The sequence below is a fragment of the Capnocytophaga cynodegmi DSM 19736 genome (assembly GCF_000379185.1).
GTDB classification, from domain to species: domain Bacteria; phylum Bacteroidota; class Bacteroidia; order Flavobacteriales; family Flavobacteriaceae; genus Capnocytophaga; species Capnocytophaga cynodegmi.
Genome location: NZ_KB900703.1, coordinates 57,672 through 256,813, shown reverse-complemented (window position 1 = coordinate 256,813; position 199,142 = coordinate 57,672). Strand labels below are relative to the sequence as shown.

The 199,142-nt window shown below is 34.9% G+C and carries 173 protein-coding genes and 1 pseudogene (1 of these 174 only partly in view); 103 read left to right on the top strand and 71 right to left on the bottom strand.

The features are described from left to right. The first annotated feature begins 480 nt into the window (after positions 1 to 480). Positions 481 to 1,215, top strand: coding sequence for a hypothetical protein (locus YW9_RS0101110; protein ID WP_018278334.1), 735 nt, complete (start codon positions 481 to 483; stop codon positions 1,213 to 1,215). Between the two features lie 70 nt (positions 1,216 to 1,285). Here the strand turns inward: YW9_RS0101110 and YW9_RS0101105 are convergent, their stop codons facing one another. The 7 genes from YW9_RS0101105 to dut form a co-directional block, all read right to left on the bottom strand. Further along, positions 1,286 to 1,513, bottom strand: coding sequence for a SemiSWEET family transporter (locus YW9_RS0101105; RefSeq protein WP_026193715.1), 228 nt, complete (start codon positions 1,511 to 1,513; stop codon positions 1,286 to 1,288). Between the two features lie 19 nt (positions 1,514 to 1,532). Beyond that, on the bottom strand, positions 1,533 to 2,693 hold the full coding sequence (locus tag YW9_RS0101100; RefSeq protein WP_018278332.1) for an ABC transporter permease: 1,161 nt from the start codon (positions 2,691 to 2,693) through the stop codon (positions 1,533 to 1,535). Between the two features lie 37 nt (positions 2,694 to 2,730). Then, positions 2,731 to 3,123: a 30S ribosome-binding factor RbfA gene (gene rbfA / locus YW9_RS0101095; RefSeq protein ID WP_018278331.1), complete on the bottom strand. Its 393-nt coding sequence runs from the start codon at positions 3,121 to 3,123 to the stop codon at positions 2,731 to 2,733. Between the two features lie 96 nt (positions 3,124 to 3,219). Beyond that, positions 3,220 to 3,645, bottom strand: coding sequence for a GNAT family N-acetyltransferase (locus YW9_RS0101090; RefSeq protein ID WP_018278330.1), 426 nt, complete (start codon positions 3,643 to 3,645; stop codon positions 3,220 to 3,222). 18 nt (positions 3,646 to 3,663) lie between these two features. After that, positions 3,664 to 4,983 (bottom strand): murein hydrolase activator EnvC family protein, encoded by a 1,320-nt coding sequence (locus YW9_RS0101085; protein WP_018278329.1) that lies wholly within the window; start codon positions 4,981 to 4,983, stop codon positions 3,664 to 3,666. A gap of 8 nt (positions 4,984 to 4,991) precedes the next feature. Continuing rightward, positions 4,992 to 5,747 (bottom strand): DUF4292 domain-containing protein, encoded by a 756-nt coding sequence (locus YW9_RS0101080; RefSeq protein ID WP_018278328.1) that lies wholly within the window; start codon positions 5,745 to 5,747, stop codon positions 4,992 to 4,994. Positions 5,748 to 5,774: 27 nt separating this feature from the next. Beyond that, complete coding sequence (gene dut, locus YW9_RS0101075; protein ID WP_018278327.1) at positions 5,775 to 6,209, bottom strand: dUTP diphosphatase; 435 nt, start codon at positions 6,207 to 6,209, stop codon at positions 5,775 to 5,777. Between the two features lie 96 nt (positions 6,210 to 6,305). Here dut and YW9_RS0101070 point away from each other — a divergent pair, with 96 nt between their 5' ends. The 11 genes from YW9_RS0101070 (at position 6,306) to YW9_RS0101015 (ending at position 25,451) form a co-directional block, all read left to right on the top strand. Next, entirely contained in the window at positions 6,306 to 8,588 is a 2,283-nt protein-coding gene (locus YW9_RS0101070) for a GH92 family glycosyl hydrolase (protein WP_018278326.1), read from the top strand. 63 nt (positions 8,589 to 8,651) lie between these two features. Beyond that, positions 8,652 to 9,059, top strand: a complete 408-nt coding sequence (locus YW9_RS0101065; RefSeq protein ID WP_018278325.1) for a tetratricopeptide repeat protein — start codon at positions 8,652 to 8,654, stop codon at positions 9,057 to 9,059. After that, positions 8,986 to 10,287, top strand: coding sequence for a UDP-N-acetylglucosamine-peptide N-acetylglucosaminyltransferase (locus tag YW9_RS0101060; protein WP_155848689.1), 1,302 nt, complete (start codon positions 8,986 to 8,988; stop codon positions 10,285 to 10,287). The genes YW9_RS0101065 and YW9_RS0101060 overlap by 74 nt, the downstream gene beginning before the upstream one ends. Positions 10,288 to 10,804: 517 nt before the next feature. Beyond that, a complete protein-coding gene (locus tag YW9_RS0101055) occupies positions 10,805 to 13,402 on the top strand; it encodes a DNA gyrase/topoisomerase IV subunit A (protein ID WP_018278323.1) in 2,598 nt (865 codons plus the stop codon). Between the two features lie 16 nt (positions 13,403 to 13,418). Continuing rightward, positions 13,419 to 15,044 (top strand): DUF6377 domain-containing protein, encoded by a 1,626-nt coding sequence (locus YW9_RS0101050; protein ID WP_018278322.1) that lies wholly within the window; start codon positions 13,419 to 13,421, stop codon positions 15,042 to 15,044. A 290-nt stretch (positions 15,045 to 15,334) separates the two neighbouring features. Then, positions 15,335 to 18,304: a SusC/RagA family TonB-linked outer membrane protein gene (locus tag YW9_RS0101040; RefSeq protein WP_018278320.1), complete on the top strand. Its 2,970-nt coding sequence runs from the start codon at positions 15,335 to 15,337 to the stop codon at positions 18,302 to 18,304. Between the two features lie 12 nt (positions 18,305 to 18,316). Continuing rightward, on the top strand, positions 18,317 to 19,810 hold the full coding sequence (locus tag YW9_RS0101035; protein WP_026193712.1) for a RagB/SusD family nutrient uptake outer membrane protein: 1,494 nt from the start codon (positions 18,317 to 18,319) through the stop codon (positions 19,808 to 19,810). A gap of 4 nt (positions 19,811 to 19,814) precedes the next feature. After that, positions 19,815 to 21,281, top strand: coding sequence for a glycoside hydrolase family 30 protein (locus YW9_RS0101030; RefSeq protein ID WP_018278318.1), 1,467 nt, complete (start codon positions 19,815 to 19,817; stop codon positions 21,279 to 21,281). Positions 21,282 to 21,298: 17 nt separating this feature from the next. Beyond that, entirely contained in the window at positions 21,299 to 22,003 is a 705-nt protein-coding gene (locus tag YW9_RS0101025; RefSeq protein WP_018278317.1) for an SGNH/GDSL hydrolase family protein, read from the top strand. Between the two features lie 141 nt (positions 22,004 to 22,144). Beyond that, entirely contained in the window at positions 22,145 to 24,358 is a 2,214-nt protein-coding gene (locus tag YW9_RS0101020; protein ID WP_018278316.1) for a glycoside hydrolase family 3 C-terminal domain-containing protein, read from the top strand. A 112-nt stretch (positions 24,359 to 24,470) separates the two neighbouring features. Beyond that, positions 24,471 to 25,451 carry a LuxE/PaaK family acyltransferase gene (locus tag YW9_RS0101015; protein WP_018278315.1) on the top strand — a complete coding sequence of 327 codons (981 nt, stop codon included), beginning with the start codon at positions 24,471 to 24,473 and terminating at the stop codon, positions 25,449 to 25,451. Here YW9_RS0101015 and YW9_RS0101010 read toward each other — a convergent pair. Genes YW9_RS0101010 through YW9_RS0101000 form a run of 3 tightly spaced genes read right to left on the bottom strand, consistent with a single transcriptional unit; the run spans position 25,437 to position 27,141 of the window. Beyond that, positions 25,437 to 25,802, bottom strand: coding sequence for an arsenate reductase family protein (locus YW9_RS0101010; RefSeq protein ID WP_018278314.1), 366 nt, complete (start codon positions 25,800 to 25,802; stop codon positions 25,437 to 25,439). The genes YW9_RS0101015 and YW9_RS0101010 overlap by 15 nt on opposite strands. 28 nt (positions 25,803 to 25,830) lie before the next feature. Further along, positions 25,831 to 26,160 carry a MerR family transcriptional regulator gene (locus tag YW9_RS0101005; protein ID WP_018278313.1) on the bottom strand — a complete coding sequence of 110 codons (330 nt, stop codon included), beginning with the start codon at positions 26,158 to 26,160 and terminating at the stop codon, positions 25,831 to 25,833. Between the two features lie 3 nt (positions 26,161 to 26,163). Continuing rightward, complete coding sequence (locus YW9_RS0101000; RefSeq protein ID WP_018278312.1) at positions 26,164 to 27,141, bottom strand: M23 family metallopeptidase; 978 nt, start codon at positions 27,139 to 27,141, stop codon at positions 26,164 to 26,166. Between the two features lie 207 nt (positions 27,142 to 27,348). On the opposite strand from YW9_RS0101000, the gene YW9_RS12345 reads away from it, so the two are divergent. Beyond that, the gene (locus YW9_RS12345) at positions 27,349 to 28,407 is read left to right on the top strand and encodes a glycosyl hydrolase (RefSeq protein WP_081615879.1); all 1,059 of its coding nucleotides are present in this window, start codon (positions 27,349 to 27,351) and stop codon (positions 28,405 to 28,407) included. 131 nt (positions 28,408 to 28,538) lie between these two features. Continuing rightward, positions 28,539 to 31,175, top strand: a complete 2,637-nt coding sequence (alaS, locus tag YW9_RS0100990; RefSeq protein WP_018278310.1) for an alanine--tRNA ligase — start codon at positions 28,539 to 28,541, stop codon at positions 31,173 to 31,175. Positions 31,176 to 31,289: 114 nt separating this feature from the next. On the opposite strand, the gene YW9_RS0100985 is transcribed toward alaS, so the two are convergent. The 4 genes from YW9_RS0100985 to YW9_RS0100970 all read right to left on the bottom strand — a co-directional run bounded on the left by YW9_RS0100985 (position 31,290) and on the right by YW9_RS0100970 (position 35,121). Then, positions 31,290 to 32,585 carry a Na+/H+ antiporter NhaC family protein gene (locus YW9_RS0100985; protein ID WP_018278309.1) on the bottom strand — a complete coding sequence of 432 codons (1,296 nt, stop codon included), beginning with the start codon at positions 32,583 to 32,585 and terminating at the stop codon, positions 31,290 to 31,292. A 146-nt stretch (positions 32,586 to 32,731) separates the two neighbouring features. Further along, the gene (locus YW9_RS0100980; protein ID WP_018278308.1) at positions 32,732 to 33,781 is read right to left on the bottom strand and encodes an endonuclease/exonuclease/phosphatase family protein; all 1,050 of its coding nucleotides are present in this window, start codon (positions 33,779 to 33,781) and stop codon (positions 32,732 to 32,734) included. A 27-nt stretch (positions 33,782 to 33,808) separates the two neighbouring features. Next, positions 33,809 to 34,402: a ribonuclease HII gene (locus YW9_RS0100975; protein WP_018278307.1), complete on the bottom strand. Its 594-nt coding sequence runs from the start codon at positions 34,400 to 34,402 to the stop codon at positions 33,809 to 33,811. Between the two features lie 131 nt (positions 34,403 to 34,533). Next, on the bottom strand, positions 34,534 to 35,121 hold the full coding sequence (locus tag YW9_RS0100970) for a peptidoglycan-binding protein LysM (protein ID WP_373309641.1): 588 nt from the start codon (positions 35,119 to 35,121) through the stop codon (positions 34,534 to 34,536). 380 nt (positions 35,122 to 35,501) lie between these two features. Between YW9_RS0100970 and YW9_RS0100965 the strand changes: the two genes are divergently transcribed. Then, positions 35,502 to 37,433 (top strand): LTA synthase family protein, encoded by a 1,932-nt coding sequence (locus tag YW9_RS0100965; RefSeq protein WP_018278305.1) that lies wholly within the window; start codon positions 35,502 to 35,504, stop codon positions 37,431 to 37,433. Positions 37,434 to 37,522: 89 nt separating this feature from the next. On the opposite strand, the gene trxB is transcribed toward YW9_RS0100965, so the two are convergent. From trxB to queD, 8 genes are all read right to left on the bottom strand, one after another. After that, complete coding sequence (gene trxB / locus YW9_RS0100960; protein ID WP_018278304.1) at positions 37,523 to 38,470, bottom strand: thioredoxin-disulfide reductase; 948 nt, start codon at positions 38,468 to 38,470, stop codon at positions 37,523 to 37,525. A 328-nt stretch (positions 38,471 to 38,798) separates the two neighbouring features. Next, positions 38,799 to 39,155 (bottom strand): hypothetical protein, encoded by a 357-nt coding sequence (locus YW9_RS0100955; protein ID WP_155848688.1) that lies wholly within the window; start codon positions 39,153 to 39,155, stop codon positions 38,799 to 38,801. Between the two features lie 249 nt (positions 39,156 to 39,404). Continuing rightward, positions 39,405 to 40,310 carry a hypothetical protein gene (locus YW9_RS0100950; RefSeq protein ID WP_018278302.1) on the bottom strand — a complete coding sequence of 302 codons (906 nt, stop codon included), beginning with the start codon at positions 40,308 to 40,310 and terminating at the stop codon, positions 39,405 to 39,407. Between the two features lie 47 nt (positions 40,311 to 40,357). Next, positions 40,358 to 42,154 carry a translation elongation factor 4 gene (lepA, locus tag YW9_RS0100945; protein WP_018278301.1) on the bottom strand — a complete coding sequence of 599 codons (1,797 nt, stop codon included), beginning with the start codon at positions 42,152 to 42,154 and terminating at the stop codon, positions 40,358 to 40,360. A gap of 184 nt (positions 42,155 to 42,338) precedes the next feature. Then, the gene (gene rpsU / locus YW9_RS0100940) at positions 42,339 to 42,533 is read right to left on the bottom strand and encodes a 30S ribosomal protein S21 (RefSeq protein ID WP_018278300.1); all 195 of its coding nucleotides are present in this window, start codon (positions 42,531 to 42,533) and stop codon (positions 42,339 to 42,341) included. Positions 42,534 to 42,633: 100 nt separating this feature from the next. Further along, the gene (locus YW9_RS0100935; protein ID WP_018278299.1) at positions 42,634 to 43,311 is read right to left on the bottom strand and encodes a spermidine synthase; all 678 of its coding nucleotides are present in this window, start codon (positions 43,309 to 43,311) and stop codon (positions 42,634 to 42,636) included. Between the two features lie 21 nt (positions 43,312 to 43,332). Then, complete coding sequence (locus YW9_RS0100930; RefSeq protein ID WP_018278298.1) at positions 43,333 to 44,091, bottom strand: UDP-2,3-diacylglucosamine diphosphatase; 759 nt, start codon at positions 44,089 to 44,091, stop codon at positions 43,333 to 43,335. Positions 44,092 to 44,189: 98 nt separating this feature from the next. Further along, the gene (gene queD / locus YW9_RS0100925) at positions 44,190 to 44,642 is read right to left on the bottom strand and encodes a 6-carboxytetrahydropterin synthase QueD (protein ID WP_018278297.1); all 453 of its coding nucleotides are present in this window, start codon (positions 44,640 to 44,642) and stop codon (positions 44,190 to 44,192) included. 191 nt (positions 44,643 to 44,833) lie between these two features. On the opposite strand from queD, the gene YW9_RS0100920 reads away from it, so the two are divergent. Then, positions 44,834 to 45,301 carry a DinB family protein gene (locus YW9_RS0100920; protein ID WP_018278296.1) on the top strand — a complete coding sequence of 156 codons (468 nt, stop codon included), beginning with the start codon at positions 44,834 to 44,836 and terminating at the stop codon, positions 45,299 to 45,301. 46 nt (positions 45,302 to 45,347) lie between these two features. After that, a complete protein-coding gene (locus tag YW9_RS0100915) occupies positions 45,348 to 46,394 on the top strand; it encodes an inorganic phosphate transporter (RefSeq protein WP_026193706.1) in 1,047 nt (348 codons plus the stop codon). Between the two features lie 51 nt (positions 46,395 to 46,445). Here the strand turns inward: YW9_RS0100915 and YW9_RS0100910 are convergent, their stop codons facing one another. The 8 genes from YW9_RS0100910 to YW9_RS12955 form a co-directional block, all read right to left on the bottom strand. After that, positions 46,446 to 47,390, bottom strand: a complete 945-nt coding sequence (locus YW9_RS0100910; RefSeq protein WP_026193705.1) for a 2-hydroxyacid dehydrogenase — start codon at positions 47,388 to 47,390, stop codon at positions 46,446 to 46,448. 27 nt (positions 47,391 to 47,417) lie between these two features. Continuing rightward, positions 47,418 to 48,467 carry an NAD(P)/FAD-dependent oxidoreductase gene (locus YW9_RS0100905; protein ID WP_018278293.1) on the bottom strand — a complete coding sequence of 350 codons (1,050 nt, stop codon included), beginning with the start codon at positions 48,465 to 48,467 and terminating at the stop codon, positions 47,418 to 47,420. Between the two features lie 112 nt (positions 48,468 to 48,579). Then, the gene (porN, locus tag YW9_RS0100900) at positions 48,580 to 49,479 is read right to left on the bottom strand and encodes a type IX secretion system ring subunit PorN/GldN (RefSeq protein ID WP_018278292.1); all 900 of its coding nucleotides are present in this window, start codon (positions 49,477 to 49,479) and stop codon (positions 48,580 to 48,582) included. Positions 49,480 to 49,492: 13 nt separating this feature from the next. Next, positions 49,493 to 51,067, bottom strand: a complete 1,575-nt coding sequence (gene porM, locus YW9_RS0100895) for a type IX secretion system motor protein PorM/GldM (RefSeq protein WP_018278291.1) — start codon at positions 51,065 to 51,067, stop codon at positions 49,493 to 49,495. A gap of 37 nt (positions 51,068 to 51,104) precedes the next feature. Further along, entirely contained in the window at positions 51,105 to 51,770 is a 666-nt protein-coding gene (porL, locus tag YW9_RS0100890; RefSeq protein ID WP_018278290.1) for a type IX secretion system motor protein PorL/GldL, read from the bottom strand. A 59-nt stretch (positions 51,771 to 51,829) separates the two neighbouring features. Next, entirely contained in the window at positions 51,830 to 53,206 is a 1,377-nt protein-coding gene (gene porK / locus YW9_RS0100885; protein WP_018278289.1) for a T9SS ring complex lipoprotein PorK/GldK, read from the bottom strand. 335 nt (positions 53,207 to 53,541) lie between these two features. Continuing rightward, a complete protein-coding gene (locus YW9_RS0100880; protein ID WP_018278288.1) occupies positions 53,542 to 55,668 on the bottom strand; it encodes a prolyl oligopeptidase family serine peptidase in 2,127 nt (708 codons plus the stop codon). Positions 55,669 to 55,694: 26 nt separating this feature from the next. Next, positions 55,695 to 56,684: a glycosyl hydrolase family 28-related protein gene (locus YW9_RS12955; RefSeq protein WP_018278287.1), complete on the bottom strand. Its 990-nt coding sequence runs from the start codon at positions 56,682 to 56,684 to the stop codon at positions 55,695 to 55,697. A 244-nt stretch (positions 56,685 to 56,928) separates the two neighbouring features. On the opposite strand from YW9_RS12955, the gene YW9_RS0100870 reads away from it, so the two are divergent. The 4 genes from YW9_RS0100870 to YW9_RS0100855 are packed head-to-tail and all read left to right on the top strand — an operon-like array spanning position 56,929 to position 61,203. Further along, complete coding sequence (locus tag YW9_RS0100870; protein WP_018278286.1) at positions 56,929 to 58,689, top strand: 1-deoxy-D-xylulose-5-phosphate synthase; 1,761 nt, start codon at positions 56,929 to 56,931, stop codon at positions 58,687 to 58,689. 21 nt (positions 58,690 to 58,710) lie between these two features. Further along, positions 58,711 to 59,742 carry a DUF3078 domain-containing protein gene (locus tag YW9_RS0100865; protein ID WP_018278285.1) on the top strand — a complete coding sequence of 344 codons (1,032 nt, stop codon included), beginning with the start codon at positions 58,711 to 58,713 and terminating at the stop codon, positions 59,740 to 59,742. A 51-nt stretch (positions 59,743 to 59,793) separates the two neighbouring features. Then, positions 59,794 to 60,375 (top strand): thymidine kinase, encoded by a 582-nt coding sequence (locus tag YW9_RS0100860; RefSeq protein WP_018278284.1) that lies wholly within the window; start codon positions 59,794 to 59,796, stop codon positions 60,373 to 60,375. Between the two features lie 48 nt (positions 60,376 to 60,423). Next, a complete protein-coding gene (locus YW9_RS0100855) occupies positions 60,424 to 61,203 on the top strand; it encodes a TerC family protein (protein WP_018278283.1) in 780 nt (259 codons plus the stop codon). A gap of 57 nt (positions 61,204 to 61,260) precedes the next feature. Here YW9_RS0100855 and YW9_RS0100850 read toward each other — a convergent pair whose 3' ends face one another. The 3 genes from YW9_RS0100850 to YW9_RS0100840 form a co-directional block, all read right to left on the bottom strand. Further along, the gene (locus YW9_RS0100850) at positions 61,261 to 62,400 is read right to left on the bottom strand and encodes a hypothetical protein (protein WP_018278282.1); all 1,140 of its coding nucleotides are present in this window, start codon (positions 62,398 to 62,400) and stop codon (positions 61,261 to 61,263) included. A 15-nt stretch (positions 62,401 to 62,415) separates the two neighbouring features. After that, positions 62,416 to 62,712, bottom strand: coding sequence for a hypothetical protein (locus YW9_RS0100845; RefSeq protein ID WP_018278281.1), 297 nt, complete (start codon positions 62,710 to 62,712; stop codon positions 62,416 to 62,418). A gap of 84 nt (positions 62,713 to 62,796) precedes the next feature. Next, positions 62,797 to 63,549 (bottom strand): hypothetical protein, encoded by a 753-nt coding sequence (locus YW9_RS0100840; RefSeq protein WP_018278280.1) that lies wholly within the window; start codon positions 63,547 to 63,549, stop codon positions 62,797 to 62,799. 169 nt (positions 63,550 to 63,718) lie between these two features. On the opposite strand from YW9_RS0100840, the gene YW9_RS0100835 reads away from it, so the two are divergent. Then, a complete protein-coding gene (locus YW9_RS0100835) occupies positions 63,719 to 64,411 on the top strand; it encodes a zinc metallopeptidase (protein ID WP_026193703.1) in 693 nt (230 codons plus the stop codon). Between the two features lie 66 nt (positions 64,412 to 64,477). Here YW9_RS0100835 and YW9_RS0100830 read toward each other — a convergent pair whose 3' ends face one another. The 6 genes from YW9_RS0100830 to YW9_RS0100805 form a co-directional block, all read right to left on the bottom strand. Beyond that, a complete protein-coding gene (locus tag YW9_RS0100830; protein WP_018278278.1) occupies positions 64,478 to 66,784 on the bottom strand; it encodes a glycoside hydrolase family 65 protein in 2,307 nt (768 codons plus the stop codon). Between the two features lie 104 nt (positions 66,785 to 66,888). After that, positions 66,889 to 67,419, bottom strand: a complete 531-nt coding sequence (locus YW9_RS0100825) for an HXXEE domain-containing protein (RefSeq protein WP_013998331.1) — start codon at positions 67,417 to 67,419, stop codon at positions 66,889 to 66,891. A gap of 23 nt (positions 67,420 to 67,442) precedes the next feature. After that, positions 67,443 to 67,940, bottom strand: a complete 498-nt coding sequence (locus tag YW9_RS0100820) for a GNAT family N-acetyltransferase (RefSeq protein ID WP_155848687.1) — start codon at positions 67,938 to 67,940, stop codon at positions 67,443 to 67,445. Between the two features lie 78 nt (positions 67,941 to 68,018). Next, the gene (locus YW9_RS0100815; protein ID WP_018278276.1) at positions 68,019 to 68,513 is read right to left on the bottom strand and encodes an imm68 putative immunity domain-containing protein; all 495 of its coding nucleotides are present in this window, start codon (positions 68,511 to 68,513) and stop codon (positions 68,019 to 68,021) included. A 35-nt stretch (positions 68,514 to 68,548) separates the two neighbouring features. Beyond that, positions 68,549 to 69,181: a beta-phosphoglucomutase gene (gene pgmB, locus YW9_RS0100810; RefSeq protein WP_018278275.1), complete on the bottom strand. Its 633-nt coding sequence runs from the start codon at positions 69,179 to 69,181 to the stop codon at positions 68,549 to 68,551. 211 nt (positions 69,182 to 69,392) lie between these two features. Further along, positions 69,393 to 70,886 (bottom strand): MFS transporter, encoded by a 1,494-nt coding sequence (locus YW9_RS0100805; RefSeq protein ID WP_018278274.1) that lies wholly within the window; start codon positions 70,884 to 70,886, stop codon positions 69,393 to 69,395. Positions 70,887 to 71,171: 285 nt separating this feature from the next. Between YW9_RS0100805 and YW9_RS0100795 the strand changes: the two genes are divergently transcribed. From YW9_RS0100795 to YW9_RS0100775, 5 genes are read left to right on the top strand one after another with little or no spacing between them, the layout of a single operon-like run. After that, the gene (locus tag YW9_RS0100795) at positions 71,172 to 72,110 is read left to right on the top strand and encodes a glycosyl transferase family 90 (protein ID WP_018278272.1); all 939 of its coding nucleotides are present in this window, start codon (positions 71,172 to 71,174) and stop codon (positions 72,108 to 72,110) included. Positions 72,111 to 72,112: 2 nt separating this feature from the next. Then, positions 72,113 to 73,162: a glycosyltransferase family 2 protein gene (locus YW9_RS0100790; RefSeq protein WP_040353556.1), complete on the top strand. Its 1,050-nt coding sequence runs from the start codon at positions 72,113 to 72,115 to the stop codon at positions 73,160 to 73,162. After that, positions 73,159 to 74,406 (top strand): glycosyltransferase, encoded by a 1,248-nt coding sequence (locus YW9_RS0100785; protein ID WP_018278270.1) that lies wholly within the window; start codon positions 73,159 to 73,161, stop codon positions 74,404 to 74,406. The genes YW9_RS0100790 and YW9_RS0100785 overlap by 4 nt, the downstream gene beginning before the upstream one ends. Next, on the top strand, positions 74,403 to 75,557 hold the full coding sequence (locus YW9_RS0100780; RefSeq protein ID WP_018278269.1) for a glycosyltransferase: 1,155 nt from the start codon (positions 74,403 to 74,405) through the stop codon (positions 75,555 to 75,557). Before YW9_RS0100785 ends, YW9_RS0100780 begins: the two co-directional genes overlap by 4 nt. Continuing rightward, on the top strand, positions 75,557 to 76,633 hold the full coding sequence (locus tag YW9_RS0100775; protein WP_018278268.1) for a glycosyltransferase family 4 protein: 1,077 nt from the start codon (positions 75,557 to 75,559) through the stop codon (positions 76,631 to 76,633). The genes YW9_RS0100780 and YW9_RS0100775 overlap by 1 nt, the downstream gene beginning before the upstream one ends. 1 nt (position 76,634) lies before the next feature. Here YW9_RS0100775 and YW9_RS0100770 read toward each other — a convergent pair whose 3' ends face one another. The 6 genes from YW9_RS0100770 to YW9_RS0100745 all read right to left on the bottom strand — a co-directional run bounded on the left by YW9_RS0100770 (position 76,635) and on the right by YW9_RS0100745 (position 85,822). Beyond that, complete coding sequence (locus YW9_RS0100770; protein WP_231555504.1) at positions 76,635 to 77,129, bottom strand: hypothetical protein; 495 nt, start codon at positions 77,127 to 77,129, stop codon at positions 76,635 to 76,637. A 126-nt stretch (positions 77,130 to 77,255) separates the two neighbouring features. Beyond that, entirely contained in the window at positions 77,256 to 79,820 is a 2,565-nt protein-coding gene (gene mutS / locus YW9_RS0100765) for a DNA mismatch repair protein MutS (protein ID WP_174269781.1), read from the bottom strand. Positions 79,821 to 79,836: 16 nt separating this feature from the next. Further along, positions 79,837 to 81,015, bottom strand: coding sequence for an undecaprenyl/decaprenyl-phosphate alpha-N-acetylglucosaminyl 1-phosphate transferase (locus tag YW9_RS0100760; RefSeq protein WP_018278265.1), 1,179 nt, complete (start codon positions 81,013 to 81,015; stop codon positions 79,837 to 79,839). A 61-nt stretch (positions 81,016 to 81,076) separates the two neighbouring features. After that, complete coding sequence (locus YW9_RS0100755; RefSeq protein WP_018278264.1) at positions 81,077 to 82,588, bottom strand: bifunctional ADP-dependent NAD(P)H-hydrate dehydratase/NAD(P)H-hydrate epimerase; 1,512 nt, start codon at positions 82,586 to 82,588, stop codon at positions 81,077 to 81,079. A 162-nt stretch (positions 82,589 to 82,750) separates the two neighbouring features. Beyond that, positions 82,751 to 85,012 (bottom strand): inorganic phosphate transporter, encoded by a 2,262-nt coding sequence (locus YW9_RS0100750; protein ID WP_018278263.1) that lies wholly within the window; start codon positions 85,010 to 85,012, stop codon positions 82,751 to 82,753. Positions 85,013 to 85,168: 156 nt separating this feature from the next. After that, entirely contained in the window at positions 85,169 to 85,822 is a 654-nt protein-coding gene (locus YW9_RS0100745) for a carbonic anhydrase (RefSeq protein ID WP_018278262.1), read from the bottom strand. A gap of 171 nt (positions 85,823 to 85,993) precedes the next feature. Here YW9_RS0100745 and YW9_RS0100740 point away from each other — a divergent pair, with 171 nt between their 5' ends. The 10 genes from YW9_RS0100740 to YW9_RS0100695 all read left to right on the top strand — a co-directional run bounded on the left by YW9_RS0100740 (position 85,994) and on the right by YW9_RS0100695 (position 96,849). Then, entirely contained in the window at positions 85,994 to 86,602 is a 609-nt protein-coding gene (locus YW9_RS0100740) for a TetR/AcrR family transcriptional regulator (RefSeq protein ID WP_018278261.1), read from the top strand. A gap of 42 nt (positions 86,603 to 86,644) precedes the next feature. Then, complete coding sequence (locus YW9_RS0100735; protein WP_026193699.1) at positions 86,645 to 87,985, top strand: TolC family protein; 1,341 nt, start codon at positions 86,645 to 86,647, stop codon at positions 87,983 to 87,985. Between the two features lie 15 nt (positions 87,986 to 88,000). Further along, positions 88,001 to 88,606 carry a DUF1016 N-terminal domain-containing protein gene (locus YW9_RS12335; RefSeq protein ID WP_018278259.1) on the top strand — a complete coding sequence of 202 codons (606 nt, stop codon included), beginning with the start codon at positions 88,001 to 88,003 and terminating at the stop codon, positions 88,604 to 88,606. 5 nt (positions 88,607 to 88,611) lie between these two features. Next, complete coding sequence (locus YW9_RS0100725) at positions 88,612 to 89,109, top strand: GNAT family N-acetyltransferase (RefSeq protein WP_018278258.1); 498 nt, start codon at positions 88,612 to 88,614, stop codon at positions 89,107 to 89,109. Between the two features lie 11 nt (positions 89,110 to 89,120). Further along, a complete protein-coding gene (locus YW9_RS0100720) occupies positions 89,121 to 89,846 on the top strand; it encodes a nitroreductase family protein (protein ID WP_018278257.1) in 726 nt (241 codons plus the stop codon). Positions 89,847 to 89,938: 92 nt separating this feature from the next. After that, a complete protein-coding gene (locus YW9_RS0100715; RefSeq protein WP_018278256.1) occupies positions 89,939 to 90,556 on the top strand; it encodes a peptidase E in 618 nt (205 codons plus the stop codon). Between the two features lie 97 nt (positions 90,557 to 90,653). Then, entirely contained in the window at positions 90,654 to 91,487 is an 834-nt protein-coding gene (locus tag YW9_RS0100710; RefSeq protein ID WP_018278255.1) for a BRO-N domain-containing protein, read from the top strand. A gap of 11 nt (positions 91,488 to 91,498) precedes the next feature. Then, positions 91,499 to 92,668, top strand: coding sequence for an efflux RND transporter periplasmic adaptor subunit (locus tag YW9_RS0100705; protein WP_018278254.1), 1,170 nt, complete (start codon positions 91,499 to 91,501; stop codon positions 92,666 to 92,668). 384 nt (positions 92,669 to 93,052) lie between these two features. Then, positions 93,053 to 93,310, top strand: a complete 258-nt coding sequence (locus YW9_RS0100700) for a DUF7660 family protein (RefSeq protein ID WP_018278253.1) — start codon at positions 93,053 to 93,055, stop codon at positions 93,308 to 93,310. 53 nt (positions 93,311 to 93,363) lie between these two features. Continuing rightward, the gene (locus tag YW9_RS0100695; protein ID WP_018278252.1) at positions 93,364 to 96,849 is read left to right on the top strand and encodes an efflux RND transporter permease subunit; all 3,486 of its coding nucleotides are present in this window, start codon (positions 93,364 to 93,366) and stop codon (positions 96,847 to 96,849) included. Positions 96,850 to 97,107: 258 nt separating this feature from the next. On the opposite strand, the gene YW9_RS0100690 is transcribed toward YW9_RS0100695, so the two are convergent. The 4 genes from YW9_RS0100690 to YW9_RS0100675 all read right to left on the bottom strand — a co-directional run bounded on the left by YW9_RS0100690 (position 97,108) and on the right by YW9_RS0100675 (position 101,999). Next, on the bottom strand, positions 97,108 to 98,982 hold the full coding sequence (locus YW9_RS0100690) for a sodium:solute symporter family protein (protein ID WP_018278251.1): 1,875 nt from the start codon (positions 98,980 to 98,982) through the stop codon (positions 97,108 to 97,110). An 84-nt stretch (positions 98,983 to 99,066) separates the two neighbouring features. Next, complete coding sequence (locus YW9_RS0100685; protein WP_018278250.1) at positions 99,067 to 100,137, bottom strand: trypsin-like peptidase domain-containing protein; 1,071 nt, start codon at positions 100,135 to 100,137, stop codon at positions 99,067 to 99,069. 38 nt (positions 100,138 to 100,175) lie between these two features. Continuing rightward, positions 100,176 to 101,354: a hypothetical protein gene (locus tag YW9_RS0100680; protein WP_018278249.1), complete on the bottom strand. Its 1,179-nt coding sequence runs from the start codon at positions 101,352 to 101,354 to the stop codon at positions 100,176 to 100,178. 57 nt (positions 101,355 to 101,411) lie between these two features. Then, a complete protein-coding gene (locus YW9_RS0100675; protein WP_018278248.1) occupies positions 101,412 to 101,999 on the bottom strand; it encodes a DUF502 domain-containing protein in 588 nt (195 codons plus the stop codon). Positions 102,000 to 102,167: 168 nt separating this feature from the next. Between YW9_RS0100675 and YW9_RS0100670 the strand changes: the two genes are divergently transcribed. Beyond that, positions 102,168 to 102,803, top strand: coding sequence for a peroxiredoxin (locus tag YW9_RS0100670; RefSeq protein WP_018278247.1), 636 nt, complete (start codon positions 102,168 to 102,170; stop codon positions 102,801 to 102,803). Positions 102,804 to 102,901: 98 nt separating this feature from the next. On the opposite strand, the gene YW9_RS0100665 is transcribed toward YW9_RS0100670, so the two are convergent. Beyond that, positions 102,902 to 105,184, bottom strand: coding sequence for an NADP-dependent malic enzyme (locus tag YW9_RS0100665; RefSeq protein WP_018278246.1), 2,283 nt, complete (start codon positions 105,182 to 105,184; stop codon positions 102,902 to 102,904). Positions 105,185 to 105,501: 317 nt separating this feature from the next. Between YW9_RS0100665 and YW9_RS0100660 the strand changes: the two genes are divergently transcribed. The 4 genes from YW9_RS0100660 to YW9_RS0100645 all read left to right on the top strand — a co-directional run bounded on the left by YW9_RS0100660 (position 105,502) and on the right by YW9_RS0100645 (position 109,898). Next, positions 105,502 to 106,812, top strand: coding sequence for a lytic transglycosylase domain-containing protein (locus YW9_RS0100660; RefSeq protein WP_155848686.1), 1,311 nt, complete (start codon positions 105,502 to 105,504; stop codon positions 106,810 to 106,812). Positions 106,813 to 106,930: 118 nt separating this feature from the next. After that, positions 106,931 to 108,046, top strand: coding sequence for a TlpA family protein disulfide reductase (locus YW9_RS0100655; RefSeq protein WP_018278244.1), 1,116 nt, complete (start codon positions 106,931 to 106,933; stop codon positions 108,044 to 108,046). 85 nt (positions 108,047 to 108,131) lie between these two features. Beyond that, complete coding sequence (gene rseP, locus YW9_RS0100650; protein WP_018278243.1) at positions 108,132 to 109,460, top strand: RIP metalloprotease RseP; 1,329 nt, start codon at positions 108,132 to 108,134, stop codon at positions 109,458 to 109,460. Between the two features lie 105 nt (positions 109,461 to 109,565). Continuing rightward, positions 109,566 to 109,898, top strand: a complete 333-nt coding sequence (locus tag YW9_RS0100645; RefSeq protein ID WP_018278242.1) for an MGMT family protein — start codon at positions 109,566 to 109,568, stop codon at positions 109,896 to 109,898. Positions 109,899 to 109,958: 60 nt separating this feature from the next. Here the strand turns inward: YW9_RS0100645 and trxA are convergent, their stop codons facing one another. After that, entirely contained in the window at positions 109,959 to 110,279 is a 321-nt protein-coding gene (gene trxA, locus YW9_RS0100640; RefSeq protein WP_018278241.1) for a thioredoxin, read from the bottom strand. A gap of 225 nt (positions 110,280 to 110,504) precedes the next feature. On the opposite strand from trxA, the gene YW9_RS0100635 reads away from it, so the two are divergent. From YW9_RS0100635 to YW9_RS0100575, 13 genes are all read left to right on the top strand, one after another. After that, positions 110,505 to 111,239, top strand: coding sequence for a YggS family pyridoxal phosphate-dependent enzyme (locus tag YW9_RS0100635; protein ID WP_040353578.1), 735 nt, complete (start codon positions 110,505 to 110,507; stop codon positions 111,237 to 111,239). 192 nt (positions 111,240 to 111,431) lie between these two features. After that, the gene (locus YW9_RS12330; protein ID WP_018278239.1) at positions 111,432 to 112,271 is read left to right on the top strand and encodes a glycosyltransferase; all 840 of its coding nucleotides are present in this window, start codon (positions 111,432 to 111,434) and stop codon (positions 112,269 to 112,271) included. A gap of 71 nt (positions 112,272 to 112,342) precedes the next feature. Then, positions 112,343 to 113,269 (top strand): PfkB family carbohydrate kinase, encoded by a 927-nt coding sequence (locus tag YW9_RS0100625; protein ID WP_018278238.1) that lies wholly within the window; start codon positions 112,343 to 112,345, stop codon positions 113,267 to 113,269. Between the two features lie 33 nt (positions 113,270 to 113,302). After that, positions 113,303 to 113,788, top strand: coding sequence for a leucine-rich repeat domain-containing protein (locus YW9_RS12325; protein ID WP_018278237.1), 486 nt, complete (start codon positions 113,303 to 113,305; stop codon positions 113,786 to 113,788). A 28-nt stretch (positions 113,789 to 113,816) separates the two neighbouring features. Next, a complete protein-coding gene (locus YW9_RS12320) occupies positions 113,817 to 114,104 on the top strand; it encodes a leucine-rich repeat protein (protein WP_018278236.1) in 288 nt (95 codons plus the stop codon). 189 nt (positions 114,105 to 114,293) lie between these two features. Continuing rightward, positions 114,294 to 116,189, top strand: coding sequence for an amidophosphoribosyltransferase (locus YW9_RS0100610; RefSeq protein WP_026193698.1), 1,896 nt, complete (start codon positions 114,294 to 114,296; stop codon positions 116,187 to 116,189). Between the two features lie 11 nt (positions 116,190 to 116,200). Further along, positions 116,201 to 116,716, top strand: a complete 516-nt coding sequence (locus YW9_RS0100605; protein WP_018278234.1) for an AAA family ATPase — start codon at positions 116,201 to 116,203, stop codon at positions 116,714 to 116,716. Between the two features lie 125 nt (positions 116,717 to 116,841). Further along, complete coding sequence (locus tag YW9_RS0100600) at positions 116,842 to 117,654, top strand: formylglycine-generating enzyme family protein (protein ID WP_018278233.1); 813 nt, start codon at positions 116,842 to 116,844, stop codon at positions 117,652 to 117,654. 533 nt (positions 117,655 to 118,187) lie between these two features. Continuing rightward, positions 118,188 to 118,862 (top strand): hypothetical protein, encoded by a 675-nt coding sequence (locus tag YW9_RS0100595; protein ID WP_018278232.1) that lies wholly within the window; start codon positions 118,188 to 118,190, stop codon positions 118,860 to 118,862. Between the two features lie 114 nt (positions 118,863 to 118,976). Further along, entirely contained in the window at positions 118,977 to 119,645 is a 669-nt protein-coding gene (locus tag YW9_RS0100590) for a DUF2461 domain-containing protein (protein WP_018278231.1), read from the top strand. Positions 119,646 to 119,684: 39 nt separating this feature from the next. Next, positions 119,685 to 120,053, top strand: coding sequence for a ribosomal maturation YjgA family protein (locus YW9_RS0100585; RefSeq protein ID WP_018278230.1), 369 nt, complete (start codon positions 119,685 to 119,687; stop codon positions 120,051 to 120,053). 8 nt (positions 120,054 to 120,061) lie between these two features. Further along, the gene (locus YW9_RS0100580) at positions 120,062 to 120,415 is read left to right on the top strand and encodes a cupin domain-containing protein (protein ID WP_018278229.1); all 354 of its coding nucleotides are present in this window, start codon (positions 120,062 to 120,064) and stop codon (positions 120,413 to 120,415) included. Positions 120,416 to 120,418: 3 nt separating this feature from the next. Continuing rightward, positions 120,419 to 120,814: a group III truncated hemoglobin gene (locus YW9_RS0100575; protein WP_018278228.1), complete on the top strand. Its 396-nt coding sequence runs from the start codon at positions 120,419 to 120,421 to the stop codon at positions 120,812 to 120,814. Between the two features lie 39 nt (positions 120,815 to 120,853). On the opposite strand, the gene YW9_RS0100570 is transcribed toward YW9_RS0100575, so the two are convergent. Next, entirely contained in the window at positions 120,854 to 121,339 is a 486-nt protein-coding gene (locus tag YW9_RS0100570; protein ID WP_018278227.1) for a hypothetical protein, read from the bottom strand. A gap of 169 nt (positions 121,340 to 121,508) precedes the next feature. Here YW9_RS0100570 and purN point away from each other — a divergent pair, with 169 nt between their 5' ends. The 4 genes from purN to YW9_RS0100550 all read left to right on the top strand — a co-directional run bounded on the left by purN (position 121,509) and on the right by YW9_RS0100550 (position 127,836). Further along, positions 121,509 to 122,072 (top strand): phosphoribosylglycinamide formyltransferase, encoded by a 564-nt coding sequence (gene purN, locus YW9_RS0100565; protein WP_018278226.1) that lies wholly within the window; start codon positions 121,509 to 121,511, stop codon positions 122,070 to 122,072. Positions 122,073 to 122,100: 28 nt separating this feature from the next. Then, on the top strand, positions 122,101 to 122,961 hold the full coding sequence (locus tag YW9_RS0100560; protein ID WP_018278225.1) for an MBL fold metallo-hydrolase: 861 nt from the start codon (positions 122,101 to 122,103) through the stop codon (positions 122,959 to 122,961). Between the two features lie 181 nt (positions 122,962 to 123,142). Further along, positions 123,143 to 126,202, top strand: coding sequence for a SusC/RagA family TonB-linked outer membrane protein (locus YW9_RS0100555; RefSeq protein ID WP_026193696.1), 3,060 nt, complete (start codon positions 123,143 to 123,145; stop codon positions 126,200 to 126,202). An 11-nt stretch (positions 126,203 to 126,213) separates the two neighbouring features. Further along, positions 126,214 to 127,836 carry a RagB/SusD family nutrient uptake outer membrane protein gene (locus YW9_RS0100550; RefSeq protein WP_018278223.1) on the top strand — a complete coding sequence of 541 codons (1,623 nt, stop codon included), beginning with the start codon at positions 126,214 to 126,216 and terminating at the stop codon, positions 127,834 to 127,836. Between the two features lie 67 nt (positions 127,837 to 127,903). On the opposite strand, the gene rnpA is transcribed toward YW9_RS0100550, so the two are convergent. Together rnpA and YW9_RS0100540 are read right to left on the bottom strand one after the other, a co-directional pair. Further along, entirely contained in the window at positions 127,904 to 128,293 is a 390-nt protein-coding gene (gene rnpA / locus YW9_RS0100545) for a ribonuclease P protein component (RefSeq protein WP_018278222.1), read from the bottom strand. A gap of 5 nt (positions 128,294 to 128,298) precedes the next feature. Next, positions 128,299 to 130,161: a M1 family metallopeptidase gene (locus YW9_RS0100540; RefSeq protein WP_018278221.1), complete on the bottom strand. Its 1,863-nt coding sequence runs from the start codon at positions 130,159 to 130,161 to the stop codon at positions 128,299 to 128,301. 254 nt (positions 130,162 to 130,415) lie between these two features. Between YW9_RS0100540 and YW9_RS0100535 the strand changes: the two genes are divergently transcribed. The 19 genes from YW9_RS0100535 to YW9_RS0100435 all read left to right on the top strand — a co-directional run bounded on the left by YW9_RS0100535 (position 130,416) and on the right by YW9_RS0100435 (position 153,059). Continuing rightward, positions 130,416 to 133,337 carry a SusC/RagA family TonB-linked outer membrane protein gene (locus YW9_RS0100535; protein WP_018278220.1) on the top strand — a complete coding sequence of 974 codons (2,922 nt, stop codon included), beginning with the start codon at positions 130,416 to 130,418 and terminating at the stop codon, positions 133,335 to 133,337. A 22-nt stretch (positions 133,338 to 133,359) separates the two neighbouring features. Beyond that, positions 133,360 to 134,928, top strand: a complete 1,569-nt coding sequence (locus YW9_RS0100530) for a RagB/SusD family nutrient uptake outer membrane protein (protein WP_018278219.1) — start codon at positions 133,360 to 133,362, stop codon at positions 134,926 to 134,928. 63 nt (positions 134,929 to 134,991) lie between these two features. Continuing rightward, a complete protein-coding gene (locus YW9_RS0100525; RefSeq protein ID WP_018278218.1) occupies positions 134,992 to 136,023 on the top strand; it encodes a SusE domain-containing protein in 1,032 nt (343 codons plus the stop codon). Between the two features lie 344 nt (positions 136,024 to 136,367). Then, a complete protein-coding gene (locus tag YW9_RS12315) occupies positions 136,368 to 136,817 on the top strand; it encodes a hypothetical protein (RefSeq protein ID WP_018278217.1) in 450 nt (149 codons plus the stop codon). Positions 136,818 to 136,824: 7 nt separating this feature from the next. Further along, on the top strand, positions 136,825 to 137,142 hold the full coding sequence (locus tag YW9_RS0100515) for a hypothetical protein (protein WP_018278216.1): 318 nt from the start codon (positions 136,825 to 136,827) through the stop codon (positions 137,140 to 137,142). Between the two features lie 121 nt (positions 137,143 to 137,263). Next, positions 137,264 to 139,537: a hypothetical protein gene (locus YW9_RS0100510; protein WP_026193695.1), complete on the top strand. Its 2,274-nt coding sequence runs from the start codon at positions 137,264 to 137,266 to the stop codon at positions 139,535 to 139,537. Positions 139,538 to 139,777: 240 nt separating this feature from the next. Beyond that, positions 139,778 to 140,305: a YceI family protein gene (locus YW9_RS0100505; RefSeq protein ID WP_018278214.1), complete on the top strand. Its 528-nt coding sequence runs from the start codon at positions 139,778 to 139,780 to the stop codon at positions 140,303 to 140,305. Between the two features lie 129 nt (positions 140,306 to 140,434). After that, positions 140,435 to 141,007 carry a Crp/Fnr family transcriptional regulator gene (locus YW9_RS0100495; RefSeq protein WP_018278212.1) on the top strand — a complete coding sequence of 191 codons (573 nt, stop codon included), beginning with the start codon at positions 140,435 to 140,437 and terminating at the stop codon, positions 141,005 to 141,007. A 153-nt stretch (positions 141,008 to 141,160) separates the two neighbouring features. After that, the gene (locus tag YW9_RS0100490; RefSeq protein ID WP_018278211.1) at positions 141,161 to 142,060 is read left to right on the top strand and encodes a pirin family protein; all 900 of its coding nucleotides are present in this window, start codon (positions 141,161 to 141,163) and stop codon (positions 142,058 to 142,060) included. 139 nt (positions 142,061 to 142,199) lie between these two features. Continuing rightward, positions 142,200 to 143,075: a toll/interleukin-1 receptor domain-containing protein gene (locus YW9_RS12950; protein ID WP_167933604.1), complete on the top strand. Its 876-nt coding sequence runs from the start codon at positions 142,200 to 142,202 to the stop codon at positions 143,073 to 143,075. Positions 143,076 to 143,215: 140 nt separating this feature from the next. Continuing rightward, positions 143,216 to 143,749: an NADPH-dependent FMN reductase gene (locus YW9_RS0100480; RefSeq protein WP_018278209.1), complete on the top strand. Its 534-nt coding sequence runs from the start codon at positions 143,216 to 143,218 to the stop codon at positions 143,747 to 143,749. Then, the gene (locus YW9_RS0100475; protein ID WP_002664345.1) at positions 143,749 to 144,066 is read left to right on the top strand and encodes a GNAT family N-acetyltransferase; all 318 of its coding nucleotides are present in this window, start codon (positions 143,749 to 143,751) and stop codon (positions 144,064 to 144,066) included. Before YW9_RS0100480 ends, YW9_RS0100475 begins: the two co-directional genes overlap by 1 nt. A 72-nt stretch (positions 144,067 to 144,138) precedes the next feature. After that, entirely contained in the window at positions 144,139 to 144,534 is a 396-nt protein-coding gene (locus YW9_RS0100470) for an OsmC family protein (protein ID WP_018278208.1), read from the top strand. Positions 144,535 to 144,916: 382 nt separating this feature from the next. Beyond that, entirely contained in the window at positions 144,917 to 145,633 is a 717-nt protein-coding gene (locus YW9_RS0100465; protein WP_026193694.1) for a pirin family protein, read from the top strand. 15 nt (positions 145,634 to 145,648) lie between these two features. Then, on the top strand, positions 145,649 to 146,059 hold the full coding sequence (locus YW9_RS0100460; protein WP_018278206.1) for a DoxX family protein: 411 nt from the start codon (positions 145,649 to 145,651) through the stop codon (positions 146,057 to 146,059). Between the two features lie 229 nt (positions 146,060 to 146,288). Next, the gene (locus YW9_RS0100455) at positions 146,289 to 147,041 is read left to right on the top strand and encodes an acyl-[acyl-carrier-protein] thioesterase (RefSeq protein ID WP_018278205.1); all 753 of its coding nucleotides are present in this window, start codon (positions 146,289 to 146,291) and stop codon (positions 147,039 to 147,041) included. A gap of 188 nt (positions 147,042 to 147,229) precedes the next feature. Beyond that, positions 147,230 to 147,601, top strand: coding sequence for a BlaI/MecI/CopY family transcriptional regulator (locus tag YW9_RS0100450; protein ID WP_018278204.1), 372 nt, complete (start codon positions 147,230 to 147,232; stop codon positions 147,599 to 147,601). Further along, positions 147,601 to 148,887: a M56 family metallopeptidase gene (locus tag YW9_RS0100445; protein WP_018278203.1), complete on the top strand. Its 1,287-nt coding sequence runs from the start codon at positions 147,601 to 147,603 to the stop codon at positions 148,885 to 148,887. Before YW9_RS0100450 ends, YW9_RS0100445 begins: the two co-directional genes overlap by 1 nt. 101 nt (positions 148,888 to 148,988) lie before the next feature. Further along, on the top strand, positions 148,989 to 153,059 hold the full coding sequence (locus tag YW9_RS0100435; protein WP_018278202.1) for a glycoside hydrolase family 2 TIM barrel-domain containing protein: 4,071 nt from the start codon (positions 148,989 to 148,991) through the stop codon (positions 153,057 to 153,059). A 138-nt stretch (positions 153,060 to 153,197) separates the two neighbouring features. On the opposite strand, the gene YW9_RS0100430 is transcribed toward YW9_RS0100435, so the two are convergent. The 5 genes from YW9_RS0100430 to YW9_RS0100410 all read right to left on the bottom strand — a co-directional run bounded on the left by YW9_RS0100430 (position 153,198) and on the right by YW9_RS0100410 (position 158,466). Next, positions 153,198 to 154,688, bottom strand: coding sequence for a GH3 auxin-responsive promoter family protein (locus tag YW9_RS0100430; protein ID WP_018278201.1), 1,491 nt, complete (start codon positions 154,686 to 154,688; stop codon positions 153,198 to 153,200). A gap of 41 nt (positions 154,689 to 154,729) precedes the next feature. Beyond that, complete coding sequence (locus tag YW9_RS0100425) at positions 154,730 to 155,605, bottom strand: M23 family metallopeptidase (RefSeq protein ID WP_018278200.1); 876 nt, start codon at positions 155,603 to 155,605, stop codon at positions 154,730 to 154,732. Positions 155,606 to 155,699: 94 nt separating this feature from the next. After that, positions 155,700 to 155,939 (bottom strand): NifU family protein, encoded by a 240-nt coding sequence (locus YW9_RS0100420; protein WP_018278199.1) that lies wholly within the window; start codon positions 155,937 to 155,939, stop codon positions 155,700 to 155,702. 19 nt (positions 155,940 to 155,958) lie between these two features. Beyond that, entirely contained in the window at positions 155,959 to 157,086 is a 1,128-nt protein-coding gene (locus tag YW9_RS0100415; protein WP_018278198.1) for an Mrp/NBP35 family ATP-binding protein, read from the bottom strand. Positions 157,087 to 157,275: 189 nt separating this feature from the next. Further along, positions 157,276 to 158,466: an MFS transporter gene (locus YW9_RS0100410; protein WP_018278197.1), complete on the bottom strand. Its 1,191-nt coding sequence runs from the start codon at positions 158,464 to 158,466 to the stop codon at positions 157,276 to 157,278. A gap of 266 nt (positions 158,467 to 158,732) precedes the next feature. Between YW9_RS0100410 and YW9_RS0100405 the strand changes: the two genes are divergently transcribed. Together YW9_RS0100405 and eptA are read left to right on the top strand one after the other, a co-directional pair. Further along, positions 158,733 to 159,569, top strand: a complete 837-nt coding sequence (locus YW9_RS0100405) for a phosphatase PAP2 family protein (protein ID WP_018278196.1) — start codon at positions 158,733 to 158,735, stop codon at positions 159,567 to 159,569. Further along, positions 159,556 to 161,076, top strand: coding sequence for a phosphoethanolamine--lipid A transferase EptA (gene eptA, locus YW9_RS0100400; protein ID WP_026193691.1), 1,521 nt, complete (start codon positions 159,556 to 159,558; stop codon positions 161,074 to 161,076). The genes YW9_RS0100405 and eptA overlap by 14 nt, the downstream gene beginning before the upstream one ends. Before the next feature lie 95 nt (positions 161,077 to 161,171). Here the strand turns inward: eptA and YW9_RS0100395 are convergent, their stop codons facing one another. Next, positions 161,172 to 161,690 carry a mechanosensitive ion channel domain-containing protein gene (locus tag YW9_RS0100395; protein ID WP_018278194.1) on the bottom strand — a complete coding sequence of 173 codons (519 nt, stop codon included), beginning with the start codon at positions 161,688 to 161,690 and terminating at the stop codon, positions 161,172 to 161,174. A 145-nt stretch (positions 161,691 to 161,835) separates the two neighbouring features. On the opposite strand from YW9_RS0100395, the gene YW9_RS0100390 reads away from it, so the two are divergent. From YW9_RS0100390 to YW9_RS0100380, 3 genes are all read left to right on the top strand, one after another. Further along, entirely contained in the window at positions 161,836 to 162,156 is a 321-nt protein-coding gene (locus tag YW9_RS0100390) for a hypothetical protein (RefSeq protein ID WP_018278193.1), read from the top strand. Positions 162,157 to 162,517: 361 nt separating this feature from the next. Next, entirely contained in the window at positions 162,518 to 163,348 is an 831-nt protein-coding gene (locus YW9_RS0100385) for a class I SAM-dependent methyltransferase (protein ID WP_018278192.1), read from the top strand. A 227-nt stretch (positions 163,349 to 163,575) separates the two neighbouring features. Beyond that, the gene (locus YW9_RS0100380) at positions 163,576 to 164,085 is read left to right on the top strand and encodes an OmpH family outer membrane protein (RefSeq protein WP_018278191.1); all 510 of its coding nucleotides are present in this window, start codon (positions 163,576 to 163,578) and stop codon (positions 164,083 to 164,085) included. 66 nt (positions 164,086 to 164,151) lie between these two features. Here the strand turns inward: YW9_RS0100380 and YW9_RS0100375 are convergent, their stop codons facing one another. The 5 genes from YW9_RS0100375 to rnr form a co-directional block, all read right to left on the bottom strand. Continuing rightward, on the bottom strand, positions 164,152 to 164,841 hold the full coding sequence (locus tag YW9_RS0100375) for a LysE family translocator (RefSeq protein WP_018278190.1): 690 nt from the start codon (positions 164,839 to 164,841) through the stop codon (positions 164,152 to 164,154). Between the two features lie 150 nt (positions 164,842 to 164,991). After that, positions 164,992 to 166,500: a PH domain-containing protein gene (locus tag YW9_RS0100370; protein WP_018278189.1), complete on the bottom strand. Its 1,509-nt coding sequence runs from the start codon at positions 166,498 to 166,500 to the stop codon at positions 164,992 to 164,994. Further along, complete coding sequence (locus YW9_RS0100365; protein ID WP_018278188.1) at positions 166,487 to 166,999, bottom strand: PH domain-containing protein; 513 nt, start codon at positions 166,997 to 166,999, stop codon at positions 166,487 to 166,489. The genes YW9_RS0100370 and YW9_RS0100365 overlap by 14 nt, the downstream gene beginning before the upstream one ends. Before the next feature lie 8 nt (positions 167,000 to 167,007). After that, the gene (locus YW9_RS0100360; RefSeq protein ID WP_018278187.1) at positions 167,008 to 167,415 is read right to left on the bottom strand and encodes a hypothetical protein; all 408 of its coding nucleotides are present in this window, start codon (positions 167,413 to 167,415) and stop codon (positions 167,008 to 167,010) included. 83 nt (positions 167,416 to 167,498) lie between these two features. Then, positions 167,499 to 169,721, bottom strand: coding sequence for a ribonuclease R (rnr, locus tag YW9_RS0100355; RefSeq protein WP_018278186.1), 2,223 nt, complete (start codon positions 169,719 to 169,721; stop codon positions 167,499 to 167,501). Positions 169,722 to 170,699: 978 nt separating this feature from the next. Here rnr and YW9_RS0100350 point away from each other — a divergent pair. The 8 genes from YW9_RS0100350 (at position 170,700) to YW9_RS0100315 (ending at position 180,543) form a co-directional block, all read left to right on the top strand. Then, positions 170,700 to 172,679, top strand: a complete 1,980-nt coding sequence (locus YW9_RS0100350) for an alpha amylase C-terminal domain-containing protein (protein WP_018278185.1) — start codon at positions 170,700 to 170,702, stop codon at positions 172,677 to 172,679. An 18-nt stretch (positions 172,680 to 172,697) separates the two neighbouring features. Beyond that, positions 172,698 to 173,924, top strand: coding sequence for a Type 1 glutamine amidotransferase-like domain-containing protein (locus tag YW9_RS13215; RefSeq protein WP_018278184.1), 1,227 nt, complete (start codon positions 172,698 to 172,700; stop codon positions 173,922 to 173,924). A gap of 62 nt (positions 173,925 to 173,986) precedes the next feature. Next, positions 173,987 to 175,936, top strand: a complete 1,950-nt coding sequence (locus tag YW9_RS0100340) for a glycogen debranching enzyme N-terminal domain-containing protein (RefSeq protein ID WP_018278183.1) — start codon at positions 173,987 to 173,989, stop codon at positions 175,934 to 175,936. Between the two features lie 321 nt (positions 175,937 to 176,257). Further along, a complete protein-coding gene (locus YW9_RS0100335; RefSeq protein ID WP_013996524.1) occupies positions 176,258 to 176,569 on the top strand; it encodes a hypothetical protein in 312 nt (103 codons plus the stop codon). Between the two features lie 175 nt (positions 176,570 to 176,744). Further along, positions 176,745 to 177,212, top strand: a complete 468-nt coding sequence (locus YW9_RS0100330) for a hypothetical protein (protein ID WP_018278182.1) — start codon at positions 176,745 to 176,747, stop codon at positions 177,210 to 177,212. Positions 177,213 to 177,346: 134 nt separating this feature from the next. Continuing rightward, positions 177,347 to 177,808: a YdeI/OmpD-associated family protein gene (locus tag YW9_RS0100325; protein WP_018278181.1), complete on the top strand. Its 462-nt coding sequence runs from the start codon at positions 177,347 to 177,349 to the stop codon at positions 177,806 to 177,808. Positions 177,809 to 177,970: 162 nt separating this feature from the next. Further along, positions 177,971 to 179,260 carry a glycosyltransferase family 4 protein gene (locus YW9_RS0100320; RefSeq protein WP_018278180.1) on the top strand — a complete coding sequence of 430 codons (1,290 nt, stop codon included), beginning with the start codon at positions 177,971 to 177,973 and terminating at the stop codon, positions 179,258 to 179,260. Between the two features lie 92 nt (positions 179,261 to 179,352). Then, on the top strand, positions 179,353 to 180,543 hold the full coding sequence (locus YW9_RS0100315) for a glycoside hydrolase family 57 protein (RefSeq protein ID WP_026193688.1): 1,191 nt from the start codon (positions 179,353 to 179,355) through the stop codon (positions 180,541 to 180,543). 102 nt (positions 180,544 to 180,645) lie between these two features. On the opposite strand, the gene YW9_RS0100310 is transcribed toward YW9_RS0100315, so the two are convergent. Continuing rightward, the gene (locus YW9_RS0100310) at positions 180,646 to 181,584 is read right to left on the bottom strand and encodes a hypothetical protein (RefSeq protein WP_155848685.1); all 939 of its coding nucleotides are present in this window, start codon (positions 181,582 to 181,584) and stop codon (positions 180,646 to 180,648) included. Between the two features lie 545 nt (positions 181,585 to 182,129). On the opposite strand from YW9_RS0100310, the gene rpiB reads away from it, so the two are divergent. From rpiB to YW9_RS0100290, 3 genes are read left to right on the top strand one after another with little or no spacing between them, the layout of a single operon-like run. Further along, complete coding sequence (rpiB, locus tag YW9_RS0100300; RefSeq protein ID WP_018278176.1) at positions 182,130 to 182,561, top strand: ribose 5-phosphate isomerase B; 432 nt, start codon at positions 182,130 to 182,132, stop codon at positions 182,559 to 182,561. Position 182,562: 1 nt separating this feature from the next. After that, entirely contained in the window at positions 182,563 to 183,030 is a 468-nt protein-coding gene (locus YW9_RS12300; RefSeq protein WP_018278175.1) for a hypothetical protein, read from the top strand. A 2-nt stretch (positions 183,031 to 183,032) separates the two neighbouring features. Continuing rightward, positions 183,033 to 183,770: a tRNA threonylcarbamoyladenosine dehydratase gene (locus tag YW9_RS0100290; RefSeq protein WP_018278174.1), complete on the top strand. Its 738-nt coding sequence runs from the start codon at positions 183,033 to 183,035 to the stop codon at positions 183,768 to 183,770. A gap of 31 nt (positions 183,771 to 183,801) precedes the next feature. On the opposite strand, the pseudogene YW9_RS13210 reads toward YW9_RS0100290, so the two are convergent. Beyond that, a pseudogene (locus YW9_RS13210) lies at positions 183,802 to 184,490 on the bottom strand (IS1 family transposase). Between the two features lie 216 nt (positions 184,491 to 184,706). On the opposite strand from YW9_RS13210, the gene YW9_RS0100280 reads away from it, so the two are divergent. Continuing rightward, complete coding sequence (locus YW9_RS0100280; RefSeq protein WP_018278172.1) at positions 184,707 to 185,579, top strand: SDR family oxidoreductase; 873 nt, start codon at positions 184,707 to 184,709, stop codon at positions 185,577 to 185,579. A 136-nt stretch (positions 185,580 to 185,715) separates the two neighbouring features. Here the strand turns inward: YW9_RS0100280 and YW9_RS0100275 are convergent, their stop codons facing one another. Then, positions 185,716 to 186,417, bottom strand: coding sequence for an IS1 family transposase (locus YW9_RS0100275; protein WP_026193686.1), 702 nt, complete (start codon positions 186,415 to 186,417; stop codon positions 185,716 to 185,718). Between the two features lie 107 nt (positions 186,418 to 186,524). On the opposite strand from YW9_RS0100275, the gene YW9_RS0100270 reads away from it, so the two are divergent. After that, entirely contained in the window at positions 186,525 to 186,851 is a 327-nt protein-coding gene (locus YW9_RS0100270; RefSeq protein WP_018278169.1) for a nucleotide pyrophosphohydrolase, read from the top strand. Between the two features lie 116 nt (positions 186,852 to 186,967). Here the strand turns inward: YW9_RS0100270 and YW9_RS12295 are convergent, their stop codons facing one another. Beyond that, the gene (locus tag YW9_RS12295; protein WP_018278168.1) at positions 186,968 to 188,428 is read right to left on the bottom strand and encodes a M20/M25/M40 family metallo-hydrolase; all 1,461 of its coding nucleotides are present in this window, start codon (positions 188,426 to 188,428) and stop codon (positions 186,968 to 186,970) included. A 216-nt stretch (positions 188,429 to 188,644) separates the two neighbouring features. Here YW9_RS12295 and YW9_RS0100260 point away from each other — a divergent pair, with 216 nt between their 5' ends. After that, positions 188,645 to 189,835 carry a phosphoglycerate kinase gene (locus tag YW9_RS0100260; RefSeq protein ID WP_026193685.1) on the top strand — a complete coding sequence of 397 codons (1,191 nt, stop codon included), beginning with the start codon at positions 188,645 to 188,647 and terminating at the stop codon, positions 189,833 to 189,835. A gap of 98 nt (positions 189,836 to 189,933) precedes the next feature. Here the strand turns inward: YW9_RS0100260 and YW9_RS13400 are convergent, their stop codons facing one another. Continuing rightward, complete coding sequence (locus tag YW9_RS13400) at positions 189,934 to 190,077, bottom strand: hypothetical protein (RefSeq protein WP_018278166.1); 144 nt, start codon at positions 190,075 to 190,077, stop codon at positions 189,934 to 189,936. A 36-nt stretch (positions 190,078 to 190,113) separates the two neighbouring features. After that, positions 190,114 to 190,242 carry a hypothetical protein gene (locus tag YW9_RS13760; RefSeq protein WP_262481893.1) on the bottom strand — a complete coding sequence of 43 codons (129 nt, stop codon included), beginning with the start codon at positions 190,240 to 190,242 and terminating at the stop codon, positions 190,114 to 190,116. A 332-nt stretch (positions 190,243 to 190,574) separates the two neighbouring features. Here YW9_RS13760 and YW9_RS0100245 point away from each other — a divergent pair, with 332 nt between their 5' ends. From YW9_RS0100245 to YW9_RS0100220, 6 genes are all read left to right on the top strand, one after another. Then, a complete protein-coding gene (locus YW9_RS0100245) occupies positions 190,575 to 191,576 on the top strand; it encodes an NAD(P)H-dependent glycerol-3-phosphate dehydrogenase (protein ID WP_018278164.1) in 1,002 nt (333 codons plus the stop codon). 431 nt (positions 191,577 to 192,007) lie between these two features. Further along, positions 192,008 to 192,772 (top strand): DUF6261 family protein, encoded by a 765-nt coding sequence (locus YW9_RS0100240; protein ID WP_018278163.1) that lies wholly within the window; start codon positions 192,008 to 192,010, stop codon positions 192,770 to 192,772. Positions 192,773 to 192,879: 107 nt separating this feature from the next. Then, positions 192,880 to 193,986, top strand: coding sequence for a putative glycoside hydrolase (locus YW9_RS0100235; RefSeq protein ID WP_018278162.1), 1,107 nt, complete (start codon positions 192,880 to 192,882; stop codon positions 193,984 to 193,986). Positions 193,987 to 194,094: 108 nt separating this feature from the next. Continuing rightward, positions 194,095 to 194,571 carry a hypothetical protein gene (locus YW9_RS0100230; protein ID WP_018278161.1) on the top strand — a complete coding sequence of 159 codons (477 nt, stop codon included), beginning with the start codon at positions 194,095 to 194,097 and terminating at the stop codon, positions 194,569 to 194,571. A gap of 265 nt (positions 194,572 to 194,836) precedes the next feature. Next, a complete protein-coding gene (locus YW9_RS0100225) occupies positions 194,837 to 198,124 on the top strand; it encodes a SusC/RagA family TonB-linked outer membrane protein (protein ID WP_018278160.1) in 3,288 nt (1,095 codons plus the stop codon). Between the two features lie 11 nt (positions 198,125 to 198,135). Beyond that, positions 198,136 to 199,142, top strand: the 5' portion of a protein-coding gene (locus YW9_RS0100220) for a RagB/SusD family nutrient uptake outer membrane protein (RefSeq protein ID WP_018278159.1). Its footprint extends 343 nt past the window's final position; 1,007 of the gene's 1,350 nt are visible here — the first part of the coding sequence; it begins with the start codon at positions 198,136 to 198,138; the stop codon falls past the right edge of the window.

The following is a 199,142-nucleotide window of genomic DNA, read 5'->3' as shown; positions in this document are numbered from 1 at the left end:
ATAAAAAATTTAACAATTATTTGTTTTTATTGTTTTAACCCTAATTTTACATCATTGCATAGCAAAACTTTTAAATTATTCGTATTTTTTTAACATTCCCTATTTATCATTTTTTCAACAAAAAATTCATTTTATTAAAAATATTTTAAACAAACAGACTTAAAAACTTGGATATTAATATTTACTCTCTATATTTGCAAAAAACAAGTAGCACACTCAAATCAGGTAGAACTAAATTAACAGCCGAACAACAAATGGCACAAACCCTTGCAACAAGGAATACTAATTTCTCCGAAATCTATACAGAAGCTACCAGTACGGAGTGTATTTAAAATTGTAATGACAAGTATACAGACGAGAATGGAAATAAGAAAAAAGGAAGAGGAACTTGTAAACCAATTTGGATATATAAGAATCTGATAATTAATACGTTTTTTCAAAACATCCGAATTGGTTTTGTTTTAAAAAAGGAATATTCTTATGAAAAAATTTATTTTAATAATTTTTTTAGCTTTCTCAATCAGCTCTTGCCAGTGCTTATTACTGAAAACTTTTGCAGTAACTAAATCAGCATTAAAACACAAACGTGTAATGGTTAAGGGAGACCGAGAGATAATTTACATACCAATGGCTCACTTAGGCAAACAAGCATATTATGATGAAGTCAAAGCTTTTGTTACAGAAAAACGCAAACAAGGTTATAAGATTTATTATGAAGCAGTGCTGACAGACACTGTCGCCCTTCGAAAAGGGCAGTTGGACACCTTGCGATTAAAACGTAGGAAACTTTTAGGGTTTCATCTTTCTAATTATAGCGACGAAAATAACAAGTCTATGCCTAAATGTTATAAAAAATATGTAGGACAAACCTTGGATAACACAGGCGTTTCACAAAGAACAGACACCAATGCCGATTTACGTTTTGAGGAAATCATTGCCCGTTATGAAGCAACATACGGAGAAATTCCGTTGGATGAGTGCGATTACAGCACACCTTTAAATGCTCCTTACCAATGCAACCCTATACTGGGTAAACGCAGGAGCAATAGCAGATATGGTTTTACACAGGAGTTTCGCAACAAGCATTTGAAGCAACTTTTGGTTAATAGTGAAGATAAGAAAATCTTACTACTTTACGGAGAATCCCATTGGTTACAAGCAATATGGCCTGCTTTACGTGATGAAGGTTTTCAGCTTGTTGAGGGGAAAATTTAAAATTTTTAGGTCTGTAATCCACATCAAAACAAAGAATAAAAACTTGTATCTGTTAAAAAGACTAAAACTTTTATTTTTTGTTTTGATTCTCTTTGTTTTTTTTCAAAATATAAAAAACTTGCACAAAAACCAAAAAAGCATTGGGCAAAATAATCGGAATACTATCTATCAAAAATCCGTAAATAACAAAAAGAATGCAACCAACCAAATTGGTGAAACGTATGTACAGTATGTTGTCCTTAATCAGAAAACTAAGCACAACAAAAAATGAGGCAACATAACCAATCAAATCAATCATTGTTTCTATTTTTAGGTTTTTATTTTTGAGCAATTCGCACCCTTGAAGAAGCCAAAAACGAAGCTAAAACTCCTAAAATTACAATTGTCCCGAAAACAATTAAAATATTTACCCACTCAATTTCAACAGGATACGGAAGTGTAGAACTTATCATAATCCACTCAAATTTCTTTTGTAAAAAGACTATAATAATACCCAATACAACCCCAACACACGCACCAATAACCGAAACCATTGTACCTTGCAGAAAAAATATTTGCTGCATTTGTTTTTCTGTCATTCCTAAGGCGTATAGCGTTTTTAAGTCTTTCTTCTTATCCAAAATCATCATTATAATAGCCCCAACCAAATTGAAAAAAGCTATGATGAGCACCAATATGAAAATCAGATAGATAGCAATATTTTCAGTATTTAACATTCTATATAATGCATCATTGAGTTGGGCTCTGTTCTTTACAATGACTTTATCTCCGAAAATGGAATGAATCGCTTCAGTAGCTTCTTCTTCGGCTACATTTTCCGGCAATCTTACCTCAATGGCTGAAACTTGATTTGATTGCAAACCCAAAACATACTGAGCTTCTGATAATGAAGAAAATACGTATTTTTTATCTAATTCTTCTGTTATTTGATAAATTCCTGAAATTGTAGCAAATGTTTCGCGATAAGGTTTTGCTTCCTGCGTTATACTTCCTTTACCTGCCTTAGGCACAACAATTTGCAAAGGAGAAGAACCATCGAAAAAAGCCAATCCCAAATGATTAAAAATTGTCGCACCAATCACAACACTGGGCGGACTAACATCCCAAGCTCCCAAAACCAGAATACTATCAACCTCATTTACAGAGGAATAGTTTTCATCAACTCCTTTTATATAAGCAATATGATTTTTCTCTTTATGATTTAGAAAGACTTGTTCTTCAATTATCTGGCTGAAGTTTGCAATTTCTTTAGTGTTTCTTAATTTTGTTATTTCTTCTTCAGAAATTGTAATGGTTTTTCCTATTTTCGGAAATATCTTCAAATCAGGGTCAAATACAGAGGAAAACGAAAGCGTAAACGTCTTCAAACCAGCAAATCCCGCCAGAACAATGAACAAAGCCGCCCCACCAATGACCACCACTAAAGCCGTAACCCGATTGATGATATTAATGACATTTTGCGAACTTTTCGCAATCATATAGCGTTTTGCTATGTGAAAGACAGCCTTCAAAAACTTATGATTTTTTTCGTTTGTAAAGCAAATCACGATTTTCTATCGGATTTTCTTCACCTTTGAGCGATTTCTCAATACCTTCAATATATTGCAAAGAATCATCTACATAAAATAGTAAATCAGGCATACGTCTGAATTGATTTTTTGTAATTTGTGATAGTTCGTGCTTAATCATTGGTGTATTGGATACCAACCCTTTAAGAATTTCAGGAGCTTTTTCCTCTGGGAATACACTCAAATAAACTTTTGCCACAGATAAATCTACTGTAATGTTCACTTTAGTTACAGAAATGAGTAAATTATGCTGACCTGCATCACGAATTGACTGCTGTAATATCTTGGCAAGTTCTTCTTGAATGATACCCGCTATTTTTTTTTGTCTGTTACTTTCCATATGGCAAAGATAAATGATTTAAGTTGAAAAAGAAGAATTAAGAATTCAAAAAAGTTATCGTGTTGATTTCAAACAATTAACATACTTTGAACTTAACTACTTGATAGTCATAGCAAAAAGTGTACTGCCTTTCTCCAAAAATCCCATTCGCTTGTACAAACGATGAGCCGCTTCACGTTTTGGATTGGAATACAAGAGTAGCATATTAACTTCCAATTCCTTAGCTTTTTCAATTAAAAATTGTGTAAGACGTTCACCAATTCCTTTCTTTCTGTAATTTGACGAAACTACCACATCTTCAATCCAAGCTTTTCGACCCGAAATAACATCATAAACAGCCATTGTAGCCATTCCAACGATTTTATTTTCATCAGAGCATAAAGCGATGTACGGACTTTGGGCAAGACTAAAAAGTTTCTCCAAAGAAACTGTTTGTATATCAGAGAGTTCAGAAAACAAATCTTGTATCTGTTTTTCAATTGATGATGTTATATTTGTCTTCTCAAGAAAAAATATTTCCATAGATTTATTTTTATAAAATTACATTCTGTGTATCCAATATTCTGGATTAAGCCGAGTTGTATTTTTGTACAAAAAGAACTTCATTTCTGTTTTCCCGTTGCTATCTGTGAAAATTTTTCCTAAAGCCTCTTTTGTCTTCACTTTATCCCCTTTTTTCACATAAACATCTGTTAGATTGTAATAAATAGAAATATAATTTCCGTGACGCACTTGCACTACTTTATTACTTCCTGGAATAGACTGAATGGCAGACACTTCTCCTTCAAAAACAGACCGTGCTTCAGCCCCCTTTTCCGTAGCGATGGTAACACCATTGTTGTAATGCTTCACATCGGGATATACGGGATCGCTGTACGTTCCAAAACCTTGTGATTTATACCCTTTTACCACAGGCCAAACTAAGTTTCCTTTGTTGGCTTCAAAATTATTAGCTACTTTTTTAGATTCAGGAGTTAGCACAAAAGAAATCTCGCCTGAAGTCATCGCTTGGCTTTCCGTTTTATCTTTTCCTTTTGAGTTAAGAGCTTTTTCTCTTTTGTTGGCTTCAATGATAGCTAATCGGATAAGTTTCTGAATTTCACGATCAATGGCATCAGCTTGTTTTTGTTTCTCACGGATTTGCTTTTCGTAATTGCGTTCTTTTTGACGTATATTGGTTGCCAAAACTTCCAATTCTTTCTTTTCTTGCAAGAGTGTTTGCTCTTCTTTTCTGTTTTCTTCTAAAACAACATTTTTCTCATTACGCTGTATAACAAGCTCATTATTAATTTGTTTTATTTTTTCTGATTTTGTTTGAATTTCATTTACTTGTTTTTTACGGTACTCAGCATATTGTTTCATATACGAAAATCGTTTGTAAACTTGCCAAAAACTTTCGGACGAAAGCAAAAACATCAATCGGTTTTGTGAAGATTTGCTCTTATAGGATTGTTTTATGAGTTTCGAATACTCTTGCTTGTGAAATTTTAATTCCTTTTGCAGAGTTGTTAATGATTTTTCATTATCATCTATCTCTTTAGAAATCAGATTTGCTTGTTGTTGCGTAATTTGGATAAGTCTTGTTCGTGCCTGAATTTTTTCATTAGCTTCTTCAATCTGCAAAATGGTGGATTTGCGTTGTTTGGTTTGTTGGGCACGTAATTCAGACATTTGCTTAATTTGCTCAATGATAGCTTTTTTCCGATTTTCCAAGTCCTTTTGTTTGGTTTGTGCAGAAAGAAAAAAGGGAAACAACAGAAATAATATTTGAAAACGATACAACCCAAGTATTTGAAAGTTAAAATTCCAAATATTTGAATGACGAAATTTGCAAGTTTGAAAACAATTTAGTTGCTTCATTTTCAATATTATTTAATTTCTTTTGTTCCTGGGGGAATTTTAAACGGAAAATTTACTTTTTCATTGACTTTCATTCCGTTAAAATCAAGCTCAATAGTTATATTCTGATTCCCTTGTAAAGTATTTATTTTTATCGTATTAGGAATTAAAACATTATCAACTTGTTGGTATGAAAATTGTACTTTGCCATTAGTTGCTGAATCTTTTTCTAAAACGTCAAAAAAACCAAGACGGAAATTTCCAGGATTAACTCCATATACAACATTGATATTTGGAGTTTTTTGTATTTCCAAAAGATAATGTTGATTGTCCGTTTGTAATAACTTTGCCTCTCTTGTCAGCGGGTAGATAGATTGTCCTAACAACAAGTTTTGTAAATTTTCGAAATTTACTTCAAATCCTAATAATTTACTGATGTAAGAGAAATCTCCATCAAAATGGACATTCTCAAGTCTGTTGTAATAACTTGCCCTTTGTGGAGTTATGTACACTTTTGCAATTCCCAGTGGTGCAGAAAGCCAAATAGCCTTGTCCTTTTGCATACGAAAACTAAGTGAGAGGCTTTGAGCTCCATCTCCATCATCGTAAGAAGCGAAAACGCTTCCGCTTAGGGTCTCAAACTCAGGAAAAGAACGTTTATGCAACTCCACAATTTCTTTAGCCTTTAAACTTGTATTTACTTCCTCGGAAGAGATTACATTTTTTTTCGACTTACAGGCTACTAAAAACAAACAAATTGTTAAAAAAGTAATTATTTTTTTCATTATTTCAATTTAAATTAATGGAGATTTTTATTTGCTTCCTGTACTTCCAAAACCTCCAGTTCCTCTATCAGTATCAGAAAGTTCTGTAGTTTCTTCAAGTTTTGCTTTTTCATATTTAGCAAAAACCATTTGAGCTATTCGTTCTCCATTTTCAATAGTAAATGGCTCATTAGAAAGATTTACCAAAATCACGCCAATTTCACCACGATAGTCAGCATCAATAGTTCCAGGGCTATTTAAAACTGTAATCCCGTGTTTGGCCGCCAAACCACTTCTGGGGCGAATTTGCACCTCGTATCCTTTAGGAATTTCCAAAAACAAGCCCGTTTTCACCACAATTCTTTCCAAAGGTTTCAAAACGATAGGTTTATCCAAAGAAGCTCGAATGTCCATTCCTGCTGAATCTTCTGTTTGGTAACAAGGTATCGGATTTTGCGAAATATTTCTAATTTTAACTATCATAATTCTTGGACTTAATGAGGGCAAAAGTACCAAAAATAGTTCAGAAATCGAAAAAAATCTGTACCTTTGAGTCTTCTAATTAACAAATCAATAAAAATGAAATTAAAATACACTACTTTTACAGCGTTAAGCATTTTACTTTTAGCTTCTTGTAAAAATGAAGTAGCAAAAAATCAGGAAACTAAGCAGCCTGAAGTCAAACCACTCACCACGTACGTTGACCCTTTCATCGGTACGGGCGGACACGGACATACCTACCCTGGAGCTACCGTTCCGTTCGGAATGTTGCAAGTAAGCCCCGTGAACGGCATCAGCGGTTGGGATTGGTGCTCGGGTTACCACCACAGCGATACGTTGCTCATCGGTTTTGGGCATTTATCGCTCAGTGGAACAGGTATCGGTGACTTGAACGATATTTTGCTGATGCCTGTCAATAAAGAATACGATTTATCGCAACTTTCCACTGGAAAAAAAGACCAATATCCGAAGGCTGCTTTGGACTTCCGCAATCAAGTCACGTACAAGTCACGTTACTCACACCAAAATGAAAAAGCCGAACCAGGGTATTATCAAGTTTTCTTGGAAGACCCGAAAGTAAATGTGGAACTTACTGCCGACCAATATGTTGGAGTACATAAATATACTTTCCAAAAAGGCGATATACAATCTGTGATTCTCAATTTAGGATTTGCCATCAATTGGGACAACCCGACCGAGATGAGCATTCGTCAAAGCGACCAAAAATTGGATGGACAAAACGTAGGAAACATCATCACAGGCTACCGATTCAGTACAGGTTGGGCGAAAAATCAAAAAGTGTTCTTCGCTATTGCATTTTCCAAACCTATTAAAGATTTACAACTTCAAAACAGTGGAAAACAAATCTCATCAGGGCAATTCTTCTTTGATAATTCCACAGGGGAAGAATTGGTAGTGCGTGTAGCGGTTTCTTCTGTAAGTGAAGAGAATGCTTTGGATAATTTGGATTTATACGACAAACGCACCTTTGCCGAAGTACGCCAAAAAGTTCACGACACTTGGGAAAAACATCTTTCTTCTATCGAAATTGAAACGCCTATCGATTCGCTTAAAACGATTTTCTACACAGCTTTGTATCACACGCAAGTAGCTCCTGTTACGTTTTCTGACAAGAACGGACAATTCCGTCAGCAAAACGATGAAATTTATTCCACCAAGGATTTTACAGCCTATTCTACTTTGTCATTGTGGGACACATTCCGCGCTGAAAATCCGCTAATTACTTTGCTTCAACCTAAAAAATCTTCGGATATTATTAGCTCAATGTTAGCGTATTCCGACGTTATCAATAAACTTCCCGTTTGGACGCTCTACGGCAACGAAACCGATTGTATGACGGGCTATCATTCTATCCCTGTGATTGTTGAGGCGTATTTGAAAGGCGTTCGTTCGTTCAATGCCGAAAAAGCCTTCGAAATGATGAAAAAAACGATGATGGGAGACGAACGCGGACTGAAATTCTACAAACAATACGGCTACATTCCGTACGACAAATGGGACGAATCGGTAACCATTACCTTGGAATACGCTTACGATGATTGGTGTGTAGCACAAATGGCAAAAGCCTTAGGGAAAACCGATGATTATGAGTTTTTTATGAAACGAAGCGAAGCATACAAACATTTATTTGACCCCACAACAGGCTTTATGCGAGGCAAATCGGCAAGTGGAAAATGGCGTGAGCCTTTCGACCCGAAACACTCCAACCACCGCGAAGCTACTGATTACACTGAAGGAAATGCTTGGCAACATTCGTGGTTTGTTCCGCAAAATCCGAAAGGACTTATTGAGGCTTTCGGAGGAAAAGAGAAATTCACAACACATTTGGAAAAACTATTTACCGAAAGTTCTGAAATTACGGGCGATAACGTTTCGGCGGACATTACGGGACTGATTGGGCAGTACGCTCACGGCAACGAACCGAGCCACCATATTGCGTATCTGTTTAACAAAGCGGGAGAGCCACATCGCACACAATATTGGGTAAATGAAATTTTGAAAACGCAATATAACACCACGCCGAACGGATATTCAGGAAATGAGGATTGCGGACAAATGTCGGCTTGGTATGTGTGGAGTTCCATTGGTTTGTATCCGATGAATCCTGTTTCGGGTGAGTACGAAATTGGGCGTCCGTTGTTCCCGAAAGCGAAAATAAATCTGCCTAACGGAGAAACCTTTACCATCATTGCCGAAAATGTTTCTGCGGAAAATATGTACATTCAGTCGGCAACACTTAACGGCAAACCACTCGACCGCACTTTTATCACTGATGAAGAACTTAAAAACGGCGGAGAGTTAAAATTCGTAATGGGGTCGGTAGCACCGACAAACAAATAATTGACAATGTAAGGGCGAAAAAATTTTTTCGCCCTTAGCTTTTTTAATAATATCTACAATTTTATGGATAAGAATGAAATAAATAAGATAATAAAAGAAGGAGTTGATTTATTCAAGAATAAAAAATATGAAGAGGCTATCGAGATCTTTCAAAAAGTACTAGAGCAATCAATCAACATCGAAAAGAAGTTAAGTGTATTGTATTGGCTGGGAAGATGTTATTTTGGAAAAAAAGATTTTGATAAGGCAACTGATTTTTTTTCTAAACGATTGGTTATTGCAGAAAATGAGCGAAAAATAACAGAACAATTAGTTTCTCTGGATTGGATTGGAAATGCTTATTTTCAACAAGACAGTTTTGATAGTGCTATTGAAAGCTACATAAAAGAATTAAATCTTGCAGAAAAAGAAAAAAACACTCATCATCAATTACTTGCGTCATATTGGATTGCAGGAGCGACTTTTTTTTAAAGGCAAAAAAGAGAAAGATACAACTTTAAAAGAAAAAGCATATAAAGATTTAGCAAAAATAGAATCTTTGATAAATAGTCAGCATTTAGGTGAAGACGATAGAAAAAAATGGATTGAAAAACTTATTTCGGCTCTTTTCCCATTAGAAAAATATGATGAATATTTTGATAAAAAAAAGACTTATATTTTGAAAGAGTTATCATTCGATGTTGAAAATCCAATAGATAATCATATAGCTTCAATTCTTGCTGTGCTAAATGTTTTCCCAAGAGAATTACGTGAAATCCCTTTAGCACATTACACAAGTCCAATCGTTTGTGAAAATTTGTTTGGTTTGAAAGGCAAAGAAAGAAGCAATATGCGTATGGGAAGTTCCACTTATATGAATGACCCGACGGAGGGTGATGTTTTATTAGAATTGTTAAACCAGCAAGATTTAGAGTTAGATAATAAACGTGAATTATCTCCTTATAATGCCTTTTTTACTTGTTTTTCTACAAGGGTCAATGACTTAAATCAATTCCGATTATATGGAAAGGAAGATGGTGTGGAAGCATCGGGTTGCTGTTTGGTATTGAACAAAGAAAGGGATTGGTTACAAGATACTTATATTGCTTCATCCTATCGTCCATTAGTAAACGGGAGAAAAAAGTTACTCGTACCAGATAATGAATTTGAATCAGAGGAATCACTAAAACTACCTCTCTATCAAGTTGCTTATATTGCTTACTTGGACGAATACATTAAAGAGAGTAAGTGTGAGATTAAATTAACTGACGATTCAAGATTTGGAGTATTATTAAACAAGGTCGGTGATAATGAAGAATGGCACGAGGTACGCAAGAAAAAATTGGAGGAAGCCTTGATTAATCTGATGAAATATTTCAAAGTAGAAAGTGTATCAGAAGAAGATAGAAATAAATTGGAGTATATTCGTTATTTGTTTAAAGATTTTGCCTTCCGTGATGAAGAAGAATTCCGATTAATGCAAATAGAAAAAATGGATTCTGACAAAATACAGCATTGCAAAGAATCAAATTCTATTTATGTACCTTACTCAGATATAACTAATATGATAGATGAGGTAATTTTAGGAACAAATTACGAAAAAACTAACCAGAAAAGAAAAGTAGAAATATTCAGATACCAGATGAAAGATTTTACTCATATTAAAATTTCGCATTCTTCATTGCCAATCAACGCTAGTTTGCCTTACCGAAAGGAATAGCATTCAATAAAAGTTAAGTCATTATAAAACAGATAATGACTAAATTTTTTTTGTAATTATTGTAAGAAAGTAACTATTAAATAATTTTTAATCAAATCATCCTAAGGAAACTAATAACTAAACACTTTTTATTTTAATGGTTATTACTGAACCAATGACTAAATGATTTTTTCTAAAATCACTATAAAGAAACAAATGACTAAATACTTTTCATTTCAATTATCGTAAAAGAAGTAATGACTAAATAGATTTTGGTCAAATTATTACAAAGGAGTTAATAACTAAATGATTTTTCTCTAATGATTGCAAATACTTAATAGTCACGATGGGTTGAGTTGGGATACTTAAAATAAAACTTTCGCTTCATATGTAGAAATATTTGTTAATGGTAATGGATAAAGAAACTTACTAACTTTTAACTTCTTACAGATGTTTTGCTCAGACTGAAAACAAAAATCAACTTTCTGAGATTTACTAATTTTTCTATATATTTGCAAACTATCAAAATCCTTACCTTATGTCAGTCGAAGAAAACACACCACAAAGTTTGCAACAATCAGGCGAAAGCATCATCAAAATTACAGGAATGTACCAAAATTGGTTTTTGGACTATGCCTCCTACGTTATTTTGGAACGTGCCGTACCTGCCATTGAAGACGGATTCAAACCTGTACAACGTCGGATTATGCACTCTATGAGGGAGTTGTACAAAGGACATTTGGATAAGGTTGCCAAGATTGTAGGTCATACAATGCAATTTCACCCACACGGTGATTCCAGTATTTCCGACGCGTTGGTACAACTCGGACAAAAAGAGTTACTCATTGATACGCAAGGAGCTTGGGGAAACATACTTACGGGAGATGCCGCCGCCGCTTCACGTTACATAGAAGCGAGGCTTTCCAAATTCGCATTAGATGTCGTTTTTAGTCCGAAAGTAACCGAGTGGCAAGTAAGTTATGACGGAAGAGAAAAAGAGCCTGTGAATCTGCCTGTAAAGTTTCCTTTGCTTTTGGCTCAAGGTACAGAAGGAATTGCAGTAGGTCTGTCTACTAAAATATTACCACACAACTTTTTGGAGCTTATTGATGCTTCCATTTCATATTTGAAAAATCAGCCTTTTGAGCTTTATCCTGATTTCCCAACGGCGGGAATTATGGACGTAAGCAATTACAATGACGGGCAACGTGGTGGACGTGTTCGGGTACGAGCAAAAATTTCACAAGTAGACAAAAGTACGCTCCGCATCACCGAAATTCCTTTTTCGACCACCACAGGTTCACTCATTGAATCTATCTTAAAAGCCAATGACAAAGGAAAGATAAAAGTCAAAAAAATTGATGACAACACGGCTAAAAATGTGGATATTATCATTCATCTGCCCCCTGGAATTTCGCCCGACAAAACCATTGATGCCCTCTATGCCTTTACTGCTTGTGAAACATCAATCTCTCCACTTGCGTGTGTAATTCAGGACAATAAACCTCATTTTTTAACGATTTCAGAAATACTGCGACGCTCTACCGATAACACGGTTCAACTATTAAAAAAAGAATTAGAGGTAGAATTACGCGAACTTGAAGAACAATGGCATTTTTCTTCTTTAGAAAAGATATTTATCCGAGAAGAAATGTACATCGACTTTAAGTTATATTCTGAAAGAGAGGCACTTTATCAGTATCTACGCAATCGTTTTGAGCCTTTTAAAGAGCAGCTAATCAAAGAAATCACAAACGAGCATCTGCAACGACTTACGCAAATCCCGATGATTCGTATCACCAAATTCGACACCTTCAAAGCAGATGAAAATATGCTAAAAATCGAAGCTGATATTGAAGAAATTAAGATTCATTTGGCAAATCTTATTGATTATGCAATTAATCACTTCAAACGCCTGAAAGAAACTTACGGAAAAGGAAAAGAACGCAAAACTGAAATCCGTCCGTTTGATAATATTGAAGCGACCAAAGTAGTTGTCCGAAACATAAAATTATACGTCAATAAAGCAGAAGGTTTTGTAGGAACATCACTCAAAAAAGATGACTACATAGGCGATTGCAGCGATATTGATGATGTAATTGTTTTTGCTGAAAACGGAATAATGAAAGTGGTGAAAGTAAGTGACAAAACTTATGTTGAAAAAAATATCATTCACGCTGCTGTTTTCAAAAAAGATGACAAACGCACCATCTACAACCTCATTTACAAAGATGGACAAACTGGATTTTCGTACATCAAACGTTTTAGCGTAACGGGCGTTATTCGCGACAAAGAATACGAACTTATTCCAAACCACAAAAATTCTAAAATACTATATTTCAGTGCAAATCCGAACGGAGAAGCAGAAATTGTAACCATAAATTTGCGTCAGGTAGGTAGCGTTCGTAAACTGAGATGGGATATTAATTTTGCTGATACACTCATAAAGGGGCGTGGCGTAAAAGGAAATCTTGTTTCAAAATATCCAATTAAGCGTGTTGAACTAAAAGAAAAAGGCGTTTCCACACTAAAACCCCGAAAAATTTGGTTTGACGACATTGTAAAACGCTTAAATACAGAAGAAAGAGGGAAACTTCTCGGAGCTTTCAAAGGTAGCGACCGATTACTTCTGGCAACAAAAGATGGCAATATCAAAACAGTTATCCCTGACCTAAGTCTGCATTTCGATGATAACATTTTGATTATGGAAAAATGGATTCCTGAAAAACCCATTTCTGCAATTTATTACGATGGCGAAAAAGAACGTTGCTTTGTAAAACGTTTTCTAATTGAAAATGAGAATAAAGAGGAACTAATCATCACAGAACATCCGAAATCACACTTGTTGTTCATTTCTTCCGATTGGCGACCAATGGCGGAAGTAATTCTCACTAAAGAACGTGGAAAGCCTGAGAAAGAAAACATATTGGTAAATTTAGAAGAATTTATCGCCATAAAAGGAATAAAAGCACTTGGAAACCAACTCACTACCGATAAAGTGAAGGAAATCATCAGCTTAGAGTCTCTTCCGTATGAAGAACAAGATGATGTAGAAATTACTGAAGAAGATTTGGGTGATGATGAAATTATAGAGGATAATGATGAAAACAATGGTCAAACAGAGTTAGAATTTTAATTTTTTAGAAATAACTATGAAAAAACATATTTTGCTAATTTTCTTTGTGGCTTTTTGTTGTTATAATTTTTATGCACAACAAAACAAAGATTCTATTGTAAAACATCTGTCTAACACCATAGAAAACAGCAAAATATACACAAATAGGAAAGAAGTAAAAATTAATTCTTTAAAAGAATTATTATCAGACAAAAGTTTGCCTACTTCCGAGATTTATCACATTCATTTGAAGCTCTATGAAGAATATCAGAAATACAAAGTAGATTCAGCTGTAACTTATCTTCTTAAAAATAAGAAAATCGCAACAACACTCAACGAACCTATTTTAAAGAATGAGGTAAATATCCTTCTTTCAAGGCTTTTCTCTATCAAAGGAATGTACGTTGAGGCGTTGGATTTGTTAAAATCTATCGATAAATCGGTTTTGAACCAGAAAATGCTATGTGAATACTACGATTCATATTACTCCTTTTATAGCCATTATGGGCAAAGCACCAACAACATTGATTATTTCAACCAAAGTGACCGATATCGCGATTCACTTTTACTCAATCTTCCATCTGAAAGTATCGAATTCGAGATAGAAAGTGCTATTAAAAACTTTTATACTCAGAAAAAAGAACTTTCGGAAAGCCAATTTCTAAATTTATTATCGAAAACCACCGATAAAAATCCAGAGAGAGCTTTAATTGCATACTTTTTAGGTAAAATTCATCAAGAAAAAGGCAATATTGATATGCAAGAGGCTTATTTTTCGGTTTCTGCAATTACAGATATTCAAAATGCAATCAAAAACAATGCTTCCTTGCAAAGTCTTGCTCTAACTCATTATGAAACAGGTAACCTTGATATGGCATATTTATTCATAAAAATGGCGATAGAAGATGCTATTTTCTGCAATGTACGCCACAGAGCCGAAGAAGGGACTTCATTTTACACCATTATTAACACTGCGTACCAACAAAAAGAAGAAAAACAAAAAAAAACACTACAGAAATATTTACTTCTAATCAGTATTTTATCCATAGCTTTAGTCGTCGCTTTAGGATATGTTTACAAACAAGTAAAGAAACTGATAAAAATACGTAAAGAGCTCCATTACAGCAACGAACAACTTGCAAAACTTAACGCCGACCTTTTGGAAATGAATCAAAATTTGCAAGAAGTAAATCACATCAAGGAACAATATATTGCTCATTTTTTCAGTTTGTGTTCGGCTTATATTGATAAAATTGAGAATTATCGAAAATTCCTGTACAAGAAAGCAAATCGAAATCAGTTTGACGAACTACTAAAACTACTGAAATCGAATACGATAGAAGAAAAAGAAATAGAAGAGTTGTATAAAAACTTGGATACAATTTTCCTAAGTATATATCCCAATTTTGTTGATGAGTTTAACAATCTGCTCTTAGATGATGAAAAAATAGTCCCCAAAAAAGGCGAATTGCTAAATACTGAATTACGAATTTTTGCACTAATTCGTTTAGGAATTACTGACAGCAACAAAATAGCCGAATTTTTGCGTTACTCGTTACGAACCGTCTACAACTACCGCACCAAAGTACGAAACAAAGCCAAGGGGGAACGCGATGAATTTGAAGAAAAAGTGAAAACCATTGGGCAATGGAACGTGAAATAATTTCGTTTTTCAAACTCTTACTGAAAGAAGAAAATTTACTAAAAAAGAATCGAAAACAATCGAAACAAGTCGAAAGAAAGTATGTTTCGACTTATTTTTTGCTCATATTTAAGTACTTTTTTTTATTACTTTAAAACCTTAAAAAACTAATAATCAGATAAATAATTTTTTAAATTAGTACTTTTGTATTGCAGAAAAATTTCATAGCATTTTTTTATAATAACTTTGAGGTTGAAAAAAGGAGTATACCTTTTTAAGCAAATGAAGATTAATAACTAATTTTATTATTTATGAAAGTACTAAAAAAATACGTATTGAGTTTCGTTTTGTTATTTAGTATTGTAATTTCACTTCAAGCACAAAACTACAGTCAGGTAACAGGAACGGTAAAAGATGGCTCAGGAGTACCTCTTCCTGGAGTTTCTGTAATCATAAAAGGAACTACAAAAGGTATTTCAACTGATTTTGACGGAAAATATGAACTAAAAGATGTCCCTCAGGGTGCTATACTGGAATTTTCTTACGTAGGCTTCAAAACTATTGATGTACGAGTTACAGGAACAATAGTTAACGTAAAAATGAGTGAGGAAATGCAAGAAATAGATGAAGTTATTGTTGTTGGTTATGGTACTCAGAAAAAAGGTGACGTAACCACTGCCATCACTTCTGTAAGCACAAAGGACATCGACCAGCGTCCTGTAACATCAGCTGCACAAGCTATTCAAGGACGAGCTGCTGGGGTTCAGGTGGTTCAGCCCAATGGGGCTCCAGGTGCAGGATTATCGGTTCGCATTCGCGGAAATACCTCTATTAGTGCTTCAAACGACCCGCTTTATGTGGTAGATGGCGTTCCTGTACAGGACATCAACAATATTGCTCCTACCGATATTCAGGATATGCAAATTTTGAAAGATGCGTCATCATCAGCTATCTATGGTTCACGTGCAGCTAACGGTGTAGTACTTATCACAACAAAGCAAGGAAGACAAGGAGAAGCGAAAGTGTCAATCAATTCTTATATTGGTATGTCGAACATTGCTAATAAGATTGAATCCCTTAATTATGCTCAATATAAAGAGTTGATGGACGAAACAAAAGCAGCGACTATTCCAAATGGATTGACTGATGTAACTGACTGGCACAAAGAGACGTACAGAACTGGATTCAACCGTAATTATCAAGTTTCAGTTTCGGACGCTAACGAAAGAACGAATTACTACCTTTCAGCAGGTTACACTAAAGATGACGGAATTATCCGTAGCTCATTCTTTGAAAGATACAATGTTCGTTTGAATTTAGAAAACAAAACCAAAAAATGGCTTACATTAGGAGCTAACATCTCCTACTCTGACTATTCATCAAATAATATTATCTCTGGACAAGGCTCAAACCGTGCGGGTGTAGTGCTTTCTGTTATAAATACTCCAACGTATGCCCCCATTTGGAGTGATAATCCGAAGCAATATTATAACAATTTTTATGGAGTAAACATCACCCATCCAGTTGAGAATATTTCTCGTAATGCAGACAATTCAACCAACAACAATCGTTTTGTTGGTAGTGGTTCAGCTACAATTCATTTTACAGATGCACTGAAGTTCAAATCAACTTTTGCTATTGATAGATTAGCTCATAAACACACAAGTTGGCTTGACCCAGAGGCAACAGCTTGGGGACGTCAAAACTTCGGAAGTGCTTCTGATGTTCGTTCAAACGTGACGTTACTAACTTTTGATAATCTTCTAACTTTTGACAAAAATTTCGGAAAACATTCATTATCATTATTGGCAGGTACCTCTGGAACAACTTCAAAATATGACGAAAGTGAAATAAGAGGTTCTCATTATGCTTCTTCAGATATCAAAACCTTGAATGCTGCCAATAAAATTGACCCTAATAGCACAAAAACGTATGCTTCACAATGGACAATGATGTCGTATTTAGGAAGAATTTCTTACAACTATGACGGAAAATATTTGTTGACGGCTAATTTCCGTGCCGATGGCTCTTCAAAATTAGCACCAGGCAAACGCTGGGGTTACTTCCCTTCAATTTCAGTAGGTTGGAGACTTTCTAAAGAAAATTTCTTGAACGATGTGGCTTGGCTTTCTGATTTAAAAATCCGTGGAGGTTGGGGTCAGGTAGGTAACCAAGCAGGTATCGGACCTTACGGACACTTATTGCTATATAGTATCACTCGAAAAGACTGGTGGGACAGCAACAATACGAACGCTCTTGTAACAATAAGCCCTACAAGCTTTTCAAATCCTGACTTAACTTGGGAAACTACTACGCAAAGTAACATTGGAATTGATATAGCATTGTTTAACAATCGTCTTGCTTTAACTGCAGATGCATATTTGAAAAGAACTACTGATTTGTTAATGAATGTACCGCTTCCTGCAACTTCACCTTATCCGTTTGTGTACAGAAACGAAGGTGAAATGACTAACAAAGGACTTGAATTTGGCATCAATAGTCGAAATTTTGTAGGTGAGGACTTCAATTGGAACACTTCCTTCAATATTTCTTTCAACAGAAATAAATTAGAAAAACTGACACTTCAGAAAGTATATTATTACGCTCGAACTTCTGAAAGAACTAATGAGTACGTAGTAAGAATGCAAGAAGGAATGCCTTTGGGACAATTTTGGGGACGCATTAGTGAAGGTGTAAACCCTGATACTGGAGATATCGTTTATCGTGATGTTAATGGCGATGGCAATGTTGACTCAAATGACAAAACATTTATTGGTGACCCAAATCCTGACTTCACTTTCGGTTTGACTAACGATTTTACTTACAAAAATTTCAGCTTAAATATCTTTCTACAAGGTTCCTACGGAAATGATATTTACAATGCTTCTCGCATTGAAATGGAAGGTATGTATGATGGTAAAAATCAATCAACAGCAGTACTAAATCGTTGGAGAACACCTGGTCAAATAACCGATATTCCTCGAGCTATTAGAGGAACAAATAATATCTTCGCTTCGTCACGTTGGGTGGAAGATGGTTCATACTTACGAGTAAAATCCGTAACACTTTCCTACAACGTACCAGTGCAAAGTTTAGAAAGATTGGGTATTCGAAAAATACAGCCTTATTTCACAGCACAGAACTTGTTGACCTTTACCAACTACAAAGGTTTCGACCCAGAAGTAAACCAATTTACAGGAAATGAACCTATTTTCGGTATTGATTGGGGAACTTATCCACAAACGAAAACCTTTATCTTCGGACTTAATGTAGAATTTTAAAACTTGATTACAATGAAAAAATATATATCACCTTTTTTTGCATCAGTTATGTTACTTACTGCTTGCAATTTAGATCAAGATCCTCTTGCCGACTACAGTCAAGTTACGGTAGGTGGTAATACTGGGACAACCAACTTTACCACTAAAACCGAAATGCAAGCCGCCTATGACAATATGTACACTTACATCAAAAATAACGGACAGGAGTTTTGGGGTCTTGACTTTGAAGTAAATTCTGAAACACGTTCTGACAATGCGTACGCAGGGTCAACCGATTTTCCTGTAGTAGCCGTTGAACGAAATATACAAGATGCTTCTAATGGTAACATAACAAGAGATTGGAAGGGGTATCTAGCGGCTGTATCTCGTGCAAATATTATCATCGCAAATGTTGATAAGGTACCTGACACTTCCCTTACCGAGTTAGAACGAAAACAATGGAAAGCCGAAGCTCAGATTCTTCGTGCGTGGATGTACTATGATATGGTTCGTCTTTGGGGCGAAGTACCTTTGTTACCTGCCGTAAATGTACCTTCAATAGCTTCTTTCGACGAAGTAAATGAATTGCTTTATCGTGAACGAAATTCCGTTCAGGAAGTTTATAACGACATTATCAAAAACTTAGAAGAAGCCGTTCAGAATGCTCCTGCTATCAATAGTTCAAACAAATTTTTGTTGAGTAGTGCTGTAGCCAATGCACTTTTAGCCAAAGTATATGCAGAGATTCCAGTTCGTGATTACGCTAAAACCATCGCTCATTGTGATGCTGTTATCGCCAACGGATTTTCATTATTACCCGATTATGCTGATTTATTTCAACTTAATGAAGCTAAAAATGATGTAAAAGTTCGTAATTCTGCTGAATCTATTTTCGAGATTTCCTACCAAGGGGCTTATATGTGGGTTGGAGGTATTGTTGGCAAAAATTACCTGAACCCGAAGGATAAAATCTCTTGGGCAAGATGGGTAGCTCCTTCACGTGATTTAATTGCTGATTTTGACTCCGAAGGCGATGTTATTCGAAAATCGCAATCTATTGTGTATGAAGAAGTATCTTATGATCATTACTATCCTAAAGAAAATTATCCTTTTGTGTATAAACTTCGTTCTAACTTAAATAGTATCATCAAGTTACGCTTAGCGGATATCTTGCTTTTAAAAGCTGAAGCCTTAGTTGCTACAGGAAACTTAAATGATGCAGCTACCTTAGTAAATCAAGTACGTGCCAGAGTGAAATTACCTGCTCTTCCTGCAAATGTAACGTCTTCTTCTGATGCAATGATGGCTGCGGTTATGAAAGAACGCCGTTTGGAATTGGCTTTCGAAGGACATCGCTGGTTTGATCTTTTACGTTCAGGAAAAGTGGTTGAAATAATGAATTCTCTTAATTCACGAGACCCAAAACGTTTGACTATGAAGCCTTTCACAGAACAAACTACGTTATATCCTGTACCTCAATCCGAGATTGAAGCTAATCCAAAATTAACTCAAAATCCTGGATATTAAACAGATGACACGCATTTCTCTATCATATATAGTTCTTGGAATTTGGGCAGTAACCTCGTGTACTGCCCAAAAGTCCAATTCGCCTGAAACTGATAATGAAAGTGTTACAGTTTTAATCACCACAGCAAATAGCGAAAAGAGTTTTCATAAGGAAGAAATCAATTTGGTGATGAATGACGCCCAAACAAAGGCTGATATTACGCTAAATCCTTCCGAAAAGTATCAGTCTATCTACGGATTTGGGTCAGCGATAACGGGGTCAACTTGCTACAATCTACTGAAAATGAAACCTTCCGACAGAACTACTTTCTTAAAAGAAACATTCTCAACCACTGAAGGTTTAGGGCAAAGTTATGTGCGAATTTCTATCGGTTGCTCCGACTTCTCAATGAGTGAATATACCCTTTGTGACAAAGAAGGAATTGAAAATTTCGCTTTACAATCCGAAGAAAAAGAATACGTAATCCCTATTCTGAAAGAAATTTTAACCATAAATCCTGACGTTAAAATCATCGGTTCGCCTTGGACACCACCACGTTGGATGAAGGTAAACAACCTGAAGGATTTAAAACCCCATTATGAATGGACTAGTGGTCACCTCAACCCAAAACACTATGATGATTACGCATTATACTTCGTGAAGTGGCTTCAAGCAATGAAAAGTCACGGCATTGAAGTTGATGCAGTTACCATTCAGAATGAACCACTTAACAGAGGAAATTCTGCTTCACTATTTATGGGTTGGCAAGAACAGTTGGATTTCATAAAAAAATCGTTAGGGAAACGTTTCAAACAAGAAGGAATCACGACCAAAATTTACCTGTTCGACCATAACTTCAACTACGACAATATGGCAGACCAGAAGGATTATCCGCTCCATATTTACAGCGACAAAGAAGCATCGAGTTACATTGCAGGAGCTGCCTATCACAATTATGGAGGGCATTACGATGAACTTCAAAAAATACATTTAGCACAGCCCGATAAAGAACTCATTTTCACCGAAACTTCTATCGGAGAATGGAACGACGGACGAAATTTATCAGCACGTTTGTTAGATGATATGGAGCATATTGGCATCGGAATCCTCAATAATTGGGGAAAAGCCGTTATTGTTTGGAATTTGATGCTCGACGAAAAAGGTGCTCCCAATCGGGAAGGAGGTTGTAAAACTTGCTACGGAGCGGTCGATATTTCATCAAGTGATTACAAAACCATCACCAAAAACTCACATTATTATGTTATTGGGCATTTGTCATCGGTTATAAAACCCAATGCCGTGCGTATTCAATCGCAAACCAATAACAAAAACATTTTGTGTACAAGTTTCAAAAATTCTGACGGAAGTTACGCTTTAGTACTTCTAAATAGAGCTTCTTCCGATGAAGAAATTACAATAAATGATAACAAAAAACATTTTAAATATAGTATTCCGGCACGTAGTGTGGCATCTTTTTTATGGAATAATTAAAGTAAAAATTTAAACTAATGAAGAAAATATTTTTAATCATAACGTTTTTAATTTCAATCATTTCTTGGAGTCAAACCACAACTATCAAAACAAAAATTCCTTTCAAGCAATCCGATGAAACTGCTTGGATTAAACGTTATCAGCACGACATTGATAAATACAAAAAAGAAAACAAAAATTTACCCAATAAACAATGTGATGTACTTTTTCTGGGAAGTTCGTCCATAAACCTCTGGAAAACAATCTATGAGGATTTTGCTCCATTGAAAGTTATTCGTCGTTCGTACGGAGGTTCTACGCTTCGTGATATGATTTACAATTACAAAGTGATTGCCAAAGGATACAATCCTAAGAAAATTCTGCTTTATGTTGAAAATGACTTAGGGTCTCACAAAGAAGGAGTTTCAGCGGTAAAATGTTTTGATTTATTCCGAATTTTTATCGCAAAACTCAAAAAAGATTATCCAAATTCATCGCTTTACGTGGTTTCATTGAAGCCATCTGAACATAAAGCCGACCAAATCAAAGACCAACTTTTAGTAAATAGTTTTCTGGAAGCCAATGCTAAAGAACAAAATTACACTTACATTGATATTACAAAAGTGATGTACGATACCGAAGGAAATTTACGACAAGATATTTTCGTAGAAGACAAATTACATCTCAACGCCGAAGGATATCGGCTTTGGACAGAAGTAATTAAGCCTTATTTAATAAAATAAAGAATGAATTTTTTTCATAATTAGTGTAAAATTTAGGGTTAGTAGTCCCAGTGATGTAAGAGTAAGGACTTATCTTTAAGTTCTTCTCTTGCAGAACTGGCAAAAAAATGTATGCAAAAAATGTATTAAAATATTCTCAAAATGAAAAAGATAACTATAAAAACGATTTTTCTTTTTTGTGCGATAGGATTTCTTTCTGCTCAAGAAAAATCACCTATTTATTTAGATAATTCACAACCTATAGAAAAACGAGTGGAAGATGCTCTTTCACGAATGACGTTGGAAGAAAAAGTGGCGATGTGTCACGCACAATCCAAATTCAGTTCCCCAGGGGTACCACGATTGGGAATCCCTGAGAATTGGATGACCGACGGGCCACACGGCATTCGCCCTGAAGTGCTTTGGGACGAATGGAATCAAGCGGGTTGGACAAACGATGCCTGTACAGCTTTCCCTGCCTTAACCTGCCTTGCTGCTTCGTGGAATCCTGAAATGAGTTTACTCTACGGAAAAGCCATCGGGGAAGAAGCCCGTTACCGAAATAAAAATGTGCTTTTAGGTCCTGGTGTAAACATCTATCGTACACCACTAAACGGACGTAATTTTGAATATATGGGCGAAGACCCTTACCTCGCTTCAAAAATGGTAGTTCCTTATATTCAAGGAGTTCAGTCCAACGGGGTGGCTGCCTGTGTAAAACACTTCGCTCTTAATAATCAGGAAATCAATCGCCATACGGTGAATGTCAAGCTAAGCGACCGTGCTTTGTACGAAATTTATCTTCCTGCCTTCAAAGCTGCTGTTCAGGAAGGAAAAACGTGGTCAATTATGGGAGCTTACAACAAATACAAAGACCAATGGACAAGTCAGAATAAATATCTTCTTGTTGATATTCTTCGAAATGAATGGGGATTTGACGGAGCGGTAGTATCCGATTGGGGAGCTGTAAACAACACCGACCACGCTGCACATCACGGCTTAGATATGGAATTTGGTACTTGGACAGACGGGCTTACAGAAAACAAAGCTAACGCCTACGACCATTACTATCTGGCGCAACCTTTTCTACAGAAATTAAAATCAGGAGAAATCAAAGAAGAGGTTGTTAATGAAAAAGTTAGAAATATTTTGCGTTTGGTGTTCCGCACCAATATGGCTCCAAATCGTCCGTTTGGTTCGTTCGCTTCGCCTGAACATTTTGCCGTAGCTCGAAAAATCGGTCAGGAAGGAATCGTTTTACTAAAAAATGAAGGAAATGTATTGCCTTTAGACTTGAAAAAAGCTAAAAAAATCGCCATCATTGGTGAAAATGCCATTAAAGTGATGACCGTTGGTGGCGGAAGTTCTTCTTTGAAAGCTGTTCACGAAATTCTTCCTTTCGACGGAATAAAAAAGCGCATTGGTAACGAGGCAGAAGTTGTTTTTGCAAGAGGCTATGCCAGTGACGATTACAAAGACCAAGACGGACTTAGTGCAGGACAAAACATTACAGACAAACGCCCTGCCTCTGAAATGATTGCCGAAGCTGTAAATGTAGCTAAAAGTGCAGATTATGTGATTTTCATCGGTGGATTAAACAAACACGATGGACAAGATTGCGAAGGAAATGACCGAAAATCTTACGGATTACCTTATGGGCAGGATGCTGTGATTAGTGCTTTGGCAAAAGCCAACAAAAACCTAATCGTAGTAATGATTTCAGGAAATGCTGTGGCAATGCCTTGGGTAAACGAAGTTCCAGCAATTGTGCAAAATTGGTACTTAGGTTCAGAAGCAGGAAATGCCTTAGCAGATATTTTGGCGGGTGATGTTAATCCTTCTGGTAAACTTCCTTTTACATTTCCTGTAAAATTACAAGATAATGGAGCTCACGCTATGGGCGAATACCCTGGAGGCGAGAATGAAACATACCACGAAGGAATTTTAGTAGGTTACCGCTGGGCAGACACCAAAAAAATCAAGCCACTATTTGCTTTCGGACACGGACTTTCCTACACCACATTTGAGTACGGAAAAGTGTCTGCCGACAAAAAAACAATGTCAGCCAATGATAAAATAACTTTCTCTGTTAGTGTGAAAAACACAGGAAATAGAGACGGAGCCGAAGTAGTTCAATTATACATTCGCGATGTAAAATCATCTGTGATGCGTCCGTACAAAGAACTCAAAGGCTTTGAAAAAGTGTATTTGAAAGCAGGGGAAAGCAAAGTAGTGAAATTTACTATCGACAAAGAAGCTCTTTCTTTCTTCGATGAGAAAAAACACGATTGGGTAGCCGAAAAAGGTGAATTTGAAGCCTTTATAGGAAGTTCATCAGCTGATATCAAAACAAGAATTACCTTCTCTCTGCAATAATCTCTTATAGCATTCTAACTTCTGTACAACCCGAAGATTTTTTATTTTCGGGTTGTCTTTTTACGTAAATCTCTGTTATCTTTGCAAAAGAATAATTCTTTTCAAACCAAAAATGAAACTTGAGGAACGCATTTTTTCTATTAAAACAAATAAAGAATTTGATGAAATATCTTTAGAAATATTTGATTATCAATTCAAAAACAATGAAGTATACAAAGAATTCTGTTCTTATTTAAAAAAGAATCCTGCCAATGTGCATTCTGTTTATGACATTCCTTTCTTACCTATTGAATTTTTTAAATCGAAACGAATTTTTTGCGGAAAGAACACAGAACAACAAATATTTACAAGTAGCGGAACCACAGGTAGTAACACTTCCAAACATTTTGTGAAAGATATTTCTGTTTACGAAAAAAGTTTCCGGAAAGGATTTGAATTATTCTACGGAAAGCCATCAGAATATGTAATTTTGGCTCTTCTTCCCTCCTATTTGGAACGGTCTGGTTCTTCGTTAATTTATATGGTGGAAGACCTCATCAAGCAATCAAACAACACAAATAGCGGATTCTATCTGTACGAATTGGACAAATTAGCTGAAATTCTTGATGATTTAGACGAAAAAGGACAGAAAACATTACTAATAGGCGTTTCCTTTGCGTTGTTGGATTTGACTGAAAAACATCAATTTCAATTGAAAAACACAATTGTAATGGAAACTGGCGGAATGAAAGGACGCCGAAAGGAACTTATCAGAGAGGAATTACATCGAATTTTGTGTGATGGATTTGGCACACAACAGATTCATTCTGAATACGGAATGACAGAATTACTTTCGCAAGGATACTCCTCTGGAAAAGGCATTTTCAAAACCGTTCCTTGGCTTAAAATTCTAATTCGAGATACCAACGATGCTTTATCTTTCCTCCCAAATGGAAAAAGTGGTGGTGTGAACATCATCGACTTAGCCAATATACATTCGTGTAGTTTCATTGCTACCCAAGATTTAGGAAAGGTGTACAACGACAACACGTTTGAAATTTTAGGAAGATTTGACAATGCTGATATAAGAGGTTGTAACTTATTGGTTATGTAAACTTTGAAGTTTATTTTTTACCTCTAAAATTACTTTCGGAGAATTCCCCACAAAAACCTGATTATCAATAATTATGACAGGACGAATCAAAAAAGTGTAGTGTTCCAAAATTAGATTTCTGTAATCATTTTCAGTAAGATTTTGGTCTTTTAAATTTCGCTGCTTATAAAGTTGTGAACGTTTATTAAAAAGTTTTTCATAGCTTCCAATAGTATTTTTCAGAAAGTCAAGCTCACTTTCCGAAATTGGATTCTTTTTAATATCTTGTAAATGAATATCTTTAGGAAGTTCTAATTCTTTTAAGATTCGTTTGCAAGTATCGCAAGTGCTGAGGTAGTATATTTTATTCAAAACGACTGATTTTAAAATAATAATTCATTTAAAAAGACTCTTTCAGATATATCAACATTTGTTTAACACGCTCCAATTTTTCAACAATTTCGTAGTTGGAAAATGTTTTTTGTGTATTTTCTTGAAGTTTTTGTCTGGCTCCTTCCAAAGTATGTCCTTGCTCTTTTACCAAATGATAGATTAGTTGCAATTTCCTCACATCATCGGGGGAAAACTTTCGGCTTCCTTTGGCATTTTTTTTAGGATTTATAATTTCAAATTCTTTTTCCCAAAACCTTATTAAAGAAGCATTTACATCGAAAGCTTTTGCAACCTCACCTATGGTGTAATACAATTTATCAGGTAAATTAATTTCCATTTGTTAATCCATCGATTGATTTTCTTGTGTAGAAACACGAATCATTTCAGCGTACTCATCTGGAGTTAAATTTCCGTAATAGAAATGAATTGGGTTGATGTGTTCTCCATCTTTGATGATTTCGTAATGCAAGTGCGGAGCCTGTGAACGTCCCGTATTTCCCACAGTACCAATCATATCCCCTCTCTTAACTTTCTGACCAACTTTCACTTTGTATTCGTGCAAATGAGCGTATAGAGTCACATAACCATAGCCGTGGTCAATACGCACGTGCTTTCCGTAACCCGAAGAGGCATCATCAGCACGAAAAACCACCCCATCGCCCGAAGCATAAATGGGTGTCCCTTGCGGAGCTGTAAAATCCATTCCGTTGTGAAATTTACGAGCTTTGGTAAACGGGTCGTTACGCCAACCAAACCCAGATGCCATTCTGGTTAAATCTTTATTATCAACGGGTTGTATCGCAGGAATTGAAGACAAGAATTTTTCTTTTTCTTTGGATAAATCGGCTATTTCATCTAACGATTTTGACTGAACAACCAATTGTTTTTGAAGTATTTCAAGTCGTTTCGTTGTGCTAATAATTAACTTCGAATTATCGTAATTTTCCAGATGTTCATACCGATTTACACCGCCAAACCCACTGCGTCTTTGTTCTTCTGGAATAGGTGCTGCCTCAAAATAGAGCCGATACATATTGTTATCGCGTTCTTGGATATTTGCCAAAACCTCCTCCATATGCTCCATTTTCTTGTTTAAAATCTGAAAATTGGTTTCATATTGCTTTATTTCTCGTTGTAAGGAAACTTCTCGAGGAGTGTAAAGAAACCGCGTATTGACCATCAAAAACATTGCAATACCTCCAAAAAGCGCCGAAGCCGTCAAAAAAAGAAGGACATTCCGAACTTTGGTGCGTTTCCTACTGATAATTCGCTTGTAGGAAAGTGTTTCTGGGTCGTAATAATATTTAATTTTTTTCATCTTTCTTAGTCGTGATGCAAATTCAACAATCTGTTTATGCTAAAAAACATATCAAGATTAGGCAAAGGTAAAAAAATTTTTTTAAGAAATTAAAGATTTGTTTTCCAAAAGAAATGTTCATCACCTAAATTTTAAAGAATTTAATATCAAACATATTTAAAGATTTTTGTGTAGTTTTGTCAAATATAAAAGCGACAAATTTCCACAATGAGACTAATAATTTATTTATTCATCATTATGTTATTATCATTTCTTTTAAAATCTTGTTCTAAAGAAAATATCAGCAATGAAACCACAGAAACAATAGCCCCCAACCTTTCTGATAACCAAGCCTCTGAACAAACTCAAGCCTTATACAAATATCTTCGCTCCATATATGGAAAAAAGATACTTTCTTCAACAATGGCAAACGTTAATTGGAACACAAAGGAAGCCGAAAACGTTTACAAACTCACTGGAAAATACCCTGCGATGAACTGCTTCGATTTCATTCATATTCACCATTCTCCCTCGGATTGGATTGATTATTCGAATATTACTCCCGTAAAAGACTGGGCAAATGCAGGAGGAATTGTTGCTCTTATGTGGCATTTTTATGTCCCCACATCTGAAAACTCTGAAACTTACACTTACAAAGCGGATACCAAGTTCAAAATTTCTAATATTTTTCTATCAAACACTTGGGAGAGTCATTTTTTCCACGAACAACTGGATAAAGTCTGTAGTACATTACTCAAATTACAATCTGCAAACATACCTGCTCTATGGCGACCTTTCCACGAAGCATCTGGGGCTTGGTTTTGGTGGGGAAAAGAAGGTGCAGAAATGTACGTCCGTTTGTGGAAATACGCATACAATTATCTTCAGAACAAAGGAATCCACAACCTGATATGGGTTTGGACTACCGAAAAGAGTTATGATTATAATTGGTACCCAGGCGACGACTATGTCGATATCATAGGAAAAGATCTTTATGGGAAGAATGCTTCTCAAAATCACAGCAATTGGTTGCAAATAAAAAATTCACATACAAAAAAAATGATAAGCCTTAGCGAATGTGGAAATTTACTGGCTGGAAGAACAATCATTAAAAAACAAGCTTCAATTGAAGAGCAATGGACAAATGGCACACGTTGGCTTTACTTTATGCCTTGGTATGACTATCTTTTCAATGAAGGTAAAGAAGCAGTAAATGTGAGATGTAGCGACGACTTCTGGATTAATGCTATGTCGCAACCTTATGTAATTAGCCGACAGGATATATAAAAGCAAGTAAAATCAATCTTTATTTAGCCTCAGTTTCATCAAATCATTTTGTTGAATTACAAAATAATTTGTAAATAATTTCTATTTTTGCACGAAAAATCAAGACATTTAAAAAAAACACATGTAAATTTATGACTTCACAAGAAATCAGAAAGCAATTTTTGAAATTTTTTGAGGGCAAAGGGCATCTGATTGTACCTTCTGCACCTATGGTTATCAAAAACGACCCCACACTGATGTTCACCAATGCAGGTATGAACCAATTCAAAGAATATTTTTTAGGTAATGGAAAACCCAAAAGTAAACGTATCGCCGATACTCAAAAATGTCTTCGCGTATCTGGAAAACACAATGATTTAGAAGAAGTTGGGAAAGACACCTACCATCACACAATGTTTGAGATGCTGGGCAACTGGTCATTTGGCGATTATTTCAAAAAAGAAGCGATTGCGTGGGCGTGGGAATTGCTAACTGAAGTCTACAAAATTCCAAAGAAAAACTTATACGTAACTGTTTTTGAAGGAAGTAAAGAAGACAATGTTCCTTTCGACCAAGAATCATTCGATATTTGGAAAGGACTCATCACTGAAGACCGCATTCTTCTTGGAAATAAAAAAGACAATTTCTGGGAGATGGGCGATCAAGGTCCGTGTGGTCCGTGTACTGAAATCCACGTGGATTTACGTTCGGAAAGCGAGAAAAGCAAAATTTCGGGGCGTGATTTGGTCAATCAAGACCACCCTCAGGTCATCGAAATATGGAATAATGTGTTTATGGAGTTCAATCGCAAAGCCGACGGCTCACTCGAAAAGTTACCTGCTCAGCACGTGGATACAGGAATGGGCTTCGAGCGACTTTGTATGGTTTTGCAAGGCGTGCAATCTAACTACGATACCGATGTCTTTACTCCTATTATTCAACGAATTGAAGAAATCACACAACACAAATACATCAAAGGAAATAATGTTTCCGCTGAGGAAGACCAAATCAATATTGCCATTCGTGTAATTGCCGACCATATTCGTGCCGTTTCTTTCGCCATTGCCGACGGACAGCTACCTTCCAACAACGGAGCAGGTTATGTTATTCGTCGTATTTTGCGTCGTGCTATCCGATATGGTTTCACTTTCTTAAATCAAAAAGAGCCTTTCATCTACAAATTGGTAGAAACTTTAGCCTTACAGATGGGTGAAGTTTTCCCAGAGATTGAAAAACAGCAAGTTTTGGTAGAAAATGTCATCAAAGAAGAAGAAGCCTCTTTTTTGCGTACTTTAGAACAAGGATTGTTGATGCTTGATGTGATGATAAACAATATTTCGGACAATCAACTTTCTGGAAGCAAGGCTTTTGAGCTTTACGATACTTACGGATTTCCCATCGACCTTACGGCTCTCATTCTTTCTGAAAAAGGATTAACGCTGGATGAAAAAGGCTTTGAGGAAAATCTTCAAAAACAAAAAGAACGTTCCCGAGCTGCTGCACAGGTAAAAGCCGATGATTGGGTAATTTTACGTGACGATGAAGAAGAGGAATTCATTGGCTATGACACGTTGGAGGCTATCGTTCGTTTGGTAAAATATCGGAAAGTAGAAAGCCAAAAAGATGGAACTTTCTATCAATTGGTTTTCAATGTAACGCCTTTTTACCCAGAAGGAGGAGGACAAGCAGGTGATAAAGGTACGTTACAATCGGCAAATGGTGGTATTACCTATATTGTTGATACTAAGAAAGAAAACAACCTGATTATCCATATTTCTGAGACTTTGCCAGATAATCTCAACGACCCTTTCAAAGCGGAAGTACATCCGTTAGGAAGAGCCTTTACACAAGCAAACCACTCAGCGACACACCTTTTGCATCAAGCACTTCGCGAGGTTTTAGGAACGCACGTGGAGCAAAAAGGTTCGTTGGTCGATTTAAAACATCTTCGCTTTGACTTTTCTCATTTTCAGAAACTTACTCAAGAGGAAATCACAGAGATTGAAAGACGTGTCAATGAGCGAATTCAGCAAAAAATAGACTTGCAGGAACACCGCAACATTCCTATACAACAAGCGATGGATGCTGGAGCGATGGCTCTTTTTGGAGAAAAATATGGCGATAAGGTTCGTATGATTCAGTTTGGCGAAAGCAAAGAGCTTTGTGGAGGAACACACGTGAAAAATACGGTAGATATTTGGTATTTTAAAATTCTGTCGGAAGGAGCAGTAGCTTCAGGAATTCGCCGAATTGAAGCCATTACGCAAGAAGCAGCTTTGGCGTACTTCAAAGAACAGGAAGCCATAGTAAGCCGACTTAGTCAATTAGTGAAAAACGCACAAGACCCGCTTAAAGCTGTTGAAAATCTGCAAGAAGAAAACAATCGTCTGCAAAAAGAACTTGAAAATTTAAAGAAAGAACAAGCTAAAAACCTCAAATCTAACCTAAAAAATGAATTTAAGGAGGTAAACGGAATAGCTTTTCTGTCGCAAAAAGTGAATTTAGACGTTGCCAATTTAAAAGACCTTGCTTTCCAATTAGGAAATGAAGTGCCCAACGCCTTTATTTTATTTGGTTCTGAGCAAGAAGACGGCAAAGCTCTGTTATTGTGCTACATATCCAAAGATTTAGTCTCTGAAAAAGGATTAGATGCAGGGAAAGTAGTTCGCGAGTTGGGCAAATACATTCACGGAGGCGGAGGCGGACAACCTTTCTTTGCCACAGCAGGGGGTAAAAATCCAGCAGGTATTGATGAGGCTTTAAGAGAAGTTGAAAACTACATAAAATAGAGTTTAAATCAAACAAAAACACGAGATAAAATCTCGTGTTTTTGTTTTTAAATATTTACCTCTTATAAAAATAATAATTACCAGACATTTGAATCCGAGAATGTAGACTCAAGATCAAACTTTTTCATATCTTCTGACAAAAATATACACCAAAGCAGAAAGCAATAACAAATGTAGATAAATAGCATAAACAACCACGTCGGGATAGCTAATTGCTCCTTTACTGAGTTCAATTAATGCTATAATTTGTGCTCCGTACGGAATAATACCTTGTACGTAACACGAAAAAATATCCAAAACAGACGCCGCATCTCTGCCTGAAATCTGAAATTGATTGGCTATCTTTCTAGAAACTTTTGAAACTATCAGGATTGAAACTGTGTTGTTTGCCACACAAAAATCGGTTGTACCTACCAAAGTCCCCATTCCAAGCAATGCTGTCTTTGGCGATTTGATATGCTTTTGGATAAATTTCATCATAAATTGAATTCCTCCAAAATGTTCCACCAATGCCGCCAATCCACCAGTAAAAAAGAACAGAAGAAAAATTTCAGACATATCCGTAAATCCTTGATATGTATGATTTACAAACCCAAGAAAACTAAAATTCCCGTAGATTATACCCAGCGTTCCGGAAAAAATAACACCCAAAAACAGGGAAACAAAAACATTTACACCCAAAAGCGACAATACAACCACAGCCAAATAAGGTAATATTAAAACAACATTAAAATCCTTTTGTGTTTCAATAATTATCTCTTTTGCCTGAGAATTTCCTAAAAACAATAGAATAACTATAGTCAGTATTGCTGCTGGAAATGCTATTCGTGCATTTGCTTTCATCTTTTCATTCATTTTGCAACCCATTGTTTGTGTGGCCACTATGGTTGTATCGGAAATCAATGAAAGATTATCACCAAACATTGCACCAGAAAGTAAGGAAGCTCCTAACAAAGAAGCATTCAAATCGCTTTGTCCTGCCAGACTAATCACAATAGGAGCTAATGTTGTGATTGTACCTACAGAAGTTCCTGTTGAAAATGATAAAAATGAAGCTATTACAAATACACCTATCGGAAAATATTGTGGTGAAATGTATGATATTCCTAAACTGACAATGCTATCCACACTTCCAGAGGCTTTTGCAACAGTAGCAAAGGCTCCTGCAAAAAGGACAATAACACACATTGTCAACACATTAGAATCTCCAGCTCCTTTGAAGAAGATGTTTATTTTTTCTGTAAAAGATGCTTTGTAAATCAATAGTGCTACTACAACACCTACCAAAGCTACCAAAGGCGTTCGTAACGAGTAAAAATCATTGAGGTAAATCCCTCCGCCCAAGAAAATTGCAACAAAAACCAAGAGAGGGATAATCGAAATAACACCAATTTCTTTTTTAAAAGCCATCTAATACGGAATAAAATTTCAAGGTACAAAAATATATGTTATTTCATAAAAACAAAATATTTTTCCAATAAAAATATTTTACACATTAAAATTTTCCAAAAAAAGAAAGTTCAAAAACATTTCTATATTTTGAACTTTCTTCTAGCTTATTTCTTTTCTTTAATTAGATAAAGGTAAACAGGAAAATGGTCGGAATAGCCCCAAGTATAATTTCCGTTGGACATACTCCGGAAAGGATACCCTTTATATCGTCCTTTTTGATTTGCCAAATAAGATTTATTAAACACACCAGCTTTCCAATATCGATAGGTTGATTTATCTTCTTTTAAAAGTTCTTGTGTGAAATAAATTTGATCGAACAAATTCCAACCATCTTGATATGCCAGAGAACCAATCCCTTTTTTAAGCATTTCTTCCATTGGATTATACAACCCTCCAGATTTCACTCTTTCTTTCTTTCCTTCAGTCTTGAGTATTTTTTTGAAACTTGTATTGGTTGGGTCATCATTAAAATCACCCATACTCAAGATTTTTGCATCAGGATTTTCTGCCAAAAGTGAATCAATTATTTTTTTATTCAGCGTTGCCGCAGCTTCCCGCTTAGGACGACTTGCGGCCTCTCCACCACTTCTTGAAGGCCAGTGATTTACAATAAGATGCATCGGTTCACCATCAAACATTCCACTCACCAAAAGTTGGTCGCGTGTGTACCTACGTTTGCCATCTACTTCGTAAATTTCCAAATGATGTTTTGAAGTTGAGGTCGGTTTGAATATATTTTTTTTGTAGATTAGAGCTACGTCAATGCCTCGACTATCAGGAGAATCATAATGAACAATACCGTAATTGTACTTTTTAAGATAATCCGTGTTTATCAAATCAGTTATAACATTTTGATTTTCAACCTCGCACAATCCCACAATATCGGGAGCTTGTTTAGTTACATCACTTCCTATTTCCGAAATTACTTTTGCGATTTTCTGGACGTGGTCATTGTAAACTTTTGAAGTCCAGCGGTCTGCCCCTTCAGGGGTGCGGTCATCATCAAACTTTCGAGGGTCGTTAATTGTGTCAAATAAGTTTTCTACATTGTAAAAGGCAATTGTTCTGACCATAAATTTCTTTTCTTGTGCCTGTACTTTTAGCAACATTAACAACAAAAATGTAACAAAAAGTGAATTGTAATATTTTTTCATATCGTATTTTTAAAACGCTAATTTATTTTAAAATTCTAATTTCAACTGTGAAGGCAACAACTGGAATGTTTTTCTATGATAAGGTGTAATTCCGTAATTTTCAATTGCTTTTCGGTGGGCAATTGTAGGGTATCCTTTGTTTTTCTTCCACTGGTACATTGGGAACTCTTCATCTATCTGCTCCATATAGGCATCACGATATGTTTTAGCCAGAACAGAAGCCGCAGCAATTGTTTGTATTTTAGCATCTCCTTTCACCACACAGGCGTGAGGAATATCACCAAATTTAGCAAATCTGTTCCCATCAACAGCAATAAATTCAGGTTTTTTGAAGAGTTGCCCCAAAGCTTTGTGCATTGCCAAAATAGACGCTCGTAAAATATTGATTTCATCTATTTCAGCAGGAAAAACGTGTGCGACCGCATAACAAATTGCTTCTTTTTCAATGATGGGTTTTAAAAATAATCGCTGTCTTTCAGTAAGTTGCTTAGAATCTGTCAGCAAATCATTCTTAAAATCTTTCGGAAGAATTACCGCAGCAGCCGTAACAGGACCTGCAAGGCAACCTCTCCCTGCTTCATCTGTACCTGCCTCATTATGTGTATGATAATACAACTGCATTCTTTTTAACTCTTTGTGCGATAAATCACATTAATTTACCTACATTTTTCCTTGCAAATATATGCATTTTATTGCAAAGAAAAAGAAGTTACCCTTTTTTGGATAACTTCTTATATGTATAAATAATATGGTTAAAATCTTGGTAATTTTTCAGGAATAATGTGTTCTACTTCATAACCAGCAAAATTTTTCAAATAATTTTGCAAAGTTGTCCCGTTTGCATCAGCAAAAGCATAACCACCTCTACTTTTAAAATAATTCTTAACATTCTGAGCTCCAGCAAGATGCGCTGCTGCTAGAATTCCTGATTCGGTAATATAAATACCATTAATACGTTTACCCGCAAATTGTTTGATTTCTTTTCTTAATACCCATTTGTTTCTCTTAACACTCAGGGTAAAAAGTCGTTCTTGTTGTTCAGGAGATTTCAGAAATTCTTCTGCATTTTTAACTCCATAAAACTGCAAAGCTGACTTCCCGAACTGATACTTACCCATATAACCGTATTGATTTACAATAAAATAGTTACCTCGGGATTCTCTGTAAGCTAAGGCTTCTTTAAAGCCAATGAACGTTTTGCCAATAAGTGGCGGATTTAAAGTACTGTTTTTTTCATTTTCTTGTACTGGCAACACAGTTGCCAACTGAGGTTTTTCTACAACAAAATTTCTGTGAACTTGAATTTCTTTGATTTGCTCATCGCTGATTGTAAAACACATACAAACAAAACTAAGCAATCCCAAAATTGTAAAAAGATACCTCCTCTTTGCATTAATCATTTTCATTTAGTTTCTTTAAGACTTACGATACTTTCACAAAGTGAAACAATTTCTGCTTAAAATTAGCGGGTGCAAAAATAGTCATTTTATAGGAAAAGAAAATATTATTTCCTAATACATAGTTAATATTAAAGGAATTACAGATTCAAATTTAATATTTTTAACCATCAAGAGCATAATTTTAACACTTATTAAAGAAGCTTTAATGATTTTTCTTTTTCAGATTATACCAATATATATTTCCGATGTTTTACATATTGGTATTTTTTTAACTATCCGTATCTTTGCTTTCTCATTACAAATTGCAACATCAAAGTTTTATGAACAAACTTATCCGAACCAATGAATATGGTGTTTTTTTCTACCGAATCTTTTTAGTTTATATTTTCTACTTCATTGCACGACTTTTATTTTTTCTTTTTAACACGGAAATCATAGGAGAAATTAGCACAAGTCAGCTTTTGAAATTATTCTTTTTGGGAATTAAGTTCGACACAACGGCTATTCTGTACGTCAATTTACTATTCATTTTGCTTAGTTTGTTTCCTTTATGGGTAAATACGCATAAAACTTACCAAAAAATACTCTTTTGGATTTATTTCATCACAAACGGAATTGCTTATGCAACCAATTTTGTGGATATGATTTACTATCCGTTTAGCAAATCACGTCTAACCACCGCTTCGTTTGCCGTAGTAGAAAATGAGCAAAACAAAACCGAATTATTTTTCATCTTTTTAGCAAATTACTGGTATTTAGTACTGATATTTATTAGTCTAATCGTTCTTTGGATATTCCTTTATAAAAAAATCAACATCAAAAGTTTCAAAATTCGACCTCTTCCGTATGTTGTATGGTCTGTTTTATTATTTTTAGGAATAGGAATAGGTGTTTTGGCAGGAATACGGGGAGGAAGTTTGGCACATTCATCACGTCCGATAAACATTTTGGATGCCAGTCGGCACGCAACCAATTCGGTACACGCTGATGTTATCCTCAATACGCCTTTCACGCTTATTCGAACCATCGGAAAAAACAAAGGATTTAAAGAATATAAATTCGTTTCAGACGAGTATATTCAGAAAAATATTCTTCCAATAAAGCAATATAACAGAAAAGTAACCAACAAGCCCAATATCGTAATTTTCATTTTGGAAAGTTTTGGAAGAGAATATGTAGGTTGCCTAAACTCTTCAAGAAATATTCCTAATTACAAATCGTACACTCCCTTTTTGGACTCATTAGCTCAGCATTCCTATATATTTGACAATGCGTATGGTAACGGAAGACAATCCATTCACGGAATGTCGTCAATTTACGCAGGAATCCCTACCTTTCAGGTGGCTTATACCTCCTCTCCTTATGTGCAACAACCTACTGAATCTGTTGTTTCAATTGCCAAAAAAATGGGATACAACACGTCATTTTTCCATTCCGCACCTAATGGTTCTATGGGATTTTTAGGTTTTTCAAATATTCTAGGCTTTGATAATTACTTTGGAAAAGATGAATATAATAACGATGCTGATTTTGACGGTGTATGGGGTATTTGGGACGAGCCTTTCCTTCAGTTTATGAACGATGAATTAAGCAAAAAACAACAGCCTTTTTTAGGAACAATATTTACCGTCTCATCACACCATCCTTTCAAAATTCCAGAAAAATATGAAGGTAAATTCGATAAAGGAAATGTTGAAATGCACCAATGCATTCAGTATACAGACTACGCTCTGAAAAAGTTTTTTGAGTCAGCTCAGAAAGAAAGTTGGTACAACAATACTATTTTTGTTTTTACTAACGACCACCCAAATCAAATTTTTTATGACCTTTACAAACAGCCCATCACAACTACTGGAGCTACTCTAATTTTTTATAGCCCTAATCCTGAATTGGTTGGCAAAGGAATTTCGTCAGAAATAGCTCAGCAAATAGATATTTATCCTTCAGTTGTTGATTTAATTGGTTACAATCAACCTTTTCGTTCGTGGGGACGTAGTTTGTTCTCTGATAAAGAAGAAACCCCTCGAGCATATATTTCTGATTCACACGTTTATAGGCTAATGCAAGGAAATTACATTTATGTTTTAAATGAAGATGGAAGCGTAAATGGAATTTTTCAAAAAGAAGATGAAGCACTGAAAAACAACTTAATAGGCAAAGAAAATAATCCAGAAATAGAAAAAGGCATTAAAGACTTACAGGCTTTCATTCAGGATTATATGGATAGAATTATCAACCGAAAATTAGAATAAAATCCAACTTTTTCTTTAAGATTTTATTAATAAAAAAGTCTTAATTTTTTAGCAAAAATTAAGACTTTTAAAATATCTGTATTAAACTATTAATCTTCCAAAGTCATTAAATATCTTTCAGCGTCCAATGCTGCCATACATCCCGAACCCGCAGCCGTAATTGCTTGCCTGTAACGACTATCAGCGGCATCACCCGCAACAAAAACACCTTTCACATTTGTTAGAGATGTTCCTGGCACATTTTTGATGTAGCCCGTTTCATCAAGAGAAATAAAATCTTTGAAAACAGCTGTATTAGGTGTATGCCCTATTGCTACAAAAAAGCCTGTAACAGGAATTTCGGAAACTTCATTTGTTTTATTATTACGCACTTTCAAAGCTGTAACTACCTGTCCATCACCTAAAACTTCTTCTGTTTCAGTGTTATAAAGTACTTCTATATTTTCTGCTTTTAACACACGTTCTTTCATAATTCGAGAAGCACGGAATTCATTACGACGAACAAGCATCGTTACTTTCTCGCAGATATTCGCTAAATACAACGCTTCCTCACAGGCTGAGTCTCCCGCCCCAACAATGGCTACTTTTTGCTTTCTGTAGAAGAAACCATCACACACAGCACAAGCAGAAACGCCTCCACCTGTTTTCAAATAATGTTGCTCTGAAGGTAATCCTAAATACTTAGCAGAAGCTCCCGTAGCAATAATTACTGTTTGTGCGTGAATTTCTTTTTCTTCATTAATCCACACTTTATGAGGAGTTTGTGAAAAATCAACCTTTGTTACCCATCCGTTGCGTATTTCAGTTCCGAAGCGTTCAGCTTGTTGTTGTAACTCCATCATCATTGCTGTACCAGTAATTCCGTTAGGATACCCAGGGAAATTTTCAACTTCGTTTGTTGTAGTTAGCTGTCCTCCAGGTTGTTCCCCCTGATATAACACAGGATGCATATTAGCACGTGAAGCGTAAATTGCAGCAGTGTATCCTGCAGGTCCTGAACCTATTATAAGGCATTTTACTTTTTCTATCTCAGCCATTATTCTATTTTTTTGAATTCAACTTTACAAAGGTACGTATTTTTCGCAAGAAAACAAATGTTGCTCAGCGATTATTATGACGGTGGTATACCTCTAACTTAAAGGCTCATCTTCAACGAAAGGAGCATTCACATCTGTATTATAAAACTACTCAAACATTCGCCGAAGTCTGGTTGCTGTTATTTCCTGCACTGGATTATAATGCACGAAGGACTGCACCTTTTCTTCAAATTCTTCCTTTGTAAATTAGTCTATTCATATTGTCAAATCACCTCATATATGGAGCAAACCTCCCCCCAATTTACCGAATAGATTTATATAACTCGTCCTACGTTTTAGCTTTTTCGGTGAAATATTCCACATATTCCTTTTCAATGCAAAGCCCTTCACGCATTGCTTCTTTAAGCTGAGTGGGGGCATTGGTATAGTCGATGATTCGATTTACTATAACATCTTCGGGAGGGGAAAGCTCATCTTGCGAAAGATTGCCTTCATAAATTTCGTTGATAAGAAGCGTCATCAACTCGATATCTTCGTACGATTTAGGATTTTTGAACGATTGGTAAGACGTATCCCGAATCTCGTAAATATGCACACATTTCAACATTGCGGTAAACACGGCTGTTCTTAAAGGACGGCGTTTCCTGAACATACTTTTGGTGTACGGATACGGAGGTTTTTTCATAACTGATTTGTTTTTCTATTTTTTCCGTCTCTTTTGTTTTCTATTTCCGTGGTTTGGAGGTTTGTGGGAGTAGCTAGTTTTAAAGTTTTTGGTCTACCCTGCCACTGAAAGATGTCTATTTATTCAAGGATTGTTAAACTCATTGCATTAACTAACAAAAATCAAACATTTAAACCAACAAAATTAATTCATTATTTTCCAGCAATCGTCTTCTCATTAAAACAACTTGGGAACAAGAATAGTAAATCTTTATGTCACATTTACTAGCTCCTCATATTCCTCAATTTTTTTCTTTAATTTTTCTAAAACCTTCAAATAAGAATCAATAACTTTATAATGAGATTTTCTTTTTGCTTCCATATCAACGAAAGCACAGTATGCTTCATTTGCAAAATGATTTACTTGAATTGCATCAAAATCTTTGGGTATATATTTGTTTGACTTTTCTGCAATCTCCTTCAATAACTCAGAAATTCGTTTCCTATCAACTTTAATTTTATTCTCTTTTATAAACTTTGAACGAAGTTGAACATACTCAAGCATAAATTCATCCTTTGAATCATATTCCCACCCTATTCCCCCATTAACTTTCGGATAATTAACAATTCTCTTGTTATTTATCTGATGAAAAAGATGGTAAAAAACAGTTCCATAATTATTCTTGAATATAATCTCCAACTCATTATACCTTTTTACAAATGTTCTATACTCATCCTGAATGGCACTTTCAAAATTAGATATACCATACAAATAAGAAAATAAAGTATTTATTTGTTCAACTTTATTTTTATTATTCTTAACTTTTCTGTAAAGTTGTTTCACATCAATATTTTTCAAAAAGTTTACTTGGACAGATGAATTAACACATAGTTGATTAAACTCTTTTTCTGTTAAATATTTTTTAAAATAGCTTTCCTGTTTCGAAATTTGTTTTTTTAACTCTTTCAGGTTTTCTCTAAAAAGATTATTTTCCGAGATCATCAATTCTTCCTCTTGTTTAGCTTTTTCTTTCTTATCTCGTTTGTAATTTCTTTCACCTAAACAATAAGCAAAAAAAATAGAAAATGTACTCACAACAATAGTTCCTAAAAAGTTAAGCCAATCAAACCAATTAGGACTTGAGTTATAAAAGTCTCCAAACTGAAAATTAAACATATCCCTATCTTAGAATTAATCAACAATTTATCTACAGTAGCTCACCGCTAATCATTCAGTTTCAACACCGCCATAAAAGCAGATTGTGGCACTTCTACATTTCCGATTTGGCGCATACGTTTCTTTCCTTTTTTCTGTTTTTCAAGGAGTTTACGTTTACGGGAGATATCACCTCCGTAACATTTTGCGGTAACGTCTTTGCGGAGGGCTTTGATGGTTTCACGAGCGATGATTTTCGCTCCGATAGCCGCCTGAATTGGAATGTCAAACTGCTGACGCGGAATCAGTTCGCGGAGTTTTTCGCACATTTTCTTCCCGATGTTATACGCATTATCGGCGTGAATCAAAGCTGAAAGGGCATCCACCGAATTGGCATTGATAAGCACATCCACTTTTACCAAGTTTGAGGCACGCATTCCGATTGGCGAATAATCGAACGAAGCGTAACCCTTTGATACTGTTTTTAATCGGTCGTAGAAATCAAACACGATTTCCGCCAATGGCATATCGAAATTCAGTTCTACACGCTCGGGAGTTAAATATGTTTGATTGGTAATTTGTCCGCGTTTTTCGATACAAAGCGACATCACTTGCCCCACAAAATCTGCTTTGGTAATCACCGACGCCTTGATGTAAGGCTCTTCCACTCTGTCCAATTTCGATGGGTCGGGAAGGTCAGACGGGTTATTTACCACGATAGGCGTTTCAGGGTCTTTCTTCGTATAAGCCAAGTAGCTAACGTTCGGAACGGTGGTAATTACCGTCATATCGAACTCGCGTTCCAATCGCTCTTGAATGATTTCCAAATGCAACATCCCAAGGAAACCACAACGGAAACCAAAGCCTAACGCCGCCGAACTTTCTGGCGTGAAAACGAGCGACGCATCATTAAGTTGCAGTTTTTCCATTGAAGCCCGAAGCTCTTCATAATCCTCTGTATCAACAGGATAGATTCCAGCAAACACCATCGGTTTAACATCTTCAAATCCGTCGATGGCTTCGGTACAACCATTTTGAGCGGTGGTAATGGTGTCGCCCACTTTTACCTCACGAGCGTCTTTTATCCCCGTGATGAGGTAGCCCACATCGCCACAACCCACGAAAGGTTTAGGTACTTGATTGAGTTTGAGCGTTCCCACCTCGTCGGCTTGGTAAATCCTGTCGGAAGACATAAATTTGATTTTGTCGTTTTTGGAAATTTTCCCGTTCATCACACGGAAATACGTTTCCACCCCACGAAACGGATTATAAACCGAATCGAAAATCAGGGCTTGTAACGGAGCTTCGGGGTCGCCTTTCGGTGCAGGAATGCGTTCGATGATAGCTTCGAGGATTTGTTCCACGCCTAAGCCCGTTTTTCCAGAAGCTGGAATAATATCATCAGGTGAACAGCCAAGCAAGTCCACGATATCGTCTTTCACTTCCTCAGGATTAGCCGAAGGAAGGTCGATTTTATTTAAGATAGGAATGATTTCCAAATCGTTTTCCAAAGCTAAATACAGGTTTGAAATCGTCTGAGCCTGAATGCTTTGTGCCGCATCAACGATAAGCAATGCTCCTTCGCAAGCAGCAATGGAACGCGACACTTCGTAAGAGAAATCCACGTGACCCGGCGTATCGATGAGGTTCAGAATATAGGTTTCGCCTTTGTATTCGTATTCCATTTGGATGGCGTGACTTTTAATGGTAATCCCTCGTTCACGCTCTAAGTCCATATTATCAAGGAGTTGGTCTTGTTTTTCGCGTTCGGTGATGGTTTTGGTAAAGTCCAAAAGGCGGTCAGCCAGCGTACTTTTTCCGTGGTCAATGTGTGCGATGATGCAAAAATTGCGTATGTTTTTCATTTCTCTTGTTTTCAATTTGTTGTAATTGGCAAAGATACGAAAAAAGTGCAAAGGAAAAAGAAGAAAAATAAAAAGCAGAGAAAAATCTCTGCTTGAACTTACTATCTTTTATCAATCTGTAAAATTTGTACAAAAAAATCCGTTTCTGTTTTAGAAACGGATTTTTAATTTATCTTTAAAATGACTATACTTCCTCTTGATCTCTCAAATATTGGATGTATCGAGCTTTTTGTAGTTCATTTCTTCTCTTCACAGAATTTTTTGTAAAATGCTGCTTTTCGCGAAGTTTACGAACAACTCCCGTTCTGTCAAATTTTCTTTTGTAACGTTTTAACGCTTTGTCGATGCTTTCGCCGTCTTTTACTGGTATTATTAACATAATCTACACACCTCCTCTCATTTGGGCTGCAAATATGCATTTTTTTTCTGAAACTCACAAATTTTGCTCAAAAAAAAATAAACTTCAAAGACAATAAATTCTATTCAGCAAAATTACTTTCTTTCTCTGAAATAATTATTAATTCGTTGCTTCCTTCCACATTTGGAATTACTTTTACCAAATTAGTTTGTTCGCAAAATCTGATAAAATTTGCATTCCTTTCAGATTGTCTCTTATTGTTTTTCATTGTATTAAACAATATTTTTCCATTAAATGTCCGCAAAGAAAGTACTCTATTTACAAATTCTGGGGAGAACAAAAACTCAGGCATTTTATCATCTTGAAAAACGTCAATAATAATCAAATTATATTTTGATTTTGATTTATGCACAAATTGCTGTGCATCATCAACAATAATTTCTAAATTTTCAATTTCATCAAGATTAAAATATGTTTTCGCAACTTCAACAATCTCTTTATCAATATCAACAGCGGTTATTTTTCCTTTGTATGAAATTTCATCAACCAAAGTTTTTACAACGCTACCTCCAGCCAAACCCAAAACTAAAATACTTTCCATCTTTTGTATTTCTGTAAAACCTATTTTTTTCAAGCCTTTTCGTAAAATCCGTTGTAAACTTCCGTAAGAATAGTTTGTGTTGGGCGTATCCAAAACCAAACGTCCATCACGAAAAACCACTTCAATTGACTTACTAACAGACGATTCTCGTTTGTGAATTGTAATAGGAATAATATAACTGAGAATTCTTTTTAACATTGGGTGAGTTATAGATAAAAATTAGATTTTCAATAAGTTTACTTCTTTCCCGTTAAAAACGGCATAGGTAAAATAGTGAATCCAATCGCCTGTGTTTATGTACTTGGAATTACTCGAAAGCTCAATTTCCATTGGCAAATGCCGATGTCCGAAAAGAAAATAATCATAATGTTTGGTTTTTAACTTGCGTTTGCAATATTGTACCAGCCATTCGTTATCTTCCCCTAAGAATTTCACGTCTTCATCTCCTGAAATTAACTTATTTTTTACTGAAAGATATTGTGCCAGTCGCACTCCAATATCAGGATGTAGCCATCGGAAAAACCATTTTGCTACTGGATTGGTAAACACTTTTTTCATCCGTTTAAAACCTTTGTCGCCTGGTCCGAGTCCGTCGCCGTGTCCCACCAGAAAGCGTTTCCCACAAGATTCAAATTCCAGCGGTTTATGAAAAACAGGAATATTCAATTCTTTTTGGAAATAATCGTTCATCCATAAATCGTGATTTCCAACAAAAAAATAAATCGGAATTCCTTTATCGGTCAGAGCTGCCAATTTCCCTAAAACACGTACAAATCCTTTTGGAACGACTGTTTTATATTCGAACCAAAAATCAAACAAATCACCCAACAGAAAAATCGCTCCTGCATCTGCTTCAATCTGGTCAAGCCAATTCACAAAAGCCAATTCTCGCTGACGACTTGCCACGAAATCAGGTGCTCCCAAATGATTGTCAGAAGCGAAATAAATCTTTTTATTTGGTTGAAGTTGTAAATTCAAAATTTTAAGTATAAAGGGGAAAAATCCAAGTTACAAGTTATAAGGGAAAGAAATTAACAATGAACAATAACAGCTTATTGCCTAATGTCTATAATCTATCACAAATTGTCCGAAGCAAACCATTCAGCGTAAGAGCTTTCGGTTTCTTGCAAACGAAGCGAAAATAAAGTTACATTTTCGGGTAAATATTTTTTGATACGATTGGCAAAATCAGCAACCAAATTTTCACTCGTAGGCTGATAATCCACCAAGATAATATGATGCCCTTTGGCTTTAAGTTCGTTTGCCAACTCCAAATGTGGTGAATTGGCATTGAAAATCATCGCGTGGTCAAATTCATCGATAATTTCCTGCTTCACGATGCGTTTCAAGTCACCAAAATCAATCACCATTCCGTATTTTACATTATTGGGGTCATTTATAGGCTTACCAACTACGGTAACGTGCAGCTTATAGCTATGTCCGTGCAGATTTTTACACTTCCCGTCGTAACCATACAAAGCGTGTCCCGCCTCAAATTCAAACTTTTTAGTAATGCGTATGTTCGCCATCTCAGAAATAATTTTTAAGCCGTAAAAGTAATGAAAAAGAAAATAACAACAAAAACGCAATCAATTTGAAAAAATAATGATATATCAAACCACTCATTTTTTGGTATTCTTTTTCCTATTTTTTAATCCGAAAACAAGGTTTATACATTAAATTTTTCTATTTTTGCGACAATATTTTATCAGAAAAAATAATGTTACTTACAAAACAAACATTTGAATTACATAAAGCTACACGCCTTAGACTTGTAGATTTTTTAGAGAAATTATCTCCCGAACAATTGGCAAAAGTCCCTAATGGGTTTCACAACAACGTACTATGGAACATAGCTCACTGCATTGTAACTCAACAACTTTTATGCTACAAACTTGGAAACATCACTCCTCTAGTTACCGATGAATTCATCGAAACATATCGAAAAGGTACTTTCCCTAAAGAATATCTTCCTACAAAAGAAGAAATTAATAACATAAAAGAATTATTAATTTCAACACAAGAACAACTCAAATCAGATTACGAAAAAGGAGTTTTTCAGCAGTATAATACATATATGACCAGTTATGGCTTTGAACTTACCTGTATTGAAGACGCCATAAACTTCAATAATATACACGAAAGTATGCATTTAGGTTCAATAATTTCCTTAAACTATTTTCTTTAAACCTACCAAACATTTAATATTTATTTAAACATTTTGAAGTAGAAAGATGTCGCCCATTTATAACCAATTACTAATTCCATATCTCATTGCTATGGCACTTGCTATAACTATGGGAGGAAGTGGTACAGCACCTGCATTTTCTGCAAGTTATGGAGCAAATGTTATACGAAGGAGCTTAATTCCAGGTATTTTCGGCATTGCAGTTTTTTTAGGAGCTTTTGTTGCTGGTAAAAATACAGCAACCACAATGGGAAATGGCATCTTACCTGCTAACTATATGACTTTCACAGTTGTATCTGTAGCTCTACTTTCTGTTGCGATTACGCTTCTGATAGCTAATATTTCAGGAATCCCTCAGTCAACAAGCCAGGCTGCTGTTCTTGCATTTGCTGCTCCCTCCCTATATTTCAATAAATTAGACTCAGGAAAATTATTTTACGAAATTATTCCTACTTGGTTCATTCTCCCTATTATTTCATTTATTTTGAGTTACTTATGCGGAAAATATATCTATAAACCAATGCGGAAGAGAGGGTTCACTATGCAACGAGCTCAGAATGAAAATCTTAACCCTGTTTGGAATACCATTCTGATTGTAATGTCTATTTATGTTTCTTTCTCCATTGGTTCAAACAACGTAGCCAATGGTGCGGGACCTATTGCAGCAATGACTATCAATGAATTAGGATTACAAAATGAAAATGATTTTATGGTAATTCTTATATTATCATCATTAATTGTTGCTCCTTGTTTTGGTATTGGAAGTTCTTTGTTTGGTCATAAAATTGTGAAAAATACAGGAAAAGAGATTATCCTCTTCGGAAAATTTGAAGCAGTTATAATCGCTTTTATTTCAGGAAGTTTGCTACTTTTAGCTTCTGTAACAAAAGGAATTCCCTCCTCGCTGGTTCAGGTAAACATAGCAGCTATTTTAGGAATTGGAGTCGCAAAAATGGGACCAAAGAACATCTTTAATAAAACCCAAGTAAAACGCTTTTTCACTATGTGGATGATTGCCCCTATCATTTCCTTTTTATTGTCACTTTTATTAATCTATCTTGCTGATATGGGTGGATTTATACACAATCATTAATAAAAAAAAGTGATAACGCAAACTCTCACCTTATCACCTTTTAGTTACTTTCTATCTCGTTTTAAAATTTTCAATAATTTTATCCACTATAACTTGAGCTAACTTCTCTTTGCTTTCCATAGTCCAACCAGCAATATGTGGCGTAAGAATAACATTATCAGACTCTAATAGATATCTAAATGCTTCAGGAAGGTTATCATCTGTAAAAAAATCTTCGAATGATGATTTTTCATATTCCAAAACATCTAATCCCGCCCCAAGTATTTTTCCTGATTTCAAAGCTTTTACTAAATCATCTGTAACTACACTTTTGCCTCGTGCTGTGTTCAGCAACCAAAACGGATTTGAAAACTTATTGATAAAATCCGTATTTACCATATTCATTGTCAATGGAGTTTGAGGCGTATGCAAACTTACTACTTCTGCTTGACTAAAAAACTCTTCTAATGAAACTTGCGTGGCATTTTCATCTCCTACATTGGGTTTTATATCATAACAAATCACTTTACAATCAAATCCTCTTAATTTCTTCGCAAAAGATTTCCCCATATTCCCATAACCGATGATTCCCACTGTCTTGTAATCCAATTCCCAACCTCGATTTTCCTCACGTAGCCACTTTCCTTGCTCAATTTCCTTATTTGCTTTTTTGAATTTATTAAGCAAAGCCAACAACATTCCTAAAGTGTGTTCTCCTACAGCATTTCGATTTCCTTCAGGAGAAGAAATTAACATAATTCCTTTACTATCAGCAAACTCACAATCAATATTTTCCAATCCTGCTCCTACTCTTCCTATAAATTTCAGGTTTGTAGCCTTCTGTATGAAATTTTTGTCAATCGAAAACCTGCTTCGAATTATTATTCCATCATACAAATGTATTTTCGATTCTATTTCAGCTTTAGAACTTGTATAATCTTCATAATTCTCAAATCCATTTTCCGCAAGTTGGGAAATCATCAGTGGATGATTTGTATCCAAATGAAGTATTTTCATATCTTGTATCTTTAAAACTTTTTAATATTAAATTTTATATTTCCTGTACCTTTCCACATTCATCTCTCTGTCTATCAGCTTATTTTCATAAACCATTTCATAAAGATTTTTTGCCACAAAGGGAGCATTCATTACACCACGTGTACCTAAACCATTCAAAATCCACATATTATCATAATCAGGATGTTTTCCAACCAACGGACGACGGTCAGCAACTGTTGGGCGAACAGAGGCTTCTTGCTCTACGATTTCATATCTACAGGAAATCAATTTATTGAGTTTTTCCAACAACTCATTTTTTGCTTTTTCAGTGATTGTATCACTCAAATCTTCCCATTCGTATGTTGCTCCTATTTTATAAAAATTATCTCCAATTGGTAAGATTACACCATCGCTTTTTACAATCTCCTCAAGACACAAATCGGGTGCATAAAACGTTAAAGTTTCTCCCTTGCAAGGTTTCATTGGTAGATAATTGAAATACGGATTTTTTACAATTCCATAACCTTCACAAAAAACGATATTTTTAGCAGAAATAGTCTGATAATCTATCTTATCTGAGCTTACTTTCAACTCCTCATAATTAAATCTCCTTTGGTGAAATATGCTTTCATCTTTCCACAGTTTTGTACACTCTTGCAGGTAAGTTTTTACATCCAACCTACCTGTTTGGAGTACTTTTCCAAATCCGAAAGGAGCTTGAATGTGCCTATTTTTTTCCGAAATTATTTCAGAACTCAAATACGAGGAAAGAACCTGCTTATCAGAGGCAAAAAACCAATTATTTTGCTCTTCTACTGAAGCAAATTTTCTCAGAATAGGAATTGGGATTATAATCTTTTTATTGATTTTTTTCTCGATTTCATCATAAAAAGAATGCAACAAATCCATTTGCTCATTAGCTCTCCAAACAGGCGTAAATCGCTTCAAAACAACAGGATTATAAACACCTCCGGCAACTAAACTCGCAATCTGAGAATTATCAGTAATAATGCAGAATGATTTATTATTTTTCTCCAAGATGTTCGCAAAAGTGACTCCTGCCAAACCAGCACCAACAATGATAAAATCAAACATATACAAATTAATAAAATTGTACGCAAAAATAATCTATATTTCTACAATAAAAAACTGTTTTAAAACAATTACTTGCTTTAAAACAGTTATATAAATATTCTGTGAATTTAAATTAGTTTGCCCACATATCTTGCTCTTTATCACGAACAGATTCTTTAATCTTATCGGATTCCAAAAGCTGGAAGAGTGAATTATCAGGCAGATAGTCCCTAATTTTCCTGTCGCCATATACATTGGCTTCCTTGTAAACTACCGCACTAAACAATCTCGCATTTAGCAAGTGATCGAAAGACATCGGTCTTGCGTTGTTCTTTCGGTTGAACGTCTTCGCCTCATGCAAAATTTCCCTTGCTTGTGGATAAAACACCCAGAATAGTTCTACCAATCTATTTTGAGCATCTTCAGAGTCAACATAATGTACGTCTGGAGCTACAGGAGCAATTCCCAATAAACGATACTTTAACTCTCCTTGTCGTTTGTCAAAATACCAAAGACCTCTGATACGATATTGAACTATGTCCCCTGCAGTCAAATCCCTCTTGGCTATGTTCACAGGGTCAATTGCTTCTCCAGCATTCAATTGGTCGTAACCTGCTGACAATGTGTCGATTTTAGATAGGGCACCGCTTAGCTGATCATATGTTCTTTTTTCTGTAAAATAAGAATCAGCATAGGTATCTTTTAATCTTCCATTCTTCATATTCTTTACCAAAACGTCATACAAAGAACGTCTGTACTTATCAACGTCCATCGTGTCGGTAGGAAATAGAAGTGGAAAATTCATTCTCTCATTTAAGTCAATGATTTCCCAGACTTCCACAGACCAAAGGATATCCCTATCATCTACATATCCATAAGGCAATGGTTTGTCGTTATCTGACTCTATTTGGGCTTCACTTTTCTGTCCAATTTCCTCAACTTCCTTTGCATTCAAAATATTAAATTGAGCAAAAGACATTTGACACGCAAAAATTGCAACAGCTAATAAGCCTATATTTTTCGAGTTAAACATAATAATACAATTTCTAATTTGTTATTTCAACATTTATAGGAATAACGGTTGGCATTTTATAATCCGAATTTCCTACAATAGCAGCTTTTACATCGAATATATTAACTATATCCCCTTTTCTTGCTCTATTTAAAGCATTTCTTACTTGATCATTCATTTTATTTCCTTGTACGGAAATTGTAGGCTGTCCAGGAATTGAAACTTTGAATGAAGTAATTCTTGTATTCAAGTCAAAATCGAAATCCTCAAACTTCGCTGTTATAGTAGCAGCACCTAAGTTCGATTTTGGCAATTTAACACTCTCTACTTGTCCACCTATTGATGCCAGCGGACGAGGGATATTTTTAATTCTGAACAATCTTGAAGAACTAAATTTTTGTCCGTCTATCTCTCCTGAAACATTGATTGTTACTTCCCTACCAGTGCCAGGATTCATCACCCAACCATTACCACTTCTGCTTAAACCTGCACCAGAAGCCGAAATTTTATTATTTGGCACACCTGGCATTGAAATTGTAATTGGGTTAGAAACTCCTCGATAAACTACGTTCATCTTATCAGCAGAAATAACCGCAGAGTTAGGTTTCGGAATCGTTGAAAATGATTGTTCAACAGGAACAGAAATTCTTTCACCATCTTGGTCAAAATGCAAACTACCTGTGATTTTATGCTCACCTGCATTTCCTGCTCCCACATTCAACTTCACACGACCATCTTCAATTGTATAATCAGAAGGTGACAATGTACGTCCATCTAATTTTAATTCAACAGAATTTGGACGTGTAGTAGCATCTTTTCTTCCTAATACAATCGCTCCATCAAATTTTTCACCTTGATAGTATGCACCTTTTGATTGCTCAAGCAAGGTTGTATAATTCGTCATCGAAACTTGTTGTTTCAAAGCTCCTGACAATGCAGCTTCATAAAAGTTCTGCTCCACTGAACGAACATCAGACTGCATCATTGAAAGTTTAGCAAGTGATGCTACATAAGGGAAACCTTCAAAATTATAATTTAACCATTTTTGAGTAGTCCCATCTGTTTTCTTCTCATCTGCTGTACTGAATTCTCTATTTATTTTATCAACAATAGACTTGTATTTTGGATCATTACCCAAAATTTCTGCCATTGATTTTTTATAAGCTTCTATTGCCTCTATAAACTTCTTACCTCCATCAGCATATCCTTCTCCCTTGAAGAATATACCATCAGTGTACTCTGATTTATCCAATTTTTGATAGTCAATCTTTCCTGTTTTAGGGTCTCTCGCTTTTTCTACCTCCTCATTTAATCCACCTTTGATTTGCTGGATATGATTGTAGAAACCATCTGAAGTCTCTTTTATAAGTTTTGCTTTTTCGTGACTTTCTTTCCACAATGCACCATTTTCATTTACTTTTTCTTGCAAAGCTTGCATTGCAGCCAAGTTATCCTCATTAGCTTTAATATTCGATGCTTCAAATTTATCGTTGACTAATCCGAATGCATTTAAAACTTCCTTACCCATATTCAATGCAAGCATTGCGATAAAGACCAAATACATAAGGTTAATCATCCTCTGTCTGGGACTTAATTTTCCTCCTGCCATAGTACTATTTTTTTAAGTTATTAATTAGAAAACTAAATTATTTCCCCATAGCAGACAGCATTCCCCCATAAACAGTATTCAACGATTTCAAGTTGTTCTTGAAAGACAACATTTGCTCATTCAAAGAGTTCAAATTATCTACAACTCCAGCTTGAGCAGTAACTTGATTTTCTGTTCTTTCTAATTGTAATTTGTAAAGACTATTTAATGATTCCAACTGAGTAGCAGCCAATGAAAGCTCTTCTCCATATTTGTGAGTAGCAGCCATTGAATTAGCAACCGGAGTAATTTCTTTTGCAGCACCTGCAAAATTCTCAATTGATTTACCTAATGTACGCATCAAATTAGCATCAACCTTAGCTTCTGCCAAGATACCATCTAATTTCTCAGACAAAGATTCTTTAAGTAGTTTATCCTCTTTTTCTTGAACAGGAGCTGACTTTGCAACTCCTTGACGAGCCATACCTCCAGCTAATTCAGGATAAACCAATGACCAATCGTATTCTTCTTCAACTGGCTCAAAAGCAGCTATAAAGAATATAATTGCTTCTGTAATCAGACCGACAGCCAACAAAACAGTTCCGTTAAGAGGCCCAAAACTCCAGTGAGTTAACTTAAATAATGCACCAAGAATTACAACTGATGCTCCAAGACTGTAAACTGCGTTGAAGATTTTTTTTCTTCCTTTATTCCCTTTTGCCATAAGATTAAGTATTTAAATGTTTATTTAATTATATTTTTGTTTACTAAATTAACTTGTTTTTATCTGAAACCTCTTACTCCTTTGCTTTGCGCTCCCTCACTAACTCCCATAAAATCCTGAACCGTTCTAAAACCAATGTAGCTACGAGCAGAATCCTGATACTCAAAATCACGAGTATTAACTTGTAACATATATGCTACATCTTTCCAAGAACCTCCTCTGATTACCTTACGTTTATTCTTCTCATCAATAACACTTGGATTCATTGTTGACATATATTCATACGAATTCGGGTCATACGAAGTGTTTGTCCATTCAGATACGTTACCCGCCATATTATAGAGATTGTATCCGTTAGGCTCGTAGGACTTAGCCTCAACAGTGTACAATGCATTATCTGAGGCATAGTCACCACGTAACGGCTTAAAGTTTGCTAAGAAACAACCTCTATCATCCGTCGTATAAGGTCCTCCCCAAGGATATGTACCTCCCTCAAGACCTCCTCTGGCGGCATACTCCCACTCAGACTCAATAGGCAAACGGAAAGCATTAACTTCATCTTGCCCTTTAGCTTTTTGATACGTATTTTTATTTAAGGTTCTCCACTCACAAAATGCCTTTGCCTGCATCCAATTAACACCAACTACAGGATAATCACCATAAGCTTCATGCCAAAAATACTGATTATGCATTGGCTCATTGTACGAATAATTGAAATCACGAACCCAAACTGTTGTATCAGGATATACTTTTATAAGTTCTTCTTTAAAGAAATCTTTTCTGTTGCCTTTGGCACGAGCAGCTTTCTCCATATCTAGCCACTGATACTTGAAAACAAACTTCTCAACATCCATAATGCGCTTACCATTGTAAGATTCCTCTTCTGGCAGGTACATTTTATCCATTACCTCAGAATAGTACTCATCTGGAAATTTCTTTGTATCCCAAATTAATTGCACTTTTCTGTTTAACTTACGCTTACGTTCATCTCCATAAGTATTCTGCAAGTACTGTTCGTATGCACTCATATTTTCAGTATTTGCATCCAGATAAGCATAGTCTCCTATGCCTCCTCCCCCCCCTTGAGATTGCCCCGTTTCGTCAGCCAATTCCGCGAGATTTGTTCGGATTATGGAATCACGCACCCAATTAACAAACTGGCGATACTCGCTGTTTGTAATTTCTGTTTCATCCATATAAAACGAGCCCACACTAACTGTTTTGACAGGTGCATTTAAGCTTCCTGCTTTATCGTCGTCGGAGCTACCCATAATAAAAGATCCACTTGGAATAAGGGTCATTCCATAAGGTCTTGGTTGTTTCCAACTCTTTCCTTTAACGCCTACAAGTTCTCCTTTGTTATCTCCACCACGGCCGCACGCATAAACTACAGTAAGCATTAGTAGCATTACAAATATTTTCCTTGCCATAAACATTATTTAAATTCACATTATTTCAGGTTGCAAACGTATATAATTATTTTGAAACCTGCAATAACTATTCATTTTTATTTAATATTGTCGAATTAAGTTTAACACTATATTTAGAATTCTTTAATACTAATCCCTACCATATCTAAAAAAATTTTTTCAGGATTAAAAACCAGCATTACAAACTATTTTTCAACAATAAAGCAGTTTTTATTAACAGAAAAATAAGCAAGAAATAACGAATATCTTTTCATTGTAAATTTAACTTTTTCTCAGAAAAGATATTCAGAAAAACATCTTTCATTTTTAGTTATTTTTGCTCAAATCACTTCAAATTTTTACTATTTTAACTCCTTAATTCCCACATTCCAAAGAATGAATGACTGCATATCAGCAGCTTGTTCTATAATTTTACTTATTGGAGTTCCTGCTCCGTGTCCCGCATTAGTTTCAATACGGATAAGTGTCGGGTTACTTCCTGTTTGTTTGCTTTGCAATTCCGCTGCAAACTTAAAACTATGTGCGGGAACAACACGATCATCGTGATCACCAGTAGTTACCATCGTAGCGGGATACGCAACACCTTCTTTAACATTATGAATAGGGGAATATTCTTTCAAATATTCGAACATTTCTTTGCTGTCGTTAGCTGTACCATAATCATACGCCCAACCAGCACCCGCTGTAAATGTATGATAACGAAGCATATCCAAAACACCAACGGCAGGCAATGCCACTCTAAATAATTCTGGACGTTGTGTCATTGTTGCTCCAACCAATAGCCCTCCGTTGGAACCTCCGTGAATTGCTAAAAAGTCAGAAGATGTATATTTCTCAGCGATTAAATATTCTGCAGCTGCTATGAAATCATCAAAAACGTTTTGTTTTTGCATTTTTGTACCCGCATCGTGCCATTTTTTACCATACTCGCCACCGCCTCGCAGATTTGCTACCGCATAAACACCTCCATTTTCCAACCACACAGCGTTTGAAGTATTAAAAGAAGGTGTCAAACTCACGTTAAATCCTCCATAACCATACAAAATAGTAGGATTTTTTCCGTCTAACTTAGTTCCTTTCTTATAGGTAATAATCATTGGAACTTTTGTACCATCTTTTGATGTGTAAAAAACTTGCTTGGATTCATAATCTTCTGATTTCAAATCGATTTTAGGTTCCCAATACAAATCGTACTTACCAGAATCTAAATCCATTTTATAGATTTTACCTGGTGTACTGTAATTTGTAAATGAAAAATAAGTCTCCTTATCTTCTTCTTTTGCAGAAAATCCTCCAGTCGAACCTACCCCAGGCAACTCTACCTCACGGATTAGTTTTCCATCGTAATCGTATTGCTTTACTTTTGAAACAGCGTCAACAATATACTTAGCAAAAATGTAATCCCCTGCCAAAGAAACAGACAAAACATTCTCAGTTTCAGGAATCACATCTTTCCAATTTTCAGGCTTAGGACTTGAAAAATCTACACTTACCAAACGCTTGTTTGGAGCGTTTAGATTCGTAACTAGAAAGAATTTTGAACCCTTATTATTTACCACTTGTGTATCATTGTTGAAATCTTCCGTGATAGCCACAAAATCAGATTTTGGATTTCTCAAGTCTTTCACAAATAGCTTGTTACCAGAAGTAGAGTTTGCTCCTGAAATAAACAAATAATTCTTATCATCAGAAACGTACCCTGAAACATAACGATATTTTTGCTCTGGTGTTCCTCCAAAGATTAGTTTATCTTCTTTTTGTGAAGTCCCTAATTTGTGATAATACAACTTATGTGTGTCTGTTTTCGCAGAAAGTTCGCTTCCTTTGGGCTTGTCATAACTTGAGTAATAGAAACCATCATTTCCATTCCACGAAGCTCCGCTAAATTTGATGTCCACTAACGTATCACCCACAATCTCTTTATTTTGGGTTTTCATTACAATGAGTTTACGCCAGTCGCTTCCTCCTTCTGAAATTAAGTAGGCTACCAAAGACCCATCTTCTGAAAAACTAACCCCTCCCAACGAAGTGGTTCCATCTTTTGAAAACTCATTAGGATTGAGAAATACTTCCTCTTTTCCATCTTTATCTTTTCGATAGAGCACACTCTGATTTTGCAATCCATCATTTTTATAGTAATAGGTATATTCTCCTTCTTTAAAAGGAGCTCCTATTTTTTCGTAATTCCATAACTTTTCCAAACGTTTTTTAATTGTTTCTCTGTATGGAATTTGTGCTAAATACCCAAAAGTAACTTCATTTTGAGCTTTAACCCAGTTAGCAGTTTCCTCACTTCGGTCATCTTCCAACCAACGATAAGGGTCTTTTACTTCTGTACCAAAGTAAACGTCTACACTATCCACTTTTTTAGTTTCAGGATACGTAACTTTAACAGCTTCTGATTGTTGCGTCTTTTGACAAGCCACCATCAAAAGTAAACATCCTAAAGGAATTATTCTTTTTTGCATAGTCTTTCTTAATTTGAAAATTCTATTTATTTGATTACGATATTATTTTTCATAACACACTCAACGCATTTTCCTTTGATAACAAATTCATTTGCAGAAAGTTTTGTTGCTTTTTGAATATTGTTTTTCAATCTGTTATCCAAAAAATGAATATTCTTGACACTTGGTAATCCTCCTTTTTCAATGATATATCCTGCCCAATTACGATTGTCCACAAAAAAACACTTTTCTACGAAAACATCCGACACAAAACTTCTTTCTGCTCCTGTATAAATCAATATTCCCGAGTTTTCATTACTATCTAAAATAGAATTCTTAATTACAACATTTGAAACAGTATCTGTAGCATTTGGTTCTATATCAACTCCTGCTTGTGGGGGAATTCCATTAGTTTGCGAAAATACACAATGATTGATTGTTACCTTGTGAGCTGCTGTTATGGACACTCCTTGCCTACGATTATTTATACATTTGACTTTCTCTAAAATGATATTTTCACTTCTACTACGATTTTTACCAATATAAATTCCATCTCCCCAGCAATCTCTAACTAAAACATTCCCAATGACAATATTTTTTCCATCATAAATACCTATTCCCATTCCCCATTCTCCTCTATTACCAATGTGGATATTTCTATCTCCTTTTATAGTTCCCCCTACAACTTTCACGTTCTCTACATTTTTTATATATAGAATGTCGTATCGTTCATTTGTGTTTGCTTTAGCTTCTAAGATGGCATTTGCTGCTAATTGCAATGTGACATTACTACGAATTACCAGAGATTGTTTTGCTTCAATGAGATAAGTACCTTCAGGAATGTACACAACTCCGCCTCCTTTTTTAGAAGCTTCATTAATCGCATTTTGAATAGCCTCTGTATCATCTTCATTATCATTGCCTGTAGCTCCAAACTTAGTTACATTAATCTTATTAGAATCTTCTTGTAAAAGTTCCTTTTCACTACAGGAAATAAAAACAAACAGTAGAATCCAAAATTGCTTTATATTTGCCATACAACAATTTTTGCAACGAAGGTATTAATTTTTTATTTGAAAAACAAAAAAGAGTTACATCAGATAACTATTTTTCCGTTTCCAAATTATCCTTCCTGTTCACAGAAGTGAAGTAAACTTAATCCTAAACAACAGAAGCACCAAAGTTAAACTTTGGCTTTTTTGACATTTCCACGTGATACGTATTATATTGAAAGGAGAAATATTTTATTCTCAGTTTTTAAATTTTACATACCTTTGCCCTATGTTTTTATCCGATATAAATTCACCCGATGACTTACGTAAAATCCCAAAAGAAGAGCTTCCTTCTTTGGCAAGGGAAGTACGTGAATTTATCATTGATGTAGTTTCTGAAAAAGGAGGACACTTAGGAGCAAGTTTAGGTGTGGTAGAACTTACCATTGCCCTACACTATGTCTTCAACACCCCCGATGACAAACTTGTTTGGGACGTGGGGCATCAGGCTTACGCTCATAAAATACTGACAAACAGAAAAAAACAATTCCAAACTAATCGAGAGTTTGGAGGAATTAGCGGATTTCCAAAAATTGATGAAAGCCTATACGATGCTTTCGGCACAGGGCATTCATCTACTTCAATATCAGCTATTTTAGGAATGGCTATCGCTTCTACTTTACAAGGGAATCCCCACCGAAATCATATTGCTGTTATTGGCGATGCTTCTATCGTAAGTGGAATGGCTTTCGAGGCAATGAACCACGCAGGAACAACTCAAGCTAACCTACTTATCATACTGAACGATAACGCAATAGGAATCGACCCTTCGGTCGGAGCTTTAAAAGATTATTTCGCTAAAATGAAATCCGAAAAGGGAGAGAATGAAACTTTTTTCAATAATCTGAATATTAAATACAATGGAGTAATTGACGGACACAACCTTACTGAATTAATAGATGCGTTTGATATTCTTAAAAATGAACAAGGTGTAAAAGTATTACACGTAATTACCACCAAAGGAAAAGGACTTGAAAAAGCCGAAAAAGAACAAATTACATACCACGCACCGAGAAGATTTGACAAAATCACAGGAGAACAATTATCGGAAGACAGCTCTCTTCCTGCAAAATATCAAGATATTTTTGGATTAACAATCAACGAGTTAGCTCAAGAAAATCAAAAAATTGTAGCCATCACACCTGCAATGCCAAGTGGCAGTTCACTTACTTTTATGCAAAAATCTTTTCCTGAACGCGTCTTCGATGTAGGAATTGCTGAGCAACACGCAGTTACATTTTCTGCAGGATTAGCTTTGGAGGGTTTCATTCCATTTTGTGTTGTATACTCTACATTTTTGCAACGTGCCTATGACCAACTTATTCACGATGTGGCTTTACAAAATATTCCTGTAATTTTCTGTATTGACCGTGCAGGATTGGTAGGAGAAGATGGTCCCACACATCACGGAGTATTTGATATGGCTTTTTTACGGCCTATTCCCAATTTAGTAATTGCTTCTCCACGAAATGCTTCTCAGCTTAGGAATTTGCTATACACGGCACAACTTGGCGTAAATTTTCCTTTTGTAATTCGCTATCCAAGAGGAAGATGTAATGAAATGGATTGGCAACAGCCTTTTCAGGAAATTAAAATTGGTACAGCAGAACAACTCAAAGAAGGTTCAAAATATGCTATACTAAGCATCGGAAATATTTCAGATAATGTTACAAAAGCAATACATTTGTTAAAAAATCCCGAAGATTATGCTCATTTTGATATACGTTTCTTAAAACCTTTGGACGAATCACTTTTACACACTATTTTTGCGACCTATAAAATTATTTTTACCGTTGAAGAAGGTTCGGAAAAAGGTGGTTTAGGAAGTGCCATTGCTGAGTTTGCTTCGAAAAATGGTTATAACAAACCATTAAAAATCATAGGCATACCTGACCAATTCATTCCTCACGGAAGTATTAATGAATTACAAAAAACGATTGCTTTAGATCACATATCAATAAGTGAAATATTAAATAATAAAGATATTTGAATCTCAAAAATCAGTATATAAATGAAGAAAATCGCATTACTATTACTCATTACAGTTATCACAGGTTTCACAACAATCTCTGCACAGATTCGTCGTGCAAAGGGGGTGGAATTACCTGCAAAAGTAGACACCATCAGGGTACAAGAAAATGAAGAGGCTTTAAAATTTACATTCAATCGCTTCAACAAAACTCAGGAAAAGTGGTTCAAATTCAACCAATTAAACCTAAATCTTAGTGAAGTAGCTTTTTCAAATTGGAGTGCTGGGGGTGAAAATTCCATTTCAGCATTATTCAATGCGAAATTTCGTCGTAGGTATTCTGAGCGTACTTATTTCTGGGACAATGAATTAGAAATAAATTATGGAGTAAATGCCCAAAAAGGGAGAGAACCTCGTAAAACAGATGACAAATTGTCATTAATTTCTGCTTTAGGTTATCGAGGAAATGCTCAATCTTTTTGGTATTACACGGCTCGTTTTCAATTTCTTACTCAATTCAGTAATGGTTATTCATATCCCAATACAGAAAAGCCAATTTCCAAACTTTTGGCTCCCGCGTATATTTACTTAGGATTGGGGGTTGAATATGCTCCTAAAAAAAACAGATTCAATCTTTTTCTTTCTCCCCTAACAATGAAAACAACTCTGGTTTTGGATAAAAACTTGGCTGACCAAGGTTTTTTTGGTGTTGAAGGAGCTGTGTATGCCTCTGACGGAAGAAAAATTAAATCTGGAAAAAAATCGAATTCCGAACTTGGTTTCTCTATTTCAGGAAGATGGAATGAAAAAATTGCAGAAAATATTCGTTTGGAAAATATTTTCAACTTCTATGGAGATTATCTTAAAAACTTTGGAAATATTGATTTAGACTGGGAAGCAAACCTTAACTTCAAAGTCAATAGCTATGTACAAGCCAGAATTGGGCTACATATAAAATACGACGATGATGTAAAATTCTACTCATACAAGGACACTAACGGACAAACACACAAATACGGAGCAAGAACTCAATTGAAGCAGGTTTTAGGAATTGGGCTTTCGTACACTTTTTAAATTCAGGAATCATATTCTTGAGTCTTAACTAGAAAATCACTAAACTGAAAAATGTTTTTAGAAAATACTACAAATCATTCGGAAAAATTTGGCTGGATAGAAGTTATCTGTGGCTCAATGTTTTCCGGAAAAACGGAAGAATTAATTCGAAGACTTCGACGAGCTCAATTTGCAAAACAAAAAGTAGAAATTTTTAAACCTGCATTCGACACTCGTTATGACGAAGGAAAAGTAGTTTCGCATAATTCCAACGAAATTCAATCAACCTCTGTTCCTGCAGCTACAAATATTTTGCTCTTAGCCGATGGTTGTGACGTTGTAGGCATTGATGAAGCTCAATTTTTTGATGACGAAATTGTGAATGTTTGCAATGATTTGGCTAACAGAGGTATGCGTGTAATCGTTGCTGGGTTGGATATGGATTACAAAGGAAAGCCTTTTGGTCCTATGCCCGCATTAATGGCTACCGCCGAATACGTGACTAAAGTACACGCTGTTTGTACACGTACTGGCAACTTAGCTCATTTCAGTTATAGAAAATCTAACGATGAGAATTTGTATATGTTAGGAGAGCAAGATTCTTATGAGCCTTTAAGTAGAGCCGCATTTTTTAAAGCGATGAAAAACAAGTAAAATAAAAACTAAAAATCAATCTAATACACTAAATAATAAATTTTACCTATGGAATTTTTATTCACAGCTGACGCCATCGTAGCATTACTTACTTTAACTTTTCTGGAGATAGTTCTGGGGATAGATAACGTTATCTTTATTTCAATTGTAACAGGAAAACTTCCTGAACAACAACGTAAAAAAGCCACTCGATTGGGGCTTTTTTTGGCAATGTTTATGCGTATTGCCTTGCTTTTCAGTATCTCACTGCTTGTTCAACTCAAAGAGCCTTGGATAAGTTTCGATTGGGGTTGGTTCAAGGCAGCCTTCAACGGACAGGCACTCATTTTGTTGGTGGGGGGTATTTTCTTATTGTATAAATCTACTAAAGAAATTCATTCAAAAGTAAATCATATTGACCACGTTACCGACTCAAAAGAAGCAGAAAAATCAAGAGGAGCTTCTTTCAGTAATATCATCGCTCAAATTTTGATAATAGACCTCATTTTCTCGGTAGATAGCATCCTAACTGCTGTGGGAATGACCAATGGATTGGAAGGTGCGTTGTACATTATGATTACAGCTGTAGTAATTTCTGTAGGAGTTATGATTCTGTTTGCAAATCCTGTTGGAAGTTTTGTAAATCGCAATCCTTCCATTCAAATTTTGGCACTTGCCTTTTTGATTTTGATTGGATTTATGCTTATCACGGAAAGTATGCACTTATCACACGCTGTACTTGCAGGACAAGAAGTGGGAGCCGTTCCAAAAGGATATCTGTATTTCGCAATTGCCTTCTCGTTAGGAGTTGAGTTCCTGAATATGCGAATGCGTAAAAAATCAAATTAAGACAAATTTTTTCAGTGTATGAAAGGCTCAGAAATTAAAATTTCTGAGCCTTTCTGCTTATTTATTACATTGAACATACTTTGCTAATTCTTTCATAAAAAACGAATGAAATTCAGAAGGTTGTATATTAAAAGTTTCTTCAATCTTGCAAAGAAATTCTTCCCTATCGTTACCTGAATCAAGTAGTTCGAAAAGTTTTTCTTTGCCGTGATGTTCCAAAATGGTGTGACATAATAAAGCCGAGAAAGCGTAATATGAATCAACCTTTGTATTGATGACAGTAAATTCTCCTTTATTAAGCATCGTGTAAATATCAACATTTTCTTTTTGTAAAAATGAATAAAAAATTTGCGTTAGTTCAGAAAAGTTTAGTCCTCGTGCACCTCCAAAATAGGTAGCGATACCCTCATCCACTAGATGGTTTTTGTTTTCGACTTTTTCAGCTGTATATAAATGTACCATTTCGTGTGGATAGTAGGCTGTGCCATTTCCTGAGAAAATTTCTTTTTGGTCTGTGGAAACTAAGCCTCCATAAGCTTCACCTATTCTCATATCCGTATCAAAATCAAAACCTCTCAAATTTTTTTGCTCCAAATAATTATCAAAAATAAAACACGAAAAACCAATTTCGGGCAGCTCAAAAAACTCCGCCATTTGCTTGTTAAATTTCAAGGCTTTTTTCACATCTTCCTTACGGAAAAGTTTCGGGTTTTTGTAATAAAATGTTAGATTTCTGATTTTTCTTTTTGTAAATGTTTTTATTTGATTTTCAAATATATTTTCGAACTGATAATCTTTGTTTACTAAAAAGTTATAGGTGGATAATACTTTATTATCTTCTGGAGTATTTCCCATCCAAGCCACTCGGATTTGATATTTCCCATCAATATATAACATTGATAAAATGGTGGGGGTGTAACTCCCTATGTTTGCCTTTTCTTCTATAAAATATAAATCTCCTCCTCTAATGTCTATTTCCTCTCCATTGTATTTCCAAAAGGTTGTTTTATCTTGATAAGAAAGATTCTTAGAAAAATACGCATCTATAAGTGATAAAATAATTTCTTGTTCCTCACGTTTATCCTCATAAAAAAGATATGCACTATTAAGTTGTATATTCTCATAATTATATTGCTTTTGTGCAAAACAAAAGACAGGAAAAGGGATTAATAAAATGATTTTCAAATATTTTAACATCGTCACAGAGTTATTTTATGGTTTACTTTTTACATATTTCTCCAATTCTTTCAAAAAGAAATTATGAAATTCTTCCGTTTTCAGGCTAAAAGTGGCTTTGATTTTGTCCCAAAAAACATCCAAATTATCGCCTGAATCCAATAACTCAAAGAGTTTTTCTTTGCCGTGATGTTCCAAAATAGTGTGGTATAACAAAGCAGCAAAAGCATAATGAAAGTCTATATCCGTTTTAACAAACAGATTGTCTTTTGTTTCAATAATTTGGTAAATATCAATATCCGTTTGCTGTAAAAATGAATATAATTCTCGCATAATTTGAGGAAAATAGAGTCCCCCTAAACCACCAAAATAGACAGCTATCCCTTCATCAAGATATGAATTTTCGTTTTTTGCCTTTTAGCGAGTGTACAGATGTGCTATTTCGTGTGGATAATAAGCCGTACCATTTCCCGAGAAAATAACTTTTAAATAAGGAAAAGCCACGCCTCCTTTTTCACGCCCTACCCTCATATCTGTATCAAAATCAAAACCTCTCAAATTTTTTTGCTCGAAATAATTATCAAAAATAAAACACGAAAAATCAATTTCGGGTAGCTCAAAAAAATCAGCCATTTCCTTGTTAAATTTCAAAGCTTTTTTCACATCTTCTTTACGGAAAAGTTTCGAGTTTTTGTAATAAAATGTCAGATTTTTAATTTTTCTTTTTGTAAATGTATCGAACTGATTATCAAACATATTTTCGAACTGATAATCTTTATTTACTAAAAAATTGTAAGTAGCTAATATTTTGTCATCTTCGGGAGTATTTCCCACCCAAGCTATTCGAATTTGATATTTTTCATCAATATATAACATTGACAAGATAGTAGGTATGTAGTCTCCTCTTATGCTAGCTTCTTGTTGAATCCAGGACAAATCGTAGCTTCTCAAAAAAACAGAGTTTTTGGGAATTTTCCAAAAGGTAGTTTTCTCTTGTAAGGAAAGATTTTTGGAAAAATAGGCATCTATGAGTGATAAAATAATTTCTTGTTCCTCACGTTTATCCTCATAAAAAAGATAGGGACTATTGAGTTGTATATTCTCATAACTATATTGCTTTTGTGCAAAACAAAGGAAAGGAAACAGAAAAATGAAAATGTTCTTTCGCATACATTGTGTTTTTTAGCTGACAAATATATTTAAAAACCATCAACAAAGAAATTCCATAAAAAATAATTCTGTAAGAAATTCTACTTGTTACAAAAAAGAATATATTTGCATCAAATTTGGCAAAGATTTTGCTGAGAATAGAAAGTAACTTTTAAAAACACAAAACATTATGATGGGATATTATGTTATTCTTGGTTTATTTGGTTTGATTAGTATGGCTGTAAGTTGGCAGTTAAAGCGAAAATTTCAGCATTATTCAAATGTTCGTTTACGCAACAATATGTCAGGTGCTGAGATTGCCGAAAAAATGCTACACGACCACGGAATTTATGACGTTAAGGTTATTTCAACTCCAGGTATGCTTACGGACCATTACAACCCAATGAATAAAACCGTAAACTTAAGCGATGTTGTTTATAATGAAAGAAATGCAGCGGCAGCGGCAGTAGCAGCACACGAATGCGGACACGCCGTGCAACACGCTCAAGCATATAAGTGGCTTACAATGCGTTCAAAATTAGTACCTCTTGTTAGTATTTCGTCAAATTTATCAACTTGGGTAATTATTGGAGGATTAGCACTTATGGCTGCTTCCAAATTCGGAATTTATGTAGCTATTGCAGGACTTATTATGTCTGCTCTTGCTACCCTATTCAGCTTTATCACATTACCTGTTGAGTATGATGCAAGTAACAGAGCTTTAGCGTGGCTTAAAAACAAAAATATGGTTTCTCAGGAAGAATACAAAGGAGCTGAAGACTCACTGAAATGGGCAGCTCGAACTTACTTAGTAGCAGCTTTAGGTTCTTTAGCAACTCTTATTTACTGGGCTTTGAAAGTTTTTGCCTCTTCAAGGGATTAATATTAATACAATTTTCATAAAAATAAAAGGCTACTTTTCAGTAAAGTAGCCTTTTATTTTTATGTATTACAAGCTCACTATCATTTCTTTTCCGTTTTCAACAGTAACATCTTTTCCGTTGATGCTCAATTGTAAAGATATTCCTTCGAGCGAAAGTTTTGTTTCTTTTGGTGACACTGAAACTTTAAGGATTTGCCCTCGGAAATTCACTTTAAACGAATAACTTTTCCATTGCGATGGAATTTGCGGATTCAGGTGTAACATTCCGTTTCGCATACGCAAACCGCCAAAGCCTTCCACGATACTCATCCACGTTCCTGCCATTGAGGTAATGTGCAATCCTTCGTGAACTTCTTTGTTGTAATCGTCCAAATCGAGGCGAGAAGTACGCAAATAGAACGTGTAAGCGTGTTCCATTCTTCCCAAAGAAGCCGCCAAAATGCTATGTACGCACGGAGAAAGTGACGATTCGTGTACCGTAAAAGGTTCGTAAAAATCGTAATGACGAGCCAATTCTTCCTTCGTGAAATGGTCTTCAAAGAAGTAGAAACCTTGCAATGTATCGGCTTGTTTGATGTAAGGCGAACGCAAAATCCTGTCCCACGACCAATGCTGATTGATAGGACGTTCTTTTTTATCCAACTCTGCCACTGTGATAAGTTCTTTATCCAAAAAGCCATCTTGTTGCAGATAAATATTCAATTCTTCCGAATACGGATAATACATATTTTCGGCAACCGCTAACCATTGCTCTATTTCGTTTTCGGAAAGATTGGTTTTCTTCCAAACTCGCTCAAAATCACTACTATAAGAAGTTTTCACTTTATACAAACATTCCTTAGCATATTTGATACACCATTGAGCGATGTAGTTCGTATAGAAATTGTTATTGATATTATTTTCGTATTCGTTAGGACCTGTTACTCCGAGAATTACGTATTTATTCTTATCCTTTGAAAAGGTCGCTCTTTGGTGCCAGAAACGTGCAATTCCGATAAGTACTTCCAAGCCCATTTCAGGAACGTACGCAAAGTCATTCGTGTAACGCACATAATTGTAAATCGCAAACGCAATAGCTCCGTTGCGGTGGATTTCCTCAAAGGTGATTTCCCATTCGTTGTGACATTCTTCGCCATTCATCGTTACCATTGGGTAGAGCGCTGCTCCGTTTTTAAAGCCTAATTTTTCAGCATTTTCGATGGCTTTCCCCAATTGGTCATATCTATATTTCAACAAATTACGAGCCACTTCGGCGTTTTTGGTCGCCATATAGAAAGGCAAACAATAGGCTTCGGTATCCCAATAGGTGCTTCCGCCATATTTTTCACCTGTAAATCCTTTCGGACCAATATTCAAACGAGCATCTTTACCCGAATACGTTTGATTCAATTGGAAAATATTAAAACGAATTGCTTGTTGTGCTTTGACATCGCCTTCGATAGTGATATCCGCCATTTGCCAAACCTCAGCCCAATCTTCTTTCTGTTTTTTCAATAATTCGTTGAAGCCTAAAGCAGTAATTTTCAGCAATAATTGCTCCGTTTCTTCAATCAATTTTTCTTTCGGATGATTGAATGATGTTACATATCCTGCGTACTTTTCAAATTGAGCGGTTTGATTCTTCTCTGCCGAAGTTTCATATACGAAACCGATGTAGTTCTCTTTTTGATTTACCTTTTGAATGTTAGAAACTACGCCATTTACTTCCAACCGATTTTCCATAAAGGTACAAACACGAAAGGCTGTCTTCTTGGTTTCTGCCACGATAAAGCCTCTGTTTCCTACTTGTTTGACATCGAGAGTATTCCAGAATTTTTCTTCCCAGTTTGTGTCGTGATTTTCAATAGAGCTATCCAAATACGACTCAAACGTAATAGTAGCTTTTTCGCTAAGAGGAGTAACCTCATAACGAATTACACCCACTTCATCGTATTGCAATGAAAGAAAACGAGTTACGTTCACCTGAATTTCCATTCCGCTTGGAAGTGTCGCCACAAACGAACGCGTGTAAACACCCTCTTTCATATTTAACACACGTTTGAAATTTCTGACCGATTTGCACATATTCAAATCCAATTCCTCTCCGTTGATTTTCACACGAATACCTATCCAACTTGGAGCGTTTAACACTTTGGCAAAATACTCCGGATAGCCGTTTTTCCACCAACCTACTTTGGTTTTGTCGGGATAATAGACCCCTCCGATATAACTTCCTTGAAAGGTTTTTCCTGAGTAATCTTCCTCGAAATTAGCACGTTGCCCCATCGCTCCGTTACCCAAACTGAACAAACTCTCGGACTGCATTACGCGGTCTTTTTCAAATCCTTCTTCTATGATGCACCAATTATCCGGCACGATATAATCTTGATTCATTCTATGTATGATTTTATTTTTTCACTTAATTCTTATAAAATATTTATTTTTTTGAGTATTCGTTTAAAAATTTTTCATTTTCAAACATAATTCCTTAAACAAATTTACATTTTCTTACGAAACTTATGAAATTTCGACGCCCAAAAGAATGCTAACGGAAAACTTACAATAGTTACTACAATTCCTACGACTGTCCACCAAAACATCTCTTCAAAAGACAGAATATCAGATTCAACAAACTTCCAAAATGTATAAAAACAATATGGAAGCGACAGTAGGGAGGTGATTATCACTGGGACATACTTTCCATACACAAGCCATTGCACGATGTGCATCCATAAATGAATGAAAAACGCCATAAATCCAGCAAACCACCAACCATAACTTCCAAACCAAACCGACAAATAACAAACAACTGAAAGCAATAAAAATTCGTGGGCTACTGCTACCGCGAAATCGGCTGTGGAATATGCAAAAAAATTATTGCGAGTCAGGAATTTTTCCAGTTTCGGGAAACGTTGCCTCAATTCATCTCGATTTTTGGAAAGCCACGTCTCGAACATTACAACTTCCTCAAAATCGTGCACCATAAATACCACAGGAAGCAACACCATAAGTAATTGTAATTCTGACATTTTATTCAAATCTCGTTCAATTGTTAATGTGTGTTTGTCGAATTCAAATCAATCACCATCACATAATCTTCGTCATTTTCCTTGACGACATAAAACCCCATTTTCAAATACATTTTTGCTGCATAATTGGCTTTCTGCACAGATAATGAAGCTTTTTCGTAGCCCTCCTCAGCAAGTTGGTCAAGCAATTTTTGAAATAATTTTGTACCAATACCTTGATTTCGATATTCTGAATAAAGCGAAATAGAAAGTGAGGGAGTTTGGTCGTCAATATGTCCGTAATCGTTGATAATTCTTGCCCACGCCGCACCAATTATCCGTTCCGAAGCTGTTGCCACTACGGCTACATCACCTTTTTGTGAACCAAAATCAGCAAAATAGATGCGTAGTTCGGGGTGAAAGACAATATCACGCGGTGGCGGTGTAACGTCTTCGGGCAAAAATATGGCTTCGTACAAAAAATCCTGCAATAACGAATACTCGCTCGGATTCATCGGACGTATATTCACAATGTTTTTCATCGGTCATATATGGTTTATAGCTTTATACCATCAGATTAAAAACTTAAATCGACAGGATTTTATTTTTTACTGATAAATTTACTCTTCAAAAAGTTCTTTTCTTAATTCTTCACAGATTTCTGCTATTTCCAACATCACTTCTTCCGGACACATTTCACTCAAATCGTATGATAAAGGTTCTGCTACAAAATCTTTCAAAGCTTTATTCATTTGTTTATTTTCCTCTTGAGTTGAAATGATTTTAATATTCAATGAAGTAGCATCAAAATTTCCTTCAGAAAGTTCGCTCAAATTAACACTTCCATTCTTTTTGCATTCCAAAAGTAATGCCGCTAAATCAGTAATTAAATCAATTGCATAATAAAACTCGCGTTCAATTCCTTGTTTATCCGTATAAATAAGTAAAGTATCTGTTTGACGAAAATTCCAATTCAGGCGTTCTAAACGTGTATCAGAGAAGATTTCACTCAAGGTAATTTCTTCCTTTTGCTTGTCTAAAAGATAATCCACTAATGTCAAACTATCATCTGTATCACCAATATAGTTATTCCAGTATTTACCTGTAATATACATATTTATAAGTTTTAAAATTAAAAAACATAGGATTTCTATTTTTCCACACGTAATATTTCCTCAAAACCGGAAAAAACCTCATCGGCTTGATGTAGCACGTCTGCACTTCCAATTCCGATAGCTTTCATTCCTGCCGTTTTGGCCGCTTGAACTCCTGCTTCCGAATCTTCAAAAACCACGCAATTTTCATTTTGAACACCTAATTTTTGAGCTGCAATCACAAAAACTTCGGGGTCGGGTTTGGCTTTGCTAACGTCATTTCCATCAACAATGGCATCAAAATACGAAATGATTCCGAGCTTTTGCAAAATCGGACGAGCATTTTTACTTGCCGAACCCAAAGCAATCCTTATATTTTTTTGCTTTGCCTGTTCCAAAAATGTTTTTACACCAGGTAAGATATCGTTTTCGTTCATCTGAGCTACATAGCTTAAATAATCTTCATTTTTGCGTGTTGCTAACTCATCAAATTTTTCTTCAGAAACAGAAACACCTGCCCAATTCAATATTTTTTGAAGCGAATCAACACGGCTTACGCCCTTAAGCTGTTCGTTGAGTTCGTGTGTGAGTTCAAACCCAAATTCTTGTCCAATTTTCTTCCACGCTATAAAGTGAAATTTTGCTGTATCGACAATAACACCATCTAAATCAAATATGTATGCTTTCATTTTAAGTATAAATTTAAATGTTTTAAGAAACAAGTACTGAGTTACAAGGATAAAGGATAAAGTAAAAAGGAACAAGTTACAAGTACCAAGCTACAAGGATAAAGTAGAAAGGATAAAGTTGCAAGTGCTATCTGCTAATTGCTAATCACTATTTGCTAACTACTAACCACTATTTACTAATCACTAATCCCTATTGCCTATTTTCTATTGCCTACTTTATAGAATCTTTCACTCCAAGAGTCAAAAATCCTGATAAAATCATCGCTACACCTCCTACAACTAACGCATATACAGGTTCGTTATTAAACAAATTGTGTACGATAACTCCCAAAATTGTTGCGGCAACTATCTGTGGAAGTACAATAAAGAAGTTAAATACGCCCATATAATACCCCATTTTATCCGAAGGTAATGCTCCAGAAAGAATTGCGTACGGCATCGAAAGGATACTCGCCCAAGCAATTCCTACACCAACCATCGAAACGATAAGCATATTTGGGTCACTTATAAAATACACCGAAATAAGCCCTAATCCTCCCAATAACAAACAGATAAAGTGAGTAACCTTACGGCTAGTAGCTTTTGCCAAAACAGGAAGCAAGAATGCCACCAATGCTGCTACCCCATTGTACACAGCGAAAAGCAACGTAACCCAATCTGCTCCTTCGTTATACAAAGGAGAGGAAGTATCCGTAGTTCCATAGATACGCCCCGTTACCGTTGCCGTAGTGTAAATCCACATTGCAAAAAGCGAAAACCACGAAAAGAACTGAACCAAAGCTAGTTGTTTCATCGTTTTGGGCATATAAAGCATATCGGTAGTGATAGAAATAAAGCCATTCTCTTTCACCTTCCTTTTATGCAGATAAGACGTAAACAAGAACGAAAATCCTAACATTGCCAGTCCGATAGCCAAAATGTACAACTCTTTTTCCATTTTGAAAAAATAAAGAAAAATTGTTGAAATAACCCCCACGACAGCAAAAATTGCTCCATAAAAGTTTAGTTTTTTTGCTTTTTCTTCGGAAGAAACTTCGTTTTTGTAGGTATTGACATCTTTCTTTTCAAAGGCTTCCAACTCGGCAGGAGAATATTCTTTAGAAGAGAAAACCGTCCATAGTACAGCCACCAGAAAAACGATAGCTCCTGCATAGAATGACCATTTTACCGAATCGGGAATGACCCCTTCGGGAGCTGTATTGCTGATTCCCAAATAATTCGTATAAATATAAGGCAAGGCTGAACCTACCACCGCTCCCACTCCGATGAAGAAACTTTGCATTGCAAATCCAGTAGTACGTTGTTCATCAGGCAGATTATCACCTACGAAAGCACGGAAAGGCTCCATTGAAATATTGATGGAGGCATCCATAATCCAAAGTGTTCCAGCGGCAATCCACAGTGAAGGCGAATTCGGCATAATACACAATGCGATAGAAGAGAGAATCGCACCGATTAAAAAATACGGACGACGGCGACCCAATCGCGTCCACGTTCGGTCGCTCATATATCCAATAATAGGCTGAATAATTAGCCCAGTAACAGGAGCAGCAATCCACAAAATTGGGATATCTTCAACTTTGGCTCCTAATGTTTCAAAAATACGAGATGTATTGGCATTCTGTAAGGCAAACCCAAATTGGATACCCAAAAAACCAAAACTCATATTCCATATTTCCCAAAAACTTAATCTTCGTTTTTCCATAACAGACCTAATTGTATCAAAACCTGATATACTTTACAATCAGATTTTCAAAACACCTAAAAATAAAAAAGGATAAAACTTAAATAAATCAAGAAACAAAAGAAAAACACTGGAGAATCCTCTGCATTCTACAGATAAACTCCAACCCTTGATTTAATTATTTTTGAGAAGTAAAATTGTTGGGGCAAATGTATGAATATTTTCTTGTAAAACAAAAGAGAGATAAAGTATTTTTAAAATTATTTCTGTATTTTTGCCGAAAGGACTTTTGGTGAACATAAAGTTATGAAAATTAACAAACAAGTTAAGTTTTGGTATTATATACGCAATTATGGATTGTGTTTTTTTGGTAATCGCGGTGGGGATTATAAAAGACAAATTTCAAATTTAAAATCAAAAGCAACTGAAATAGAGCTCAAAAATGTAGAAAGTCGTTTGAATTATTACTGCAAAACCAGTAATGCTTCTGTTTTTTTGTCAGGAAAAAGATCTATTAAGGACCTACGAACGCCTCAAACGCCAAAGGCTTATTATTTTGACACTTATGAGTATGCCCGTTTTTTTGATAAAAACCAACCGATTGACTTTGTCTTTGGTGATGTTACACACATCCCAGATACACCTTCTATCGTGAAAAGCCGTCCGATTTCCGATGATAATCAAAATAGTGTTTTGCTAAATTTGGACAAAGCTCGACATTTTGTTTGGATAGAAAATGACAAACCTTTCTATGAAAAGAAAAATTTATTGATTGGTAGAGGAGCAATTTATCAACAACATCGATATGATTTTTATCAAAAATATTTCGGTCATCCACTTTGTGATTTGGGAGCTGTAGGCAAGGTTGGAATAACTGAAAGCGAATGGCTTAAACCTAAAATTTCTATTGAAGAACACTTAGATTATAAATTCATTTTAAGTTTGCAAGGCAATGATGTAGCAACAAACTTAAAGTGGATAATGTCTTCTAATTCAGTTGCAGTGATGCCCAGACCTACCATCGAAACTTGGTTTATGGAAGGCACTCTTATCGGAGGAAAACATTATATTGAAATAAAACCTGATTACTCGGATTTAGAAGAACGGCTAAATTTTTATATTTCTCACCCTGAAAAATGTATGGAAATTATAAAAAATGCACACAAACATTGTGAACAATTTTGGAATCAAAATATTGAAGATTTGTGCAGTTTGATGGTTTTGGAAAAATATTTTGATAATTGAAAATGAATCCATTAGTATCTGTTATTATACCTATTTACAATGTAGAGAATTTTGTGGAAGAAACTATCCTTAGTGTTCTTCAACAAAGTTACTCAGCAATAGAATTAATTTTGATAGATGATGGTAGTACGGATGGCTCCACTGAGGTTTGCCAGAAATACAGCGTAGAACACAATGTAGTGTTTATATCACAAACAAATAGAGGAGTTTCTGTTACAAGAAACAGAGGAATTCAAGTAGCAAAAGGAGATTACATTTACTTTTTAGATTCTGATGATACTATAGAAAAAGATTTTATTAAAACATCTGTAAAAGTAGCAGAACAAGGGCATTATGACATCATAGTAGTAGGAGAATATTATGGTAGGCGATTTCCAGATGTGGCTTTACTCCCAACTTGTGCACTATTCTTAAGGAAAAGTTTACTAGAAAAATTTGTTGACATTCGTTTTCCAGAAGGAATTCAACCTTGTGAAGATGGCATTTTTTCACATCAACTTTTGGCTTTAACAAATAAAATTGGTTTTAATCCGAAAGGAATATACCATTATCGAATGCACGAAAATCAAAATCATAAAACTATAATTCAACAAACAACTAAAATATTAACAGACATCCCACTATGGCTAAGCATTTTGAATAATTTCTATGTAAAGCGACAGTTATTTGAGCAAAAAAGTTTGCATTTAGCTCTTTTTTTACAATATGAGCCCTTTGATAGGTATCTTAAAATGCCTTTTACAGAAGAACAGAAAAAACAACTTTTTGAGACAATAAATAATTTTTACAATAAAAATGTTGCTCCATACATTACGGAAGAAGAATTTCAAAAGTTAAACAAACCATTTCGTCACTTTATAAAGGCTGAAAATCATAAGAAGTTTGATTTATTTTTTGAAAGATATACAAAATTTACCCAGACAAAAGAGTGCATTTTTAGGATAGAAACAAAAATAAAATTATTTTTGCTAAAATTTGTCCCTGTAAAAAAAATTCGAAAACAAAAAAGAGAAAAAATACGCTCTGCTATGCGCAATCGCCCCGAATTATGAAAAAAATAGTTTTAATTCAGCATACTTCATTTATCAATGGCAGAGGAGGTACAGAAAAAATTTGCTCCTTTCTGGCAAATCATTTCTGTTCTTTGGGATATGATGTAGAGGTTGCTACCAATGAAAATATACAAGGGAAAGAAGTTTATCCATTAAATAATAAAATTAAACTTGTAAATATATATTCTACTGATATAAAGCAAATTACCCTTAATCCTATATATAGTTATAAAGGAAAAAATCCTTTTTTGTGGTTAAAATATAAATTCCAAAAGAAAAAGGCTAAATTTCTGAATAAAACAATATTAAATAAAGTGGGTGGCGAGGATGAATTGTACAAGTTTAATTTAAGACAGCGAGCCAAAGCTTGGAAGAAATATATTGAAATTACCAATCCGGATTTAATCATCACAATGTCAATAGGTTCGTTATTAGAAATCACTTTTGAAAATGAATATGATATTCCTATTATCAATTCCACCAATGGGCGTCCAGACTACGACTATACAGATTTACTTTGGCACAGAAGCAAAATAGATATCTTCCATTTGAAGGAATCGTATAAAAAATTGACAGCTATTCAAATTCTATTTGACAATTATAAAGATTTTTTACCTGAAACATTTCGAGGTAACATTAAGGTTATCGGAAATCCTGCTCCGAAAGTAGAAGATAAAATTACTCCACCAAATAAAGAAAGAAAAATTATAATACATATCGCATCGTTACAAATAAGTTGTAAACAACAGGATGTAGCTATAAGAATTTTTTCAAAAAATGCAAGAAAATATCCAGAATGGGATTTACACTTTTGGGGAGAAGGGAATGATTATTTGTATTTGAAAGAATTGATAGAGAAAGAAGATCTTAGCAATCGAATTTTCTTACACGGATTTACAGACTCACCTCTACAGAAGTTACAAGAGGCGGATATTTTTATCTTTCCCAGTAAGTACGAAGGTTTTCCTCTCGCTCTTATGGAGGCTATGTCAACTGGACTACCCGTCATTGGTTTTACAGACTGTTCGGGAGTAAACCAACTAGTACAACATCAAGAAAATGGTTATTTAGCTAATAATGAGTCAGAAATGGAAGAATATTTGGTGCAACTTATGGAGGATAGTAATCTTCGCGAATTGATGGGTGCCAAAGGAAAAGAATTTGTAAAAGACTTTTATCCAGAAAAAATAGCCGAACAATGGGAGGAATTAGTTTCTGAAGTAATTAACGGAAGTAAAAAATGAAACAAAAAATACTTTATTTTGTACCTGATTGCCCTGTGGCTGGTGCTGCTGGAAACATCACTCGGTTTAAACAAATGCTCGGTTACCTGAACCAAGCATCTGAGTCGTGCGAGGTAGATTTTGTTTCTATTAGTGATTGGGGCGAATGGAATTCTGATACCATAGAAAAATTCAATACTGTTTATCCAAATATCAATCTTATCCTTTTACCGAGAAAAATAGACAAAAAGAAGGTTCTAAAATCTATTTTTCTGTATAAAATTCCCAATGCTATTCCAAAGTTATTGCGAGGAACAAGTATAGATATTTCAAATCCTTTCCTTCATAGGAAGTTTACCAAAATTATTAACTCAAAACATTACGACAAAATCATTATAAGCTATGCTACTTGGGGAAGTTTGATTAAAGATATTAAGTACAAATCTTATTTAATAGTAGACACACACGATTTTATAACAGCTCAGAATCGGAATAAGAAGTCAAAAATAGGCAAATATTTTCAGACAGAAATAGACATAATAAATCGTTTTGACGAAATTTGGACATTTTCTTCTGAGGAAAAGTATATTTTTGAGCAATTTTCAGATAAAAAAGTAGTGCATCAGCCTATTGCTTTTGAACACCAACCTTTGGTAAAAAAATCTGTCTACAAATACGATATAATTTATGTGGCAAGTAGAAATCCTCATAACATCAAAGGAATTAATTGGTTCCTGAACGAAGTTTTGCCTTTGATTGATTCAAAACATAAAGTACACATCATCGGTAGAATAGGACAAGAAATTAAACAACCTTATCACAATGTAACAATACACGGTTTGGTAGATGATATTACAGATTTTTATCAGAACTGCCGAATTACTATTTGTCCAATGCTAAGTGGTACTGGAATCAAAATCAAAGTTTTAGAATCACTATCATACAATATCCCTGTAGTAACTAATCGCAGAGGTGTTGATGGATTATCTAACAAATCCGACAATGGGTGTGTTGTGGCTGATTGTCCGCAAAAGTTTGCAGAAGCTATTAATCAATTAATATCTGATGATGATTATTACAGACATCAACAGCAATTAGCCTTTGACTTTTTCAGCCAAAATCATAATTTAGCCACCGAAAAAAAATTTTTTAATCGATTTTTAAGTTCATAATGATTCTCATAGATTTAGAAAGACTTCGTTATCCAAATTCAGGACTCGCCAATGTATTTAGAAATATAGCTAAAGGCATTGAAACTCAAAACAAACCTTTTGAGGTGCATTACTTTGGCCCTGAAGATGAGTTAGCAAAATATATCAACAGAAATAATATCGTGCCCTACAGAAAATGGCACAAATATTTCGAGAACTTCAGTCAGAATTTTCAATTGATTCACATCAGTAATCAAGGAACGCCTCACTTTAGGAAAAATTACACAAATACCATTAAAATTCTAACACTTCACGATTTGAATTTCTTGTATGAAAACCTTACAGAAGCTAAAAAAAAGAGAATATACAACAGAATAAATAAAAGTTTTGAAACTGTAGATTACTTGGTATGTATATCAAATTTTGTAAAAGACGATTTCTTAAAAAACAAACATCTTTTCAACTTTAAAAAACTCAAAGGAGTTTCTGTTATCTATAATGGAATAGAACTTCCAGAGAGTCGAACCTACGAGTTAGGAAAATACAACTTTTTGAAGAATAAAAAATATATTTTGAACATAGGGGTTTTGTTTGAGAAGAAAAATCAAAAATCTCTCATTGAGATGCTTCCGTACATAGAGGAGGATTTTGTATCAATTTCTTCCGAAGAAAAAGAACCTTATACAAGCGAACTGAAGGAAAGAATTAAGCAATTGGGAATGGAAAACCGTGTCCATTTTCTAAAGAATGTATCCGAAGAAGAGAAATATGCAATTATACAGAATTGTAAGACCCTCTGTCATCCGTCCATCGCTGAAGGATTTGGTATTCCACCCATTGAGGCAATGGCCTTCGGGAAGCCTGTCTTTTTAAGCAACAAGACAAGTTTGCCTGAAATAGGTGGTAGTTTAGCTTTTTATTTTGACAATTTCAATCCAAAAGAAATGGTTGAAACTTATAAAAAGGGAATAGACACATTCAACCAAAACCCGAATGATTTTAGTGAAAAAATTAAACTTTGGGCAAAACAGTTTGATTATCAAATAATGGCAAAAAAATATTTGGATTTATACAAAAAAGTACTTGAAGATAACTAATCTAAAACTTCAACCAAAGTAGACATATTTGCGGTAAAAAACCTATAATCCAACTCAGAAAACAAACCAAAAGCGTCTTTCCAAACAGATAGATTTGTGAAGAAGCTACCAACCCACTGATAAAAACCAAAGTTGATATTACATACAATAAATCAATATTATAAAATATACTTAAAAATACTGCAAAACCTGTAATTCCTCCCATCAACATTACAGGCAAGCTTCCTAATAGCTTGAAAAATTGCATAAATATAATTATAAAGCAACCTAATGCCAGATTTATTATATACAGATACAATATGGGATATTTATCTATTGTTATGATTTTCAAAGCAATAATCACCAAAAGAGAAATATAACCATAAAGAACCCATTTCCGCTTCTCAGCCGAAACTGCAAACGGAGAATCTATCCAATTTATCGTGTACAAAATAAGATATAACAAAGTAGGAGCAGCCACTGAAACGATAACTAACAGTGTCCAAGTGTTTTTCATTTCTTCAATAGGCAAAAACACAGGGACCGCTAGCAAAAAAAGTATCGTTCCATATATGGGAAACCATATTGGGTGAAACAAAAATGATATGACGTAACTTAAATACTTCACAGAAACATTTTAAATTTACTGACTTATCATTCTTCGAAGTTCATTAAGTTTCATCAATGCTTCAACGGGAGTTAATGTATTGATATCCAACTGCAAAATCTCTGACTTTATTTCTTCCAGAAGTGGGTCGTCCATATTGAAAAAACTAAGTTGCATTTCTTTTTGAGCCGATTTTAACTTTTGTGAAGTATCTTGCGAAGCGTGTGAACTTTCCAGTTTTTTAAGCATTTTATTGGCCTTCTGAATAACAAATTGAGGCATTCCTGCCATTTTTGCTACGTGAATACCAAAACTATGAGCAGAACCCCCAGAAACTAACTTTCGGATAAACAGTACATTATCCTTAGTTTCTTTGACTGAAACGTTGAAGTTTTTAATCCGATCGAAACTATCAGTCATTTCATTAAGTTCGTGGTAATGTGTTGCAAATAAGGTTTTTGCCTTTGATGGATGTTCGTGCAAATATTCAGCTATTGCCCAAGCGATAGAAATCCCGTCGTAAGTACTTGTTCCTCTGCCTATTTCATCAAGTAAAACCAAACTTCGTTCTGATATATTATTCAAAATCAGGGCTGCTTCGTTCATTTCAACCATAAAAGTTGATTCTCCCATTGAAATATTATCACTAGCCCCAACACGCGTAAAAATCTTATCTACAATGCCTATTCGTGCTGAATCTGCTGGAACAAAACTTCCAATCTGTGCCAACAAAACAATGAGTGCCGTCTGACGCAAAATCGCCGATTTACCTGACATATTGGGTCCTGTAATCATTATAATTTGCTGTGAATCACGGTCAAGATATACATCATTGGCGATATAAGGAACGCCCACAGGCAACTGTTTTTCAATGACAGGATGCCTTCCATCTTTGATGTCCAGAACGAAAGATTCGTCCATTTCAGGGCGATTGTAATTATTTTCAAGAGCAAGTGAAGCAAATCCACAGAGGCAATCCAACTGACCAATAAGCGTTGCATTTTGCTGTACCTGAGCAATATAATTTCCTATCGAAATAATCAATTCGGCAAAAATAGCTTGTTCAAGTTGTGCTATTTTCTCTTCTGCTCCTAAAATTTTAGCTTCGTAAGTTTTTAATTCCTCCGTAATGTATCGTTCGGCATTAACGAGGGTTTGTTTACGAATCCAATCTTGCGGAACCTTGTCTTTGTGCGTGTTACGAACCTCAATATAATATCCGTGAACGTTGTTATAATCGATTTTTAAAGATGAAATTCCAGTTTTTTCGGTCTCTCTTTTGAGCATCTCGTCCAAATAGGCTTTCCCTGAAACAGAAAGTTTGCGAAGTTCGTCCAATTCCGCAGAAACTCCTTCCTTTATAACATTTCCTTTCAGAATATTGACGGGAGCTTCCTCATTAAGCGTTACAGCAATCTGATTACAAAGCTCTTCACACAAATGCAATTTATCGGCTAAAACATTCAAATCGTGATTTTTAGCTTGATTGCATATTTCTTTTATCGGAGGAATCATTTCCAGTGAATTTTTCAGCTGAACGACCTCACGAGGCGTAATCTTCCCTGTCGCAACTTTTGAAATAAGTCGCTCAATATCACTTATTTTTGAAATATGCTCTTTAATCTTTTGCAACATATCAATATGCCCCATAAAGTGCAAAACCACCTCGTGACGTTGCTTTATTTTGGCAATATCCTTCAACGGAAGTGCTAACCAGCGTTTTAAGGTTCGGCTACCCATTGCGGAAATCGTTTTGTCAATGACGTCCAAAAGCGTTACCGATTGGCTGGAAGTTCCTGTATAAAGCTCCAAATCGCGAATAGTGAACTTATCCAACCACACGTAAGCATCTTCCACAATCCGCTGAATGGAAGTAATATGTTGTAATTTATTATGCTGTGTTTCAGTCAAATAATAAAGGATAGAACCCGCAGCTAATAAAGATTCTGTAAGTTCCTCTACGCCAAATCCTTTTAAAGAATTGGTTTGAAAATGTTGCGTTAGAATTTGACGAGCGTAATCCTCCTTGTACACCCAATCTTCTAAAAAGAAAAGATGAAAATCATCACCAAAGCTTTCTGTAAACTCTTTTTTTTGCTTTTTCGCCACCAGAACTTCGCTCGGCTTGAAGTTTTGTAATAACTTATCAATGTTAGCTTTATCTCCTTGTGCTACCAAAAATTCACCTGTGGAAATATCCAGAAAACTGACTCCGTTTATATTTTTTGCAAACCATACGGAAGCCAAAAAGTTGTTCGATTTTGAATGAAGAATATCATCATTTAAAGCCACACCAGGGGTAACCAGCTCAGTAACACCGCGTTTCACGATGCCTTTCACAGTTTTAGGGTCTTCAAGTTGGTCACAAATCGCAACCCTATAACCTGCCTTGACTAATTTTGGCAAATAGTTGTTTATCGAATGATGCGGAAACCCAGCAAGTTCCGTGCGTTCGCTACCATTATTTCGGTTGGTAAGCACAATATCAAGCACTTGGGCAGCCTTTACAGCGTCCTCACCAAACGTTTCATAAAAATCCCCCACCCTGAAAAGCAACAACGCATCAGGATATTTTGCTTTAATCTGATTGTATTGCTTCATTAAGGGAGTTTCTTTCTTAGTCTGCTTTGTCACTGTGTTTTTGTTTTTTATTGATTTTGTTTAATCCTGATGAGTTTAATATTTTTCGAATCTTATGTTTGCTTTTTCTTGTTATATAACTTCTGTTAAAATAAAACAATGTTATCACCAATCCTATGAAAATCAGAAATATTGAAGCAAACAGGTGAATAGGCGAAAAAATTGTATTTAGAAACATAACGATAAGAAAAATCACCAAATTGATTGTAGCCAACAAAAGACTTGCTCTCCCGTGTGAAAGTGCCATATAATCAATCATCACGTGATGAATATGATTTCGGTCAGCTTTGAAGGGTTTTCCATCTCGAATGGTTCTTGCAATGAAAACACGTGTGGTATCAAAGAAAGGAATAAAAACGATAGCCAATAAAACCCATATTTTATTAAGCGGATTGATGTATGCTTTTTCCAAATCTGTGGAAGACAACGAGAGAAACTTTAATGCCAAAATACCAATAATGAAACCCACAACCATTGAGCCAGTATCTCCCATAAAGATTTTCTTCTTGGAAGATAAATTATATCTTAAAAAAGCCAATAAAAAACCAATACACAAAATCGAAAATAAGAAATAATATATATCTTCAGATTGATAAAAAACACAACCAAAACACGCAAAGATAACAATACCTACCATTGCCGCCGAACCGTTGATTCCATCAATCAAATTAAAAGAATTAACAATAGTCATTACAACGAAGCAACTGAAAAGCATTGAAAACCAGAAGGGAATTTCGTCAAACCACAGAAAACCAGACAAAGAATATATTCTCAATTCTGTTCCGAACAAAAGTAATATGAAAGTGGCTACAATCTGGGCTACAACTTTAGTGCTTGGATTCACTCCTGTTAAGTCGTCCTTAAGTCCTAAGAAAAACATAATACTAACACCCGAAACGATATTAATTCCCGTATAATTAACATCATATCTACCAATGAAAAAGAGGGTAAAAATCAAGCTGATATAGAAGGCTATACCTCCCATTGTTGGTGTTTTTTGTGAATGAGAGCTTCTTTCGTTGGGATTATCCATCAAATTTCTCTGCCTCACAACATATATGATACTGGGCATTGCCAAATAACAGACCGCAAACGACAACACAAAAATCCAAATTGCGGTTATTTCTGGACTTTGTAAAAAAGTAAATTCTTTCATATTAGTATCTGCACCGAGCAAAGGTAAGGAAATAAAAGAAACACCACAATTTTAATTCCGTTTAATTGTACAATCTTAAAAAATAGTTAAATTTTATTTCTCTATATAAGTCACTTGCAATGAGATTCTCTTGCCCTTTTTCGGAGGCAATTTTATCACCTGCCTTTCCGTGTAAATATACACCTAAAATACTTGATTCCAAAGAACTATATCCCTGAGATAGTAATCCTATCAAAATTCCTGTAAGCACATCGCCACTACCTGCTGTTGCCATTCCAGCATTACCTGTAGAATTCACCCAAAAATGAGATCCATCGGTAATCATTGTATAAGCTCCTTTTATAATTACAATTACTTGATGTTTTTTCGCGAATTTTTTTGCTTTCTTTATCTTATCAAAATCATCTTTCCAAGAACCAATAAGTCGTTCCAACTCAACAGGATGTGGTGTCAAGATAGCACTTTTAGGGATTTTAGAAAATTCTTTTGGGTTTTCGGAAAGAATATTCAGTGCATCGGCATCAATTACAAATGGTGTATTAGGATATTGTTCAAATAGGTCAAACAAGGTTTCCGCTGTTTGCGACTGAGTTCCCATACCCACTCCTACCCCTATTGCAGAGGGTTCAAAAAATACTTTTGTAGGAGAAAGATATTTTTTCCCCTCTGAGGTAATTACCATTGCTTCAGGCACAGCGGTTTGCAAGATTTCATATCCAGATTGGGGCGAGAGCATCGTCAACAAACCTGCTCCTGACCTTAACACTGCATTTCCACTCAAAACCATTGCCCCCATTTTACCATAGCTTCCTCCAACTAGTAGAGCGTGTCCGAACGAACCTTTGTGTGAAAATTTATCTCTCGGCTTATATATTTTGGCAACATCCTCATCAGTAACAAATTGGTAATCAGAATCTATTTCATCTATAACAGATGTATCCAGACCAATGTCCAACATTTGCCAATTGGGAATATATTTTCCTGTTTCGGGCAGTAAGAAAATCAATTTTGGGACTTGAAATGTAAGCACAACATTAGGTTGAACAAAAACTTCATCCATCATCGGTATTCTATCCAAATAGAGACCTGAAGGAATATCAATGCTTACCACATAAGCTCCTGATTCATTGATTTTTTCAAAAATACATTGCATCCAATCGGAAACATATCGATTAAAACCCGCTCCAAAAATAGCATCTACAACGATCACATCTGATGGAATTTCAGGAATTTCCGAACAGGAATACAAATCATTTATTTTTACTTTTTTATTTCGGACAAGTGTACCTAAATTTTTCAAAAATTCCTCTGTTGGATTTTCATTAAAATTTACTATAAAAACCTCTACATTTCTCTTGGCTTTGGAAAGCATTTGAGCAACAGCCAACCCATCACTGCCATTGTTGCCCACACCAACATAAATTACTACTTTTTTATTTAAATCCGTGTTCTCTTGTAACCACAAAAAAACCTGCCTAGAAGCCCTCTCCATAAGCTTCTTGCAAGTTATGTTCTGTTTTTTAATAGTTTGATTATATGCCTGCTGTATTTGTTCTGTAAATAAAATTTTCATAAATATGCAGATGAAACAAAGATTTAAAAATCCGAAATTACTAATTAATAATTCCTCAAAGATATGCCTTTTTGCTAAGAAAACAAATAATTAATCTTAAAAAAAGGAAAAACTCCAAACTTCTTCACGAAATTTGGAGTTTCACTTTGTTGTCTTAATATTTTATTTCACTTTCTTTTGCTCCTCCTGAAACTCTTTGAATTGTAATAAGAGATTGTTATTTGCACGTACTAAAGCATTCGTTTCGAGTAACAAGTTGAAATACAATTTGGTATTTTTCGGACTTGTTTCAGAGGTTCGGATTCTATCAATCTGCTTTTGTACCATTCTCGAAACATCTTTTTTCAAAATCATACCTTCTTGCAAGATTTGATTTAGATTCGAGTAATTTTCTCCTGTGAACAATTTCGCTTCGTTTTGAAGTAATTTTTCAAGACTTTCTGAAATCCACTTCAAATCTCTTAACTGATTAAATTTTAGATTCTTATGATTATTATTAACGTGTTCGTAACTATGCGTAGTTATGGCGTGTAGCGATTGTGCCATATCCTGTAAGTTATCCAAAATCATTATGTAAAACTTACTCGAAGCCACAGAACTCTCATTCAAAGACTTAATGAAGTAAAAAACGTTTCCTTTCAAACCATCGAGTTCTTTTTCTAACTTTTTAGTTGTTTTTTTGTCCTTAGTCAAATTGCCCAAATCCTGAGTTCCTAAGTTTTTAACAACTTCACCATAAACAGTTTCAATCTTCGAAATTGTAGTTGCTATATAATTTGAACTTTCTTTGATAACTCCACTAATAGTCGCTAAATCAGCCTGTTCGAACATATTTCTTTTATTCTCTTCTTTTTCTTTTTGTTTTTTCTTGTAACTCATCGCACTGCGGAATAACAAAAATCCAACAAACGAAATCAGAGAAATTAATCCGATAATCTCACCATAATACAAAACAGCAGCAACAATAAACGCTCCGAAAAAGGCAACAATTGCAGTCATAAACCAGCCTCCAACAACTCTGATTACTCCCGCCACACGATAAACGGCGCTATCTCTCCCCCAAGCTCTGTCAGCCAAAGAAGAACCCATCGCCACCATAAAAGTAACATAAGTTGTTGATAATGGAAGTTTTAAAGAAGTTCCCATCGCTATCAAGCTACTCGAAACAACCAGATTCATTGCCGCACGAACCAAATCAAATGCGGGTAAATCTTCTTTACGAGTTTTTGAATCTTCCTCTGGCTTCTCAAAACGTTTGTCTATTTTCTTGCTCAACGATTTTGGAATAACAGCATTAACCACGTAGGAAATGAATACCGTAATCCTGACAATAAGGCGAGACAGCATATTCGAAGCAAATTTTTCTTCTCCATCTCCATCGCCCTGATGTGAAAGGCTTACCTCTGTTTCCATCACATTACGTGCTTTTTTAGAGAACCAAAGCGTCAGAACCATTATAGACCCCGCCAAAAGCAACAAAGATGTTGGTGCCGTCATTCCTTCACTCAAGCCAGACATCAAGAAACTATTATGCTCTTCTCCTGAATGTTGCCATAACTCAAACGATTGCCAAGCAGCCACAGGAACCCCGATGAAGTTAACCAAATCGTTTCCAGCAAAAGCCATCGCCAAGGCAAACGTACCACTCAAGATAACTATTCGGAATATATTAATTCTTAGCTGAATTAAAATGTGAGAAAGTACTGAATAAAAAACAACACATCCGAGCAAAATATAGACGATGTTTGTATCCATCCAGTTAATTGCTTCTTTTGAGACGAAAGCAACTCCTTTCAATCCTTTAAAAATAATGAAGTAAGTAAGTGCTGTTAAAGCAATTCCACCAAAAATACCTCCTACATATCTGATATTTTTTTCATAACGGAAAGAAAAAACCAATCGAGCTAAATACTGAACAATTGTCCCCACTGTAAAGGCAATTACAATTGATGTAAAAATCCCCGTTACTATTTTGGTTGCTTCTTTTGTGTTAATATACTGCCCAAGTGTTGTAAGTGATTCTCCGTTCGTACTGATTTTAATAATTGCCAAACAAACCGCAGCTCCAAGTAATTCAAATACAATAGAAACGGTAGTTGATGTCGGTAATCCTAACGTATTGAAAAGATCGAGAAGTAATATGTCGGCGAGCATAACTGCCATAAAAATGACCATCACTTCATCAAAATAAAATTCTGTTGGATTAAAAATTCCTTTTCGGGCAATTTCCATCATTCCACTTGAAAAAATAGCTCCAAAAGCCACACCAATACTGGCTATAATCATAATAGTTCGTAAGGTTGCTACTTTTGAACCCACTGCCGAGTTTAAAAAATTTACTGCATCGTTACTCACCCCCACCGTCAAATCAACAACAGCAAGGACAAAGAAAACGAAGAGCATAAAGATGTACACTTGTTCCATACTTATTCTTTTTTGAGGCAAATATCCGCTAATCGAACATAATATATGTTATCAAATCGTTAACAATAGCCGTTTTTTATTACTTTTATTATACCAAAAAATGATTTTCAGAGCCATAAAATATCATTCTTTCATAAAAAGACAAAATCCTATTTTCTAATCCTTGCACTTTTCCTGTCCTGTAAGGTTGTATATTTTTTGAACTTCGCTCAAAACTTCTTCAAAGTTGATATTCAAATCAATCAAACGTCCTGTTTTCAAATCAAAAACCCAACCGTGAACAGTTGGAAATTTATGTTTAAGATAACTTTCTTGTACACAAGCCATTTTGATAACATTTAGGCATTGCTCTAAAACGTTTAATTCTACCAAACGTTGGTAGCGGAGTTCTTCATCGCTAATATTATCCAATTCCGTTTGATGCAAACGATACACATCACGAATGGTTCTAAGCCAAGGATTTAACAATCCAAAATCTTTTGACTGCATCGCTGCTTTTACTCCACCGCAACCATAATGCCCACAAACGATAATGTGTTTTACTTTCAGATGCTCCACCGCATACTGAATTACAGCTGTTGAACTCATATCAAGAGTATTAACCACATTGGCAATATTTCGATGTACAAACACCTCTCCAGGACCCAAACCCATTAATTCTTCGGCAGTTACACGGCTATCTGAACACCCAATGTACAAAAAATCTGGATTTTGATTTTTAGCCAATTCTTTGAAAAAATTCATATTTTCTCCTCTTTTTCTCTCCACCCATTTTTTATTATTCTCAAAGATACACTTATATGTAGGCATAAATTACTTTTTTAAAAAATCTTTAGCGACAAAGGTAAAAAAACAAATGATAAACGAATGTTATTTTCAGAAAAATCAAATTTATCAAGTAAGTTAAATATATCATAAAAACAAGGAAACTAATTTGGTTTTTTCAGTTTCCTTGCTATTTTTGCACCGAAAAACAAAACGATGGCAAAAGAACAACTCATTACAATAGCACGTGACCTTCTGATTGACTTAGGTATCAAATCCGTTACGATGGACGATATTGCCCGAAAAGCGGGAGTTTCCAAAAAAACGCTCTACAATCACTTTAAGGATAAAACCGACCTTATCCAAACAGTGGTTCTATACGTTAGTAAGGAACTCAACGAACAAACCAAAGCAATTATGACCAATGAACAGAGTCCCATCAAGCAGCTTTACGAAGTGGAGCGTTTCTTTTCGTGTCAGCCTGTAATTGTGAATAATTCGCCCCAAAAACAGCTACAGAAATATTACCCCAAAATATACAAAGAGCTACAAAACAAACAATTGCAAGAAGTTGGCGGATTAATTCTGGAAAACTTAAAAAGAGGTATTGAATTGGGAATGTACCGAAAAGATATCAACTTGGATTTTACAATGCGATTATACTTGCACATTATGATTGAATCGGGTAATGATTTACTCTTTTTCAAGGATTATGACAAAAACATCATTTCGGCAAATTATCTGGAATTCCACATTCGAGCCATTGCCACCCCGAAAGGCGTTACCACGTTGGAAGAGATTTTAAGAAAAAACAAAAAGAATTAAAAAACTAAAAATCATATAATTAAAAAATTCATAATAAATACAATGAATCATAAATTTATTTTTATTTTACTGGTTTTCTGCGGATTGTCAGGATTTTCGCAAGAGACTCAAATATATCGATTTTCATTGGAAGAAGCCGTTGCTTTTGCCATTGAAAACAATTTAAAATCCAAAAATGCAGCAGCAGACATTGAGGCTGCCCGAAAAAAGAAATGGGAAGCCACCGCTACCGGATTGCCTCAAATCAACGCAAAAGTAGATTATCAACACTTTTTAAAACAACAAGTTACGCTTATTCCTGCGGAATTTTTCGGAGGACAGAAAGGCGAATTTGCCGAAGCCACTTTCGGAACGAAGCAAAACGTAAATGCTTCTGCCACACTTTCGCAATTGATTTTCGATGGCTCTTATTTGGTTGGTTTACAAAGTGCTAAGGTATATTTACAAATTTCAGAACTTTCCAAACAGAAAAGCGACATCGAATTGCGAAAAACCGTTGTTGATGCTTATGCCAATGTGCTGCTTTCGGAAGAAAGTATCCGAATTTTAGAAGAAAATAAGCGTGTTTTGGAGAAAAATTTGAACGAAACCAAAGCCATTTTTGAAAACGGATTGGGCGAAGAAGAAAATGTGGAACAGCTACAAATCACATTGGCGAACATCAACAATAACTTAAACAATACCAAGCGTTTGTACGAACTTTCCAAAAAAATGCTCAACATCACTTTGGGTTTAAATTTGGACGACCAAGTGCAACTAAAAGACAATTTGGAGCAACTCACAACACAAACCATAGCCGAAAGTATTGAAAATGAAACAAATTTCAATTTGGAATCGAATATTGATTTTAAAATTGCTTCCAATAGTGTACGTTCGCAGGAATTGTTAGTAAAGTTTGAAAAAAGTCAATCTTTGCCTCGTTTGAGTGCTTTCCTCAACGGAGCATACAACGCTTTTGACGACAAATTTTCGTTTTTCGACACGAACAAAAGATGGTTCGGGAGTGCTCTTTTTGGTGTAAGTTTAGAAATCCCAATTTTCAGTTCATTTATGCGTTCAAGTAAGGTGCAACGCTCTCAAATTGAGTTAGAAAAGTCAAAAAACAATTTGAATTTAACCAAACAACAATTGCAAATGCAACACGATAAAGCATTGAGTGACTTGCAGTTCTCCATAGAAGAACATCAAACCTTGCGTGAAAATTTGGACTTGGCAAAACGAATCGAAAACAAAAATCAAATCAAATACACCGAAGGTTTGGCAACGAGTTTCGACCTGCGTCAAGCTCAATTGCAACTCTATGCTGCCCAACAAGAATTTCTGCAATCAATGGTTAATCTGTTAAATAAAAAAGAGGTTTTAAAGTCGTTGCAGGTTAATTAAGAAAACGAAAAAATTATGAATATCGAACCTACAAATTATACTAATTTAGTTTCAGAAATAGGAAACTTGCTTAAAAAAGGAAGAGAACAAGCCGCTACTTCTGTTAATACAATTTTGGTACATACCTATTGGTTGATAGGTAGATATATTGTGGAGTTTGAACAAAAAGGAAAAGAAAAAGCAACTTATGGAAGTGAACTTTTAGAACGATTATCAAAAGACTTAACTGCTGTGTATGGGAAAGGATTTAGCAGATCTAACTTATTTTATATGAGAAAATTATATATAAGTTTCCCAAATAGTGAGACATTGTCTCACAAATTGAGTTGGTCTCATTATTTTGAAATTCTGAAAGCGGAACAGCCTTTGGCGATTAAATTCTATACCATTCAGGCTGAAAAAGACAATTGGAGTGTAAGGGAACTTAAAAGACAAATGAAAAGTATGCTTTTTCATCGCTTAGCATTGAGTAAAGATAAAAAGGGCATTTTGGAATTGGCTGAAAAAGGACAAGAAATACACAAACCTCAAGACATACTGAAAGACCCTTATGTTTTAGAATTTTTGAACCTTCCGATGCAACATCAATATTTAGAAAGCGAATTAGAAAAATTGTTGTAAAAACTATGGATTTTATTTTAAGTAAATTTGAAGATAAAGATTTTGAGCATTATTTTCAATTGGTTGGCGATATTCGTGTAATGGAGATGATTACCGAACGAGCCATTCCGTTGGAGGAAGCGAAAAGTGACTTTGATAAGGAATTGACGAAAAACCAAATACATCACGATTTTGGAATTTTTAAAATCATAAATCCTGAAAATCAATCTTTTGTAGGATTTGCAAAATTAGAGATTGAAGCATCGGATAGCAAAGAAGCCGAATTAGGCTATATGATTTTACCCGAATTTTGGGGCAAGGGCTTTGCAGGAAAAGTCGCCAAACGATTGATTGATTTTGCCCGAAATCATCCGCAAATAGAGGAACTTTTTGCTATTATTGACCCTAAAAACATTCCTTCAAGGAAGATATTAACAAACAATCATTTTGAACATCAGGAATATAAGGATTTTGACGGATTGCCCGGCGAAATTCTTAGGCTGAAATTCAAAAATAAAACATAATTACAAAAATTATGAACCTAAAAGATATATTAAACTACCGCCGTGCCGTGCGTTTGTATGACGAAACCCAACCCATCGAAACGGAAAAAGTCCGCGAATGTTTGGAGTTTGCACAGCTCGCTCCCACAAGCTCCAATATGCAATTGTGGGAGGCGTATCACGTTACCGACAAATCCGTTTTGGCGAAACTAACCGAAGCTTGTTTGTCGCAAAGTGCTGCAAAAACGGCTCAGCAAATGGTGGTTTTCGTCACTCGGCAAGATTTATATAAAGAAAGAGCCAAAGCCATTTTGGAGTTTGAAAAAGGCAATGTACAACGCAACAGCCCCTCGGAAAGACAAGCCAAGAGAATAAAAGACCGAGAAACCTATTATGGTAAATTGATGCCTTTTTTATATCGCAGATGTTTCGGTTTGTTAGGTTGGGTTCGCAAAATAATGGTGCTCAGCATCGGACTATTTCGCCCGATAGTAAGGCAAGTATCCGAAGCCGAAGTACGAACCGTTGTGCATAAAAGTTGTGCATTGGCAGTACAAACTTTTATGATAGCAATGGCTGAAAAACAATACGATACCTGTCCGTTAGAAGGATTTGATAGCAAATTGGTTAAAAAAGCGTTGAAACTTCCTTCCGACACAGAAATCAATATGATTATCACTTGTGGCATCCGAAAAGAGGGCGGCATTTGGGGCGAAAGATTCCGCGTTCCGTTTGAAGAGATATATCATCAGGTGTAAAAATGTAGGGAATGGATGTATCCATTCCGCCATAAGAAAAGAACGCAAGACATTCACAATATAAAAGTTCAATATTTAAAAAGTTAGAAAATATGAAAAATATATTTTTATGTTCATCTTTTAAGGATGTAGCTTCTGTTTTTGAGGATTTTATAGGTTTGGGAAATGAAGGCAAAAAAATAACATTTATCCCCACAGCAAGTTTGGTGGAGAAAGTAACTTTTTATGTTGAAGCTGGTCAAAAAGCATTAGAAAAAATGGGATTCGTTATTGATAAATTGGAAATCTCTACCGCAACAACTGACGAAATTAAACAAAAACTTCAAACGAATGACTTGATATATGTCACTGGTGGAAATACATTTTTTCTGCTTCAAGAATTGAAAAAATCAGGAGCAGACAAAATCATCGTGGAAGAAATTTTAAAAGGAAAGACCTACATTGGCGAGTCAGCAGGTTCTATGATTCTTTCTCCTAATATTGAATATGTTGCAAAGATGGATAGCATTAAAGAAGCACCTGAATTATCATCATTTTCAGCACTTAATGTGATTGATTTCTATCCTGTACCACATTACACAAACTTTCCGTTTGTAAAAGCTGTTGAAAAAATTATAACAACTTACGGCAACGCACTTGATTTATACCCGATTACCAATTCACAAGCAATTTGCATTCGTGGAGAACAGATTGAGGTTAAGACAAGATAAGTATTTTACAAACGCAATTTCATAGCATTGATTCAACGTATTGAGAAGCCGTTTTTAGGAATAATAATTTAATTTCTCAAAAAAATAGAAACGAAAAATGGAAAATAACATAAAAATATTTGAACAGAAAAAAGTGCGTTCGCAGTGGGACGAGCAACAAGAAAAGTGGTGGTTTTCCATCGTTGATGTGATTGAGGTTTTAACAGAAAGTATTGATGCGTCAGCTTATTGGAGAAAACTTAAACAACGATTAAAAGAAGAAGGAAATGAAACCGTGACGAATTGTCACACGTTGAAAATGGAAGCACGGGATGGCAAAATGCGTGTAACCGATGTTGCTGATACTGAACAATTGCTAAGACTTATCCAATCCGTACCCTCACCCAAAGCCGAACCTTTTAAACTTTGGTTGGCTCAGGTAGGTAGCGAACGTTTGGACGAAATGCAAGACCCCGAAATTTCCATAGACCGAGCTTTACAGCAATATCTTCAACTCGGGTATTCCGAAAATTGGATTAACCAACGGCTAAAAAGCATTGAAATTCGTAAAGAACTTACCGACGAGTGGAAAAAACGAGGTGTAAAAGAAGGACAACAATTCGCTACCCTAACCGATATTATTACCAAAACTTGGTCAGGCAAAACCACCAAAGAATACAAAGTTCTTAAAGGATTGAAAAAAGAAAATTTGCGAGATAATATGACTAACACGGAGCTTATTTTAAATATGTTAGCCGAAGCCTCTACCAAAGATATTTCACAAGTCACACAACCCGAAACCTTTGAGCAAAATATTGCTGTGGCTCAGCAGGATGGTAATGTTGCCAAAGTTGCTCGGGAAGAGCTTGAAGCCCGAACAGGCAAAAAAGTAGTTTCTTTGGCAAGTGCAAAAAAAATGTTACAAAACAAAAATAATTCAAACAACAAATAAAATCAGATATAATGAAATACATTAACATTCAACTTATCGTTTCCGCTTTGGTGTTGTTGGCATCGTGCGGAGAAACCAAAAATCCGTCGGTGGAAGAGGTCATCGGGAAGGGTTCAAAAACGGAAATCCGTCAGAAAAGAGATGAAATTTCTGCAAAAATAAAAGAGCTTGAAACGCAAATCGCTTCCCTTGATGCTTCCCTCAGCAAATTCCCCGAAGAGGGGTCGGGTCAGGTGTTGGTATCGCTTTTGGAAGTGAAAGATACACTTTTCAACCACTTTTTGGAGTTGCAAGGAACGATAAAAACCACTCAAAATATCACCCTAAATGCGGAATTCGGAGGCGTTTTGGAAAGAATACACGTACAAAAAGGACAAAACGTACAAAAGGGACAACTCCTGGCATCAATTCAAGATGGTGGAATTTCCCAACAACTGGCTCAACTAAAAATCCAAGCCGAACTAGCAAAAACTACTTTTGAGCGTCAATCACGATTGTGGGAGAATAAAATCGGGTCGGAAATTCAATACTTACAAGCCAAATCGGCTTACGAAACGCAACAAAGTGCCGTGGAACAGATGCAAAAACAAGTTGCCAAAGCCAACATTTATGCTCCGTTTTCGGGAGTAATCGACGACGTGATAACCGACGTGGGAACGGTGGTTGCCCCTGGAATGCCCGTACTTCGACTCGTAAACTTATCGGATATGTATTTGGAATCGGAAGTGCCTGAGCAGTACGTCGCTAACGTAAAAAAAGGTTCACAAGCCAAAGTGGATATTTCCGTTTTGGGCGAACAGCTCGACACCAAAATAAGCCAAGTTTCCAATTTTATCAATCCTGCAAATCGTTCATTTAAGGTTGAAATCCGTTTGCCTAACAAAAATAACGCTATCAAACCTAATATGACGGCTCGTTTGCAAGTAAATGATTATCAGAACAAAGAAGCTATCTTGCTACCAACGGATATCATTTCGGAAAATGCACAGGGCGAACAATATGTTTTTCTTGCCAAAAAGGGAGATAATGAAAATCAGTACGTTGCTGAGCGTGTTGTGATTTCTACCGGAAAAACGCAAAACGGATTTACCGAAATTCTGTCAGGAATTCAAAAAGGAGATAAAGTTATTCGCGAAGGAGCGAGAAGTGTGCAAGAAGGACAACGTGTTTCGACTTTGTAAGGTTCAGATTTTTGATTCGTCCGACAGGAAATGAATTTTTACTGACAAGAAATCAATTTTTACTGACAAGAAATCAATTCTGACTAACAAGAAATCGATTTTGACCGACAGGAAATGAATTCTGACTAACAAGAAATCGATTTTGACCGACAGGAAATGAATTCTGACTAACAAGAAATCGATTTTGACCGACAGGAAATGAATTCCGACCAACAGGAAATGAATTCTGACCAACAGGAAATGAATTCTGACCGGTAAAAATCCATTTCTGACAAGTAAATATTCAATTATTATTGGTAAAAATTTATTGATGAGCGGCAAAAATCGATTTATATCAGGTAAAAATAGAATTGGTAACGATGATTCTAAAAATAAATGTAGAATATGAACTCAAATATTCATCAAATAGAAGTAAACACCCGTGAGGATTTCGCAAAGTTTTTGGAAATGCTTAAAAATAATCTTGAACATCATCCGCAGGATTGGGAAAACACCACATTACCTGATTTTCTGGACGCCCTAAGCCGATATACAGAAGATGTTCAGCAGTATTACATCAACACCAATCAGCATATTGATGCAGATATTCCTAATTGGAGCGTTTTTGCCGATATTTTTAAAGGTGCAATGCTATACGAATAGCTAAAGTCACAACAATAATCAACATAATTAAGAAATAAAACCCATATCATACTATGAGTAATATCAAAGATAAAGAGTTCAAGATGTCGTCTTGGGCAATTGACAACAAATTCACCATTTACGTGATGATTTTTATCTTTTTCCTTGCCGGAATGTTGGCGTATATGAATATGCCTCGCGAGAGCTTTCCGGAAATTAAAGATACGGCGATTTACGTCAGTGTTGTCTATCCGGGCAATACCGCCGAAGACATTGAAAGACTGATTATTGACCCATTGGAAGAGAAACTCAAAGGGGTAAGTAATCTCAAAAAAATACAATCCTCCTCACAGGAAGATTACGGAATGATAACCCTCGAATTTACCGAGAAAATCACCATCGAAAGTGCATTGCAAAAAGTAAAAGATGAGGTGGATAAAGAAGTATCCAACGAGGATTGGCCTACCTTCAACGGAGCGAAAGTGGAACCCAATGTGTTTGACATTACCATCTCGGAATTTATCCCGATTTTGAATGTAAACATTGCCGGAAATTACCCTACCGCTAAGCTCAAGGAATTTGCCGAGCAGATGCAAAAGAAAATTGAAAATCTGCCCGAAATAAAAGAAGCTACCATTCGCGGAGCTCAGGAAAAAGAGGTAGAAGTTGCCATTGATATGTACAAAATGATGGCATCGAAGGTGAGCATCGACGATGTGATTAACGCCATTGGAAGAGGGAATGTAACAATGTCTGCCGGAAATCTCATCGCTTCGGGGCAGAGACGTACCATACGAATGGTGGGCGAAATTGAGCAACCTTCTGATTTGAAAAACTTTATCGTAAAGTCGGAAAAAGGCATCGTATTCTTGGGCGATATTGCCGAAGTTTCTTTCCGAGATAAGGACAAAACTACGTATGCTCGTGAATTTGGTCAGGGCGTGGTGATGCTCGACGTGAAAAAGCGTTCGGGCGAAAATATGATTCAGGCAAGTGAGAAAATCAAAGAATTAGTAGCCGAAATGCGAAGCGATTTTCCGAAAGATTTATCGATAACCATTGCCAACGACCAATCTCAACAGACTGAAAATATGGTAAGTGACCTGAGCAATAACGTCATTTTCGGGGTATTTCTCGTTGTGGGCGTACTGATGTTCTTTTTGGGCTTTAGAAACGCACTTTTTGTAGGATTTGCCATACCGATGTCGATGTTTATGTCCTTTATGATTATCAATGCTTTGGGCTACACGCTCAACACGATGATTCTCTTCGGACTGATTATGGGATTGGGAATGCTTGTCGATAACGGAATTGTGGTGGTTGAAAACGTTTACCGACTGATGGAAAAAGAAGGAATGAGCAGATACGAAGCCGCCAAAGCAGGTATCGGAGAGGTTGCCGTGCCTATCATCATTTCTACCTTAACCACCGTTGGGGCATTTCTACCTTTGGCAATGTGGCCTGGCATTATGGGAGATTTTATGATGTACTTCCCACTGACGCTTTCCATTGTGTTGGGGTCGTCACTTTTTGTTGCTATCTTCTTCAATTCGATGTTGGTATCGGAATTTATGGACATCAACGAAAAAGTATTAAGCGTTAAGCAATTGGTGAAAATCAGTATTTTGCTTTTCGTTATTGGAACCTTCATTTTACTTATTGGAGGAGCGGTTCGAGGCTTAGGAACGGTGCTTTATTTCACTATCTTTTTACTTTGGTCGTACAAATATTTCATCAAAAAATTGGCGGATAACTTCCAACGAAAAATCCTAACTTGGATGGAGGATATGTACGAAAGAACACTTCGTTTTACACTTCGCGGAAAAAATCCGTATATAATGGTTGTTTCCACTGTGGCGTTGCTTGTTGTGTCGTTTGTGTTGTTTGGTTGGTCGGTTGGGACAGGGCGTACAAGTATAAACTTCTTCCCTGATAACAAACCCAATCAAATTATCGTTTACATCGAATATCCTGAAGGAACAGACATTGAGAAAACCAACGCAGTAACTCAAGACATTGAAAAACGAATATATACGCTACTCAATAGCGACCAATACCGCGATGGTGATTACAACTTTATGGTAGAATCGGCTGTGGCTCAAGTGGGTGAAGGAGCAGGAAATCCTTATACCGACGGGGCTTCGTCGGCTGAAATGCCTAATCGAGGGAAAGTGACGGTAACGCTTCGTGAGTTTAAATATCGTCGAGGACAAGATTCAGAGCAGCTTCGTGCGAAAATTCAATCCGACTTAAGGGGTGTTTACCCTGGGGTTTCCATTTCGGTAGAAAAAGACCAAAACGGACCTCCTGCTGGGCATCCGATAAACATCGAACTTCGTGGCGAAGATTACAATGAACTGATTGTTACCGCCGAGCGTATGCGTGATTTTATCAAACAGAAAAACATAGCAGGAATTGATGAGCTGAAAATAGATGTCAACAAAAACAAACCTGCCATAGAGGTAGAAATCGACCGCGTAAAAGCAGGGGAATTAGGGGTTTCTGTCGGGCAGATTTCCAATCAGTTGCGTCGTTCCGTATTTGGGGAGAAAGCAGGGGTTTACAAAGAAAAAGGTGACGACTACGATATTTACGTTCGTTTTAATCAGGCAGACCGCTACAATACCAATGTTTTGTTCAACCAACATATCATCTTTAGAGATGCCAATACTGGGGAATGGCGACACGTTCCGATATCTTCTGTAACGAAATATAAAAATACCTCGTCGTTCAGTACGATAAAACACAACAAAACCGATAGGGTAGTAACATTGTATTCGGCTTTAAGCCCTGGATTTAGCGATGCGAGTGCTATTGTACGGCAAATTCAGCAAGAGATGAAAAACTTCGACCTTCCGCAAGAAATCAAAATTGATTTTACGGGACAGATTGAAGAACAAAACAAGGAAATGGCTTTCCTTTCAACAGCACTTCTTATCGCTGTGGGGCTGATTGTTTTCCTTTTGGTGTATCAATTCAATTCAATAGTGAAACCAACGCTGATTTTCATTACGATATTACTGAGTTTCACGGGAGTTTTCTTAGGACTGATTATTACAGGACAGCCTTTCGTTATTCTGATGACGATGATGGGAATCATTTCCTTAGCAGGAATTGTGGTAAACAATGGTGTGGTACTGCTCGACTATACACAACTACTTATTGACCGCAAAAAGGAAAAAATGGGCTTGAGTGTGTATGACAAAATTGATAATCAGTCGGTTTACGATGCTATCGTATCGGGCGGAAAAGCTCGTTTGCGTCCTGTTTTGCTTACTGCTATTACCACCGTACTGGGACTAATACCTCTTGCCATCGGGTTTAATATTAACTTCTTTACGCTATTTGATTCACTAAATCCGAATATCTATTTCGGGGGAGATAATGTTATCTTCTGGGGACCATTGGCTTGGACGGTTATCTACGGACTGGTATTTTCAACATTCCTTACGCTGATTGTCGTTCCGGTGATGTTCTACCTGACTTCAAAATTTTCAAATCGCTTTGGAAAGGTTTACAAACAAGATAAAGAGGGAAATACAATTCTGGTAGAAAGATAAAAAGATAAAGTAGAAAGGATAAAGTTAAAAGTGTCAAGAAACAAGTTAAAAGTGACAAGGGATAAGATTTGTATTTTGAGTTTTATAGTCAACCCAAAATAGTTTGTCGTACTAATTCCCCCTTAGAAGGGGGTTAGGGGGATGTAAAATCTAAAAAACATCCTCCGCTTTCGCAAGACTTCTTTCTTTAAAGGATTAAATAAAAAGGGAGAATTTATATAAATTCTCCCTTTTTTAATATCTAAATTTCTTATAATATCAATCTTTATATCTCTTTACTACATCTAACCAAGTGAACTTCAACACTAAGGTAGTGATTGCACACACACCAATCGACCACCACATTTTTGGATAATCGCGAATCAGTAGGAAAATCGGGATTAATATCTGGCTGGATTGCCATACAACACCAATAACACAATTCCCCATATCTTTCCAAAAATTATGATTTTTACTGGCTGTATTATCCTCTTTTCGCAATTGTAAGTACACTGGGTGCCACCAACCCCACGGGCGAATATTCTTATAGAAATTCACTAACACGCTCATTTCTGTTGGTTTAGAAAGGTACGTTCCTAAGAAACAACCTATCAGTGAAAACACAAAAAATATTGGAAACAAATATATTGGTGGAATGTGAGCCAAGTCATAAAGCCAAGTACCTGGTGTGAAGTTTTCCTTATTTCCGTCCAAAATAAATTGAAGTGTGGCTATAAGTAATCCTGCAAGCATTCCCCAGAAGTATCCCCAACCGTTGAAACGCCACCATACCCATTTTAGAAAGTTAGCTGCCACATAACCTCCGTATAAAGCACTGGTAATCCACAAAGTAATGGAGTTGATAGACTCTGCAAAAAAACCCATAATCACTCCCAGAATAACAATTCCGAATGAAGCCCAATATGATGCGTTAATATAATGCCTAACAGAAGCCTCTGGCTTAAAGTATTTCTTATAAATGTCATTTACAATATACGCAGGACCTGAATTCACAAACGCAGAGAATGTGGACATAAAAGCCGCTAAAAGCCCTGCTAAAAGCAATCCTTTGATTCCCACAGGAATATGAAAATTAATAACTTTCGGCAAGATTGTTTCCAAATCGTTGTTAGTAACCACGCCTCCTAACATTTCAGGAGCAATGTGTACCAAAGCTATCACAACAATCCCTCCTATAAGCAAATATCTGGGAATAAACAAAATAAGATTTGTAAAGCCACTCATATAAGATGCCTCTTTCACATTTCGGGTAGAAAGAATACGTTGCATATCGTAACTTGGTGTAGGACCTGCAACACTGGCAAAAAATCCTTTCAGAAGCGACATTCCTATGAAAGCTCCAAACATTTTATATCCTTGTGTATCAATCAAATCGTTGAAAGCTTGATATTTTTCGTTCCAAAAAGGAGTAAGCTCCCAACCAAAAAAGATATTTTCCCATTCTTCGGGAATAATCGAAGTGATTTCTGCATCGCTAATAGTGAAGAAAGCATATCCTGCAATCAAAATTCCTGCAAGTACCATAATTCCATATTGAAGAACTTCGGTTGCTACCACCGAAAACATTCCTCCTTTGATGGTATAAATCGTGGTAAGTAAAATAACGATAAGTGCGTAACTTTGCTCGGAAGTCAGTATGGTTGCATTGCCAAAAGCCAAAGTCATATCCCAAGGAAGAATGATTGTCATAAACTTACCAACTCCTTCAAAGAAATAAGCAATAAATCCGATAGAAGTAATAATGGCAAAAATGGCAATAATTAAGTGCGAGGCCCTTCCGGCTTTATCATTTCCAAAACGAGTTAAAATCCATTCAGAGCCCGTCATTATGTTCGAGCGACGAATCCAAGCCGCCAAGAAAATCATCACAAAGATTTGATTCCAAATAGGCCAAATCCACATAAACATAAAACTCTTTACCCCGTAGAGGAATAAAATCCCGACCATCCAAGCCGTTCCTGCCACATCAAACATTCCCGAACCGTTACTTAGCCCTAAGTAATACCATTTGATGGAATTTCCTCCCAAGAAATAAGAATCTAACCCTTTTGATGCTCGTTTTGAAATCCAAACACCCACACCAACTGTTAAAACAATGTAAAGAACTACAATTAAAACGTCAATAATATTCATAATATTTATACATTAGAATCCAAAATGAGGTTGGATACATTCTGGATTCTGCATTACATTTCAAACTAAAATCAACTTAAAAATCTAATTTACTTTTGCGTCAATGGAAAACTCACAACCATACTTTTCTACAAGCATATTATCCAAATCATCAGCCAATTGTGGTATGTCGCGAACGTAACCTTTAATCCTTTCAGCATCATCTGAAAATACATCTGACATATGTACGCGATAAGAGATATAAACAATACTATCCGACACACCGAAATGATATGGAGCATATGGATGTGACAACATATACTCATAAATAACTTTCAGATTTTGCTTTGGAAGTTTTACCAAAGGAGAAGTAACTATCAGATAATTACGTTGATACACGAACATACGGATTAATGCACTCCCCTGATGAAACTCCCAAGTATCACGCCCCGCACGGCACAATACAGGATTCGCACCCATTCCTTCAATTGCTGATTCGATAAATTCTTCAAAAGGAGACTTTTCAAACTCTTCAAAAACAGAAATATCTATTTTATTTCCACAATGCGGACAAAATTTGGTAGGTGTTTCAATAAAATGATCACACGAGTTACATTTTACCCGATAAAGCTTATCCGAAAAGTTAAAATCATTAATTTCTTTGATAATTTCATTGAAACGAATACCAAAACCAACGTTATCAGCATTGTTGAATTTAGATGTCGTCACTCCTACCAAAACACCTGCTTGATTTAGCATTGGTCCGCCCGAATTACCTGGATTTACCGCAGCATCTGTTTGGATATAGTGACGATTATTCATCGGTTGGTTTGTGGAAGAAATTATCCCCTCAGTGATGGTAAAAGGCATTCCAAAAGGAAATCCGTTAATGAAAATTTTTTGTGTATTTGTAATTTCCAAATCATCATCAATTGTGATTGAAGAATCGGAAAGAGGAAGCTCATCAACGCGTACAAAAGCCAAATCCAACTGCGGATTTACCATCACCACATCTCCCAAATATCGATTGCGTTCTTGGTCTTCAATTGCTAATTGTTTTGTACCTTCAACAACGTGATAGTTCGTTATCAAGAAGTTATGTCCTTTAACAGCAAAGCCACTTCCTGTTCCTTCCGAAGTAATTACTTTGTATATATATTTTTTATGTTGTTCCATCTTTTCTATTTTTTGTTTGCATTACTAACTGAAACCTTTTATCCGAATAACCGAGCAAAAAAACCTTTTTTAACTTTTTGTTCTATTTTAAATCCTTTTGGAAGAGTTTCCTTTAGCAAATGTTCAAATGACTCCAAATATATTTTAGATGCTTGTTCATAGGTTTGCCCAGAAGCTTTTTCGAGAGTGCCTATGATGAAACTACGATATTCTTGGTCTAAATTATAGTGGTACAAGATGTACAAGTACAGATAGTACAGATGATAACAAATATTAAAATAATCATTGGAAGTCTTGTATTTACGCACTTGCTCCTCATATTCCAAAGCTTCTTCTTGCAGGAATTTTCCAGAAGAACGCCATTTCAGCCCCATCAGGTTATAAGTGTAATACACATCTTTCATTATTTCGTCCTGTGACTTTTCACAAAGTTGCTTGAAGAAGTTTTTACCTTTGTCTATACGGAAGTGAAAATCAATACGATTGTTGTTTATATTTTGAATATATTCCTGTAAATCAGTACGTAAAATCCCCTGAATGTAAGGCATATTTCCTAATTGGAAAAGGCTCAGCATAATGATATCCCACTGGCTACCTTCCCAACGTTTCTCCTCGAAATAGTCCATATATTGGCGATATTCAGCAAGAATAGCCTGAATTTGATTCCAAGCTTCTGTTTTTTCGCTATCGGAAAGTTGCTGAACAACAGGTTCTTGTATGCGTTCCGCTTCGTATTTCTCGATAAATTCATCATCAAAATCATCGGTTGCTACGCAAATTTCACGCAAGGCATCATAAATTTTATTAGGCTGACAAAGATGTAATGGAGTTTCAAACTTAAACCAAAGAGTTTGGTCGATTAGATGAATTTGAGGAACTGTTAAGAAACTAAAATTCAATTCATTTGCGTGACGAAGCATTGCCACTTTATTAGTATTTTCGGTCATCTTCACGAAAGGAGACTCTATGAAGAATATTCCGTTTTTCAATCCGAAAGTAACTCGTGAAGAACCCTGCGGATATTCTATTGAAAAATCGCCTGTAGCAGGAATTTTTTTAGCCACTTCAGGATTCATATACTGAAATAGGCTACGTAACGACTTTTCATAGTCCTTTTCATCAAATGCATCAATGGCATCGTGCCAACTTTCTACCTGAACGATAGGATCACTCACACTTTTTATCGGTTTTTGATACTTTGGTACGTGATTTCTCATATAAAATTATTTTTTGTAGAGCAAAAGTAATACATTTTTTTCAGATATAACAAAAGTTTAAGAACCTTTTATGCCTCCAACCATACCGCCACTCAATGCAAATTCCATTGCTTTATGAGCCGATAATCCTTCCGTTGGTTTTATATTTTCAGTCTTAACTACAATCACCCAACCAGAAACGGCATAAGAATGAGGTAAATAAACACTTACCATTCCTTCCATATTGGTAAAATCCATATTTCCCTGTGTTAAGAAACCTATACGCCACATTTCAGGAGCATCTTGTACCTTCACCCAAACCGGATTATTGAACTTGCGATTGTCTCCCACAAATGAAGTTAGCACATCTTTAATGGAAGAATATATGAACTTAATACCTGGAATTCGCTCTAACAAGTAATCCAATCCGCTTACTAACAATCTGCCTAAAAAGAACTTACTTCCAATAAAGCCAATGAATGTTGTTCCTAAAAAAAGTAAAACAAACACTGCACCAGGGTATTTTTTTGAAATATCAGGAACGAGATTATCAATACTTGAAAAAATAGACCAAATAATCCAAACTGTGGTACTCAAAGGACCTACAATTAGAATTCCTTGCAGAAAATATCGCAAAAACACACCAAAAAAGCTATTAATTTTCATAGTTTTTTTCGGCAAAGATAACGAAAATTAAAAAGAGTTCTTCAAAAAAACTTCCACTCCTAACAAAGAACAAAATCTATCGTACCATAAATATTCTAAAAAAAGTTATAGTTATTTATTTCAGAAAAAAATCGTACCTTGCACCAGAATTTTCAAAAAAATAAAATTATGTCTTTAGTAGGTAAAAAATTTCCAAATTTTGATGTTAATGCTATGAACACTTCTGGAAATACATTCAAAATAAATGTATATTCAGAAGCAATAAACAACAAAAAGAAAGTACTTCTATTCTGGTATCCAAAGGATTTCACTTTCGTTTGCCCAACAGAATTACACGCTTTTCAAGAAGTTTTGGCTGAGTTTGAGAAGAGAAATGTTATCGTCATAGGAGCTTCGTGCGACACTGCTGAAGTACACTTCGCTTGGCTCAATACTCCTAAAAGTCAGGGAGGTATCGAAGGAATTACATATCCTATTTTAGCCGACTCAAACCGAAATTTGGCTCGTGCTTTAGGAATATTGGATTCACGAGAAATTTACGATGAAGTAGCTGAAAATTATCTTTTAGAAGGTGATGATGTTACATACCGTGCTACATATCTGATTGATGAAGAAGGAAAAGTATTTCACGAAAGTGTGAACGATATGCCTTTAGGTCGCAATGTGAAAGAATACCTTCGCTTAGTTGATGCTTACACTCACGTGCAAAAATATGGTGAGGTTTGCCCTGCGAATTGGGAAGAAGGAAAAGATGCAATGAATGCAAACAGAGACGGAGTTTCTGACTACCTAAAATCACACTAATTTTAAGCACAATTAAGTTGATAGAAAAGTATAACTATCTATTTTCATTAAAAAAATAAAAGGCAAGAAATTAATTTCTTGCCTTTTTCAATTACTTTCTACTTACTTCGATATTCTCTCTCCTGAGCATCAACTACTGCAAGTGTTGCTAAGTTTACCATTTCATCAACGGTTGACCCCAATGTAGTAACGTGAATGGCTTTAGTCAATCCTAATGTAATAGGACCTACCGTTTCAAATTTCTCAATTTCTTTCATAATCTTATAAGTTATGTTCGCCGATTCCAGATTTGGGAAAATCAAAACATTAGCACCTTTTCCATTATTCAATTTTGAGAAAGGGAATGACCTTGCAATTTTTTCAGGATTGATAGCAAAATCAGCCTGAATTTCTCCATCAACTACCAAATCTGGGTGATTTTCATGCAAATATGCTACTGCATCACATACTTTTCGGGTACTTTCAGAATCTGCTGAACCAAAATTCGAATATGAAAGCATCGCTACAGAGGGCTGAATTCCAAACATCTTCACTGCTTTTGCTGTCATTAAGGCAATGTTGGCCAAATCTTCAGCAGTTGGATTTACGTTGATAGTAGCATCAGACAAAAACAAAGGTCCTTGTTTGGTAAACATAATGCTGGTTGAAGCAATTCTATCAACACCTCTTTCCTTTTCAACTAGTTCTAGAATCGGGCGAATTGCCGATGGGTAAGAACGTGTACGTCCAGTAACCATCGCATCGGCTTGTCCCATATTAACCATCATCGTCCCGAAGTAACTACGTTCACGCATCATTCGCTCAGCCGTCAAACGGATAACTCCCTTACGTTGATGTTTTTCCCAATAAACTCTGCTAAATTCCTCTCTACGTGCTTTTTCCTCATCACTCTTAGGGTCAATAATCTGTAAATCGGCAGTAAGTCCAATTTCCTCTTTTAGTTCTTTTATAATGTCTTTTCGCCCTAATAGGATAGGAATAGCTACGCCATCTTCGTGTAAACGCTGTGCTGCTTTAAGAACTTCGATATGGTCTGCCTCAGGGAAAACCACACGTTTAGGATTTTGCTTAGCTCTATCTTGCAGCATTCTAATTTCTTTACTTCCGTTGCCAATTCTATCCATTAGCTCAGTTCGATAAGCTTCCCAATTGGTAATTGGCTTTTGAGCTACACCCGACTCTATTGCAGCTTTAGCAATTGCTGGTGGAATTTCGTAAATCAAACGAGGGTCAAAAGGTTTTGGAATGATGTAATTTCTTCCGAAAGAAAGATTTTCTGCTCCATAAACGAGGTTTACTTGCTCAGGAACTGTTTTTTTGGCTAAGTCGGCAATTGCGTGAACTGCGGCAAGTTTCATTTCCTCATTAATTTTCGTTGCACGAACGTCCAAAGCTCCTCTGAAAATAAACGGAAATCCTAATACATTATTTACCTGATTCGGAAAATCGGAACGCCCTGTTGCCATAATAATATCTTGACGAGTTTGTATTGCCAAGTTGTAATCAATTTCAGGTGTTGGGTTTGCCATTGCAAAAACTACTGCATCTTTAGCCATTGAAAGAAGCATCTCAGGGCTGACTACATTTCCTTTTGAAAGCCCAATAAATACGTCTGCTCCTTGCATTGCTTCCTGTAGCGTGTGAATATCTCGGTCAGTGGCAAATTCTGCTTTTTGCTGAGTCAAATTAGGCGAATCTTTGCGGATAACTCCCTTGCTATCACACATTACAATATTTTTAGGGTCTGCTCCTAAAGCTATGTACAAATGTGTGCAAGAAATCGCTGCAGCTCCTGCCCCATTAACCACTATTTTCACTTTACTAATGTCCTTATTAACAATTTCCAAAGCATTCTTTAGTGCAGCCGCAGAAATAATGGCAGTTCCGTGTTGGTCATCGTGCATTACAGGAATATCCAATTCTTCCTTTAATCTACGTTCAATCTCAAAGGCTTCAGGAGCTTTTATGTCTTCCAAATTAATTCCCCCGAAAGTAGGAGCAATTGCCTTTACAGTTTCAACAAATTTATCTACATCAGTGGCATCGACCTCAATATCAAATACATCAATATCGGCAAATATCTTGAAGAGCAATCCTTTCCCTTCCATTACAGGCTTAGATGCCTCTGGACCAATATCACCCAAACCTAAAACAGCTGTTCCATTGGAAATTACAGCCACCAAATTACTTTTTGATGTATATTTGTATACGTTATTTTTATCTGCTGCAATTGCCAAACAAGGTTCTGCAACACCAGGCGAATACGCCAGTGATAAATCGTGTTGTGAGGCGTGTTTTTTAGTTGGTATAATTGCTATTTTCCCTGGCTGGGGAAACTCGTGATAATCTAATGCTTCGTTTTTTTTACGTGAATCTTTCATATGTTATTCTATCGAATTTTAAACAATCAGTAATCTGATATCCTTTTTATTTGAACCTGCAAAGTTAGCTTTTTTCCTGAAATAAGAATGAATTCGGCATTATTTTTGTTAAAAAGATAATAAAATAAAAGTCAATTTGAGGATTTTGAATTTGTTATGTATTCTCATCACTATTACTTTGGCATCTTTTAACACGCCAAAATTTGTCCATATCAATATTAATTTTGATTTTTGTAGTTTGAAATAATTGTGACTTTATGTATAAACTTGTGAAAAAATGTGGTCTTGGAATATTTATTTGTCTTTCAGCTGAAAGTATGATGGCTCAAGTACAGCCAAATATTTCTAATGATACCATTTCAAAAATAGAGCAACAATCCAACGAAATTTTTAATAATTCACAGCAAACGCCACCTACGGGTGTTAAGAGAGAAGGAATTTACATTTTGAAGGACCACCCAAAAGCGGAAAGCTATGACAAAAAATGGCTAAAGGAACTTTCCAATTCCGATTTGTTTTTCCAAATGAGTGAAGAAATTCAAAATGAATCTGTTACTGATGTAACATACGAAGAACTCCCTACCGAAGTGCTAAAACAACGTTTGGAAAAACTGAATCAAAAAACACCTTTCAACATTGAATATAATCCTATCTTAGAGCGTGTTATTAAATCTTTTTTAAAAAATCGTCGTTCGTCTTTGGAAAGATTGATGAGCCTAAGTGATTACTATTTCCCTATGTTTGAGCAAGAAATGAGCAACCATAGAATTCCTTTGGAAATGAAGTACTTAGCCATCGTAGAATCTGCTTTAAACCCTAAGGCTCGTTCGCGAGTAGGAGCAACTGGTTTGTGGCAGTTTATGTATGCTACAGGAAAAAGTTACGGATTGGAGGTTAGCAATTATGTTGATGAACGTAGTGACCCTGTCCGTTCTACCAAAGCTGCTGCCAAATACTTGAGTTATTTGCATCAAATTTTTGGAGATTGGGATTTGGTTCTGGCTGCTTACAACTCTGGCCCTGGGAATGTTACCAAAGCGATGCGTCGTTCTAACGGAAAACAAAATTATTGGAATTTACGTCCGTACCTGCCTCGCGAAACTGCAGGGTATGTTCCTGCATTTTTGGCTACACTCTACATTTTTGAATATGCAAAAGAACACGGATTTAAACCTCAAAGGCGTCAAAATCACTATTTTGTAACTGACACTGTACAAGTAAAACAAGCCGTTCCTTTCAAAAATATTGCTGAATTAACAGGAATGGATATCAAGGAAATTCAGTTTTTCAACCCATCATATCAATTGGATATTGTTCCTTTTGTGGAAGGAAAAAATTATGCATTGCGATTGCCTATTGAAGAAATTGGCAAATTCGTGGCGAATGAAGAAGTTATTTACGCCTATCTAAACGAAGAAAATGCCAAAAGAGAGAAAGCTCTTCCTGAATTAGTGAAAGGAGATTACGCAGGAAGTTCTGGTAAAAAAATAGTTTATATCGTAAAAAAAGGAGATGTTTTAGGGAAAATAGCCTCGCGAAATGGTGTAACTGTTTCAAACCTGAAACGCTGGAATAGGATTAAAGGAAATAATATTCACGTGGGGCAGAAATTAGTCATCTACAAATAAGTAAAATACTCATAAAGACGTCCTTTTTCTGGCGTTTTTTTTTGAATTTAGAAAATTTCAAAAGGAAAATTTTGGCAACATTTTTGCTATTACTCAACACATCATAAACTATTTTCCTATGAAAAACATATTTTTAATCATATTTTCACTTATCTCCTTATCTGGATTAGCTCAAATGACTTTTTCAGAACGGGTAGAATATTCTGAATTAGCGACTCCAAAAGATAAGTCCCTGTTTTTTGTTGATTTTTGGGCTACTTGGTGCGTTCCTTGCGTTCACGTTTCCAGTTATTTGAACACTATTCAGGAGCAATTTCGCGAAGATTTATACATCGTTTCACTCACGCAAGAACGTTCAGATGTAGTACGTTCATTTTTAGAACGACATCCAACAAAACTCGCCGTAAGTATTGACTATGAAGGTCAAAATTTCAAACAACATAATGTAAGAGCCTTACCCTATGGAATTTTATTCAACGCCAATGGAGAAATTCTTTGGAAAGGAAATCCTGCCAACATTACTTCAAGAATGATTCGAAGTTTTGCATCAAAAAATAAGCAAACAACCCCTATTTATGACTTTTTAAAATATTCATCCTACGAAAATGAAGAAGAAATAACTACAACTCTTGATAAAGACTTTGAAATACGAGAAGCAAACATTCCTGCAAATTCTTTTCCTGTGATTGAAAGAATTAATGATATTACTTCCGTGAAAGGTTCTCTACCTCAAATTATTGCGTATCTGCTAAAAGTAAGCGAAAAACAAGTAACACTAAAGGATAACTTTACACAATATCAGTTACTTATTCAAAAGAACTTTAATCATTCGTGGAAAGAAAAAGAAATTGCACATAGAATTTTGAAAGATTTGGGTTACACGTTAAAAACAGAAGTTAGAGCCGGAAAAATCCTCGAAATTCACTTACCCGAATCAACCTCAGCATATTGGAACAAAGACCAAATAGACTGGGGAACAAAAAACCCAAAATTCTTGGTAGATGAAAGTCAGTTTTCAGCGGACAATATTTCTGTAAATGATTTTCTATACAAACTTTCAGATATTTTGGAAACTCCCATAAATATAAAAAACACACAAAACATTACCGCTGAACTCTTTGATTGGCAATTACATTACCAATTCTCGGATTTGATGCTCAGCAACCTTTCCGACTTAGGTATTGAAGCCAAAGAAACTTCAGGAAATTTTACGAGATATTTTATTGAAAAGTAAATTGATTTAATTACATAACGGCAGAAATAAAACTTTAATATTCTCAATTATTATTTTATTTTTGCCGAAAATTTTATATTTTATAATGGAAACATTTCTGATTAAAGCGGCTCAATTAATTTTGAGTCTTTCAATATTAATCGTTTTACACGAATTAGGGCATTTTATCCCTGCAAAAATTTTCAAAACACGAGTTGAGAAATTCTTTTTATTTTTTGACGTCAAATTTGCTCTTTTCAAAAAGAAAATAGGAGAAACGGTTTACGGCATAGGATGGCTTCCGCTGGGAGGATACGTCAAAATTGCCGGAATGATTGACGAAAGTATGGACAAAGAGCAAATGGCTCAACCGCCCCAACCTTGGGAATTTCGCTCAAAACCTACGTGGCAACGCCTAATTATTATGATTGGCGGAGTTACGGTAAACCTTATTTTAGGTTTCTTAATTTATATGATGATTTTGTTCGTTTGGGGTGAAAATCAAGTGAAAGAAAATGGCATTGAAGGAGGTTTCGCGGTTAGCAAAACGATGAAGTCATACGGATTTCAAAATGGAGACATCGTTACTGAGGTAAACGGAAAACCCTTGGAAAATGTACTCGACATCAATCGTTATGTAATGCTTCGCGATGTGAGCAACCTAAAAGTGAAAGGTTCAGATGGTCAAACGCGTTTCTTGTCACTTCCTGATTCTATTGGAAAAATGTTATATCTTCGAGGAGAAATGAGTCCTTTCAGTCCTAAAATGAAGCCAATTATGGATTCCGTTCTGGTAGGGTCTCCGGCCGACAAAGCAGGTTTTCGAAAAGGAGATAAAATAATATCAATTAACAACGAAGCTGTTGAGTACTATTCAGATGTATCTCCTATAATGGCTTCTTATCCTCAAGGTTCTACACTAACTTTTAAAGTAGAACGCAACGGGCAAACAGAGCAAATCAATGTCACTCCCGATGGTAAGGGAAAGGTTGGATTTATAGCATCACAACGAGAAGGAAAAATTGACGTTGTTCATAAAGAATATGATTTTTCTTCTGCTTTGAGCGAGGGTTTTTCATACGGATATTGGATTTTGCGTGATTACATCTCTCAATTCAAATTCATTTTCACTAAAAAAGGAGCTACAGAGCTTGGTGGTTTTGGAGCTATCGGAAATATGTTCCCCAGCAAATGGGATTGGAAAGCTTTTTGGTCGACCACAGCATTTATTTCCATCATATTAGCTTTCATGAATATTTTACCTATTCCTGCTTTAGATGGTGGACACGTTGTTTTCTTACTTTACGAAATGATTACAGGTAGAAAACCAAGTGAAAAAGTGATGGAATATGCTCAAATGGTAGGATTCTTTATTTTGATTGGATTGGTATTATATGCCAACGGAAATGATATCTATAAATGGCTTTTTAAGTAATCATTGAATACTACTTTTAATAATGTAAAGTGATAGGAACATTTTTCTACAGAGAATTTGTTGTTTACTCCTATCACTTTTCTGTTTTTGAAAAACATACAGCAAATGGACTTTTTTGAGCAGGTATATGAAGTTGTAAAAAAAATCCCATACGGAAAAGTAACTACGTACGGGCTAATTGCCAACTATTTAGGAGCTAAAAAATCGGCAAGAATGGTGGGTTGGGCTCTGAATGCATCACACGGAAAGGAGGATATTCCTGCACACAGAGTTGTAAATCGCAAAGGAATGCTTACAGGCAAATTTCATTTTGAAGGCACGAACCTAATGGAGCAACTATTGGAAAGTGAAGGTATCGAAGTAGAAGACAATCAGGTTGTTAATTTTGAAAAACTTTTATGGATTCCTGAGGAAGACTACTCAGTATCATCAAAATAAAAAATATCGCGTACTGCTTCAAGGCAATACGCGATATTTCTTCTTATGTCAAGGAATAAATTATGACAACAAACCATCAATAGCGTCTGTGTAAGTCTTTTTAGGAGCTACACCTACTTGTCTACCAACAACTTCTCCGTTTTGGAAAACTAAAACTGTAGGAATATTTCTTACCCCGTACTTACTCGCAAACTCCTGATTGTTATCTACATCTACTTTTCCAACAACCACTTTTCCTTCGTATTCTTTGGCAATTTCCTCAACTACAGGACCTAACATACGGCAAGGACCACACCAAACTGCCCAAAAATCAACCAAAACTGGTTTGTCACTTTTCAAAACTACTTCTTCAAATGTAGCATCTGTTATTTCTAAAGCCATTTTCTAAAATTTTTACTATTTATTAGACTGCAAAGTTAGTAAATTAATCCCACATAAAACAATGATTATTATAATTTTTTATTATAAAATAATTATCTTTTCTTATCACATCAATAGTTTCATACCATAACAAACTTTTTTTAGTACTAGTTTTAAAAAATGATTTTTTTGGTTAGATAAATAAAATTAATATTTTTGGCAAGAAAACAAAAACAGCGAAATTTTATGGATATTTTAAAAAATCTTGAAATCATACAAAACCGAATAAACTTAGCTTGTGCAAAAAGTAATCGAAAGCCCAATGAAGTAAAATTACTACTTGCAACAAAAACAGTTTCCGCCGAAAGAATAAAAATTGCTTTAAATGCAGGTTACACACTTATTGCTGAAAACAGAGTGCAGGAACTTAAAGAAAAATATAACGATTTGAAAGACACTCCTCATACAAATCACTTTATTGGACATTTGCAAACCAATAAAATAAAAGATATTCTAAAATGTGATGTGAGTTGTGTAGAATCTCTCGACAGATACGAACTGGCTGAAAAGTTGCATCAACGTCTATCCTCCGAAAACAAAACAATTGAAGTTTTTATTCAAGTAAATACTTCTGGAGAAGAAAGTAAATTCGGTGTACATCCTGATAATGCAATAGACTTGGTAAAAAAAGTATCTCAGATCAATACACTTAAAATCAAAGGATTAATGACAATAGGATTATTCAGTTCCGATGTTGATAAGGTTCGAAAATGCTTTCGTCTGCTAAAACAAATTCAACAGGAAATTGCATCTTTGCAACTTCCAAATGTTGAAGTAAACGAACTTTCAATGGGAATGAGCGATGACTTAGAAATTGCCATCGAAGAAGGAGCAACAATTGTGCGTGTAGGCACTGCTATTTTCGGGGAACGCATTTACCCAGATAGTTTCTATTGGAATGAAAATAAGAATAATGCATAAAAGTTCTTCTCAATAAATATACCTACTAATTTTTAACTTATGAACATAGTAATCGTACACGATAGAATTTTACCAGCACCTAAAAGTACGGTGGAACGGAAAGAGTAATTTGGTATTTAGGAAAAGAACTAGTGAAGATGGGACATAAAGTTACTTTTGTAGCTGGGAGAGGTTCGAAATGTGATTTTGCTAATGTTATTCCATTTTGAGGATATTACCGACATTTCAACAATCCTTCCCAAAGATGTAGATATCGTTCACTCGCACGCTCACATACAAGGAATTGAAAAGGTAACTATTCCAAAAGTCTTTACGATGCACGGTAATATCAATCATTTCGAAGAATTAGACGAAAATACCATATTTGTTTCTAAAAATCACGCAAATAGGTACAATTCAAATTCGTACGCACATAATGGATTAGACTGGAACGATTACGGAAGTGTAGATTTAAGTGCTAATAAGAAATTTTTTCACTTTTTGGGTAATGGAGCTTGGCGTGTGAAAAATTTGCGAGGAGCCATTGAATTGGTCAAAAAAATCCCGAAAGAAAAATTGTATGTTTTTGGTGGTGTTCGCTTCAATTTTAATATGGGAATACGACTTACATTCACGCCGAAAGCCCGTTTTTTTGGATTGATAGACAACGACACAAAAAAAGAATTCTTACCTCACTCCAAAGGACTCATATTCCCTGTATTATGGCACGAACCTTTTGGATTAGCTATCATTGAGAGTTTATATTTTGGAAATCCAGTATTTGGAACTCCTTACGGCTCTTTACCAGAACTCATTATTCCAGGTGTAGGATTTTTAAGCAACAGCAGAAAAGAGCTAAAAGAAGCTATGCAACATTGGCAAAAATATGATTCAAAAGTGTGTCATCAGTATGCAAAGGAACATTTCAATTCTCAGCAAATGGCAAAAAACTATATGGAGAAATATATTCGCATACTTGATGGAGAAAAACTCAATACTCAAAAGCCAAAGTTATTACAAGTTCAGCCTAAATTTTTAGCTTGGAATCAATAAAAGTTTTTTCATATCAATGTCAATTTCTCAATTAATAATTATCTTTGCCTTTTTAAAATGAATCATATAAAATGAGTAAGCTCTTAATTGTTGGTACAGTGGCTTTTGACACCATTGAAACACCTTTTGGAAAGATAGAAAAAACAATGGGAGGAGCAGCCAATTACATTGCCATAGCTGCATCACAATTCAGCGTAAATTCTGCCATCGTATCAATTGTAGGGGAAGATTATCCGAAGTCTTTTTTAAATCTTTTAGAAGAAAAAAATGTTGATATTTCAGCAATAGAAACCATAAAAGGAGGAAAATCATTCTTTTGGAGTGGAAAATACCACAACGATATGAACACGCGCGATACTTTGGATACACAACTCAACGTATTGTCCAGTTTCAAGCCTGTAATATCAGAAAAATTCAAAGATGCAGAAGTGCTGATGTTAGGGAATTTACACCCAAAAGTTCAACTCGAAGTGTTGGAGCAAATGCAACAAAAACCAAAATTAGTAGTACTCGACACGATGAATTATTGGATGCAACACACTTGGGATTTACTGATGCAAATCATTGCTAAAGTAGATGTTATCACGATTAATGATGAAGAAGCACGTCAGCTTACGGGCGAATATTCCTTGGTAAAAGCAGCTCAAAAAATTATGCAAATGGGGGTGAAATATGTGGTTATCAAAAAAGGAGAACACGGAGCTTTGCTATTCTATCAAAATGAAGTTTTCTTTGCTCCAGCTTTACCTTTGGAAGAAGTATTCGACCCAACAGGAGCAGGAGATACCTTTGCTGGTGGATTTGTGGGGTATTTAGCAAAAACGAGCGATATGTCTTTTGAGAATATGAAAAATGCCATCATTTACGGCTCTACGTTGGCTTCTTTCTGTGTAGAAAAATTCGGAACAGAACGAATGCTTTCTGTAACCAAAGATGAAATTTCTAAAAGATTGTTACAATTCAAGGAATTAACACAATTCGAAATGAAAATCACTTAATAAGTACACTTGTAACTCATAAATTTATTATATATGAAAAAATTATTTAGTTTAGTGGCAATACTATCAATTGTGATGGTTGCTAACAGTTGCAAAAAGGATTCAGAAAAAGAATTATATCCTTCTTCGGATTACCAATTAAGCGCTGACGGAAAAGTGTTGGAAAAATGGCTCAACGCTGAAACTACTTCGGTAGATATGCAGAAAGATATAAAACTTCGTAAAGTTACAACTATTGGAGTAGAAGCCTTTGCCCATCATTCAAATATAAATTCAGTAATCATTTCTGATAAGGTAACAACCATTAGTAACAGAGCTTTTGTATTTTCAGGAATAAGAGAAGTTTTTATACCTAATAGTGTAATAAATTTAGCAGAAAAAGCTTTTTCGAACAGTAATTTGGCTTCTGTCACTATACCAGGAAGTATAAAAAACATAGGAAAGGAGGCCTTTGGCTATTCCTCATTACGTAATTTGGTGATAGGTAGGCGTTACCAACATTGCGGAAAGTGCTTTTAACAATTGCAGAAAATTAGAGAGCGTTAGTTTGCCAAATTCGTTGATTTCTATCGGAGACTCAGCTTTTTTTGTATGTCCTAACCTACCAACGATTAGTATCCCTAAAAATGTCACATATTTGGGAAGCAGTGTTTTCTTCGGATGTAGAAGCTTGAATGTCATTAATTTGGAACCCATCAATCCTCCTACTATGGGAAGTGATCATTTATTTCAAGATTTTACAAAGAGAATTAATGTTCCAGCAAGTAGTGTAGACATATACAAAACACATCCAAAATGGTCAAAATATGCTGATAGAATTATGGCACAACCTTAATTGCAACAAAATATCAAAAAAATCTGAAAGTTGTTCTTTCAGATTTTTTTTTGTACCTATTACTCACCACAAAAAATTCCTAAATCATAGTTACTGACTGCATAATATTTTATATTTTTGCAACACTATTTGGTAGATTTCTCACAAAAAACACTGACAATCTGCTATTTAATAACAACTAAAAAAACAATGAGCGACAACATCAAACACGAATGTGGCATCGCGATGGTGCGACTGCTAAAACCTTTAAGTTTTTACAAAGAAAAATACGGAACAACCTTCTATGGCATCAATAAAATGTATTTGATGCTCGAAAAACAACACAATCGAGGGCAAGACGGTGCTGGACTGGCAACTATAAAACTCGATATGCAACCTGGTGAACGCTATATCAGTCGTGTACGAAGCAATCAACCGCAACCTATACAAGATATCTTCACGCAGGTAAATCAGCGAATTAGCGAACTCTTAAAAGAAAATCCCGATTTAAAAGAAGACATACAAGCACAAAAAAAACTCCTTCCATACGTTGGTGAGGTGTACTTAGGACACGTGCGCTACGGAACTTTCGGGCAGAATAGCATCGAAAATGTACATCCTTTCTTGCGACAAAACAACTGGCAATCACGCAACCTAATTGTAGCAGGAAATTTCAATATGACCAATGCTAAAGAACTCTTCGAGCGACTGGTGGCATTGGGTCAGCATCCAAAAGAAAATACCGACACGGTTACGGTTATGGAACGTATTGGGCATTTTCTGGACACAGAAGTGGAAGAACTCTATCAGAAATTTAAAGAAGAAGGTCTTTCAAAGGTAGAAGCCTCCAAACGCATTGCCGATGAGCTGGACGTGGCAAAAATATTACGAAAATCAGCTCGAAGATGGGACGGCGGATACGCAATGGCAGGAATTTTAGGTCACGGAGATGCTTTCGTGGTGCGTGACCCAGCAGGTATCCGTCCGGCGTACTATTACAAAGATGAGGAAGTAGTGGTCATCGCTTCGGAACGCCCTGTTATTCAAACGGCTTTCAATTTGGAGTTTGAACAAATCCACGAATTGGAGCCAGGTTCAGGTATCATCATCAAGAAAGATGGTAGTACGTCCGTTACGCAAATCATTCCGCAGTTGCCACGAAAGGCGTGTTCGTTTGAGCGAATTTACTTCTCTCGGGGAAGCGATAAAGAAATCTATTTGGAACGCAAAAAACTGGGAGCATTATTACTTCCCGAGGTGTTACAATCTATCAATAATGATTTAAAAAACAGCGTGTTTGCGTACATTCCGAACACGGCAGAAACTTCATATTTGGGGTTGGTGGAAGAAGCCGACAACTATCTTAACAAACTCAAACACCAACAGATTTTAGCCGAAAAAGACATTTCTTCGGAAAAACTTGCCGAGATTTTATCCCAAAAAATCCGAAAGGAGAAAGTAGCCATTAAGGACGCCAAACTCCGCACCTTTATCACGGAGGACAGCTCTCGGGACGACCTCGTGGCTCACGTGTACGACATCACCTATGGTTCGGTGCAAAAGGGCGACAATCTGGTAATCATCGATGATAGTATTGTTCGAGGTACGACCTTGAAGAAAAGCATTCTCAACATTTTGGGACGCCTAAAACCGAAAAAGATTGTAGTGGTTTCTTCCGCTCCGCAAATCCGCTATCCTGATTGTTACGGAATCGATATGGCAAGATTGGAGGACTTGATTGCTTTTGAAGCTACCTTGCAACTGCACAAAGAAAGAGGCACATATAACATCATCGAAGAAGTGTATAAAAAATGTATCGCACAGGTGCATTTGAGCGATGACAAAGTGATAAACTATGTCAAGGAAATTTATGAGCCTTTTACCGATGAGGAAATCACCGACAAAATCACGGAATTGTTACTACCGAAAGATTATTCAATCAACGTGAAGATTATTTTCCAATCGGTTGCAAATTTGCATAAGGCTTGTCCGCAGAACTTGGGCGATTGGTATTTCACAGGCGATTACCCCACTGATGGCGGAAACCGCGTAGTAAACAGAGCCTTTATCAACTTTTATGAAGGGAAAAAAGATAGAGCGTACTAATTTGGTGAGTTATGCATCCTATTTTATTTGTCTTTTCAGGACTTCCTGCTTCTGGAAAATCAACACTCTCCAAATGGATAGTATCAAAATTTATTGCAGTGTATCTTCGTATAGATACCATTGAGCAAGGGCTTCGTGACTTGTGTAATGTTAATGTAGAAGGAGAAGGATATCGAATGGCATATCGAATCGCCAAAGACAATTTACTATTAGGAATGAATGTAGTTGCTGATTGTTGCAACCCAATCACCTTAACTCGTGATGAATGGAAAAATATAGCTCATAACACAAATTCTTTTCTAATTAACATTGAAATTGTGTGTTCAGATAAAGAGGAACACCATAGGCGAGTTTTTAATCAAATATCTGAAATAGAAAATTTGAAATTACCCAATTGGGAAGCTATATCAGAATATCATTACGAAAATTGGACTGAAAATAGAATACAGATTGATACTTCGCATAAAACCATAGAAGAATGTGTCAGGGAACTATTTTCAAAAATAGAACTAATTTTGGAAAAATAATTAAAGGGCAAGAACTAACTTGTCCTTTCTACTTTTTTATAAAGAAGTAATTATTTTCTGTAAAAAACCGATAATAATTTATGCATCACAAAATATTTTTTATTTTTCTTGTTTCATTTGCGACAATGACAAAAGCACAAACAAAAGGAACTTACCCAGAAAAGGATAAAATCTTGGTAGAAGGAGGTTTTTTTCTGATGGGAAGCCCAAAATCGGAAGGAGAAACCATTGAGCATCCGCAACATAAGGTATTTTTACAAACTTTTAAGATAAGCAAATACGAAATCACCAATGCACAATATGCCGAATTCCTAAATGCAAAAGGCAATCAGATGAATGGCGACATTCCTTACATAGAACTAAAAGAAGGTTGGAGCCAGATTGAAAAAGTAAACGGCAAGTACATCGCCAAAAAGGGATATGAACAGCATCCTGTGGTATTGGTATCGTGGTACGGAGCAAATGCGTACGCTCAATGGGTTGGAGGCAAATTACCTACGGAAGAACAATGGGAATATGCAGCTCGTGGAGGAAGTAAAACTCAAAAGTACACTTATGCGGGGAGTAATACGCTTGATGAAGTAGCTTGGCATCGGCAGAATACGGATTATCTTCAGCCAGTTGGTAAGAAAAAACCTAATGAACTCGGTATTTATGATATGAATGGCAATGTTTCAGAGTGGTGCGAAGATGATTTCACGTCGTATGACTATAAACTCGGGAATACAGAAGAGAAAAAAGAAAAACCTTCAGTTTTTAGTGCGTTTTTTATGGCAATAATGAGCAAGACACCAAGCAACCACTCGTATCCAGAGGATAAAGTTACACGTGGAGGGCATTACAATCAGCAAAAAATGAATATACGCATAGCCAGAAGAGATAATCGCAATGCATTGGGGCAAATCTTCGTTGGTTTTCGGGTGGTTTTTCCTCAGTAAGGATTTTTCATTATCATTTGCGAGTGAATATAGAAAAATAAGAAATAGAAAAACAAAAATATTTTGTCAGGCTTCGACTTCGCTCAGCCTGACAATGAAAAAAGTTAGCTTAAATACTCATTTTCGTGATTTTACTTAGCTCAAAATGAATAACTATCATCATACTTTTTGTAATACCTCTAATTTTCTCTCTAAATGAATTGCTTTTTAAATTAATTATCGTACATTTGTACATATTCTTTCTAAATAAAGAAATAAGTAATTGATATTAAACACACACCATAATTAATATTAGACTTAGTAATTAGTAGAAATTGATTTTGTATCTGTATAAATTAGCTGTCAAAATACAGAAGTTATTTTTCAGTTTTCAGAAATTCAAAATCATTATATAGAAATGAATTTTCTTACTACAGAAATGCTTAAGCAATATGCAGAAATAGCCTGACAAGTTTGTCCAATCATTTCTGCAACTTAAAATAATCATTCTGGAATCAATAAAATTAAAAATAAATAACTAAACTCTAAATCTTATGGAAAATAACACATCACAAAAATCAAAAAGCAGATATATTTCAACTGGTCAGCTTATTCAGCAAATGAAAATAACTTTTGCTAATGCAAAATTGCCTAATATTTTGCCACAATTGCAAACTTTAGGTTATACGGAAGAAAAACTAAATGAGTATTTAGAAAAAGTTGCTGAATTAGAAGCACTATCGCAATTGCAAAAGAAAGAATATGGTGAGCAATATGCTGAAACAGAAAAGCTCAATAAAAAACGTACAGAGATTGATGAAATCTACAAGCGTCATTTAGCTTTCTGTAAGATTCTGTTTAAGAACAACACTCAAGCAATTAGCACTTTGGAGATAAACAGCGGAAGAAAAAAGGCATATGCTTCTTGGTTTCAGCAAGTAAATAACTTCTACGGACAGATTTTATCAAACAATGAGTTTCTGGAGAAAGTAAAAACTATTAACATTCAAGAAAGTGACCTAAAAGCACAAATCTCTGCCCTTTCCGAGCTTACTCAGCTGAAAGAAAATCAACTTAAGGAAGCTGGTCAGGCTCAAAAAGCTACTGAAATGCGTGATGAAGCCTTTGACAAGCTCTATCCGATATATAGCGAGTTAGTTGCATACAGCAAAGTTCTATTTCAGAATGACCAAACCCTCGAAGCTCTTGGCATCGTAACAAAAAAGTAAGCAAATAATTAATTTACTTACAGAATTTAATGATTACTACAAAGCAAAGTAAGGATAAAGTTTTCTGCTTGTAGAAAATTTTAGCCTTACTAATTATAAAAAAATTAAAAATATATGGAAAAAATATTTGCTTTCTTAAAACAACTATCGCAAAATAACAATCGTGAATGGTTTGCAGAGAATAAACATACCTTTGAGGAGGCAAAGGCAGAAGCTGAGGCTTTTTTTCGTGCCATTTATGAAGAAATAGCTCAAAATGATTTTGTTGGAGAGATGAAAATGTATCGAATTTATAAAGATATACGTTTTTCAAAAGATAAAACACCTTATAAAACTCATTTTGGACTTTATTTTCCACGAAAACAGCCTCATCATCGCGGTGGATATTATGTACATCTGTCACCTGAAGAAACTTTTGTAGGTGGTGGCTTTTTTGCTCCTAATAAAGAAGACCTTTTTCGCATTCGCAAGGAAATTCAGCTCGATGCACAAGGCTTTCTGCAAGTGATGCAATCCAAAGGAATTCGGGATTATTACAATGGAGAACTTTGGGGAGAAGAACTGAAGACTGCCCCAAAAGAATTCGACAAAAATGACCCAATGATTACCTATATCCGAAAGAAACAATTCTTGCTCAAACGTGATTTTACAACAACTGAAGCATTACGACCTGATTTTTCGGAAAAAGTTGTAAAGTCTTTTGAAGTTATGCGTCCGTTTTTTGAGTTTATGACCACTGCCCTAACAACAAATCTTAATGGAGAATCACTTTTTAATGAGTAAAATTAAATTTTCTGTTGTAACATTGCTTTTATAAAATGTATGAAGTTTCAATTTAATAAAAAATATTTCCTACAGGCGGTATCTTTATTCCTTATAGAAGTTTTAATAGCTACTATTTTCCGAAAAATTTATTTTCTGAGAGCTTATGTAGGAGATATTTTAGTAGTAATGCTTATTTATACATTTGTTTTATCATTTCTGAAAGTAAAAAATAAAGATAAGTTGCTTGTCTGTATATTTCTTTTTGCAGTTGCTATTGAAATCTTGCAATTTTTCAAAATCGCCGAGTTGCTGGGCTTCTCCAAAGGTAGTATTGGTTACATCTTAATGGGGAATTACTTCTCTTGGGAAGATATTATTTGCTACGCAGTGGGTTGCATTCTATTAAAAATATTTAATTCAAAATAAATTACATTATGAAGTTAAGTTCATTCAGTAAGAACCTTGTTTTTTCACCAGAAAAGATACATACACAAGTAGTTTTAGAATCTGAGTTTTCGAAAGAAATCCGTATTACAATGTCTGAAGGACAACTAATGAAAGAACATCAAACTAAGTTCCCTATTGTGGTTCATATTCTGGAAGGAACTATCAATTTTGGGGTTGGCGGAAGTGTTCATACAATGAAAAAGGGAGATATCATTGCATTGGAAGGAAATGTTCCTCACGATTTAAAAGCTCTGGAGAATAGCATTGTGCGTCTGACACTTTCCAAGCAAGATAAAATTTCGAGGGTTGAAGAAGTTGTTAAACAATCTGAAAAAAACTAACGTATGAAGGAAATCGAAACAAGGGAAGATATAAACCGATTGGTAAAAGCCTTCTACATTCAGATACGTAAGCACGACTTGCTAGGTCCCATCTTTAACAGCCACATCGCAGAAGAACAATGGCCTCCGCATTTGGAAAAACTCACCGATTTTTGGGAAACAATCCTCTTCGGGGTTCAAAAATTCAAAGGAAGTCCTTCGTTAAAGCACATCGAAGTGGATAAAAATCTGAACTATGGCATTACACAAGAGCATTTTAACCAATGGGTAAGCCTCTGGCACGAAACAATCGATAAAATGTTTGAAGGTGTGGTTGCCCAACGAGCAAAAGAAGCGTCAAACCAAATGGCTATAGGGCAATATACGATGTTATGGCGTTACCGACCTGAAAATTTTTAACAACGGAAGATAGGAATTAAGAACTCACTTAATTCCTTTTTATTTTTTAGGAAGTATTCCCAACACTTTTTGAAGTTCAACAACTGATTTTTCCATTCGCCTAACGATTTTATTATCGGTAACTTCGCGTCGTAGCTCAGGTTGTTGATACCACGAAGTGTCAGCTCCTGCACGGCAATGGCTGATTTCCAAATTATCGTCAATATTTACAACAAAGAAATATTCGGAAGGGAAATACGCATCTTTCACATCAAAGAATACAATAGCTCGGGGCAAATAAAAATCACCATATTCAGCAGTATTATGAATTTTATCGTGATTCCATACCACAGCATATTTGAATCCTTTGTCTTTCTTTTTCCAAGACAATATAGACACCTCTTGAGGCAATTCAAAAATATGTAATACATCTTTCTCAATGAAAGAAGTGCTTATCATAATTTTAGCAAAAGCTTCTCTTGTAATTTTCTTATTTTGAAGAGGTTCACCGTGTATTTGTCTACTTCTGTAATATATCCTTGGCATAAAATAAGGTGCTTTATAGGTTTGCAAATATATATAATTATCTTCTTATTTTTTACACAGATTTATGTTTTGTTAATATCTTTTTATACCTTTGTGTTCGTATGCGTTTCTCTTACAGAAAGAGAAATAATATCAGATAATTTCACTATTGATTTTCAATTAAGTACATATGAAAAAAATCATCATTTTTGCATCTGGTTCAGGTAGTAATGCGGAGCGAATAGCAACTTTTTTTAAAGATGATAAAAATATTCAAGTAAGTTTGATACTTTCCAACAACCCTAAAGCTGGTGTTTTGGAACGGGCTAAACGTTTGCAAATTCCGTCGATTGTTTTTGACAGACAAGCGTTTTACCATTCGGAAATTGTACTTGACATTATCCAAAGTCAAAATCCTGACTTAATTATTTTGGCTGGTTTTCTATGGAAATTTCCTGAAAATATCATTAAAAATTTTCCTAATAAAATTATCAATATTCACCCGTCATTATTACCAAAATATGGCGGAAAAGGAATGTATGGAGGCTTTGTACATCAGTCAGTTATCGAAAACAGAGAACCAGAAAGTGGCATCACAATTCATTATGTAAATGAAAATTATGATGAAGGCACAATTATTTTTCAAACCAAAACAGAAGTGTCAGCAAACGATACACCTGAAACATTGGCAGAAAAAATACATCAGCTTGAATATGAACATTTTCCTAAAATTATTGCTTCTTTGTTGAAATAAAAAATTTTTCAAATTTAAACACACCATTATGAAAATATATCCTATTGAAACAGTGAATTTTAAGCTAGACGGAGGAGCAATGTTTGGTGTTGTTCCTAAAACTATTTGGCAAAAAACAAACCCAGCAGACGCTAATAATCAAATTGATTTATCTGCTCGATGTATGCTTATAGAAGATGGTAATCGACTGATTTTGATTGACACAGGAATGGGCAACAAACAATCCAATAAATTTTTTGGATATTATGCACTTTGGGGAAAAGCCAATTTAGATGATTCATTGAGGAAAGTAGGATTTCATCGTGATGATATCACTGATGTTTTTATGACACACTTGCACTTTGACCATTGTGGAGGGTCAATCCAATGGAATAAAGACCGAACAGGTTACGAACCAGCCTTCAAAAACGCCCGATTTTGGACAAATGAAAAACATTGGCAATGGGCAACTAAACCCAATGCTCGTGAAAAGGCTTCTTTCCTAAAAGAAAATATTTTACCAATGGAAGAAAGTGGTCAGCTACATTTTATTGATAATCAAAAGAAAACTTTTTTACAAAATAGCGAATTAGGTTTTGATATCCTTTTTGTAGATGGTCATACAGAAAAACAAATGCTCCCATACATTGATTATCAAGGAAAAAAATTAGTTTTTGTAGCCGATTTACTACCAACAATAGGTCACATTCCATTGCCATACGTTATGGGATATGACACACGCCCCTTATTGACCATTGCTGAAAAAGAACTTTTCCTAAAAGAAGCTGCTGAAAACGAATACTATCTATTTTTGGAACACGATGCCCATCACGAAATCTGCACAGTAAAACGAACCGAAGTTGGTGTACGACTCAATGAAACATACAAATTTGATGAAATTTTCTCTTAGAAACAGAAGAAAAGTTTCTAAATCGAAACTTTAAAATTTCGTTTTGTTTCTAAACAATTACTTTTTTCATAAAAATAGAAACCAAAATAATTTTTTTAAGAAAATTTTTCATAGCTTTGTCTGTCGTATTTTGAAAACGAAAAACATATATTATTAATCAACAAATTAAAACAATCAAGGTATGTTCAGACATTTACTCACATTACTTGTGTTGATTTTAGCTCTACCAATGTCAGCACAAGTGAAAGTAACAGGAAAAGTTACAGATGGAATGAATAGTCCGTTACCGGGAGCCAATGTTACGGTAAAAGGGACTACGAAAGGAGTGAGTTCCGATTTTGATGGGAACTACGAAATTGAAGCTAAGCAGGGTGATATACTCGAATTTAGTTTCATAGGTTTTCAAACCCAAACTCAAAAAGTGACGGGAGGAAAAACACAAATCATTAACGTTGTACTACAAGAAGATGCACAAGAGCTTGATGATGTTGTAGTTATAGGTTACGGAACTCAGAAGAAAGCCAATCTTACGGGGACAGTAAATACGGTTAAAGCAGAAACCATTGAAGGGAAAGCCACCACATCGCTTACCAATGCACTTCAAGGAGTTGCCCCAGGGGTAACTATTATTTCTCGCCCTGGTGACATCGGCAATGATATGGGGAACATCAATGTGCGCGGACGAGGTAGCTTAGGAACTGCAGCACCTTTGTATATAGTTGATGGTATTCCAGTAAGTGAAGGAGATTTTCAACGAATTTATACAGGAGATATTGAAAGTATCAGTGTATTGAAAGATGCCGCAGCGTCAGCAATTTACGGAGCAAGAGCAGCTCACGGGGTTTTTCTAGTAACTACTAAGAAAGGAAAAGAAGGAAAAGCTAGTATTTCTTATAATGGATATTATGGTTTCCAATCACCTACTATTCTTCCGAAAAAACTAAATTCATATAATTATGCAACTCTTCTTAATGAAGCTAATATTAACGCAGGTAAAGACGCAATTTATGACCAAAAAGCTATTGACAGAATTGTAGCTCAAGATTCACCTGATTTATATCCAAATAACGATTGGTATTCATTAGTTTTCAGAAAACATATTCCTATTCAAGAACACAATATCAATATTTCTGGAGGTGGGAAAACACGTTATTTTGTTAGTGGAACTTTCTATGAGCAAGAGTCTGTAGTGAAGGGGCGTTTGTTGGACAGATATAGCTTTAGAGCTAATACAGAACGTGATTTTACTGACAAATTCACCTTAGGCACAAACATCTCATATGTACAGGATTACTTTAACAGAGATGGTAATTTCTCCATTACAGATTTGGACAGAATGACGCCACTAACCGTAGCTCGTCATACTGATGGAAGCTGGGGAACCGTAACTGGAGGTAACGAAAGTACAGTGTTAGCAGAAAACAACCCACTTAGAAAAGCCGCAGAATACGGTCGTAAGGATTACATAGCAACTCGATTTAACGGCTCAATCAACGCCATATGGAAGCCCATAAAAGGTTTAAATATCACAGGACAGCTTTCATACAGAACTTTTGACAAGAGAGACACCGAATTTAAAAATAAAGTAGGACAGCTCACAGGTTTCATCTCTAAAAAGCCTATGAAAGGAACCGATGGTCAGACCATCAATAAAATGACAAAAAAATGGGAACACGTAAAAAATCTTACCTCACAGGTATATGCCAATTACGATTTCTCTTTGAACAATCATAATTTTTCACTGATGGGTGGTACACAATACGAAGACTACCGTTATGAGTGGCTTGAAGCATCACGGAAAGATTTCCCGAATAACAATTTGAACTCCATCAATTCAGGTTCAGGAAAAGCGGAAAATTTAGGTAATGACGGAAGAATCCAAGAACGTGCCTTCTTATCGTATTTTGGTCGATTAAAATACAATTACGATGGAAAATACCTATTTGAAGCCAACGTTCGTGCTGACCAATCTTCGCAATTTCCAAAAGAAAATAGATTAGGAGTTTTTCCTTCATTTTCAGCAGCATATCGCATTTCACAAGAAAGTTTTATGAAGAATATTGAATGGCTTTCTGATTTAAAATTACGAGCTTCGTGGGGTAAATTAGGAAATGTTGACAATGTGGGTTATTACGATTATTATGATGCTCTTGGAGTTGGTTCTGCATACGTCACTGATGGAGTGAAAAATGATGGAGTTTGGCCTTCCATTCAAGTAAACAAAAATCTAACTTGGGAAACTGTTACAATGACCAATTTAGGACTTGATGCTTCATTTTTTAAAAACTCATTGAACATTCAGCTAGATGTTTTTGACAAATTAACTACTGACATTTTGCTTAAAATGCCTCAACCTTATGAATTAGGCTTGTTAACCAATAGAAATTTAGATGAAAGGGCAGCTAAAAATGCAGGAAAGGTTTCTAACAAAGGTATTGAAGCCTTGGTTTCTTACAGAGGAAGTATTGGAGATTTCAAATATGGTATTTCTGGAAATATTTCCAAAATATGGAACAAAATTATTGATTTAAACGGACAAGACAACCAAGTAAATGGTAATTTTATTCTTAAAGAAGGTGAAGCTATTGGTTCTTTTTACGGCTACAAAGCTCTTGGCCTATTCAGAGATAGTGAAGATGTCAAAAATCACGTGAAACAAGATGCAGCAACTGAACCTGGAGATATAAAATACGCAGATACTGACAAAAATGGCAAGTTTGATGCCGATGACCGCACAATTTTAGGAAACGATGTACCTTATTTTACTTATGGGTTAGGTTTTGATGTTTCCTATAAAGGATTTGACTTTTCAGTACAGGGACAAGGGGTAAGAGATGTGCTTGTATATCTATCAGAAGAGGCATCACAAGCATTTTTTAATGGAGCAGGAGCAAAAGAATATCACTTAGGACGTTGGACAACGCAAAATCCTGATCCTAATGCTAATTATCCTCGTTTACTTATTACCTCAGCTAACAATCATAATACCAGAACCTCATCATTTTGGTTGTATGATGCGGATTATTTCCGTATAAAAAGTATTATCTTAGGATACACAATGCCACAAGAAGTAAGCCAACTCATAGGTTTCCAAAAGGTGCGTTTCTATCTATCAGGAACAAACCTAATTACTTTCCGAGCTGACAAACGCCTGAAAGACTTTGACCCAGAAGCTCCTTCACAACGTGGCACATATCCTAATATGAAGAATATTATCTTCGGAGTAAATGTATCATTTTAAAAAGAATCATTATGAAATTAAAACATATAATACCTTTATTTATAGCCTTGTTCGCCACAGGTTGTAATTTAGATAAAGAACCTCAAGATAAAATCTTTTCAGATAGTTTCTGGAAATCAGAAAATGATGTAAAACTTGCCTTGATGGGGTGTTATGCATACATTCCTGCAAGTGTGTATAATGCCTATAACGATGGTTATGCCGACAACTCATACTGCCAATATCCTTGGGAAAGTAAAGCTACAATAGCATCTGCTGGAGATATCACTGATAATGATGATTTTGGATATAGCTTTATAGGTCTTCGTCGCTTTAATTATTTTTTGGAAAATATAGACAACGCTCCCGTTTCTGATGCTCTAAAAAAACAAACAAAAGCAGAAGTACGTACACTTCGAGCGTGGTTTTATTTTAATTTAGCTTCCAAATTTGGAGATGTTCCCCTAATTAAAAACTATATTTCTGAAACTGAAGAAGGACAAGTAGCCCCAACTTCTGAAAAAGAAGTTATTAACTTCGTAATCAATGAGCTTACTGAAAGCATTCCTGATTTACCAACTGCTCCTTCTGTAAAAAGCCGTTTGGGACAAGCTGCTGGTTACACAATCAAAGCACGTGTACACTTGTTCTATGAGCAATATGCAGAAGTTGTGGAGGCTACCAAAGCCATTATGAATATGGGGTATGATTTATTTAAGTTAAAAGCAAATCTTAGTGAAGAAAAGGATGATTATTCAACTTTTATAACATTTACTGATAACACTCACAAACAGAAATTCTACGATGGGCTTCGTAGTTACGAAAAATTGTTTTGGGACGAAAACAAGAATAACGAAGAAGTTATTTTAAATCAAGAATTCATAGAAGATAATTTTAATTATATAAGTTTGTACTTACTATCAAGTAATGCTGGTGGTGGTTGGAGTTCTATCACTCCTACAGTAGATATGGTAAATGCTTATTGGAAAGCAGATGGAACAAGCTTTACCCCTCCAACAGACAGCGAAAGAAAAGCCAACTATAATGATGGAAAATTTAATTCTGCATATTTAGAGGAATTCAAAAATCGTGATACACGTCTGTATGCCTCTATTCTGTATCCAGGAGCTATTTGGAATTCCGTTTTAGGTGATAACACATTTGTTTGGCAAAACAATGGAAAGGCCAACAACACCTCTAAAACAGGTTATAATTACAGAAAAATGGTTGACCCCAATGAAACTATATACAGAAAATCAAATGATTTTCCGCTTATTCGTTATGCTGAAATTCTACTAATGTATGCCGAAGCTGAAAACGAAATAGTTGGGGCAGATGGTAGTGTTTATGATGCTTTGAACAAAATCCGAAATAGAGTAGGAATGCCAGATGTAACAGCGGGGCTATCAAAAGAAGCAATGCGTGACGTTATCCGTAATGAACGTCGTATTGAATTGGCCTGTGAAGGACATCGTTGGAATGATATTCGTCGTTGGGGAATTTCTTCTCAGGTAATGAAAGATATTCATAGCATTCAGGGAGAATTGGCTCAAAAACGTCGTTGGGAAGACAAGTACGTTCGTTTACCTTTCCCTATTTCTGCTATTGACAGAAATCCTAAATTAAAGGAAGCTCAAAAAGCTAAGGGATATTAGTTTTCATAAGTTTATATTCAAAATTAACAATAAAAAATCACCCTGTTTTTGGGTGATTTTTTATTTATTATTCTGGTAAAATAGCTTTTCCAAACTTCTCAAAACAAGCAGAGACACTCTTATAAATGGTTTGATAATCTGCCATTTCTTTTCCTGTAAAAATTAGTGCCAGAACATATTTTTCAGAAGTAGCTTCACTCAAGAAATGTTTCTGCAAACGATAACTTTCACGAATAAGCCGTTTAATGCGATTTCGATGGACAGCTTTTTTGAATTGCCTTTTAGGAACACTGATAAGTACCTGAAATTGGGAATCTAAATCATTTTCAAGCGGAAAGTAAATCATTTTCAGAGGATAATTTTGCACACTTTTTCCCTCTGAAAATAATTGTTGAATGTACTTTAGTTTACATAGTTTTTCCGATTTAGGAAAAGAAAAGTCGTTGCTTTTTGACACAAATACTAATTATTAAATACGTTATTTTCTTTGTTAATATCAACTGAAATATTAAAAGGATCAATAATTATACTTTCAAGTTCTTGCATAGGTAAATCAACTTCAAAGGTATACGTCAGATTTGCCCAACCCCAAGATGATAGTATATGTTGTTGATAAGATTTATAAGGGTTTTCCTTATTTCCAAAGGTCATCCGCAGCGGAATGTGATAGTAGTGTATTTTTTTACTTTTTTCAATCACAAACAAATCCACAGGCAGAGGCAATCTACCTATTCTTCGTAAAGTAATTTCAGTTTTATCTCCCTTTGGTTTTACACTTTCAATAGCATAATCAGCTGTGTGAGTTGTTCCGATAAATTCATTTAGGAACCATTGCAATTGCATTCCTGATACTTTTTCAGCTACACGAATAAAGTCATTCGGTGTAGGGTTTTTAAATGCAAAATCTTTATAAAATTTTTGTAGTGATTTGATAACATTCTGTTCACCCATTATGTATCCTAATTGAGTTAGAAACAACAAACCTTTACTATATGCCATAACTGAATAAGAAAAGTTTTTATCAAATCTGTCAGCGTGTGTGGTAGCGGGTTCTTCCAATCCTGATTTGACTAATTCGTAATAACTTGTATAGGAATTCTGGAAAGGATTCCCCTTACTATCGGGTGATATTATACTATGCATAGCCAAATCTTCTATGAAGGAAGTGAAACCCTCATCCATCCAAGCATATGAGCTTTCATCAGTGGCTAATAAATGTTGAAACCAAGCGTGAGCAAGTTCGTGAATAGAAGTTCCTAAAACAGATTCATATTTTTCTCCACCAGCGACCAATGTACACATTGCATATTCCATTCCACCATCACCCCCCTGAATAAATGAATATTGCTCCCAAGGATACTTTCCTACAATCTCATTGAAAAAATCAAAAACTTTCACCAACTCTGGTTGCATTTTTCGCCAATTTTCATCGTATTTCTTATAAAGAAAATGAAATACTTTTCCATCTTTCAAAGCAACTTTATCGTGCTTGAATTCCATATCAGCAGCCCACGTAAAATCGTGTACATTTTTAGCTACAAAATGCCAAGTTTTTGTTTTTCCTTTGGCTTTCGGAACTTTCACTCCTTCGTTTTCGTAACCAAACCCAATTTCATTATTGTTTTGTAACACTCCCGAACCTCCAAGTATATAATTTTTATCAATGGTAATTTTAACATCGAAATTTCCCCAAACACCATAAAATTCACGAACAATGTACTCTGTTGGGTGCCAACCTCTGTAGTCGTAAGCAGCAATTTTTGGATACCATTGTGCCATTGAAAGAGCCACACCATCTCTGCTATTTCTTCCTGTACGGCGAATCATTACAGGCACTTGTGCTTCAAACTCCATATCAAAAATAACTTTTGAGTTAGGCAAGATAGGATTTTTCAGATTTACTTTCAGTATTGTACCTTCCGTTTTGTGTGAAACGCTTTCTCCGTTTTGTGTAAGTGATTTCACGTGGATATATCCTATTTCATTAGGCTTAAGTGAAGCTATTCTACTTTCATATATCGGATTTTCTTTCGTTCCTTTGTTAACAACCATTCGGCGGTCAGGGTCTGTGATGGATTGCAAACGAGCGTCCATTTCGCTACCTGGCTGAAAGGCGTTCAAATAAAGATGATAAAAAACCACCTGAAGTGTATCAGAAGAGTTGTTCGTGTAAGTAAGTTTTTGCTTTCCTTTGTATTGAAAATTCTTGACGTCCATATCAATTTCCATTTCATAATTGGCTTGTTGTTGCCAATATGAAGTGTTTTGAGCTTTTGAAAAAGTAAAAACTCCCAAAAGGAATACTGCAAATATGTATTTATTCATTGAAATTTAATTTTGATTAGAATCGCAAAGATAGCTGTTTCTGTTGTAAGTCCAAAAAGGAAATATTTTAAGCTCAGTTTAGTAATTTAAAAACATCAGTACAATACGTTAAAAAGAGCAAAAGTTATTCACACTAAATCGTTTTCGTTTCGATTTGTTTCGAGAAGAAATTTTTCGGAATAAAAAAAGTTGTACTTTTACAACCGAGAAGTAGAATTGTTATAATATTTTGTTTAATTGTTAAGGAATTATTTATGAAAGTATCAAATGTATGTACTTTGTTTTTGTTTCTTTTCGTTTCTGTAGGGTTGTATGCCCAACAAATTGTAAAAGGAACAGTCAAAGACGCTGCTACGGGCGACCCTCTACCAGGAGTAAGTATCGTTGTGAAAGGGACTACGCACGGAACAGCCACAGATTTTGACGGTATGTATGAACTTAAAGCTGAAAAGGGGCAAATATTGGTATTCTCCTATATTGGCTTTAAAAATCAAGAAGTTTTGGTAAAAAGCGAAAACCAAACTATTAATGTTAATTTACAAGAAGACACACAACAACTTGAAGATGTAGTCGTTATCGGATATGGAGTTGCTAAGAAGAAAGATGTTACTGGTTCTGTAAACTTGGTAACAACCAAAGATTTCAACAAAGGGCAAAACCTTTCTGCTGGTGATTTATTGCAAGGTAAGGTTGCAGGTGTTCAAATTACTTCGGGAGGTGGTGCTCCTGGTGATGGGCAAAACATTCGCGTTCGTGGTACGGGGTCTTTGACGTTAAACTCTAATCCACTTGTGGTAGTTGATGGTGTTCCGATGAACGACGGAGCTATCGGAGGAGCGAGAAATATTTTAAATGACATCAATCCTGATGATATTGAAAGTATGACCGTTTTGAAAGATGCCTCATCAACAGCTATTTATGGTTCTCGTGCTGCCAATGGGGTTATTATGATTACTACCAAAAAAGGAAGAGCTAATCAAGAGACACAAGTTTCTGTAAATTCAAGCATTTCAATTTCAGAAGTTTCTGACTACGTAAATTTACTTTCAGCAGATGAATTTCGTGCATTGGTAAACAAAACAGGAAATGCAACCCAAAAAGCTATTTTGGGTAATGCTTCAACTAATTGGCAAAAGGAAATTTACCAAGTAGCTCCAACTACAAACACAACGGTGGGCATCTCAGGAAACTTAGCCTCAATACCATATCGTCTTTCGTTAGGACACACCTATGCTGATGGGGTTTTGAAAACAGATAAATTCCAACGTGGAACAGCCAAACTTTCGCTAACACCACGATTTTTTGACAATTCATTAAAAACAGAATTGAACGTTTCAGGTTCATTTGTAAAAAACCGCTTTGCTGAAAGAGGTGCTATTGGTTCGGCTATAGAATTCGACCCAACACAACCTGTTCGCATCAATTCCACTAAATACGATGGATATTTTTCTTGGTTAGACGCAAGTAGTGGCTCACAGAGCAACACGGCCCCAGTAAACCCAATGGCTTTATTAAACCTAAGAAACAATACTGCCGATGTAAAACGATTGATTTCCAATTTGAAATTGGATTATACGTTACCTTTCTTTAAGGATATTACAGCTACTATCAATGCAGGGGTTGATATAACCAAAAGTGACGGAAAAGACATTACCGACCCTAAAATGCCAAACTCTTCAACTGATTTTAACGGAGTTACTACCATCTACGGAAACAAAGCCGTTAATATGCTTTTTGATGCGTATGCCAACTATATGAAAGACTTGGACAAACATTCAATCTCATTTATGGCTGGGCATTCATACCAAAAATTTGAGTTTACCAATGATTCAAATCAAACACAATATTTTAAAGGCAAAAATGATTTGATTATTCCTGTAATTGACAAAAGCCGAAATGTTCTAATTTCTTTCTTCGGAAGAGCCAACTATAGCTTTGACAATCGTTATATGCTTACTGCAACACTTCGTGCCGATGCTTCATCAAAGCTAAATCCTGACGACCGTTGGGGATACTTCCCTTCAGTGGCTTTGGCTTGGAATGCTAAAAATGAATCTTTCCTAAAAGAAAGCGAAAATGTTAATGAATTGAAATTACGTTTGGGATACGGAGAAGTAGGTAACGTAAACGGATTGGGAGATTATCTATTCCTTACTCGTTATGTAGGAAGTGTGAATCAAGGGGCTTACTATCAATTCGGAAATCAGTTTGTACCAACAGCTCGTCCTGAGAGTTTGAATAAAAACTTACGTTGGGAAGTAGGTAACACACTTAATGCAGGTATTGATTATGGCTTCTGGCAAAATCGTGTATCAGGTAGCATTGATGTATATCGAAAACTTACTAAAGACCTTATCGCTGAAAGCAACGTAGCTCCATTTACCAACTACGGAAGCCGCATTTCGAGCAACATTGGTGATATGGAGAATAAAGGAATTGAATTCTTATTGAACGTTGTTCCTGTTCGCACTGATGATATTAATTGGACATTGAGCTACAACATTGCCTACAACGATAATAAAATCACACGCCTTACCAACTTGCAAAACGTAGGAGGAATTAGTGGCGGTACTGGAAACACCGTACAACGCCATCAGGAAGGATATGCTCCTTACACTTTCTTCCTATATCAACAGGTATATGACAATAAAGGATTCCCTATTGAAGGAGCATATGTGGACAGAAATAACGACGGCAAAATCACTGAAGATGACCGCTATATGGGTAAATCACCATATGCTGACGTAACAATGGGGCTTACCACCAATCTGAACTACAAAAACTGGGATTTGAACATCGCTACACGTGCTAGTTTAGGAAACTATGTGTACGATAACGTATCTTCATCAAGAGCTGCTTTAAGTAGAGTGTATAGCGACAATATTTTACGTAACACTACAACATCGTACTACGATACTTTATTATCTGCAACTACTACCGAAACGCTACTTAGCGATATGTACCTACACGATGGGTCCTTCTTCAAGATTGACAATGTAACTCTGGGATATAACTTCCCTAAAGATAAATATGGTATTCGTATATATGGAACAGTACAAAACGTTCTGACACTGACCAATTACAAAGGTTTAGACCCAGAAGTATTTGGAGGCGTTGACAACAACGTATATCCACGTCCAAGAACGTATCTATTGGGTATCAATGTAAATTTCTAAACAAAAAATTAATTTTTAGAAGATGAAAAAATTTAGTACATATAAAATTTTTGGTCTTGCACTGGCTTTAACCTTAAGTGGTTGTATGAAAGACCTTGACCAAGACCCATCTATCGACCCCGATAGCATCAACTCAAGTTCAGTACAAACTAATCCTGAATATGCTAAACAAACTTTAGCAAAGGTATATGCCTCATTAGTTTTGACAGGGCAACAAGGACCTATCGGAGCAGCTGACATTCAAGGACTTGATGAAGGTACATCACAATTCACACGTTTGCTATTCTATATGCAAGAATTACCAACAGACAATGCTATCGTTGCGTGGTCTGACCCTGGAGTTCCTGATTTCCACAATATGAACTGGTCTTCTTCCAACGGAATTATTGAAGCGATGTACTACCGATTGGCACAATCCGTTTCATTCGCTAACTCATTCATTGCCAATAATGAAAATAGTTCCAATGAAGAGATGAAAAAGTATGGCGTAGCTGAGGCACGTTTCATCAGAGCGTATGCATATTACCATTTGATGGATTTGTTTGGTAATGTACCTGTTCTTACTCAAGTACAAGACAATCTTACTGGGCAAAATACTCGTAAAGAGGTTTTTGAATTCATCGAAAGTGAACTCAAAGCCATTGAAAGTGAACTAAAACCTGCTAAAGGTAACGAATACGGACGTGTTGATGTCGTAGCTGCGTGGGCATTGCTTTCACGTTTGTACTTAAATGCTGAAGTATACACAGGTACAGAGCGTTACGATGATTGTATCACATATAGCGAGAAAGTTATCAACTCAGGATATGCGTTACACAACAGCTATTCACACTTGTTCTTGGCTGATAATGACACTAACGGAGCACAAAATGAAAATATCTTTACAGCTAATTTTGATGGAGTCAACTCACAAACTTGGGCTGGAAGTACTTTCCTTGTTCACGCTGCGATTGGTGGTAAAATGAAACTAACTGATTTTGGCGTTAGTGGAGGTGCTTGGGCAGGTATCCGCACAACCAAATCATTGGTTGAAAAATTTTCAGGTGCAGGTAATCCACCTACTTCTTGGACGGATAAAAGAGCAATGTTCTTCACTGACGGACAAAAATATGAAATCGCAAATGTTTCGGACTTTAAAGAAGGTTATGCTGTGATGAAGTTCAAAAACTTAACCTCAGCAGGTAAATTTGGGAAAGACCCAGGAGGGCAATTTGTAGATACAGATGTAGCACTTATCCGTCTGGGTGAAATTTACCTAAATTATGCTGAAGCTGCGGTTCGTAAAGGGACAAATCAGGCAAATGCTTTGCAATACGTGAATGCACTCCGTACACGTTCAGGAGCGAACGCTCTTTCAAATTTGACAATTGAAAACGTGCTTGATGAACGTTCCAGAGAGCTTTATTGGGAAGGTTTCCGTCGTACTGACCTTATCCGTTACGGACATTTCACTTCATCAACTTATGTGTGGCCATTTAAAGGTGGAGTAGCCAACGGAACGGGAGTAGACGCATACCGAAACTTGTACCCTATCCCTACCAATATTATATTGGCTTCAAAAGGAGTTTTAAAACAAAACGCTGGATATTAATAACATCATAAAGTTGTCCGAGTAATTACTTTCCTCGGGCAACTTATTTAAACGTATATAAAAATGAAAAAAATAATATACCTTATGAGTTTGCTAACATTAACGTTAGTAAGCTGCGAAAAAGATGAGAAAATCACTTATGATGGCAACGCAAAGGTAACCACTACCCTTTCTGCTGAAAGTGTTACATTAGATAAGGATAAAAAAGAGGAGACCGCACTAACTGTTTCGTGGGAAAGTACATCTCTAAATGTAAATGTAGCCAAACCAATATATGAGATTGTGTTTACTAATGGCAAAAAATCAGCGGTGGAAACAGCTTCAAAATCCCCTGTTGTGTTTACTGTTGCTCAACTGAACAAAATAATGCTTGGCATCAATGTTAAAACAGGTGAAGAAACTGAAATTTCAGTAGCCGTTAAAAGAAAATTAGGTTTGAATCAACACGTAGGCTTTACGGAAAAAAAACTCAAAGTAATTGCTTATAAAGACCTTATCTCACCAACAGAATGGGGCGTAGTGGGAAGTGCTACACCTAATGGTTGGGACGGACCTGATACTCCATTCTGGAAATTGGAAGGAGATGATACTCAGTATGTAGCCTATATCACTCTAAAAGACGGAGATATTAAATTCCGTAAAAATAACAAATGGGACGTTAATTTAGGAGGTGCCAATGGAAGTCTTTCTGACGGAGGCGATAACATAAAAGTAACTGCAGGTACATACAGAATTCTTTTGAATGTAGAAGCTAAAACATATAGTATTGAAGAGTACTCTTGGGGAATAGTTGGTGATGGAGCCAATGGCTGGGATGCTGACAAGGGTACAGATATTCAACTTTTTTATGATGGAGGTACTAATAGTTGGAAAGCTGAAAATGTAACTCTTAAAGATGGGCAAATCAAATTCCGATTGAATAACAAATGGGATAAAAATTACGGAGCAGACTCTGCTGTAGAACCTGCCACTGAACAAAGTGGAAAACTTGTCTTAGGTGGAAAAAACATCAAATCAAGTGCAGGGACTTACAATGTTACTGTTTCGCTTGACGAAAAAAACAAAACAGGAACATATAAGTTAGAAAAACCATAAAAAGGAAAACCATAAGGTAAAACCGAATAGAAATTTCTATTCGGTTTTTTTGTTCATAATAGCTATTGACTTTTACACTTTAATATTACAATCACTCTTACCCTATTGCTAAACATATTTCTTCTTTTTAGCTTTAGAATTTTGCAAAAAAGCCATATTCAATATAACGTACCGAAGTAGATTGCAATCCCCCACCCCAAAAATACTCACAAAATAGAAAATAACTTTAGTACAAATCACACATCAAGCATAGCATAATAACTATAAAAAATTAACATAAATATTTTCCTTTTTAATCTTATAATTTCGTATTTTTGTGTCAATTAATTTTAATTCGAAAAAAAATGAAAACAAAAACAATTTTAATACTGCTGTTACTGGTGGTAATAGCGTGTGGGAAAAGAATAAATGAGACTATTGAAAATATAACATTTACGACCATCGCAAAAGGAACTTTGTATGGCAACGAAAAGGAATATATTACCAAAAGTAATTTTGTTATATCTTCACAAAGTGATTTCAATGATTTAATATCTAATATGAGTAAAATTAATAACATATCTGATACTTTAACAGAGAAAGAGATTGATTTTTCAAAATATCAAATCATTGCTATTTTTGATGAAGTTAAATCTTCAGGTCCTTCGGATATAACAATAACAAAAATAGTTGAACTGAAGAATTATATTGAAGTATTTATCAATAAAACGATTAAAGATGGAGCTGTAATGAATCAGCCATATCATATTGTAAAAACCCCAAAGCGTGAAAAGAATATAATTTTAAGAAAATAAAAACATAATGAAAACAAAAACAATTTTAATACTGCTATTATTAGTGGTAATGGGGTGCTGTAAGAAAGAAGAGGAAGTGTTTCCCAAAGATACACTTATAGCACAAGGAGAAATCACTGATTGGGGAAGTCCTGCAGTAGATGGTTGTGGTTGGCTTATCAAAATAGATGAAAACACTTTTGCGATGGATAACTTTAATGAAAAATTCAAAGAAAATAACTTGAAAGTAAAAGTGTATTACCTGCAAACCGATTTTCATTATCTCTGCGGGAGGGGCGGAAAACCTTTTCGAGTAATCAGAATTTTAAAAATGGAAAAATTATAAAGTAAAACAATTTTAGAAGTTATGAGATTTCATAACTTCTTTTTTATTAATCAACTTACTGATGATATTTTTGCTGTTTGTTTATTTTTATGTAGTTTTGTCATACTAATAAAATCATTTTATGAAGAAAATACTTACATTATTCTGCATTTTGATGTCTTTCGGGGCAATTGCACAGACTGAAAACGTACAAGGAACGTATTATTCAAATTCACTTACCCAAGACTTGAAATTAAAAATAAATGAGGATAAAACCTTTGATATCGTAATCCTTTCAGGAAAATACGAATTGGGGAAAGACAACGCTATCGATTTTGCATTCGATAACGTATCTACATTTGTGGTTCGGGAAAAAGAAAAAGGGAACAAAAACACACTGAAAGTTACCTTAAATTCAAATTATGAACACGTCGACCTGAAGTTTTTGTACATTGGTTATGAAGATGAAAACAACGAAGTGAAATACGAAAATCTGTATGATAAAATTTCAGCCAATGAAACAACAAAAGAAGCATATACTGAAAACCGAGAAACAATTTATTCCTTAGGAACTTTTGAAATTCCTAAAACAGAAAACCTGTATTTGGTCAATGCTACCCAAATGCCAAGTTCGGAAAAAAAAGCAAGTGTTATCATCGAAAAGTTTCCCATTAAAAAAGATATTTCTTCTGTTGATGTATTCTTTACCTTATCGGGACTTTACGCTTCTGTCCCGAAAATTGCAGGGAAGTATAACAAGCAACAACAAAGCATTCAGTTACTTGATTTTTATAGTGAATATGACGTTCTCTTTGAAAAAAAATCAAAACGTAACGATGGAAAAAATATAAACAAGACTTCTGCCGATGAAGTTAAAAACTGGGAACATATAACATACTCACAAGATGAGAATTTCCCATCGGATTCCATCTATTCATCTGTGGAAACAAAGGTAAAACTTGATGTGAAGGACAATCTGGCTGACGCTCTAAAATCTGCCAAAAAACACAGCAAATTACTTTTGGTTTTCTATCAGCCCGAAAATACCGAAAAAGCAAAAGAAGAGTTCAATGATTTAATTTCACAATATGAATCGGACTTGAGTTATTACAATGAATATGAATTTTCAAAATATGATATCGTTGATTTCTATTTTGCTGACAAAAAAGACGAAAAGTGGTTCAAAAAGAAGAATATCAAAACGCAAAATCAGTTTATCTGTCTGAACGACAATGGCGAAATCTTATATCACGAGCCAAACACAGTAAGCAATGTCAAAAATAATATTTACGCAGGAAGTTCTTTTATTTCAGTTTTGGAAGGAGCTTTTATTGCCAAAGCAATTGATGACGTTTTCAGCAACAAAAAAGCAACCATTTCACAAATAGAAAATGTTTTCTTAAAAGCTCTGGCATCGAATAGTATTCCTCTGTACGTTTACAGAGAGAAAAGCAATGATGAAGAACAAAAAGATTCAAAAGATTGGGAATTATATCTTGAAAATTTTAAAGACATCAAGAATTTGTACAAGTTCAAATCAACACCTGAACAAGCGGACAAACATTGGAAAAGAATAATAGACGCTCATAAAAAAGACACCCAGCTCGATGTTCCGTTTGCAACTTTGTTGAGCAAGAATTATGAAACGTACAGCTTATATTACGACCACGAAAACTACTACAAAAAACTATTTGATATAAAGAGAAAAAACGATAAAACCGATTTGGAAGCAACTCAGTATTTAATCAAATTTTATGAGCAAATACAAACATACAACGATAATCTGTACAAAAAAGAAGATTACATCAACTTAGAAACAATTAACGTTAATACAGATATCGTCACTTCGGTGTTAAACAAAATCGCGGAAGATTCACCAGAACTTAGCGAAAAAGTAAAACTAACTTACATTGAAGGTAAACAAAAAAAGGTATTTGATTATGAAAACCTAAAACCATTCTTCGAAGAATTTTATCCCGAAGAACAAATAACCCTTTTTGAGGATTACTATCAAACGATGACCTCTGCTGATGCTTCCAATATCATTCTGTCTCTTGACAAAGTATATTCTCAAAATACAAAGCAACAATTCAACGATTGGATATATTACAAAAATAACTTTGCTAATGAATGTAACAACATCGCTTGGCAAATCGTTGAAAAATATAGAAATAATAAAACACTTTTAGAAAAAGCTCTGAAGTGGTCCAAAACCTCTTTAGAATTGGAGAGCGAAAATCCTCATTATTTAGACACATACGCACATTTGCTTTATTTCACAAACAACAAAGAAAAAGCAATTGAAACACAACGTAAAGCGTTTCAAATACTTGAAAACAGCCAAGAAGACTACGAACAAGAATTGAAAGAGGAAATAAAACAAACTCTCAAGAAAATGGAAAGCGGAAGTCTTTAAGATACATAGTTTGAAGATAATTTTATCAACACTCTCATTCAAAAATAATTATAATAAAAAAATGGAGAACTCAACTTTGAGTTCTCCATTTTTTATTCACATAAATCAATTAGCTTTTTAATACGAAGAATATATACTTATTTTTTCGAATTTAAGCCTAAAAATCACTTCTTGACTTACATCAATGACGGAGAGTAAAAAACCGCTTACCTTTGCCCCGAATTTAAAACTAAAGAAGATATGTCAACAGTAAAATGGTCATTAGATACCGCTCACAGTGAATTGAATTTCAAGGTAAAACACCTTATGATTTCTAATGTAAAAGGAAGTTTCAAAGATTTTTCAGTGGAAATTCTTGGCGAAGATTTCGCTACTTCAAAAGTAAATGCACAGGTAAAAACTACTTCTATTTTTACTAACAACGAAGACAGAGACAACCACTTGCGTAGTGCCGATTTCTTCGATGTAGAAAACTTCCCAGAAATGAAATTTGAAGGAACTTCTCTTACCAAAAAATCAAGTGACGAGTTCACTTTGGTAGGAAACCTTACCATAAAAGATGTTACCAAAGAAGTAGCTTTAGCGGTAGATTTCGGAGGGGTAAGCAAAGACCCTTGGGGAAATGAAAAATTAGGTTTTTCTGTAAAAGGAAAAATCAACAGAAAAGATTTCGGACTTAACTGGAATGCCGCTTTGGAAACAGGAGGTGTTTTGGTAAGCGATGAAGTAAGAATCGAAGGAGAATTGCAATTTGCAAAACAAAACTAAAAATAAATAAAACTCAATCACTAACTAATCTCAGGGCTTTTACAATGATTGTAAAAGCTCTGATTTTTTGTTTCAACAGAAAATTTCTAACCAAATTTGTATTATCTTTACCTCCAAAATTGATAGGCAATGATGGTTAGTGAATATTTTTCAAAGTTGGTGGAACTCTCTATCGAAGAAAAAAACTTGATAGATAATAGTTTTGAATTAAAATCTTTTTCCAAAGGAGATTTTCCGTTGCGTTCGGGAGAGGTTTGTGAATCTGAGTTTTTTGTAAAAAAGGGCTGTCTTAAAAATTATTATATCGACTTTCAAGGCAATGAAATTATCTTGTCTTTTGCCATAGAGCATTGGTGGATTGGTGATTTTGAAAGTTTCAATCGTCGTACCCCGAGTAAAATGTTTGTAGAGGCTTTGGAAGATAGCGAAGTTTACACCATTTCTTATAACAAAAAACAACAGCTCCTCAAAGATATTCCTCAATTGGAACGAGCCTATCGCATACTTTTAGAACGACATCTGCAAAATTATCAGGAGCGAATTTATTCTGTATTGGCACTCTCCGCACAAGAACGCTACGAACGATTTTTGGAAAAATACGCCAAATTGGTACAATGCGTTCCGCAGTATTCTATCGCTTCCTTTTTGGGGGTAACTCCTGAAACGCTAAGCCGTATCAGAGCTAAACAAGCTAAGAAATAGAAAAATTCGTAGAAATAAAAATCACATAGAAATATAGAAAAAACCTATGTTTCTATGTGGTTTAAAAATATAATTTCGTTATTGTCCTATGTCAATAGTTAGGAATAAAAAATACGCTACTTTTGCATCATAGAACAATTAAAATCAAAAAATATGTCAAACATCGGAATTATATTAGAAGAAAAAGCAGCAGATATCGGCAACTTTTTGGTAGGAAGATTACTTCCTTTTCGCGAAAAAAGAGCGGTAGGACCTTTCGCGTTCATCGACCATATGGGACCTGCCGACCTGAAAGATTATCAGAATTTGGATGTGGCACCGCATCCGCATATTGGGCTTTCTACGCTCACTTATTTGTTCGAGGGGTCTATTTTCCACAGAGATAGCATCGGTTCGCAAATGGAAATTCAGCCTGGAGCGGTCAATTGGATGACGGCAGGAAAAGGCGTGGTGCATTCCGAAAGAACACCTGATTATCTAAGAAATACGGAGAAAAAACTACACGGACTCCAAATTTGGGTGGCTCTACCGAAACATTTGGAAGATTGCGACCCTAGTTTTCATCATATCGAAGCGGAGGAGCTTCCGCATTGGGAGGAAAATGGCGTACAGGTAAAACTGATTGCTGGAGAGGCTTTTGGGAAAAAATCGCCCGTACCTGTGCATAGCCCGTTGTTTTTCATTGAACTGAAAGCCAAGGAGAAAACCAAACTCCACATCGGCGAAGACCTCTACGGAGAAGCGGCAATGTATGTACTGGAAGGCACGGTGAACATTGAGGGGAACGACTATGGCTCTAAACAATTGTTAGTGGCTAAAAACAGTAAGTTATGCGAGTTTGAGATGAGTGAAAATTCGGTGGTGTATATTTTCGGTGGAGAGCCTTTTCCTGAAGAACGATTTATGTTTTGGAATTTCGTGAGCTCCGACAAAGAAAAAATAGAAAAAGCTAAACAAAACTGGAAAGAACAAAACCACGAAGCCTTCCCAAAAGTCATTGACGATGAAGACGATTTCGTGCCACTGCCTACCTATCCGCTGAAAAGTAAATAATTTTAACTAAAAGCCGTCCTGAAAGGGATGGTTTTTTAATTTTTGGTGCATTTTATAATATTGAAGTTTTTTTGGTACGAAAAAATTATATCTTTGCGACAGATATAAAAATTAAGGTATAATTAAAATTATGAATAAAATGAAAATATTTATTAGCTGGTCAGGAGAACTTTCAAAAAATATTGCCGAAATTTTCAGACAATGGATACCTGGTGTTATCCAAGCAGTTAAACCCTACTATTCTCCTGACGATATAACTAAAGGAACTCGTTGGAGTACAGAAATATCAAAAGAACTAGATGCCTCAAAAATTGGCATAATTTGCCTTACAAAAGATAACTTAGATAGTAGCTGGATAATGTTTGAAGCAGGAGCTTTATCCAAGAATATTGAAAAATCAAAAGTTGTACCGCTACTTTTTGGTGTTGAACCCTCTGATATACAAGGTCCCTTAGTTCAATTTCAAGCAGCTAAATTTTCAAAAACAGAAATGAAAAAAGTTGTTAATATGATTAATTCAGAATTAGGGGAAAACTCGTTATCTCCTGATGTCATTGATAGCGTCTTTGATATGTGGTGGACAAAATTGGAGTCGCAGATTAAAGAAGTAGAAGAAAGTGCAAAAAGTATAGAGAATAAAGGGCTAAGAACAGAAAGAGATTTGATTGAAGAAATCCTTTCTTTAACTAGAGAGTTATCAATTAATAGAAGATTTGAAAGAGAAAGAGAATTCAATCCAAGAGCTTTTGAAGATATGATTAACTCTGTTGAAAGATTGACACAAGTAGCTTATGAAACAAGAAATTTCGAATTAATTGAGTGTATCAAAGATTTACATAAACCATTGGAATATTTTATAGAAGAAGGCATGAGTTCATTACCCAATTTTCGAAAGGATTTATATTCAAGGTATAGACGGACACGGATGATGTTAGATGATTTTATATCACTATCAGAAGAAAAAAATGATGAACCAATGAGAAGAGTAGGAATGAAACGGGATAATTTGAAATAATTATCCAATATCAACTTAATTTTGTAATGAAAATTTAAAAAAATGAACAATACCATATTTAAAAACTTTCTTGACCCATATCAATGAAAAATCTAACGAAAAGAAATACCTTTACACCCTGAAAATTTAATATTAAAACAATGAAAATAGTAGCTTTTGCAGGAAGTACATCTTCTACTTCCATCAACAAAAAATTAGTAGAACACACCCTAACGCATTTCGGGGAAAGCGACATCAACTTGTTGGATTTAAACGACTATTCTATGCCGATTTACTCTTCCGATGAGGAGAAAAAAGGGACTCCGGAACAGGCACATAAATTTTTGCAGTGTATAGAAGAAGCTGATGCCATCGTTTGTTCGTTTGCAGAACACAACGGAAATTTTGCAGCAGCTTTCAAAAATGTTTTCGACTGGGCTTCGCGTATCAATAAGAGCGTTTTCCAAGATAAACCGATGCTAATTATGGCAACTTCACCGGGCGGATACGGCGGTAAAAATGTTTTAGATGTGGCTCAAAAAACGCTTCCTCACTACGGCGGAAATATCAAAGGGGTATTCTCTTTGCCGAAGTTCGGACAGAATTTCGATGCCAATGAAGGAATTACCAATCCTGAATTGAAACAAGAGCATATCAACACGATAGAAAACTTTAAACAACAAATCGCACAATAGTGAAACCCGAATTAGAACATTTACCATTGGTAAAAAACGATGAAAAAAATCGTTTTGAACTCGAAAACAACGGTCATCTTGCCTTTATCGATTTCGAGGAAAGAGATAGTTTTATTGCCCTGACACACACCGAAGCGGCAGCGGAATTGGCAGGAACGGGAACGGCCGCAGCATTGGTAGAAAAAACGCTACACTACATCGAAGAAAGCGGAAAACAACTGATGCCGTATTGCCCGTATGTGTTTGCATTCATCCAAAAACATCCCGAATGGAAACGCATCGTAAGTCCGAAATTCCCCGCTTACGATAAGTTGTAGGCAAGGAAAATAATAAGAATAGTTAAAATAACTAGCTTATTGCTTACGACATATAGCTTAAAGCTTAGAAAAATGAAAGCAAGTGTAAAAGCAACATTAGGAAAAACCAATTTCTATACGGAAATTGTAGCAGGTGAAAATAAGATAATTACCGACGAACCTGTAAGTTTGGGCGGACAAAATAAGGGTTTTAACCCGCTGGAAGTATTGGCGAGTTCATTGGCAAGTTGCACCGCTGCCACTTTGAAAATATTTATGGATCGGAAGGAATGGGAAGTGGAAAGCATTGAAATAGATGTAGATATAGAAAACAACGCCACCGAATGCCAAGCGGTGTTTTCCCGAAAAATACATTTCAAAGGCAATCTGGACGAAAAACAAATCGAAAGACTGCACAAAGTAGCAGAATCTTGCCCAATACACAAGCTACTTACCAATCAGATAGAAATACAAACCGAAATCGTATAAGTTTGGGTTTTCGTAAAGTTTATAAATTTAAAAGTCGGTCAAAAACCGACTTTTTTGTTTTTAAAACACCCCCTTGCATATAATCAATAAAACTTCTACATTTGCCTTGTTTATACAGATTTTATTCTTTTAGAGTGAATAAGTAATTATTTATATTTCAATATATTAAAATACTGAAGGAATAAGTTATTTCAGAAGATATTCTTTCTTGATTTATATCAATGTTTGGAGGTGGATGTCCGTAGTATCTTTGCATCATCAATAACGAAGTATTAAAAAAATTAAATCGATGCGAAAAATTTTATTCTTTTTAGGTGTAGCTCTTTTGAGCAGTTACAGTTTCGGACAAAAAACAAAATCAAACAATAAAAACAACAAACAAATGAAAGCAGTTTATCATAAAGCAGACAGCAGAGGACACGCAAACCACGGATGGTTAAACAGTTACCACACTTTTAGCTTTGCAGAATATTACAACCCACAGAGAATGAACTTCGGTGTTCTTCGTGTATTAAATGACGATACCGTAAAAGGTGGAATGGGCTTCGGAACACACCCACACCGCGATATGGAAATCATCAGTATTCCTTTGGAGGGCGACCTAAAACACGGCGATAGTATGGGTAATGAAGGGATTATTCGTAAAGGAGAAATCCAAGTGATGAGTGCCGGAACGGGAATTATGCACAGCGAAATGAACGGCAACCAAGGTGAGACTGTGAAATTCTTGCAAATTTGGGTTTTGCCTCGTCAAAGAGGAGTTAAACCTCGTTACGATCAAATCAATATCGAAAAAGATAAGAAAATCAACGATTTCCAACAAATTTTATCGCCTAACCCTGATGACGCAGGCGTATGGATTCACCAAGATGCGTGGTTCAATATGGCGAACTTTACCTCCGGAAACTCAAAAACGTACAAGCTAAATAAAGAAGGTAATGGAGTGTATGTATTCGTTATCAAAGGGAAAGCAAAAATAGGCGACCAAGTATTAGACCAAAGAGATGGTTACGGAATTTACGATACTTCAGAATTTAATTTACAAGCTCTTGAAGATTCACAAGTTCTGTTGATGGAAGTGCCAATGCAATTGCCATAAAAAAATTAAAATAAAATGAACATATTTCAAAACAAAGATTTAGGACTTTTAATTCTTCGTCTGTCCGTAGGACTGCTAATGATTCCACACGGAATCCATAAATTACTGAACTCAGGAGCATTAGGGTACATTCAGTCGCTTTTGGAAGCCAAAGGATTACCAACGTTTATCAGCTATGGTGTTTTTGTGGGAGAAATCATTGCACCGCTACTCATCGTAATTGGTTTCCGTACGCGTATCTCGGCATTGGTATTGGCAGCCACAGGTTTAATGATTCTGTTCTTAGGATACGACAACCTTTTTGCCCTCACGCAGCACGGCGGTTGGGTGGCAGAACTTGCAGGATTGTTCCTCTTCGGAGCCTTGTCATTAGCTTTTACGGGCGGTGGAAAATACGCTCTATCCACGAATAATCAGTGGGATTAAAAAATAAATAAAATCAGAATTATAAACGCTCCGATTGTGGAGCGTTTATTTATTAGAAAAATCATCAATCTGTTTATTCAGAAGAAAAATCTTTCACTTTTATTACCTTAACGTTATGATTAATACAAAATAAGAAATTAGGAATTACGCAATTTTGTAAAAATAGATATACAGAATCGCTTTTTTATCTTAAATTTGCGTCCAAAATTTGAAAAATAGTTCTACACAAATGCAAATTTTTACGGAAAATTATAAAGTACGAAGCACACAAATCAATTTAAACAATCAATTAGGATTGTATGGTGTTTTAGGAATGTTACAAGATATTGCTGCTGAGCACGCTTCTCATTTAGGTTTCGGATATAAAGATTTAGTGAAAAAAGGCTTCTTTTGGGCTTTAATTCAACAGAAATTAAAAATGTTTTATTATCCTAAATGGAATGAACAAGTTACCATCAAAACGTGGTCATTACCTGTGCAAGGTGTGTATGCTTTTCGTGAATTCGAACTTTTTTCTAATGACAGAAAAATAGGAGAATGTGCAAGTACTTGGATAACACTTGATATACAATCGCGAAAGCCAATTGATATTTCCGAAACTCAGCATATTTTTATGCCTCGAACCGATGGAGGACTCGGTTTTAGAACAGAACGTGTAACGTTGCCTGAATCAATGACATTATCAAATAAATTCAAAGTAAAAGTTAGCGATTTAGATGTGAACTCACACGTAAATAACGTTAAGTACACCCAATGGGCTTTGGATATGATTTCGTTGGAGAATAATAAAAACTACATCATTAAAGAATATGATATTAATTTTTTATCTGAAACTTTTTTTAATGATGAAATAGAAGGCTATGTAAGTGAACATAAATTAGTCGACCCAAATTCAGAAGATGTAGAATCTTATTTTTACGCACAAAAAGTAGGAGGAAGCAAACCCGCCTTTATTTCAAGAAGTATTGCAGGAAAAATTTAAGCAATACATTTTTATAACAAATAAAATTAATTACTTTATAAACCATAAGTAATTGTAAATTAATTTTTAATAACCATAAAATTTGATTCTATTTTTTTAGAACCAAATTTTTTTATACAATAAAACTAAAAAAATAGTTGTAACTAAAAAAATAGTTTGTATATTTGTCGTATAAAAATAATAAGTTAATGTCTCAATCTATAAAAACGCTTACTAAAGCCGAAGAAGAAATTATGCAAGTATTGTGGCAGCTAGGTAAAGGCACTGTCAATGATATCATTGCACAACTAAATGACCCCAAACCTGCCTACAACACGGTATCAACAGTGGTTCGGATATTGGAAAATAAAGGATTTGTCAGTCACGAGCCACAAGGTAGAGGATTTATCTATTTTCCAATAGTATCGAAGGAAATTTACAGTCACAAATCACTCAAAGACTTGGCTGAAAATTATTTTAAAGGTTCTTTTAAATCGATGCTTTCCTTCTTTGTTGAAAAAAAGGACATCGACTTAAAAGATGTAGAAGACCTATTGCAAAAACTTAAAAAGGAAAAGTGATGGAAAACTTTTTAATATATTCAGTTAAAACGATGTTCGTACAGCTTTTGTTTTTATTGCTTTACGAAGCGTTTTTCAAAAACGAGCCTTATTTTAGGATAAATCGCTTTTTTCTGCTATCGGGAATTGCACTTTCATTAATATTGCCTTTTTTCCCGATTTCTTTGGCAAACGATAATATTACAGCCGCTATCCGTTTGGAAGAATTTGTCGCCTATGCCAATACAACTTCAGAAAATATAGCAAAAGCTTCCAAAACAAACATTATCAATTGGTATGAAATGATTTACGGTATCGGGGCAGTATGCTTCGGATTGCTTTTCATCATAAAAATAATACGGTTGAACCACCTATTGAACCGTTCACAACGGGTGGTTCTGAACGGAACTCGTATTTTCCTATTAGAGGATTTGACCCAAGCCTTCACATTTATGAATAACATTTATGTAGGCAAAGAACAAGCGGAAGAAACTTGTGTTATTGAACACGAAAAAGTGCATCAAAAGCAGTGGCACTCGCTTGATTTGTTGTTTTTGGAACTGATGAAGATTGTTTTTTGGTTTAATCCGCTGTTGTATTTCTATCAGAAACGATTGGTAGAAGCACACGAATTTGAAGCCGATAAACAAACCTACCCTAAGTTTCAAAACTATTATTATCAAACACTTATTAACCAAGCTTTGGGAACCAAGATTGATTTACTTACCAGTTATTGGTCTGCTCCCAAACTTATCAAACGAAGACTAAGTATGTTACAACAAAAACAAAAATCGACAAAAGGAATGTCAAAATACTTATTGGCAATCCCTGCATTGGCAGTTTCAGTGCTGATGCTTTCGGCAGGTAATGCTCCGCAAAACAATCTATCGGAAAACCTTCCAAAAATTTCAGTGGCTGAACCTCAACTTACAAACAATCAAGTTGTGAATGACACACTTCCCTTTACGAAAGTAGATAAAACACCTCGCTTTAAGGAGTGTGAGAATGTTTCTGAAAGTGAAAATTTAGATTGCTTCAGAAAAAAAATGGACGCACACATAGCACGTAATTTCAAATATCCAGAGGCTGCTTTAAAAAATAATCTACAAGGTAAGGTAACCGTGGTTTTTGTCATAGGCGCTGAAGGAAAGGTTGTTGTAAAATCGTTAAAAGGAGGCGATAAGCTACTTCAAGAAGAAGCAAAACGTCTCATAGAAATGCTACCTGAACTTATTCCAGCAAAACACAAAGGTAAAAATATTGCAGTAAATTTCGTTTATCCAATAAGTTTTAAATTAAGTAAATAGGATTTTGACAAAGCCCATTTTTTTTGGGCTTTGTCTTTTTTTCATTGGAAACCGTCAATTTTTTCATTACCTTTGTGCAAATTGTTTTTTCAACTAAAATTATGATACAACACATTAACAAAGTAAGTTTGATTGTAGGATTGGTGTTTTCCAATTTTATTTTCGCTCAACAGCAGCCTCTCCTTGGCTATGCTTATGGTGACCAACAAGCTCCCACAGGCAAGGAATGGGAGTCAGTGGAGGAACTTTCACTTAACAAAGAACAGCCCAAAGCCTATTTTTTCTCGTTTGCTGATAAACAGTCGGCACGAAAAGTATTGCCCGAAAATTCCAAATATTGGAAATCGCTCAACGGAAATTGGAAATTTCATTGGGTAAAAACACCCGATAAGCGTCCGAAAGATTTCTTCAAACCGAGTTATGACGTAACTGCGTGGGAGGAAATTCCTGTGCCTTCAAATTGGAATATCTACGGCATTCAAAAAGATGGAACCCTAAAATATGGCATACCAATTTACGTCAATCAGCCTGTGATTTTCTACCACGAACGTAAAGTGGACGATTGGCGAAAAGGCGTAATGCGAACTCCACCAACAAATTGGACAACTTATGAATACCGCAACGAAGTAGGCTCGTACCGACGCGAATTTACCATTCCGCAGGATTGGAAAAATCGTGAAGTTTTTATCAATTTCGATGGTGTGGATTCCTTTTTCTATCTGTGGATAAACGGAAAATACGTTGGTTTTTCCAAAAATTCACGCAATTTGGCTTCGTTCAACATTACTAAATATCTGCAAAAAGGCAAAAACACAGTTGCGGTGGAAGTGTACCGAAATTCCGATGGTTCGTTCCTTGAAGCTCAAGATATGTTCCGTTTGGCGGGAATTTTCCGTACGGTGGCTTTAACTTCCGTTCCAAAAGTACAAATCCTTGATTTGCAAGTGATTCCTGATTTAGATAAAAACTACCTGAACGGAGAATTGAACATTTCGGCAGAAATCCGCAATTTGGACAAAAAACAAGCCAAAGGCTACAAAATAGAATATTCATTATACGAAAACAAACTCTATTCTGATGAAAATAAAGAAGTTGGAAAACCTATTTTTTCTGCTTCATTTGATATTTCTTCTCAAAAATCATCGGTCATTAAAACGAAATTTCCGTTAGAAAATCCGAAAAAATGGTCGAGTGAATTTCCGCATCGTTACGTTTTGGTGGCTCAGCTCAAAGATGCCAAAGGAAAAGTCGTAGAAACCATTTCGACTTATACAGGTTTCCGAAAAGTAGAAATTAAAGACACCAAAGCCGAAGATGACGAGTTTGGCAAAGCAGGACGATATTTCTACGTAAACGGAAAAACGGTGAAATTCAAAGGAGTAAACCGTCACGAAACCAATCCGTCTGTGGGTCACGCCATTACACGCCAACAAATGGAAGACGAAGTAAAATTGATGATGAAAGCGAACATCAATCACGTACGAAATTCGCATTACCCTGACGACTCATATTGGTACTACTTGTGCGACAAATATGGTATTTATTTGGAAGATGAAGCGAACATCGAATCGCATCAGTATTACTACGGAAAAGAATCGCTCTCGCACCCCAAGGAATGGGAAAAAGCACACGTTGCTCGGGTGTTGGAAATGGCTCACGCTACGGTAAATAGCCCTTCGATTGTTATTTGGTCGCTTGGAAATGAAGCAGGACCAGGCGAAAACTTCGTTACGGCTTACAACGCTCTGAAAAAATTTGATGCTTCGCGACCTGTTCAGTATGAGCGAAATAACGATATTGTTGATATGGGTTCAGACCAATATCCTGCCGTTAGTAAAGTTAAGTTAAGAGCAGAAGGAAAAACTAATGAAAAATTTCCGTTCCACATTTCGGAATACGCTCACTCAATGGGTAACGCCGTTGGAAATTTAGTGGATTATTGGGAAGCTATCGAATCGAGCAATTTCATTTGCGGTGGTGCAATTTGGGATTGGATTGACCAAGCGATGTACAACTACACCAAAGACGGCAAACGCTACTTTGCTTATGGAGGTGATTTTGGCGACTATCCGAATGATGGTCAGTTTGTTATGAATGGAATTATTTTTGCGGATATGACGCCCAAACCGCAATATTACGAAGTGAAAAAAGTGTATCAATATGTTGGAGTTACAATTAAAGATTTACAAGAAGTTATTTCTCAGCCTTTAGAATCGTTAGACGGAGGCAAAGTTAAAAACGGAAAAATAATTGAAATCTTTAACAAAAACTATTTCAAGGATTTATCGGATTATGATGTAGAGTGGTTTTTGTTTGAAGACGGAAAATCAATTGAAAAAGGAAATTTAGCCATTGGCAACATTCCGGCACGAAGCAGAAAATCTGTAAAAGTACCTTATAATCAATCGCTTTTAAAACCCACTTCGGAATATTTCTTAAAAATTCAATTCAAATTGAAAGAAGATAAACCTTGGGCAGAAAAAGGATACGTTCAGGCAGAAGAACAATTTTTGTTGAAATCACCAACACAAAGACCTTCTATTTTACAAATTGCCAAAGGCGGGAAAATTGAACTTTCTGATGAAGGAAATCTGAAAGTATTGAAAAACAGCAATTTTATGGCAAAATTCGACACCAAAACAGGAAGTATTTTTAGTCTGCAATACGGAAATGAAAGTATTATCACTGACGGCAACGGACCACAAATCAATGCACAACGGGCTTTCGTGAATAACGATAATTGGTTTTATGAAAAGTGGTTTGAAAAAGGTTTACATAATTTGAAACACAATGCCACTTCCAACAAAGTAGTTGAAAACAAAAATGGCTCAGTTTCCGTATATTTCACAGTGGTTTCACAAGCTCCGAATGCAGCGAAAATTCACGGAGGAACCAGCTCGGGTAAAAATAAAATAGAAGAATTAACCGATAGAAAATTTGGAGAAAAAGACTTCAAATTTATTACAAATCAGATATATACGATTTATCCTGACGGAAGTATAGAGTTGCAATCGGCTATTACGTCTAACGATTTGTGGCTGACGTTACCACGCTTAGGGTACGTGATGACTATTCCGCAGAAGTACGAAAACTTAACTTATTACGGACGTGGAAAGCACGATAACTATAACGACCGAAAAACGGGAGCTTTTATTGAGCAATTTTCAGGCAAAGTGAAGGACGAGTTTGTACATTTCCCAAAACCACAAGATATGGGCAATCACGAAGAAGTACGTTGGATTTCGCTTACTGACAATCAAGGAAATGGAGCGATTTTCATTCCGAATGAGCCAATGTCGGCTTCTGCATTGCAATACACAGCAAAAGATATGATTTTAGCAGGACATCCACACGAATTGCCTGAGGCTAAGGACACATATCTTAATTTAGATATTGCTGTAACAGGCTTAGGCGGAAACAGCTGTGGACAAGGAGCGCCTCTTTCAAAAGATCGTGTTTTATCCGGAGGTTCGCATATCACAGGTTTTATGATTCGTCCTGTTCGTAGCGAAAATATCGAAGCAATGGTAGGCGTAAAGGCGTCAGGGGAAATTCCTATTTCCATTTCACGCGATTATTTTGGAAATGTGAGTATTAATTCAGCAGACGAGTTTGCTAAAATCGTTTATACCATTGATGGAAAAGGAAAACCTTCAAAATATAATCTACCCATTCCACTACGAAAAGGAGGAAAAGTAACCGCTTGGTTTGAAGGAAAGCCAGACTCAAAAGTAGAAATGAATTTCAACCGTATAGAAAATATTCCTATCCGAGTAATTTCTGCAAGTAGTGAGGAATCAGGCGAAGGTGATGCTCAGAACTTAGTTGATGGTAATCCGAATACAATATGGCACACGATGTACTCAGTTACAGTGGCAAAATATCCGCATTGGGTGGACTTTGATATGAGCGAAATACGTACCATTAAAGGATTTACGTATTTGCCTTACGATAGTTGGAGTAGCAAAGTGAAAGAATACAGCTTTTCGGTAAGCACAGATGGCAAAAATTGGACTGAAATTCAGAAGGGAACATTTGATTCCAGTGCGGAACTCAAACGAGTACTTTTGGAAAAACCTGTCAAAGCCCGTTATATCCGATTTACGGCACTAACACAGCTCTACAATCAAGATTTTGCTTCAGGAGCAGAATTTTCAGTCTTAGAAGAGTAAAAATTTTCGAAAATACTAAATAAAAAACCTCAGAAAATTTCTGAGGTTTTTTATTTATCTTTTTTGGTTTAAAATATTGTTAGGTATTTTTCCGTAAGATAGATTGAAAATTTCAATACATCACCAATATTTCACTTTCTATACCAATTTCAATTTTTCCACTATTTTTCGGTCGTTGGCAAGGCGTTGTACTTTGTTTTGTCCGCCGAGTTTACCCAACGATTTCATATAATCGGAAAAACCATCTTTTGCTACTTTAGTGATTTTCAGTGGTTGAAGCACCTTGCCTTGAATCAAATCAAAGTAATACGAATTTTGCTCTTGCATCAGAGCATCAATTTTCAATGCAAACGACTTTAAATCAGCAGGTTCATTCTCAAATTCGATAAACCATTCGTGGTAAGGCAATTCGTTTTGGTCGGGATTTACCTGTGGAGCAACGGTAAATTCAGTAATGCGAACATCTGTTCCTGCTGTAGCTTTACGAATCGCTTCCTCAACTTCCTTAGCGATAACGTGTTCGCCAAAAGCAGAAATAAAATGCTTAATTCTACCCGAAACTACCACCCGATACGGCTTGGTTGAAGTAAACTGCACCGTATCGCCAATATTATACGCCCACAATCCTGCATTGGTTGAAATAATCATCACATAATTTACCCCAACCTCTACATCTTTGATAGTCAATCTTTTTGCATTTTCAGAAAAGAAGTCGTCTGCTTTGATAAATTCATAAAAAATACCCGAATTCAGCAGTAATAGCATTCCTTTTTCCGTTTGGCTATCCTGATAGGCAAAAAAACCTTCCGAAGCTGGAAAAAGTTCAATACTATCTACTTTTCTTCCAATAAGATGTTCAAATTTTTGTCGATAAGGCTCGTAATTTACACCTCCGTAAATGAAAAGATGAAAATTCTTGAATAAATCACCTACATTTTTTCCCGATTTTCCCCGAAGTTTCTCAAAATACATCTGAACCCACGACGGAATGCCACTAATAACCGTCATATCCTCATTTTGAGTTTCTTGAACAATGGCATCTACTTTGGTTTCCCAATCGTCAATGCAGTTGGTTTGCCACGAAGGCATTCGGTTTTTTTGCAAATATTTAGGAACGTAATGTGCCGAAATTCCTGACAAACGCCCCAATTTGATACCATTTTTTTCCTCCAAAACAGGACTTCCTTGTAAGAAAATCATTTTTCCGTTGACAAAATCAGCTTTTTGGGTTTGGTGAACATAGCATAAAATAGCATCACGAGCAGCCTGAATATGATAAGGCATTGAGGCTTTAGTAATGGGAATATATTTCGCTCCGCTGGTCGTCCCTGAAGTTTTAGCAAAATAAATGGGTTTTCCTTGCCAAAGTACGTTTTCTTCTCCTGCCACAACTCGCTCAATGTAAGGCTTTAAGGCTTCATAATCGCGAATGGGTACATTTTTCACAAAATCGGAATGTGAAATAATCTCTTGAAAATGATGGTCTTTCCCAAATTGGGTATTTTTGGCACTTTGGATAAGTTCTTGAAAGACTTTTTCTTGGGTCTCGACAGGACGATTTGCCCATTGGTCGATTTTCTTCCTTACCGAAGCGGCAAATATTTTGGCTAAAAAGGATTTTAGTGACATTCTTCAAGCAGTTATCTTACAATTAATCTCCCTATTTTGAACTACTTAAACTCAATATAACTTTTCGGATTCATTGGGTATCCGTTACTCCAAAGTTCAAAATGTAAATGCGGTCCTGTGGTTAGTTCACCTGTATTACCAACAGTGGCAATTACCTCCCCTGCCCTAACTTGGTCACCTTGTTTTTTTACCATTGAAGCATTATGTTTGTAAACTGATACCAAATTTCCTTTATGTTCAATAATGATAACGTTTCCTGTAGCTATCGTCCATTCAGCAAAAATAACGGTTCCGTCAGCTACGGACTTCACTGCTGTTCCTTCAGGAGCCACAATATCAATACCATAGTGATGTGCTTGTGGGCGATACTCGTTAGAAATCACTCCTGAAACAGGCGGAAATAACAAAATTTCTTTATTCTGATAAAGAGCTTTCTCAAAAACATTATAACGATCTTCCTCAGCGACTTCTTGGCGTAATAATGAATCTTGCTTATTTGGGCTTAAATCAATTGATTTTGGGTCAAATTTATAAGCCTCGTAAAGTGAATCCTTCTTAATTTGTTCGTGGTGAATGTCGCCTGTAAGTACTTTTTTGATTGAAGCCAAATACATTTCATTCTTCTTCATTTCATTTTCAAGTGAATCTAATTTGAATACTAGATTAATGGTTTCTTGTTTATTTTTCACTTCTGAAAAGCCCAAAATGTATTGTTTCAGAGGAGTATAAATGATAAGTAAAGTAGTTAAAGTAATTACCAATAATGAAAAAAGTGAGCCAACGACAAAGATATTAAGCCTACTCAAACGCATAGAAGCCTTTTCTTCGAAAGTTTCCTCATCCATAAACACTAAGCGATACTTACTCAGTAATTTACGTTTGATATATTCCTTTTTGGTTTCCTTTGCCGAACTCATTTCAAAGATTTTTTAGACGCGTTTGAATATTAAAAAATCAAAAGTTAGAAAACTGATACAAACTCTCAGAAAACTAACTTTTGATTAATAAAAATTACACAATATTTATAACTTGCTCAATTTGAGGAGCATATTTTTTTATAGTCATCTCAACACCACTTTTTAGTGTAAGCTGATTTACACTACAACCAATGCAATTGCCTTCTAACTTAACTTTTACAATCTTATCGTCCTGAATTTCCACCAAAGTGATATCTCCACCATCGCTTTGTAAAAATGGTCGAATTTCATTTAAGGCTTTCAAAACATTTTCTCTTACATTTTCTGATGTCATTTTATTTATTTTTTGAATACTATTTTTTGCTACTACACCCTGCCATTGTTGTAATTTTTATTGCTTCGGAAGGTGGCAAACTTTTGTTGCGTTCCGCTACACTTTGCACTACATTTCGGGCAAGTTCTACAAAAGCTTTGGCTTGTGGGGTATTTTCTTGCAACGCTGCAGGTCTGCCCACATCACCCGATTCTCTAATACTTTGCACCAACGGAATTTCTCCCAAAAAAGGTACGTTTAAGTCTTCCGAGAGATGTTTTGCACCTTCTTTTCCAAAGATATAATATTTGTTATTTGGCAATTCTTCAGGAGTAAAGTAAGCCATATTTTCTACAATTCCCAAAACAGGAACATTAATGGTTTCCTGCTGAAACATTACTACTCCTTTTTGTGCATCGGCAAGAGCTATTTTTTGTGGCGTACTAACCACTACAGCTCCTGTAACAGGCATCGCTTGCATAATACTTAAGTGAATATCGCCCGTTCCTGGAGGTAAATCCAACAATAAAAAGTCCAATTCGCCCCAATCTGCATCAAAAATCATTTGGTTTAAAGCCTTTGCCGCCATCGGTCCTCGCCAAATAACAGCCTGATTTGGGTTTGTAAAAAATCCTATTGAAAGTACTTTCACTCCATAGTTTTCGATGGGTTTCATTTTTGATTTTCCATCTACATTTACCGAAATTGGTTTTTCATCAGCAACATCGAACATTATAGGCATTGAAGGTCCGTAAATATCAGCATCTAACAAACCCACTTGGAAGCCCATTTTTGCCAATGAAACTGCCAAATTAGCCGTAACGGTTGATTTTCCAACACCACCTTTTCCTGAAGCTACTGCAACAATATTTTTAATTCCTGGAATGGGTTTCCCTTTAATTTCAGGACGTTCTGGAGCAATTACCTTTACATTTACAAAAACTTTTGCTTTTTCGTGAACTTCACTATGAATTGCTTTCATAATTTCGACTTCAGTACGTTTTTTGGCTTGTAAACTCGGATTGTTAATTACCACATCTACAACTACTTCATCACCAAAAACAACGATATTTTGTACAGCTCCGCTATCAACCATATTTTTTCCTTCACCTGGAACCGTAATTTTGCGTAATGCTTCTAAAACACTTTTTTTATCTATCTTTTGCATATTATTTACATCATCATTTATTCTGAACAGATGATTTTTCAAATATTAAAATTAAACATCAGTTTGAAGATATATTATCTACCTCGCAAATATACAATCTTATTTTGAAAAGCTAAAAATAATAGATTTTTTTTGGAAATAAATTAAGCCAAGCACAAAATCAAATTACTTCTTATAAGTTGAAGGAATTCAATCAACCTTTACTTTCTTCTTTAGATTGGGCAGAAAATAGGCAATCAATCCCAGCAAAGGCAGGAAAGAACATAATTTGTATACAAACTCGATATCTGTCAAATCAATAATTTTTCCTAAAACAGCCGAAGCAAGTCCGCCCATTCCGAAAGCAAAACCATAAAAAAGTCCAGAGACCATACCTATCTTCTTGGGAAGCAATTCTTGCACATACACCAAAATCGCAGGAAAAGCCGATGAGATTACAAGTCCGATAATGACAATCAAAATAGCTGTCCATTGCTGATTCACATAAGGAAGTAACAACGCAAAAGGAGCAGCACCTAAAATAGAAAACCAAATCACAAACTTGCGACCAAATTTATCACCAAAGATACCCCCAAGCAACGTTCCTAACGCAGCAGCACCCAAAAAGTAAAATAAATAAACTTGTGCCTGAACTTCGGACAAACCAAATTTATGCATTGTATAAAACTGAAAATAGTTAGTAATTCCTGCAGTATAGAAATATTTAGAGAAAATTAAAACTAACAAAATTACCACCGAATTTGTAACCTGACGAGGTGTTAAATCAGGCATAACTATCTGTTTTTTAACTGATTTGTTATAATTCTTCAAGAAATTACTTCTCCATTTGCCTATATATGAGAGAATTACGATTGCCAAAACAGCAAAAACTACAAACCAAAGTACATATATTTTTCCGTTAGGAATGACAATCCAAGCGATGAGAAGTGGAGCAATTGCTGTTCCAGAATTTCCTCCCAACTGGAAAATAGACTGAGCCAAACTTCGCTTTCCACCCGAAGCCAAAAAAGCAACACGTGATGATTCAGGATGAAAAATAGAAGAGCCTGTACCAACCAGAAAAACAGCGGTAAGTACCCAAGCATAACTTGTTGAATATGACAATATTATAATTCCTAAAGTAGTAAACAACATTCCAAAAACCTGTGAGTAAGGCATTGGGCGTTTGTCAGTAAAATTTCCTACCAAAGGCTGAAAAATAGAAGCAGAAAGCTGATAACAAAGCGTAATAATTCCCACTTGTGCCATTGTTAGTCCAAACTCTTGCCGCAACTGCGGGTAACTTGCCGTGATTACTGCTTGAAGCAAGTCATTCAATAAATGAGCTATGGCTATGGCAAAAAGGATAGAATAACTTGTTTTGGATTGCGTTTGTTCCATTGTTTATTTTAAAAATGAAGACGCAAAAGTAAATCTAAAAACACTAAAAACAAAAATGCTTTCTTTTTCAGATTTGAAATAACCAAATCTAAAGTAATATTTTTGTAACTATCTTACTAAAAATCAGTTATTTTTTAAATCTTTTAGTACAAATAAAAATATAACAATATGATTATCAATAAAAAATAAATAATCAAATTATGTAATTTACAGATAACTGCACAATAATTGTATATTTGTGGCTTGAAATTTGTAAATAAAACGCAATGAACGACTACATTACTGATAATTATAAAAAAGTTTCATTCTATTTGTTACTTCTACCCATATTTATCATAGGTGCGATTATTGGATTACTCTACTCACAAAACGCGTTAAACGTTATGGGATATGTAAATATTCAGAAAAATGTTTTTTATTTCTTGAATGGAAAACTATCTCAATTTCCTATTTTGGAAGATAACTTAACGCAAATTGGTGATGCTTTTATTGGAATGTCGCTGTTGAGTATTTTAATTATTTATACTCCAAAAATGTGGGAAGCGTTGTTGTCGGCTTCATTGGTATCTCTCGTTTTTTCAAAAACATTTAAAGAAATTTTCGACATTCCCCGACCCGCAACAATTTTTGATAATGATAGTTTCAACATCATTGGTGAAACTTTGGTTGGTTATTCCAGCTTACCTTCAGGGCACTCAATAACTACTTTCACGCTGCTTACTGTATGTATGTTTGCTTTTGCTCCGAAAAAAAGAACGTACAGATATTTATGGTTTGTTTGTTTGGTTCTGTTAGGATTGCTTATTGCTTTTACTCGTGTAGGTGTTGGAGCTCATCATCCATTTGATGTAATTATTGGCAGCACATTTGGATTTATATCAGGACTCTTAGGAATTTTCATAACCAGAAAATATAAAATATGGACTTGGATAGCTAACAAAAAGTTTTATCCGATATTCATTCTGATATTCTTAGGTTGCTTGATAGTTATAATTACCAAAATAATTGATAAAAATTTGTTTGTTTTTTATCTGGCTTTGCTTAGTTTGATTGTTTCTTTATTTATAATAACAAAATCGTATGTTCAAAATTTTAAAAAATAGCTTAAGTCTCGCGCGTTTTGCCGCGTTAATGAGTTTACTAAACTTTGTTTTTTTTCATTATCCATTTTTCAATTTTGTATTTGAAAATATTGATTCCAAAAGTTTCAGCGGAATTATAACCATCATAAGTTTAGTAATTTTGATGCTGGTTGCAAACTTTTTTACTTTCTATTTAATATTCTTTTTATCCAGAAGAGTAGGTAAATTTCTGTTAGTTGTTTTCTTTATTCTTAATGCAATTGCGGTTTACTTTATCAATACGTACAGCATTATTGTAGATGAAAGTATGATTGGCAATGTACTCAACACCAATTACGAAGAATCAAGTAGTTTCTTTTCATTTAAGATGGTATTATACGTCATTTTTTTGGGAATTATTCCGAGTATTTATATCACAAAAGCAAAAATAATTAAACCAAGTGTAAAGAAATTTTTTACTACTTTGTCACTTAGTTTAGTATTTATGATTATATTGGCGTTTGCAAATGGAAGCAGTTGGTTATGGATTGATAAAAATTCAAAACAATTAGGAGGATTAGCAATGCCTTGGTCGTATACTGTGAATACTTCTCTTTTTTATATCCACAAGTATCAAGAAAACCGAAAGGAAATTCTATTACCTGATGCTACTATAAGAGATAATGAAAAATCAGTAGTAGTTTTGGTAATTGGTGAATCAGCACGAAGTCAAAACTTCTCGTTATATGGCTATTCAAAAAATACAAATCCATTACTTTCAAAAACCAAAAACGTATATCATTTTCTGGCTAATTCCTGTGCCACGTACACTACAGCAGGTGTAAAATGTATTTTAGAACATCAAAACACGAACGATTTATATGAAATTCTTCCAAATTATTTATACAGAAACGATATTGAAGTAATATGGAGAACTACCAATTCAGGAGAGCCACCAATCCATATTGAAAAATATCAAACGGGAAGTTTCTTAAAAGAAAATTGCAAAGGCGAAGGTTGTGATTATGATGAAATTTTAGTTAATGGACTAAAAGAACAAATCACATCAAGCAATAAAAATAAAATATTGATTATTTTACATACCAGCACAAGTCACGGACCTACATACAACAAAAAATATCCGCCTCAATTCGAAGTTTTTAAACCTGTATGTAATAGTGTAGAACTTGCAAAATGTTCTCAGGAAGAACTTATGAATGCCTACGATAACACAATTGTTTATACAGACTACATATTGCATAAAGTAATTGAAAACCTGAAAAAATTAAAAGATTACAAAAGCACGATGCTTTATGTTTCTGATCACGGGGAATCTTTAGGTGAAAAAAATCTGTATATGCACGGACTTCCGATGAGCTTAGCACCAAAAGAACAATATGAAATTCCATTTATTGTTTGGATTTCAGAAAATTCCAAACAATTAAAATCATTCGAAAGCCTGTCTCAAAATCACGTATTTCATAGTGTACTAAATTTTTTATCAATAGATAGCCCTATCTACAACGAAGAAATGAATATTTTTAAATAATCATCATACTAAATTAAAATAAAAAAATCCTTTGCTAAAAAGCAAAGGATTTTTTTATATCAACTTGAAAGAATTACTTCTCTCCTACTCTACAATTAATTACTATTAAGTATTACAATTCCTTTTTGTAATAGCAAGTTATTAGGCAATAAAATTTCTTCACCTTCACTATTTCTTACCAACGTATAAAAAGCTTTTATTCCTATTATTTCTCCCTCAACAGGAAATTCCTTATCTACAAATTTTATTTTATCTCCTATTCGAAAAGGAAATGAAAAGAACACAATAATTCCTGCGGTTATGTTACTCAAAATAGACCATTGTGCAAAAAACGCAACTCCAATTACAGTAAGCACCGAAGAGAGGAACAATAATAGTTGTTCACGCTTAATTCCCCAAATAGAAATTAGCATTACAGAAAATAATATAAAAATTAAATAATCGATATAACGCTTTACCAAAATTGTACGAGCTTCCGAGAAATTTGATTTCTTCGAAAATTTTTTAATGATAGTATCAGTGGCTAATCTAACAATAAAAAATACAACAATAGCAATTAATGTTGCAATAATTTGATTTCCGTACGTAGCGAAAAAATTAGTGTATAAAACCATACAATAAAGAATTATTTAAAAACTGAAGTGCAAAAATAGTAAATTTAAGCTTACCTTTATTCAGAAAATAATCTAATTTTTAAATTCTTTTTTTTAATCAATATCAGAAAAATTATTTTATTTACAAATTTAAAAAATCAACAAAATGATAATTGTTACAAATCATTATTCAGTTCCCAAAGGATATTCAGGAATAACGCTATTTCCTTTTATTTTTGCAACCGATAAAAAAACTCTCAAAAACCCCTATTTTCTGAATCACGAGCGAATCCATTTGCAGCAACAAAAAGAATTACTAATTCTACCATTTTATATTTGGTACGCAATTGATTTTATGGTAAAACTTTTCAAATACAAAAAATGGGAAATTGCATACAAAAACATCATTTTTAAAAGAGAAGCCTACAAAAACGAAACAAATCTGAATTACTTAAAAGAAAGAAAACTATTTAATTTTCTCAGATAAGCGTTCCACGTGGAACATCTATAAAAAACAGAAATACTAAAAAATACTTCAAAACTAAAATTACAAAATTTTTCTTTATAGATAAAAAAGTTCCACGTGGAACAATTACTAATAAGAATAAAAAAATAATCAGCGGTTTAATATAATAAAGATAATTATNATAAAGATAATTATAATTAATCTATTAAAAGAAACTATTTAACACTATAAATATTTAATAATGTTCCACGTGGAACATATATTTATAATGAAAAACTAAATTAATAAATTGATTTTCAAAATAATAACATAAAAAACAACAGAAAATAAATTGTTTTACAAATAAATAGTATATTTGCTTAATATATTTTTGTATTTCATAATGAAAATAAAAGATTATAGTATCTCACAAGAAGAATTTGAACTAATCTACAATTCAAACTTAGAACTTTTAAAAACACAACCCATACCAAAAAAATTAAGCAAATACTACGAAAGTGATGTATATATTTCACACACCGATAGTAAAAAAACGCTGTTCGATAAGGTTTATCAAGCGGTAAAAAACATCAATTTAAAAAGTAAAATACGCATCATTTCTAAGTACAAAAAAGAAAAAATTCAATTATTGGATATCGGTGCAGGAACTGGTGATTTCGTTTTGAGTTGCAAAAAACAAATGAATTGGGAAACCACAGGTATTGAACCTAATGAAAAAGCAAGACAATTAGCCGAAAAAAAACAAATCCGTTTGCTTGAGAATTACGATGATTTAAAAGAAAAATCCTTTGATGTGATTACCCTTTGGCACGTACTGGAACACATTCCCGACTTAGAAAACCAAATCCAAAAAATAAATTCACTCTTAAAAGAAGACGGAATCTTGATTGTAGCCGTACCCAATTACAAATCGTGGGATGCCCAGCATTACAAACAATTTTGGGCAGCGTATGATGTTCCCCGTCATTTATGGCATTTTTCAAAAACAAGCATTCAAAAAATTTTTATCCCAAAAGGATTTCAACTTTTAGAAATCAAACCGATGCTTTTCGACGCTTTTTACGTGTCAATACTTTCAGAACAATACAAAACTGGAAAAAAGAATTTCATTAAAGGATTTATCAACGGAACGCGTTCAAACCTCTATGGAATGCGAAAAAAAGAGTTTTCATCACATATTTACATCCTCCAAAAAGTAAAAAATGATTTTTAAGCCTATTTTTTTAATTATCTCGAGTAGAAATATAACTTTATACGGAAAATTTTTAAAAATAAAAATTTAAGCCATTTCTGAAGGTCGATTTTTATAAACTATTTTTATAATTGCAAACGAAAGAATAAAAAAATCTAATAATTCAAAATAAATAAAGATATTCCACTTTTTGATTTTGAAATAAAACTTTATTACTTTTGCCCTTGGTACTTAACAGATTTATAAAAATGAAAAAAATTATCGTTGGAGGTTTTGTCCTTTTCGGGTTGGTATCGTGCCAACAAAATAAAATTGCATTTGTTGATAACAGCAAACTACTTAATGAATATCAGGAAAAAAAAGATATTGAAAGTAAACTTAAAGAACAAATCAGCAAATACGAAAAAAAACGTGATAGTATTTCTCAAGCATTTCAGGCAGAAGCTAAAGCATTTGATGCAGAAGCAAGAAATTTATCACAAAACATAGCTCAAAAAAAATACAATGAATTAATGCAAAAAAGTCAAATTTTGCAACAACATCTACAACAAGAAGAGCAAAAAATTCAAATGGAAAGCCAAAGTCAAATGGATTCTTTACTCAATAAAGTAAAAAAATCAGTGAAAGAATATGGCAAACAAAAAGGATATACTTTCATTTTGGGAGCTAATGACGGAGGAAGCGTTCTGTATGGAGATGACAAAAAAGATATCACAAACGAAGTAGTTAAACACCTCAATGAAAACTACAAAAAATAACACAATTTAAAAAATCCCAAAGAATAAAATCTTTGGGATTTTCTTTTTAACCAAATTGGTTATATTCTAATTCAATTCAGGATTTTCAGTAAAAATTTCATTTAATTTTTCTTTTCCTTCAGGAAAAATGCCTTGTGCCAACAAAAATATGCCAAAAATTAGAAGGATAATGCTTATCGTTCGTTTTATTTTATAAATATGAAAAGCAGTAAGTTTATTTTTTAATTGCTTAGCTATCAATATTTTTATTACATCAACCAAAAAATAAATAATCACAATTGAAGAAAAGAAAACAATAATTCTGTTTGTATCCATATCCAACCTCGGAGCAAAAACAATGATGATTCCTAACCAAAAACCTAAAACTCCAATATTTATAAAGTTCAACAGAAATCCTTTAAAAAAAAGTGCTAAATAATTCGTTTTTTGGCATTGATTTTCATCTTCTTGAATATCAATCTTTTTATTAAAATCTTTTTTAAGTTTTATGAAAGAAATAATTCCGTATGAAATCATAATCAGCCCACCAACAATGAATAAAAGTGGGTCATCTTTCACTCGCTGAAGTATGCTACTGGTTGTAAAATAAACTATTAAAATAAAAACAACATCTGCCAAAACCACGCCTCCATCAAAAGCCACCGCAGCTCTAAATCCCTTAGTTATAGCCGTTTCCAGCAAAACAAAAAAAACAGGACCAATAGTAAAAGCTAACAAAACTCCTAAAGGCAAAGCAAGTAATATATCTGCAAACATTTTTATTCCTTTTGAAAAAATTGAAATTATACATCTGAAATCCAGAAATATAACTATTTTCAGTTAATGAGCTAACAAAAATAAAGAAAAAAGGAAAAAAATCAAAAAAATAAGGAAGAAGTTTTTGACCTCTTCCCTATTCTATTTTAATTATTTACAAAGAAACTCAATTTTATAGACAGATTCATTCACCAAATTTTTAAGTAATTTTTCATCGTAAAAGTTCAATCGTAAACTCTCGGAAAATGTAGATAACTTGATAGAAGCCAGACTTCTACGTTTTTGAAAATAAGATTGCTTTATTTTTACTTCCTGAATTTTATCTACTTGTAAATAGGTGGTTGTCAAATCCCAAATACCACTTTTTAGTACAATAAAATCATCTTTCAGGAAAAGTTTTTCATTTCTGTATGAAATATAAATTAGCAACAAAACAACAAAAAACAAAAATATCGGAATCCACACAAACTGCAATAAATCAATAAAATACATCGATATAATAATCATCAAAAGAGCAAAAAACAAATACATTGCCCTAATAATAACTTTCCGAAAACTCGGACGATAAAATTCTTTTACTTCTTGAAAATCCTTATCGTATATAAATCGAAATAATTTTCTCATTTCCAAAGCATTGATACCAGGAATTAATAAACCTTGTCGCTTTTTCTCTTCGTTTTTAGAAGAATCAATTTGTGAAATTCGTACCTCAAACAAATTCATCAACTTTTGAAAATAATTCTGCTGAAAATGAATCATCTGCACTTTTTTCGGTGGAACTGCCACAATGTGCGAATTTATAAATCCGTAGGAAGCTAATAATCTATTATTTTTAATTTGTATTTCATAACTATAATACGTTAATAATGTGCGAATTAAATTAAAACCAATAACAAAAAGTATTAAAATGAACAAGAAAAAAATCCAGAAAAATATGGTTGAAACTGTATTTGAAAATTCAGATATCTGATTGACAAAATAGGAACGTTTTTCGTAAAATATATCAGTAATAAAGTCAATTATCTGATATGAAAAAGCAAACATTAACGACAATGTGTATAAATAATTTTGAGTAATTCCAATCTTGAATAAAGTTAAAATACTTATTCTCAGTGAAGTAAAATTGTCATTTGCTTCCAAATTTTCATCAGTAATTCTATCTTTTCTAATTTCGGAAAGAATTTGCTTTTCTGTCAAAATATCCTTGATAACCAAAGCCTTATGATAATCTATACCATTAATTGATATTTCCACTTTATCACTTCCTGCCGTGTCGATACCCACTTTATAAAGTCTTACAATTTTATGTATAAACTTCTGATTTAAATGTACTTCGTGAATTTTATCAAATTTAACCACCGTTTCCGATTTGTTCAACCAACCTTCACGGATAATCAATTCATCTCCAATAATTTGATATGAAAAATATTTATATTTTATATATTGAAAAATGAAGATAAAAACACTGATTGCTAAAAATATACCTAAAAAAATTAAGAAAAATTGAAATTTATCATCAGAATTATTCACTTTTTTGAAAAGAAATAAGGCAAAAACACCCCAAAAGATTTTAAAATTACTCCAAAAAGATTTCGCTAAAACTAACCAAAATGCCTTTTTTGAAAGTTTATTCGGAATTGAAAAATCATAATTCATCATACTCATTTTCAGTAGTTTCAATACGATTTAACAAAAAACTCTTCCAGCGTTCGGCTTCCTGTAAAGACAATCCAGGGATAGAAATATCACCATTGGAAGAAGCCGTGTACAAACACAAAGTAGCCATTCCCAAACGTTTAGCATACCAACCCTGCTTGATAGTAATATGCTGTAAACGAATATAAGGAACTATCTGTGTTACCTGAAAAACAATACCAGATTTATAAACAGCATCGTGCTGACGAAAAGCATATTTTTTATATCTATAACTTATTGAAATATATAAAGTTATAAATACAAAAATTAGAAAAAGACCAACAATAGCACAATATTTTTCAACTGCATCAAAAACAAAAAAAATTACTAACAGAAGTACAAATCCAATTCCTAAAGCAATAAGAGCATTCATTTGAGCTATTTTTTTATAGTCAGAATGCAGATTGGTTAATGGTATTTTTTCATAATCAGGAATTTGGTTAATAGTCACTAAATCGTTCATAATATAAATTATTCTTTTGATTTTAAAACAACAAGGCCTTTTCGTTTGAAAAATTCAATAAAAAGGACAAAAATTGTTGGGATAAGTACTAAAATTCCTACATAACGATAAATTTTTGGTAAATCAAAAAATAACGAAAACATTACTAAAAGATAAATCAGATAAGATAAAAACAACCAAAAATTACTTATCTTACTGAAAACATTAATATTATATTCCTGTAACTTACTAATGTCAAATTCATTAGATGTAAATCTACCAATGGTAACAGAAATTGTTTTTGATTGGTCAGGAACCTGAAAAACTTTGCGTTCGTTACCATAATAGTTCTGATAAGAACTTCCATCAATAAAAATTTTTCCGTCTCTATACCGAAACATAGGACTTTTAGTAGAATGTAATACAATCGTTTTCATAATAATACAACTTTAATTAATGTGAAAATACTAAAAATTGCGAAATTTTGCGATAATCTCGCAATTTCTATTAATCAATTTTTCTAATTTGTTCCCACCAACTCAAAATCCAATTGTTTTTTGAGTAAGTCCGTATTTTTTACGCGAACAACTACTTCATCACCAAGTTGATACATATTTTTAGTAACTTCTCCAACCAAAGCGTATTGCTTCTCATCGAAAATATAATAATCGTCTTTAATATCTCGAGCTCTGACTAAACCTTCACATTTATTTTCCACAATTTCAACATAAATACCCCACTCAGTAACTCCTGAAATGACTCCTCTGAAATGCTGATTTTTATGATTTTCCATAAATTTCACTTGCATATATTTGATAGAATCACGCTCGGCAGACGAAGCCAAATTTTCCATCTGTGAAGAATGTTTGCATTTCGTTTCATAAACTTCTTGTTTTTCAGAAGGTTGATTATCCAAATATTTCTGCAATAATCGATGTACCATCACATCAGGATAACGACGAATAGGCGAAGTAAAATGCGTATAAAAATCAAAAGCCAAACCATAATGACCAATATTTTCCGTTGAATATGAGGCTTTTGCCATAGAACGAATGGCAAGTGTATCCACCAAATTCTGTTCTTTCTTACCTTTTACTTCTTCCAAAAGAGAATTTAACGAATGCGTAATACTTTTCCTATCCTTCATATTGATGCCATAACCAAAACGAGAAATCACACCGTTGAGCTGCATCAATTTTTCGTCATCAGGCTCATCGTGAACACGATACACAAAAGTTTTCTTCTGCTTAGCTATGAATTCGGCTACTTTTCTGTTTGCCAAAAGCATAAATTCTTCAATGAGTTTGTTAGCATCTTTACTTTCTTTGAAATATACGTGCGTTGGATTATCGTTTTCATCTAAATGGAATTTTACTTCAATTTTGTCAAAAGAAATCGCTCCTAATCGCATTCGTTTGGTACGCAGTTTTTTAGCCAAATCGTCCATAAGTAAAATGGCTTGAACTACATCTTTTGGAACAGAATAACTTCCTTCTTTACGAATTGAAATTTCAGAAGGCATTTGAAAATCAGATATTTCTACTTTTTCTTGCTTCTCTCCTACTCCTGCAAAATTTTCGATGATTTCTTGAGCTTCCTCATACGCAAAACGATGGTCAGAAAGCGTTACGGTTCGTCCAAACCACGTATTTAAAATTTCCGCCTTTTTGTTCATCTCAAAAACCGCTGAAAATGTGTACTTTTCTTCATTCGGACGCAACGAACACGCAAAATTAGAAAGCACTTCAGGAAGCATTGGCACTACCCTATCCACCAAATACACGGAAGTGGCTCGATTGTAGGCTTCTTCATCTAAAATAGTTCCTTCTTGGACATAATGCGACACGTCGGCAATGTGTACGCCAATTTCGTAATTTCCGTTTTCCAAAATTTGGAACGAAAGTGCATCGTCAAAATCTTTGGCATCTTTCGGGTCGATAGTGAAAGTCAGCACGTTACGCATATCACGGCGTTTGGCAATTTCCTCAGCGGTGATTGAGGTATCCAATTGTTTTGCAAAGGCTTCCACTTCGTGCGGAAACTCGTAAGGCAAACCATATTCTGCCAAAATGGAATGCATTTCGGTAGATTGTTCACCGGGTTTTCCAAGAATTTGCTCAATCACTCCGAAAGGCGAATTGGATTTTCCTTCCCATTTTTCGATACGAACGATGACTTTATCGTCGTTTTCAGCTCCGTTAATGTCATTTTTCGATACGAAAATATCAGTGTACATTCGGTGGTCAGTTGGCAAGACGAAAGCAAAATTTTTCTGCATTTGCACCACGCCCACAAAACGCATTTTTTTACGCTCAATAATTTTTGTAACCTCGCCTTCTAATTTATTTCCTTTTCGGAATCGAGGGAAAATATAAACTTCCACCAAATCTCCGTGAAGGGCTTTGTTGAGCATATTAGAAGGAACAAACACATCTGTTTCTAACTCATCTACAACAACATAGGCATTTCCACGAGAGGTAATATCCACTATTCCTGTATAATAATTCTGACTTGGAATAGCTTTGTATTTTCCGCGTTCAACTTCAAGGACTTTCTTTTTTTCTTTGAGTTGTACTAATCTTTTTATGAGTAGATTACGTCCGGAGGCATCGGTAATGTTCAATTTTGCTGCAATTTGTTTGTAGTTAAAACTCTCATTCTGATTGGTTTCCAATACAGAAAAGATGCCTTTGGTAAGGTCGTGTTTTTTAGCTTTAGCTGTTTTCTTTTTTTGTTTAGACATAAATAATTAATAATTTTGCTCTTTAAAATTACGTTCTGTATTTCAAACAGAATTGATTCCAAAGATAAAAATAAAAATAGAAACTACAATTTTGAAATTATCTTTAACATATTCTAAATTTTATTTTTTTGATGTTTTTCAACAATTCAATTTAAAGAATAAAAAAATATTTTTTTTAATAAAAAATGGGTTATTATTATTATCCTGTTGAAATGATGAAAAAATAAAATATCTAATATTTGCTTTTTCGAGTATTAGTAGTTTATAAATAGTTATTAACAACTTTTATTTATTTAATTATATTTAAAATCAGCTATTTATATATTATTGTTAATAACTCATTTTTGAAATGAACAACTTTTTTTGATAAGTTTCAGACTCAAGAATTGTTGATAACTACAGAAAAAGTATGCATATTTTTTCTACAAATAAATTTGTTTTTTTGGTTAAGTAGGTTGTATGTACAAATCTGTAAAAATTGCAAGTTTTATAGTTGTTTTTTACTTAAAAAGTTATTCACAATTTAACATTTTCCGATGTAATTTGTTTTCAATAAGTTAATAAAAGTTATTTACAAGGGTGTTGAAATCTCATCAAATACTATCTTTATACACAAATTTTGTTTCATTTTATTGGAAGATTGCAAGTTATGAAATTATACCAAGCTGTATTTGCTAATTTTCTTTTTTATGAAAAAATGAAAGAAAAATAATTTGGTAATAGTTGGTGATTTTCTCGAAAAAAAATAGTAACTTTAACCACGAAAAACAAAGTTAAAATTAACTTAATTTTTTCTATGAATAGATTTTTGTAAAATAATATTAACCAGCTAATTAATGATATTTGTAGGTCTTTTCGATTTTGAAGAATGATGAATTATAATTGATAAAATCAACTATTTTTTATATTTCTTAGTTTAGAATTGATACATTTTTACTGAAAAATTGGAATTGCTTACTCGTGTCGGTACTTGTGCGTATGCTTTCCATTCTAAAAAATGACCCTTTATTAAAACCTTTTGAAAGTGAAATTCAGAAAAGATACAATCATTTCCTGCAAACTCAGAAAACAATGCGAGGAAATTGTGCCCGTCTGTCTGATAATATAAATTCTCACTTGTTTTACGGATTGCATTTTACGGAAAATGAATGGATTTTAAGAGAATGGGCTCCGAATGCAACAAAAATATATCTACTTTTTGACAAAAACGATTGGCAACCAACTGAAAAATATGCTTTTACAAAAATAGACCACGAAAATTGGGAAATTCGTTTGCCAAAATTGGAACTTTCGCACGGCAATTTGTACAAATTGTACGTAGAATGGCAAGGCGGTGGAGCAGAAAGACTTCCTTCACACGCAAAAAGAGTAGTTCAGGACGAATATACGAAAGTTTTTACCGCCCAAGTTTGGCAGCCTGAAAAGCCCTATCAATGGAAAAATGTTCGACCTTCCCAAACGAATTCTCCTCTAATTTATGAAGCTCATATTGGTATGAGCTCCGAACAAAGAAAAGTGACTTCTTTTACCGAATTCCGTCTGTTCGTGTTGCCTCGAATTGCTTCTTTGGGCTACAATACCATTCAACTTATGGCAATTCAGGAACATCCGTATTATGGTTCGTTCGGCTATCAGGTAGCAAATTTCTTCGCTGTGAGTTCTCGTTTTGGAACGCCTGAAGAGCTTAAAGAGTTGATAGACACAGCTCACGGATTAGGAATTAAAGTCATTTTGGATATTGTGCATTCGCATTCGGTTAGCAACGAAGCCGAAGGATTGGGCTATTTTGATGGCACGGATTATCTGTATTTCCACTCGGGAGAAAGGGGGAAACATCCGCAGTGGGATTCGCGTTTGTTCGATTACGGAAAACCACAAGTGCTTAATTTTCTGCTTTCTAATTGTAAATATTGGTTGGAAGAATTTCAGTTTGATGGCTTCCGATTTGATGGCGTTACAAGTATGATTTACCTTGACCACGGATTAGGAAAAGCCTTCACTAATTATTCCTTGTATTATGATGGAAATCAGGATATTGATGCGATAACATATCTGACTTTGGCAAATCAGCTTATTCACGAAATACATCCAAAAGCCATCACCATTGCCGAAGAAATGAGCGGAATTCCGGGTTTGGCGTTTCCTATTGAAGGAGGCGGAATGGGTTTCGATTATAAAATGCATATGGGCGTTCCGGATTATTGGATTAAACTTTTGGAAGATTACAAAGACGAAGATTGGCACGTGGGCGACATCTATTACGAGCTGACTAACAAACGTTTAGAAGAAAAAACCATCAGTTACGCCGAAAGCCACGACCAAGCCTTAGTAGGCGACAAAACGATTTTCTTCCGTTTGGCGGATAAGGAAATTTATTCAGGAATGAGCGTTTTCGACCAAAATTTGGTGATTGACAGAGCCATCGCTTTGCATAAAATGATTCGTTTGGTAACCATTGCCACAGCAGGAAATGGCTATTTGGCATTTATGGGGAACGAATGGGGACACCCTGAATGGATTGATTTTCCGCGTGAAGGAAATGGTTGGAGCTACAACCACGCGCGTCGTTTGTGGAGTTTGCTTGATGATGAAAACCTGAAATTCAAATACTTGAATAATTTTGATAGGGCGATGATTCATTTTGTGAAAAAGAACAATTTACTCGAAGAAATACCTAACGTTTTGGTTCGCGATAACGAACGTCAGATTTTAGCTTTTGAGCGAGGTGGATTTTTATTTGTGTTTAATTTCAATCCGTCCGAGTCGTTTAATAATTATGAATTTGAGGTAGAAGCAGGAAAATACACCTATGTTTTAAATTCGGACAATCCGAACTTTGGAGGGCAAAATCGTATCGATGAAAATGTCGAGCATTTTACACAGTACAAGCACGAGAAGAATTTAATCAGTTTATATATTCCGTCAAGGTTAGCTATTATTTTGAAAATGAATGAGTAGTTTTTTAATTGTAGAGTGATGAGATTTCGAGTAGTTTATTTGTTTGTTATATTTTCTCTTGGTTTTATAAATGGTTTAAAGGCACAACATAAAACACAGAAAGAAGAGATTATTTTCATTTGGGGAGGTGATATTAATTTGAAATTCACCGAGTACATAATGGGGTTAACGAATAAAAAAAATCCTAAGATATGTTATGTACCCACTGCAAGTGCTGATAACTCAGAAAACATTAAATATTGGAAAAATATTTGTGACAAATTAAAGATAGAAACCATCGTACTGAATGTATGGGTTAGTTCTTCCAACAAAAATCAATCGTTTGAAGAAATTTTACTCAATTGTGATGCTATCATTGTAGGTGGAGGTAACACACTGAATATGATTGGAATTTGGAAAGCTCAGCAAATTGATGATGTACTAAAAAAAGCGTTGAAAAAAGGAATTATTTTGGCGGGAGGCAGTGCAGGTTCCATCTGTTGGTTTGAAAATGGAGTTAGCGATTCGCGTCCTACTAATTTGAGTATAGTTGATGGATTGGCTTTTTTACCTTATAGTAATTGTCCTCATTATTCACAAAAAGAAAGGCAAAATCTCTATCATCAAATGATAAGGGAAAATAAAATCAAATCGGGATATGCCACAGATGAACTGGCAGGAATTCTTTTCAAAAATGGAAAGGCAGTAGATTTTATTAGTCAAAGTGATATGCATAATTGTTATCACGTATATTCTGAAAAAGGAGATGTAAAGTCAGTCAAAATGAATTCAAAAATTGTTCTTAGACCTAATGCAATTCCTGAGAATTCTTATACAAATCAGTTAGTTAATAAAAAAATAAAAGATTTATTAACTTTAAGTGATATAAAAACTCCTTTGACTGCATATATTTCTGAAACGAAAAAAATGATTTTAGACAAAGATGGAATTAACGACTCAAAAAGAGATGAAATATTGAATATTAATATAGAAAAAATATTTGTGTATCAGGATAAAATTGCCGGAATTGTAAATGATGCATACATTGATGATTTTGGATATGGCATACGATATTTTTATAATTGTAATGGTTTTTGGGTAAGTATGGGAGAAGATATTGGAGGAGAAACATTATTGGAAAGTGAAATTACATTTCGAGAAAAAGCAAAAATCATTATCCAACGAGCGGAAGAAAAATCAGTATGTGAAAAGTCGCAAACAATTGTAAATGATAAATCTACCAATAACACGAATAATTTCAAATAAAAAACAACACCAAACAGAATTCAACATAGCATTTTATTAATACTTGATAAAATAAAAATAGTATGAGTTATTTAACATTCAAAAAGAAAGAATTAATCAATTTGGAATATTCTCTTGACAGAGAGTTTCTTGGCACCAATCGCGGGGGCGGATACAGCTCTTCTACCCTTGTTTTTTGCAATACACGAAAATATCACGGACTTTTGGTAGTTCCACTCGAAAATTTCAGAGGGCAGAATCACATCTTGTTGTCTTCGCTTGATGAAACCATCATTCAACACGGACGCGATTTCAATTTTGCCGTGCATCAATATCCCGAAACGTACGAACCTCGCGGACATAAATATATCGTGGATGTTTCCTACGAAAAAGCCTTTACCGTTATCTATCAGGTGGGGGGCGTAACGCTCAAAAAAGAAATTCTGATGGTGCATAACGAACCTCAGGTTTTGGTGCGTTACACCTTGCTCGAAGCCCACTCCCCTACTAAGTTGAGGTTGAATCCGTTATTGGCATTTCGTGATATTCATTCACTAAGTAAAGTCAATGATTTAGCAAACAAAAATATTGAGAAAATTGAAGGCGGAATTAAAACCAAACTTTATCCTGATTTTCCGTATTTGCATTTGCAATTAAGCCAAGATACTGATTTTGAATACCAACCGAATTGGAATTGTAATATATTTTATAAAAAAGAAAAAGAACGCGGATACGATTATACGGAAGATTTACTCACGCTTGGTTATTTCGAGTTGAATATCAAAAAAGGCGAAAGCGTCGTATTTTCGGCAAGTACGGAGGAAAACAACAGCAAACAACTCAAACAGAAATTCACCCGACTTATCAATCAGCGTCGCGAACGAAACTCGTTTGAGGAATGCCTTAACTATTCTGCTACGCAATTTCTAATTCAGAAAGCAGGAGAAATTCGCGTGAAAGAAGGTTATCATTGGTACAATAGTAACACACGCGATACGTTCATCGCTTTACCGGGAATTGCTTTGGCAGAAAACACTCAAAAGACGTTCGATGAGGTACTTACATCAGTTAAAAAATATTTTTCCAATGGACTTTTTGAAAAAACAGTAAGTACGCACGTAGCTGAACCTCAATACGATGCCGATACATCACTTTGGTTTTTTTGGACAATTCAGCAATATGAAAAATACACTAAAAAAACGCCAAAACAACTTTGGAAAGAGTTTGGCGAGGTAATGCGAACCATTTTGGAAACTTACAAAAATGGACAGCATAAATCCATACGAATGGATAACAACGGACTGATTTGGTCGGAAGATATTAGCCGTCCGCTAACGTGGGTCGATGCTCAATTTGATGGCGGAGCCATTGTTCCGCGAAATGGTTATGTAGTGGAAGTTAATGCGTTGTGGTACAATGCTGTTTGTTATGCACTTGTTTTGGCAGAAGCCTCAAAGGATAAAGATTTTCTGAAAGAATGGAGCGATTTACCTACGATGATTGCTGAAAATTTCAATCAAACCTTTTGGATTGCTGACAAAAAATACTTGGCAGATTATGTGAATTATGCTCATCAAAATCGTGATGTTCGCCCCAATCAGTTGATACCTTGTGCGTTGGCGTATTCTCCTCTTGATGAGCGAAGTAAGAAACGCGTTTTGGACATTGTCAGACAAGAATTGCTCACTCCAAGAGGATTACGTTCGTTATCGCCTAAAAATAAAAGTTATGAAAGCGTAAGTATTGGCAATGTGTACGACCGTGACCGAGCTACATTTAACGGGTCGGTACATCCTTGGTTTATAGGATTTTACATAGAAGCTCATTTAAAAATTTACGGAAAAACCTATATCCCTGATGCAGAAGCAATTTTAGCTGATTTCGAGGAAGAATTAAGCGGACACGGCGTAAGTACCATTTCGGCAATTTATGATGGAAATCCGCCATTCCGTTCGCGAGGTTGCATTTCCAAAGCCCGAAATGTAGCCGAAATCCTTCGAGCCAAACAACTGACAATGAGTTATGAGTTGTAAAATGTAAGGGTGAAATATTTTTCGCCTCTACGATAAAATGTAACCGATAATGTATAAATATCAATTGATAATAATAAAAAATAAAACAGATAATACGTAGAATCTTTATCTTTATAAGAAGAAAATACTTCTACACGTGAAGAAACAAAATCTTCTGATGAAGAAAATATTTCTACTAATGAATATTATGATTATTCTGATGAATTATTTAATTCTTTATTAGAATATAAAAATTCTACTAAAGAAGATTTTAATTCTACATCTGTTTTATTAAAAAATCAACAAGAATAACTATTTTTATAATATAAAAGACAAATTAAGATGAGAAAAAGGTCATTTGCCGAAATCATCACATCGGCACAACTATTAGTAAAAGCCCTCACCGAACGAGGTGAAAATTTGCCTGTGGGTGTTACCGCTCAAATGCGTGACAAACTAAACACTGCCTACCAAAAAGCGGCGGAAGTCAATGTAGAACAGGAAAAGCTCAAAGCCCAACTCAAAGAAAAAACTGCCGAGTTAGAAAAACATATTGCCGAAACGGAAGAGGTATATGCCTTTTTGAAAAAATACATCAAAATGGGCGAACCACAAGAACGTTGGCGAGAGTTTGGTTTTGAGGATAAACGATAGGCGATGAAGGTCGCACAATGTAGGGAAGGGATATATCCCTTCCGTAGTTACGAAAAACATCAATGTGAAGGTGTATTCAATACGCTTCCACAATAAATGAATGACCAATGTTGGGGCGAAACATTTTTCGCCTTAACAGAACGAGTGAAAAAACAAAATTTAAAATTACAAAAAAATGGGATGGAATATAGCTGGTTTGCTAATCAATCGCAAAATTGATGAACGAGAAATTTGTCATCTTATAGAGAACGAAATTGCGTATTCTGATGAAGTAGATTTTGAAGATGCTACAAGTAGTTTTCGTGATGAAAATACCATTGATGTATTACAAACCGAAAAAGGGGCTTTGATTTTTATGGATATGGAAGCTCAGCCTGATATTTCAAATTTCAAAGGTGAAATCATACTATTTATCGTTTCGGAGGTTTCGGATACCTATTATTTTGAGAAATATACCAATGGGCGTCTCGACCGAAAGTATATTTATTCACAGGGAGAAATTTTTGAAGATGAAGGCGAGGGTATCATAAAAGAAGATGAAGATGTGGTGGATTTGATTTGGGAATTTACGGATAAATATCTTCAAAATAATTTTTCGGAAACGATATTTGAACAAAAATTTAAACGATATTTACTTTTGTAGAACGGGTATTACATTGTAGAGGCGTCTGCAATACACCAAATACGAAGTTGTTTTGTAATATGTTCGAAATGAATCACAGGCAATGTGTGTCTTTATAAAAATATTGATATTCAATAAGATGAGTTTATTAAAAAATGAAATTATTAACTGATAAAATCTATCGTATTGAAAAATTTGAGGGCAAAGGCGGTTGGACGTTCGTTCGGATTCCTGAAATTAAACTCAACAAAAACGCCCCTTTTGGTTGGGTACGAGTTTTCGGTACTATTGATGGACATTCTATCGAAAAGTACAATTTGCAATCGATGGGAAATGGAAATTTGTTTTTGCCACTGAATGCTCAAATCAGAAAGAAGATAAAGAAACAAGCAGGTGATAATGTGCATATAGTGTTGTATGAAGATAACGTTCCGTCAGAAATTGTTAACGAACTCAAAATGTGCTTACAAGATGAAAAACATCTTTGGGAAACATTTTTGAGCTATTCTGAAACAAAAAGAAGAAAACTAATTGATTGGATTTATCAGTCTAAAAATGAAGATGAAAAAGCAAACCGAATTGTAGAGATAATTAACAGAATAAGTAGTGAAAAATAACGAAATAACAATAAAATTGTGTTTATTATGAGCTATTTATCCGGATAGAAGATGAATACGAACGAGAGTTTTGAAAGAAACGAAATGGAGGATAATAGCAAAGAAATAGAATAAAAAAATCAATAAAATTTTAAATAGAAACGCCAAATAAGTAAGAATGATATGAGTGTAAAAGTACTAATGTTCGGTTGGGAGTTTCCGCCCCACATCAGTGGAGGGCTTGGCACAGCCTGTTATGGAATCGCCAAAGGATTAGCAAAGCACAACGTAAATGTTTTGTTCGTGATGCCAAAAGCAGGGGGTGATGAGGATAGTTCCGTCGCACAGATTATAAACGCAAGTGATGTGGAAATGCTCCAAAATATGGAAAATATTGAGGAGTTTTGGAAGAACATCAACTTTATGGAAATCGGTTCGAATTTAGTTCCGTATTTAGATCCTGAAACCTTTGCTCGTGAACGCGAAGCCTATCTGAAAACGGGTGAAAACAAAGAAACTATTTCTTTCAGAAATAAATTTCAATTTTCGGGTAAATATGGTGCCAATCTGATGGAGGAAGTGTATCGGTATGCGTTGGTTGCCGGAACGGTGGCTAAAAATCACCAATTTGATGTTATCCACGCTCACGATTGGCTCACGTACAGTGCCGGAATTGTTGCCAAAAAACTATCAGGAAAACCATTGGTGGTTCACGTACACGCTACCGAGTACGACCGAGGTGGCGAACACAACCGTAATACATTGGTGTACGATATCGAAAAACGCGGAATGGAAGCTGCTGACGTTGTGGTTACAGTGAGTAATTGGACGCGTAACATCGTGGTGGAGAAGTACGGCATTAATCCGGAAAAGGTTATCACGGTGCATAATGCGGTTGATTTTTCTGCTGAAACTACCGAAAAGGAAGAACGAGGCGTCAAGGAGAAAATCGTAACTTTCTTAGGAAGAATTACCCTGCAAAAAGGTCCGGAATACTTCGTTGAAGCCGCAGCTAAGGTACTCAAACGAACTCCCAACGTACGTTTTGTAATGGCAGGAAGTGGCGAGAAGATGAATCCGTTGGTGCGACGTGTGGCACAACTGGGTATCGGAACGAAATTTCATTTTACAGGTTTCTTAAAAGGTGGCGAAGTACAACGAATGTTCCGTTATAGTGATGTTTATGTAATGCCTTCGGTTTCAGAGCCTTTCGGGATTTCACCTTTGGAAGCGATGCGTTCGGGTGTGCCTACTATCATTTCGAAGCAATCGGGTGTGGCTGAGGTTTTAGACCACGCCATCAAGGTCGATTATTGGGATATTGAAGCCCTGGCAGATGCCATTCACGGAATCCTCTCCTATCCTACTCTTGCCGAATATATGTCACGCGAAGGCTATGATGAGGTAAATCAGCTCAAATGGGAAAATGCCTCTTTGAAACTCAAAACCATTTACGAAAAGCTCGTGAAATGATAAAAAACAACCAATCAATACATTAGAGAAACGATAAAATGGCAGAAAATAAAAAAGAATCAAAAAATATCAACATAAAAACACATAACGATATGAAGAAATCAGTCTGTATTTATTTCCAAATACATCACCCCGAACGACTTAGAAAATATCATTTTTTTGATATAGGAAAGAAACATAATTATTTTGACAATTACGCCAATCGTTCTGAATTGGAAGAACTTGCCGAAAATTGCTACCTCCCTGCTAACGCATTGCTGTTGGATTTAATCAAAAAATACAACGGAAAATTCAAGGTTGCCTTTTCGATTTCGGGTTCGGCAATCGACCAATTAAATATGCATACTCCTGAGGTTATTCGCTCGTTTCAAGAACTTGCTGAAACTGGTAATGTGGAATTTCTGGCGGAAACCTATTCGCATTCATTGGCTTCTCTTTCAGAGGATTCGGACGAGTTTGAACAACAAGTAAAACGCCACGTAAATGTGGTAAAAAGTCTTTTTGGGAAGAAGCCCGTAACGTTCCGAAATACGTCTTTGATTTATTCTGACAAAATCGGAGAACGAGTAGCCAAACTTGGTTTCAAAACGATGCTTACCGACGGAGCAAAACACGTTTTGGGTTGGAAAAGTCCGAACTTTGTGTATAAAAATCCGATGGATGAAAATCTAAATTTACTACTGAAAAACAGCAAATTAAGTGATGATATTGCCATTCGATTTTCTGACAGACAATGGGGCGAATATCCGCTTACTTCCGAGAAATATGCTTCGTGGGTAAAACATAGTTTGGCAGAAACCGAAGTGCTTAATCTGTTTATGAATTACGATGTTATCGGTCATTACAATCGCAAAGAAAGTGGCATTTTCGACTTTTTGGAGTATTTTGTAAAAAATATGATGGAAGACGATGAGTATCAGTTTCTTCTTCCGAAAGAAGTTGTTAAAAAACACAGCGCGAAAGATGTTTTGCCCGTTCCTTTCCCTATTTCGTGGACAGACGAAGAACGTGACATTACTTCGTGGCTTGGAAATGAATTACAGAAAGAGGCGTTCAACCAATTATTTAGGATTCAGTCTATTGTAAAGAAGAAAAAGAACGCAGAATTGTCCGACGATTACGGACGATTACAAGCGAGTGAACACTTTTATCATATGCGGACTAAACTCTTCTCTACTTCGGATTATCATAAGTATTTCACTCCATATGATTCTCCGTATGAGGCGTTTATCAACTATATGAACGTTTTGAGTGATTTTGAGGTACGTTTGGAAGAAAAGTAATATAATGAACTGCTGTGGTTGTGAACACTATGGCAGTTTTTTATTAAATAAATGAATTTTAGCAGAAATAACAAAAATAGCGAGATTTGTCTAAAAATCCCGCTATTTTTCTATTAGTATGTTTAAACAATTAAAATTCGTAATTATACTTTTTTTATATTTCCAAGAAATATAATCTAAACTATATAAGCCGATAGTTTTTCTTCGTTCATTTTTTAATTTCTTTTCTTCTGGACTTGCATTTCTATGTTTTGTGAAATAGTATTCATCATCACTGATGTGAAGGCTATATCTGTCATAAACTGTTGAATAAGTGTGAGGCGTAATCTTTCCTTTTTTTAACAAATCATAGGCTTTTTCCATCAAAAAATTTTCCTTATACTCTTGAGAAGTATGAATCATAATCCCCCCAATATCACTATTCTCTCCATCTTTATCATCTTTCCCAACAATTCTTTGATGTGGATATTTATTGATTTTCAGTAAACTGTCAAGTATTTTTGTATTTTCCTCATCAACAATTTTCATCTTTTCAAAGTCTGAATGTTCTCCTCTTGGCTCTTGGTCTTTTCGATTCATTGAAATAACAAGATTTCGTAACGGAATATCAATGCTTTTTTTATATTTTTCTATAGCTTTTTTAGTGTCGATGCCAAAAGTATCTATTTTTACAATGAGATTTTTTACTTTTTCATTTGAACGTTCTATATGATCATCTTGATTTCCAAAGTTTTCTAACATATATACGAAATCTTTTTTGACTTCTTTTTCACTTTTATTGAGCATTATTTTACAAGCGACATATGTAAAATATTCATCTTCTGAATTTATAGGTTCATATTTCTTAAATAAGCTATCTAATATTTCATAACTTCGTTGATAATTTTCTGCTAAATACAAGCTATCTGCTTCATACATTTTTGAAAAGTAAGGAATATAATTGGCGTTTTCGCTGCCTATTTTAGTGTAGGTGCTTTTGCAAGACGATAAGAGAAAGAAAATTATAAAGAACTTCGTTATTTTTAGACTTATTAAGTTCATATTCAATAAGTATTTTCCCCAAAGTTATGAAATAAAAATTAATATCCCAACTGTAGACCTAAGGAAAATATATGTTGTTTTTCATCATTGTTTTTAAATAATGGATTTAAGTCGTATTTGAAATACAAAGAAACTTCGTGGTAGCCTATGTAACCGCTTAGTCCGTATACAAAATTAGAGGTATTAAAGTTGTATTCTTGTAAAATTCTGTCATCGCCTTTCTGGAAGAAATTCTTGGTTTTTAGGTGAGTACCAATAAATCCACCTATGCCAATGTAAATAGAATTTTTTTCAAAATAGTAATCGCCATATTCAGCTCTACTTTTCTTGCCAAAGTCATATTCAAGATGAAAAGGAAAAGTTAAGTAAACGTTTTTAAATCTGTTTTTTGAAATATTTTCCAGATATTAACATTCGTTTTTTTCTTTTTTTGTATAGACGATAGAATTGTAAAAAGAGTTGCATTGTAAGCAAAAATAATTTTTTTTGTTCGTATTTTATCTTTCTGATTTTTCATATTTTTGCCAATCAAAAAACAATCAAAAATGAAAATAGCCATAGGAAATGACCACGCAGGTCCTGATTATAAAAAAGCCATTGTAGCGTATTTAGAAAGTCAAAATATTGAGGTTCTGAATTTTGGAACAGATACTTTTGATAGTGTTGATTATCCTGATTTTGGGCATAAAGTAGCACAAGCGGTTACTTCTGGTAAAGCCGATTTAGGAATTGTAATTTGCGGAAGTGGTAATGGAATCGCCATTACAGCTAATAAATATAAAGAAATCCGATGTGCTTTGTGTTGGACAAAAGAAATTGCAGCGTTAGCACGTCAGCACAATGATGCCAATGTGGTAAGTATTCCTGCACGTTTTACCGCCATTGAACAAGCTGTTGAAATCGTAAAAACATTTTTAAATACCGATTTTGAGGGTGGAAGACATACCAATCGAGTTAATAAAATAAGTTGTATGTAAAATGAATTCAAAGCCATCTTTTTTTAAATCTCTGACTATAATTCATTTAGCATTACTTATAGGACAGGTGCTTTTTGGGGTAATTGTCTATTTTTTGAATAGGGAAATTTGGCAATATCATTTCCCTTCTTCTAACCACTTTTTTTGGGTAGCTATGGCAGTTGTTTTTACGTCACTTTTAGGTCATAAAGTATTCTACAAAAAAGGTCTTGAAGAAGTGAAAAGTAAAAAATCACTTTCTGAAAAATTGGCTACTTTTCAAAGTGTCTGTATCGTAAAGTATGGTTTAATTGAAGGAGCTTCAATTACTTGCATTGTTTTTGCTTCGCTTACTCAAAACATATACTTTCTACTCATTTCAGGGTTTTTACTATTGTATTTCGTCACGTTGAAGCCAACAAAAGAAAAAGTAATAAACGATTTGGAGCTTAGTAGAGAGCTTCAAGAGCAGTTTCACAAAGAGTATTAAGAATGGTGAAAAATTGGTTGGAACGTACAGAACTTCTGGTAAAATCAGAAGGAATTGAGAAACTTAAATCGGCAAATGTACTGATTGTAGGACTTGGAGGCGTGGGTTCATTTGCTGCGGAATTCATTGCTCGAAGTGGAGTAGGGAAGATGACCATTGTTGATGGCGATGTATTTGATATTACGAATATTAATAGGCAACTCCCTGCTTTGCAAACTACTATCGGTAAACCCAAAGCAGAGGTTTTAGCCTCTCGTTTGAAAGATATTAATCCTGATTTGGAGCTTACTGTTCTGACAGAATTTCTATCTCCCGAAAGAGCTTTTGAGTTAATATCTCCTGACTTTGATTATGTTCTTGATTGCATTGACAGTATTACGCCAAAATTAAATTTAATAATTGCTTCTCGCCGTAAAAAAGTAAAACTCATCAGTTGTATGGGATCTGGTGGTGTATTAGACCCTTCCAAAGTAAAAGTGTCTGATATTAAGAACACGCGTGATTGTCCATTGGCAAGAAATATTCGTAAACGCCTTAAAAAAGAAGGAATTACCTCAGGGTTTAAAGCTGTCTTTTCCACCGAAATTGCCCCGAAAGATACAATGCAACAAACTGATGGCACGAACTATAAAAAGTCCTTTTATGGAACCATTAGTTATATGCCCGCTGCTTTTGGGCTACACGCTGCTGCTACAGTAATAAACTATTTAATAACCAAGGAATTAGAGATAATTGATTGATTTTTCGGTAGAGTTACACAAAGTATGATACTCAAATCCACCCAAAATTGATGTAGAAAAACACAATTTCAAAGGCTTTTATATGGTTTTCAAACAGCAAGTTTTCCTTACCACTCGGCGTATGCGATGTCTCAAAAGTGTGTTATTTCCTTCAATGTTGGTAGTGTACTTTTTACCAATTTTATGTGTATATTCTTGAAACACAGAGGAAAAAGCCTCCCAATTATCTGTACAAATCTCATCAAAACTAACGCCCAATTTCTTCAATTTCTCACGAAATTTTTGGGCTGTTTTTATATTTCGTTTGCCCTATACCCACGCTACAATTTCCTTTGTTTCAGCACAATAAGCATAAATCAACCACTTTTTATTCTTCTTTTTTCCCACAAAAGTCCAAAGTTCATCAATTTGTAATGATTTGTATTTGCTTTGTTTGGGTTTGATTTCTTGATTGAAATTTACCAAAACAGAAAGCACTTTTTTGATGCTAACTTTCTCAATTTCAGCAATATCACGAATACCTACATTTCTTGCCAAAAGCAAGAGAATTTTCGCAGCGATATGCGAAGCCCAACCTTTATAGGTCAGATTATGATCGCCGATAAATTGGCGTTTACAGGTTTTGCAAAGATAGTTTTGTTTTCCGTAGGATTTTTTTCCGTTTTTTACTACATTTGTGCATTGACAATTGGGGCAGTGGAGTTTAATTGTTATTAGCATTCAACAAAAATACAACTTTACTCCCTGATTGTCAATTTTTTATACCATCATACTTTTTAAAACACGACCCAAAAAAATAGAAATTTTTGTCAATATATTTTTAAGCTACTAACTATTTGTCATTCAAAAATTTTTCTACCTTTGCACTGAAAACTTAGTAAAGTTTTTAAATATTATGAATTTTGAAAATTAGAATATTTTAAAAAAGGAAAGACAATGAATATACACAAGCAATCTACAATCGGTGTGATAGGTGCTGCAGGTCAAACAGGTGTGGCGGTTTTGAAAAGTCTTCTCAGCAAAGGTGTACAGGTGCGTGCCGTTATTCGACACGAAAGCCAAAAAGAAAAACTACCTGAAAATATAGAGACTATTGTAGCCAATAATTCAGATTGGAATGCACTTGCCTGCGCCATTGAAGGATTGGAAAGTGTTTACTATATTCCTCCCGTATTTTCCAAGCAGGAAGTTGCATTTGGCAAAAATGTGATAGCGGTGACACAAAAGCACAAAGTACGATTGGTATATCATTCTGTTATGCACTCCAATACGCCAACAATGCCACATCACTGGAATAAATACCAAGTAGAACAGCTTATCAAGAAATCGACAATTGATAAATGGACAATTGTCCAACCTGCTATGTATTCACAAACACCATTGTCTTTTCTCAATGCAGACAAAACTCGTATAATAGCAGGGTTCGATATGAACAAAACTTTTACACCTATAGATTTGGTAGATTTGGGTGAAGCTGTTGCCAATATCCTTATAAGCGATAGGCATCATCAGAAAGTGTACGAACTAGCAGGCAACGAAAAATTGACGCTGAGCAAAATGATAGAAATTATCCGACAAACAACAGGGAAAGACATCAAACCTGTCAGACTACCGTCTCTAATTGTTGCAATAGGTGCAGCTGTCAAACTGCGTACCCAAGCCGTATTGATGATAAAGACAATGTTCGACCATTACAACAAAAATGGTTTTACAGGAGAAAGTAAAGATTTAATCGGATTGATAGAGAGAGAACCTACTAGTTTCCGCCAAACAGTCGAACGGGAGTTGGCACTGTATTGCATTCAGTAGGCATAGATTATAGTATTTACAAGACTTTTTAGATAGTTTTTATAACCCAGAAATTTTGTTACCTTTGTCCCAAAAATGATTTTTAGTTTTAATATCCTGATAAAGTAGATTGGCAGTGTTTTCCAAAGTATGATACTCAAATCCACCCGAAATTGATGTAGAAAAACACAATTTCAAAGGCTTTTATATGGTTTTCAAACTTTTTTGAAAAACAGCAAGTTTTCCTTACCGCTCGGCGTATTCGATGTCTCAAAAGTGTGTTGCTTCCTTCAATATCAGTAGTGTATTTTTTACCTACTTTATGTGTATATTCTTGAAAAACAGACACAAAAGCTTCCCAGTTATCTGTGCAAATCTCATCAAAACTAACACCCAATTTCTTTAATTTCTCACGAAGTTTTTGGGCTGTTTTTATGTTTCGTTTGCCCCATACCCACGCTACAATTTCCTTTGTTTCAGCAGAATAAGCATAAATCAACCACTTTTTATTTTTCTTGTTTCCCACAAAAGTCCAAAGTTCATCAACTTGTAACGATTTGTATTTGTTTTGTTTGGGTTTGATTTCTCGATTGAAATTTACCAAAACCGAAAGCACTTTTTTGATGCTAACTTTCTCAATTTCAGAAATATCACGAATACCTACATTTCTTGCCAAAAGCAAGAGAATTTTCGCAGCGATATGCAAAGCCCAACCTTTGTAGGTCAGATTATGGTCACCGATAAATTGGCGTTTACAGGTTTTGCAAAGATAGTTTTGTTTTTTGTTCTTTTTATTCCCATTTTTGACTATCTTTGTGCATTGACAATTGGGGCAGTGGAGTTTAATTGTTATTAGCATTCAACAAAAATACAACTTTATTCCCTGATTGTCGAATTTTTATACCATCATACTTTTTAAAACACGACCGATTTTTCTAATTCTATTTTTATAAATTTTCTTTTAAAATGAATATAAAAAATGCTCAGTTAGAAGTAGATAACTGGATTAAACAACACGGAGTTCGCTATTTTAATGAATTGACAAATATGGCTCAACTTACTGAAGAAGTAGGTGAGGTGGCTCGTATCATCGCTCGTAGATATGGTGAGCAATCTGAAAAAGAAAGCGATAAAAATAAGGATTTGGGTGAAGAACTTGCCGATGTGGTGTTTGTAGTACTCTGTCTTGCCAATCAAACAGGGATTGATTTACAGGAAGCCTTCGACCGAAAAATGGATAAAAAAACTAAACGTGACCATAATCGCCATCATAATAATGAGAAATTAAAATAATTCAGGTAATATATTTTAAAAAGAAAGGATTAAATAAAATTATAAAAATAAGCCATAAGCTTGTAAACTTATGGCTTATTTTTTTGTATATCTATCAATGACTAAATATCAGTTTTTTACCAAAACTTATAAATAATTGTAAGATAAGTCCCTGACTGGTAGACCTTCTTATTTGTGAAAATCGAATTGAAAGAACCTCTATTTGTAATGGAAATTGTTGTATTTAGTGCTTCCAGACCAAAACCAAGATTATATCCCCATTCATTTTGTTTCAGGCTTTCGTTTAAGGAAATGTTTCCATCTTTTGTATTAAAATTGTTTCTGTAATAGGTTCCACCAAAAATAAACAAACGCTGTTGGTTTTTTCCTGAAGTTGTAGGTGACCCAAATTCTATATTTAAAGGAAAAGTGAATGAATGTCTTTTAAAAATTCCGTTTGCAGATTTTCCTGTATTGTAATCATATAATGTTTCGAGACTGAGGTGAAGTTTTTCCGTTATTTTATAGTTGAAGTGAAGTCCTGTGCTGTATGCAAATGCTGATTTGGAATCAAAAAATTCATCTCTATACAAATGTTTTCCCATACCTAAGTTCATAATGGCTCCAACTCGAAAACGATTCGTAAGAGTTTTGTTGTTTTTTTGGATTTTCTTTAAGGTAGCAATTGCTTCAATATCATTAGGTTGATTTGCAAGGTCTGTGATTACCCTGGCTATGAAGTTATTTATTTTAACCATTCCTTCATAATCTAACAGGTCTGCCTTATCTCCATACTGATGGTAAGGAGATTTTATCCCAGTAAACACGTGAACAGATGGAATACCTTTTTCTCCAAAATAGTGGGTGTCTGTTCTTTCCTCAATTTTGCTATTTACATTAAAAAGTGTAATATCTCCTGAATGCTTTTTTGCGATTTCTTCTCCGTTTTCAATGGTTTTTATTCCTTTGAGTTCTAGTTTTTTATTAGCTTCAAGCATACCAACCATATCAAAGTTAAACATTGCTTTTATATTTTCCAAGATGTCTTTTTCTAAATTATTTATAAAGTGAAGGGAGCCACGAAGCCCACTTTCTTCTGCATCGAAAGCAATGAATATCAGACTTCTTTTTGGATTATTTTCTGGTTTTGCAAAATATTTTGCTAATTCAATGAGTGCCGCGGTACCCGATGCATTGTCATCAGCTCCTGGATAGATATTTTTCTCTTTTTCTTTTGATAAATCATACCCTAAATGATCATAATGAGCACCTATTACGATATATTCACTCTTCAAAACGGAGTCTGTGCCTTCTACAATTCCAATGATATTGGTAGCATTTACTCTTGCTAAGTAAAATTTCAGTGAAAATTCCTGAAAATAGTCATTGTCAAAAGGTTTCAGACCTGCGGATATGAATTGTTCCTTTATGTACTCTTTTGCTAAATCTTTTCCATTTGTACCTAAGCCTCTTCCTTCGAGTTGTTCTGAGGCGAGATAATCAACATGATTTTTAAAGTCTTCAGCAGTGACAGTTTGAGCAGCAGAGTTGTAAAAACAGAAAATAAAGATGATGAATAGTATTTGGTATGGTTTCATAATGTGACTTTTTATTAATGAAAGACGCAAATCTACTATTAAATTTATTAGAAAACAATGCCTATTTACAGAAATATTTTTTGTAACTACGTGGTATGATACTTTGTAAACATTTCACAGAAAATTTTGATAGTAAAAATTTCCTAATACAGAAATAATTTGTAATTTTGAAGCTCGAAAAGAAGTGAAAAATAATTTAATTCATTACATATTATGATGAAAACCATTGACAATTTTAATTTCAAAGACAAAAAAGCACTTATCCGTGTGGATTTCAACGTGCCTTTAGATGAAAACTTCAAAGTAACCGACAATACACGTATTGAAGCTGCCAAACCAACGATTGAAAAAATACTAAATGATGGCGGTAGCGTGGTATTGATGAGCCATTTAGGTCGCCCAAAAGGAGAAAAAAATCAGAAATATTCGCTTAAACATATCGTTGATGAGGTTTCAAAAGAATTAGGAAAACCTGTTATTTTCGTTGATGATTGTGTGGGCGAAAGCGTAGAAAAAGCCGTAGCACAAGCTCCAAGTGGAAGCGTAATTCTGTTAGAAAATTTACGTTTTTATGCTGAAGAAGAAAAAGGGAATGAAGATTTTTCAGCGAAATTGGCAAAATTGGGTGATATTTACGTGAATGATGCATTCGGAACGGCACATCGGGCACACGCCTCTACAACTATCGTGGCAAAATTCTTCCCAAATAACAAATGTTTCGGATATTTGCTTGCCAAAGAGATTGAAAGTATCGACAAAGTGATGAAATCTGGCGAAAAACCAGTAACGGCTATCTTAGGAGGTTCTAAAGTTTCTTCAAAAATTACCATCATCGAAAATATTTTGGATAAAGTAAACCACTTAATCATCGGTGGAGGAATGGCGTACACTTTTGTGAAAGCACAAGGCGGAAAAATTGGAAATTCTATCTGTGAGGACGATAAGTTACAATTGGCGTTGGATATCTTAGCTAAGGCTAAAAGCAAAGGCGTTGAGGTGCATTTGCCGGTAGATGTAGTTGCTGCTGACGATTTCAATAATGAAGCTAAAACACAAGTAGTTGACGTTACTAATATTCCTGACGGATGGCAAGGACTTGATGCTGGACCAAAAAGTTTGGCAAACTTCAAAGAAGTTATCTTAAAATCAAAAACCATTTTGTGGAACGGACCTGTGGGCGTGTTTGAAATGCCTACTTTTGCCAAAGGAACCATTGAAGTGGGTAATTTCATTGCCGAAGCTACCAAAAACGGAGCATTTTCACTTGTAGGTGGAGGTGATTCTGTGGCTGCCGTAAAACAATTTGGCTTTGAAAACAAAGTAAGTTACGTTTCTACAGGAGGTGGAGCGATGCTTGAAAGCCTTGAAGGTAGAGTACTACCAGGAATTCAGGCTATTTACGAGTAAATTTTTTCATAATAAATAGTTTTAAATTGAAAAGATGTTGTCCAAATTTTTGAATAACATCTTTTTCTTTTTACTAAAGTCGGTCGAAATTTTATGGTTTACTTTTTCTTGCAGTCGCACTCAACTGAATTCCAGCCCTCAACAAATCTCTCAATAGCGTCACCAGATTTAACAATGGCAAAAATGGTAACCAAGATGATGAAAATAACTTTAGATACAGACCATTTTTTCTTCTCTTTCATAACATTCTGATTTTGATTTGTAAAATTAAACTAAGTTTATTTGTTAATTGAGTTTTGATAATTAGCTACAAACTTCCCGATGGAATATCCAACCTGATAAACAAAGAAAATACCTAAAACAATCATCAGGATAAATCTTGATAACGATAATCTTCCTTTGCTCATTGCTTTCAAGTATTATGATTTCTTCGGCAATTATATAACTATTTTTTGATAAAATCAATAATTTGCTGTTTATATTTCTTGTTTATGATAAATATAATAGGAATATTGCATATTGAAAAGCGAATTATTTAACTAAAAAAATTTCAATCTAATTGTTTTGCGAAATGTTTTGAATCAGAATAATATGTTTTTAGTTAAAAGGACGTTTATGCTGTTTTTGTAAATTTTTATTGCGTATGGTTACCTTTTTGCGTAACCAAATATGATTTGAAACTATTTTGTGTATTGAAAAATCTTTCATAATTTAGCTACCTTAAAAAGGACTTCTATCTATGGAAAAAGAGTTAAAAATTTCGGTCATTGGAGGAGGAAGTTGGGCAACGGCATTAACGAAAATACTAACTACCAACCTTTCGCAGGTATGTTGGTATATGCGGAATAGTTCGGCAATTGAACATATCAAAAAAACAAATCATAATCCTAATTATATAACCGATGTTGAGTTCGATATAAATAAATTGAAGCTAACCGATGATATTAATGAGGCTGTTGCATATGGAGACTACTTAGTCTTTGCCATTCCGTCGGCGTTTTTAAGTTCAGAGCTTCAAAAGTTACACCTTCCGTTATCGGATAAAACTATTTTCTCTGCCATTAAGGGCATCGAACCCCAAAGTGGTTTGATTGTCGGTGAATATTTTCACAAAATACATCAAGTACCTTACGATAACATCGGTGTAATTGCCGGTCCGTGCCACGCAGAAGAAGTTGCCCTCGAAAGGCTATCCTATTTAACCATAGCGTGTTTCAATCAGGATAAAGCAAATACAATGGCACAGGCAATGAAAACCTATTATGTCAAAACGAAGCTATCAGATGATGTTATTGGAATTGAATACGCTGCAATGTTAAAGAACATTTACGCTATTGCAGCTGGAATTGCCCACGGATTGGGTTATGGCGACAATTTTCAAAGTGTTTTGATGAGTAACGCCATACGTGAAATGCGTAGATACATTAAAAGAATCCATAAAATAAAACGAAATATCAATAATTCAGCTTATTTAGGCGATTTATTGGTTACGAGTTACTCTCTTTTTAGTCGAAACAGGACATTCGGAAATATGATTGGCAAAGGATATACTGTAAAGAGTGCAATTATGGAAATGAATATGGTTGCTGAAGGGTATTACGCCGTAAAAAGTGCTTATGAAATCAATAATAATCATTTTCGAAGAAGTCGTACTCCCATTTTAGATGCAGTGTATCATATTTTGTATGAAAATAAGAAAGCAAAAAAGGTATTTGCAGAACTAACAAATCATTTGAATTAACTTCTAAGGATAATTAAAATGAAATCCCCTAAAAAGAAAATTTATTTCTGGATAAATAATATATGTCAACTAAAAAAGGAATTCCTTTTTTGTTTAATTGAAATAAAATAGACTTAAAAGGAAGTTTGATTTATCATTTTAAAAATTAGTTATCCTAAAAAGGGGATTTGAATTAGGATTTTAATTTTATATTTGCTTTGTTTGTTAGTATGATTGAAGCGAAATGTTTTATTTTAACTTAGTTTTTAATTCCGATTTGATGTAAATAAAATTATTTTTCTTAAAAAGGTAGTTTATTTTAGTGTTTTTAAAATTGAATTAGCTGATTTAATCTTCCTTTTGGGGATAAATAGAGTATATTAACATAATAAAGAAATAATTTCAAGAAAAAATAAAAATAAATGAGTATAATTAAACTAAATTTCTAAGTTATGAAAAATAATAATTTGGTAGCCTTAGATATGTCTAAGCTACATAATGTAGAGTTATATCAGTTGATGAGTCGTTTTTTAGACGATTTTTTTAAAAGCAATCTGGATTTGGAAAAAGATGGGGATTTTAAAAGATTAATTGAGTCATTAAAAACTCAATTACCTATTTTTAATGCTGCATCTAATCAATTAAGAGCTAATAATGACTCTTCTAAAATAAGAAACGCCGATAATGAACGAGGAAGTGCTTTCAAATCGTTAAAAAATTCCTTAAGAGCCTATCAGAGTACAAAAGAAGCAAATGAAAAAGAGGCATATGATGCTATTAATTTGGTTCTTTCGGAATATAAAGGCTTAGAAAGTAGCAGTTATGAGGTACAAACAAACCGTATTGTCAATTTGGTTGAACGTTTGAAGTCGGATACTTATAAAAAGCATATAAAGGAGCTTTCAATTGAGAAATTTGTAACTCGTTTGGAGAATTCAAATACCCATTTTGATGAACTTTTTGCAAAACGCTCTTTTGAGGGTTCCCAAAAGCAAAATTATGATACAAAAATCATCAGAAAGTCTATCTTAGAGGATTACAGAAAGTTAGTTAACTATGTTTATGCCATTGCTGAGGTTAGAGAAGATAATTTTTATAAAGATACCTTAGTTATTATCAATAATTCACGCAGATATTTCGCTGACACTATCCTTTCTCGAAGAACGAAAAAGAAAGATACCAAAAAGGAGAATAAACAAGATAAAACTGAAATGTAAAATCATAGATTGAAGCTCATTTTTTGTTTATTTAAATAGAAAATAGCTATATCTGAATGCCTAATTAGCCTATCATTGATACGATAAATTATTAATTTAATACCATTATGATTAAAATAAAACAAATATTGTTAGCAGGACTAACGTCTTTGCTTGTTTGGAGTTGTGAGGAGAAAAAAAGTACTTCGAAAGAGGCTGATGCAATTCCTGAGAAACAAAAAACATTTACTTTTTCGACTTGGATAACTTATGACAGGGAAAAAACAAACACAAGTTATCACGAAGAATTTAAAAAATACAAAGAACACGGCATTACTGAGGTTTTAGTAAATACAGAAGCCAATGCAGAGGCACTCAAACGACTTGTTCCGATAGCAAAACAAGAAGGAATTAAACTCCACGCGTGGATAATGACTGTAAATCGCCCTGGAGATAAGGTCGCTTTGGAACATCCTGAATGGTATATGGTCAGTAGGGAAGGCAAATCGTGCCACGATGTTCGTCCTTACGTTGATTATTATCAGTGGTTATGCCCCACACGTACAGAATCCCGAGAACATATCCTGAATCTGGTTAGCCAACTTGCAGAAGTGGAAGGTATAGAGAGTGTTCACTTGGATTATATTCGTTTTCCTGATATTTATCTCCCGATAGGGCTATTACCAAATTATAATCTTGTTCAGGAAGAAGAATTACCGCAATTTGATTTCTGTTATTGTGATGCGTGTACCTCTGAATTCGAGAAATTACATCATAAGAACCCAAAATCATTCTCAAATCCGGCTATTGATATGGAATGGAAGCAATTTCGTTTGAATAAAATACGTGATTTGGTTAACGAGGCTTCAGAAATAGTACATAAAAAGGGTAAAAAAATTACAGCAGCCGTATTTCCTTATCCCGAAATGGCTGACCATATGGTAAGACAACGTTGGGATAAATGGAATATAGACCGCGTATATCCGATGATATATCATAACTTCTATAATGAAGAAACTGATTGGGTAGGATTTGCAACCAAACAAGGAGTTGAGGATTTAAAAAATAATAACACCGAATTACATACAGGTATTTATGTGCCACCAATTTCAGCAGATGAATTAAGAAAGGCGATTCTGTTTGCTAAAGATAACGGAGCTACAGGAGTTTCCTTTTATGATGGTCCTGAAATTACAGAAGAACAATTAAAGGTAATTCAGGAATTAAGCAAATAAATTTAGGGTATTTCTGTTTGTCAAATAAGGTAAACTAATTTTTAGTTTCTTCGTTTGATAAACAGAAATACTATTTTTAAAATAAATTAACCATAAAATTAATATATTATGAATAGAATGTTTTTAGTATTGCTCATTGCATTTACCTCATTATCTTTTTCATATTCTCAGCAGATTGAAATTAAGAAAGTATTTGGTGAAAATAGATTTTACCAAGATGGAAAGCGTCTGTATATGAAAGATGTAATTACATTGATGGAAAACAATCAGGAAGCTTTACTAATTATGAAAAAAGCCAGACAAAACAATAACATAGCTATACCTGTTTCTATTGGGGGAGGTGGTTTGATTGGTTGGAATTTAGGTAAATTAATCTCAGGAGGCAAACCGAATTGGATTGTGGCAGGAATAGGAGCTGGATTAACAGGGATTGCAATCAAACTAAATTCAAATGTAAATAAATATTCAAAACAGGCTGTCGAGATATACAATTCTTCTTTAAATAAAGATAGTTCATACAGATTTCATCCTGAATTTAATTTAATTTCCAACGGAATGGGAATTGGATTCGCTGTAAAATTTTAAAAGACGTCCAAAAGTAGTTCTACATAGGGTTACCAATATTGCACAGGCATAATAGTGCATACTTCTATTGATTTTAAAAATAAATGATAATATAAAAAATTCAATTAAAAGCTAAATTATTTGCTTTTTTTATTATTTTATGTTATATTTGTCGGTAATATTTATTGAATTTATTTTTATAAATGATAAAAATTTATTGAATAAATATCTATTTCCAGAAAAGTGTAGCATATCATTATTTTTTTAACATAAAAACTGGCTTCGTATGAAAAAAGGACTTGTATTATTTTTCGTTTTACTAACCGTTGTGGTTTGGGGACAAAAAGACGTTACAGGAGTGGTAAAAGACCAGCAGGGCGTACCCATTATAGGGGTGAATGTCGTTATCAAAGGAACTAGCAAAGGAGTTTCTACTGATTTTGAAGGTAATTTTGTGTTGTCAGCCAAAGAAGGAAATGTGCTTGTGTTTTCGGCAATTGGTTACAAAATGCAGGAGAAAAAAGTGATGAAAAACGGAGCTTTTATCTCTGTTGTAATGGAAGAGGATTTGATGGAAATAGATGAGGTGGTTGTTACAGGTTATCAGACAGTTGACCCTACTAAAGTGGCTACTTCCTATACTAAAATTGACATTAAAAACTTTGAGCGAAGAGGAACACCCGATATTATTTCAGGAATAGAAGGGCTTTCGGCTTCTTTGGTTTTGTCCAACAATCCGAATAACCCGACAGGTTCTAAGGAATTTTCCATTCGTGGGGTTTCTACACTCTCTGGAGATTCTCGTCCGCTTATTGTTTTGGACGGATTTCAATACGGCGGGAGACTTGAAGACATCAATCCGTATGAGGTAGAAAGTATTACCTTGCTTAAAGATGCTGCTTCGGCTTCTATTTATGGAGCAAAATCATCTAACGGAGTAATCGTAATTACAACTCGAAAAGGTAAAGAAGGAAAAACACAAGTGCGTTATACTAGCAATCTTACTTTTGAAGATAAAATGGATTTGGGGTATATTATGAATCGGGTTTCTTCGTCTAAATTGGTGGATATTCAGCATCAGTATGCTAAGGAAAATCACAATTTTGTACAAAATTATCAAAAACTTTTTGAAGCGAATAGCCCTTATGCTTCATACTATGCAGCAAATTCAAATCGTGTGTATTATCTTTATGGATTAAAGAAATATGGGTATATTACCGAACAAGATTTTGATGAGCAGATAGCTCAACTTCGCTTGTATGATAACACGAAAGATATTGAGCGTTTGTATTTGCAAAGCCCAATTACTAATCAACAAAACATATCAGTATCAGGTGGTTCAGAAGCATTCAAATATCGAACTTCATTGAACTACACACATAGTTTGAAAGGTGTTAAAAATAATGAGAACCAAAGAGTTATATTTGATTTTATCTCTAATTTGAAATTTAGTCCAAAAGTGAATTTAGATTTTCAAACTAGTTTAACATCAAACAATAATTCTTACAAACTCATAGAAGATCAACAGAAAAGTTTGGAACGAAGCGACATTTTTAAAATTGGTTCATATGACCGCTTTTTTGACGAAAAAGGAAATCCATTATCTGTTTTTAAACCTGGAGGAAATGTAGGGACAAACTCTGGAGGGCTTTTTGGTGGAAAAGATCCCTATGAAATTCAAAGATTAGTAGCTAATGGGCTTTTAGATGAAACCTATTACCCAGCACTTGACTTTGGTAAATACACAACTAAAGAAAACGATTGGACAGCACACGTTCAAGGACTTTTAAACATCGAACTCAATGAAGGGTTAGTTGCTAAAATAGGAGGACAATTGAGGAAGAAAGCCTTTAGCACAAATAACACATCAGCTGCGGACTCTTGGTATATGAAAAGTCTTATCAATAATACCACACCATTGTCATTCAGTGGAAATGCCAGAGATTTGATAATTCCTTACGGAGCTCGTTTCAGAGAAACTCGTGGAGAATCTATTGATTATTTGTTCCGCACCCAACTTGAATTTAATAGAACATTTGGTGAACATAACATACATTTACTCGCAGGGGCTGAAGCTCAGGAGGATAAAATACAACTAACCCAAATAGATCGTTTAGGATATGACCCTAAGTCAAACTTGTATTTACCTACCGATTATAAAACCTTACGTGATGATATAAATAATGTTTATCATCCTAACAAAAGAATTGCCAGTGGTATTCGTTTTGATGAGGGCTTTGAAGAATTTCAAAACAGATATATTGCCGCATATTCTAACTTTTCGTACTTATACACCGATAAATACGTACTCTCTGGAAGCATACGTATCGACCAATCTAATCTTTTTGGAACAGACCCTAAATATCGATATAAACCTTTCTGGTCGTTGGCTGGTCGTTGGCGTTTGGGAGAAGAGGCTTTCCTAAAGGATAAAAATATGAAACTTGATTTACGTGTTTCTTATGGAGTTAATGGAAATATCGCTAATAAATACGGACCTTTTGATATTGCAGAAAGGAGATTCGAGTATCGAGCAGGAGACATACTTGCTTTAAATATTACAAACTATAGAATCAACAATTTAAGATGGGAAAGGTCAGAAACTGCCAATTTTGGAGCGGATTTGTCTTTTTTCAACAATCGTTTAGAATTAGTATTGGACTATTATCGTAAAAAGACAACAGATGCTTTGGCAAAAATAGATTCAGATCCCACTTTTGGTGCTGATTTTGTTTATCGCAATGATGCCTCTTTAATCAACAATGGGTATGAAGTAATGCTCACTTCCCGAAATATTCGTACACCAGATGTACTTTGGGAAACTCAACTCTTCTTCAGATATAATAAATCAAAGATTACTGAAGCAAGTTTTGATACCAGTACAGGAAGACCACACAATTTTTCCGGAAAAGTACACAATATGAAAGGTAACGAACCTAACTCTTTGTATGTATTTGAGTATGCTGGGGTTAGTGATACTGGAGAAGGTCAAATCCGTAAGGCAGATGGTAGTCTAGTAAAAGTAGAGTATAGCTATAGTACTCCCAAACTTTTCAATTATGATGACTTGAAAGCTGTGGGAACAGTAATACCTAAGTACGCAGCTTCAATGAATAACAATTTTACATACAAGGGGGTGGGACTTTCATTTTTATTTGTGTATCAAGGAGGACACGTTATGCTCAAAGATAGCTATAATGGTTCTCCAATTCAAAATGGAGTTTCACTAATGCATAAAGATACTGAAAGAGTTTGGCAAAAACCTGGTGATGAGTCTTTTACTGATATTCCTAAGCTTAATTCGGCATTATATAGTAGCATCATTAGTGGTTCAACTAAGAATGTGTTACCTGCTGATTTTATCCGATTAAGGGATGTAGTTTTAAGTTATACCTTACCAACCAGTCTCTTAGGTGGGCTTAAAGTCAAAGAATTGACAGTAAATATGAGAGCAGGAAATTTGTGGTTGTGGACTAAAAATAAAGAAGGTATCGATCCTGAAACACAAGGGTTAGGAATCAGAACTCCTCGACTGCCCAAAACCTACACGATGGGGATTAATCTAATCTTTTAAATCTTGAAGAAATGAAAAAGTTATATTTTTTAAGCATACTGGCAGGAGCCATTGTTTCCTGTGATAAATATTTGGATATTGAACCAAAAGGCTCCGTTATTCCTCGTACGGTGGAAGAATACGATTTGCTCCTTAATGGAATACATAGCACTTCTAATGAAGATGTTCTGGCACTTACAGCTGATGATTTTAATCTTTATACTTTCAATTCGTCACAGGCGATAGATGTAAAAAGTCCAGATAACCAAGATTTTCAGTTGTATTCGTGGGGCGATTTTCGGTTCTATAACATAACCTACCCTGTTTTGGCTTGGAACACATCGTATAGTAATATCTATATCAACAATAAAATCATCAATGAGGTAATACAATCAGATCCTTCACTGAGTTTCAAGGAAGAAGATAAATTTAAAATACAAGCCGAAGCCTATTACAACAGAGCATTGGACTACTTTTTCTTGGCAAACATTTTTGCTAAAGCCTATTCATCTTCAGCTGATAGAGATTTTTCTGTTCCCATAGTTACTAAGGCTGATGTAACACAATATAATTTACCAAGAGCAACAGTTAAAGAGGTTTATGATTTTATTATCAATGATTTAGAAAAATCGTTAGAATATCTTCCTGCTAAATCAAAAGCGCATATTCGTCCGAATATAGGTTCAGGCTACGCGTTGTTATCAAGAGTGTATCTTTATAAGGGAGATTATCAAAATTCTTTAGAATATGCTAATAAAGCAATAGGAATTTCTAATGTTACGTTGCAGGATTATGTAAATTTTGATGAAACAAAAATGGAAGAAGCTTATAGCTTTGAACAATATTCCATTCGCTATTTTGGTGCAACTGCAGGTTATGGAGGTAGTTTATCTAATAATTTGAAAACTGTTTTAAGCACTACGGACGATGCCCGTTATTACAAGTTCTATGAGGTTGATCCAAACTATGGTGAGGGAAGAATATCCTACCAAGTTACACCCAATGCGGCTCCTTCTGTGGGTGAAATGTACATAACTCG

Coding starts and splice junctions, on each gene's coding strand:
- YW9_RS0100535 (WP_018278220.1), top strand. CDS start 130,416: ATGAAAGTATCAAATGTATGTACTTTGTTTTTGTTTCTTTTCGTTTCT.
- YW9_RS0100415 (WP_018278198.1), bottom strand. CDS start 157,086: ATGCAAAAGATAGATAAAAAAAGTGTTTTAGAAGCATTACGCAAAATT.
- alaS (WP_018278310.1), top strand. CDS start 28,539: ATGACTTCACAAGAAATCAGAAAGCAATTTTTGAAATTTTTTGAGGGC.
- YW9_RS12955 (WP_018278287.1), bottom strand. CDS start 56,684: ATGGCAAATATAAAGCAATTTTGGATTCTACTGTTTGTTTTTATTTCC.
- YW9_RS0100965 (WP_018278305.1), top strand. CDS start 35,502: ATGAACAAACTTATCCGAACCAATGAATATGGTGTTTTTTTCTACCGA.
- YW9_RS0100230 (WP_018278161.1), top strand. CDS start 194,095: ATGAATAGAATGTTTTTAGTATTGCTCATTGCATTTACCTCATTATCT.
- YW9_RS12325 (WP_018278237.1), top strand. CDS start 113,303: ATGAAAAAATTATTTAGTTTAGTGGCAATACTATCAATTGTGATGGTT.
- YW9_RS0100430 (WP_018278201.1), bottom strand. CDS start 154,688: ATGTCACTAAAATCCTTTTTAGCCAAAATATTTGCCGCTTCGGTAAGG.
- YW9_RS0100790 (WP_040353556.1), top strand. CDS start 72,113: ATGAATCCATTAGTATCTGTTATTATACCTATTTACAATGTAGAGAAT.
- YW9_RS0100245 (WP_018278164.1), top strand. CDS start 190,575: ATGGAAAAAGAGTTAAAAATTTCGGTCATTGGAGGAGGAAGTTGGGCA.
- YW9_RS0100670 (WP_018278247.1), top strand. CDS start 102,168: ATGTCTTTAGTAGGTAAAAAATTTCCAAATTTTGATGTTAATGCTATG.
- YW9_RS0100710 (WP_018278255.1), top strand. CDS start 90,654: ATGGAAAATAACATAAAAATATTTGAACAGAAAAAAGTGCGTTCGCAG.
- YW9_RS0100635 (WP_040353578.1), top strand. CDS start 110,505: ATGGATATTTTAAAAAATCTTGAAATCATACAAAACCGAATAAACTTA.
- YW9_RS0101025 (WP_018278317.1), top strand. CDS start 21,299: ATGAAGAAAATATTTTTAATCATAACGTTTTTAATTTCAATCATTTCT.
- YW9_RS0101000 (WP_018278312.1), bottom strand. CDS start 27,141: ATGAAAAAAATTAAATATTATTACGACCCAGAAACACTTTCCTACAAG.
- YW9_RS0100525 (WP_018278218.1), top strand. CDS start 134,992: ATGAAAAAAATAATATACCTTATGAGTTTGCTAACATTAACGTTAGTA.
- YW9_RS0100825 (WP_013998331.1), bottom strand. CDS start 67,419: ATGTCAGAATTACAATTACTTATGGTGTTGCTTCCTGTGGTATTTATG.
- YW9_RS0100865 (WP_018278285.1), top strand. CDS start 58,711: ATGAAGAAAATCGCATTACTATTACTCATTACAGTTATCACAGGTTTC.
- YW9_RS0101065 (WP_018278325.1), top strand. CDS start 8,652: ATGGATAAGAATGAAATAAATAAGATAATAAAAGAAGGAGTTGATTTA.
- trxA (WP_018278241.1), bottom strand. CDS start 110,279: ATGGCTTTAGAAATAACAGATGCTACATTTGAAGAAGTAGTTTTGAAA.
- YW9_RS0100435 (WP_018278202.1), top strand. CDS start 148,989: ATGATACAACACATTAACAAAGTAAGTTTGATTGTAGGATTGGTGTTT.
- YW9_RS0101080 (WP_018278328.1), bottom strand. CDS start 5,747: ATGAAAAAAATAATTACTTTTTTAACAATTTGTTTGTTTTTAGTAGCC.
- YW9_RS0100450 (WP_018278204.1), top strand. CDS start 147,230: ATGTCTCAATCTATAAAAACGCTTACTAAAGCCGAAGAAGAAATTATG.
- YW9_RS0100680 (WP_018278249.1), bottom strand. CDS start 101,354: ATGAGAAATCACGTACCAAAGTATCAAAAACCGATAAAAAGTGTGAGT.
- YW9_RS0100480 (WP_018278209.1), top strand. CDS start 143,216: ATGAAAATAGTAGCTTTTGCAGGAAGTACATCTTCTACTTCCATCAAC.
- YW9_RS0100955 (WP_155848688.1), bottom strand. CDS start 39,155: ATGAAAAAACCTCCGTATCCGTACACCAAAAGTATGTTCAGGAAACGC.
- YW9_RS0100460 (WP_018278206.1), top strand. CDS start 145,649: ATGAACATATTTCAAAACAAAGATTTAGGACTTTTAATTCTTCGTCTG.
- YW9_RS0100290 (WP_018278174.1), top strand. CDS start 183,033: ATGGTGAAAAATTGGTTGGAACGTACAGAACTTCTGGTAAAATCAGAA.
- rnr (WP_018278186.1), bottom strand. CDS start 169,721: ATGTCTAAACAAAAAAAGAAAACAGCTAAAGCTAAAAAACACGACCTT.
- YW9_RS0100540 (WP_018278221.1), bottom strand. CDS start 130,161: ATGAATAAATACATATTTGCAGTATTCCTTTTGGGAGTTTTTACTTTT.
- YW9_RS0101105 (WP_026193715.1), bottom strand. CDS start 1,513: ATGATTGATTTGATTGGTTATGTTGCCTCATTTTTTGTTGTGCTTAGT.
- YW9_RS0100695 (WP_018278252.1), top strand. CDS start 93,364: ATGAGTAATATCAAAGATAAAGAGTTCAAGATGTCGTCTTGGGCAATT.
- YW9_RS0101070 (WP_018278326.1), top strand. CDS start 6,306: ATGAAATTAAAATACACTACTTTTACAGCGTTAAGCATTTTACTTTTA.
- YW9_RS0100700 (WP_018278253.1), top strand. CDS start 93,053: ATGAACTCAAATATTCATCAAATAGAAGTAAACACCCGTGAGGATTTC.
- YW9_RS0100590 (WP_018278231.1), top strand. CDS start 118,977: ATGGAAAAAATATTTGCTTTCTTAAAACAACTATCGCAAAATAACAAT.
- YW9_RS0100970 (WP_373309641.1), bottom strand. CDS start 35,121: ATGTGTTTTACAATCAGCGATGAGCAAATCAAAGAAATTCAAGTTCAC.
- YW9_RS0101055 (WP_018278323.1), top strand. CDS start 10,805: ATGTCAGTCGAAGAAAACACACCACAAAGTTTGCAACAATCAGGCGAA.
- trxB (WP_018278304.1), bottom strand. CDS start 38,470: ATGGCTGAGATAGAAAAAGTAAAATGCCTTATAATAGGTTCAGGACCT.
- YW9_RS0100530 (WP_018278219.1), top strand. CDS start 133,360: ATGAAAAAATTTAGTACATATAAAATTTTTGGTCTTGCACTGGCTTTA.
- YW9_RS0100905 (WP_018278293.1), bottom strand. CDS start 48,467: ATGTTTGATTTTATCATTGTTGGTGCTGGTTTGGCAGGAGTCACTTTT.
- YW9_RS0100645 (WP_018278242.1), top strand. CDS start 109,566: ATGGACTTTTTTGAGCAGGTATATGAAGTTGTAAAAAAAATCCCATAC.
- YW9_RS0100845 (WP_018278281.1), bottom strand. CDS start 62,712: ATGCGAGAATTATATTCATTTTTACAGCAAACGGATATTGATATTTAC.
- YW9_RS0100275 (WP_026193686.1), bottom strand. CDS start 186,417: ATGCTAATAACAATTAAACTCCACTGCCCCAATTGTCAATGCACAAAG.
- YW9_RS0100425 (WP_018278200.1), bottom strand. CDS start 155,605: ATGAGTTCGGCAAAGGAAACCAAAAAGGAATATATCAAACGTAAATTA.
- YW9_RS0100835 (WP_026193703.1), top strand. CDS start 63,719: ATGATGGGATATTATGTTATTCTTGGTTTATTTGGTTTGATTAGTATG.
- YW9_RS0100225 (WP_018278160.1), top strand. CDS start 194,837: ATGAAAAAAGGACTTGTATTATTTTTCGTTTTACTAACCGTTGTGGTT.
- YW9_RS0100985 (WP_018278309.1), bottom strand. CDS start 32,585: ATGGCTTTTAAAAAAGAAATTGGTGTTATTTCGATTATCCCTCTCTTG.
- YW9_RS12300 (WP_018278175.1), top strand. CDS start 182,563: ATGAATTCAAAGCCATCTTTTTTTAAATCTCTGACTATAATTCATTTA.
- YW9_RS0100235 (WP_018278162.1), top strand. CDS start 192,880: ATGATTAAAATAAAACAAATATTGTTAGCAGGACTAACGTCTTTGCTT.
- YW9_RS0100920 (WP_018278296.1), top strand. CDS start 44,834: ATGTTACTTACAAAACAAACATTTGAATTACATAAAGCTACACGCCTT.
- YW9_RS0100375 (WP_018278190.1), bottom strand. CDS start 164,841: ATGTTTGCAGATATATTACTTGCTTTGCCTTTAGGAGTTTTGTTAGCT.
- rbfA (WP_018278331.1), bottom strand. CDS start 3,123: ATGGAAAGTAACAGACAAAAAAAAATAGCGGGTATCATTCAAGAAGAA.
- rpsU (WP_018278300.1), bottom strand. CDS start 42,533: ATGTTAATAATACCAGTAAAAGACGGCGAAAGCATCGACAAAGCGTTA.
- YW9_RS0100720 (WP_018278257.1), top strand. CDS start 89,121: ATGAACCTAAAAGATATATTAAACTACCGCCGTGCCGTGCGTTTGTAT.
- YW9_RS12335 (WP_018278259.1), top strand. CDS start 88,001: ATGAATATCGAACCTACAAATTATACTAATTTAGTTTCAGAAATAGGA.
- YW9_RS0100495 (WP_018278212.1), top strand. CDS start 140,435: ATGATGGTTAGTGAATATTTTTCAAAGTTGGTGGAACTCTCTATCGAA.
- YW9_RS0100980 (WP_018278308.1), bottom strand. CDS start 33,781: ATGAAAAAATATTACAATTCACTTTTTGTTACATTTTTGTTGTTAATG.
- YW9_RS0100705 (WP_018278254.1), top strand. CDS start 91,499: ATGAAATACATTAACATTCAACTTATCGTTTCCGCTTTGGTGTTGTTG.
- dut (WP_018278327.1), bottom strand. CDS start 6,209: ATGATAGTTAAAATTAGAAATATTTCGCAAAATCCGATACCTTGTTAC.
- YW9_RS0100570 (WP_018278227.1), bottom strand. CDS start 121,339: ATGCCAAGGATATATTACAGAAGTAGACAAATACACGGTGAACCTCTT.
- YW9_RS0100595 (WP_018278232.1), top strand. CDS start 118,188: ATGGAAAATAACACATCACAAAAATCAAAAAGCAGATATATTTCAACT.
- purN (WP_018278226.1), top strand. CDS start 121,509: ATGAAAAAAATCATCATTTTTGCATCTGGTTCAGGTAGTAATGCGGAG.
- YW9_RS0100735 (WP_026193699.1), top strand. CDS start 86,645: ATGAATCATAAATTTATTTTTATTTTACTGGTTTTCTGCGGATTGTCA.
- YW9_RS0100660 (WP_155848686.1), top strand. CDS start 105,502: ATGATGGCTCAAGTACAGCCAAATATTTCTAATGATACCATTTCAAAA.
- YW9_RS0100550 (WP_018278223.1), top strand. CDS start 126,214: ATGAAATTAAAACATATAATACCTTTATTTATAGCCTTGTTCGCCACA.
- YW9_RS0100655 (WP_018278244.1), top strand. CDS start 106,931: ATGAAAAACATATTTTTAATCATATTTTCACTTATCTCCTTATCTGGA.
- YW9_RS0100370 (WP_018278189.1), bottom strand. CDS start 166,500: ATGATGAATTATGATTTTTCAATTCCGAATAAACTTTCAAAAAAGGCA.
- YW9_RS0100785 (WP_018278270.1), top strand. CDS start 73,159: ATGAAAAAAATAGTTTTAATTCAGCATACTTCATTTATCAATGGCAGA.
- YW9_RS0100780 (WP_018278269.1), top strand. CDS start 74,403: ATGAAACAAAAAATACTTTATTTTGTACCTGATTGCCCTGTGGCTGGT.
- YW9_RS0100855 (WP_018278283.1), top strand. CDS start 60,424: ATGGAATTTTTATTCACAGCTGACGCCATCGTAGCATTACTTACTTTA.
- YW9_RS0100470 (WP_018278208.1), top strand. CDS start 144,139: ATGAAAGCAAGTGTAAAAGCAACATTAGGAAAAACCAATTTCTATACG.
- YW9_RS0100240 (WP_018278163.1), top strand. CDS start 192,008: ATGAAAAATAATAATTTGGTAGCCTTAGATATGTCTAAGCTACATAAT.
- YW9_RS0100870 (WP_018278286.1), top strand. CDS start 56,929: ATGTTTTTATCCGATATAAATTCACCCGATGACTTACGTAAAATCCCA.
- YW9_RS0100760 (WP_018278265.1), bottom strand. CDS start 81,015: ATGAAAGAATTTACTTTTTTACAAAGTCCAGAAATAACCGCAATTTGG.
- YW9_RS0100555 (WP_026193696.1), top strand. CDS start 123,143: ATGTTCAGACATTTACTCACATTACTTGTGTTGATTTTAGCTCTACCA.
- YW9_RS0100365 (WP_018278188.1), bottom strand. CDS start 166,999: ATGAACGATTTAGTGACTATTAACCAAATTCCTGATTATGAAAAAATA.
- YW9_RS0100405 (WP_018278196.1), top strand. CDS start 158,733: ATGAACGACTACATTACTGATAATTATAAAAAAGTTTCATTCTATTTG.
- YW9_RS13760 (WP_262481893.1), bottom strand. CDS start 190,242: ATGAGCAAAGGAAGATTATCGTTATCAAGATTTATCCTGATGATTGTT.
- YW9_RS0101030 (WP_018278318.1), top strand. CDS start 19,815: ATGACACGCATTTCTCTATCATATATAGTTCTTGGAATTTGGGCAGTA.
- YW9_RS0100270 (WP_018278169.1), top strand. CDS start 186,525: ATGAATATAAAAAATGCTCAGTTAGAAGTAGATAACTGGATTAAACAA.
- YW9_RS0100805 (WP_018278274.1), bottom strand. CDS start 70,886: ATGGAAAAACGAAGATTAAGTTTTTGGGAAATATGGAATATGAGTTTT.
- porN (WP_018278292.1), bottom strand. CDS start 49,479: ATGTTTAACTCGAAAAATATAGGCTTATTAGCTGTTGCAATTTTTGCG.
- YW9_RS0101085 (WP_018278329.1), bottom strand. CDS start 4,983: ATGAAGCAACTAAATTGTTTTCAAACTTGCAAATTTCGTCATTCAAAT.
- YW9_RS0100675 (WP_018278248.1), bottom strand. CDS start 101,999: ATGAAAATTAATAGCTTTTTTGGTGTGTTTTTGCGATATTTTCTGCAA.
- YW9_RS0100340 (WP_018278183.1), top strand. CDS start 173,987: ATGAGTTATTTAACATTCAAAAAGAAAGAATTAATCAATTTGGAATAT.
- YW9_RS0100915 (WP_026193706.1), top strand. CDS start 45,348: ATGTCGCCCATTTATAACCAATTACTAATTCCATATCTCATTGCTATG.
- YW9_RS0100320 (WP_018278180.1), top strand. CDS start 177,971: ATGAGTGTAAAAGTACTAATGTTCGGTTGGGAGTTTCCGCCCCACATC.
- YW9_RS0100605 (WP_018278234.1), top strand. CDS start 116,201: ATGCATCCTATTTTATTTGTCTTTTCAGGACTTCCTGCTTCTGGAAAA.
- YW9_RS0100820 (WP_155848687.1), bottom strand. CDS start 67,940: ATGAAAAACATTGTGAATATACGTCCGATGAATCCGAGCGAGTATTCG.
- YW9_RS0100410 (WP_018278197.1), bottom strand. CDS start 158,466: ATGGAACAAACGCAATCCAAAACAAGTTATTCTATCCTTTTTGCCATA.
- YW9_RS0101020 (WP_018278316.1), top strand. CDS start 22,145: ATGAAAAAGATAACTATAAAAACGATTTTTCTTTTTTGTGCGATAGGA.
- YW9_RS12950 (WP_167933604.1), top strand. CDS start 142,200: ATGAAAATATTTATTAGCTGGTCAGGAGAACTTTCAAAAAATATTGCC.
- YW9_RS12345 (WP_081615879.1), top strand. CDS start 27,349: ATGAGACTAATAATTTATTTATTCATCATTATGTTATTATCATTTCTT.
- YW9_RS0100795 (WP_018278272.1), top strand. CDS start 71,172: ATGAAAATTAACAAACAAGTTAAGTTTTGGTATTATATACGCAATTAT.
- YW9_RS0100880 (WP_018278288.1), bottom strand. CDS start 55,668: ATGCAAAAAAGAATAATTCCTTTAGGATGTTTACTTTTGATGGTGGCT.
- YW9_RS0100260 (WP_026193685.1), top strand. CDS start 188,645: ATGAAAACCATTGACAATTTTAATTTCAAAGACAAAAAAGCACTTATC.
- YW9_RS0100335 (WP_013996524.1), top strand. CDS start 176,258: ATGAGAAAAAGGTCATTTGCCGAAATCATCACATCGGCACAACTATTA.
- YW9_RS0100750 (WP_018278263.1), bottom strand. CDS start 85,012: ATGGAACAAGTGTACATCTTTATGCTCTTCGTTTTCTTTGTCCTTGCT.
- YW9_RS0100325 (WP_018278181.1), top strand. CDS start 177,347: ATGAAATTATTAACTGATAAAATCTATCGTATTGAAAAATTTGAGGGC.
- queD (WP_018278297.1), bottom strand. CDS start 44,642: ATGGCGAACATACGCATTACTAAAAAGTTTGAATTTGAGGCGGGACAC.
- YW9_RS0100560 (WP_018278225.1), top strand. CDS start 122,101: ATGAAAATATATCCTATTGAAACAGTGAATTTTAAGCTAGACGGAGGA.
- YW9_RS0101100 (WP_018278332.1), bottom strand. CDS start 2,693: ATGATTGCGAAAAGTTCGCAAAATGTCATTAATATCATCAATCGGGTT.
- YW9_RS0101050 (WP_018278322.1), top strand. CDS start 13,419: ATGAAAAAACATATTTTGCTAATTTTCTTTGTGGCTTTTTGTTGTTAT.
- YW9_RS12295 (WP_018278168.1), bottom strand. CDS start 188,428: ATGAAACCATACCAAATACTATTCATCATCTTTATTTTCTGTTTTTAC.
- YW9_RS0101040 (WP_018278320.1), top strand. CDS start 15,335: ATGAAAGTACTAAAAAAATACGTATTGAGTTTCGTTTTGTTATTTAGT.
- YW9_RS0100910 (WP_026193705.1), bottom strand. CDS start 47,390: ATGAAAATACTTCATTTGGATACAAATCATCCACTGATGATTTCCCAA.
- YW9_RS0100580 (WP_018278229.1), top strand. CDS start 120,062: ATGAAGTTAAGTTCATTCAGTAAGAACCTTGTTTTTTCACCAGAAAAG.
- YW9_RS0100360 (WP_018278187.1), bottom strand. CDS start 167,415: ATGAAAACGATTGTATTACATTCTACTAAAAGTCCTATGTTTCGGTAT.
- YW9_RS0100510 (WP_026193695.1), top strand. CDS start 137,264: ATGAAGAAAATACTTACATTATTCTGCATTTTGATGTCTTTCGGGGCA.
- porM (WP_018278291.1), bottom strand. CDS start 51,067: ATGGCAGGAGGAAAATTAAGTCCCAGACAGAGGATGATTAACCTTATG.
- YW9_RS0100395 (WP_018278194.1), bottom strand. CDS start 161,690: ATGGTTTTATACACTAATTTTTTCGCTACGTACGGAAATCAAATTATT.
- rseP (WP_018278243.1), top strand. CDS start 108,132: ATGGAAACATTTCTGATTAAAGCGGCTCAATTAATTTTGAGTCTTTCA.
- YW9_RS0100815 (WP_018278276.1), bottom strand. CDS start 68,513: ATGTATATTACAGGTAAATACTGGAATAACTATATTGGTGATACAGAT.
- YW9_RS0100755 (WP_018278264.1), bottom strand. CDS start 82,588: ATGAAAATTTTATTTACAGAACAAATACAGCAGGCATATAATCAAACT.
- YW9_RS0100585 (WP_018278230.1), top strand. CDS start 119,685: ATGAAGTTTCAATTTAATAAAAAATATTTCCTACAGGCGGTATCTTTA.
- YW9_RS0100575 (WP_018278228.1), top strand. CDS start 120,419: ATGAAGGAAATCGAAACAAGGGAAGATATAAACCGATTGGTAAAAGCC.
- porK (WP_018278289.1), bottom strand. CDS start 53,206: ATGTTTATGGCAAGGAAAATATTTGTAATGCTACTAATGCTTACTGTA.
- YW9_RS0100860 (WP_018278284.1), top strand. CDS start 59,794: ATGTTTTTAGAAAATACTACAAATCATTCGGAAAAATTTGGCTGGATA.
- YW9_RS0101035 (WP_026193712.1), top strand. CDS start 18,317: ATGAAAAAATATATATCACCTTTTTTTGCATCAGTTATGTTACTTACT.
- mutS (WP_174269781.1), bottom strand. CDS start 79,820: ATGAAGCAATACAATCAGATTAAAGCAAAATATCCTGATGCGTTGTTG.
- YW9_RS0100490 (WP_018278211.1), top strand. CDS start 141,161: ATGTCAAACATCGGAATTATATTAGAAGAAAAAGCAGCAGATATCGGC.
- YW9_RS0100600 (WP_018278233.1), top strand. CDS start 116,842: ATGACAAAAGCACAAACAAAAGGAACTTACCCAGAAAAGGATAAAATC.
- YW9_RS13215 (WP_018278184.1), top strand. CDS start 172,698: ATGAGATTTCGAGTAGTTTATTTGTTTGTTATATTTTCTCTTGGTTTT.
- YW9_RS0100515 (WP_018278216.1), top strand. CDS start 136,825: ATGAAAACAAAAACAATTTTAATACTGCTATTATTAGTGGTAATGGGG.
- YW9_RS0100350 (WP_018278185.1), top strand. CDS start 170,700: ATGCTTTCCATTCTAAAAAATGACCCTTTATTAAAACCTTTTGAAAGT.
- YW9_RS0100690 (WP_018278251.1), bottom strand. CDS start 98,982: ATGAATATTATTGACGTTTTAATTGTAGTTCTTTACATTGTTTTAACA.
- YW9_RS0100665 (WP_018278246.1), bottom strand. CDS start 105,184: ATGAAAGATTCACGTAAAAAAAACGAAGCATTAGATTATCACGAGTTT.
- YW9_RS0100830 (WP_018278278.1), bottom strand. CDS start 66,784: ATGAATCAAGATTATATCGTGCCGGATAATTGGTGCATCATAGAAGAA.
- YW9_RS0101110 (WP_018278334.1), top strand. CDS start 481: ATGAAAAAATTTATTTTAATAATTTTTTTAGCTTTCTCAATCAGCTCT.
- YW9_RS0100840 (WP_018278280.1), bottom strand. CDS start 63,549: ATGCGAAAGAACATTTTCATTTTTCTGTTTCCTTTCCTTTGTTTTGCA.
- YW9_RS0100445 (WP_018278203.1), top strand. CDS start 147,601: ATGGAAAACTTTTTAATATATTCAGTTAAAACGATGTTCGTACAGCTT.
- YW9_RS0100745 (WP_018278262.1), bottom strand. CDS start 85,822: ATGCCTACATATAAGTGTATCTTTGAGAATAATAAAAAATGGGTGGAG.
- porL (WP_018278290.1), bottom strand. CDS start 51,770: ATGGCAAAAGGGAATAAAGGAAGAAAAAAAATCTTCAACGCAGTTTAC.
- YW9_RS0101005 (WP_018278313.1), bottom strand. CDS start 26,160: ATGGAAATTAATTTACCTGATAAATTGTATTACACCATAGGTGAGGTT.
- YW9_RS0100420 (WP_018278199.1), bottom strand. CDS start 155,939: ATGACATCAGAAAATGTAAGAGAAAATGTTTTGAAAGCCTTAAATGAA.
- YW9_RS0101090 (WP_018278330.1), bottom strand. CDS start 3,645: ATGGAAATATTTTTTCTTGAGAAGACAAATATAACATCATCAATTGAA.
- YW9_RS0100455 (WP_018278205.1), top strand. CDS start 146,289: ATGCAAATTTTTACGGAAAATTATAAAGTACGAAGCACACAAATCAAT.
- YW9_RS0100310 (WP_155848685.1), bottom strand. CDS start 181,584: ATGAACTTAATAAGTCTAAAAATAACGAAGTTCTTTATAATTTTCTTT.
- YW9_RS0100610 (WP_026193698.1), top strand. CDS start 114,294: ATGAGCGACAACATCAAACACGAATGTGGCATCGCGATGGTGCGACTG.
- YW9_RS0100465 (WP_026193694.1), top strand. CDS start 144,917: ATGAAAGCAGTTTATCATAAAGCAGACAGCAGAGGACACGCAAACCAC.
- YW9_RS0101015 (WP_018278315.1), top strand. CDS start 24,471: ATGAAACTTGAGGAACGCATTTTTTCTATTAAAACAAATAAAGAATTT.
- YW9_RS0100725 (WP_018278258.1), top strand. CDS start 88,612: ATGGATTTTATTTTAAGTAAATTTGAAGATAAAGATTTTGAGCATTAT.
- YW9_RS0100715 (WP_018278256.1), top strand. CDS start 89,939: ATGAAAAATATATTTTTATGTTCATCTTTTAAGGATGTAGCTTCTGTT.
- YW9_RS0100850 (WP_018278282.1), bottom strand. CDS start 62,400: ATGTTAAAATATTTGAAAATCATTTTATTAATCCCTTTTCCTGTCTTT.
- YW9_RS0100380 (WP_018278191.1), top strand. CDS start 163,576: ATGAAAAAAATTATCGTTGGAGGTTTTGTCCTTTTCGGGTTGGTATCG.
- YW9_RS0100315 (WP_026193688.1), top strand. CDS start 179,353: ATGAAGAAATCAGTCTGTATTTATTTCCAAATACATCACCCCGAACGA.
- YW9_RS0100385 (WP_018278192.1), top strand. CDS start 162,518: ATGAAAATAAAAGATTATAGTATCTCACAAGAAGAATTTGAACTAATC.
- lepA (WP_018278301.1), bottom strand. CDS start 42,154: ATGAAAAACATACGCAATTTTTGCATCATCGCACACATTGACCACGGA.
- YW9_RS0100950 (WP_018278302.1), bottom strand. CDS start 40,310: ATGTTTAATTTTCAGTTTGGAGACTTTTATAACTCAAGTCCTAATTGG.
- rpiB (WP_018278176.1), top strand. CDS start 182,130: ATGAAAATAGCCATAGGAAATGACCACGCAGGTCCTGATTATAAAAAA.
- YW9_RS0100280 (WP_018278172.1), top strand. CDS start 184,707: ATGAATATACACAAGCAATCTACAATCGGTGTGATAGGTGCTGCAGGT.
- YW9_RS0100685 (WP_018278250.1), bottom strand. CDS start 100,137: ATGGAACAACATAAAAAATATATATACAAAGTAATTACTTCGGAAGGA.
- YW9_RS0100775 (WP_018278268.1), top strand. CDS start 75,557: ATGATTCTCATAGATTTAGAAAGACTTCGTTATCCAAATTCAGGACTC.
- YW9_RS13400 (WP_018278166.1), bottom strand. CDS start 190,077: ATGAAAGAGAAGAAAAAATGGTCTGTATCTAAAGTTATTTTCATCATC.
- YW9_RS0100625 (WP_018278238.1), top strand. CDS start 112,343: ATGAGTAAGCTCTTAATTGTTGGTACAGTGGCTTTTGACACCATTGAA.
- YW9_RS0100975 (WP_018278307.1), bottom strand. CDS start 34,402: ATGCAGTTGTATTATCATACACATAATGAGGCAGGTACAGATGAAGCA.
- YW9_RS0100505 (WP_018278214.1), top strand. CDS start 139,778: ATGTCAACAGTAAAATGGTCATTAGATACCGCTCACAGTGAATTGAAT.
- YW9_RS12330 (WP_018278239.1), top strand. CDS start 111,432: ATGTTATTCCATTTTGAGGATATTACCGACATTTCAACAATCCTTCCC.
- YW9_RS0100740 (WP_018278261.1), top strand. CDS start 85,994: ATGGCAAAAGAACAACTCATTACAATAGCACGTGACCTTCTGATTGAC.
- YW9_RS0100330 (WP_018278182.1), top strand. CDS start 176,745: ATGGGATGGAATATAGCTGGTTTGCTAATCAATCGCAAAATTGATGAA.
- YW9_RS0100390 (WP_018278193.1), top strand. CDS start 161,836: ATGATAATTGTTACAAATCATTATTCAGTTCCCAAAGGATATTCAGGA.
- YW9_RS0100770 (WP_231555504.1), bottom strand. CDS start 77,129: ATGAAAAACACTTGGACACTGTTAGTTATCGTTTCAGTGGCTGCTCCT.
- pgmB (WP_018278275.1), bottom strand. CDS start 69,181: ATGAAAGCATACATATTTGATTTAGATGGTGTTATTGTCGATACAGCA.
- YW9_RS12315 (WP_018278217.1), top strand. CDS start 136,368: ATGAAAACAAAAACAATTTTAATACTGCTGTTACTGGTGGTAATAGCG.
- YW9_RS0100935 (WP_018278299.1), bottom strand. CDS start 43,311: ATGTTAAAAAGAATTCTCAGTTATATTATTCCTATTACAATTCACAAA.